This is a genomic window from Streptomyces sp. V1I1 (assembly GCF_030817355.1).
Classification (GTDB): Bacteria; Actinomycetota; Actinomycetes; order Streptomycetales; family Streptomycetaceae; genus Streptomyces.
In genome coordinates this window covers 3814311-4042124 of sequence record NZ_JAUSZH010000001.1, presented here as the reverse complement: position 1 = coordinate 4042124, position 227814 = coordinate 3814311, and the positions used below count along the sequence as shown (strand labels likewise).

205 protein-coding genes, 1 tRNA gene and 13 pseudogenes (2 of these 219 running past the window's edge) are annotated in these 227814 nt (G+C 69.2%); 121 read left to right on the top strand and 98 right to left on the bottom strand.

From position 1 onward, the window contains the following. Window positions 1-541, top strand: the 3' portion of a protein-coding gene (locus QFZ67_RS18960; RefSeq protein WP_307662278.1) for a 3-hydroxyacyl-CoA dehydrogenase. It extends 971 nt beyond the left edge of the window; only the last 541 of its 1512 coding nucleotides appear in the window; its start codon lies off the left edge, out of view; the stop codon is at window positions 539-541. Then, the gene (locus QFZ67_RS18955; RefSeq protein ID WP_307662277.1) at window positions 538-1131 is read left to right on the top strand and encodes a TetR/AcrR family transcriptional regulator; all 594 of its coding nucleotides are present in this window, start codon (window positions 538-540) and stop codon (window positions 1129-1131) included. The genes QFZ67_RS18960 and QFZ67_RS18955 overlap by 4 nt, the downstream gene beginning before the upstream one ends. A 34-nt stretch (window positions 1132-1165) precedes the next feature. Here the strand turns inward: QFZ67_RS18955 and QFZ67_RS18950 are convergent, their stop codons facing one another. Then, the gene (locus tag QFZ67_RS18950; RefSeq protein WP_307665888.1) at window positions 1166-1696 is read right to left on the bottom strand and encodes an Lrp/AsnC family transcriptional regulator; all 531 of its coding nucleotides are present in this window, start codon (window positions 1694-1696) and stop codon (window positions 1166-1168) included. A gap of 203 nt (window positions 1697-1899) precedes the next feature. Between QFZ67_RS18950 and pdhA (QFZ67_RS18945) the strand changes: the two genes are divergently transcribed. The 6 genes and pseudogenes from pdhA (QFZ67_RS18945) to QFZ67_RS18920 all read left to right on the top strand — a co-directional run. Continuing rightward, window positions 1900-3036 (top strand): pyruvate dehydrogenase (acetyl-transferring) E1 component subunit alpha, encoded by a 1137-nt coding sequence (pdhA, locus tag QFZ67_RS18945; protein WP_307665887.1) that lies wholly within the window; start codon window positions 1900-1902, stop codon window positions 3034-3036. Continuing rightward, complete coding sequence (locus QFZ67_RS18940) at window positions 3033-4037, top strand: alpha-ketoacid dehydrogenase subunit beta (protein WP_307662276.1); 1005 nt, start codon at window positions 3033-3035, stop codon at window positions 4035-4037. The genes pdhA (QFZ67_RS18945) and QFZ67_RS18940 overlap by 4 nt, the downstream gene beginning before the upstream one ends. Beyond that, complete coding sequence (locus QFZ67_RS18935) at window positions 4037-5470, top strand: dihydrolipoamide acetyltransferase family protein (RefSeq protein WP_307662275.1); 1434 nt, start codon at window positions 4037-4039, stop codon at window positions 5468-5470. Before QFZ67_RS18940 ends, QFZ67_RS18935 begins: the two co-directional genes overlap by 1 nt. A 110-nt stretch (window positions 5471-5580) precedes the next feature. Continuing rightward, window positions 5581-6504 (top strand): NTP transferase domain-containing protein, encoded by a 924-nt coding sequence (locus QFZ67_RS18930; protein ID WP_307662274.1) that lies wholly within the window; start codon window positions 5581-5583, stop codon window positions 6502-6504. Beyond that, entirely contained in the window at window positions 6501-7904 is a 1404-nt protein-coding gene (locus QFZ67_RS18925) for a molybdopterin molybdotransferase MoeA (protein WP_307662273.1), read from the top strand. Before QFZ67_RS18930 ends, QFZ67_RS18925 begins: the two co-directional genes overlap by 4 nt. Beyond that, a pseudogene (locus QFZ67_RS18920) lies at window positions 7892-8308 on the top strand (potassium channel family protein); the annotation flags it as partial. The gene QFZ67_RS18925 and the pseudogene QFZ67_RS18920, both read left to right, overlap by 13 nt. Before the next feature lie 39 nt (window positions 8309-8347). On the opposite strand, the gene QFZ67_RS18915 reads toward QFZ67_RS18920, so the two are convergent. The 5 genes from QFZ67_RS18915 to QFZ67_RS18895 all read right to left on the bottom strand — a co-directional run bounded on the left by QFZ67_RS18915 (window position 8348) and on the right by QFZ67_RS18895 (window position 11320). After that, complete coding sequence (locus QFZ67_RS18915; protein ID WP_373430231.1) at window positions 8348-9340, bottom strand: TrkA family potassium uptake protein; 993 nt, start codon at window positions 9338-9340, stop codon at window positions 8348-8350. A 346-nt stretch (window positions 9341-9686) separates the two neighbouring features. Then, window positions 9687-10157: an NUDIX domain-containing protein gene (locus QFZ67_RS18910; protein WP_307662271.1), complete on the bottom strand. Its 471-nt coding sequence runs from the start codon at window positions 10155-10157 to the stop codon at window positions 9687-9689. A gap of 228 nt (window positions 10158-10385) precedes the next feature. Beyond that, window positions 10386-10610 (bottom strand): hypothetical protein, encoded by a 225-nt coding sequence (locus tag QFZ67_RS18905; protein WP_307662270.1) that lies wholly within the window; start codon window positions 10608-10610, stop codon window positions 10386-10388. A gap of 26 nt (window positions 10611-10636) precedes the next feature. Continuing rightward, window positions 10637-10963 carry a DUF6233 domain-containing protein gene (locus tag QFZ67_RS18900; protein WP_307662269.1) on the bottom strand — a complete coding sequence of 109 codons (327 nt, stop codon included), beginning with the start codon at window positions 10961-10963 and terminating at the stop codon, window positions 10637-10639. 6 nt (window positions 10964-10969) lie between these two features. Continuing rightward, complete coding sequence (locus tag QFZ67_RS18895; protein WP_307662268.1) at window positions 10970-11320, bottom strand: hypothetical protein; 351 nt, start codon at window positions 11318-11320, stop codon at window positions 10970-10972. A gap of 133 nt (window positions 11321-11453) precedes the next feature. On the opposite strand from QFZ67_RS18895, the gene QFZ67_RS18890 reads away from it, so the two are divergent. The 3 genes from QFZ67_RS18890 (at window position 11454) to QFZ67_RS18880 (ending at window position 12953) form a co-directional block, all read left to right on the top strand. After that, window positions 11454-11813 (top strand): hypothetical protein, encoded by a 360-nt coding sequence (locus QFZ67_RS18890; RefSeq protein WP_307662267.1) that lies wholly within the window; start codon window positions 11454-11456, stop codon window positions 11811-11813. A 70-nt stretch (window positions 11814-11883) separates the two neighbouring features. Further along, a complete protein-coding gene (locus tag QFZ67_RS18885; protein ID WP_307662266.1) occupies window positions 11884-12285 on the top strand; it encodes a hypothetical protein in 402 nt (133 codons plus the stop codon). A 68-nt stretch (window positions 12286-12353) separates the two neighbouring features. Next, entirely contained in the window at window positions 12354-12953 is a 600-nt protein-coding gene (locus tag QFZ67_RS18880; protein ID WP_307662265.1) for a replication initiator, read from the top strand. Window positions 12954-13169: 216 nt separating this feature from the next. Here the strand turns inward: QFZ67_RS18880 and QFZ67_RS18875 are convergent, their stop codons facing one another. The 3 genes and pseudogenes from QFZ67_RS18875 to QFZ67_RS18865 form a co-directional block, all read right to left on the bottom strand. Beyond that, the gene (locus tag QFZ67_RS18875) at window positions 13170-13535 is read right to left on the bottom strand and encodes a hypothetical protein (RefSeq protein ID WP_307662264.1); all 366 of its coding nucleotides are present in this window, start codon (window positions 13533-13535) and stop codon (window positions 13170-13172) included. Continuing rightward, window positions 13502-13750 carry a hypothetical protein gene (locus QFZ67_RS18870; RefSeq protein ID WP_307662263.1) on the bottom strand — a complete coding sequence of 83 codons (249 nt, stop codon included), beginning with the start codon at window positions 13748-13750 and terminating at the stop codon, window positions 13502-13504. Before QFZ67_RS18870 ends, QFZ67_RS18875 begins: the two co-directional genes overlap by 34 nt. Before the next feature lie 160 nt (window positions 13751-13910). Continuing rightward, window positions 13911-14684, bottom strand: a pseudogene (locus QFZ67_RS18865) (recombinase family protein); the annotation flags it as partial. A 193-nt stretch (window positions 14685-14877) separates the two neighbouring features. Here QFZ67_RS18865 and QFZ67_RS18860 point away from each other — a divergent pair. Next, window positions 14878-15555: pseudogene (locus tag QFZ67_RS18860) on the top strand (TrkA family potassium uptake protein); the annotation flags it as partial. 25 nt (window positions 15556-15580) lie between these two features. Continuing rightward, on the top strand, window positions 15581-16570 hold the full coding sequence (locus tag QFZ67_RS18855) for an NAD(P)H-quinone oxidoreductase (RefSeq protein WP_307662262.1): 990 nt from the start codon (window positions 15581-15583) through the stop codon (window positions 16568-16570). A gap of 472 nt (window positions 16571-17042) precedes the next feature. Here QFZ67_RS18855 and QFZ67_RS18850 read toward each other — a convergent pair. From QFZ67_RS18850 to QFZ67_RS18825, 6 genes and pseudogenes are all read right to left on the bottom strand, one after another. Beyond that, a pseudogene (locus QFZ67_RS18850) lies at window positions 17043-17586 on the bottom strand (bacterial proteasome activator family protein). A 118-nt stretch (window positions 17587-17704) separates the two neighbouring features. Then, window positions 17705-20569 (bottom strand): ABC transporter permease, encoded by a 2865-nt coding sequence (locus QFZ67_RS18845; RefSeq protein ID WP_307662261.1) that lies wholly within the window; start codon window positions 20567-20569, stop codon window positions 17705-17707. Next, complete coding sequence (locus QFZ67_RS18840) at window positions 20566-21327, bottom strand: ABC transporter ATP-binding protein (RefSeq protein ID WP_307662260.1); 762 nt, start codon at window positions 21325-21327, stop codon at window positions 20566-20568. The genes QFZ67_RS18845 and QFZ67_RS18840 overlap by 4 nt, the downstream gene beginning before the upstream one ends. 174 nt (window positions 21328-21501) lie before the next feature. Further along, a complete protein-coding gene (locus QFZ67_RS18835) occupies window positions 21502-22245 on the bottom strand; it encodes a PadR family transcriptional regulator (protein ID WP_307662259.1) in 744 nt (247 codons plus the stop codon). A gap of 85 nt (window positions 22246-22330) precedes the next feature. Then, window positions 22331-22963, bottom strand: coding sequence for a hypothetical protein (locus QFZ67_RS18830; RefSeq protein ID WP_307662258.1), 633 nt, complete (start codon window positions 22961-22963; stop codon window positions 22331-22333). Window positions 22964-23143: 180 nt separating this feature from the next. Continuing rightward, window positions 23144-24796 (bottom strand): protein kinase, encoded by a 1653-nt coding sequence (locus QFZ67_RS18825; protein WP_307662257.1) that lies wholly within the window; start codon window positions 24794-24796, stop codon window positions 23144-23146. A gap of 318 nt (window positions 24797-25114) precedes the next feature. Here QFZ67_RS18825 and QFZ67_RS18820 point away from each other — a divergent pair, with 318 nt between their 5' ends. Further along, the gene (locus QFZ67_RS18820) at window positions 25115-26635 is read left to right on the top strand and encodes a protein kinase (RefSeq protein ID WP_307662256.1); all 1521 of its coding nucleotides are present in this window, start codon (window positions 25115-25117) and stop codon (window positions 26633-26635) included. A gap of 17 nt (window positions 26636-26652) precedes the next feature. On the opposite strand, the gene QFZ67_RS18815 is transcribed toward QFZ67_RS18820, so the two are convergent. Further along, window positions 26653-27660 (bottom strand): phosphotransferase, encoded by a 1008-nt coding sequence (locus QFZ67_RS18815; protein WP_307662255.1) that lies wholly within the window; start codon window positions 27658-27660, stop codon window positions 26653-26655. A gap of 428 nt (window positions 27661-28088) precedes the next feature. Between QFZ67_RS18815 and pdhA (QFZ67_RS18810) the strand changes: the two genes are divergently transcribed. From pdhA (QFZ67_RS18810) to QFZ67_RS18800, 3 genes are read left to right on the top strand one after another with little or no spacing between them, the layout of a single operon-like run. Continuing rightward, the gene (pdhA, locus tag QFZ67_RS18810; protein WP_307662254.1) at window positions 28089-29237 is read left to right on the top strand and encodes a pyruvate dehydrogenase (acetyl-transferring) E1 component subunit alpha; all 1149 of its coding nucleotides are present in this window, start codon (window positions 28089-28091) and stop codon (window positions 29235-29237) included. Window positions 29238-29239: 2 nt separating this feature from the next. Then, on the top strand, window positions 29240-30220 hold the full coding sequence (locus QFZ67_RS18805; protein ID WP_307662253.1) for an alpha-ketoacid dehydrogenase subunit beta: 981 nt from the start codon (window positions 29240-29242) through the stop codon (window positions 30218-30220). A gap of 14 nt (window positions 30221-30234) precedes the next feature. Then, a complete protein-coding gene (locus QFZ67_RS18800; protein ID WP_307662252.1) occupies window positions 30235-31647 on the top strand; it encodes a dihydrolipoamide acetyltransferase family protein in 1413 nt (470 codons plus the stop codon). Window positions 31648-31743: 96 nt separating this feature from the next. Here QFZ67_RS18800 and QFZ67_RS18795 read toward each other — a convergent pair whose 3' ends face one another. Beyond that, window positions 31744-32676, bottom strand: a complete 933-nt coding sequence (locus tag QFZ67_RS18795; RefSeq protein ID WP_307662251.1) for a D-alanyl-D-alanine carboxypeptidase family protein — start codon at window positions 32674-32676, stop codon at window positions 31744-31746. 178 nt (window positions 32677-32854) lie between these two features. Between QFZ67_RS18795 and QFZ67_RS18790 the strand changes: the two genes are divergently transcribed. Both QFZ67_RS18790 and QFZ67_RS18785 read left to right on the top strand, forming a co-directional pair. Further along, window positions 32855-33496: a GntR family transcriptional regulator gene (locus QFZ67_RS18790; protein ID WP_307662250.1), complete on the top strand. Its 642-nt coding sequence runs from the start codon at window positions 32855-32857 to the stop codon at window positions 33494-33496. After that, window positions 33493-34794, top strand: a complete 1302-nt coding sequence (locus QFZ67_RS18785; RefSeq protein ID WP_307662249.1) for a nitrate/nitrite transporter — start codon at window positions 33493-33495, stop codon at window positions 34792-34794. The genes QFZ67_RS18790 and QFZ67_RS18785 overlap by 4 nt, the downstream gene beginning before the upstream one ends. 146 nt (window positions 34795-34940) lie before the next feature. Here the strand turns inward: QFZ67_RS18785 and QFZ67_RS18780 are convergent, their stop codons facing one another. Next, entirely contained in the window at window positions 34941-35765 is an 825-nt protein-coding gene (locus QFZ67_RS18780) for a maleylpyruvate isomerase family mycothiol-dependent enzyme (RefSeq protein WP_307662248.1), read from the bottom strand. 166 nt (window positions 35766-35931) lie between these two features. Here QFZ67_RS18780 and QFZ67_RS18775 point away from each other — a divergent pair, with 166 nt between their 5' ends. Further along, a complete protein-coding gene (locus QFZ67_RS18775) occupies window positions 35932-36795 on the top strand; it encodes a carbon-nitrogen family hydrolase (protein WP_307662247.1) in 864 nt (287 codons plus the stop codon). A gap of 211 nt (window positions 36796-37006) precedes the next feature. Here QFZ67_RS18775 and QFZ67_RS18770 read toward each other — a convergent pair whose 3' ends face one another. Continuing rightward, complete coding sequence (locus tag QFZ67_RS18770; RefSeq protein ID WP_307662246.1) at window positions 37007-37501, bottom strand: LURP-one-related/scramblase family protein; 495 nt, start codon at window positions 37499-37501, stop codon at window positions 37007-37009. Between the two features lie 40 nt (window positions 37502-37541). Between QFZ67_RS18770 and QFZ67_RS18765 the strand changes: the two genes are divergently transcribed. Continuing rightward, the gene (locus tag QFZ67_RS18765) at window positions 37542-39314 is read left to right on the top strand and encodes an NHL domain-containing thioredoxin family protein (RefSeq protein WP_307662245.1); all 1773 of its coding nucleotides are present in this window, start codon (window positions 37542-37544) and stop codon (window positions 39312-39314) included. A 186-nt stretch (window positions 39315-39500) separates the two neighbouring features. Here QFZ67_RS18765 and QFZ67_RS18760 read toward each other — a convergent pair whose 3' ends face one another. The 3 genes from QFZ67_RS18760 to QFZ67_RS18750 form a co-directional block, all read right to left on the bottom strand. Then, window positions 39501-39872, bottom strand: a complete 372-nt coding sequence (locus QFZ67_RS18760; protein ID WP_307662244.1) for a hypothetical protein — start codon at window positions 39870-39872, stop codon at window positions 39501-39503. Between the two features lie 66 nt (window positions 39873-39938). Further along, window positions 39939-41282 carry a M18 family aminopeptidase gene (locus QFZ67_RS18755; protein ID WP_307662243.1) on the bottom strand — a complete coding sequence of 448 codons (1344 nt, stop codon included), beginning with the start codon at window positions 41280-41282 and terminating at the stop codon, window positions 39939-39941. Window positions 41283-41379: 97 nt separating this feature from the next. Continuing rightward, entirely contained in the window at window positions 41380-43206 is a 1827-nt protein-coding gene (locus QFZ67_RS18750) for an acyl-CoA dehydrogenase (RefSeq protein WP_307662242.1), read from the bottom strand. A gap of 129 nt (window positions 43207-43335) precedes the next feature. Here QFZ67_RS18750 and QFZ67_RS18745 point away from each other — a divergent pair, with 129 nt between their 5' ends. Both QFZ67_RS18745 and QFZ67_RS18740 read left to right on the top strand, forming a co-directional pair. Next, entirely contained in the window at window positions 43336-43788 is a 453-nt protein-coding gene (locus tag QFZ67_RS18745; RefSeq protein WP_307662241.1) for an SseB family protein, read from the top strand. A gap of 124 nt (window positions 43789-43912) precedes the next feature. Further along, a complete protein-coding gene (locus QFZ67_RS18740; protein ID WP_307662240.1) occupies window positions 43913-44869 on the top strand; it encodes a pirin family protein in 957 nt (318 codons plus the stop codon). 70 nt (window positions 44870-44939) lie between these two features. Here the strand turns inward: QFZ67_RS18740 and QFZ67_RS18735 are convergent, their stop codons facing one another. Next, window positions 44940-45938 carry an MASE1 domain-containing protein gene (locus QFZ67_RS18735; protein WP_307665886.1) on the bottom strand — a complete coding sequence of 333 codons (999 nt, stop codon included), beginning with the start codon at window positions 45936-45938 and terminating at the stop codon, window positions 44940-44942. An 82-nt stretch (window positions 45939-46020) separates the two neighbouring features. Continuing rightward, complete coding sequence (locus QFZ67_RS18730; RefSeq protein ID WP_307662239.1) at window positions 46021-46863, bottom strand: PP2C family protein-serine/threonine phosphatase; 843 nt, start codon at window positions 46861-46863, stop codon at window positions 46021-46023. A 146-nt stretch (window positions 46864-47009) separates the two neighbouring features. Here QFZ67_RS18730 and QFZ67_RS18725 point away from each other — a divergent pair, with 146 nt between their 5' ends. Further along, on the top strand, window positions 47010-48074 hold the full coding sequence (locus QFZ67_RS18725) for an AI-2E family transporter (protein WP_307662238.1): 1065 nt from the start codon (window positions 47010-47012) through the stop codon (window positions 48072-48074). On the opposite strand, the gene QFZ67_RS18720 is transcribed toward QFZ67_RS18725, so the two are convergent. Continuing rightward, window positions 48029-50143, bottom strand: a complete 2115-nt coding sequence (locus QFZ67_RS18720) for a SpoIIE family protein phosphatase (protein WP_307662237.1) — start codon at window positions 50141-50143, stop codon at window positions 48029-48031. The genes QFZ67_RS18725 and QFZ67_RS18720 overlap by 46 nt on opposite strands. Window positions 50144-50281: 138 nt before the next feature. Between QFZ67_RS18720 and aspS the strand changes: the two genes are divergently transcribed. The 3 genes from aspS to QFZ67_RS18705 all read left to right on the top strand — a co-directional run bounded on the left by aspS (window position 50282) and on the right by QFZ67_RS18705 (window position 53376). After that, complete coding sequence (gene aspS / locus QFZ67_RS18715) at window positions 50282-52063, top strand: aspartate--tRNA ligase (RefSeq protein ID WP_307662236.1); 1782 nt, start codon at window positions 50282-50284, stop codon at window positions 52061-52063. A gap of 219 nt (window positions 52064-52282) precedes the next feature. Further along, on the top strand, window positions 52283-52594 hold the full coding sequence (locus QFZ67_RS18710) for a hypothetical protein (RefSeq protein WP_307662235.1): 312 nt from the start codon (window positions 52283-52285) through the stop codon (window positions 52592-52594). 11 nt (window positions 52595-52605) lie between these two features. Then, window positions 52606-53376, top strand: coding sequence for a L,D-transpeptidase family protein (locus QFZ67_RS18705; protein ID WP_307662234.1), 771 nt, complete (start codon window positions 52606-52608; stop codon window positions 53374-53376). 82 nt (window positions 53377-53458) lie between these two features. Here the strand turns inward: QFZ67_RS18705 and metG are convergent, their stop codons facing one another. Then, window positions 53459-55072: a methionine--tRNA ligase gene (metG, locus tag QFZ67_RS18700; RefSeq protein WP_307662233.1), complete on the bottom strand. Its 1614-nt coding sequence runs from the start codon at window positions 55070-55072 to the stop codon at window positions 53459-53461. Window positions 55073-55224: 152 nt separating this feature from the next. Between metG and QFZ67_RS18695 the strand changes: the two genes are divergently transcribed. Then, entirely contained in the window at window positions 55225-55878 is a 654-nt protein-coding gene (locus QFZ67_RS18695) for a response regulator transcription factor (protein ID WP_307665885.1), read from the top strand. After that, window positions 55875-56978 carry a cell wall metabolism sensor histidine kinase WalK gene (locus QFZ67_RS18690; protein WP_307662232.1) on the top strand — a complete coding sequence of 368 codons (1104 nt, stop codon included), beginning with the start codon at window positions 55875-55877 and terminating at the stop codon, window positions 56976-56978. Before QFZ67_RS18695 ends, QFZ67_RS18690 begins: the two co-directional genes overlap by 4 nt. On the opposite strand, the gene QFZ67_RS18685 is transcribed toward QFZ67_RS18690, so the two are convergent. After that, on the bottom strand, window positions 56975-58666 hold the full coding sequence (locus QFZ67_RS18685) for a VWA domain-containing protein (RefSeq protein WP_307662231.1): 1692 nt from the start codon (window positions 58664-58666) through the stop codon (window positions 56975-56977). The genes QFZ67_RS18690 and QFZ67_RS18685 overlap by 4 nt on opposite strands. A 272-nt stretch (window positions 58667-58938) precedes the next feature. Between QFZ67_RS18685 and QFZ67_RS18680 the strand changes: the two genes are divergently transcribed. Next, a complete protein-coding gene (locus QFZ67_RS18680; protein WP_307662230.1) occupies window positions 58939-61005 on the top strand; it encodes a PhoX family phosphatase in 2067 nt (688 codons plus the stop codon). Between the two features lie 27 nt (window positions 61006-61032). Here QFZ67_RS18680 and QFZ67_RS18675 read toward each other — a convergent pair whose 3' ends face one another. Beyond that, window positions 61033-61998, bottom strand: a complete 966-nt coding sequence (locus QFZ67_RS18675; RefSeq protein ID WP_307662229.1) for a hypothetical protein — start codon at window positions 61996-61998, stop codon at window positions 61033-61035. A gap of 14 nt (window positions 61999-62012) precedes the next feature. Then, entirely contained in the window at window positions 62013-63488 is a 1476-nt protein-coding gene (locus QFZ67_RS18670; RefSeq protein WP_307662228.1) for an APC family permease, read from the bottom strand. A gap of 226 nt (window positions 63489-63714) precedes the next feature. Between QFZ67_RS18670 and QFZ67_RS18665 the strand changes: the two genes are divergently transcribed. The 4 genes and pseudogenes from QFZ67_RS18665 (at window position 63715) to QFZ67_RS18650 (ending at window position 65745) form a co-directional block, all read left to right on the top strand. Then, entirely contained in the window at window positions 63715-64122 is a 408-nt protein-coding gene (locus QFZ67_RS18665; RefSeq protein ID WP_307662227.1) for an RNA-binding S4 domain-containing protein, read from the top strand. 163 nt (window positions 64123-64285) lie between these two features. Next, window positions 64286-64549 (top strand): FAD-dependent oxidoreductase, encoded by a 264-nt coding sequence (locus QFZ67_RS18660; RefSeq protein WP_307662226.1) that lies wholly within the window; start codon window positions 64286-64288, stop codon window positions 64547-64549. Continuing rightward, window positions 64491-65090 (top strand): annotated as a pseudogene (locus QFZ67_RS18655) (flavin monoamine oxidase family protein); the annotation flags it as partial. The gene QFZ67_RS18660 and the pseudogene QFZ67_RS18655, both read left to right, overlap by 59 nt. A 64-nt stretch (window positions 65091-65154) precedes the next feature. Further along, the gene (locus QFZ67_RS18650) at window positions 65155-65745 is read left to right on the top strand and encodes an FAD-dependent oxidoreductase (RefSeq protein WP_307662225.1); all 591 of its coding nucleotides are present in this window, start codon (window positions 65155-65157) and stop codon (window positions 65743-65745) included. A 322-nt stretch (window positions 65746-66067) separates the two neighbouring features. Here the strand turns inward: QFZ67_RS18650 and QFZ67_RS18645 are convergent, their stop codons facing one another. The 5 genes from QFZ67_RS18645 to QFZ67_RS18625 form a co-directional block, all read right to left on the bottom strand. After that, window positions 66068-68050, bottom strand: coding sequence for an FUSC family protein (locus QFZ67_RS18645; RefSeq protein WP_307665884.1), 1983 nt, complete (start codon window positions 68048-68050; stop codon window positions 66068-66070). A gap of 66 nt (window positions 68051-68116) precedes the next feature. After that, on the bottom strand, window positions 68117-68362 hold the full coding sequence (locus QFZ67_RS18640; protein WP_307662224.1) for a DUF2630 family protein: 246 nt from the start codon (window positions 68360-68362) through the stop codon (window positions 68117-68119). Window positions 68363-68454: 92 nt separating this feature from the next. Then, the gene (locus tag QFZ67_RS18635; RefSeq protein ID WP_307662223.1) at window positions 68455-69399 is read right to left on the bottom strand and encodes an NADP-dependent oxidoreductase; all 945 of its coding nucleotides are present in this window, start codon (window positions 69397-69399) and stop codon (window positions 68455-68457) included. A 70-nt stretch (window positions 69400-69469) separates the two neighbouring features. Next, the gene (locus tag QFZ67_RS18630; protein WP_307662222.1) at window positions 69470-70489 is read right to left on the bottom strand and encodes an endonuclease/exonuclease/phosphatase family protein; all 1020 of its coding nucleotides are present in this window, start codon (window positions 70487-70489) and stop codon (window positions 69470-69472) included. A 73-nt stretch (window positions 70490-70562) separates the two neighbouring features. Beyond that, the gene (locus QFZ67_RS18625) at window positions 70563-71327 is read right to left on the bottom strand and encodes a TetR/AcrR family transcriptional regulator C-terminal domain-containing protein (protein WP_307662221.1); all 765 of its coding nucleotides are present in this window, start codon (window positions 71325-71327) and stop codon (window positions 70563-70565) included. A 136-nt stretch (window positions 71328-71463) separates the two neighbouring features. Here QFZ67_RS18625 and QFZ67_RS18620 point away from each other — a divergent pair, with 136 nt between their 5' ends. Continuing rightward, the gene (locus QFZ67_RS18620; protein WP_307662220.1) at window positions 71464-71631 is read left to right on the top strand and encodes a hypothetical protein; all 168 of its coding nucleotides are present in this window, start codon (window positions 71464-71466) and stop codon (window positions 71629-71631) included. Window positions 71632-71643: 12 nt separating this feature from the next. After that, a complete protein-coding gene (locus QFZ67_RS18615; RefSeq protein WP_307662219.1) occupies window positions 71644-72453 on the top strand; it encodes an MBL fold metallo-hydrolase in 810 nt (269 codons plus the stop codon). Here QFZ67_RS18615 and QFZ67_RS18610 read toward each other — a convergent pair. Continuing rightward, complete coding sequence (locus tag QFZ67_RS18610; protein WP_307662218.1) at window positions 72422-73351, bottom strand: hypothetical protein; 930 nt, start codon at window positions 73349-73351, stop codon at window positions 72422-72424. The two genes, QFZ67_RS18615 and QFZ67_RS18610, sit on opposite strands and share 32 nt — an antisense overlap. A gap of 145 nt (window positions 73352-73496) precedes the next feature. On the opposite strand from QFZ67_RS18610, the gene QFZ67_RS18605 reads away from it, so the two are divergent. The 4 genes from QFZ67_RS18605 (at window position 73497) to QFZ67_RS18590 (ending at window position 76520) form a co-directional block, all read left to right on the top strand. After that, entirely contained in the window at window positions 73497-73871 is a 375-nt protein-coding gene (locus tag QFZ67_RS18605; RefSeq protein WP_307662217.1) for a hypothetical protein, read from the top strand. Between the two features lie 108 nt (window positions 73872-73979). Further along, on the top strand, window positions 73980-74534 hold the full coding sequence (locus QFZ67_RS18600) for an NADPH-dependent FMN reductase (protein ID WP_307662216.1): 555 nt from the start codon (window positions 73980-73982) through the stop codon (window positions 74532-74534). Window positions 74535-74685: 151 nt separating this feature from the next. Further along, complete coding sequence (locus QFZ67_RS18595; protein ID WP_307662215.1) at window positions 74686-75657, top strand: ATP-binding cassette domain-containing protein; 972 nt, start codon at window positions 74686-74688, stop codon at window positions 75655-75657. After that, a complete protein-coding gene (locus QFZ67_RS18590; RefSeq protein WP_307662214.1) occupies window positions 75654-76520 on the top strand; it encodes an ABC transporter permease in 867 nt (288 codons plus the stop codon). Before QFZ67_RS18595 ends, QFZ67_RS18590 begins: the two co-directional genes overlap by 4 nt. A 59-nt stretch (window positions 76521-76579) precedes the next feature. On the opposite strand, the gene QFZ67_RS18585 is transcribed toward QFZ67_RS18590, so the two are convergent. The 3 genes from QFZ67_RS18585 to QFZ67_RS18575 form a co-directional block, all read right to left on the bottom strand. After that, complete coding sequence (locus QFZ67_RS18585) at window positions 76580-79936, bottom strand: AAA family ATPase (protein WP_307662213.1); 3357 nt, start codon at window positions 79934-79936, stop codon at window positions 76580-76582. A gap of 72 nt (window positions 79937-80008) precedes the next feature. Further along, a complete protein-coding gene (locus tag QFZ67_RS18580; RefSeq protein WP_307662212.1) occupies window positions 80009-80620 on the bottom strand; it encodes an FMN reductase in 612 nt (203 codons plus the stop codon). Continuing rightward, complete coding sequence (locus QFZ67_RS18575; protein ID WP_307662211.1) at window positions 80617-81699, bottom strand: LLM class flavin-dependent oxidoreductase; 1083 nt, start codon at window positions 81697-81699, stop codon at window positions 80617-80619. Before QFZ67_RS18575 ends, QFZ67_RS18580 begins: the two co-directional genes overlap by 4 nt. 185 nt (window positions 81700-81884) lie before the next feature. On the opposite strand from QFZ67_RS18575, the gene QFZ67_RS18570 reads away from it, so the two are divergent. Next, a complete protein-coding gene (locus QFZ67_RS18570) occupies window positions 81885-82013 on the top strand; it encodes a DUF6126 family protein (RefSeq protein WP_307662210.1) in 129 nt (42 codons plus the stop codon). A gap of 3 nt (window positions 82014-82016) precedes the next feature. Here QFZ67_RS18570 and QFZ67_RS18565 read toward each other — a convergent pair whose 3' ends face one another. Together QFZ67_RS18565 and QFZ67_RS18560 are read right to left on the bottom strand one after the other, a co-directional pair. Next, window positions 82017-82802 carry a hypothetical protein gene (locus tag QFZ67_RS18565; protein WP_307662209.1) on the bottom strand — a complete coding sequence of 262 codons (786 nt, stop codon included), beginning with the start codon at window positions 82800-82802 and terminating at the stop codon, window positions 82017-82019. A 261-nt stretch (window positions 82803-83063) separates the two neighbouring features. After that, entirely contained in the window at window positions 83064-83348 is a 285-nt protein-coding gene (locus QFZ67_RS18560) for a hypothetical protein (protein WP_307662208.1), read from the bottom strand. 259 nt (window positions 83349-83607) lie between these two features. Between QFZ67_RS18560 and QFZ67_RS18555 the strand changes: the two genes are divergently transcribed. Genes QFZ67_RS18555 through QFZ67_RS18545 form a run of 3 tightly spaced genes read left to right on the top strand, consistent with a single transcriptional unit; the run spans window position 83608 to window position 86492 of the window. Further along, entirely contained in the window at window positions 83608-85635 is a 2028-nt protein-coding gene (locus tag QFZ67_RS18555) for an NADPH-dependent 2,4-dienoyl-CoA reductase (protein WP_307662207.1), read from the top strand. 24 nt (window positions 85636-85659) lie between these two features. After that, window positions 85660-86265: a PadR family transcriptional regulator gene (locus QFZ67_RS18550; RefSeq protein ID WP_307662206.1), complete on the top strand. Its 606-nt coding sequence runs from the start codon at window positions 85660-85662 to the stop codon at window positions 86263-86265. Window positions 86266-86306: 41 nt separating this feature from the next. Then, window positions 86307-86492, top strand: a complete 186-nt coding sequence (locus QFZ67_RS18545; protein WP_307662205.1) for a hypothetical protein — start codon at window positions 86307-86309, stop codon at window positions 86490-86492. A 49-nt stretch (window positions 86493-86541) separates the two neighbouring features. On the opposite strand, the gene QFZ67_RS18540 is transcribed toward QFZ67_RS18545, so the two are convergent. Beyond that, the gene (locus tag QFZ67_RS18540) at window positions 86542-87891 is read right to left on the bottom strand and encodes a phosphoribosyltransferase family protein (protein WP_307662204.1); all 1350 of its coding nucleotides are present in this window, start codon (window positions 87889-87891) and stop codon (window positions 86542-86544) included. Window positions 87892-87976: 85 nt separating this feature from the next. On the opposite strand from QFZ67_RS18540, the gene QFZ67_RS18535 reads away from it, so the two are divergent. After that, window positions 87977-88765: an HAD-IIA family hydrolase gene (locus QFZ67_RS18535; protein ID WP_307662203.1), complete on the top strand. Its 789-nt coding sequence runs from the start codon at window positions 87977-87979 to the stop codon at window positions 88763-88765. Window positions 88766-88786: 21 nt separating this feature from the next. On the opposite strand, the gene QFZ67_RS18530 is transcribed toward QFZ67_RS18535, so the two are convergent. Together QFZ67_RS18530 and QFZ67_RS18525 are read right to left on the bottom strand one after the other, a co-directional pair. Further along, window positions 88787-89158: a helix-turn-helix transcriptional regulator gene (locus QFZ67_RS18530; RefSeq protein WP_307662202.1), complete on the bottom strand. Its 372-nt coding sequence runs from the start codon at window positions 89156-89158 to the stop codon at window positions 88787-88789. 91 nt (window positions 89159-89249) lie between these two features. Continuing rightward, entirely contained in the window at window positions 89250-90332 is a 1083-nt protein-coding gene (locus tag QFZ67_RS18525) for a magnesium and cobalt transport protein CorA (protein WP_307662201.1), read from the bottom strand. Window positions 90333-90415: 83 nt separating this feature from the next. Here QFZ67_RS18525 and kdpB point away from each other — a divergent pair. Both kdpB and QFZ67_RS18515 read left to right on the top strand, forming a co-directional pair. Further along, window positions 90416-92438 (top strand): annotated as a pseudogene (kdpB, locus tag QFZ67_RS18520) (potassium-transporting ATPase subunit KdpB); the annotation flags it as partial. Window positions 92439-92443: 5 nt separating this feature from the next. Further along, entirely contained in the window at window positions 92444-93109 is a 666-nt protein-coding gene (locus QFZ67_RS18515; RefSeq protein ID WP_307662200.1) for a potassium-transporting ATPase subunit C, read from the top strand. A gap of 45 nt (window positions 93110-93154) precedes the next feature. On the opposite strand, the gene QFZ67_RS18510 is transcribed toward QFZ67_RS18515, so the two are convergent. Next, window positions 93155-95308 carry an NPCBM/NEW2 domain-containing protein gene (locus tag QFZ67_RS18510; RefSeq protein ID WP_307662199.1) on the bottom strand — a complete coding sequence of 718 codons (2154 nt, stop codon included), beginning with the start codon at window positions 95306-95308 and terminating at the stop codon, window positions 93155-93157. Window positions 95309-95518: 210 nt separating this feature from the next. Between QFZ67_RS18510 and htpX the strand changes: the two genes are divergently transcribed. Continuing rightward, window positions 95519-96454, top strand: a complete 936-nt coding sequence (htpX, locus tag QFZ67_RS18505) for a zinc metalloprotease HtpX (RefSeq protein WP_307662198.1) — start codon at window positions 95519-95521, stop codon at window positions 96452-96454. 128 nt (window positions 96455-96582) lie between these two features. Further along, entirely contained in the window at window positions 96583-97203 is a 621-nt protein-coding gene (locus QFZ67_RS18500) for a hypothetical protein (protein WP_307662197.1), read from the top strand. Between the two features lie 31 nt (window positions 97204-97234). Here QFZ67_RS18500 and QFZ67_RS18495 read toward each other — a convergent pair whose 3' ends face one another. Then, a complete protein-coding gene (locus QFZ67_RS18495; RefSeq protein WP_307662196.1) occupies window positions 97235-97975 on the bottom strand; it encodes a PP2C family serine/threonine-protein phosphatase in 741 nt (246 codons plus the stop codon). On the opposite strand from QFZ67_RS18495, the gene QFZ67_RS18490 reads away from it, so the two are divergent. The 3 genes from QFZ67_RS18490 (at window position 97943) to QFZ67_RS18480 (ending at window position 102139) form a co-directional block, all read left to right on the top strand. Further along, complete coding sequence (locus QFZ67_RS18490) at window positions 97943-98203, top strand: hypothetical protein (protein WP_307662195.1); 261 nt, start codon at window positions 97943-97945, stop codon at window positions 98201-98203. The genes QFZ67_RS18495 and QFZ67_RS18490 overlap by 33 nt on opposite strands. Window positions 98204-98385: 182 nt before the next feature. Next, the gene (locus tag QFZ67_RS18485; protein ID WP_307662194.1) at window positions 98386-99423 is read left to right on the top strand and encodes a M28 family peptidase; all 1038 of its coding nucleotides are present in this window, start codon (window positions 98386-98388) and stop codon (window positions 99421-99423) included. Window positions 99424-99703: 280 nt separating this feature from the next. After that, window positions 99704-102139: a SpoIIE family protein phosphatase gene (locus tag QFZ67_RS18480; protein ID WP_307662193.1), complete on the top strand. Its 2436-nt coding sequence runs from the start codon at window positions 99704-99706 to the stop codon at window positions 102137-102139. A gap of 90 nt (window positions 102140-102229) precedes the next feature. Here QFZ67_RS18480 and QFZ67_RS18475 read toward each other — a convergent pair whose 3' ends face one another. The 4 genes from QFZ67_RS18475 to pstS form a co-directional block, all read right to left on the bottom strand. Then, window positions 102230-104143, bottom strand: a complete 1914-nt coding sequence (locus tag QFZ67_RS18475; protein WP_307662192.1) for a protein-arginine deiminase domain-containing protein — start codon at window positions 104141-104143, stop codon at window positions 102230-102232. Between the two features lie 284 nt (window positions 104144-104427). Beyond that, window positions 104428-104748 (bottom strand): GYD domain-containing protein, encoded by a 321-nt coding sequence (locus tag QFZ67_RS18470; RefSeq protein WP_307662191.1) that lies wholly within the window; start codon window positions 104746-104748, stop codon window positions 104428-104430. Window positions 104749-104879: 131 nt separating this feature from the next. Next, a complete protein-coding gene (locus QFZ67_RS18465; protein WP_307662190.1) occupies window positions 104880-105665 on the bottom strand; it encodes a DUF72 domain-containing protein in 786 nt (261 codons plus the stop codon). Between the two features lie 84 nt (window positions 105666-105749). Continuing rightward, complete coding sequence (gene pstS, locus QFZ67_RS18460) at window positions 105750-106868, bottom strand: phosphate ABC transporter substrate-binding protein PstS (protein WP_307662189.1); 1119 nt, start codon at window positions 106866-106868, stop codon at window positions 105750-105752. Window positions 106869-107092: 224 nt separating this feature from the next. Between pstS and QFZ67_RS18455 the strand changes: the two genes are divergently transcribed. The 6 genes from QFZ67_RS18455 (at window position 107093) to QFZ67_RS18430 (ending at window position 113604) form a co-directional block, all read left to right on the top strand. Continuing rightward, window positions 107093-108472 (top strand): NAD(P)-binding domain-containing protein, encoded by a 1380-nt coding sequence (locus QFZ67_RS18455; RefSeq protein ID WP_307662188.1) that lies wholly within the window; start codon window positions 107093-107095, stop codon window positions 108470-108472. A gap of 5 nt (window positions 108473-108477) precedes the next feature. After that, window positions 108478-109695, top strand: a complete 1218-nt coding sequence (locus QFZ67_RS18450; RefSeq protein ID WP_307662187.1) for an MFS transporter — start codon at window positions 108478-108480, stop codon at window positions 109693-109695. Between the two features lie 345 nt (window positions 109696-110040). After that, window positions 110041-111132 carry a sugar ABC transporter substrate-binding protein gene (locus QFZ67_RS18445; RefSeq protein WP_307662186.1) on the top strand — a complete coding sequence of 364 codons (1092 nt, stop codon included), beginning with the start codon at window positions 110041-110043 and terminating at the stop codon, window positions 111130-111132. Window positions 111133-111236: 104 nt separating this feature from the next. Then, window positions 111237-111410: a hypothetical protein gene (locus QFZ67_RS18440; RefSeq protein WP_307662185.1), complete on the top strand. Its 174-nt coding sequence runs from the start codon at window positions 111237-111239 to the stop codon at window positions 111408-111410. Between the two features lie 135 nt (window positions 111411-111545). Next, window positions 111546-112304: an IclR family transcriptional regulator gene (locus QFZ67_RS18435; RefSeq protein ID WP_307662184.1), complete on the top strand. Its 759-nt coding sequence runs from the start codon at window positions 111546-111548 to the stop codon at window positions 112302-112304. A 94-nt stretch (window positions 112305-112398) separates the two neighbouring features. Beyond that, the gene (locus tag QFZ67_RS18430; protein WP_307662183.1) at window positions 112399-113604 is read left to right on the top strand and encodes a PP2C family protein-serine/threonine phosphatase; all 1206 of its coding nucleotides are present in this window, start codon (window positions 112399-112401) and stop codon (window positions 113602-113604) included. Window position 113605: 1 nt separating this feature from the next. On the opposite strand, the gene QFZ67_RS18425 is transcribed toward QFZ67_RS18430, so the two are convergent. The 3 genes from QFZ67_RS18425 to QFZ67_RS18415 form a co-directional block, all read right to left on the bottom strand. After that, window positions 113606-114442, bottom strand: coding sequence for a glutaminyl-peptide cyclotransferase (locus tag QFZ67_RS18425; protein WP_307662182.1), 837 nt, complete (start codon window positions 114440-114442; stop codon window positions 113606-113608). 2 nt (window positions 114443-114444) lie between these two features. Further along, complete coding sequence (locus QFZ67_RS18420; RefSeq protein ID WP_307662181.1) at window positions 114445-115950, bottom strand: polysaccharide biosynthesis tyrosine autokinase; 1506 nt, start codon at window positions 115948-115950, stop codon at window positions 114445-114447. A gap of 117 nt (window positions 115951-116067) precedes the next feature. Beyond that, on the bottom strand, window positions 116068-117330 hold the full coding sequence (locus tag QFZ67_RS18415) for a nucleotide sugar dehydrogenase (protein ID WP_307662180.1): 1263 nt from the start codon (window positions 117328-117330) through the stop codon (window positions 116068-116070). Between the two features lie 261 nt (window positions 117331-117591). On the opposite strand from QFZ67_RS18415, the gene QFZ67_RS18410 reads away from it, so the two are divergent. Further along, a complete protein-coding gene (locus QFZ67_RS18410; RefSeq protein ID WP_307662179.1) occupies window positions 117592-118662 on the top strand; it encodes an NAD(P)-dependent oxidoreductase in 1071 nt (356 codons plus the stop codon). Between the two features lie 8 nt (window positions 118663-118670). Next, entirely contained in the window at window positions 118671-119684 is a 1014-nt protein-coding gene (locus QFZ67_RS18405) for an MraY family glycosyltransferase (RefSeq protein ID WP_307662178.1), read from the top strand. A 43-nt stretch (window positions 119685-119727) separates the two neighbouring features. On the opposite strand, the gene QFZ67_RS18400 is transcribed toward QFZ67_RS18405, so the two are convergent. Together QFZ67_RS18400 and QFZ67_RS18395 are read right to left on the bottom strand one after the other, a co-directional pair. Next, window positions 119728-120705, bottom strand: coding sequence for an NAD-dependent epimerase/dehydratase family protein (locus tag QFZ67_RS18400; RefSeq protein ID WP_307662177.1), 978 nt, complete (start codon window positions 120703-120705; stop codon window positions 119728-119730). After that, window positions 120702-121910 (bottom strand): glycosyltransferase, encoded by a 1209-nt coding sequence (locus QFZ67_RS18395; RefSeq protein WP_307662176.1) that lies wholly within the window; start codon window positions 121908-121910, stop codon window positions 120702-120704. Before QFZ67_RS18395 ends, QFZ67_RS18400 begins: the two co-directional genes overlap by 4 nt. Before the next feature lie 254 nt (window positions 121911-122164). Here QFZ67_RS18395 and QFZ67_RS18390 point away from each other — a divergent pair, with 254 nt between their 5' ends. Then, window positions 122165-123067 carry a bifunctional 2-polyprenyl-6-hydroxyphenol methylase/3-demethylubiquinol 3-O-methyltransferase UbiG gene (locus QFZ67_RS18390; protein ID WP_307662175.1) on the top strand — a complete coding sequence of 301 codons (903 nt, stop codon included), beginning with the start codon at window positions 122165-122167 and terminating at the stop codon, window positions 123065-123067. Between the two features lie 123 nt (window positions 123068-123190). Here QFZ67_RS18390 and QFZ67_RS18385 read toward each other — a convergent pair whose 3' ends face one another. The 3 genes from QFZ67_RS18385 to asnB form a co-directional block, all read right to left on the bottom strand. Further along, a complete protein-coding gene (locus QFZ67_RS18385) occupies window positions 123191-124369 on the bottom strand; it encodes a glycosyltransferase (protein ID WP_307662174.1) in 1179 nt (392 codons plus the stop codon). Between the two features lie 143 nt (window positions 124370-124512). Next, window positions 124513-125862 (bottom strand): lipopolysaccharide biosynthesis protein, encoded by a 1350-nt coding sequence (locus QFZ67_RS18380; RefSeq protein ID WP_307662173.1) that lies wholly within the window; start codon window positions 125860-125862, stop codon window positions 124513-124515. Beyond that, window positions 125855-127777, bottom strand: a complete 1923-nt coding sequence (gene asnB / locus QFZ67_RS18375; RefSeq protein WP_307662172.1) for an asparagine synthase (glutamine-hydrolyzing) — start codon at window positions 127775-127777, stop codon at window positions 125855-125857. Before asnB ends, QFZ67_RS18380 begins: the two co-directional genes overlap by 8 nt. Before the next feature lie 624 nt (window positions 127778-128401). Between asnB and QFZ67_RS39125 the strand changes: the two are divergent. The 5 genes and pseudogenes from QFZ67_RS39125 to QFZ67_RS18350 all read left to right on the top strand — a co-directional run. Continuing rightward, a pseudogene (locus QFZ67_RS39125) lies at window positions 128402-128542 on the top strand (Trm112 family protein); the annotation flags it as partial. After that, window positions 128543-129388, top strand: a complete 846-nt coding sequence (locus tag QFZ67_RS18365) for a bifunctional 2-polyprenyl-6-hydroxyphenol methylase/3-demethylubiquinol 3-O-methyltransferase UbiG (RefSeq protein ID WP_307662171.1) — start codon at window positions 128543-128545, stop codon at window positions 129386-129388. Between the two features lie 396 nt (window positions 129389-129784). Beyond that, a complete protein-coding gene (locus QFZ67_RS18360; protein ID WP_307662170.1) occupies window positions 129785-131107 on the top strand; it encodes a hypothetical protein in 1323 nt (440 codons plus the stop codon). 24 nt (window positions 131108-131131) lie between these two features. Beyond that, window positions 131132-132085 (top strand): bifunctional 2-polyprenyl-6-hydroxyphenol methylase/3-demethylubiquinol 3-O-methyltransferase UbiG, encoded by a 954-nt coding sequence (locus tag QFZ67_RS18355; protein ID WP_307662169.1) that lies wholly within the window; start codon window positions 131132-131134, stop codon window positions 132083-132085. Window positions 132086-132107: 22 nt separating this feature from the next. After that, a complete protein-coding gene (locus QFZ67_RS18350) occupies window positions 132108-132671 on the top strand; it encodes a low molecular weight phosphatase family protein (protein ID WP_307662168.1) in 564 nt (187 codons plus the stop codon). Between the two features lie 16 nt (window positions 132672-132687). Here the strand turns inward: QFZ67_RS18350 and QFZ67_RS18345 are convergent, their stop codons facing one another. From QFZ67_RS18345 to QFZ67_RS18330, 4 genes are all read right to left on the bottom strand, one after another. Continuing rightward, complete coding sequence (locus tag QFZ67_RS18345) at window positions 132688-134550, bottom strand: DUF4012 domain-containing protein (RefSeq protein WP_307662167.1); 1863 nt, start codon at window positions 134548-134550, stop codon at window positions 132688-132690. 10 nt (window positions 134551-134560) lie between these two features. Continuing rightward, window positions 134561-135433 (bottom strand): LPXTG cell wall anchor domain-containing protein, encoded by an 873-nt coding sequence (locus QFZ67_RS18340; RefSeq protein ID WP_307662166.1) that lies wholly within the window; start codon window positions 135431-135433, stop codon window positions 134561-134563. 655 nt (window positions 135434-136088) lie between these two features. Next, entirely contained in the window at window positions 136089-137012 is a 924-nt protein-coding gene (locus QFZ67_RS18335; protein WP_307662165.1) for a sulfurtransferase, read from the bottom strand. After that, window positions 137009-137335 (bottom strand): hypothetical protein, encoded by a 327-nt coding sequence (locus QFZ67_RS18330; RefSeq protein ID WP_307662164.1) that lies wholly within the window; start codon window positions 137333-137335, stop codon window positions 137009-137011. Before QFZ67_RS18330 ends, QFZ67_RS18335 begins: the two co-directional genes overlap by 4 nt. Window positions 137336-137347: 12 nt before the next feature. Here QFZ67_RS18330 and QFZ67_RS18325 point away from each other — a divergent pair, with 12 nt between their 5' ends. Continuing rightward, window positions 137348-138523 (top strand): serine hydrolase, encoded by a 1176-nt coding sequence (locus tag QFZ67_RS18325; protein ID WP_307662163.1) that lies wholly within the window; start codon window positions 137348-137350, stop codon window positions 138521-138523. 208 nt (window positions 138524-138731) lie between these two features. Here QFZ67_RS18325 and QFZ67_RS18320 read toward each other — a convergent pair whose 3' ends face one another. Together QFZ67_RS18320 and QFZ67_RS18315 are read right to left on the bottom strand one after the other, a co-directional pair. After that, complete coding sequence (locus QFZ67_RS18320; RefSeq protein WP_307662162.1) at window positions 138732-139448, bottom strand: CAP domain-containing protein; 717 nt, start codon at window positions 139446-139448, stop codon at window positions 138732-138734. A 530-nt stretch (window positions 139449-139978) separates the two neighbouring features. Continuing rightward, window positions 139979-140367: pseudogene (locus QFZ67_RS18315) on the bottom strand (AfsR/SARP family transcriptional regulator); the annotation flags it as partial. A gap of 291 nt (window positions 140368-140658) precedes the next feature. Between QFZ67_RS18315 and QFZ67_RS18310 the strand changes: the two are divergent. Then, window positions 140659-141156, top strand: coding sequence for a phospholipase (locus QFZ67_RS18310; protein ID WP_307662161.1), 498 nt, complete (start codon window positions 140659-140661; stop codon window positions 141154-141156). 316 nt (window positions 141157-141472) lie between these two features. After that, window positions 141473-142264 (top strand): IS5 family transposase, encoded by a 792-nt coding sequence (locus QFZ67_RS18305; RefSeq protein WP_307662160.1) that lies wholly within the window; start codon window positions 141473-141475, stop codon window positions 142262-142264. On the opposite strand, the pseudogene QFZ67_RS18300 reads toward QFZ67_RS18305, so the two are convergent. Both QFZ67_RS18300 and QFZ67_RS18295 read right to left on the bottom strand, forming a co-directional pair. Further along, a pseudogene (locus tag QFZ67_RS18300) lies at window positions 142221-142774 on the bottom strand (hypothetical protein). The gene QFZ67_RS18305 and the pseudogene QFZ67_RS18300 sit on opposite strands and share 44 nt — an antisense overlap. 330 nt (window positions 142775-143104) lie before the next feature. Continuing rightward, entirely contained in the window at window positions 143105-143311 is a 207-nt protein-coding gene (locus QFZ67_RS18295; protein ID WP_307662159.1) for a hypothetical protein, read from the bottom strand. Window positions 143312-143449: 138 nt separating this feature from the next. Here QFZ67_RS18295 and QFZ67_RS18290 point away from each other — a divergent pair, with 138 nt between their 5' ends. The 8 genes from QFZ67_RS18290 (at window position 143450) to QFZ67_RS18255 (ending at window position 152714) form a co-directional block, all read left to right on the top strand. Beyond that, window positions 143450-145930 carry a hypothetical protein gene (locus tag QFZ67_RS18290; RefSeq protein ID WP_307662158.1) on the top strand — a complete coding sequence of 827 codons (2481 nt, stop codon included), beginning with the start codon at window positions 143450-143452 and terminating at the stop codon, window positions 145928-145930. Continuing rightward, window positions 145927-146787: an immunity 49 family protein gene (locus QFZ67_RS18285; RefSeq protein WP_307662157.1), complete on the top strand. Its 861-nt coding sequence runs from the start codon at window positions 145927-145929 to the stop codon at window positions 146785-146787. The genes QFZ67_RS18290 and QFZ67_RS18285 overlap by 4 nt, the downstream gene beginning before the upstream one ends. 345 nt (window positions 146788-147132) lie before the next feature. Beyond that, window positions 147133-147663, top strand: a complete 531-nt coding sequence (locus QFZ67_RS18280; protein ID WP_307665883.1) for an immunity 49 family protein — start codon at window positions 147133-147135, stop codon at window positions 147661-147663. 55 nt (window positions 147664-147718) lie between these two features. Then, window positions 147719-148579 (top strand): immunity 49 family protein, encoded by an 861-nt coding sequence (locus QFZ67_RS18275; RefSeq protein ID WP_307662156.1) that lies wholly within the window; start codon window positions 147719-147721, stop codon window positions 148577-148579. 85 nt (window positions 148580-148664) lie between these two features. Beyond that, window positions 148665-148946: an Imm49 family immunity protein gene (locus QFZ67_RS18270; protein ID WP_307662155.1), complete on the top strand. Its 282-nt coding sequence runs from the start codon at window positions 148665-148667 to the stop codon at window positions 148944-148946. Between the two features lie 107 nt (window positions 148947-149053). After that, window positions 149054-149428 carry a VOC family protein gene (locus QFZ67_RS18265; RefSeq protein ID WP_307662154.1) on the top strand — a complete coding sequence of 125 codons (375 nt, stop codon included), beginning with the start codon at window positions 149054-149056 and terminating at the stop codon, window positions 149426-149428. 391 nt (window positions 149429-149819) lie between these two features. Further along, on the top strand, window positions 149820-150971 hold the full coding sequence (locus tag QFZ67_RS18260; protein ID WP_373430230.1) for a cytochrome P450: 1152 nt from the start codon (window positions 149820-149822) through the stop codon (window positions 150969-150971). A 216-nt stretch (window positions 150972-151187) separates the two neighbouring features. Further along, window positions 151188-152714, top strand: coding sequence for an SDR family oxidoreductase (locus QFZ67_RS18255; RefSeq protein WP_307662152.1), 1527 nt, complete (start codon window positions 151188-151190; stop codon window positions 152712-152714). A gap of 92 nt (window positions 152715-152806) precedes the next feature. Here QFZ67_RS18255 and QFZ67_RS18250 read toward each other — a convergent pair whose 3' ends face one another. Continuing rightward, window positions 152807-153052, bottom strand: coding sequence for a hypothetical protein (locus tag QFZ67_RS18250; RefSeq protein ID WP_307662151.1), 246 nt, complete (start codon window positions 153050-153052; stop codon window positions 152807-152809). Window positions 153053-153706: 654 nt separating this feature from the next. Between QFZ67_RS18250 and QFZ67_RS18245 the strand changes: the two genes are divergently transcribed. Then, the gene (locus QFZ67_RS18245) at window positions 153707-154144 is read left to right on the top strand and encodes a response regulator transcription factor (RefSeq protein ID WP_307662150.1); all 438 of its coding nucleotides are present in this window, start codon (window positions 153707-153709) and stop codon (window positions 154142-154144) included. A 15-nt stretch (window positions 154145-154159) separates the two neighbouring features. On the opposite strand, the gene QFZ67_RS18240 is transcribed toward QFZ67_RS18245, so the two are convergent. The 4 genes from QFZ67_RS18240 to lanKC all read right to left on the bottom strand — a co-directional run bounded on the left by QFZ67_RS18240 (window position 154160) and on the right by lanKC (window position 160622). Next, window positions 154160-155911, bottom strand: coding sequence for an ABC transporter ATP-binding protein (locus QFZ67_RS18240; RefSeq protein WP_307662149.1), 1752 nt, complete (start codon window positions 155909-155911; stop codon window positions 154160-154162). 5 nt (window positions 155912-155916) lie between these two features. Beyond that, complete coding sequence (locus QFZ67_RS18235; RefSeq protein WP_307662148.1) at window positions 155917-157695, bottom strand: ABC transporter ATP-binding protein; 1779 nt, start codon at window positions 157693-157695, stop codon at window positions 155917-155919. A 129-nt stretch (window positions 157696-157824) separates the two neighbouring features. Beyond that, window positions 157825-157959, bottom strand: coding sequence for a SapB/AmfS family lanthipeptide (locus QFZ67_RS18230; protein WP_307665882.1), 135 nt, complete (start codon window positions 157957-157959; stop codon window positions 157825-157827). A 65-nt stretch (window positions 157960-158024) separates the two neighbouring features. Continuing rightward, window positions 158025-160622 (bottom strand): class III lanthionine synthetase LanKC, encoded by a 2598-nt coding sequence (lanKC, locus tag QFZ67_RS18225; protein WP_307662147.1) that lies wholly within the window; start codon window positions 160620-160622, stop codon window positions 158025-158027. A 176-nt stretch (window positions 160623-160798) separates the two neighbouring features. Here lanKC and QFZ67_RS18220 point away from each other — a divergent pair. The 6 genes and pseudogenes from QFZ67_RS18220 to QFZ67_RS18195 form a co-directional block, all read left to right on the top strand. Beyond that, window positions 160799-160949: pseudogene (locus QFZ67_RS18220) on the top strand (site-specific integrase); the annotation flags it as partial. Between the two features lie 121 nt (window positions 160950-161070). Then, on the top strand, window positions 161071-161301 hold the full coding sequence (locus QFZ67_RS18215; protein ID WP_307662146.1) for a hypothetical protein: 231 nt from the start codon (window positions 161071-161073) through the stop codon (window positions 161299-161301). Window positions 161302-161911: 610 nt separating this feature from the next. Beyond that, a complete protein-coding gene (locus tag QFZ67_RS18210) occupies window positions 161912-163129 on the top strand; it encodes an ice-binding family protein (protein ID WP_307662145.1) in 1218 nt (405 codons plus the stop codon). Between the two features lie 461 nt (window positions 163130-163590). After that, window positions 163591-164058: a DUF5819 family protein gene (locus QFZ67_RS18205; protein ID WP_307662144.1), complete on the top strand. Its 468-nt coding sequence runs from the start codon at window positions 163591-163593 to the stop codon at window positions 164056-164058. Window positions 164059-164119: 61 nt separating this feature from the next. Beyond that, window positions 164120-165172, top strand: coding sequence for an HTTM domain-containing protein (locus QFZ67_RS18200; RefSeq protein ID WP_307665881.1), 1053 nt, complete (start codon window positions 164120-164122; stop codon window positions 165170-165172). A gap of 147 nt (window positions 165173-165319) precedes the next feature. Then, the gene (locus tag QFZ67_RS18195; protein ID WP_307662143.1) at window positions 165320-165562 is read left to right on the top strand and encodes a GNAT family N-acetyltransferase; all 243 of its coding nucleotides are present in this window, start codon (window positions 165320-165322) and stop codon (window positions 165560-165562) included. On the opposite strand, the pseudogene QFZ67_RS18190 reads toward QFZ67_RS18195, so the two are convergent. The 3 genes and pseudogenes from QFZ67_RS18190 to QFZ67_RS18180 form a co-directional block, all read right to left on the bottom strand. Beyond that, window positions 165519-166024: pseudogene (locus tag QFZ67_RS18190) on the bottom strand (DUF1152 domain-containing protein); the annotation flags it as partial. The gene QFZ67_RS18195 and the pseudogene QFZ67_RS18190 sit on opposite strands and share 44 nt — an antisense overlap. A 129-nt stretch (window positions 166025-166153) precedes the next feature. Then, complete coding sequence (locus tag QFZ67_RS18185) at window positions 166154-166723, bottom strand: DUF6817 domain-containing protein (protein WP_307662142.1); 570 nt, start codon at window positions 166721-166723, stop codon at window positions 166154-166156. A gap of 30 nt (window positions 166724-166753) precedes the next feature. After that, entirely contained in the window at window positions 166754-167506 is a 753-nt protein-coding gene (locus QFZ67_RS18180; RefSeq protein WP_307662141.1) for a sulfite exporter TauE/SafE family protein, read from the bottom strand. Between the two features lie 234 nt (window positions 167507-167740). Here QFZ67_RS18180 and QFZ67_RS18175 point away from each other — a divergent pair, with 234 nt between their 5' ends. Next, entirely contained in the window at window positions 167741-168667 is a 927-nt protein-coding gene (locus QFZ67_RS18175; protein ID WP_307662140.1) for a LysR family transcriptional regulator, read from the top strand. A gap of 521 nt (window positions 168668-169188) precedes the next feature. Here the strand turns inward: QFZ67_RS18175 and QFZ67_RS18170 are convergent. Next, window positions 169189-169533 carry a helix-turn-helix domain-containing protein gene (locus QFZ67_RS18170; RefSeq protein ID WP_307662139.1) on the bottom strand — a complete coding sequence of 115 codons (345 nt, stop codon included), beginning with the start codon at window positions 169531-169533 and terminating at the stop codon, window positions 169189-169191. A gap of 86 nt (window positions 169534-169619) precedes the next feature. Between QFZ67_RS18170 and QFZ67_RS18165 the strand changes: the two genes are divergently transcribed. The 5 genes and pseudogenes from QFZ67_RS18165 (at window position 169620) to QFZ67_RS18145 (ending at window position 176198) form a co-directional block, all read left to right on the top strand. Further along, window positions 169620-170516: an anti-sigma factor antagonist gene (locus QFZ67_RS18165; RefSeq protein WP_307665880.1), complete on the top strand. Its 897-nt coding sequence runs from the start codon at window positions 169620-169622 to the stop codon at window positions 170514-170516. An 837-nt stretch (window positions 170517-171353) separates the two neighbouring features. Next, the gene (locus QFZ67_RS18160; RefSeq protein WP_307662138.1) at window positions 171354-171812 is read left to right on the top strand and encodes a hypothetical protein; all 459 of its coding nucleotides are present in this window, start codon (window positions 171354-171356) and stop codon (window positions 171810-171812) included. A 515-nt stretch (window positions 171813-172327) separates the two neighbouring features. Continuing rightward, window positions 172328-173122, top strand: a complete 795-nt coding sequence (locus QFZ67_RS18155; protein ID WP_307662137.1) for a hypothetical protein — start codon at window positions 172328-172330, stop codon at window positions 173120-173122. Further along, window positions 173115-173489: pseudogene (locus QFZ67_RS18150) on the top strand (GntR family transcriptional regulator); the annotation flags it as partial. The gene QFZ67_RS18155 and the pseudogene QFZ67_RS18150, both read left to right, overlap by 8 nt. A gap of 966 nt (window positions 173490-174455) precedes the next feature. Continuing rightward, window positions 174456-176198: a serine/threonine-protein kinase gene (locus tag QFZ67_RS18145; RefSeq protein ID WP_307662135.1), complete on the top strand. Its 1743-nt coding sequence runs from the start codon at window positions 174456-174458 to the stop codon at window positions 176196-176198. Window positions 176199-177014: 816 nt separating this feature from the next. Here the strand turns inward: QFZ67_RS18145 and QFZ67_RS18140 are convergent. Then, entirely contained in the window at window positions 177015-177155 is a 141-nt protein-coding gene (locus QFZ67_RS18140) for a hypothetical protein (RefSeq protein WP_307662134.1), read from the bottom strand. 194 nt (window positions 177156-177349) lie between these two features. Continuing rightward, window positions 177350-177715 (bottom strand): hypothetical protein, encoded by a 366-nt coding sequence (locus tag QFZ67_RS18135; RefSeq protein WP_307662133.1) that lies wholly within the window; start codon window positions 177713-177715, stop codon window positions 177350-177352. 1307 nt (window positions 177716-179022) lie between these two features. Between QFZ67_RS18135 and QFZ67_RS18130 the strand changes: the two genes are divergently transcribed. From QFZ67_RS18130 to QFZ67_RS18110, 5 genes are all read left to right on the top strand, one after another. Continuing rightward, entirely contained in the window at window positions 179023-179460 is a 438-nt protein-coding gene (locus QFZ67_RS18130) for a hypothetical protein (protein WP_307662132.1), read from the top strand. Further along, window positions 179454-179624 carry a hypothetical protein gene (locus tag QFZ67_RS18125; protein WP_307662131.1) on the top strand — a complete coding sequence of 57 codons (171 nt, stop codon included), beginning with the start codon at window positions 179454-179456 and terminating at the stop codon, window positions 179622-179624. Before QFZ67_RS18130 ends, QFZ67_RS18125 begins: the two co-directional genes overlap by 7 nt. Before the next feature lie 544 nt (window positions 179625-180168). Then, window positions 180169-181137 carry a YihY/virulence factor BrkB family protein gene (locus tag QFZ67_RS18120; protein ID WP_307662130.1) on the top strand — a complete coding sequence of 323 codons (969 nt, stop codon included), beginning with the start codon at window positions 180169-180171 and terminating at the stop codon, window positions 181135-181137. Between the two features lie 327 nt (window positions 181138-181464). Continuing rightward, a complete protein-coding gene (locus QFZ67_RS18115; RefSeq protein ID WP_307662129.1) occupies window positions 181465-181977 on the top strand; it encodes a hypothetical protein in 513 nt (170 codons plus the stop codon). Between the two features lie 512 nt (window positions 181978-182489). Beyond that, window positions 182490-182978 (top strand): Asp23/Gls24 family envelope stress response protein, encoded by a 489-nt coding sequence (locus QFZ67_RS18110; protein ID WP_307662128.1) that lies wholly within the window; start codon window positions 182490-182492, stop codon window positions 182976-182978. Window positions 182979-183283: 305 nt separating this feature from the next. Here the strand turns inward: QFZ67_RS18110 and QFZ67_RS18105 are convergent, their stop codons facing one another. Then, window positions 183284-184684 (bottom strand): diacylglycerol kinase family protein, encoded by a 1401-nt coding sequence (locus QFZ67_RS18105; protein ID WP_307662127.1) that lies wholly within the window; start codon window positions 184682-184684, stop codon window positions 183284-183286. Between the two features lie 363 nt (window positions 184685-185047). Here QFZ67_RS18105 and QFZ67_RS18100 point away from each other — a divergent pair, with 363 nt between their 5' ends. Next, window positions 185048-185851 (top strand): SigB/SigF/SigG family RNA polymerase sigma factor, encoded by an 804-nt coding sequence (locus QFZ67_RS18100; protein ID WP_307662126.1) that lies wholly within the window; start codon window positions 185048-185050, stop codon window positions 185849-185851. Window positions 185852-185942: 91 nt separating this feature from the next. Here QFZ67_RS18100 and QFZ67_RS18095 read toward each other — a convergent pair whose 3' ends face one another. The 10 genes from QFZ67_RS18095 to QFZ67_RS18050 form a co-directional block, all read right to left on the bottom strand. Then, complete coding sequence (locus QFZ67_RS18095; protein ID WP_307662125.1) at window positions 185943-186659, bottom strand: GAF and ANTAR domain-containing protein; 717 nt, start codon at window positions 186657-186659, stop codon at window positions 185943-185945. Window positions 186660-186743: 84 nt separating this feature from the next. Further along, entirely contained in the window at window positions 186744-187502 is a 759-nt protein-coding gene (locus QFZ67_RS18090) for an ANTAR domain-containing protein (RefSeq protein WP_373430229.1), read from the bottom strand. Further along, complete coding sequence (locus QFZ67_RS18085) at window positions 187502-188107, bottom strand: hypothetical protein (protein ID WP_307662123.1); 606 nt, start codon at window positions 188105-188107, stop codon at window positions 187502-187504. The genes QFZ67_RS18090 and QFZ67_RS18085 overlap by 1 nt, the downstream gene beginning before the upstream one ends. 56 nt (window positions 188108-188163) lie before the next feature. Next, window positions 188164-188589 carry an STAS domain-containing protein gene (locus tag QFZ67_RS18080; protein ID WP_307662122.1) on the bottom strand — a complete coding sequence of 142 codons (426 nt, stop codon included), beginning with the start codon at window positions 188587-188589 and terminating at the stop codon, window positions 188164-188166. Between the two features lie 624 nt (window positions 188590-189213). Further along, the gene (locus QFZ67_RS18075; RefSeq protein WP_307662121.1) at window positions 189214-189396 is read right to left on the bottom strand and encodes a hypothetical protein; all 183 of its coding nucleotides are present in this window, start codon (window positions 189394-189396) and stop codon (window positions 189214-189216) included. A gap of 375 nt (window positions 189397-189771) precedes the next feature. Continuing rightward, on the bottom strand, window positions 189772-189924 hold the full coding sequence (locus QFZ67_RS18070; protein WP_307662120.1) for a hydrophobic protein: 153 nt from the start codon (window positions 189922-189924) through the stop codon (window positions 189772-189774). Window positions 189925-190488: 564 nt separating this feature from the next. Further along, the gene (locus tag QFZ67_RS18065) at window positions 190489-190914 is read right to left on the bottom strand and encodes a hypothetical protein (RefSeq protein ID WP_307662119.1); all 426 of its coding nucleotides are present in this window, start codon (window positions 190912-190914) and stop codon (window positions 190489-190491) included. Then, on the bottom strand, window positions 190911-191531 hold the full coding sequence (locus tag QFZ67_RS18060) for a hypothetical protein (RefSeq protein WP_307662118.1): 621 nt from the start codon (window positions 191529-191531) through the stop codon (window positions 190911-190913). The genes QFZ67_RS18065 and QFZ67_RS18060 overlap by 4 nt, the downstream gene beginning before the upstream one ends. Window positions 191532-191662: 131 nt before the next feature. Then, window positions 191663-191836 (bottom strand): CsbD family protein, encoded by a 174-nt coding sequence (locus QFZ67_RS18055; RefSeq protein WP_274560874.1) that lies wholly within the window; start codon window positions 191834-191836, stop codon window positions 191663-191665. A gap of 92 nt (window positions 191837-191928) precedes the next feature. After that, entirely contained in the window at window positions 191929-192108 is a 180-nt protein-coding gene (locus QFZ67_RS18050; RefSeq protein ID WP_373430228.1) for a hydrophobic protein, read from the bottom strand. Window positions 192109-193037: 929 nt separating this feature from the next. On the opposite strand from QFZ67_RS18050, the gene QFZ67_RS18045 reads away from it, so the two are divergent. After that, window positions 193038-193394 carry a PRC-barrel domain-containing protein gene (locus tag QFZ67_RS18045; RefSeq protein WP_307662116.1) on the top strand — a complete coding sequence of 119 codons (357 nt, stop codon included), beginning with the start codon at window positions 193038-193040 and terminating at the stop codon, window positions 193392-193394. 32 nt (window positions 193395-193426) lie between these two features. Next, on the top strand, window positions 193427-193597 hold the full coding sequence (locus QFZ67_RS18040; protein ID WP_307662115.1) for a hypothetical protein: 171 nt from the start codon (window positions 193427-193429) through the stop codon (window positions 193595-193597). A gap of 193 nt (window positions 193598-193790) precedes the next feature. Here QFZ67_RS18040 and QFZ67_RS18035 read toward each other — a convergent pair whose 3' ends face one another. Continuing rightward, window positions 193791-193946, bottom strand: coding sequence for a DUF6131 family protein (locus QFZ67_RS18035; protein WP_307662114.1), 156 nt, complete (start codon window positions 193944-193946; stop codon window positions 193791-193793). 170 nt (window positions 193947-194116) lie between these two features. Between QFZ67_RS18035 and QFZ67_RS18030 the strand changes: the two genes are divergently transcribed. The 4 genes from QFZ67_RS18030 (at window position 194117) to QFZ67_RS18015 (ending at window position 195859) form a co-directional block, all read left to right on the top strand. Further along, window positions 194117-194563 carry a hypothetical protein gene (locus tag QFZ67_RS18030; RefSeq protein WP_307662113.1) on the top strand — a complete coding sequence of 149 codons (447 nt, stop codon included), beginning with the start codon at window positions 194117-194119 and terminating at the stop codon, window positions 194561-194563. 90 nt (window positions 194564-194653) lie between these two features. Next, window positions 194654-194827, top strand: a complete 174-nt coding sequence (locus QFZ67_RS18025; protein WP_307662112.1) for a CsbD family protein — start codon at window positions 194654-194656, stop codon at window positions 194825-194827. A gap of 327 nt (window positions 194828-195154) precedes the next feature. Then, window positions 195155-195415, top strand: a complete 261-nt coding sequence (locus QFZ67_RS18020; protein ID WP_307662111.1) for a hypothetical protein — start codon at window positions 195155-195157, stop codon at window positions 195413-195415. A gap of 84 nt (window positions 195416-195499) precedes the next feature. Beyond that, window positions 195500-195859 carry an ANTAR domain-containing protein gene (locus QFZ67_RS18015; protein WP_307662110.1) on the top strand — a complete coding sequence of 120 codons (360 nt, stop codon included), beginning with the start codon at window positions 195500-195502 and terminating at the stop codon, window positions 195857-195859. A gap of 199 nt (window positions 195860-196058) precedes the next feature. Here QFZ67_RS18015 and QFZ67_RS18010 read toward each other — a convergent pair whose 3' ends face one another. The 3 genes from QFZ67_RS18010 to QFZ67_RS18000 form a co-directional block, all read right to left on the bottom strand. Beyond that, window positions 196059-196253 (bottom strand): hypothetical protein, encoded by a 195-nt coding sequence (locus tag QFZ67_RS18010; RefSeq protein WP_307662109.1) that lies wholly within the window; start codon window positions 196251-196253, stop codon window positions 196059-196061. A gap of 408 nt (window positions 196254-196661) precedes the next feature. Beyond that, complete coding sequence (locus QFZ67_RS18005) at window positions 196662-197330, bottom strand: ribonuclease BN (protein ID WP_307665879.1); 669 nt, start codon at window positions 197328-197330, stop codon at window positions 196662-196664. A 298-nt stretch (window positions 197331-197628) separates the two neighbouring features. Continuing rightward, window positions 197629-197702 (bottom strand) — tRNA-Gly (locus QFZ67_RS18000). Window positions 197703-198169: 467 nt separating this feature from the next. On the opposite strand from QFZ67_RS18000, the gene dcd reads away from it, so the two are divergent. Next, the gene (dcd, locus tag QFZ67_RS17995) at window positions 198170-198745 is read left to right on the top strand and encodes a dCTP deaminase (RefSeq protein ID WP_307662108.1); all 576 of its coding nucleotides are present in this window, start codon (window positions 198170-198172) and stop codon (window positions 198743-198745) included. A 3-nt stretch (window positions 198746-198748) separates the two neighbouring features. Beyond that, a complete protein-coding gene (locus QFZ67_RS17990) occupies window positions 198749-199258 on the top strand; it encodes a phosphoribosyltransferase (protein ID WP_307662107.1) in 510 nt (169 codons plus the stop codon). 98 nt (window positions 199259-199356) lie between these two features. On the opposite strand, the gene QFZ67_RS17985 is transcribed toward QFZ67_RS17990, so the two are convergent. The 4 genes from QFZ67_RS17985 to QFZ67_RS17970 form a co-directional block, all read right to left on the bottom strand. Then, the gene (locus tag QFZ67_RS17985; RefSeq protein ID WP_307662106.1) at window positions 199357-199584 is read right to left on the bottom strand and encodes a hypothetical protein; all 228 of its coding nucleotides are present in this window, start codon (window positions 199582-199584) and stop codon (window positions 199357-199359) included. Between the two features lie 391 nt (window positions 199585-199975). Continuing rightward, window positions 199976-200872 (bottom strand): Yip1 family protein, encoded by an 897-nt coding sequence (locus tag QFZ67_RS17980; RefSeq protein WP_307662105.1) that lies wholly within the window; start codon window positions 200870-200872, stop codon window positions 199976-199978. A gap of 202 nt (window positions 200873-201074) precedes the next feature. Then, window positions 201075-203345 carry a (Fe-S)-binding protein gene (locus tag QFZ67_RS17975; RefSeq protein WP_307662104.1) on the bottom strand — a complete coding sequence of 757 codons (2271 nt, stop codon included), beginning with the start codon at window positions 203343-203345 and terminating at the stop codon, window positions 201075-201077. A gap of 126 nt (window positions 203346-203471) precedes the next feature. Further along, window positions 203472-204005, bottom strand: coding sequence for a sugar transferase (locus tag QFZ67_RS17970; RefSeq protein ID WP_307662103.1), 534 nt, complete (start codon window positions 204003-204005; stop codon window positions 203472-203474). 276 nt (window positions 204006-204281) lie between these two features. On the opposite strand from QFZ67_RS17970, the gene dnaK reads away from it, so the two are divergent. The 4 genes from dnaK to QFZ67_RS17950 are packed head-to-tail and all read left to right on the top strand — an operon-like array spanning window position 204282 to window position 208460. Beyond that, a complete protein-coding gene (gene dnaK / locus QFZ67_RS17965) occupies window positions 204282-206138 on the top strand; it encodes a molecular chaperone DnaK (RefSeq protein ID WP_307662102.1) in 1857 nt (618 codons plus the stop codon). Then, window positions 206135-206785 (top strand): nucleotide exchange factor GrpE, encoded by a 651-nt coding sequence (grpE, locus tag QFZ67_RS17960; RefSeq protein WP_307662101.1) that lies wholly within the window; start codon window positions 206135-206137, stop codon window positions 206783-206785. Before dnaK ends, grpE begins: the two co-directional genes overlap by 4 nt. Window positions 206786-206815: 30 nt before the next feature. Continuing rightward, on the top strand, window positions 206816-208006 hold the full coding sequence (gene dnaJ / locus QFZ67_RS17955; RefSeq protein ID WP_307662100.1) for a molecular chaperone DnaJ: 1191 nt from the start codon (window positions 206816-206818) through the stop codon (window positions 208004-208006). Window position 208007: 1 nt separating this feature from the next. After that, window positions 208008-208460: a heat shock protein transcriptional repressor HspR gene (locus QFZ67_RS17950; RefSeq protein ID WP_307662099.1), complete on the top strand. Its 453-nt coding sequence runs from the start codon at window positions 208008-208010 to the stop codon at window positions 208458-208460. 322 nt (window positions 208461-208782) lie between these two features. Here the strand turns inward: QFZ67_RS17950 and QFZ67_RS17945 are convergent, their stop codons facing one another. Further along, window positions 208783-209766, bottom strand: coding sequence for a helix-turn-helix transcriptional regulator (locus QFZ67_RS17945; protein ID WP_307662098.1), 984 nt, complete (start codon window positions 209764-209766; stop codon window positions 208783-208785). A 386-nt stretch (window positions 209767-210152) separates the two neighbouring features. On the opposite strand from QFZ67_RS17945, the gene QFZ67_RS17940 reads away from it, so the two are divergent. Then, on the top strand, window positions 210153-210473 hold the full coding sequence (locus QFZ67_RS17940; RefSeq protein ID WP_142214562.1) for a (2Fe-2S)-binding protein: 321 nt from the start codon (window positions 210153-210155) through the stop codon (window positions 210471-210473). A gap of 148 nt (window positions 210474-210621) precedes the next feature. On the opposite strand, the gene QFZ67_RS17935 is transcribed toward QFZ67_RS17940, so the two are convergent. Beyond that, window positions 210622-211026: a pyridoxamine 5'-phosphate oxidase family protein gene (locus tag QFZ67_RS17935; protein WP_307662097.1), complete on the bottom strand. Its 405-nt coding sequence runs from the start codon at window positions 211024-211026 to the stop codon at window positions 210622-210624. 132 nt (window positions 211027-211158) lie between these two features. Here QFZ67_RS17935 and clpB point away from each other — a divergent pair, with 132 nt between their 5' ends. Both clpB and QFZ67_RS17925 read left to right on the top strand, forming a co-directional pair. After that, window positions 211159-213744, top strand: a complete 2586-nt coding sequence (gene clpB, locus QFZ67_RS17930; protein ID WP_307662096.1) for an ATP-dependent chaperone ClpB — start codon at window positions 211159-211161, stop codon at window positions 213742-213744. A 412-nt stretch (window positions 213745-214156) separates the two neighbouring features. Then, the gene (locus QFZ67_RS17925) at window positions 214157-214696 is read left to right on the top strand and encodes a YbjN domain-containing protein (RefSeq protein ID WP_307662095.1); all 540 of its coding nucleotides are present in this window, start codon (window positions 214157-214159) and stop codon (window positions 214694-214696) included. Window positions 214697-214724: 28 nt separating this feature from the next. On the opposite strand, the gene QFZ67_RS17920 is transcribed toward QFZ67_RS17925, so the two are convergent. Then, window positions 214725-215933, bottom strand: coding sequence for a glycosyltransferase family 39 protein (locus tag QFZ67_RS17920; protein WP_307662094.1), 1209 nt, complete (start codon window positions 215931-215933; stop codon window positions 214725-214727). A 382-nt stretch (window positions 215934-216315) separates the two neighbouring features. On the opposite strand from QFZ67_RS17920, the gene QFZ67_RS17915 reads away from it, so the two are divergent. From QFZ67_RS17915 to QFZ67_RS17870, 10 genes and pseudogenes are all read left to right on the top strand, one after another. Then, a complete protein-coding gene (locus QFZ67_RS17915) occupies window positions 216316-217449 on the top strand; it encodes an aminotransferase class I/II-fold pyridoxal phosphate-dependent enzyme (protein WP_307662093.1) in 1134 nt (377 codons plus the stop codon). 254 nt (window positions 217450-217703) lie between these two features. Then, window positions 217704-220332 (top strand): annotated as a pseudogene (locus QFZ67_RS17910) (SpoIIE family protein phosphatase). A gap of 200 nt (window positions 220333-220532) precedes the next feature. Next, window positions 220533-220760, top strand: coding sequence for a hypothetical protein (locus QFZ67_RS17905; RefSeq protein ID WP_307662092.1), 228 nt, complete (start codon window positions 220533-220535; stop codon window positions 220758-220760). 341 nt (window positions 220761-221101) lie between these two features. Beyond that, on the top strand, window positions 221102-221620 hold the full coding sequence (locus QFZ67_RS17900; protein ID WP_307662091.1) for a DUF2617 family protein: 519 nt from the start codon (window positions 221102-221104) through the stop codon (window positions 221618-221620). A 74-nt stretch (window positions 221621-221694) separates the two neighbouring features. Then, window positions 221695-223290 carry a polyamine aminopropyltransferase gene (locus tag QFZ67_RS17895; protein ID WP_307662090.1) on the top strand — a complete coding sequence of 532 codons (1596 nt, stop codon included), beginning with the start codon at window positions 221695-221697 and terminating at the stop codon, window positions 223288-223290. Between the two features lie 89 nt (window positions 223291-223379). Then, entirely contained in the window at window positions 223380-224321 is a 942-nt protein-coding gene (locus tag QFZ67_RS17890) for an SRPBCC domain-containing protein (RefSeq protein ID WP_307662089.1), read from the top strand. A 9-nt stretch (window positions 224322-224330) separates the two neighbouring features. Beyond that, the gene (locus tag QFZ67_RS17885; protein ID WP_307662088.1) at window positions 224331-225140 is read left to right on the top strand and encodes an aldose 1-epimerase; all 810 of its coding nucleotides are present in this window, start codon (window positions 224331-224333) and stop codon (window positions 225138-225140) included. 10 nt (window positions 225141-225150) lie between these two features. After that, complete coding sequence (gene pyrE / locus QFZ67_RS17880; protein WP_307662087.1) at window positions 225151-225699, top strand: orotate phosphoribosyltransferase; 549 nt, start codon at window positions 225151-225153, stop codon at window positions 225697-225699. 191 nt (window positions 225700-225890) lie between these two features. After that, the gene (gene fbaA, locus QFZ67_RS17875; RefSeq protein ID WP_307662086.1) at window positions 225891-226913 is read left to right on the top strand and encodes a class II fructose-bisphosphate aldolase; all 1023 of its coding nucleotides are present in this window, start codon (window positions 225891-225893) and stop codon (window positions 226911-226913) included. Between the two features lie 144 nt (window positions 226914-227057). Then, a protein-coding gene (locus tag QFZ67_RS17870; protein ID WP_307662085.1) for an MFS transporter crosses the window boundary here: on the top strand, window positions 227058-227814 show its 5' portion. The gene runs 704 nt beyond the window's last position; 757 of the gene's 1461 nt are visible here — the first part of the coding sequence; the start codon lies at window positions 227058-227060; its stop codon lies off the right edge, out of view.

Here is a 227814-nt window from a genome sequence, read left to right as displayed (position 1 = left end):
CCGGGAAGCGGGCATCGAGGTGCGGCAGAAGGACGAGGACAAGGGAACGCGGCTGGTGCTGCCCAGTGACGGTCAGCTGGTGCTCGCCGACGGCCAGACATCCGTTGAATTCCGCGATGTCGTCTACTTCGACCTGGCACTCGACTACCGGTCCGCGACCCGGATCGCCCTGTCCGCCGCCGACAGCGTCGGGGACGAGACGCTCGAGCAGGCGACCGGCCTCTTCCAGGCGCTCGGCAAGCAGGTCAGTGTCATCGGTGACGTACCGGGCATGATCGTCGCCCGTACCGTCGCGATGCTCGGGGACCTGGCGCTGGACGCGGTCGCCAAGGGGGTCGCGACCAAGGAGGACATCGACACGGCGATGCGCCTGGGGGTCAACTACCCCCTGGGGCCCCTCGAATGGAACGACAGCCTGGGGCGCGACTGGGCCTGGGAACTGCTCGGCAATCTCCACGAGAGTGTGCCGACCGGACGCTACGCGCGGTCCCTCGCGCTCCATCAGTGGTCGTACGCGACCTCCCAGAAGGGCGCCTCATGACCACCGCCAAGCGCGATACGTACACCCCCGAGACGCTGCTGACCGTCGCAGTACGGATCTTCAACGAGCGGGGCTACGACGGCACCTCCATGGAGCATCTCTCCAAGGCGGCCGGCATCTCCAAGTCCTCGATCTACCACCATGTGGCGGGCAAGGAGGAGCTGCTGCGCCGCGCCGTCAGCCGGGCGCTCGACGCGCTCTTCGCGATCCTCGAGGAGCCGGGAGCCGTCCGCGGGCGGGCCATCGAGCGGGTCGAGTACGTCACCCGGCGCACCGTCGAGGTGCTGATGGCCGAGCTGCCCTATGTGACGCTGCTGCTGCGCGTACGGGGCAACACCAAGACCGAGCGGTGGGCCATGGAGCGGCGCCGGGAGTTCGACCAGCGGGTCGCTGATCTGCTGAAGGCTGCGGCGGCGGACGGCGATCTCCGCGCGGACATGGACATCCGGCTGGCCACCCGGCTGCTCTTCGGCATGGTGAACTCCCTGGTCGAGTGGTACCGGCCGCACCCGGGCGGCGGCTACGACGGCGACCAGGTCGCCGAGGCGGTCGTCAGGCTTGCCTTCGACGGCCTGCGCACGGACTCCTAGCGCTGCCGGCGGCTCCCTCACGCTGCCAGGGCTCCTACAGCGGCTCGGCGTCCGGAGCGGGCGCCACAACAGGCCCCTGCCCCGGCCCCGGGTCGAGATCCGTCTCCTCGAAGACCAGCAGTGTGCGGGTGGACAGCACCTCCGGGATCGACTGGAGCCTGGTCAGGACGAGCTCGCGCAGGGTGCGGTTGTCCGGGGTGTGCACCAGCAGCAGTACGTCGAAATCGCCGCTGACCAGCGCGATATGGGCGGCTCCGGGCAGGGCCTGCAGTTGCTCGCGCACCGTGCGCCAGGAGTTCTGCACGATCTTGAGCGTGATGTAGGCGGACGCGCCCTGACCTGCGCGTTCATGGTTCACACGGGCACTGAAACCGCGGATCACGCCGTCGTCGATGAGCCGGTTGATCCGGGCGTACGCATTGGCGCGGGACACATGGACCCGATCGGCCACGGAGCGTATCGAGGCGCGACCGTCCGTCTGCAGGATGCGCAGGATGTCTCGGTCGATGGCGTCGAGCGGGCGCGGCGGAGGGGTCTGCTCGGCCCGGTCCCCGCCCTCGGCCATTTGTTCAGCTGCCATATCCCCCGCCTTCCCAGCATGGACGACCTGTCTCCATCTCAGGCTGTGGAGAACCGTTTGTCCACAGGCTGAAGGTGCCTGTAGCCAAAATGCGTCCACGACCGAACAATCGGTAGGTGAGGCGCTCGACACTCGGGCCGCTTCGTCGTCGCTCCCACGAGGAGGTGCTCGCGTTGAGAAAGAGCAGCATGACGGTCCAGGAGCTGCCCGGTGCTGCGGCCTACCGGCCCACCCCGCCCCCGGCGTGGAAGCCCCGGACGGACCCCGCGCCACTGCTCCCGGACCCGGAGCCGTACCGCGTGCTCGGCACGGACGCCGCAGCCGGGGCGGACCCCGAGCTGCTGCTGCGGCTGTACGCGCAGCTGGTACGCGGCCGCAGGTACAACGCCCAGGCCACCGCCCTGACCAAGCAGGGTCGGCTCGCCGTCTACCCGTCGAGCACCGGGCAGGAGGCGTGCGAGGTCGCGGCGGCGCTGGCTCTGGAGGAGCGGGACTGGCTCTTCCCCAGCTACCGCGACACCCTCGCGGCCGTGGCGCGCGGCCTTGACCCCGTGCAGGCCCTGACCCTGCTGCGCGGCGACTGGCACACCGGCTACGACCCGCGTGAGCACCGCATAGCGCCGCTGTGCACCCCGCTCGCCACCCAGCTGCCGCACGCCGTGGGGCTGGCGCACGCCGCCAGGCTCAAGGGGGACGACGTCGTCGCGCTCGCCATGGTCGGCGACGGCGGGACCAGCGAGGGCGACTTCCACGAGGCGCTGAACTTCGCCGCGGTCTGGCAGGCCCCGGTCGTCTTCCTCGTGCAGAACAACGGCTTCGCGATCTCGGTGCCGCTGGCCAAGCAGACGGCCGCGCCGTCGCTGGCCCACAAGGCCGTGGGGTACGGAATGCCGGGCCGGCTCGTCGACGGGAACGACGCGGCCGCGGTGCACGAGGTGGTCGTCGAGGCCGTCGCACGAGCGAGGCGCGGTGGCGGTCCGACGCTGATCGAGGCCGTGACGTACCGCATCGACGCGCATACGAACGCTGACGACGCGACGCGCTACCGAGGCGAGGGCGAGGTCGAGGCCTGGCGTGCGCACGATCCGATCCGGCTGCTGGAACGGGAGTTGACGGAGCGAGGACTGCTCGACGAGGACGGCAAACGGGCGGCGGCAGACGCGGCCGAGACGATGGCCGCGGATCTGCGCGAGCGGATGAACGCCGACCCGGTGCTCGACCCGATGGACCTGTTCGCGCATGTCTACGCCGAGCAGACCAGTCAGCTGCGGGAGCAGGCGGCGCAGCTGCGGGCCGAGCTGGACGCGGAGGGAGAGGCGCGATGACCACGGCCGCGGTGAAGCCCGCATCCATGGCACAGGCATTGCAACGCGCGATGCGCGACGCGATGGCCGAGGACCCGGCCGTTCACGTGCTGGGGGAGGACGTCGGCGCGCTCGGCGGGGTCTTCCGGGTCACGGACGGGCTCGCCAAGGAGTTCGGTGAGGACCGCTGTACGGACACGCCGCTCGCCGAGGCGGGCATCCTCGGCACGGCCGTCGGCATGGCGATGTACGGGCTGCGACCGGTCGTCGAGATGCAGTTCGACGCCTTCGCGTATCCGGCGTTCGAGCAGCTGATCAGCCATGTGGCGCGGATGCGGAACCGCACGCGCGGCGGGATGCCGATGCCGATCACCGTGCGCGTGCCGTACGGCGGCGGAATCGGCGGTGTGGAGCACCACAGCGACTCGTCAGAGGCGTACTACATGGCGACTCCGGGGCTCCATGTCGTCACGCCGGCCACGGTCGACGACGCGTACGGGCTGCTGCGGGCCGCGATCGCCTCCGACGACCCAGTGGTCTTCCTGGAGCCGAAGCGGCTGTACTGGTCGAAGGCAGCGTGGTCGCCGGAGGCGCCGTCGGCGGTCGAGCCGATAGGCCGGGCCGTGGTCAGGCGCCCGGGGCGCAGTGCCACGCTGATCACGTACGGGCCTTCCGTGCCGGTCTGCATGGAGGCGGCGGAGGCCGCCGCGGCCGAGGGCTGGGACCTGGAAGTCGTCGATCTGCGCTCGCTGGTGCCCTTCGACGACGAGACGGTCTGCGCGTCCGTGCGGCGTACGGGACGTGCGGTCGTCGTCCATGAGTCGACGGGCTTCGGAGGGCCGGGCGGGGAGATCGCGGCGCGGGTGACGGAGCGCTGCTTCCACCATCTGGAGGCGCCGGTGCTGCGGGTGGCGGGGTTCGACATTCCGTATCCGCCGCCGATGCTGGAGCGGCACCATCTGCCGGGAGTGGACCGCGTGCTGGACGCGGTGGCGCGGCTTCAGTGGGAGGCGGGGAGCTGATGGCTCAGGTGCTCGAATTCAAGCTGCCGGACCTCGGGGAGGGACTGACCGAGGCCGAAATCGTGCGCTGGCTGGTGTCGGTGGGCGATGTCGTCGCCATCGACCAGCCGGTCGTCGAGGTCGAGACGGCCAAGGCGATGGTGGAGGTGCCGTGCCCGTACGGGGGCGTGGTGACCGCGCGCTTCGGCGAGGAGGGCACGGAACTGCCGGTAGGGGCACCACTGTTGACGGTTGCGGTGGGGGCGGTGGAGTCGGCCGGTTCCGAGGGCGCCGGCTCCTCCGGTGCCGCGGGCTCTGCCGGGGCCTTGGGCTCGACGGAGTCCTCGAACGAGTCGTCCGGCAACGTTCTCGTCGGCTATGGGACGGGGGCGCCTGCCGCCCGCCGCCGCCGGATCCGGCCTGCCGCGCTCGCCGCGCCTGTTCCCGCCACGGTCCCGGCACCGGCTGCGGCTCCTGCGCCGACGGCGGCCCCGGCTGGGGCTGGGGCCTCAGCTGCGGAGCCCGAGCGGCAGGCGGGGCGCGCGGTGGCGGCCGAGGACATGGCGCAGAGCGGGCCAGTGCCCGTCATATCGCCGTTGGTCCGCCGCCTCGCCCGTGAACACGGTCTCGATCTGCGCAAGCTGACGGGATCCGGGCCTGAAGGCCTGATCCTGCGGGCCGACGTCGAGTCCGCGATGCGGACCGCCGAGGCACCTGCCGCGCCCGGGCACGTCGTCGCCGCAGCCCCGGCCTCAGCCGCGTCGCGCGGTGAGCGGATACCGCTGCGCGGCGTACGCGGAGCCGTGGCCGACAAGCTGTCCCGCAGTCGGCGTGAGATACCGGACGCCACCTGCTGGGTCGACGCGGACGCGACCGAGCTGATGGCCGCGCGGGCGTCGATGAACGCCGCGGGCGGTCCGAAGATCTCGCTCCTGGCACTGCTCGCCCGGATCTGCACGGCCGCCCTCGCCCGCCACCCGGAGCTCAACTCCACGGTGGACATGGACGCCAGGGAGATCGTGCGCCTGCCCGCGGTGCATCTCGGGTTCGCGGCGCAGACTGAGCGCGGCCTGGTCGTTCCCGTAGTACGGGATGCGGACAGCCGCTCGGCCGAGTCGCTGAGCGCGGAGTTCGGACGGCTGACGGAGGCGGCCAGGCAGGGGACGCTCACTCCGGCGGATCTGACGGGCGGGACGTTCACCCTGAACAACTACGGGGTGTTCGGCGTCGACGGTTCCACGCCGATCATCAACCACCCGGAAGCGGCGATGCTCGGGGTCGGCCGGATCATGCCGAAGCCGTGGGTGCACCAGGGCGAACTGGCCGTCCGCCAGGTCGTTCAGCTCTCCCTCACCTTCGACCACCGAGTGTGCGACGGCGGCACGGCGGGCGGATTCCTGCGCTATGTCGCCGACTGCGTGGAGCATCCGGCGGTGCTGCTGCGCAGCCTGTAGACCGACAGCACAGGAAGAGTCCACGAGAGAGGTCTGCAAGAGATCCCATCGGCGCAAGAGAGATCCACTCGGGGCTCCCCGCCCGAGCGATCGCGGCCCATACTTCAGGCATGACCGCGTATGACGCCATCGTGCTCGCAGGAGGTGCCGCCAAGCGGCTGGGCGGGGTCGACAAGCCGTCCGTGAGCGTGGGCGGGCGGGCCCTGCTCGACCGGGTGCTCGGGGTGTGCCGCGACGCCGGGCGCACTGTTGTCGTCGGAGGGCGCCGGGCCACCGCCCGCCCCGTGGTCTGGGCGCGCGAGGAGCCCCCTGGCGGCGGGCCGCTGGCCGCGCTGGACGCAGGGGTGCGGCAGATTGAGGCGCGGGCCGTTCTCGTGCTCTCGGCTGATTTGCCGTTCCTGGGGGAGCGGACGGTGCGACAGCTGATCGGCACTCTCGGCACCAGCGGGCGTGAGGCGGCGCTGCTCACCGATGCGGACGGCCGCGACCAGCCGCTCGTGGCCGCGTACCGCACCGAACCGCTGCGACGCGAACTCGCTCTCCTCGCCACCGAGTACGGGAGTCTTACCGGGCTGCCGTTGCGCCTGCTGACGCAGGAACTGGACCTCGCCCGGATCGGCGCGGAGCCGCTCGCTTCCTTCGACTGCGACACCTGGGAGGACATCTCCGCAGCCCGGGCCCGTATACGGGAGCATGGGAACGTGCTGGACGAATGGATTACCGCAGTCAAGGACGAACTCGGGATCGAGCTGGACGTCGACACAGGCGTGCTGCTCGACCTCGCCAGGGATGCCGCGCACGGCGTCGCCCGGCCCGCCGCGCCGCTCACCACCTTCCTGGTGGGGTACGCGGCCGCCCAGGCAGGCAGCGGCGGCCCGGCGGCGGTCGCGGAGGCCGCCCGTAAAGCGGCCGCGCTCGCCGCGCGCTGGGCGGAGGAGGCCGAACAGGCTACCCCGGAAGCGGGCCGCGCCGAGTCTGCGAAGCCCGCCAAGCCCGCCCAGCCCGGCGAGCAGGACCAGGCCGACGCCGGATGAACGGTCGGGACCACGAGTTCGACGCGGCGGACGGATCAGATGTGACCGGTGCCCCTCTCAACCGGAGCGATGAGGCCGACTCGGACGGCGTCGAGGAGGCCCTGGCACTGGTCGGCCGCCAGACGCGCCAAGGGTCCGCCCCCGCCGGCGGTCCTTCGACAGCTCGGCACCGGGCCACCGGCTGGCCCGACGCCCGCGCGCTCGCCGCGCGCATCGGGCGCTCCGCCCCACCCCGTACTCGGCGTGTGCCCCTTGATCAGGCCCTCGGGCAGGTGCTCGCCGAGCCGCTCACCGCGCTCTGTGATCTGCCCTCCTTCGACACCTCTGCCATGGACGGCTGGGTCGTCGCGGGCCCGGGGCCATGGACCGTTCAGGTGGGCGGCTCGATTCTCGCCGGGCACGGCGGAGCCCCGCCGCTGCCTGACGGGGCTGCGGTACGGATCGCCACCGGCGCCCGTATCCCGCCCGAGGCCACAGCGGTGATCCGCAGCGAGCATGCCCGTACGGACGCGGACAAGAGCCAGCTGTACGCCGAGCGCGAGGTGATCCCCGGGCAGGACATCCGCCCGCGAGGCCAGGAGTGTCGCCTGGGCGACCAACTCCTGCCCGCCGCCTCGCTGGTGACCCCCGCCGTGCTCGGCCTCGCCGCAGCCGCCGGCTACGACGAACTGCTGACCGTTGCCCGGCCGCGCGTCGAAGTCCTGATCCTCGGCGATGAGCTGCTCACTGCCGGACTCCCCCACGAAGGCCTCATCCGCGACGCCCTCGGGCCGATGGTCGGTCCCTGGCTGCGCGCCCTCGGCGTCGATGTCGTCGCCACACACCGCCTCGGTGACGACGCCGAAGCTCTCCACCGCGCCGTCACCACCTCCGATGCCGATCTCATCCTCACCACCGGAGGTACGGCCGCGGGCCCGGTCGACCATGTCCACCCGGTCCTGCGGAAGGCGGGCGCCGAGCTGCTGGTCGACGGCGTCGCGGTGCGCCCCGGCCATCCGATGCTGCTGGCCCGGCTCGCCGCGGACGGCGACCTCCCGGTCAGGCATCTGGTAGGTCTGCCCGGCAATCCCCTGGCCGCGGTCTCCGGGCTCCTCACGCTTGCCGAGCCGTTGCTGCGCGGACTCGCGGGCCGCCCGGCACCCGTCCCGTATCGCGCGCCTGTACGCGATGAGGCGCATGGGCATCCGTATGACACCCGCCTTGTGCCGTTCGTGCACCGCGCCGACCGCCTTGTGCCGCTGCACTACAACGGGCCGGCCATGCTGCGCGGTATCGCCGCTGCCGATGGACTCGCCGTCGTGCCGCCGGGCGGGGCGCAGGCCGGTGACGAACTGGAGGTCCTCGATCTGCCGTGGACGTCCTGGACACCCTCGCTCGCCGAGGGAGGATGTTTCACGTGAAACTTCCCGGCCATGACGCCATGGCCAGGCAAGCCGACGAGCAACTGGACACCAGCCGGGTGAAACTCCCCCGCCGCGTCGTCGAGCGCCCCGTTGCGCCAGGTTGGCAAACGCCTGCTGATGGCTCTGGCGGTGCTCGCTCTGACGGTGCTGCTCGTCTGGGCCGACCGAGTCGGCTACCACGACAACGCTGACGACTCCGTCGACTTCCTCGACTGCGCCTGCTACGCGACGGTCACCCTCTCCACCACGGGATACGGCGACATCGTCCCGTACAGCGACGGGGCACGGCTCACCAATGTCCTGATCGTGACGCCGCTGTGCTCTTTCTGATCATCCTGGTCGGTACCACTCTCGAGGTCCTCACGGAGAGAACCCGGGACGAGTGGCGGCTGAACCGCTGGAGTCAACGGTTTGCCTGATGTGCCACGAGCCGCGCCTGGTCAGCCGCGTGACTTCGTCCGGGTCACCGTGATCACCCGATCGCCGGGCCGGAGCGTCGCGGCGTCTGGGTGGTCGTAGCCCAGTACCTCGCGCCTGCGCACGACAGCGACGACTTGGTCCGTGCACTCGCGGGGTGATCGGCCTGTCTCTTCGTCCGTCACCGGCCGCTCAGACAAATCAAGCCCGCTGCCATAAGTCATCAGGTCTTCCAACACCGTGCCCACATAAGGCTTGATGGTGGAAAGCCCGAGAAGCCGCCCGGCCGAACTGGAGCTGGTTACTACGGCATCGGCTCCACTCTGCTTGATCAGCGGTACGTTCTCGTCTTCCCGGACAGCTGCGACGATGGCGGCTCGCCTATTGAGCTGTCTCGCGGTGAGAGTGACCAAAGTGGCTGTGTCGTCCCGCTCGGGAGCGATGATCACTTGTGCGGCGCGCGGCACCTCTGCTTGCAGCAGTGTTTCGGAGCGTGTCGCGTCCCCAAGGACCGCTACGAAGCCGTCACTGCTGGCGGCTCTCACCGCCTTCTGCTGAGGGTCGATGATGACGATCTTGTCTTTGGGGGTTCCCTGGCCGAGCAGCGTCGCGATGGCGTGACGACCCTTGGTGCCATAGCCGACGACGACCACGTGGCCTTGGGTGCGGCTCTTCCAACGGTGAACGCGAGCCTGCTGCCGCGTTCGTTCGGTGAGCACTTCGAGGGTGGTGCCAACCAAGATGATCAGGAAGAGCACGCGCAACGGAGTGATGAGAAGGATGTTGGTCAGGCGTGCGCTATCGCTATGCGGAACGATGTCGCCGTATCCGGTGGTGGAGAGGGTGACTGTCGCGTAGTAAAAGGCGTCGAGAAGATCAACCGAGTCGTTGGCATTGTCGTGGTAGCCGCCGCGATCGACGTAGACGATGGCCACTGTCGCCAGCAGCACGCCCAGGGCCATGGTGAGGCGTCGTAGGACTTGCTGAAGTGGAGGCACCACGCCCATGACCGGCATGACGACGGTGCGGGCAGCGTCAGCGTCGACCTGGCCCCCAGACCGGGTGCCGGACCAGAGGGACCGGAAAACCGAGAGTCTTCGCGTCTCGGCCGACTGCGTCTCGTCTTTCATGACTGGCTCTCGCGTGCAGTGATCCGTTCATTCAGCATGCCGACCATGCTTCCGTACTGGACCGGCGAATGGTGTGCATGCGGGAGGCTTGATCTGAGCTCGCCATGGCTCTGGCCCGGTAGGAGCGAGAGGGCGTTGTCGCCGGCGGACGTCCACTCGATACGTGAGCGTCCGGTGGCGTAGCCGCAGCTCGTTTTGCTCGGTGGCCTCGCTACTGCGCCGCACGTTTTCACTAGCCGAGGTACGGCCGCTCTCGGTGCTCCAGAAAGTGCTGGATCCGCAGCCGCTGTGTGTGGTGCATGGGCAGCGCTTCGAGCTCCTCCGGCGACACGAACCGTAGTTCCGTGGACTCGTCAGAGATGGCGAGTCGACCGCCAACCACGCGTGCCGTGAAGCAGACGTTGGACTGACGGCGCACCTCGCCGTCCGTGTAGGCGATCACGTGGCGGGGGTCCGTGTACGTGCCGACAAGACCCGTGATCTCCACATCGAGGCCCGTCTCTTCTTTGACCTCCCGTACAGCCGTGCCGGGCAGCGAATCGCTCATGTCTATGCCGCCGCCGGGCAGTGCCCAGAGTTCGTTGTCACGGCGTCGTTGGAGAAGGATGCGCCCCGTCTCGTCGGTCACGTCTGCGGACGCTGCGACAACCAAACTGTTCGGCTTGGGGGCATTGGGGTCGTCGAAGTACTCGGTCCGTGCCATGGCTCACTCTCCCTCTACCGGCTCGGCTGTCGACCACACGGCATCGAAGCTTTTCAAGTCTGTTGGTGTCGCTGAGGGGCATGTCCAGGGTCGTTCACCTGGGGCCATGGCGGTGCGACTGGTGCAGCGGGACTTGGACTGGGTCGCGTCTGAACGATGGTGAACGCGGCTGAAGGAGACGGAAACTGAGACGGCGGCGGTTTCGTGTGTGGGCCAAGGGGACGGCGCTCAGCTCGGAGGATCGTCCGGCTTGTACTCGTGCGCCCTGCCGCCACCCCACTCGACCCAAGTCGGGTCGTCCAGGAGCTCCTCAGCGTCGGGCAGGCCTGCTTGGCGGAGGAACTCCAGTAGGTCCCGGTCGGAGTGGGCCAGGCCCATGATCCGGTCCCGCACGGTGACTCGCCGGCCGACGGTTGCGGAGATCCGGTGCACAACGATCGGTGCGCTTCTCATGTCTCCGGGCTGCGGCGGGTGGCCGGTCACAACGTTCCGAGGTCTCGGTCGGGGCGGCAGATCGTGCAGGGTTCGACGTGCGCGGCGACTGCGGCGAGTGCCTGCTCGCGGCTGATCGGATTGGCCCGCGGTGCGCCGCCGTGCGTGCAGTCCCCGGTATGGACGGCGATGGCGTGTCGCCCGCCGCGGCTCATCTCGATCTTCCACTCCGGCAGTGGTGGCGGAACGTGGGCAGCACGCAGGGCTCGGTCCTCCTCTTGCTCCAGCCAGCGTTTTGTCTGCTGGTGCTGTTGAAGCTGGACCCGCTCCAGGAAGCGCAGAAGTTCCAGCCGCGATGGTGGGCGCTCGGCCATGACGGTCTACGCCGCCTTGTCCTCGGCCTGCTGATGGGCGTGCTTGAGAGCCATCCGCGCATCGACCACGTCCGCCGTCAGGGTCGCCCAGTACGGATGCGTGCTCACCGTGACCGACAGATCGAGCAGCCGCCGGCGCAGCCGCTCTACCTCCGCTGTCTGTTCCGTGGTGTAGCCGGGGCTGTCGGGAAAGGACACGACTCGGTCGCCGAGTACGTGCTTCTCGCTCGTCCAGCCGGGCTCCGGGGTCACCGACCAGGGCAAGGTACGACACAGCGCCGCGTACTCAGCACGCGTCCGGTGCAGGTCGAACTGCGCGGCACGGAGATCGTCGGGGAAGTCGTACGTTTCAGCCACACCAGAATGGTACGTCTGTTCGATTTTAGTTGGCGAGCACCGTGCGGTCGCGTCTGTGCCAGCGAGTCAGACCCCCGGGGCGGCGCCATCGGCATCCTCACAGTCAGACGGTGATGTCAGGTTGGATGCCATAGTGGAACGAGTCGAGGCTGAGCTGTTCACGGACGGTGGCAACAACGCTGTGGTGCGCCGGCCCGGCCGCCGATTTCCCGGTGTACTGATCCAGGGTGACTCTCTCTCCATCCTCCGCAGCGACGTTGCCGAAGTGGTGGAAGCCTTCGACCAGGGCGATGTGGCCGGGGCCCGGGAAACCGCTGGCCTCCTGCTGGCCGACCTCGACGCGCTCCTGACGCGCTACACCGCGGCACTGGGAAGAGCACGAGATCCCGCGGCCGTACTGACCTCACGAAGACCCTGTGTCTCGTCTCATGACACCTTGCCTCCGTCTCGCCTGACCTTGTTCGGTTCGCACGCCAGAGACAACGTCACGTGAGACGGACTCAGGGAGGAGCCTGGCGGGCGCCCGCCTAGCTGCGATAACCCCGCTGCTAGATTCGTCTGCCATGCGATCACGTGAGTACGACCTCGACTTCCGCGACTCGGCCCGGCGGATACGCGCCTGGGGTATCGCTCTGTTGGCTGTGGCGGCGCTCCAGTGGACATGGTGTGCCCTGTTGCTGCTCACGCCGTACGAGGTCGATGAGGAGCCCGGCGACCGTTACCCCGCGGAGTGCGAGTCACGGTTGTTGACCGAGTTTGGTACGGCCAACGAAGGCCTGCAAAGGCGTGATTGGTGTCAGAACGAACGCGACTGGCCCGAAGCCCTTGCTGTGCTCGGGCTGTCCGTGCCGGTGTCGGTCGCTGGTGTGGCGCTCTTCACGAGCGGCAGTGTGAGTAGCCGGATGAGCGCTCACGCCGAGGCGATGCGCGAACTGGACAAGCTCGCCGACGCACGGAACGCGTAGCCTGCACGGGGTAGCCGGCCGACGGTTCGGAGCATTGAGGAAGTGCCACAGGATCGTGAGACGGAGCCTTGCGCCGTCACTACCACGACCCCCCACCACCCTGGGCAACCACCGACGCGCTCACCACCGCCGTACGCACAGCCGCACGCGCCGTCACCGTCCACACCCCCTACAGCCCGGCCACCGGCGAACATGCCCTGCGATGGGGTGCCCAGTTCGACGCCCGGCCGCTGCGAGCGTTCGACGACGGCGACGGGCTCGCCGATGACGCGGTCGCCGCCTACGTGGCCAAGTACGTCACCAAAGGAGCGGCCGACACAGCCACCGGCACCGACTACCGACTGACCTCCGCCGACGACATCGAGACCTCTCCGGTCTCCTCACACCTGCGATCCCTCACGCACGCCTGCTGGCGCCTCGGCGGGCTGCCGGAATTCGCGCCCCCTGCGGCTCCGGGCCTGGGCCCACACCCTCGGATACCGAGGCCACATCCTCACCAAATCCCGCGCCTAATCCACGACGTACGGCGTGCTTCGTGCCGACCGAGCGGAGCACCAGAGGCAGGGCGGAACGCTCGACATTCTCGGCAGTGCCACCACTGCCAACTGGCGCTACATCGGTTCCGGGCACACCGCAGGCGCTGCCCGCATCGCTGCGGGGATCGCTGAAGACCTTGCCCGTAACCGGGAGATCAGCCGCAGTGAGCTGGGAAGCCCCGAGGGGCGGTGGTCCAGTGGGACTACGTCTTGAAGGTGAGGACGACTGGGCATGGGCCCGGGAGCAGGCGCGGAACGCTCCTGCGTGGTCGGATACCGACTGGCGACGGGTAAATGCGATCCTCGGCATACCCGTCGCCCCTCATCCTGCTTGCCGTCTCCCGGACGTCACGCGGAGTCCGACGGCACCCCGTCGCCTTCCTGACCTAGATCGCCCTTCGGACGCCAGATCGGAGCCAAACGGTCCCGCACGGGGCGTCCGCGTCCGACTGCGGGTGAGACAAGTACGGCAATCAGCAGGTCCTCGACGTAGGCGCGCTGCTCGGTGAGGGTGAAGTCTTCCCATTCCTCGGCAAGGTTCACGGGACGGCTCTTGGACGTGTGCTTGTTCCGCAGGGCCCTGTTTCGCTCCGACGCAAGGCGACGCTTCTCAGCCCCATGCTCGGCAAGCTGGGAGAAGTAGGTCTCTGCCGTGATGACCCGGGACTTGCGAGCCTGCTTCAAGTCCTCAATGTCTTCGTTGACCCGCGCCAACTCCCCTTCCTTGTCCCACTGCGCGGGCTCCGGTGTGGCCTTCCGCTGGGCGGCCTCCCTTGGTGCTTGGCGATCACCATCATGGAAACTGCCTTGTCCGTCTCCGGACTCGCGATCTTCGTTCCGCCGCACCCGGCTGGGACACTGCCGCGGCTCGGGCACGTGTAGTAGAAGTACCCCTCTGGCTTGTTGCGGCTCTTTGGAGCCTTGGTCACCCGCAAGTGGGCTCCGCACCCGTCGCGGTCGCAGCGGAGCGTGCCGCGCAACAGGTACTTGCGAGTGTTGTGGCGCAGATCCAGGAGCGGGATTCGAGCCGAGCAGTTCGATCACGGCCTCCCATTCGTCCACGGAGGTCACGGGCTTCCACTGCCCCATGACGGGCTTCCCCTTGTCGTCCAGGACGATCTCAAGCCGCTTGTTCTCCATGCCTGTTACCGGGTCAACATCGATGACCTGGCGCGATCGGTAGCCGCACATGCGTGGATTGCGCATGACGACCTTTATCGCCTCGCGTGACCACTCGTGCCCGGAGGCCGTGGATACTCCGGCCTTCTTCAGTGCATGGATGACGGCTGAGATCGGCTTCCCAGCCAGTAGCCAATGCACCATCTGCCGAAGCCACTTGGACTCGTACGGGTCCAGCGTTCGCTTGTCCTCTTTCCATCCGAAGGGCCTCCGCCCACCGGTGGGGATTCCAGCCTGTTGTAGAGCCTGGTGCTTACGCGCGACCCGTCGCGCAGTGTCGGCCGACTGCTTGTTGTTGGTCGCGGTCACGATGCGCGCGACCGTACGGCCCTTGTCGGCGAGGAGGTCGAGAGAACCCGTGATGTCGATGATCGGGCGGCCGAAGTTCTGGACGACCTCGATCGCGTCCTCAAGGTGCCGGTTGTCACGGGCGAGCCGGTCGATGTCGTAGACGATCAGGCCGTCAACGCGCTCGCCGTTCGGGGTCACGCCGCGCTTTAGATCGTCCAACGCGCCTTCGAAGAGAGGGTGGATGACGCGATAGCCGATCTCACCGTTTGGCAGACGGACCCGCTTGCGCTTCCAGGCGCTGGTGTCCGGCTCCTCGTAGGTGTAGACGTACCGCCCGCCGCGCTGCTCGACGAACTTGCGGCTGTCCTTCTCCTGCTCGTCCCGGTTCCTGATGTCGCGCCCCGGTTAAGGGGCGGAATCCCTTCTTAGCCTCTGTGGTGTCGGTACCGTCGTTCCCATCGGTACCGGGGGCGTCGTCAGGCTCGAAGGAAAGCCGGACGAGACCGGCCCAGTTCTGGCCTTCAAGATTGCCCCAGCGTGCCCGCTTCACGAGATCGTCGCTCATGCTCTTAGGCTACTTTTGGAAAACCGTTGGAGGCTTCGCTTGCGTGATCACACCGTCATCGTCGGCTTCGGCACCAAGGGTCGGTCTGCGGTCCAGACGCTGACCGCCACGGGCCTGAAGAAAGCGCAGATAGTTGTCGTCGACCCCAGCAGCAAGATGATCGAGGCCGCGAACGCCGACGGCTTTGTGGGGGTGGTCGGTGATGCGACCCGTAGTGATGTGCTGCTCCGCGCCGAGGTGCAAAGAGCGCGCCAGATCGTCATCGCGACGCAGCGCGACGACACGGCGGTGCTGGTCACGCTGACCGCGCGGCAGCTCAACAGTGGAGCGAAAATCGTCGCCGCGGTGCGCGAGGAGGAGAACGCGCCGCTGCTGCGGCAGTCCGGCGCCGACGCGGTGATCACCAGCTCCAGTGCGGCCGGGCGGCTGCTGGGTCTGTCCGTGCTCAGCCCCAGTGCGGGGACGGTGATGGAGGACCTGATCCAGCAGGGCAGCGGGCTCGACCTCATTGAGCGGCCGGTGATAAAGGCCGAGGTGGGGCGGAGCGTGCGGGAGACGGATGACCTGGTGGTGAGCGTGCTGCGGGGGCACCGGCTGCTCGGATACGACGATCCTGCGGCCAGTCCATTGCAGTTGACGGACCGCCTCATCACCATCGTGCGCGCCGAGGAAGGCGCAGCCCTCAACCGCCCTGAATAGGCCGCTCCGGAGTAGCCTCGCGGCCATGTATGCGATCACGATTCCCGAACCTGGCGGCTCCGAGGCGCTTGTGTGGGCCGAGGTGCCCGATCCCGTACCCGGCGAGGGGGAGGTCCTCGTCGAGGTCGTGGCGAGCGCCGTCAACCGCGCCGATCTGCTGCAGCGGCAGGGTTTCTACGACCCGCCGCCCGGGGCGTCGCCGTACCCCGGCCTTGAATGCTCGGGGCGCATCGCCGCCCTGGGGCAGGGTGTCTCCGGGTGGGCCGTGGGCGACGAGGTGTGCGCGCTGCTGGCGGGCGGCGGTTACGCGGAGAAGGTCGCCGTTCCGGCGGGGCAGCTGCTGCCGGTGCCGGAGGGGATGGACCTGGTCACGGCGGCGGCGCTGCCGGAGGTGACCGCGACGGTGTGGTCGAACGTGTTCATGATCGCGCACCTCCGGCCGGGTGAAACGTTGCTGGTGCACGGGGGCGCGAGCGGGATCGGCACGATGGCGATCCAGCTCGCCAAGGCGGTGGGTGCGCGGGTGGCCGTGACGGCGGGCGGGCCCGAGAAGCTGGCGCGGTGCGCGGAGCTGGGCGCGGACATCCTGATCGACTACCGCGAGCAGGACTTCGTGGAGGAGCTGCGGAAGGCGACGGAGGGGGCGGGGGCGGACGTCATCCTCGACATCGTCGGCGCGAAGTATCTGGACCGGAATGTGCAGGCGCTGGCGGTCAACGGCCGGCTGGCCGTGATCGGGCTGCAGGGTGGCGTCAAGGGTGAGCTGAACCTGGCGGCGCTGCTGGGGAAGCGGGCGGCGGTGACGGCGACGTCGCTGCGGGCGCGGCCGCTGGGCGAGAAGGCGGCGATCGTGGCGGCGGTGCGGGAGCATGTGTGGCCGCTGATCGCGGGGGGCCGGGTGCGGGCGGTCGTGGACCGGAAGCTGGGGATGGCGGATGCGGGGGAGGGGCATCGGGTGCTGGAGGCCGGGGCGAACGTCGGCAAGGTGCTGCTGGTGGCGCCTGCGGGGGGCTGAGCGGGCCCGCGGTTCACGTCCTGGCTGCGGTGTGGTGCGCCGCGTGGCGGGGGTTCGGGGTGCGGGGTGCGGGGTGCGGGCCTGGTTGTCCCACCCGCCCGCCCTTGAATGCTGGGGGTACTGCGTACCCCCACGCCCCGGCTGCCGTGCAGGCTGCGCCGCACGGCGCGGGCCCCGCTTGAGGGTGGCGGCGCGGGCTTTGCCCCCGGCCGCCCCTGTCGGCGCGGACTGAGGGCGGGCGCGGATCTCGGACCCCGACCGCCATGCCAGCTAGGGCTGGCGGCGTGTGACCCCCGCCGCTGAGGTGGCGGCACGGGCTTCGCCCCCCGCGGGCACCGGGGTGGCGGCGAGGGCTTCGCCCCCCGGCGGGCCTCTGGGTGGCGGCGCGGGCTTTCGGTACCCAGTCGCGAAATTGGCTCGGCGCTGGGGGTACGCAGTACCCCCAGCGCCGTACGCAGTACCCCTGCGACCCCTACAAATACGGTCCCGAGCGGATCGCTCCGTGCTGGCCGCCCTCGTCGTCCTCGTGCGGGGCTCCCGGGGGGGAGTGCTCTGCGCATTTGTTCGAGTTGGGCGCGGGCCGCCATTTGCTGCGCGAACAGGGCCGTCTGGATTCCGTGGAAGAGGCCCTCCAGCCAACCCACCAACTGTGCTTGCGCGATGCGCAGTTCAGCCTCGGAGGGAATTGCCTCGTCGGTGAAGGGCAGCGAGAGACGTTCGAGTTCCTCGACCAGTTCGGGGGCGAGGCCGTCCTCCAGCTCCTTGACCGAGCTGGCGTGGATCTCCTTGAGGCGGACCCGGCTCGCCTCGTCCAGAGGTGCTGCTCTGACTTCCTCCAGCAGCTGCTTGATCATGCTGCCGATGCGCATGACCTTGGCAGGCTGTTCCACCATTTCCGTCACCGGGACCTCGCGCGACTCGTCGTCACCGTCACCGCCGCCGAGTGCCATCCCGTCCTGTCCCACGACAAGAATGTGGGGGCTCTCCTGCGACCGTTCATTCCTCGGCATCTCCATGCCGCCATTCTCTCGCACCTGTGCCTCACCACACGGTGTGCCCCCGTACAAGGGTGATCCACCCTCGTACGGGGGCGCAAAGCCGCTGGATATGGCCGGATACGCCTGGCTAAGCCGATCAGGTCGCTTCGCGGCGGGACAGCGCGCCGCGGGAGCGGGTCACCAGCGCCGCCAGCAGCGCCGCGCCGACCGGGACCGCGACGAGCAGCGCGGCCAGGGTCTCCCAGGGCACGATGATCGGTACGTGCGGCACCGAGTTGAGCGAGCCGTAGCCCTGGTCCATCGCTTCCCGGTACCACTTCATCTGCTCGCGCTTCTCGGTGAGCCGTAGCCCGATCGCGGGCAGGACACCCGCCGCCGAGCCAAGGACCACACCCATCGCGGCCACCACACCGCACTGGAATCCGCTGAGCGTCCTGCGGACCCGTGGCGGCGCGCCCACAGCCGCCAGCGTCTTCAGGTCGGCTTCGGCGTCCGCCTGGGCCAGGCCGGTGGCGATACCGGCCGCGCCGATCGTGATCAGCCCGGCGAAGACGGTCAGCGCCAGCAGGATGATGCTGTTCTCGCTGGTGTAGCCCTCCTCGACATGGAGGTTGATGTCCGAGCCGGTCTTGTCGAGCTCGCCGTCCAGCCTCTGGCGCTGCTCGCTGCTCGGCATCTTGTCCGTCGAGTAGTACGCCCCGAACGGCACCGTGCTCATGCCCGCCGACTTCGCCGCGGCAGGCGGCAGGATCATCGCGACGCCGTACGAATTGGGCTCACCCGCGACCTGGTGCGCGGTGAACGCCTTGATCTCGCCCGGCGCGTCCTTGCCCTTCTGCGCGGCCTCGTCTGCCTTCCTGGTGTCGGTGATCAGACGGATGCCGATCTTGCCCTTGGTGTCGACGTTGCGCTTGTCGAACGACACGATCTGCCCCGCCGCCAGCGCCTTCTCGGCCGCAGCGTCGTTGATCGCGAGCACCTTCAGCAGCTTCGCGTCACCGACCAGCACACCGCCGTCGACATAGCTTCCGCCGCCCGGGAGCTCCTTGCAGCGCCAGTCGTCGGCGAGCTTGCGGCGCTCGGCCTTGTCGAACTTCGCCGAGGGGTCCCCGTCCGGGTGGGCCGGGTCGGTCATCCACAGCGGGCACTGGTTTGCCCTGGGCACCACTACCTCGTAGCGGCCGCAGCTCTCCCCGCCGCCGTACATCGAGCAGTTGGTCTTGCCGACCGAGATCCGGTCCACATCGGCCCGCAGGTCGATGGGCAGCATCTTCTGCACGGTGGCGCGCACCGCCGGAACGTCACGGCCGCCGGCCTCGTCCAGCATCACCGAGACCGCGCCGTGCGGGAGGCGTGCCTCGTACTGCGCCCTGCCCTGGGCGTCGTCGCTCGCGGCGTACGTCGCCACGGCCACGGTGCCCGCGACGGCGGCCAGCACCGCGGCCACGGCGGGAGCCGTACGGCCACGGTTGCGTACCGCGTCCCGAAGCGCGAGCCGCGGGGAGAGCGGCAGGATGCGTCCTGCCCGGCCGAACAGGCCCACCAGAGCGGGGGTCAGCGCGACCACGCCCAGCTCGGCAATGGCGCTGCCGCCCGCGACAACGATGTACTGGTCGGTCATCACAGAGCCGTAGAGCGCGATCGCCGCGCCTAGCCCGACCGCGATCAGGCCGATCACCGGCAGTACCCGGCTGCTCTTGCGTACGCCCCGACGGCCGGTGAGCGAGGCCAGCACGGACTGGCGGGACGAGGTGATGGCCGGGACGATCGCGGCCATCAGGCCCGTGAGTACGGCGAGCAGCCCGATGCCGAGAAGTTCCAGCGGCCGTACGTCGAAACTGCCGAAGCGCTGGCCCATGTAGTCCTCGAGCAGCGGCTGAAGCGCGAAGGTGAGGAGCAGGCCGAGGACCGTGCCGACCACTGCCGCGGCGACGCCGATCACCAGGCCACCGGCGAGGACGATGGCGCGGATATGGCGGCGGTCGCCGCCGTTCGCGCCGACCAGACCGAGCTGGCGGCGGGAGCGACGCGCGCCGACCGCGAAGGCGGGCCCTGCCAGCAGGCAGATCTCCAGCATCGCGAGGCCGACGACGGTACCGACCGCGGCGAGCGCCGCGGCCTTGGCCGCCGTGCTCTCCTCGTAATCGCCCCAGCCCTCTTGCTGGTAGATCGGAACGTCGGACTTGGCGGGCGGGTCGAGGGCCACGGCGCGCGAATTGACCGTTACGCCCTTGGCGTTGGCCTCCTTGACCATGTTCCACGTGAAACCACCGGGAACGCTCACCAGATGCGTGGTGCTCGCCTCGGTCGCGGGCAGCCCGGCCTTTTCCAGAGCCTTGTCGAGCGGGGCGAGGAGCGCGCCCGGCAGCGCGTTGACCTGGTCGGTGTCGAGTGCGTCGGGGAGTTCGTAGGCGCCGACGATCTTGTACTCACGGTCGAGTCCGCGGGCCGTGAGCTTGGAGCCCACCTTCAGACCGCTGGTCTCCAGAAAGTGTGTGGTCGCGGCGACCTCGTCTGCCTTCTGCGGGAGCCGGCCGTGATCGACGACCACGATGCCCTTGGCCAACGGGTCCGAGGCCTTCAGCTCACGGATCTCAGTGTTCAGCAGACCGTGCGTGGTGTGCAGCTTGCCCGAACCCAGCGAGTCCGTCAGGGACTTGGCGCCGGTGGGCAGTGCCTTGCTGACGTCGGTCTTGCCCTCGGGATACGGCTTGTTCTCGAAGTCCCCCACCGGCGTTGAGCTGTTGGCGTCGGGGGTCTGCATGAGGGGCACCCCGCCCATGCCGGGGTCGTTCAGCCGTGCGTCGGCGGCGCCCAGCGAGCGCTCGAGGCTCTGCTCGGTCGACAGTTCGGCGCTGCGCAGGGTCAGATCCGCGGCGCTCACGCCGAGGATGGGCAGGGCGATCATGGCGAGGACGAGGAAGCTGCGTCCCTTGGAGCGCCAGGCGTCGCGGCGGGCGATCCGGATCGCGGCCCGCCAGGAGTGGTACCAACTGTTCACAGCTCGGCCGCCTGGCCCGAGAGCAGCGAGTCGGCCTGGCTGCGGATGGTCTGGTCGACGACCGCGCCGTCACGCAGGAAGACCACACGGTCCGCCCAGGCCGCGAAGCGCGGTTCGTGCGTGACGAGAATGCCGGCCGCGCCGCTGTCGCAGCGGGAGCGCAGCAGGGCGAGTACGGACTCGCCGGTCTCGGAGTCGAGGGCGCCGGTCGGCTCGTCGGCGAGGACGAGCCGGCGCTCGCCGACCAGGGCGCGGGCGATGGCCACGCGCTGCTGCTGGCCGCCCGACATCTCGTCGGGGAAGCGGTCGGCGAGATGACCGAGCTCCATCTCCTCCAGCGCGGCGACGGCCTCGGTACGGGCCTTGCGCGCGGAGATGCCGTCCAGCTCGCGCGGCAGGGAGACGTTCTCGGCGGCGGTGAGCGCCGGGATGAGGTTGTAGTCCTGGAAGACATAGCCGATGCTGCGGCGGCGCAGAGCGGCGAGCGTCTTGCGGTCGGCGGTGGTGATGTCGGTGTTCTCGACGATCACACGCCCCGAGGTGGGGGTGTCGAGTCCGCCGGCGATGGTGAGCAGCGTGGACTTGCCGGAGCCGGACGGGCCCATGACGGCGACGAGTTCGCCGGGGAAGACATCGAGGTTGATGCCGCGCAGGGCATGCACCTCGGTGGCGCCGCTGCCGTGAACTCGGGTGAGTTGCTGGAGTTGCAGCACTGGCTGCTGTGACTTCTGTGATGTCTGTGACTGATGGTCGGACATGGAAGGGTCCCCCTTTGGACGGACGGTGTACGAGCGGCTGGATGCCGCGAGCGGATGTACGGAGATTGGGAGAGCTGGGCGAGCGAGACGTTTCGGTGGACTGAGCCGGCTGCGTTCGGTGGACGGAGCCGGCTCGGCGGTGTTCGGCGGGCTACGTAGGCGGCGTTCGGCGGGCTACGTCGGCGGCGCGGGCCGTGCGCGCGCCGAGCCTGACGGCGCCGCCGGCGATGCCGGGCCCTCCGAGCCTGCCGATGGCGGCTCCGTCGGAGACGTCGGAGACGCCGAAGACGCCGAAGACGCCCGCCCCGCCGGGGTGCCGAGCAGGGACGCGGCCGTCGTGTGCTCCGCTCCGCGGTCCGCGCCCCGACCGGCCGCCGCGGAGATCCGGATGAGCCGCACCTCGCAGTGGTCGAGCCAGCGCGCCTCCGCCTCCGTCTGGAAGATCAGCTGTTCCAGCACGAGCAGCCAGGCCACGTCGTCGCGTTCCTGCGAGCCCCCGCCCTCGATCGCGGCCAGCGCCTGCGCCTTGAGCCGGGTGTAGTCCTGCATCGCCTTCACGGTGTGGTGGCGCTGGGACTGGATGACGGCACGGATGTCCACGCCGGGCGCACCGACGGCCATCGCGAGCTTGATCGCCAGCTCGTCACGGGGCGGGCTGCTGCGGTCCACCGGCGTCGCGAACCAGCTCTTCAGCTCGGTGCGCCCGGCATCGGTGATGACGTAGAGCGCATGGCCCGCGTCGTCATCGCCGCCCTGGGCGACCATGCCGTCGCGCTCCAGGCGGTTGAGGGTCGTATAGACCTGACCGACGTTGAGCGGCCAGGTGGCTCCGGTGCGCGACTCGAACTCCGTACGGAGCTGGGAGCCGTAGCGAGGGCCGTGCTCAAGGAGGGCAAGGAGCCCGTGGCGGATGGACATACTCGGTATGTATACCGGGTATGCCGACCGCCGCCAACCATCGAGAGGCGGAGCCTGTGCCTCCATCCTGAGGAGGACGAGAAGATCAACGACGCCGCAGCCGCACGCCGAGGAAGCCGATTCCGAGCCCCATGAGCGCCATCCCGACCCCCAGTGACAGCGGGGAGATCTGGTGCACGACGGGCTCGGGCAGTGCCTGGGGTGCCTGGTCACCTGCGGCGGCGGGTGGCGTCGGGCTGGGCGAGAGCGCCGGGAACTCCTCGGCCTCTTCGGCCTCATCCTGCTCCTCCGGCTCCTCCGTCTCGAGTACCTCGTCCTCCGCAGAAGGGGGCTTCGGAGCGGAGGGTCGGGTACGGGACGAAGTGGCCGAAGCGGAACGAGACGCGGAAACAGACGCGGACGCGGAGTCGGAGTCGGACTCGGAAGGCGACGCGGACCGTGCGGCGGACGGCTCACGGTCGGGGCGGCCCTCACCGTCTGGGCTCTCGGACTCGTCCGGGCTGTGCGACTGGGGAGTCCGTCCGGGCCTCTGCCGCCCCTCCCCGGCCTGCCGCCCCGCGAGCGAAGCGGAGGCGGAAGCGGTCGGCGCGGCGGCAGGTGTGGCGGCAGGCCTGGCGGCCGGGGTCCGGTCGGGGGCCTCCGACTCCTCGGCGTACGCAAGGGGTGTGGCCAGTACCAGGAGCGAGGCGACCGCGATCGCGCACCGTGTGCGGAGCATTGGAGTCACGGGGGGACCCCCTCCCGTGCCGAGTCGCCGAGAAGTCGCCGAGATGTCGCCCATATCGGACTCAGCGTCACATGCCTTGACATTTCCGGCATCTCGGGGGAGGGGAATGGGGAACGGCCCGGCACGCGCAGTGCGTGCCGGGCCGTCCCTGAGGATGCGGTGCGGCTCGGGCTATCCCGACTTGCCCGTGGAGATCTGCAGCTCGAACTCCTGGTTCTCCGGCACCACGGCCTGCCCCTGGCCGGGGTACTGCTCGACCACGGCGTCCTTGGGGTACTGAGGGTTGTCCACCTCGGTCACCTTCCAGGTCCACCCGGCGGCCCGCAGACACTCCTTCACCGAGAGAAGGTCCTTGTAGAGGAGGTCGGGGGCCTGGACCTTCGCCGGGTCCGTGCCGTCCTCCGTGGCGTCCGAGCACTTCGTCTTATCGATCGTCCGGGTGCGGTCCGGAGCCAGTCCCCCGGAGTCAGCAGACTCGCTCGAGCTCGGGTCGCCGCCCGCGTTGTCCCCGTCCCCCGAGCCCTTGTTCAGCGCGATCGCCGTGATCAGGCCGCCGACCGCCAGCAGTGCCACCACTATCGCGCCCACGATGACCGGCATGTTCCGCTTGCCGCCGCCGCCACCGCTGCCGCCCGAAACCCCCGTCTGGGGCGCGATGTTGTACGGCGGCGGCGTCGACGCCACCGGCCCAGGAGTCTGGTAGGCGGGAGGGGGCGGCGTGTGCGGGTAGCCGTACTGAGGCGTCGGAGCCGGCGTGTGACCCTGCATGGGCGCCTGCATGGGCGCCGACGCCGGAGTCGGCGGGCCGTACGGACCCGGCTGGTAGGGCGTCTGCACGCTCTGCGGCGCCGGAGTCGACTGATCCAGCGGCGGGAACACCGTGGAACCCACCCCCGCGCCGCTCGCCGCGGGAGCGCCGACGATGATCACCGGCGCGCCCGTCTGCCCGGCGCTCGCCACCCGCGCGCACTCGTCGCGCATGGCGGCCGCGCTGGGAAAACGCTCGTTCGGGTTCTTCTTCAGCGCCCGCGCGACCAGCGCGTCCATCGCCGGCGTGACGGAGCGGTTGATCGTGGACGGCGCGACCGGCTCCTCCTGTACATGCGCGTACGCGATCGCCAGCGGTGAGTCCGCGTCGAACGGGATCCGCCCGGTCAGCAGCTGGAACAGCATGATGCCGACGGAGTACAGGTCGGAGCGTGCGTCGACGCCGCGCCCCAGCGCCTGCTCGGGCGACAGATACTGCGGAGTGCCGACCACCATGCCGGTCTGCGTCATCGAGGTGACGCCCGACTGCATGGCGCGCGCGATGCCGAAGTCCATCACCTTGACGATGCCCCGCTTGGTCATCATCACGTTGCCGGGCTTGATGTCGCGATGGACCAGGCCCATTTCATGGCTGGTCTCCAGCGCGGCCAGCACATCGGCCGTCACCTTCAGCGCCTTGTCGGCCGGCATCGCGCCGTACTGCTGAATGTCCGCCTGCAGCACGGATCCGAGCGGCTGGCCCTCGACGTACTCCATGACGATGTACGGCATCAGCGAGCCGTCGAGCTCGTCCTCGCCGGTGTCGAAGACCGAGACGATATTGGTGTGCGACAGCTTGGCGACCGCCTGCGCCTCGCGCCGGAACCGCTCGCGGAAGGACTGCTCACGCCCCAGTTCCGTATGGAGCGTCTTGATGGCGACCTGGCGGTCGAGCGCCGAGTCGTACGCCAGATACACGGAGGCCATGCCGCCTTCGCCGAGCAGGTCGCGAAGCTGATACCGGCCGCCCGCTACCGAACCACCCGCATAGCGGCCCTGTGCGCCGTCCTGGCTCATGACTGTGCATCCCCCTCGGCGCAAGGCCCGATGGCCCGCGATGATCCCGTTGCTCTTTGGGGCAAGTCTGCCCGAGGGGTCCCGCACGTCAAGCCAGGTGCCCGTTCCGTGACCGTACGCATAGGAAGCGTCTCGGAAGCGTTACAGGAAAAGCATGGAATTTGCATGGCCGCACGGGCAGCGGGTTTGATGGCCGGTCCACATCGAAAGAGGCCACTCACGCGAAGGCTGTAGCGTGACGTGGCAGAGCACCCGAGGACGACAGCGAACACCCGCGGGCACGGTACGCACGCGGACAGATTACGACGGCGAGGACTGATGGCACCCGAACCCGAAGCAGGCGGCGGTGGAGTGCCGGATGCGGCGGACTCCTGGGGCATCGGCGGAGTGGTCGGCGACGGCCGCTACCGCCTGACGCACCGTCTCGGACGCGGCGGCATGGCTGAGGTGTTCGCGGCGGAGGACGTACGGCTCGGCCGTACGGTCGCCGTCAAGCTGCTCCGTTCCGACCTCGCCGAGGACCCGGTCTCCAAGGCCCGCTTCACGCGCGAGGCGCAGTCGGTCGCCGGCCTCAACCACCACGCCGTGGTCGCGGTCTACGACTCCGGCGAGGACGTGGTGGGCGGCCAGACCGTCCCGTACATCGTGATGGAGCTGGTCGAGGGGCGAACCATCCGCGATCTGCTGGTCAACGCGGAGGCCCCGCCGCCCGAGCAGGCGCTGATCATCGTCTCCGGTGTGCTGGAGGCGCTCGCCTACTCGCACCAGCACGGCATCGTGCACCGTGACATCAAGCCCGCGAACGTCATCATCACCAACTCCGGTGCGGTGAAGGTGATGGACTTCGGCATCGCGCGCGCCCTGCACGGCGCGCAGTCGACGATGACCCAGACCGGCATGGTCATGGGCACGCCGCAGTACCTCTCCCCCGAGCAGGCGCTGGGCAAGGCCGTCGACCACCGCTCCGATCTGTACGCCACGGGCTGTCTGCTCTACGAACTCCTCGCCCTGCGGCCCCCGTTCACCGGCGAGACCCCGCTCTCGGTGGTCTACCAGCATGTCCAGGACATCCCGGTGCCGCCGTCCGAGGTCTCCGACGCGGTGCCGCCGGAGCTCGACGGTCTGGTGATGCGCTCGCTCGCGAAGGACCCGGACGACCGGTTCCAGAGCGCGGAGGAGATGCGCGGTCTGGTGCAGTACGGGCTGCAGATGCTCCAGCAGCAGGGCAGCCACACCGGCACCTGGGGCACCGGTCCCGTAGAGACGCACGACGGCGGATTCACCCCGGCGATGGGGACGACCGGGCCGACCGCGATGCACCACCCCGTGCACGGCGAGACCTCGCAGAGCCCGATCCTGCCGCCGATGAACCCGAACGACGGCGGATACGGCGGCGGTAACCGGGACGGCCGGAACGGCAAGGGCGGCGGCCGCGGAAAGATGTGGCTGTTCGCCGTGCTCGCGGTGATCGCCATCGCGGCGGGCGTCGCCTTCGCGCTGGACAAGGCGGGCAACACCGGCAACAGCCCGAAGGACAACACCACAATCTCCCAGACTCCGTCGACGCCGGACGCCTCGCCGACGCCGACCGATGAGGACACGGAGCAGAGCGAGGAGCCGGGCCCCACGGGCGACGATGAGCAGCCGTCCTGGACACCGTCCGACCCTCCCTCGTTCACGCCGAGCGATCCGCAGACGCCGACGGACGACCCGACCACGGCCGACCCGACGGAGCCGACCGGCGACCCGACGGACGACCCCACCACGGCCGATCCCACGGAGCCGACCGACGACCCGACGCCGTCGACGGGGAACCCGGGAGACCCGGGAGCCAACTGACGGGCCCGTCGGCGGTCTCACCCCGCGAAGGCCTCGCACACCGCCTCGTACTCCCTCGTCCACCACACCGCCAGGGCCGACGCCGCAGGAAACTGCGGGTCGGCCCTTCGGTCGTGCAGCTGATAGCGCCAGCGCAGGATCCAGAAGTCGTTGAGCCGCTCCCACCACACCCGGTGCACCGCCGCCGCCAGCTCCGCCGCGTCCGCGCCGGCCGCCCGCCGGTAGGCCTGTGCGTACGCCCGTACCTTCGTCAGCTCCAGCTCCCCGGCCGGCTGGACGAAGAAGATCGCCGCTGCCCGTACCGCCTCCTCCGCGCGCGGGTGCACGCCCAGCCGGTCCCAGTCGACGATCGCGGCCGGCTCCGCGCCCCGGTAGAGCAGATTCAGCGGGTGGAAGTCGCCGTGCACCCAGCAGCCTGCGGAGGCCGGCGGCGGTCTGCGGTCGGCATGGCGCTCCAGCAGCGCGCGCCGTTCGAGCAGCCGGTGCTCGGCGAGGCCGTCGAAGGCGTCCTGGGGCCGCGCACTGCGCACCAGCCCCAGCAGTTCGTCGATGAGCGTGAAGGTCTCCTCGGGGTCGGCGCTCTCGTACTCCCGGCACGCCGTGGCGTCCACCGCCATGACCCGCTCCAGACAGGTGTGTACGAGGCCGAGGAGTGAGCCGAGCCGCCGCGACTGGAGTGTGGTCAGCTGTGCCCCGTCGCGGTGCCGTCCGTCGATCCAGGGGTGCAGGGCGTAACACCGCCCGCCGATGACCGCGACCGTGTCGCCGTTCGCGTCCTCGACGGGTGGCGCGACCGGCACGCCGAGCTTCTGGAGCCGCTGGGTGGCCCGGTGCTGGCGGGCGATGGCCTCGTGGTCGCCGTCGAGATGGTGCTTGAGGAAGTACGCGCCACGGGTGGTGGCGAGCCGGTAGCCGCGGTTGAGGAGACCCTGGGTGACGGGCTCGCAGGAGACGGGTTCGCCCGGGTCGGCGTAGCGGCGCAGCAGCGCATCGACGGGTGGGGCAGTTACAGATGAGCGCGGCACTCGCCAGATGCTAGATCACGCAGCGTGGCCGAGCGGCAGCTCTTGCAGATAATGCCAGAGTGTGCATAGAGAAATAGAATGATTTTTCCCTCTTCGCGCACGAAAGCGGTCTCGCACATCTACTCTTCCCGTGTCCGGGGTGCCCGGGATAACGTGCCCGTGTTCCGGCGGCCTGCAAGGCTGTGACCAGTGGTTGTTCCCGAATTTCTCGATTTACTTGGAAATCCAAGCAAAATCGCAGGTCAAATGGGGTTTCGCAGTAATGCTTCCCACTGGGTAACGTGCCATTGGCAGGGCGCTCGCCGGGACACCTGTCACGCCTGATTCCGGCCGAGCGGCACCCCACCCCGTGCACGGGTACGGGAAACAGGCGAGCCGCACTGGCCAACCGGCGAACCCGGGGGCCGGACCGACGGAGGAGCACGCACGTGACCGTGGAGAGCACTGCCGCGCGCAAACCGCGACGCAGCAGCAAGCGCGTCAGCGCCGCGAACAAGCCACAGAGTTCCGAGCCCCAGCTCGTACAGCTGCTGACGCCTGAGGGAGAGCGCGTCAAGCACCCGGAGTACGAGATCGACCTGACCCCCGACGAGCTGCGCGGGCTGTACCGGGACATGGTCCTGACCCGCCGCTTCGACGCCGAGGCCACCGCTCTTCAGCGGCAGGGCGAACTCGGACTGTGGGCGTCGCTGCTGGGCCAGGAGGCCGCACAGATCGGCTCGGGTCGCGCGCTGCGCGACGACGACTATGTCTTCCCGACCTACCGCGAGCACGGCGTCGCCTGGTGCCGCGGGGTCGACCCGACCAATCTGCTCGGCATGTTCCGCGGTGTGAACCACGGCGGCTGGGACCCGAACACCAACAACTTCCACCTGTACACGATCGTCATCGGCTCGCAGACGCTGCACGCCACCGGCTACGCGATGGGCGTGGCCAAGGACGGTGCCGACTCCGCCGTGATCGCGTACTTCGGCGACGGCGCTTCCAGCCAGGGCGATGTCGCCGAGTCGTTCACCTTCTCCGCGGTCTACAACGCCCCGGTCGTCTTCTTCTGCCAGAACAACCAGTGGGCGATCTCCGAGCCGACCGAGAAGCAGACCCGCGTGCCGCTCTACCAGCGTGCCCAGGGCTTCGGCTTCCCCGGCGTCCGCGTCGACGGCAATGACGTGCTCGCCTGCCTGGCCGTGACCCGCTCCGCGCTGGAGCGGGCCCGTCGCGGCGAGGGCCCGACGCTGATCGAGGCGTTCACCTACCGGATGGGCGCGCACACCACCTCGGACGACCCGACCAAGTACCGGGCCGACGAGGAGCGTCAGGCCTGGGAGGCAAAGGACCCGATCCTGCGGCTCCGTACGTACCTGGAGAAGGCAGGCCTCGCCGACGAGGCGTTCTTCACGTCCCTGGACGAGGAGAGCGAGACGCTCGGCAAGCGGGTGCGTGAGGCCGTACGGGCCATGCCCGACCCCGACCACCTGGCGATCTTCGAGAATGTCTACGCCGACGGGCACGCGCTCGTCGACGAGGAGCGCGCCCAGTTCATCGCGTACCAGGCGTCCTTCGCCGAGGAGGGCAACTAACCATGGCTGTACAGAAGCTCCCCATCGCGAAGGCACTCAACGAGTCGCTGCGCAAGGCGCTCGAGACCGACCCCAAGGTCCTGATCATGGGTGAGGATGTCGGCAAGCTCGGCGGCGTCTTCCGGGTCACCGACGGGCTGCAGAAGGACTTCGGCGAGGACCGGGTCATCGACACCCCGCTCGCCGAGTCCGGCATCGTCGGCACGGCGATCGGTCTCGCGCTGCGCGGCTACCGGCCTGTCGTGGAGATCCAGTTCGACGGCTTCGTCTTCCCCGCGTACGACCAGATCGTCACGCAGCTCGCGAAGATGCACGCCCGCGCGCTCGGCAAGATCAAGATGCCGGTCGTCATCCGCATTCCGTACGGCGGCGGCATCGGCGCGGTCGAGCACCACAGCGAGTCCCCCGAGGCGCTCTTCGCGCATGTCCCGGGCCTCAAGGTGGTCTCGCCGTCCAACTCCTCCGACGCGTACTGGATGCTCCAGCAGGCGATCCAGAGCGACGACCCGGTCATCTTCTTCGAGCCGAAGCGGCGTTACTGGGACAAGGGCGAGGTCGACACCGAGGCCATCCCCGGCCCGCTGCACAAGGCGCGTATCGCGCAGGCCGGCTCGGACATCACGCTCGTGGCGTACGGTCCGATGGTGAAGGTCTGCGTCGAGGCGGCGGCCGCGGCCGCCGAGGAGGGCAAGTCGGTGGAGGTCATCGACCTGCGCTCGATGTCCCCGATCGACTTCGACACCATCCAGACGTCGGTGGAGAAGACAGGCCGGCTGGTCGTGGTGCACGAGGCTCCGGTCTTCTACGGTTCCGGCGCGGAGATCGCCGCCCGGATCACCGAGCGGTGCTTCTACCAACTGGAGGCCCCGGTGCTGAGGGTCGGCGGCTTCCACGCGCCGTACCCGCCGGCCAGGCTCGAGGAGGAGTATCTCCCGGGACTCGACCGGGTGCTGGACGCCGTCGACCGCTCGCTTGCGTACTGAGGAGTGCCGTGACCATGACTGACACTTCCACACGCTTCCGTGAGTTCAAGATGCCCGATGTGGGCGAGGGACTGACCGAGGCCGAGATCCTCAAGTGGTACGTCCAGCCCGGAGACGTGGTGACGGACGGGCAGGTCGTGTGCGAGGTCGAGACGGCGAAGGCGGCCGTCGAGCTGCCGATTCCGTACGACGGCGTGGTGCACGAGCTGCGCTTCGAGGAGGGCACGACCGTCGACGTCGGCACGTCGATCATCACGATCGATGTGGCGCCCGGGAGCGGTGACGCGCCGGCCGCGCCCGTGGCCCAGACGTCGGCCGCGCCCGTCGCTCCCGCCGTCGAGGAGGCCGAGCCGAAGGGCCGCCAGCCCGTCCTCGTCGGCTACGGCGTCGCCGAGACCTCCACCAAGCGCCGCGCCCGCAAGGGGACGGCGGCGGTGCTGGAGCAGGCCGCCGCGGCAGCCGCGGTCCAGGCCGAGATGAACGGGCACAGCGGCACGGCCACGGCGACCGCGGCCCGCCCGCTCGCCAAGCCGCCGGTCCGCAAGCTCGCCAAGGACCTGGGCATCGACCTGGCGACGGTCACCCCGACCGGTCCCGACGGTGTCATCACGCGGGAGGACGTCCACGCGGCGGCCGCTCCGGCGACGGCGCCCGCACCCGCGGCCGCGCCCGCCCCCGTCGTGCCGCAGCCCGTGGCCGAGGCCCCGGCGCCTGTCGCGGCGGGTGCGCGCGAGACCCGTATCCCCATCAAGGGCGTACGGAAGGCCACCGCTGCGGCGATGGTCGGCAGCGCCTTCACCGCGCCCCACGTCACGGAGTTCATCACGCTCGACGTGACGCGGACGATGAAGCTCGTCGACGAGCTCAAGGCCGACAAGGACATGGCGGGGCTGCGGGTCAATCCGCTGCTGCTGATCGCCAAGGCGCTGCTGGTCGCGATCAAGCGCAACCCGCAGGTCAACGCCGCCTGGGACGAGGCCAACCAGGAGATCGTGCAGAAGCACTACGTCAACCTGGGCGTCGCGGCGGCCACGCCGCGCGGTCTGATCGTGCCGAACATCAAGGACGCGCATGACAAGACCCTGTCCGAACTGGCGCAGGCGCTGGGCGAGTTGGTCGCCACCGCCCGTGAGGGCAAGACGACCCCGGCGGCGATGCAGGGCGGCACGGTGACCATCACCAACGTCGGCGTCTTCGGCGTCGACACCGGTACGCCGATCCTCAACCCCGGCGAGTCCGCGATCCTCGCGGTCGGCGCGATCAAGCTGCAGCCGTGGGTCCACAAGGGCAAGGTGAAGCCGCGCCAGGTCACCACGCTCGCGCTCTCCTTCGACCACCGGCTGGTCGACGGCGAGCTCGGCTCCAAGGTTCTCGCGGATGTCGCGGCGATCCTGGAACAGCCCAAGCGGCTGATCACCTGGGCCTGACCGGCCCGCGACCGGCGTGACGACAGCCGCCCCGTTCCGCAGTGCGGAACGGGGCGGCTGTCGTTATGACGCTTGCGGCGCTTGCGGCGTGGCTGATCAGTCGCGCTCGGCGCCCTGCGGCAGGCTCCGCAGCTGCATCGTCTGCGCGGTGCTCGATCCGAATCCGAAGTCGAGCAGCTTCGCGGCGTCCTTGTAGCGGTCGGCGCCGTTCAGGGTGACCCCGACGAAGGTCTTGTCGCCGCGCGTGGCGGCGAAGACCAGGCAGGGGCCCGCGGCCGTGCCGGTGCCCGTCTTGATGCCGATCGCGCCCTTGTAGGAGCCGAGCAGCTGGTTGGTGTTGTACCAGGTGTACGTGCGCTTGCCGCCGGTGCTGGTCGTCGCGGAGGTCACGTACTTCGGCGCGGCGACGACGGCGCGGAAGTTGGCGTTCTTCATCGCGTAGCTTGCGATCTTCGCGAGGTCGCGCGGCGTCGTGTAGTTGTTGCCGGCCTTCGAAATGCCGTCGAAGGAGTCGAACTTGGTGTTCTTCAGGCCGAGGGAGGTGGCCGTCTGGTTCATCTTGGCGATGAACGACTGCGTGCGTGCGGCCGGGGTGGTCCCCTTGCCGAGGAGGTCGGCGAGGGCGTACGCGGCGTCGCAGCCGGAGGGCAGCATCGTGCCGTACAGCAGCTGACGGACGGTCACCTTGTCGCCGGTCTTCAGATCCGCGGTGCTGGCGCCCTGCTTGACCACGTAGTCGCGGTACGTCTGCTTGATGGTGACCACGTGGTTGAGGTTTATGCCCTTGGTGTTCACCACCACCGCGGCCGTCATGATCTTCGTTGTGCTGGCCATCTGCCGACGGGTGTCCGGGGTCTTGGTGTAGACGGCGGTGCCGGTCGCGTTGTTGAGCAGGATCGCGCCCTTGCTCGCGATCGGCGGCACGGGGACGGCGTGAGCGGGCGCGGCCAGAGGCGAGACGGTCAGCAGCGCGCCGGTGGTGAAGACGACAACGGCGGCTTTGCGTACGCCCGGAAGGCTGGTTCTCAAGAATCGCTCCGAGTTCGCGAATGCATCGAAAAGGGTCGAAGTGGGACCTGAATGTAAACAGGGCCCGGATGCGAGACCGTTGAGCGGGCCGAATGGATGTACGCGACGCCCCATCAGTTCCGTCCTGCATCGTGGACGTGGCTTTCTGATGCACCTGTGTTGTATCTAAGCTGTGCGCATGCCCGCCGCCGCCCCTGCCGCCGAACGCGTCTACGCCCACATCAAGCAAGCCGTCCTCGACCGCCGCTACGAGGGCGGCACCCTTCTCACGGAGGGTGAACTGGCCGACGCCGTCGGCGTATCGCGCACCCCCGTCCGCGAGGCGCTCCTCAAGCTCGAGGTCGAAGGGCTGATCAAGCTCTATCCGAAGAAGGGCGCGCTCGTCCTCGCCGTCTCCGCGCAGGAGATCGCCGATGTGGTGGAGACCCGGCTGCTGGTCGAGGAGCACGCCGCCCGCAAGGCCGTACCGGCGTCGCCGCAGCTCCTCGCCCGGCTCGAAGAGCTTCTCGAGCAGCAGAAGCGGCAGGGGGAGGCGGGCGACCTGGCGGCCGTCGCCGTCACCGACCGCTGCTTCCACGCCGAGATCGTGCGCAGCGGCGGCAATGAGATCCTCTCCCGCCTCTACGACCAACTCCGCGACCGGCAGCTGAGGATGGGCGTCGCCGTGATGCACTCCCACCCCGACCGGATCGCCAAGAACGTCGCCGAGCACAGCGAGATCCTCGAAGCCCTGCGTGCCTCAGACCCGGACGCGGCGGCCGCTCTCGTACGCCGGCACGTCGGCTGGTTCAGCAACCTGGCGCGGGGCGAGGTCCGATGAGCGCCCCCGCCGTCGCCCTGCCGGGCGATCCACCCGGCGGACGGCGCGCCGCCGCGGTCTGGGGCATCGGCGTCGCCGTCTACTTCGTCGCCGTCATCTTCCGTACGTCGCTCGGGGTCGCCGGCCTCGACGCCGCCGACCGCTTCGACGTCAACGCCTCCGCCCTGTCCACCTTCTCCATACTCCAGCTGCTGGTGTACGCGGGGATGCAGATACCCGTCGGCCTGATGGTCGACCGGCTCGGCACCAAGAAGGTGCTGACCCTCGGCGTGGTGCTGTTCACCGTCGGACAGCTGGGCTTCGCGCTCTCCCCCTCGTACGGCACGGCCCTCGCCTCGCGTGCGCTGCTCGGCTGCGGCGACGCGATGACCTTCATCAGCGTGTTGCGGCTCGGCTCGCGCTGGTTCCCGGCCCGGCGCGGGCCGCTCATCGGGCAGGTCGCCGCGCTCTTCGGGATGGCGGGCAACCTCGTCTCGACCATCTTCATCTCGCGGCTGCTGCACGGCGTCGGCTGGACCGCCACCTTCGCGGGCAGCGCGGCGGCCGGACTGGTCGTCCTCGTACTGCTGTCGCTCTTCTTGAAGGACCACCCCGAGGGCCACGAGCCCCCGACCGCCCAGCACGCCGGATCAGCCTTCGTACGCAAGCAGATCGCCCAGTCCTGGCGGGAGCCCGGCACCCGGCTCGGTTTGTGGGTGCACTTCACCACCCAGTTCCCCGCCATGGTGTTCCTGCTGCTGTGGGGGATGCCCTTCCTGGTAGAGGCGCAAGGCCTGTCCCGGGAGACCGCGGGCGGGCTGCTGACGCTCGTGGTGCTCTCCAACATGGTGGTGGGGCTGGTGTACGGGCAGGTCATCGCCCGCCACCACGCGGCCCGGACCCCGCTCGCCCTCGGCACGGTCGGGGCGACCGCGCTTCTGTGGGCGGCCATCATTGCCTACCCCGGGGACCAGGCCCCGATGTGGCTGCTGATCACCCTGTGCACGGTGCTCGGGACGTGCGGTCCCGCGTCGATGATCGGCTTCGACTTCGCCCGCCCGGCCAATCCCCCGGAGCGGCAGGGGACGGCGTCGGGAATCGTCAATATGGGTGGTTTTGTGGCCTCGATGACGACACTGCTGGCGGTCGGGGTGCTGCTGGACGCCACCGGGGACAACTACCGGATCGCGTTCTCGTCGGTGTTCGCGCTGGAGGCGCTGGGCATCGCGCAGATCCTGCGGCTGCGGGCACGCACGGTGCGGCGGGAGCGGGAACGGCTGGTGGCGAGCCGCGTGGAGGCCGTGCACGTCCCGGCGTGAGCGGCCCCGGTCCGGAGCGGTCCCGCCGTGGGCGCGGCCCGGTCCGAGCGGCCACCGTCGGACGGCGGCGCGCCCGGCGCCCCGCCGCGCCCACGGCGGGACCGCTGGTGTGTGATCGCTGGGACGGGAGCGCTACGGCGTGACCGCTACGGCGTGACCGCGAACTCTCGCAGGATCGCCGCCGCCAGATCGGCGTCCCCGTCCACCTTCACCCGGTCCTGCACCGCCGCCGCCCGCACCCGGCCACACGCCAGCCGCAGGAACGTCTCCCATTCCATGGCCAGGGTCACGATGGGCCCGAGCGAGGGCGCGCCGTCGACCGTGCCGTGGCCGTCCGCGTCCACCCGGACCGTACGCAGGAACTCCACCGGGCCGTGCACATCGAGGACGACCGCCGAATTCGCGGGTGCGCCCGCGTCCTTGGCGACCACCTTCGGCAGGGCTTCGAGCAGACAGTCCCGGGTGATGTACGCGCCGGGGGAGTCGAGGTTGCCGGGCTTGCCGAGCGCCATACGCAGATCCTGCTCGTGCGCCCAGGTGTCGAACGCGCGCATACGCATCGCCAGTTCCAGGGTCTGCTCGGCGCCGAGCGGGGCGCGGACCATGGTGTCTGGGGCGCGGCTCTCGTTGCGCAGCTGACGGGCCCGGCGGATGATCGTGTACTCCAGCTCGGAGGTCATCTCCGGCGCCGTGTGGTGCCGGCGCACATCGACCTGCATCTCCATATAGCGGGCGAACTCGCTCTGCACATGGTAAAGATCGCGCGGCAGGGTGTGGATGGGCCGGGGATCGCCGAGCATCTCGCACTCCATGCCGATGACGTGCGAGACGAGATCGCGCACGGACCAGCCGGGGCACGGCGATGGCCGGTTCCACTCGCCCTCGACGAGCGGCTGCACCAGCTCGGCTATCGATTCGATGGAGTGGGTCCAGGCGTCGGCGTAGGTCTGGAGGCTGGGATGGACGGTCACGGGACCCCTCGGCGGTTCTGCGGTACGCGGGCTGGGCTGCTGCTGACTGCTGGGCTGCGTGGGAGGCTCGGCAGTTAAGTTACGCTGCCGGACGGCACCCCGGCAGTGCTTTCGTGTGACGATCGTAGGCCCGTGTTGAAGGCTCGAATGCCAGGACGGTGGTAGTGTGCGCGCCTCACTCATCCAGATCGCAGTAGACCCGGACGAATCGGTCAATTCGCGAAGGCGGCGAGCCGCCGCGCTCGTACGGGAACAGCACGGCGCCGATCTGGTGGTTCTTCCAGAACTGTGGCCCGTCGGAGCCTTCGCCTACCAGTCCTTCGCCGAAGAGGCAGAGTCACTGGCCGGACCTACGTACGACGTGATGGCGAAGGCCGCGAGCGACGCGGGCGTCTGGCTGCACGCGGGCTCCATCGTCGAGAAGGCCGTATCCGGCGGCGGCTCCGCCGAGGGCCCGGGCACCCTCTACAACACCTCCCTCGTCTTCTCCCCCGCCGGTGAACTGGTCAGCACCTACCGGAAGATCCACCGCTTCGGCTTCGACAAGGGCGAGGCGGTGATGATGGGCGCGGGCGACGAGCTCGTCACCGTCCCGCTGCCCGGGACCGGGACTGGGACCGGGACCGGGACCGGGACCGGGGACGGACTCACCCTCGGCCTCGCGACCTGCTACGACCTGCGCTTCCCCGAGCTGTTCCGCGGGCTCGTGGACGCGGGCGCGCAGGCGTTCGTCGTCCCGGCCGGCTGGCCCGCCCGCCGCCGCGAACACTGGACACTGCTGGCCCGCGCCCGCGCCGTGGAGAACCAGGCCTACGTCCTGGCCTGCGGCACCGCAGGCACCCACGCCGGGGTCGAGCAGGCCGGTCACAGCATCGTTGTCGACCCCTGGGGCGAGGTGCTCGCCGAGGCGGGCCCGGACGAAGAGGTCCTGACCGTGGAGCTCGACCCGGCGAAGGTGGCGACGACGCGGGAGCAGTTCCCGGTGCTGAAGGACCGGGTGCTGGGGGTGGACGCGCCACGGAGGGCTTAGCCTCCGGCGGTTGTTCCCCCACCCCGCCCCTTCCCGCTGCATCGTTTTGCGGCTCTGCCGCGTGGGGGGACAAGCCCCAGACCCCCGGTACGGCCTTAGGTCGTGTCCTCAAGCGCCGGACGGGCTGAAATTCAGCCCCGTGGGGGTCCCCCCGGACGACGTCTGGGGGCGATTGAGGCGCGGGGTTCGGGGCGTAGCCCCGAGGTAGGGGCTAGTCGCCGTCGCGCTCCTTCTCCGCCATCCGGATCACACAGACCGCGACCGCGATCATGAGCGCCGCGTCCGCGTCCTCCCGTACGACATTCACGGCGTACGTCTCCCGCACCCGGAACCACTGCCGGGAGATGTGCGCCAGCAGCTCGCCGTCGTACTCGACCCCGAACTCCCGGTCCAGGACCCGGCCGCTGACATCGAGTTCCGTACCCTCGACGAGCGTCACGCGGTAGTGATTGCGCACCAGCGAGAGCCGCTTCTTGCGGATCGTGGCGAGCGGCGCGTCGCCCCGCTCGATGGTCATCGCATCCCGCAGGCTGAACATCTTCCTGCGCAGCGTGATGAGGACAAGCCCGTCCGGATCCTTGAGCTCCAGGGTGTCGCGCAGCCTCAGCGCCTTTCCGTCGACGAGGAAGGCGTGCCGCCCGTGCTCGTCCTCGATCCAGTAGTCGTCGCCGATCGCGAAGACTTTGTCGCGCACCAGATACTTCATGGCGGAATGCGTACCCGTATCGGTGCGGTTGGATGGAGGCATGGCATCACGTGCACGCGTTCGGGCCCCCGAGCTGATCGGCAAGGGCGGCTGGCTCAACACAGGCGACCACCAGTACACCCTCGCTGACCTGCGAGGACGCATCGTCATCCTCGACTTCTGGACATTTTGCTGTGTGAACTGTCTGCACGTCCTGGACGAGCTGCGCGAGCTCGAGGAGAAGCACCGCGACACCGTGGTGATCATCGGGGTCCACTCGCCGAAGTTCGTGCACGAGGCCGAGCACCAGGCCGTCGTCGACGCCGTCGAGCGCTACCAGGTTCACCACCCCGTACTCGACGACCCCGAGCTCGCCACCTGGAAGCAGTACGCCGTACGGGCCTGGCCCACCCTCGTCGTCATCGACCCCGAGGGGTACGTCGTCGCCCAGCACGCCGGCGAGGGGCATGCGCACGCCATCGAGAAGCTCGTCGAAGAGCTGGAGGCCGAGCACGCCGCGAAGGGCACGCTGCGGCGCGGCGACGGCCCCTATGTCGCGCCCGAGCCCGTCGCCACCGATCTGCGCTTCCCCGGCAAGGCCGTGCTGCTGCCGTCCGGGAACCTCCTGGTCTCCGACTCGACCCGGAACCAGCTCGTCGAGCTGGCGCCGGACGGCGAGAGCGTCGTACGGCGTATCGGGGACGGCGAGTTCAACGAGCCGCAGGGACTCGCGCCGCTGCCCGACGGCAGGATCGCGGTCGCCGACACCGTGAACCACTCCATCCGTGCGTACGACCCCGAGAGCGGTGCGATCGAGACGCTCGCCGGCACCGGCAAGCAGTGGTGGCAGGGATCGCCGACCAGCGGTCCGGCCCTCGACGTGTCCCTCTCCTCGCCGTGGGACGTCGCCTGGTGGGGCGAGCGGCTGTGGATCGCGATGGCGGGCGTCCACCAGCTGTGGACGTACGATCCGGCGACCGGGACGGTCGAGGTCGCGGCCGGGACCACCAACGAAGGGCTGGTCGACGGTCCCGCGGCCGAAGCGTGGTTCGCCCAGCCGTCCGGACTCGCGGCCACCGAGGACCGGCTGTGGATCGCCGACTCCGAGACCTCCGCGGTGCGCTGGATCGACCGCGATCTGGTCGTGCACACGGCCGTCGGCACCGGGCTCTTCGACTTCGGGCACCGTGACGGGGAGGCCGGACAGGCACTGCTCCAGCACCCGTTGGGCGTCACCGCGCTGCCCGACGGATCGGTGGCCATCAGCGACACGTACAACCACGCACTGCGCCGTTACGATCCGGTCGGCGGCCAGGTCACCACGCTGGCCACCGATCTGCGCGAACCCTCCGGCGCGGTCCTCGTCGGCGACGACATCGTGGTCGTCGAGTCGGCCAGGCACCGGCTGACCCGGCTGCGGCTGCCGGAGGATGCGGTACGGGTCGAGTCCGTCGCCCACCGGACACAGCGCGCCGCCACCGAAGTCGCCGCGGGGAAGCTTCAGCTGGACGTGGTCTTCCAGGCTCCGGCCGGCCAGAAGCTGGACACGCGGTACGGACCCTCCACCCGGCTGCTCGTCTCCTCGACCCCGCCCGAGCTGCTGATCGGCGGGGATGGTGCGGGGACCGACCTCTCGCGCGAGCTGGAGATCGACCCGGCGGTCGCCGAGGGCGTGCTGCATGTCTCGGCGATGGCGGCGTCCTGCGACGACGACCCGGAGAACGAGTACCCGGCCTGTCATGTCCACCAGCAGGACTGGGGGGTTCCGGTGCGCGTGAGCGCGGACGGGGCCTCGCGGCTGCCGCTCGTACTGGCCGGGATGGATCAGGGGTAGCAGCGGCGGCCAGGGCGTGTTTTAGAAGTCCCGCCTGCCCCGCGACGCCTGGCACGCACACTCGCGATGTTGTCGGAGTCGCCCAAGTACGCCCAGTACGAGGGCGATCCTCCGCCTTGCGATTGCACGCACCAGACGCCGCAGGGCCCGCCCTGCGGGCGGACGGCGCTACTTCTAAAACACGCCCTAGTGCAGCAGCCCCTGCCGCTCGGGCTGCCGCCCCGCCGCGCCGGCCAGGCAGCCGTCCACCCACAGGCCCGGGTCGTACGACGACTTCCGCCCGCCGAGTCCGGCCGACGCCAGCTCTTCGCACCCGCCGGCCAGGAGCTTCTTGACCTCCTGGCCGGTCGGGTCGTACTGCCGGACGCGGTTGCCCTGGATGAAGCCCGCCTCGTACGCGACGTCCTCCGCCCAGGGCGGCCGCTCGTTGTACTGCCGGATGACGAACCAGCACCCCGTGAGCAGGACCGCGGCCGCCGAGGCGAGCGTGAGGGACAGAGTGCGGCGCGACGGGCCCGGGCGGTGCGCGCCGACCGTCTGATGACCGAGCAGAACCATGGTCATCAGCGTGCCGTGCGCCTACTTTCGCGGATGTTTCGCAACAGGCCGCCCGGTGAGGGGACTTCAGCCCTCCAGGAACGCGGTGAGCGCGTTCGCCAGCAGATACGGGTCGTCCGCGCCGCACAGTTCACGCGCGCTGTGCATCGACAGGATCGCGACGCCGATGTCCACGGTCTGGATGCCGTGCCGGGCGGCGGTGATCGGGCCGATGGTCGTGCCGCACGGCATCGCGTTGTTCGAGACGAACGTCTGCCACGGCACCCCCGCCTTCTCGCAGGCCGCGGCGAACACCGCGCGTCCGCTGCCGTCGGTGGCGTACCGCTGGTTCACATTGACCTTGAGGATCGGGCCGCCGTTCACTCGCGGGTGGTGCGTCGGGTCGTGCCGCTCCCCGTAGTTGGGGTGCACCGCGTGCCCGGTGTCGGAGGACAGACAGACCGTCCCGGCGAACGCGCGCGCCCGGTCCTCGTAGCTGCCGCCACGCGCGAACACCGAACGCTCCAGCACCGAGCCGAGCAGCGGACCGTCCGCGCCGGTGTCCGACTGCGAGCCGTTCTCCTCGTGGTCGAAGGCGGCGAGCACCGGGATGTACGGCAGATCCCGGCCGGCCACGGCCGCGAGCGCCGCCGTCCCGGCGTGCACCGACAGCAGATTGTCCATCCGCGGCCCGGCCACCAGCTCCCTGTCCCGGCCCAGATGGGCGGGCGGCTCGATCGAGTGCACCATCAGGTCCCAGCCGGTGACCTCGCCCTCAGCGATCCCCGCCTCCTGCTCCAGGAAACGGATCAGATCGCCCTCCGCGACATCGCCCAGACCCCAGATCGGCTGCATGTGCTTCTGCCGGTCGAGTTTCAGACCGTCGTTGGCCTGCCGGTCGAGGTGGATCGCGAGCTGCGGCACGCGCAGCAGTGCCCGGTCCACATTCACCAGCCGGTGCGAACCGTCCCGCAGGCTGAGCCGCCCGGCCAGCCCCAGATCACGGTCGAGCCAGGTGTTGAGCAGCGTCCCGCCGTACACCTCGACGGCGATCTGCCGCCAGCCGTACGAACCGGTGTCCGGCAGCGGCTTGACCCGCAGATTGGGCGAGTCGGTGTGCGCGCCGACGATCCGGAAGGGGGTGTGGGCGTGGGCGCCCTCCGGCGCGTACCAGGCGATGATCGCCCCGCCGCGCAGCACATACTTGCCGCCGGCCGTCCCCTCCCAGGCATCGGTCTCCAGCACCTGCTGGAAGCCGGCTTTCTCCAGCCGCTCGGCGGCGGCGGCCACGGCGTGGTACGGGGAGGGCCCGGCCGCCAGAAAGGACATCAGGTCGTCGGTGTGTCCGCGATCGAAAGGCGAAGATGTGCGCGTAGCGCTCGCTGGAGGGGTGGTGGCGGGCGACGGGTGGGAGGGTGCGCTGCTGCTCATGGAGTCACCATAACGAGGGGCGTGCGCACGGGGCGTACAGATGGATGCGGCCCGCCCCCGGGAGGGGGCGGGCCGCATCACAGATCGTCCGGGGCGACTAGAAGGCCGCCTCGTCCAGGTCCATCAGCGAGCTGTCCACGGTCTCGGCGAGCGCGCGCTCGGCCGAGACGCCCGGCAGGATGTTGGCGGCGAAGAACTTCGCGGCCGCGATCTTGCCCTGGTAGAACGGCACATCCTTGGCGGAGGCCGTCTCGAGCTTCTCCGCCGCGACCGCCGCGCCGCGCAGCAGCAGGTAGCCGACGACCACATCGCCCGAGGCCATCAGCAGGCGGGTGGTGTTGAGGCCCACCTTGTAGATGTTCTTGACGTCCTCGCCGGTGGCTATGAGGTCGTTCGTCATCGTGCCGACGATCGCCTCCAGGTCGACCGCGGCCTTGGCGAGCGCGTCGCGGGCCGGGGCCAGCTCCTCGCCGCCGGTGCCGACCGCCAGGAACTTCTTGATCTCCTCGGAGAGGGTGTTCAGCGCCTGGCCCTGGTCGCGGACGATCTTCCGGAAGAAGTAGTCCTGGCCCTGGATGGCGGTGGTGCCCTCGTAAAGGGTGTCGATCTTGGCGTCCCGGATGTACTGCTCGATCGGGTACTCCTGCAGATAGCCGGAGCCGCCGAGGGTCTGCAGCGACTGGGCGAGCTGCTCGTACGACTTCTCCGAGCCGTAGCCCTTCACGATCGGCAGCAGCAGATCGTTCAGCGCGACGAGGGACTTGGTGTCCTCGCCCGCGGCGTCCTTGACGGCGATCTCGTCCTGGACGGAGGCGGTGTAGAGCACCAGAGCGCGCATGCCCTCGGCGTAGGCCTTCTGCGTCATCAGCGCGCGGCGCACGTCGGGGTGGTGCGTGATGGTGACCTTGGGCGCGGTCTTGTCCGCGAAGTTCACCAGGTCATGGCCCTGGACGCGCTCCTTGGCGTACTCCAGCGCGTTCAGGTAACCGGTGGAGAGGGTCGCGATCGCCTTCGTGCCGACCATCATCCGGGCGAACTCGATGATCATGAACATCTGGCGGATGCCGTCGTGCTTGTCGCCGATCAGCCAGCCCTTGGCGGGGTGCTGGTCGCCGAACGTCATCTCGCAGGTGTTGGAGGCCTTGAGGCCCATCTTGTGCTCGACGTTCGTGGCGTACACGCCGTTGCGCTCGCCCAGCTCGCCGGTCTCCCAGTCGAAGTGGAACTTCGGCACGAGGAAGAGGGACAGACCCTTGGTGCCCGGGCCGTGGCCCTCGGGGCGGGCCAGCACGTAGTGAAGGATGTTCTCCTCCATATCGTGCTCACCGGAGGTGATGAAGCGCTTCACGCCCTCGATGTGCCAGGAGCCGTCGTCCTGCTGGACGGCCTTGGTGCGGCCGGCGCCGACGTCCGAGCCGGCGTCCGGCTCGGTGAGCACCATGGTGGAGCCCCACCGCTTCTCGACGGCTATCTCGGCGACCTTCTTCTGCGCCTCGTTGCCCTCTTCGAAGAGGATGCCGGCGAAGGCCGGGCCGGAGGAGTACATCCAGATGGCCGGGTTCGAGCCGAGCAGCAGCTCCGCGTACGACCAGATCAGGGAGCGGGGCGAGGTCGTGCCGCCGATCTCCTCGGGCAGGCCGAGACGCCAGTATTCGGAGTCCATGAAGGCCTGGTAGCTCTTCTTGAAGGACGCCGGGACGGGCGCGGTGTTGGTCTCAGGGTCGAAGACCGGGGGGTTGCGGTCGGCGTCCGCGAAGGATTCGGCGAGCTCGTTCTCGGCGAGGCGGGCGACCTCGTCGAGGATGCTCTTGGCGGTGTCGACGTCCATCTCCGCGAACGGGCCGGTGCCGTACAGCTTGTCGCGCCCGAGGACCTCGAAGAGGTTGAACTCGATGTCGCGGAGATTCGACTTGTAGTGCCCCATGGCGACGGCTCCGTAAGGATCGGGAGGCGGATTTTTGTCCACGTACCAGTAAGTAGCTTCGATGATGCTACCCGTCGGTAATAAGATGCAACCCCCAAGGGGCATCTGTGACTCAGTACTCTTGCGGGCATGTACGGCTACGACCAGACCCCGGGCGCTCAGCAGCAGCAGTACGTGCCGCAGCAGCCTTCCTACGGCGAGCAGCCGCTGTACCCCGAGCCGTCGCCGCCTTCGCTTGCCGACGCGGTGCGGGCCTTCACCACGGGGTCGCTGTCGGCCGAGGACTTCCAGCAGGTCTTCGCGACCTCGAAGGTCTACTGCCCGCGCGGCGACAACCCCGGCTTCCTGGCGCTGCACAACACCCAGCAGCCGGTCATCCCGATGTTCACCACGCTCAAGGAGCTGCGCAGATACGCGGGCAAGGAGTCCAAGTACTTCGTGATCACCGGGGCGGAGGTGATCGATCTGCTGCCGACCGGGTACGGCTTCGTCCTCGACATGGAGGGCGATCACCGGATGGTCTTCGACGCGAAGGCCGTGGAGCAGATGGTCGACTTCGCGATGAGGCGTATGTACGGCTAGACGCGGCCGGCGGCTTGCGGTCCTGCGTGTAGGGCGCCCGGGGGGAATTCCTCCCGGGCGCCTCGCGTTCCAGTGGCAAGAAGTTCAGCCTTCAACTAAACTGGTCGCACAAGGAGGTCCCGTCATGCCTGCAGTGACTGTCGAGAACCCGCTCACCCTGCCGCGCGTAGCCGCGCCGGCCGGGGCTGTGCCGCGCCCCGTGCTCGCCGTGACCACGGCGCCGGCCGGGTTCGAAGGAGAGGGCTTCCCGGTGCGACGTGCGTTCGCCGGGATCAACTACCAGTACCTCGACCCGTTCATCATGATGGACCAGATGGGCGAGGTGGAGTACGCGCCGGGTGAGCCGAAGGGAACACCCTGGCATCCGCACCGCGGCTTCGAGACCGTCACGTATCTGATTGACGGAACGTTCGTCCACCAGGACAGCAACGGCGGCGGCGGGACCATCCAGAACGGCGACACCCAGTGGATGACCGCGGGCTCGGGCCTGCTCCACATCGAGGCGCCGCCGGAGGCGCTGGTCACGTCCGGCGGGCTCTTCCACGGGCTCCAGCTGTGGGTGAACCTCCCGGCGAGCGACAAGATGATGGAGCCCAGGTACCAGGACATCCGCGGCGGCCAGGTCCAGCTGCTGACCTCGCCGGACGGCGGGGCGCTGCTGCGGGTCATCGCGGGTGAGCTGGACGGACACGAGGGCCCGGGCATCACGCACACGCCGATCACGATGGTCCACGCGACGCTGCGGCCGGGTGCGGAGATCACGCTGCCGTGGCGGGAGGACTTCAACGGCCTCGCGTACGTCCTGGCGGGCCGCGGCGCGGTCGGCACGGACCGGCGGCCGGTCCGGATGGGCCAGACGGCGGTGTTCGGGACGGGCGGATCGCTGACGGTCCGCGCGGACGAGTCCCAGGACTCGAACAGCCCGGAACTCGAGGTCGTACTGCTGGGCGGGCGTCCGATCCGGGAGCCGATGGCGCACTACGGGCCGTTCGTGATGAACACCCGTGCGGAGCTGCAGCAGGCGGTGGAGGACTTCCAGGCGGGACGCCTCGGCACGATCCCCGCTGTGCACGGCATGTGAGTGCGTGAGTGCGTGAGTACGAAGGGCTGACGGGGCGCGTCGCATGGGGGACGCGCCCCGCCCCCGCGAGTCAGCGGTCGCGGTCCCGCCCTTCCTCGTCGTCGGGCGGCGGCCATTGGTACGTGCCTGGGCGTGGCTCCATCTGGGCCACCATCTCGGAGAGCTGTGCGAAGACCCGCCTGATCTCTTCGTGGGTTCGGTTCCGCTCGATGATGACCGCCGAGAGCAGCAGCGCCGTCAGCGCCGCGACGCCGTTGAACGCCTGGAGCGTGACCATGTTCACGAAAAGGTCCTGATGGGCGAACGGGCCGATCCGGCGGGCGGCGGCAAGAATCGCCAGCGTCGAGACGGCCAGCGCGCATGGCGCGGCGCCGGCCAGCTGGAAGCTCAACGCGGCCCAGATCAAGAACGGGAAGACGAGGAAGAGCAGGGAAGTGATGCTGGTGCCCGTCGCCAGATACGTGACAGACAGGGTGCCCAGCAAGAGCGCGGTCGCTTCGGCCCAACGGCTCAGGGGGGCTCGCGGCCAGCGGGCCGTGCGGATGACCAGCAGAAACGGTGCGACCACGAGCACGCCCATCGCGTCCCCCGTCCACCACACCGACCACGTCGGCCAGAAGTCGCTCGGTTGCAGCGCACCGGCGAGCACCAGCGCACCGCTGCCCACGGTTGAGCTGATCAGCGTCGCGCCCAGGGCGCCGAGGAAGATCAGCGCCAGCACGTCCCGCAGCCGGTCCAGTTCGTTGTGGAACCCCGCACGTCGCAGTAGCAGGTAGGCGCAGACCGGGGCGAGCGTGTTCCCCGCGGTGATGCTAAGTACGGCGGGGAGTGACGGCCCGATGGACACGTTGACGAGGAAGGCGCCGAGCGCGATTCCTGGCCAGATCCGCAGACCGAGGATGAGCAGGCTCGCCACGGCCACGCCGGTCGGTGGCCACAGCGGCGAGACCTGGCCGCGCACCAGTTGCTGGAGGAGCCCCAACTGTGCCGATCCGTAGTAGACGGCGGCGACAGTGAGGATCCGGAGAGCGGCAGAACCGTGACGCCGGATCTCCTCGTTGCGCACCACGCCAGTCACCGGCCCAGCTTATGTATCGGCACGGACGAGCGCCGTTCCAGCTGCGCCGTCCGGCAGCATCGCGGCGCGGCAGCTAGGCGGCCGCCGGGAATCCGCCATAGCGGACGACGAGGACGGCGGCATCGTCGCTGTGACCGGTCAGATCTGCCACTTTGACCACTTGGGCGGCCAGGTCGTCGGGGTCGTCGCCGAATCCGGCGCAAACCAGCCGGGCCACCTCTGCCAGCCCCTCCTCCATCGGGTACTGCGGTCCTTCCACGACTCCGTCGGTGAGCAGGACGAGGGATCCCGCCGCCAGCAGCCGTAGGCGGGTCACCGGATACCGCTCGCCGGACACGACGCCGAGGGGCGGGCCACCACGGTCGAGGGCGATGCCGGAGCGTCCGTCGGCGCTGGCCCAGACCATCGGGACGTGGCCGGCGCGGGAGAAGGCGAGATCGCCGCTGATCGGGTCGAAACGCAGAAAGCAGCAGGTCGCGAACCGGTTGCAGCCCATCGAAAGCAGCAGGTCATTGGCGTGGCTCAGCACCTCGCCAGGGTCTGTGGTGCGGCCGGCGAGGGCCCGCAGGCTGGTGCGGACCTGCCCCATGAAAGCGATGGCTTCCACATCGTGGCCCTCCACGTCCCCGATGGCGATCCCGACCGACCTGTCCGTCATCGGGAAGGCGTCATACCAGTCGCCGCCGACGTCCAGGCCGTCCTGTGAGGGCGTGTACCGGGCCGCGATCCGCAGGCCGGGCAGCCTCGGCAGCGTGGGCGGGAGCATGTGGCGCTGCAGGGCCATGGCCAGCTCCACCCGGGCCCGCTGGTACTTGATCCGGTCCAGGGCGTGGTCGACGAGGCGCCCCAGGTTGATTAGGAGTTCCTGGGCACTGTCGGAGGCATTGTCGGACGGGGAGGTGCGGCGTTCACGCATGACCGCTCCGGGAGATTCCGTTTGTTCCTTATGTCACCTTAGCCCGCGCCTCGCCCGGCCCGGCTGTCACCCGCCTGGCCCCCCACGCGGGCGAGCCCGGCGTGGTGGGCGGGACGAGGCGGCGGGCGCTGTGGTCGGGTGGGGGGGTGCAGACCCTTCTTCCCGAGCCCGTGAGGCGCCTTGCCGCCTGGTGCGTGGTCGCGCTGCTGGTAGCAGGGGTGGCCGCAGTCGGCGTGTGGCTGGTCGTGACGTTCAAGACCGCCGTCACGCCCGTGCTGCTCGCGCTGCTCGGGACCGCCCTTCTCGGGCCTCTGAACCGGTGGCTCGTCAAGATGAGGATGAATCGCTCGCTCGCCGCCGCGCTGACCTGTGCCGCCGTCGTCGCCGTCGTCGGCGGGGCCATGTACATCATCGTCAACGCGCTGATCGAGACCGGCGACCAGATCATCTCCTCGCTGCGGCGGGCCGCCATGGATCTCGCCAAGTACTTCGGGGCCGCCGGGACCTCGCTCGACGACATCGCCGCCAACTCGAAGGAACTGCTGGGGAAGTTCGGCGGGACCGCCGCGTCCGGGGTGATCAGTGGGCTGAGTGTGGTGGGCGGGCTGATCGCCACCGCCGTGCTGGCGCTGCTGCTCAGCTTCTTCTTTCTGCGGGACTCGCACAGGGCCGCGGGCGCTCTGCGGTCCCTCGTGCCCCGTACGAGCGGGGACGTCGTCGAGGCCATGGGGCGCCGCGCCTTCGAGTCCGTCGAGGGGTTCATGCGCGGGACGACGTTCATCGCCCTCATCGACGCGATCTGCATCACCGTCGGCCTGCTGGTCCTGCGTGTCCCCGGGGCCGTCGGGCTCGGGGCGCTCGTCTTCGTCGGGGCGTACATCCCCTATCTCGGGGCCTTCCTCTCCGGCGCCGTCGCCGTGCTCGTAGCGCTCGCGGACCGCGGGTTCGTGATCGCGCTATGGGTGCTGGGCGTGGTCCTGGCCGTGCAGGTGCTGGAGGGGCATGTGCTCCAGCCCGTGATCCAGAGCCGTACGGTGCAGATGCACCCGGCGGTCGTGATGCTGGCGATCACCGCGGGGGCGTCCGTCGCCGGCATTCTCGGGATGCTCCTCGCCGTACCGCTCACCGCCGCCGCCATCGGCGTGATCAGCGAGCTCAGGACGCGTTACGCAGGCAAATCCGGGTCCGTCGCCGGGGCCGCCGGCTCGTAGAGCTCGAACCAGATCGACTTGCCCTCGCCCCGCGGATCCACCCCCCACGCGTCCGCGAGCATCTCCATCAGCAGCAGGCCACGCCCCGACGACGCCATCTCACCGGGCCGCCGTCTGTGGGGCAGCTCGTCGCTGGTGTCCGCGACCTCCACGCGCAGCCGCCGTGCCGCATCCCCGCGGGCCACCTCCGCCACCAGCAGCGCGTGCCCGTCCGTGTGGACCAGCACATTGGTGACCATCTCGGAGACCATCAGCACCGCGGAGTCGATCTGCTCCGCGTCCGTCCAGTCGTGCAGCAGCTCTCTCAACTGCTGCCGTGCGGCCGCGATCCGCTCGGGCTCCGCCTGGGCCACGTTCATCGCCGTGCGCCGCGGGGCCTGAAGCGTCGGTGTGCCGTCCCGGGAGATCAACAGGACCGCGATGTCGTCCTCGCGCCGGTCGGCGAGCGGCCCGGTGGTGGAATGCGATGCGGGGCCGTGCACCGCCTGGACGAGGGCGTCGGCGAGCTCCTCCAGCGACTGGTCCGCGTGGTCCTCGAGGACCGTACGCAGCCGGGCCCACCCCGTGTCCAGATCGTGCCCGCCGGTCTCCAGGAGACCGTCCGTGCAGAGCATCAGCGTCTCGCCGGGCTCCAGCACCAGCGCCGTCGTCGGATAGTCCGTGTCCGGGTCGATGCCCAGCGGCAGCCCGCCGTCGGTGGGGCGCACCAGCACTGTGCCGTCGGAGGTCCGCACCACCGGTTCCGGGTGGCCGGCCCGGGCGATCTCGATGCGGCCGGTGGGCGGGTCGACCTCCAGATAGAGGCAGGTCGCGAAGCGCGGGCTGGAGTGGTCGTCCTCCTCGTACGTGTCCGCCCCGAAAAAATCATGCAGCCCGTGCAGAAAGCGGGAGGCACGGGAGAGCACCGCGTCGGGCCGGTGCCCCTCGGAGGCGTATGCGCGCAGGGCGATCCGCAGCTGGCCCATGAGTCCGGCGGCGCGCACATCGTGGCCCTGGACGTCGCCGATGACGAGGGCGACGCGTCCGGTCGGCATCGGGATCACGTCGTACCAGTCGCCGCCGACCTGGAGCCCGCCGCCCGTCGGGACGTACCGCGCGGCCACCGACATCCCCGGGACCTCGGGCCCGAGCACCGGCATCATCGAGCGCTGCAGGCCGAGCGACAGCTCGCGCTCGGAGTCGGCGACCTCCGCGCGGGCGAGAGCCTGCGCCAGCATCCTGGCGACCGTCGTCAGCACGGACCGTTCGTCGGGTGTGAAGGCGACCGGGTGCTTGAACGCGGCCATCCAGGCGCCCATCGTGCGCCCGGCGACGATCAGCGGCAGAAAGGCCCACGACTGCCGGCCGAAGCTCTGCGCCAACGGCCAGCTGGTGGGGTAGCGGCGGCGGTACTCCTGCGGCGTCGGCAGATAGGAGGCCCGTCCGGTGCGCACCACCTCGGCGGCCGGATAGTCCGCGTCCAGCGGCATGTCGGTGAACGGGTGGTCGTCTCCCGGCCGGTGCCCGTGGTGCCCGACGATCGTGAGCCGATCGCCGGCCACCCCGAAGACGGCCAGGCCGTCCGGCGAGAAGCCCGGCATGGACAGGGAAGCGGCGACCCGCAGCACCTCCGCGGTGGAGCGGGCCTCGGCCAGCGCCCGGCCCGCGTCCAGCAGGAACGCCTCGCGCGAGCGCCGCCAGTCGCCGGTGATCGGACTCTGCGCGGCGGTCGTGCCCGGCTGCGGCTCGGCGACCTCCTGGACCATGCCGACCAGTTCGAAGTCGCCGCCGTGGATGAAGGGCTTGGAGCGGCTGCGTACGGTACGGAGCACATGGCCCGCCTCGTCGACGATCCGCAGTCTGGCCTCGGCCAGGGTCCCCTCGGCGACCGCGAGATTGACGATGCCGTTGATCTCGTTCCAGTCGACCGGGTGGAAACGGGAGCGCACGGCGGACTCCGGGAAGGCACCCGGTTCACCCGGCATCCCGAGCAGCCGGGCGGCCTCGGCGTCGAGGGTCACCGTCCCGGATGCGTTGTCCCACCGCCACAGGCCGGTCGCGATCGCGGCCAGGAGATCCTCGGTGCGCATTGCCTCACTTTATTCGGATCTTCATGGCGACGACCTGCCGGGGTCCTGGCATGCGTATGTCAATGAGGTGTCCGGAGGCAGGCCGGTACCCTTGACGGGCCCACCCCTCTCAAATTCGCTAAGACTGGATGAACGACGATGCATCGGTACAGGTCCCACACCTGCGGCGAGCTCCGCGCCTCTGACGTCGGAGCCGACGTCCGGCTGAGCGGCTGGCTGCACAATCGGCGAGACCTGGGCGGCATCCTCTTCATCGATCTGCGCGACCACTACGGCATCACGCAGCTCGTCGCCCGCCCCGGCACCCCTGCCTACGAGACTCTCGACAAGGTCAGCAAGGAGTCGGTCGTCCGCGTCGACGGCAAGGTCGTCTCGCGCGGCGCCGAGAACGTGAACACCGATCTGCCCACCGGCGAGATCGAGGTTGAGGTCTCCGAGGTCGAGGTGCTCGGCGCGGCCGCGCCGCTGCCCTTCACCATCAACGCCGACGACGGCGTGAACGAGGAGCGGCGTCTGGAGTACCGCTTCCTCGACCTGCGCCGCGAGCGCATGCACCGAAACATCATGCTGCGTACGGCCGTCATCTCCGCCATCCGGCACAAGATGACCGCGCTCGGCTTCAACGAGATGGCGACCCCGATCCTCACCGCGACCTCCCCCGAGGGCGCGCGCGACTTCGTGGTCCCCTCCCGGCTGAACCCCGGCAAGTTCTATGCGCTGCCGCAGGCCCCGCAGCAGTTCAAGCAGCTGCTGATGATCTCCGGCTTCGACCGCTACTTTCAGATCGCGCCCTGCTTCCGCGACGAGGACGCCCGCGCCGACCGCTCGCCGGGCGAGTTCTACCAGCTCGACGTCGAGATGAGCTTCGTCGAGCAGGAGGACGTCTTCCAGCCGATCGAGAAGCTGATGACCGAGCTCTTCGAGGAGTTCGGCGGCGGCCGGCACGTCACCTCGCCGTTCCTGCGGATCCCGTTCCGCGAGTCGATGCTCAAGTACGGCAACGACAAGCCGGACCTGCGCGCCCAGCTGGAGCTCGTCGACATCACGGACGTCTTCGAGGGCTCGGAGTTCAAGGCCTTCGCCGGAAAGCACGTACGCGCGCTGCCGGTGCCGGACACGGCTTCCCAGCCGCGGAAGTTCTTCGACGGCCTTGGCGACTTCGCCGTCGAGCACGGCGCGAAGGGCCTGGCCTGGGTGCGTGTGGGCGAGGATGTTTCGCTGACCGGCCCGATCGCGAAGTTCCTCACCGAGGAGAACGTCAAGGTCCTCACCGAGCGGCTCTCCCTCGCGCCCGGCCACGCGGTCTTCTTCGGCGCAGGCGACTTCGACGAGGTCTCCAAGATCATGGGCGCGGTCCGCGTGGAGGCCGCCAAGCGCGCCGGCCACTTCGAGGAGGGCGTGTTCCGGTTCTGCTGGATCGTCGACTTCCCGATGTACGAGAAGGACGAGGAGACCGGAAAGATCGACTTCTCGCACAACCCGTTCTCGATGCCCCAGGGCGGCCTCGAGGCACTTGAGAGCCAGGACCCGCTGGACATTCTGGGCTGGCAGTACGACATCGTCTGCAACGGCGTCGAGCTGTCCTCCGGCGCGATCCGGAACCACGAGCCCGAGATCATGTTCAAGGCGTTCCAGATCGCGGGCTACTCGAAGGAGACCGTCGAGCACGAGTTCTCCGGCATGCTCCGCGCCTTCCAGTACGGCGCCCCGCCGCACGGCGGCATCGCGCCGGGCGTCGACCGCATCGTGATGCTGCTGGCCGACGAGCCGAACATCCGCGAGACGATCGCCTTCCCGCTCAACGGCAATGCGCAGGACCTGATGATGGGCGCGCCGACCGAGCTGGACGAGGCGCGGCTGCGCGAGCTGAACATCGCGCTCCGCAAGCCGGTCGCGGACAAGGACAAGCCCGCGAAGTAGTACGTACGCCGAGGGGGCCCCGGACCGGAAGGTCCCGGGGCCCCCTCGGCGTTCAAGGGGCGTTCAGGCCTCGCTCACGCTCGGCGTCGACCCCGACGAGACGCTCGAGGGCACCGGCTGACACGCACCGCCTCGTAGAAGGGCCCCGGAACCGAACGGTTCCGGGGCCCTTTTTGCGTGCCGCGGGCAACCCGATCGGCGCGCCATCGCGTTCCACGGGTGTGGGAGACCGAACAGGACGGCCCCCTCGGGACGAAGGCGCAGAGCCCGCCGGTCCTGTACGAGTCGAGCTCCCTCTCGCCCGGCTGCCGGCAGATCCGCGGCGGCAAGCAGTACACCGCGCTGATCGGCGGAGTCCGGGCCGCTCCGGACTCAGTGATCTACGTCAGCCTCTGTGTCTCCGGCGACGCCTCACGCGTTGTGACCGAAACGCGACAGATGATCGTACATGTCCGATTCAATGACTCGGCGGCCGAGGTCGCCCCCAGTCAGACCCCGACCCCGAAGAAGCACATCAAGCTGTCGAACTGAAAGGCCCGCACATGTCCCTACGCACAGGACCGTTCCAGGCGGTCGCGCTGGCCGTAGCTGGTCTGCTGCTCACTGGCTGCGCGGGCGATACCGGCAATACTGCGCCCGCTGCTGCGAAGAGACCCGCGAGCGGCGCCGCCAAGTCGGGCTCTGCCGGGCAGCTCGGCGCCCAGGCGCAGACCGTCCTGCCGCAGGAGATCCCCTCCCTCGGACCGCGGACCCGTGCCAAGATCACCGAGGCGAACCGGCAGGCGGTCGTGGTGGTCGGTAACCACCCCAACTCCAACCAGTCCGTCGCCATGCTCTACGAGCGGGATCCCGTCCGGGGCTGGAAGCCCGTTTCCGGCCCGTGGCCGGCGCACAACGCTCTGCTCGGCTGGACCGACGACCACCGCACGGCCGACAATCGCTCGCCGATCGGGGTCTTCGGCCTCACGGACGCGGGCGGCAAGCTGCCCGACCCGGGCACGAAGCTCCCCTACGACGAGGGACCCGACTTCGACGCGCCCGGCACCGGCTTCGAGGGGGAGTCTCTCGAGGGGTCCTTCGACCATGTCGTGGCCATCAACTACAACCGCGAGCCAGGGAACACCCCGCTCGACTGGACCCGGCCGCTCGGCGCGGAGAAGGGCGGCGGTATCTGGATCCACGTCGACCACGGGGGCCCCACGCAGGGCTGTGTCTCGCTGCCGCTCGCCCGGATGAAGCAGCTGCTGCGGTGGCTGGACCCGGCGAAGCGGCCGGTGGTGGTGATGGGCGACGCGGCGGCGCTGGGACGCTGACACACGTGAAGCTGACACACGTGAGCTGCCATACGTGAAAAGGGGCCCCGGACCAGGTCCGGGGCCCCTTTCGTACGCCTGACTACGCGGGCTTCTCCTCCAGGCGCGGGAACAGCACCGCGCCCTTCGTTACCGTCACGCCTGCCGGGAGCCTGCCCCACTCGCCCGCGTCCTGGACCCGCTGGTCACCGAGGGCGCCCAGCGACGCCTCCGCGCCGAGCGAGTCCCACAGGGCCTGCGAGGTCTCAGGCATGACCGGGTTCAGCAGCACCGCGACCGCCCGCAGCGACTCGGCCGCCGTGTACAGGATCGTCGCGAGACGGGCCTGGCCCTCCTCGGACTCGTCCTTGGCGACCTTCCACGGCTCCTGCTCCGTGATGTAGCCGTTGACCTGCTTGACGAAGTCGAAGACCGCCAGGATGCCGCCCTGGAAGTCCAGCTCCTCGCCGATCTTCCGGTCGGCCTCGGCAACCGCCTTCGCGAGTCCGGCCTGGACCGCCTTCTCCGCCTCGCCGGACGCCGTCGCCTCCGGCAGCGCGCCGCCGAAGTACTTGCCGACCATCGCCGCGACACGGGACGCGAGGTTGCCGTAGTCGTTGGCGAGCTCGCTGGTGTACCGGGCCGTGAAGTCCTCCCAGGAGAACGACCCGTCCTGGCCGAACGCGATCGCGCGCAGGAAGTACCAGCGGTACGCGTCCACGCCGAAGTGCGAGGTCAGGTCCTGCGGCTTGATGCCCGTCAGGTTCGACTTCGACATCTTCTCGCCGCCGACCATCAGCCAGCCGTTCGCGGCGACGCGACCCGGCACCGGCAGGCCGTTCGCCATCAGCATCGCGGGCCAGATGATCGCGTGGAAGCGCAGGATGTCCTTGCCGACCAGGTGCACATTGGCCGGGAAGGTCTCTTCGAACTTCGCCGGGTTCTCGTTGTAGCCGACCGCCGTCGCGTAGTTGAGCAGCGCGTCGATCCAGACGTAGATGACGTGCTTGGGGTCCCACGGCACCGGGACGCCCCAGTCGAACGTCGAGCGCGAGATCGAGAGGTCCTGCAGGCCCTGCTTGGTGAAGTTCACAACCTCGTTGCGGGCGGACTCGGGCTGGATGAAGCCGGGGTTGGCCTCGTAGAACTCCAGCAGCTTCGGGCCGTACTCGCTGAGCTTGAAGAAGTAGTTCTCCTCCTTGAGGATCTCCACCGGCTTCTTGTGGATCGGGCAGAGCTTCTGCCCGGCGTACTCGCCCTCGCCGTCGAGCAGATCGGCGGGGATTTTGTACTCCTCGCAGCCCACGCAGTACGGGCCTTCGTACCCGCCCTTGTAGATCTCGCCCTTGTCGTACAGGTCCTGCACGAACTCCTGCACACGGTCGGTGTGCCGCTTCTCCGTCGTACGGATGAAGTCGTCGTTCGCGATGTTCAGGTGCTCCCAGAGGGGTTTCCAGGCCTCCTCGACGAGCTTGTCGCACCACTCCTGCGGGCTGACGCCGTTCGCCTCGGCAGTGCGCATGATCTTCTGACCGTGCTCGTCCGTGCCGGTGAGGTACCACACCTTCTCGCCACGCTGACGGTGCCAGCGTGTGAGCACGTCGCCTGCGACGGTCGTGTAGGCGTGGCCCAGGTGAGGAGCGTCGTTGACGTAGTAAATGGGGGTCGAGACGTAGTACGCCTTCGCCCCCTGCTTCTCGGATCCAGTGGCCGCCATGGTCGAAATCCTAACGGCCCGCGGAAGGTCCACTCACCCGGTTAAAGGGGCTGGAGAGGTCTGCGAAACATCTCGTCCCGTAGAAAGGCGCATCCTGGGTGGAGAGGTGGGCGCGGCGGGTGCGTGGGGAGCGGGAGCAGGGGGACGGCAATATGCGGGTACTGGTCGCCGAGGACGAGGAGGTCCTGGCCGAGCTGGTCGCGACCGGGCTGCGACGGGCCGGATTCGCCGTCGACACCGTGTACAGCGGAGACGCCGCGCTCGCGTATCTGGGGCTGCACGACTACGACGTCGTCGTCCTCGACCGCGATCTGCCGCGGATCCACGGCGACGACGTGGCGCGCAAGCTGGTCGCGTCCGCGTCCCGCACGCGGATCCTGATGCTGACCGCGTCCGCGTCGATGGAGGACCGGGTGGAGGGCCTCGACCTGGGTGCGGACGACTATCTGGGCAAGCCCTTCGAGTTCCCCGAGCTGGTCTCCCGGGTACGGGCGCTGCGCCGGCGCAGCGCCAGGACGGTGCCGCCGCTGCTGGAGCGGCACGGGGTGCGGCTCGACACGGTGCGGCGGACGGCCGAGCGGGACGGGCGGGATCTGGATCTGTCGCCGAAGGAGTTCTCCGTACTGCAGATCCTGCTGGAGGCGGACGGGGCGACGGTCTCGGCGGAGGAGCTGCTGGAGCGGGCGTGGGACGCGCACGCGGATCCGTTCACGGGCGCGGTGAGGGTCTGCATGAGCAAGCTGCGGGGCAAGCTGGGGGAGCCGCCGCTGATCCGTACGGTGCAGGGTGTGGGGTACGCGCTGTGAGCCGTCCCTACCTGGGGCCCGGGTCGACGATCCGGACACGGATCGCGCTCGTCTACGGCGGGGTCTTTCTGGTGCTCGGGGGTGTGCTGCTGGGGATCGTCAATCTGCTCTCCCGCGCCGGTACGGAGGACGAGGTCGCGGCGATAAGGCGGCGCGCCGTTCCCGCGCTGCCGGTGACGGACGTGCGCGGGGTCACGGTCGTCCAGCTGACCGACAGTGTCCGGCACGCGGCGGGGCAGCAGATGCTGATCTGGTCGGCGTTCGCCCTGCTGGGGACGGCGCTGTGCGCGGTCGCGGTGGGGTGGTGGACGGCGGGGCGGGTGCTGCGGCCGGTGCACGCGATGACGGCGAAGGCGCGGCGGCTGTCGGAGCGGACGCTGCACGAGAGGATCGGGGCGAGCGGGCCCGACGACGAGCTGAAGGAGCTCGGGGACACGCTGGACGCGCTGCTGGCGCGGCTGGAGAAGACGTTCGACAGCCAGCGGCGGTTCATCGCGAACGCGTCGCACGAGCTGCGTACGCCGCTGGCGACGCAGCGTACGGCGATCCAGGTGGGGCTCGACGAGTCGGCTTCGGCGGAGGAACTGGCGCGTACGAAAACGGTGTTGCTCGACAACAACCGGCGCAGCGAGCGGCTCATCGAGGGGCTGCTGGTGCTGGCGCGCAGCGAGCGGGGGCCGGCGGAGCGGGAGGACGTCGACCTGGGGGAGGTCGTGGCGGAGGAGGCGGCGCGCTACGAGGTGAAGGCGGCGGTCGGGCGCGGTGGCGTGGTGCGGGGGAACCGGCTGCTGCTGGCCCAGCTGGTGGGGAACCTGGTCGCGAACGCGGTGGCGTACAACGTGCCCGACGGGACGGTGGACGTGGCCTGTGCGGACGGGGTCCTGACGGTGCGGAACACCGGGCCGGTCGTGGCGGCGGAGGATGTGCCGGCGCTGTTCGAGCCGTTCCGGCGGGGGGAGGGGCGGGACCGGATGGGTCCCGGGGCGGGGCTGGGTCTGTCGATCGTCCGCTCGATCGCCGACGCCCACGGCGGCACGGTGACGGCCGAGCCGGGCCCTGAGGGCGGGCTGGCCGTCACCGTGACGCTGCCGGTGGCTTAGCTCTGCCAGCGGGCGAGCAGCCCTTCGTACAGCTCGGCGTCGGTGAGTTCGCGGGGGGCGGGACCGGCGTGGAAGAAGCCGGTGTTGCCCGTCCCGTTGTCGGCGGTGAGCTTGCGCAGGTAGTCGAAGGCCTTCGCGTCGTGCTCGCCGAACGCGACGAACTGCCAGAAGACCCGTGCCGGCTTGGCCGCGGCCGCGGCGAGGGCGGCGGTGGCGGCGGTCTTGGACTCGGGCGCACCGTCGGTCTGGAAGATCACGAACGCGGGTGCGTCGGCGTCGGCCTTGGCGTGCAGGGCGAGGACCTCTTCGACGGCGAGGTGGTAGTTCGTACGCCCCATGCGGCCCAGGGAGTTGTGGAGCTCGTCGATCCGTCCCTGGTGGGCGGGGAGGGTGAGCTCGCCGGTGCCGTCGATCTCGGTGGAGAAGAAGACGACGTTGACGGTGGCGTCGTCGTCCAGATGCGCGGCGAGCGCGAGGGCCTGCTCGCCGAGGTGCTGGGCGCTGCCGTCCTTGTAGTAGGCCCGCATGGACCCGGACCGGTCGAGCACGAGGTAGACGCGCGCGCGGGTCCCGGTGAGCCCGCGCCGCTTGAGGGCGGCGCCGGCGGCGGCGTAGTGGGGGGCGAGGTGGGGCGGGATGTCGGCGACGGCGTCTGCGTCTGCCTTCGGCTCGACCTCGACGACCGCCGCGGCGACGGGCTCGGGTGCGTCTGCCTTCGGCTGGGGCGTGGTGTCGGCTTCCGGCGCGACGGCGGGTGCGTCTGCCTTCGGCTGGGGCGTGGTGTCGGGTGCGTCGGCCTTCGGCTCAGCCTCGGCGGCGTAAGCCTGGGCGCTCTCCTTGGCTTCGGCGTCCGCTGTGGCAGCGGCAGGGGCCTCGGTCTCCGCCTCAGCAGGTGCGGGTGCGGGTGCGTCGGCCTCCGGCTCGGGCGCGGTGCTGGTCTCCGCGGCCTCCGCCTGGGCGACCTCCGCCTCAGCGGCGGCCACGGGCTCGGTGGGCTCCGGCTCGGCAGCCGGCTTGGCGGGAGCCGCAGTGACCTCCTTGGCCGCCGGCTCGTCGGCCTTGTTCTCCGGCTCCGCCGGAACAGCCTCCGGGACGGCAGCCGGCAGCGCGGCCTCCGGCTCGGGCTCGGCGATGGCCTCGGCTGCCGAATCGGCCTCCACCGCGGTGGGGGCCGCAGTCTCCTCTTCCGGCTCCGCCGCGGTGGCGGGCTCGGTCTCCTCGGCCGTGGCGTTCGACGCCACCTCAGCGGCCACGGGCTCGTCGGCCTCCGGCTCGGACGTGGAGCCGGGCTCGATGGCCTCCGCCACAGCCGCGGGCTCGGTTTCCTCCGTCTGGGCGACCTCCGCCTGGGCGACCTCCGCCTCAGCGGGGGCCACGGGCTCGGTGGGCTCCGGCTCGGCAACCGGCTCGGCGGGAGCCGCAGCGGCCTCCGTCTCCGTCGGGCTCGGCGACACCCTGTCCGGCGACGCCTGTGCCGGGACCGACGCGCCCTCGCCCTTAGGGGCCGGGTTGTCGAAAGCCGCCGAGACCAGGTCCGCCGCCGCCCGTTCCGCCGGGGACGGGGCCGGGACCGTCGCTGTGGGCGGCTCCGAGCGTTCGGTCTGGGGCGGGACGGAGGCTGCCGCCGACTCGTTGAGCTCCGATTGGTCGCGTCCAAACACCTTGCGCAGCAAGCTCCGAATGCCCATGGGCCAGGCCTTTCGCATGAGTGAGTGCGTGAATGTCCACACTTGGGCCGGGCGTCCATAGGGTGTCCTGGCCAGGGCGGACACGTAAGGTTACCGGCCACCGGGCCGTGACCCCCGCAGGGGCAGGCCCTCGTTGTCAACCCCGCCTCGGCCGCGCCGGATTCATCCCCCGTTCACTTCACGGCTGCCGCATTGCACACGTACGCCCCTAACGTCGCGGCGGAACATATTCCGACACCATGTCGGCGCAGGCTGCGCCGTAGGAGGACGAAGTGCGCAAACTGCTGCCGCTGTTGAACTCGACCCCTCACCCGGGTGGACGTTCCGCTCTCACCTGCCGGTACCGCTGCGGCGATGCCTGCTTCCACGAAGTGCCCAACACCAGCGACAACGAATACGTCGGCGACGTCATAGCCGGCGCGCTCTCGAGACGATCGATGATGCGCACCGCCGCCGTCGTGACCGTCGCCGCTGCCGCCGGCACCGCCGCCGTCATCGGCCAGGGCGGCGACCAGGCCGTCGCCGCGCCCGCGACCACGGACGGTCACGGAAACACGCCCGGCAAGACCGACGGAGCCCGCGGGCTCCGCTTCGCCGCCGTCGCGCCCAACAAGGACGACAAGGTCACCGTCCCCGACGGCTACTCCCAGAACGTCGTCATCCGGTGGGGCGACCCGATCCTCCGCGGCGCCCCCGCCTTCGACGCCGACAATCAGACCGCCAAGGCGCAGGCAGGCCAGTTCGGTTACAACAACGACTTCCTCTCCCTGCTCCCCCTCCGCGGCGAGCACGGGCGGCAGATCCTCGTCGCCAACCACGAGTACACGGACGAAGTCCTGATGTTCCGCGGCTACGACGCGGCCAACCCGACCCGCGAGCAGGTCGAGATCGCCTGGGCCGCGCACGGCCTGTCCGTCGTCGTGGTCCAGGAGGAGCACCGCAGCGGCAAGCTCACCCCGGTGGGCCGCCACCCGCTCAACCGCCGCCTCACCGCGACCAGCGAGTTCAAGGTCACCGGCCCGGCCGCGGGCAGCGCCCTGCTGCGTACGAGCGTCGACCCGACCGGCACCAAGGTCCTCGGCACGCTCAACAACTGCGCCGGCGGCACCACCCCCTGGGGCACCACGCTCCACGGCGAGGAGAACTTCAACCAGTACTTCGCCAACGGCTCCAGCGCCACCGACAAGCGCTACGGCATCGGCACCGGCGCGACCGAGCGCAAGTGGGAGCTCTTCGACAGGCGCTTCGACCTGAAGCAGGAGCCCAACGAGGCCCACCGCCACGGCTGGGTCGTCGAGCTCGACCCGTACGACCCGGACTTCACACCGCGCAAGCGCACCGCGCTCGGCCGCTTCAAGCACGAGGCCGCGCAGCCCCGCCTGACCGACGACGGCCGCCCCGTCGTCTACATGGGCGACGACGAGCGCTTCGACTACTTCTACAAGTTCGTCTCGTCGAAGCAGATGAAGAAGGGCGGCAGCCGGGCCGCCCGCGAGCACAACCGCACACTGCTCGACGAGGGCACGCTCTACGTCGCCAAGCTCACCGGCGACAGCCCGGCGACCGAGATCGACGGCAGCGGCAAGCTCCCGAACGACGGCGAGTTCGACGGCAGCGGCATCTGGATCCCGCTCGCCAGCGGCGACAAGTCGTTCGTCCCCGGCATGTCCGCCGAAGAGGTGTACATCTTCACCCGCCTCGCCGGTGACAAGGTGGGCGCCACCAAGATGGACCGCCCCGAGGACGTCGAGCCGTCCCCGCGCACCGGCCGCGTCTACGTCGCGCTGACCAACAACACCGACCGCGGCAAGCCCGGCAAGGCCGGTGCGGACGAGGCCAACCCGCGCAACCTCAACAAGCACGGCCAGATCCTGGAGCTCGCCGAGAACTGGGACGACCCGGCCGGCGACGGCTTCGCCTGGCGGCTCTTCCTGGTCGCGGGCGACCCGAACGACCAGTCGACGTACTTCGCGGGCTTCCCGAAGGAGAAGGTCAGCCCGATCTCCTGCCCGGACAACGTCGCCTTCGACCCGTACGGCAACCTGTGGATCTCCACGGACGGCAACCAGCTCGGCTCCCACGACGGCCTGTTCGGCGTCGCGACGCATGGCGAGCGGCGCGGTGAGCTCAAGCAGTTCCTGACCGTCCCGACCGGCGCCGAGACCTGCGGCCCGATCATCCAGGACCGCCGCGTTCTCGTCGCGGTCCAGCACCCGGGTGAGATCGACGGCGCGTCCGTCGAGAAGCCCGCGAGCGCGTGGCCTGACGGAGCAGGGAAGATCGTCCGTCCGTCGGTCGTCTCCGTCTGGCGCAAAGACGGCCGCGACATCGGCGTGTAAGGCGTGTAAGTCGTACAAGTCGTAGCTTTACGAGGTGGCGCGTACGTGTGCGCGCCACCTCGTGAATTCCTCCGTCGCGTCGCCCGTATAAGACCACGGCACCCGCGCGGCCCGCGTCCCCAGCAGCTCGAACAGCAGCCGGGCCTCCTCGCTCAGGCCCGCGTAACAGGCAGCGTGCGCCAGATAGTTGAGCTCACCGATCTCCTCCGGGACGGCGGGGCCCTGTGGCCTGCCGCCGATCCAGCGCTCCCAGGTGCGCTGCACCTCGGTCACCGCCAGCTCGTGGTGCCAGTGCCGCCCGAAGTCCCGTACCGGCGCCCGGCCCAGCACGCCCTCGGTGGCATAGCGGTACTCCTCCACCCGCGCGATCTGTACCAGCACCGGCAGCGGCGACCCGGGCGGCGCCGCGCCTGCCGCGTCGCGGGCGAAGTCGTACATCTTGCCGTGCGTGCCGTGCCAGCGCGCCGAGTAGTAGCGCAGCAGCTGCACATGGCCCTCGATGTTGAACGGGTCGCGGCGGCGCAATTCGTCGAACCAGGAGCGCAGTTCGCGCCGGGAAATCCCCGTTTCGTACAGCCGCGCCACCGTCAGCAGCGACACCCACGGCATCGGATCGGCGGGCCGTGCGTCGGCCGCGCTCAGGCAGGCCATCACCGCCACATCGAGCCGCGCCTCGTCGAGCCCGACCCCGCGGCCCGCCTCGATCGCCTGGTGGAAGACCCGTACGACCTCCGTCCCCGCCCGCAGCACCGCCGCGTCCGGGTTGTCGGGCTCCGCCGCCCGCCAGGTCTCCACCGCCGATGAACCCGCCGCCGCGTGCGCGAGCAGCCGCAGCCGGTGGGTGCGCAGCGGCCAGTCGTCGCCGGTGGCGCGCAGCAGATCCCGTACGCCCTGCCAGCGGCCGATGACGATGTCGTGGACGGCGTCGGCGAGCGGCCGGTCTCCGAGGGCGGGATCGAAGTCCGGTACGAAACGGCGGCGAGCGGCGGCCATCTGTGGCACTTCCCTCAGAAGTCCGTGGCCAGCGACTTGTCGGCGTAATCCGGATTCCGCGAAGCGGAGTTGGCGTACTGCTCCTCGGCGGCGACGGCGCGGGTCGCGTCCAGCCGGGCGGGACGGTAGTACGAACTCCCCCGCCGCCAGTACAGGATCATCGGCACCAGACCGGCGGCAAGACCGCCGATGCCGATCGCGATCGAGGCCGCGCTCAGTTCGCTCAGCGCCTCGAAGAGGATCCAGAGCATGAACACCGCTCCGAGCAGCGGCCACACGCCGCCGAGGACGAAGTCGCGTACGGATGTCAGCAGCATTTTGCGGTACGCGACGACTGCGGCGATGCCCGCGAGCCCGTAGTAGAACGCGATCTGCAGGCCGATGGCGGCGACCGCGGCGGACAGCACATCGCCGACCGAGCCGAGCGCGGTGGAGGCGACGAACATCGCGAGCGCCACCGCGCCGACGACGGCGACCGCGACCCACGGGGTGTTCCACCGGCGGTGCACGGTGCCGAGCGCGGCGGGCATCGTACGGTCCCGGCCCATCGCGAACAGCGATCGCGTCACCTGGATCAGGGTGGTCTCCAAGGTGGCGACGGTGGACAGCAGCACCGCCACGACCAGCAGTTTCCCGCCGACGCCGGGCCAGATCGCATCGCCGAGCACGCCGAGGACGTTGGCGCTGCCGGCCTTGATGTCGTCGGCGGTCAGGAGCACGTTCACCGCGACCGTGAAGGCCTCGAAGAGGAGAAAGACGACGCCTACGCCGACGAGCGCGGCGAGTCCGGCGGTGCGGCGGCTGTCGCGGGTCTCCTCGCTGAGGTTGCTGGTGACGTCCCAGCCCCAGTAGTAGAAGGCGGCGACCAGCGCGCCGGAGGCGAATCCTGCCGGTCCGTCGAAGTGCGAGAAGCCGAACCAGGACCAGTCGAAGGCGGCGGCGGCTCCGTTGTGCAGCAGCGCGGCGAGGATGAAGAGCAGCAGGATCAGCAGCTCGACGCCGGACATGAGGAGTTGTGCCCGCACGGTCAGCCGCGCCCCGCCGAGTACGACGAGCAGCATCGCCAGGAACCAGGCGGCGCCGACGGCCGTCGCGAGGAAGGTGTTCTCGGCGAGCGCGGGGTCGAAGAGCCCGAGCGTCATCGCACCGGCCGGCAGCGAACCGGCCACCATGAAGATCGTCGCGGAGACCACCAGCGCCCAGCCGGACAGAAAGCCGAGGAAGGGATGGAGGGTGCGGCCCACCCAGGAGTAGCCGGCGCCCGCGTTGACATCGATCCGGCCGAGTCTGCTGTAGGCCAGGACGATGCCGAGCATGGGTATGGCGCAGTAGAGCAGCGCGGCGGGTCCGGCGAGGCCGACGGACGCGACGAGTACGGCGGTCGTGGCCGCGATGGAATAGGCGGGAGCGCTGCCCGCGATTGCCATCACGATGGTGTCGAACGTGCCGAGGACATTGGGCTGTAGCCCTCTGCCGGAGCTGTTGCGCATGGGATTCTCCGAACGCCGTGGTGCTGAATGCCCTTGTGCCGCACGACATATGCCGGCATCTCAGAAACGAACGCCCGCTGCGGAGTGAAGGCCTCCGTAAAGGGAGAACGTGCGCATCGTAGTCGGATGAACGTCGGCGGGGTGAGGGCAGTGGGGCGGGGGCGCCCTGGGCGCTGATCCTTGCGTCCTTGCGCCTCGGCGGCGGTCGAATCGTAGAGTCGGTGTTATGGCTGCAGAGGTTTCGGACCAGGGGACCGTACGGGTCGACGCATGGATCTGGTCGGTCCGGCTGACAAAGACCCGCTCGCAGGCGGCGTCGGCCTGCCGGGCGGGACATGTCCGCGTGAACGGCGAACGGGTCAAGCCGGCGCACACGCTGCGGGCGGGGGACCAGGTGCGGCTGTTCCACGCGGGCCGTGAACGCCTGGTGGTCGTCTCCAGGATCGTCCGCAAACGGGTGGGCCCACCGGTGGCGACCCAGTGCTACGTGGACAACAGCCCGCCGCCTCCGCCGAGGGAGTTCACGGCCCCGGTGGCGGTCCGGGAACGGGGGGCGGGCCGCCCGACGAAGAGGGACAGGCGAGAGCTGGAGCGCCTCCAGCGCGGGAACCTGACGGGGCCTGACGGGACCTGACGGGGTCGGTGCGGGCCCTGACGGGGCCGGTGCGGTCCGGCCGGGCGGGCGGGGCCATCCGGGGCCCGGTGGCTCCCTCGGACGGGTTCTGATCCTCCTCGGGTGGGTGACCCGCCGGGCGCGACGGGTCACGCGGGCGGGAACGCTGCCCCGGAGGTGAGCCATGGAACGCCGGGATGCGGACGTGTGCGTGGTAGGTGCGGGTTTCGCGGGTCTGGCCGCCGCGCGGCAGCTGGCGCAGGCCGGCCGCGAGGTGGTGGTGCTCGAGGCCCGGGACCGGGTCGGCGGGCGGGTGTGGAACCGCGAGCTGCCCGAGGGGCCCGGTGATCTCGGCGGGCGGCTCCTGGCTGGGCAAGGGCCAGGAGCGGATGTTCGACCTCTGCCGGGAGGTCGGCCTGGAGGTGTACCCGCAGTACGAGCAGGGTGATCAGATCCTGCGCCTGGACGGCGTCAACCACCGCTACCGGGGGCTGATCCCCAAGATCGGACCGGCGGCGGTCGCCTTCCTCGGCGTGGCGTTCATGCGCCTGGACCGGATGGCGCGACGGCTTCCGGCCGACGCCCCCTGGCAGGCAGAAGGCGCCAGGGCACTGGACGCCCGCACGCTCGGGCAGTGGCTCTCCAACCCGCTCAACGTGCCCTCGGACACGGCTCGCACCCTGGCCAGGGCTTCGATGAACCTGGTGTTCTGTGCCGACCCGGCGGAAGTCTCGCTGCTGGGGGCGCTGGTCCTTGCCCGGGGCGGCGGCGGCTTCACCTACTACACCGACAGCCGGCGGACCGAGACCCACCTGGTGGACGGCGGGGCGCCGGAGCTGGCTCGCCGGATGGCGGAGCGCCTGGGGGATGCGGTGAATCTGTCCTGCCCGGTCCGGCAGATCACGCACAACGGGACGGACGTGGAGGTCCGCTGCGAAGCGCTCACCGTGCGGGCGGGGCGGGTGATCGTGGCGACGCCACCCCTGCCGGCCGGCCGGATCGCCTTCGATCCGCCGCTGCCCGCCGACCACCACCACCTCCTGCAACGGGGTGGTGCCCGGGGCGGTCATCCGGGTGCACACGGTCTACCCGGAGCCGTTCTGGCGGGAGCAGCGCCTGTCGGGGCAGACGCTGGCGCCCCAGTCGCCCGTCTCGGTCACCATCGACCAGACGCCGCGCTCGGGACCGCCGGGGGTACTCAGCACCTTCGCGTTCGGCCCCGGCGCGCTGGAGATGGGACGCTTGGAGCCCAAGGAGCGGCGGGACGTGTGGCTGAAGGCGCTCGCCGAGCGGTTCGGCCCGCGGGCTCAGCCCGCCGGCTACCTGGAGGCCGACTGGTCCGCCGAGCCGTGGTCGCTGGGCGGGATGGCGGGTCGCTTCCCGCCCGGGGCGCTGACCAACTACGGCCCGGCACTGCGCCGGCCGGTGGGCCGGATCCACTGGGCGAACACCGAGACGGCGACGCTGATGCACGGGCTGATGGAAGGGGCTGTGCGCTCGGGCGAGCCAGCGGGCGGCCGGCGAGGTGCTGGCAGCCCTGTGATCGGCCACGCCCGCCGTGACGGCCGTGCCTCCCGCTACGCCCGGTGGGTTCGGCCGCCCCGGCGCCGCGAACGCCCCCCGTCACTCCGACCGCCCAGGTGATCCGACCGACCCGGGCGATCCCGGCCTGCGGTCACCGCGACCTGCCCGGTCACCCTGACCGACCTGGGTGATCCCGACCTGCCCGGTCACCCCGACCGACCCGGTCACCGCGACCTGCCCGGTCACCCCGACCGACCCGGTCACCGCGACCTGCCCGGTCACCCCGACCGACCCGGGCGATCCCGACCTGCGGTCACCGCGACCTACCCGGTCACCCCGACCGACCCGGGTGATCCCGACCTGCCTGGGTGATCCCGACCTGCCCGGTCACCCTGACCGACCTGGGTGATCCCGACCTGCCCGGTCACCCTGACCGACCCGGTCACCCCGGTCGTCCCGGTGACGCGATCGCCCGCGCCGCCTTCACCTCCTGGCGCAGCGCCCCCAGCACCCCCTCCTCGTCCCCCTCCAGTTCCGCCCGTACCTCCACCAGCACCTCGCTCGCCCTCAGCCCCTCCGCCAGCTCGTGCAGCTGCTGCTCGACCGCCGCCACCTCCGCCCGCGTCGGCGGCTCCGCCCCGTGGTTGACGCGGACCCTCGCCGCCGTCGTCGCGTCCACGATGCGTTCGACGGCGACGACCAGCGGCCACCACGCCGCCGCCCGCGTCCCCGTCGGCGGCGGTTCGGTCAGGGCTCGCTGGAACTCCGACCGGACCGACGACAGGTCGCGGTAGATCCGGCGCCGCCTGCGCACCCGCTCCCCCTGGTCCTCCGCCTCGGCGCCGAACGCGCACGCCACGTAGCGCGCCGCGTCTTCCACTGCCGTCGCCAGCCGGTCGCCGATCCGGGTGTGCCAGCTCTCCGGCCAGAGCAGATAGCCCGCGACCAGCGCGATCGCGCAGCCGATGAGGCTGTCCACCAGGCGCGGCAGGACCAGGTCGAAGCCCTGGTGATTGAGGACGTCGGAGAGCAGCAGGATCACCGGGGTGATCGCCGCCGTCTGAAAGGCGTACCCCTTCGCGGAGAACGCGGGGATGAGCGCCGCGAGGAGCATCATCACCGGCACGTCCCACCAGCCGCGCGGCACCTGCGCGAGCACCGCCGCCGCGACGACCAGCCCCGCCGCGGTGCCCAGCGCCCGCAGCACCGCGCGGGAGAAGACCGAGCCGAAGTCCGGCTTGAGGACGAAGGTGACGGTGAGCGCGACCCAGTACGAGCGCGACACCGGCACCAGTGACACCAGTGCCTGTGCGAGGCCGATGCAGAGCGCGAGCCGCAGCCCGTAGCGCCAGGAGGGCTCGGAGAGCAGCACGCTGCGGGCCGCGCGCCGGGCCCGTATGCGGAGGGCCGCGGGCCGGCCGAGCCGGTCGTCGACGTTGTAGGGGTCGGGGTCGGCCTTGTGCACGACGACGGCGGCGTGCCGCAGCGCGCTCTCCACGGCGCGGTCGGCGGGACCCTCCGGCTCCGGCAGTACCAGGTCGGGCGCATCGCCGCGGCCGCCCCGGTCGACCGCGTCCGCCAAGTCCCTTACGGCCGCGGCGATTTCGGGCCGTCGCGAGGCCCGCCCGTGCAGATGCGCGGCCGCGGCCGCCTCGACCAGCGGGATGAGCACGTTGAGCTGCGAGAGCAGCCGTACGAGCGGGCTGCGCCGCCCGTGGTCGCGAGCCCGCCGGGCGAGGATCAGGTCGTAGGAGGTGTTGAGGGACTCCGTGACGGCCTGGCGCTTCTCGTCGTACGCCGTCGTGCCCGCCGCCCCCAGCAGGTCGGCGACACTGCGATACGTCTCGGCGACCGCGGTCCGCTCCGGCATCCGGCCGCGCAACGGCCAGGCCAGCAGCGTCAGTACGAGGACGAACAGCCCGCCGAGCGTGAGCAGCAGCGGTGCCTTCCACCACGGTCCCGGCATCGGCAGCCCCGCGCCCACCACCGCGTTGAGCAGGAGCAGCAGCCCGCCCACGGAGGCCACCGCGCCGATCGACGAGATCATCCCGGAGACCAGCGCGACGAGGGTCAGCGCGGCGACCGCGAGCCAGCCCTCCCCGTAGACGAGCGTGCCGAGCGTGACGCCGACCGCGCCGAAGAGCTGTGGGACCGCGATATTGAAGATCCGCATGCGGTACGCGTCGGCGGTGTCGCCGATGACGCCCGACAGCGCGCCCATCGACACGAGCGCCCCGTACATGGGCTGCCCGGCGGCGAGCCCGACCGCGAGCGGTGCGGCCAGCGCGACGGCGGCGCGGGCGCAGGCCGCCCAGGGGACGGGCGCGGTCTGCGGCCGCATGCCCTTGAGCAGCCACTCGGGCGGGGACAGCCGTCCCGCTCGTGTCCCTGATCCGGAGGAAGCCCCGCCCGTGTCGTCGCCCATGGTCATCAAAAGACCTCGAAGTCACCCTCCCGCGCAACTCCCCTGCGGGGCGGCAGGGCGGGACGGTCAGCCGAGGTAGCCCTCCACTTCGTCGGCGGGCTGCACCCTCGCCGTGTCCGGGTCCTCTCCGAACTCCGCCTTGGCGCGCCTCCGGCGCAGCAGGTCCCAGCACTGGTCGAGCTGGACTTCGAGGGCGCGCAGCCGGGAGAGTTCGTCGGAGTCGAGGCCGTGCTGCTGGGAAGACCGCTCCCGCAGGGCGCGTTCCTCGGCGACGAGATCGTTGATGCTGCCGAGTATCTGATCGTTGTCCATGACGACACCTGCTCTCGGAGTACGAACGCGGCGTACGAACCCGGAGTACGAACGCGGCCTACGAACCCAGCGTACGAACGCGGCGTCCGAATTCAGAGTGCGAAGACCGTCTTGCCGCGGGCCCCGCCCGCCCGGTTCTGCGCGAGCGCTTCCGGCGCCTTCTCCAGCGGGTATGCGGCGTCCACCAGGGCGTTGAGGGAGCCGTCCGCGGCCGCCGCGGCCAGGGTGTCCAGCAGGGCGGACGAGGCCTTGAGATGGAAGTCGACGCCCTCGACCCCGGCCGGGAGCCGCGCCGGGTCCACCGCGGAGCGGGTGGTGAGGGCGTGGCCGCCGGGCCGCACCAGGGTGGCGTTCGCGGTGAAGGAGTCGGAGTCGGGCGAGACCAGGTCGACCAGGGCGTCGACGCCCTCCGGGCAGGCGTCCCGTACCGCGGAGGGCAGATCGCACGTCGTGGTGTCGAGGGTGACCGCCGCCCCGAGCGCGGACATCCGGTGCTCTTCGTCGCCGCGCACCGCCGCCAGGACGTGGCAGCCGCGGTCGGCTGCCAGTTGGGTCAGATAGCTGCCGACACCGCCCGCCGCGCCGATGACCAGCAGCGACTGCCCGCCGCGTACGCCCGCCGCGTCCAGGAGCTGCGCGGCGCTCATCCCGGCCGTGGGCAGCAGGGCCGCCGTCTTCAGCGGGAGCCCGTCGGGCACGAACGCGATCGCCGCGTCCTGCGGCATCGTCACGTACTCGGCGTATGTGCCGGTGCCGACCGGCGGCCGGCCCGCCTGGCCGAAGACCTGGTCGCCCACCCGGAAGCGGTTCTCGCCGGGGCCGACCACATCCACCCTGCCCGCGAAGTCCGAGCCCATGACCAGCGGAAACACATGCGAGACCCGGCCTTCGAGCAGTCCGTCGGCGGCCCGCCAGTCGAACGGGTTGAGCGCCGCGTACTCGACCTTCACCAGCACCTCGCCCTCGCCGGGCTCCGGTTTGGGGACCTCGATCAGCTCGGGCTCGGCCCTGAACGCCTTGACCGCGACAGCGCGCATCCGGAATGCCTCCTGCTGGACGGCCCCCCTGCTCTGGCCACCTCGACCCCACTCTTACCCGGGCGGGCGGTCAGCGCACGTCGTGCAGTTCCAGCTCGACCAGCAGCGACCGGTGGTCGGTGTCCGCCAGATCCAGGAAGCGTGCCCGGCGCACCGAGAAGTCCTCGCTGATCAGTACGTGGTCGATCTGGGTGCCCAGCGGCCGGCGGACCGTCGCAGGCCAGGACGGGGTGCGGGCCGCGCCCGCGAGGGTGGCGCTGTCGCGCAGATCGCCCGCGTCGAGCAGCCGGCGGAAGGCGGAGTGGTCCTGGGTGGCGTTGAAGTCTCCGGCGATGACGGTCGGCCGCCCCTTGGTTCCGGCGGCGTACGTACGCACCAGGCCGAGTTCCCGCTGCCAGTCGTCCACCCCGCTGGGGATGGGCGGCAGGGGGTGCGCGAGCTGCAGATTCACCGGGCGGTCGCCGACCATGGCGACCGAGCCCGGCATCGCGAGCGTGGCGTCGATCCCCGGGGCCGGGCGTAGCGGGTGCTTGCTGAGGATGGCCGAGCCGGAGGCCGAGTAGCCCTCGACGACATTGCGGTACGGGTAGTCGCTGCGGGAGATCTCCGCCGCGAGCGCGTCCGAGCAGGTGTGGTCGCATTCCTCGACGAAGACCAGGTCGGGCTGCTCGCGGCGGATGGTGGCGAGCAGCCCCTTGGTGGCGTTGCCGAACTCGACGTTCGATGTGAGCACTTCGAGGCGGGCGACGACCGGGCCGGGCGGATCGTCGGTGAGCCCGGTGTCGTACGGCTTGACGAACCACCCGGTGACGGCGAGCACGGCGAGGGCCCAGACCATGCCGGTGCGCCACCGCGCGAGGAGGGCCAGCAGCAGGGCGGCCCCGGCGGGCAGCAGCAGCCAGGGCAGGAACGCGAGCAGCTGGGGGACGGGCGTGATGCCGTCGGTGTCCGCCGCGCGGCAGGCCGCGACCACGCTGGGCGTGATGAGCAGCAGGCCGGCCAGCCAGGCGGCGGCGCGGCGGCCGCCGGAGGGGCGGAAGGCGGCGTCCTGCACGGCGGCCGGGGCCGCCGTCGAGATGGCGCTGTCCATACCGGCCTCCGAGCCGCGGGATGTCGCTGGGTGTCGCTGGATGTCCGTCTGATGTCCGTCGGTGATGAAGACGTCAGTCTCGGCCAGTCTGTTGCGTCTGCGGAGCGTATGCGCGGAGCGCGTCGATCAGCAGCTCCACGCCGAAGGTGAACTCCGCGTCGTGGTCGATCACCGCGAGCATCGGCGCGAGCTTCGCCACCGCCGGGAGCCCCGAGCGTTCGAGATGCGCTTTGCGCTCCCGTACCGCCGACTCCTCCTCCCCCTTGAAGCAGGGCGAGTGGAACTCCCGTAGCAGGGAGCCGACCTGGAAGGCGATGAGCAGCCGCAGGGCATGCACGGCGGCGGCCTCGTCGAAGCCATGGTCGAGCAGGACGGCGAGGGAGCAGTTGATGACCGGGAGCGCGCCGGGGGAGGAGAGCTGGCGGGTGAGGACCAGTTCGCAGGCGCGTGGGTGACGCAGCGAAGCCTGCCGGAATCCGTACGCGACCGAGCGGATGCCGTCCTCCCAGCCGCCCTCGGTACGCCTGGGCAGCTGCATGTCCGTGGTGATGAACTCAGTGATCCCGTCGAAGACGTCCGCCTTGCCGGTCACATGGTTGTAGAGCGACATCGCCTGGACGCCGAGGGTGGCGGCGAGGCGGCGCATGGAGAGCGCGTCCACGCCCTCGTCGTCGATGATCCTGAGTGCGGCCTCGACGATCCGCTCGCGGGACAGCGGTTCGCGGCATGCCGGCTCGCTCGGCGACGGCTCGCTCGGCGACGGCTCGCAGGAGGACGGCCTGTGGGCCGATGCGCCGCCGCGCTCCGTGGGGTGTTGACGGGATCTTCCGTCAGACATCGGGGTGCTCCTGGGTGGGTTTCGCGGACTCCTGTCGTACTCCTTGACGGCTTACAGCGTAAGTGCTTCCCTCGGTCCCGTACTTCGCCTACTTACGGCGTAAGTACGGGACTTACTGGCCTGGAGGGCCCGGACAATGACGAAGGAAGCGCGCGAGGCTCTCGTCCTCGAGCACATGGCGAGCGAGAACCGGCACGTCGAGTCCGCCCCGCAACTGGTCGGCGAACGTGTCTACTTCGACACCGCGGCCATCCTCGCCCGGCCCGGCCTCGCGCCGTCCCTCCCTCTCCCCCTCCCCGCGTAAGCGGAGTCAGGCATGTCTGTGCCCACCGTTCATCATCTCGACTGCGCCCCGATGCACCCGGTCGGCGGCGCCCCGCTGGTCGCCCACTGCCTGCTGGTGGTCACGGGCAGCGGCCTCGTCCTCGTCGACACAGGCCTGGGCACCGCGGACGTCCGGGACCCGCGGCGGCTCGGGGCGTTCTTCCGGCGGACCGCGCGGCCGACGCTGGATCTGTCCCGTACGGCGGTCCATCAGATCCGGGCGCTGGGTTACGACCCCTACGACGTCCAGGACATCGTGCTGACCCACCTCGACCTGGACCACGCGGGCGGCCTGGCCGACTTCCCGGACGCGCGGGTCCATGTGATGGCGGACGAGTACCGCGCGGCGATGCGCCGCGACACCCGCCTCGACGCCAGCCGCTATGTCACCGCGCAGTGGGCCCACGGCCCGCGCTGGATCGTCCACGACACGGCGGACTCCGACTGGCACGGCTTCGCCGCGGCCCGGGTCCTGCGCTCCCCCGACATCCTGCTGGTCCCGCTGCCGGGCCACACCCGCGGTCACTGCGCGGTGGCGGTCCAACAGCCGGACCGCTGGCTGCTGCACGCGGGCGACGCGTACTTCTTCCACGGCGAGATGGACCTGCGCCGCCCCCGCTGCCCCCGCTCGGTGGCGCTCCACCAGCGCCTGGTGGCGGACAACCACGGCGAGCGGCTGATGCAGCTGGAACGACTGCGCGAACTGCGCCGGGCGGACCCCAGGCTGATCCGGATCTTCTCGTCGCACGACGCGCACGAGTTCGCCCAGTTCAGCGACGAAAGGGTCCGTCCTTTGCGGTGACGTCGAGGCGGGGTGCAGGGGCGGAACTCCCCCGCTCGGGCCGCCCCCGTCGCTGCGCCGGCCACGCGGCCGCCGCCAGGGCGAGGCCCGACGCCAGCACCCACCAGGCCGTCGTGCGCAGCTTCGCCGTCAGGGCGTCGTAGACCGCGCTCGCCGCCGGGCGGTCCACGTCCGCGGGGAGGTCATCGAGGGCGAGGCCGTGGCCGAGCGTGACCGCGATGCGGAGCAGTACACCGCCCACCGCGAGCGCGATGCCGAGGCCGATGAGGGCGCGGCCTCTGCGTACGGCCAGGAGCACCGCGGCCGCCGCCACCATCAGAGTCGCGATCGGCAGCCACGCCCCCGCGATCTGCAGGCCGTCGAAGATCTCGCGTGCGACGCCGAGCTTGTCGGAATCCAGGATCGTGATCCGGGTCCGCCCGACCGGGATCTGGTCCGCGAACCGCAGCCCGTCCGCGCTGAGCTGCTGCTTCACCTGCTCGATCACGGGCGTCAGATCGATGCTGACCGAATCGCCGCTGTCGCTGGTCAGCGCCTGCTCGACCGCGGTGTGGGCCGCTCCGTTGACGGTGTTCCACGCGGTCTTGTAGGAGTCGGTGCCGGAGAAGGACATCACGGCCTCGTACAGCAGACCCCGTACGCCCTCCTGGAAAGGACGGACGTCGAAAGGACCGACATCGAAAGGCCCCACGTCGATCTTCTGCATGACCTCGTCGGTGATCCGTACGGCGACCGCGTTCTGCACCGCGGGGTCCGACGCGAGCGGCGCCATCGCGGCGACGTAGCCGTCCGTGTCGCCGATCTCCCGGTCGGCCCAGACCGCGAGCGCGCACAGCGGCGTCAGGATGGCCACGAGGACGATCAGCACCGCCGACACCGCTGAGAGGAAGCTCCGCACTCCTCAAGGGAACGTGGGCCGCAGGCCGGGCGCGACCGGTGCTCCGCCGACCGGGCGTGCCCTGAAAGGGCGGTGTTCCGACTTGCCAGGCGGCGGGCGCGGGTGTGCCCTGAAAGATGGGGGACGAGGGAAGGAGCTCTCCGCCATGGCCGCACACGCAGCTGTACGCGTACGGCGCCACGTCTCTCTCGCCTGGGCGCTGCCCCTCACCCTGGGCGTGGCCTACGGCTTCTACGCGGGGTTCCTCCGCCGCACCGGCCGGGACGTCAACTGGGGCGACGTCCTCTTCGGCGTCGTCTGCGGCATCATCGTCGCGGCTCTCGCCTACGGGCTTGGCCGGATCCAGCAGTCACTGTCCCACGAGGTCCGGGCCGCCGCGTACGCAACGCTGTTCGGCGGGGCCATGGGCTATCTGTTCAGCCAGACCGGGGCGAGCGTGCTCAAGTCGTCAGTGATGGGGCTGGTCCTCGCCGGGGCGATGGCCGTCTCCGCGTTCTACGTCTTCCACACCAGGGAATAGGGCTGCCGGACTCCTCCTCGCGCGGCCGCCAGATCAGATCTGGCGGCCGCGCGCCGTCGTCTCGCGCCCCCCGGGTGAGGGCCGGAGACCGGCGAAGGGAGGCGCCCCATGCGGGACCAGGACATACCGCCACTGCGTGTCGCGGTCATCATCGGCAGTACGCGCGAGGGGCGCGTCGGCGAGAAGGTCGGCCGCTGGTTCACCGAGCTGGCCGCCGAGCGGGACGAGATGGAACTCGCGGTCGTCGACCTCGTCGACTTCGACTTCCCGGCCCGCTATCCGCACCGGGCCACCGAGCAGATGCGGGAGTTCGTCACGGAAGTCGGCCGCGCCGACGCCTTCGTGGTCGTCACCCCCGAGTACAACCGCTCCTTCCCCGCCTCCCTCAAGCAGGCCATCGACTATGCCTACGACGAGTGGCAGACCAAGCCGGTCGCCTTCGTCAGCTACGGCCACGGCTCCGGCGGGCTGTACGCGGTCGAGCAGCTGCGTTCGGTCTTCACCGAGCTGCACACCGTGACCCTGCGCAATGGCGTGAGCATCAACCTCCTCGACGAGGCGCCCGAAGGCCGGGACCGCGCGGCGTGGTTGATGCTTGATCAGCTCGGCTGGTGGGGCCTGGCCCTTCGGGAGGCCCGCGCCGCCCGCCCGTACGTCTCCTAGGGCTTTTGGTCCTGAAGTTTCGGGGATCCGAGGCCCCGCCGATGACTTCACCCGACGACCCGAGTCAACCCCTGGACCGCTCCCCCCAGACCGCCCCTAGACCCCCCAGAGCGTCCGGCAGAGCTCCCAGAAGGATCAGAAGGAACTGACGATGAGTACAGATCTGGCAATCGAGACCACGGGCCTGGTGAAAGTCTTCGGTGACAACCGGGCCGTCGACGGCGTCGATCTCAGCGTGCCCGCGGGCACGGTCTACGGCGTCCTCGGCCCGAATGGCGCCGGAAAGACGACCACGGTACGGATGCTCGCCACCCTGCTGCGGCCGGACGGCGGCCAGGCCCGGGTCTTCGGCAAGGACGTGCAGAAGGACGCCGACGCCGTCCGCGGCAGGGTCAGCCTCACCGGTCAGTACGCCTCGGTGGACGAGGACCTCACCGGCGCCGAGAACCTGGTGCTGCTCGGCCGGCTGCTCGGCCACTCCAAGCCGGCCGCGCGGGAGCGCGCCGCGCAGCTGCTGGACGCCTTCGGGCTCTCCGAGGCGGCCGAGAAGCAGGTGAAGAACTACTCGGGGGGCATGCGGCGCCGTATCGACATCGCCGCGTCCATCCTCAACACCCCGGATCTGCTCTTCCTGGACGAGCCCACCACCGGCCTCGACCCGCGCAGCCGCAACCAGGTCTGGGACATCGTGCGAGCGGTCGTCGCGCAGGGCACGACGGTGCTGCTGACCACGCAGTATCTGGACGAGGCCGACCATCTGGCGTCCCGTATCGCCGTGATCGACCACGGCAAGGTGATCGCGGAGGGCACCAAGGGCGAACTGAAGGCCTCGGTCGGTTCCGGCGCCGTCCATCTGCGGCTGCGCGATCCCGGCCAGCGGCCGGAGGCCGAGCGGGTGCTCGGGGCGGCGCTCGGCGCCGAGGTGCAGCTGGACCCGGATCCGGTCGCGCTCACCGCCCGGGTCAACGGCCATGGCACCGAACAGGGTGCGGCCGAGCAGGCCGCGCGGGCGCTGGCCGAACTGGCCCGCTCCGGAATCACCGTGGACAACTTCGCGCTGGGCCAGCCCAGCCTGGACGAGGTCTTCCTCGCCCTGACCGACAAGAGGGGGACTGCGGCATGAGCACCGCGACCACCACCAAGTCCACCAAGGCCATCGACGATCTCGTCCTCGAAGCGCCCAAGGCGGAGGATCTCGCAGCGCTGTTGGTGAGCAAGGACCGCCCACCACGGCCCAGCGCGCTCTCCGCGTCCTTCACCTTCGGCTGGCGGGCCATGCTCAAGATCAAGCATGTGCCGGAGCAGCTCTTCGATGTGACGGCGTTCCCGATCATGATGGTGCTGATGTACACGTACCTCTTCGGAGGGGCGCTGGCCGGCTCGGTCTCGGCGTACATCCAGTTCCTGCTCCCCGGCATCCTCACCATGAGCGTCGTGATGATCACGATGTACACGGGCGTCGCGGTCAACACGGACATCACCAAGGGCGTCTTCGACCGGTTCCGTACGCTGCCGATCTGGCGGCCGGCGCCGATGGTCGGCTATCTGCTCGGCGATATGGTCCGCTACTTCCTCGCCTCCGTGGTGATGCTGGCCGTCGGCATGATCATCGGCTACCGCCCGCACGGCGGGCCGCTGGGCGTTGTCCTCGGAGTCGCGCTGCTGATGGTCTTCTCGTTCGCCTTCTCCTGGATCTGGACGATGTTCGGCCTGCTGCTGCGCACCGAGAAGTCGGTGATGGGCGTCAGCATGATGGTGATCTTCCCGCTGACCTTCCTGAGCAATGTCTTCGTCGACCCGAAGACCATGCCGGGCTGGCTGCAGGCCTTCGTCAACAACAGCCCGGTGACCCATGTCGCCACGGCTGTGCGGGAGTTGATGGAGGGCAACTGGCCGACGGCCAACATCGCCTGGTCGCTGGGGTGGGCCGGGCTGCTGGTGCTGGTCTTCGGCTCGGTGACGATGCGGCTCTACAACCGCAAGTGAGCGGTGTGGGTGGCTGAGCGGTGAGGGCGTCCCCGGCTGGGCCGGGGGCGCTCCTCGCCTCAGAGCCGCCAGTTGACGCTGCGCGGCGGGCGGTAGGAGCAGGACGAGCCCGTGCCGACGGACTCCCGCAGATGCGCGGCCAGTTCGGGGTGGAGGGCGTCCAGCTTGCGCAGGGTGTCGCGGATCCGGGCGGTGACGGTCTTACGGGCCCGCTCGGCCTCGTCCCCCAGCCGACGGGTGCGGCCGCCGAGCCCGGCGGCGGTGCGCAACTCGTCGAGCAGCGCGGACCGTTCGCGGTCGAACTCCGCGGCCCGGCGGTCGTCGCCCAGCTCGCCCGCGCGGTCTATCTCCATGTCGAGCCGCTCGAGCCGCCGCCGGTAGCGGGCCTTGGCCTCCTCGTCGAGCACCGGGTCCGCACCGAACCGGGCCGCGGCGACGACGGCTTCACCGCCGGCGGGATCCAGCAGAACCACGGCGGGCAGATCGTCGCCGGGGTGCCCGAGCAGGGTGTGCAGATCCCGCAGCCCCTTGGCATCGGGCACATGGACGACCCGTCCCGCGAAGGCGAGGGCCCATACGGCTCCGTCCCGGCGGAACTCGCCGTGGGGTATGGGGGGTTGGGCGACGGGGCCGCTTCCACCCGGGCGGGCGGCTTGACGCTCGGTGCCCGCGCCCGCGCCGGCGTCCCCGGTGCCGGGGGCGTCGGCTGTACGGGCGTCCCCGGTGCCGGGGGTATCGGCTGTACGGGGGTCCCCGGTGCCTGGGTGGGCGGGTGCGCTGGGTTCTTCGGTGCCGGGATGAGCGGGTGCACTGGAGTTCCCGGTGCCGTGGTGAGCGGGTGCACCGGGGTGACCCACCTCCACCCCGTCCAGCAAATGCGTCAGCCCCAGTTCCACCGCGTCCTGCCGCGTTCGCGCGAGCAGTTCCCCCTGCCCCTCCCCCTCCACGCGCTCCCCCAGCACCCCCACCAGCGCCGCCCTCGCCCGCACCGACCACGGCCTTGCCCGCAGCCGGTCCGCCGATTCGTACGCCGACGTCAGCGCGGCGACCGCCTCGGCCCGGTGGCCGCGTGCCGCTGCCAGCACGCCCAGCCAGAGGTCGACAGGGCCGCTGATGTCGCAGCCGTACAGCGAGACGACCCACTGCCCGGCATACGGCGAGAACGCGGACGCCGCCTCCTCGATCCGTACCGCGTCACCCGACGCCGCCGCCACCTGGGCCCGCAGCCGCATCCACAGCGGTGCGAATACCCGTGGAATCGGCTCCGGCCCGGCCGCCAGCTCGTCCGAGAGGCGCAGTGCGAGGCCGCCGTCGCCGCGCTCGGCGGCCGTGATGCCCTCAAGGAGCCGCGGATACGGATGCCCCACTTCCGCCAGCCCGGCCACCACCGTCTCCGCCTCGTCGAAGCGCCCCTGGAGCAGGAACAGCGCCCACTGCATGTGCGACACCAGGAAGGAGAACGCGGCGTGCTCGTGCCGCAGCCCCGCCACCTCCGACAGATGGTCGCCCGCCTCGGTGAACCGGCCGGTCAGCGCGGCGACCAGGGACTGGTCGACGGCCATCCCCAGCTCGAAGCGGCGCAGCGCCGTCCGCTCGGCGAGGGCCACGAAGGTGCGCAGCTGGTCGAGGTAGCGCGGGTCGCCCCGCTCCAGCAGCGTCACCCAGCGCATCGCGGTGGCGTGCAGCTCCATGTCGCGGTTGTGCGTACGCCGGGCGACCGTGGCCATCTCGTCGGTCAGCGTGAGCCGTTCCTCCGAGGTCCCGAGGCCCCAGATCGAGTCGTGCCGCGCCCACAGGGAGAACGAGAGCGCGTCGTCGTCCTCGCCGCGCCGCGCCAACGCCGTGGTGCGCACGGCCAGTTCCTGCGCGATCCGCTCAGAGGACAGCCCCGCCAGATCCTCACCACTGCCGCCGATCAGGGCCCGGTGCGCCTCCCGCAGCAGCCCCGCCGCCCGGGTCCGGTTGCCCGGCACATGACCGTTCTGGTGGAGGGTGATCGCGACGCGGGCGAGCAGCTCGGGCTCGCGCACCTCGCGGGCGAGCTCGACGGCCCGGTCGAAGGACCGCCACGCCTCGTCGTCCTCGCCGTTGTGACGGAGTTCGACGCCCAGGTCGAGGGCGATCAGCGCGGCCCGGCGGGCATCGTCGCCCGCGGCCTCCATCGCCCGCCGGTAGTGGCCGGCGGCCTCCTCGCCGGCCAGCCTGCCGGACGCGTCCCGGGCGGCCGCAAGCAACAACTCCACCCGGCGGTCGCGTTCCAGCTCCTCGCCCGCCAGATACGCGTGCCGCGCCAGATCGGCGGGGAAGATCTTCTCGCTGAGCGCCGGTGAGCCGTCCAGGGCCCTTACGACATCGGCGTGCCGAGTCCGCGCCTGCGCCTCCTCCAGCGCCTCGTACAGCGTCTCGCGTACGAGATCGTGGGCGAAGGCGAACCGGCCGCCCGTCCGCGCCGTCACCAGCCGCGCCGCGACCGCCCGCTCGAGGAGCCGGTCCACATGCGGCACCGGAGCCGACGCGGCCGCCGCGAGCATCTGGCGGTGGAACTCCCGGCCCAGCACGGCCGCCGTGACCAGCAGACTGCTCACCGGCTCCGGCAACAGCGCGAGCCGCCGCCGCACCGCCTCGCGCACCCCCGGCGCGACCGTGGTGACGGGGCTGCCGCTGTGCCAGATGCGGGCGGTCTGCTCGACGAAGAAGGGGTTGCCGCCGGTGCGCCGGTGCACCTCGTCCACCAGGGCGGGCTCCGGCTCGACGCCCGCGGTCAGCGCGATGAGCGCACCCACCTCGTCGCGCTGCAGCCCGGTCAGAGTCAGGGTCGTCGCGGCCCGCGCGGCCAGCGGCAGGATGAGCTGCTGGAGCGGGTGGTCGGCGGCATCGACCTCGACGTCGCGGTACGTCCCGATCAGCAGCAGCCGCTCGAACCAGGCGTGCTGCGCGGCGAATTCGAGGAGCTTGAGGGAGGCCGGGTCCGCCCAGTGCAGATCGTCCAGTACGACCACGAGGGGCCGTTTCTGCGAGACGGTGACCAGGGCCGTCGTCACCGCGTCGTAGAGCGGGAAGCTCTCCCCGCCGCCGTCCCCCTCGCCCGGGGCCTCGCCGAGCAGCACCGCGAGCCGCCCGCCCGCGGCCTTCTCGGCGTCGGCCCACTCTTCGTCGCCCACCCCGCGCCGCAGCCCGCGCACCACCTGGACCCAGGGCCAGTACCCGGGCGCGCTCTCCGAGTCCCAGCAGGACCCGCCGAGCACCAGCGCACCGCGCCGCCGCGCCTCGTCGGCGGCATCGGTGACGAGCGATGTCTTGCCGATACCGGCCTCGCCAGTGACCAGCACCAGGCCCCCGTGGCTGTCCGTCGCCCGGTCGATCTCCGCCCGGAGGACGCCTGCGGGGTGGTCGCGCCCGATGAGTGCAGGGGTCATGCCGAGAACCATAGGAGGCGGCACTGACAACCGACATCCGGAGCGGGACCTGGCCTGTGTACGACCTGCGACCTAGGCGATACGGGTTGCGGGCACGAGGCCGTCGGCCCTGACGGCCACGCCGGTCATCAGACCCGCGAGCTCGCCGCCCGCGCGATCGATCCGGGTCGGCAGTGTGTCGGTCAGCGCGTCACCGGTACCGCCCCAGTCCTCCGACGCCGCGTACACCGCCGTCGGCACGACCAGCGCCCGCAGATACGCGAAGAGCGGACGCAGCGCGTGCTCCAGCACCAGCGAGTGCCGGGCCGTGCCACCCGTCGCCGCGATCAGCACCGGCTTCCCGGTGAGCGCGTCGGGCTCGATCAGGTCGAAGAACGACTTGAACAGCCCGCTGTACGAGGCCGTGAAGACCGGCGTGACCGCGATCAGGCCGTCCGCCTCGGTCACCGCCTCGATCGCCTCGCCGAGCGCCGGCGCCGGAAACCCGGTCACCAGGTTGCTGGCGATCTGTACGGCGAGCTCGCGCAGTTCGACGACCTGTACCTGCACGTCCGTGTCGACGTCGGCCGGCTCGACGAGCCGGCTGCGTACGGACTCCGCCAGCCGGTCGGCCAGCAGCCTGGTCGACGACGGCACGCTCAGCCCGGCCGATACGGCCACCAGCTTCAGGGTCTGCATGGTCATGCCTCCTTCGTACGTGCGGCGTGGGCAGGGTGCAGCGGGGCGGTCTCCGGCACTCCGGCCGGCCGCAGGTTGGCGAACTCCTTGCGCAGGACTGGCACGACTTCCTCACCGAGGATGTCGAGCTGCTCCAGCACGGTCTTCAGAGGCAGTCCCGCGTGGTCCATCAGGAAGAGCTGGCGCTGGTAGTCGCCGACGGCCTCGCGGAAGCCGAGGGTGCGCTCGATGACTTCCTGCGGGGACCCGACGGTCAGCGGGGTCTGCTCGGTGAAGTCCTCCAGGGAGGGGCCGTGTCCGTAGACGGGCGCGTTGTCGAAGTAGGGCCGGAACTCCGCAATCGCGTCCTGGGAGTTCTTGCGCATGAACACCTGCCCGCCGAGCCCGACGATGGCCTGCTCGGGCGTGCCGTGGCCGTAGTGGGCGTAGCGCTTGCGGTAGAGGTCGACCATCTTCTTGGTGTGTGACATGGGCCAGAAGATGTTGTTGTGGAAGAAGCCGTCGCCGTAGTACGCGGCCTGCTCGGCTATCTCGGTGGAGCGGATGGAGCCGTGCCAGACGAACGGCGGTACGCCGTCCAGGGGCCGTGGCGTGGCGGTGAAGCTCTGCAGCGGGGTGCGGAACTTGCCCTCCCAGTCCACGACTTCCTCGCGCCACAGCTTGTGCAGCAGGGCGTAGTTCTCGATGGCGAGCGGAATGCCGTGGCGGATGTCCTTGCCGAACCAGGGGTAGACCGGCCCGGTGTTTCCGCGGCCCATCATCAGGTCGACGCGGCCCTCGGCCAGGTGCTGCAGGACGGCGTAGTCCTCGGCGATCTTCACCGGGTCGTTGGTGGTGATCAGCGTGGTCGAGGTGGACAGGATCAGGTTCTCGGTGCGCGCCGCGATGTGCCCGAGGAGCGTCGTCGGGGACGACGGGACGAAGGGCGGGTTGTGGTGCTCGCCGGTCGCGAAGACATCGAGTCCGACCTCCTCGGCCTTGAGCGCGATGGCGACTGTCGCCTTGATCCGCTCGTGCTCGCTCGGCGTACGGCCCGTCGTCGGATCGGCGGTCACATCGCCGACCGTGAAGATGCCGAACTGCATGGAGGCCACCTTTCAGGTAGGGATCGAGTCCTGGTTGGTTGAATCTTGAACCAAACCCTACAACGGCGACCCCGGCCCCCCTATTCCGGGTCCTCGTACCCTGGTGCGGGGGACCGACCACGGACGTACGTGACCACGGACGTACGTGACCACTGACGTATGTACGGACCGGCTGGAGGCCTGTCGTGAGCGAGAGCGAGAGCTGGAAGGAGCGCGGTGTGATGCTGCGGGTCTTCGTGTACGTCTTCGCCACCCACCTCTTCGCCGGTTTTGTGTGGCTGCTCTTCTACGTCGGCGAGCACGCGCAGAAGTAGGCCTCAGCTCGGTCCCGCGGCGCTTGCGAACAGCTGGCGGAAGGCGTCCGCCGAGTCCGTGCCCGACCGCCCGAATGGCGCGTCGAAGTCCCACACGAGGAAGAGCAGAAAGGCGATCAGGGCGCTGAAAAGACCGGCCAGCAGCAGCTCCCTGGGGGTGCGGCCGATCTGCAGCGTGAAGATCAGGCCGACCGTCACCAGCGCCCCGGTGATCAGGCCGAACCACACGACCCCGGGCAGCGTCTCCCCGGCGTTCTGCGCCCGCGCGTTGCGCGCGTCGTCGGCGACGGCGACCTGGTCGAGCATGGGCTGGTACGCCTGCGTCTCGAGCTCGTTGGCCGGCGCCCGCTGTGCGATGTCCGCGCGTACGGCGCCGAGCAGTTCCGCTCCCCGCCCGGACAGCTCGTTGTGGGCGACCATCCTCGGCCACTCCTGGTGGACGACGTGGGAGACGTAACGGTCGATGTCCGTACGGAGCTGCGCCTGGACGCCGGCCGGGTAGACCGCGGCTCGCTGGGTGACCTCGTGCAGCGCCTGTGCCTCGCGGCGTACGTCGTCCTGCGCGGCGCTGCGCGCCTCCCAGACGCCGGCGATGGCCAGACCGAGCACGATCGCGTACACGACGCCGACCATCATCGTCATGTATTCGAGGACGTCGGGGGTCTCGGGGGCGTCGTCCTCCTCCGCGGCCCCGGCCTTGTTCAGCCGGTACTGCCTGAGCAGGGTGATGACGAGGACGACGGCACAGGCGGCGGCCATCGCGGCGGCCAGGACCAGCCATTCCGACATGAGGTTCTCCGAATGGGGTGCGGGGAGAGCGGCGAGGGTGTGGATCAGGCGCGGCCGCGCCCGCCGGCGGACCGTGATCGGGGCCGCAGCAGCGCCGCGGCGAGCACGGCCGGGGTGGTGGTGACCAGCAGCAGGACCACGAGGGGAGTGCCGGAGTCCTCCGGCTTCCCGGTCGCGCGGCGGTAGTTGCGTACGGCGACGACGTGCCGCGGCTCGGGTTTCGTACGGGCGACGGGTGCGGGAGCCGTCGCCGGAGCCTGCTCAGGGGCTTTCTCGGGAGGGGGTTCCGGGGCGTCCCGCGGGGGCGGGGGCCGTTCGGCAGGTGGCGCGGCCGGCGTGGGAGACGTGGGAGACGTGGGGGGAGGCTGTGTGGGAGGCGGCGATGTGGGAGGCGGCGACGTCGGAGCCGGTGCCGGAGTCGGTGCCGGAGTCGGTGGCACGGGCTGCGTAGGCGACGGAGTCGGTGTCGGAGTCGGAGTCGGCGGGCAGCTCCCGAATTGAACCGACACCGATACGGACACCACCGATACGGACGCCGTCACGCACACCGGCGCCCCGATCCCGATCCCCTGCGATCCGAGAATCGCCGCGACCCCCAGTGCGCTGAACTGCTCCCATCCCGCCACATGAGCACGCTAACGGTGCGTGACCTGGGCGAAGGGCCAATATCACCCGTACGACTGATTAGCACACTCGTCGGACAGGTGGACGGCGGAGGCTGGGGGATTGGTTTTGCACCTTGTTGCACAATCGCTCTGGGGCGGCTACAACTGGACCGTCGACCCCTGCGCGAGGAGGCGCCCCGATGAGCCCGACCCCGTACCCGCATCTGCTGAGCCCGCTCGATCTCGGGTTCACCACCCTGCCCAACCGGGTGCTCATGGGCTCCATGCACGTCGGCCTCGAAGAGGCGGAGCGCGGCTTCGAGCGGATGGCAGCCTTCTACGCCGCGCGCGCCCGCGGCGGCGTCGGCCTGATCGTCACGGGCGGCATCGCCCCCAACGACCGGGGCCGTCCGTACGAGGGCGGCGCCAAGCTCACCACCGAGGCCGAGGCGGAAAGCCACCGGACCGTCACCGCAGCCGTACACGCCGAGGGCGGTCGGATCGCGATGCAGATCCTGCACTTCGGCCGGTACGCGTACCACGCGGACCTCGTGGCGCCGAGCGCCATCCAGGCCCCCATCAGCCCGTTCGTACCGCACGCCCTGACCGACGCCGAGGTCGAGGAGACCATCGACGACTTCGTACGGGCAGCGCAGCTGGCGAAGTCCGCGGGCTACGACGGCGTCGAGATCATGGGCTCCGAGGGCTACTTCATCAACGAGTTCATCGCGAGCGCCACCAACCACCGCACCGACCGCTGGGGCGGCTCGTACGAGAACCGGATACGACTCCCGCTGGAGATCGTCCGCCGTACGCGCGAGCGGCTCGGCCCGGACTTCATCCTGATCTACCGGCTGTCCATGCTGGACCTGGTGCCCGGCGGCTCCTCGCTGGAGGAGGTGATCACGCTCGCCAAGGAGATCGAGGCGGCCGGCGCGACGATCATCAACACCGGGATCGGCTGGCACGAGGCCCGTATCCCCACCATCGCGACGTCGGTGCCGCGCGGCGCGTACACGTGGGTGACGAAGAAGCTGATGGGGTCCGTGTCCGTGCCCCTGGTGACCAGCAACCGCATCAACACCCCCGATATCGCCGAGCAGTTGCTTGCCGAGGGGCGCGCGGACATGGTGTCGCTGGCCCGCCCCTTCCTCGCCGACCCGGACTTCGTCGCCAAGGCGAAGGCGGACCGCGCGGAGACCATCAACACCTGCATCGGCTGCAACCAGGCCTGCCTGGACCACACCTTCAGCGGGAAGATCACCTCCTGCCTGGTCAACCCGCGGGCCTGCCACGAGACCGAGCTGGTCCTCTCGCCGACCCGGCTGCGCAAGCGCGTCGCGGTGGTCGGCGCGGGGCCTGCCGGGCTCGCCTGCGCGGTCTCGGCCGCCGAGCGCGGACACGAGGTCACGCTCTTCGACGCGGCGGACGAGATCGGCGGGCAGCTGAACATCGCCAAGCGGATCCCGGGCAAGGAGGAGTTCAACGAGACGCTGCGCTACTTCCGTACGCAGCTCGAACTGCACGGCGTCGAGGTGCGTCTTGGCGCCCGCGTCACCGCCGGTGACCTCTCGTCGGCCGCGTACGACGAGATCGTCGTCGCCACCGGGGTCACGCCACGGACCCCCGAGATCCCGGGCGTCGACCACCCGAGCGTCGTCAGCTACCTCGATGTCCTGCGCGACGGAGCGCCCGTCGGCGAGCGCGTCGCGGTGATCGGCGCGGGCGGCATCGGCTTCGACGTCGCGGAGTTCCTGACGGACGGCGGCGAGGGCGCGAGCCTGGACGCGGGGACGTACTTCCGGCAGTGGGGCGTCGACACGGAGTACAGCGCCCCGGGCGGCCTGACTGCCCCCGACCGCCCGAAGCCGCCGCGTACCGTCCACCTCCTCCAGCGCAGGACGAGCAAGGTCGGCGCGGGTCTCGGCAAGACGACGGGGTGGATCCACCGTACGGAGCTCAAGCACCGCGGGGTGACGATGACAGCCGGCGCGACGTACGAGCGGATCGACGACGAGGGCCTGCACGTGAGTGTCGACGGGGCGAGGCGGGTCCTGCCCGTCGACACGGTCGTGCTGTGCACCGGGCAGGAACCGCAGCGCGGGCTGTACGAGGAGCTGAGCGCCGCGGGCCGGCCGGTGCACCTGATCGGCGGGGCGGATGTGGCGGCGGAACTGGACGCGAAGCGGGCGATCGACCAGGGCACACGCCTCGCGGCGACGCTCTGACGCCTCCTGCCTAGGATGCGGGCCATGTCCCTCCCGCACGCGATCCTCACGGCTCTGCTCGAAAAGCCCTCGTCGGGGCTGGAGCTGACCCGCCGTTTCGACAAGTCGATCGGCTACTTCTGGTCGGCCACGCATCAGCAGATCTACCGCGAGCTGGGGAAGCTGGAGCAGGCGGGCCAGATCCGCGCGCTGCCCTCCGCGCAGCCGACCCGCGGGCAGAAGAAGGAGTACGAAGTCCTGCCCGCGGGCCGCGAGGAGCTGACCGCGTGGGTCGCGCGCTCCGAGGACCCGAAGCCGGTCCGCGACCCGCTGCTGCTGCGGCTGCGCGCGGCAGGGGTGGTCGGCAGCGCGGGCCTGGAGGCGGAGCTCGGCCGTCATCTGGCGCTGCACCAGCGGCAGTTGGCGCAGTACGAGGCGATCGAGACGCGCGACTTCCCGCCGGAGCGGCAGTCGACGGAGCAGGACAGGCTGCGGCATCTGGTGCTGCGGGGCGGGATCGAGCTGGAGACGTTCTGGACGAAGTGGCTGACGGAGGCGCTGACCGGCCTGAGGCCCGGGGCTCTCGACGAACGGGGTGCCGGGTGTCGGTCCTCCGTGCCGGGGGTGACCGGCGCCGCCGGGACGGAGTAGGCCGAAATGCGACACCTGACGGCCCGTGAGATTGTCGCGGCGTGACGGTTTCCTTGATCGCCGCATTCTCCGCGGCCGCGCTCGCCCTGCTGTTGAAGTCTGTCTTCGGCCTCTGTCGCGCCGTCGGCAGCACCGACCCGTCCGCGGAGGCCCACTCCGTAAGGCTGGCGCTGTACGGCTGCGGCATCGCCGTGCTGACGCTGGGCCTGTTCATCGCCCTGGCGTGAGGGGACGCCCGCCGGACTGTCAGTGGATTCAGTGGGGATGACGTCATCGTCACCGCATGGGACTGCTGGCCGCCAAGTGGCTGGTGAACCAGTCCCTGGCCAGGTCCGCGACCTCGTCCAGGGCGCCGGGTTCCTCGAAGAGATGCGTGGCGCCCGGGACGACCTCGAGCCGGTTCTCGCAGCGCAACTCCGCCTGGGCCTGGCGGTTGAGGTCGAGCACCAGCGTGTCGCGGCCGCCCACGATGAGCAGCGTGGGTGCGCGTACGTCTGCGAGGTGCGGCCCGGCGAGGTCGGGACGGCCGCCGCGGGAGACCACGGCGGCGATGTCCGTGTCGGTGTCGCTGTCGGCACCTGAAGAACCTGAAGAACCTGAAGAAGCGGAGGCGCCGAATGACGCGGCGGCCCGCAGCGCAGCCGCGGCTCCGGTGCTCGCCCCGAAGTATCCGATCCGGGCCGACTCGCGCTCCCGCAGCCAGCGGGTGGCGTCCGCCAGCCGCCCGGCCAGGGTTTCGATGTCGAAGACGTTCGCCCGGTCGGCTTCCTCGGCCGAGGTGAGCAGGTCGAAGAGCAGGGTGCCCAGGCCCGCCCGGTTCAGGGCGGCCGCCACCAGCCGGTTGCGCGGGCTGTGCCTGCTGCTGCCGGAGCCGTGGGCGAACATCACGATCTCCTCGGTGCCCCGAGGCAGGGTGAGATCCCCGGCCAGCCGGACCCCGCCGGCGTCCACCTCGACCTCGGTCTCACCTCCGGCCCGGTCCTCGTTTCCCCCCGCGGCCGCCTGCGCGAGCAGGGCGACGACCTCCTCGTCGGGGGTCTGGGAGAAGTCCTGGTACCACTCGCCGACTGCCCGGAACGCCCTCGGCGTGGACAGGCACACCACTTCGTCCGCCTCTGTGCGCAGCCAGGCGAGCGCGTCCGAAGGCGCCACCGGCACGGCCAGCACCACACGGGCGGCGCCCTGCGCCCGTACCACCTCGCACGCCGCCGCGGCCGTCGCGCCGGTCGCGATCCCGTCGTCGACGACGATCACCGTACGGCCGCCGATGGCCGACCGCTGCCGGTCCGCGCGGAACCGCTTCGCCTGCCGTGCGAGCTCCGCCTCCTCGGCGTGCTCGACCGTTTCGAGTTCGTCCCGGCCGACTCCGCTGCGGCGGACGATGTCGTCGCTGATGACCCGTACCCCGCCCTCGCCGATCGCGCCGTACCCCAGCTCGCGGTGGTACGGGACCCCGAGTTTGCGGACCACGATCACATCGAGTGGTGCGCCGAGTGCCTGCGCCACCTGGAAGGCCACCGGTACTCCGCCTCGTGGCAGGCCCAGGACGACGGGATTCTCCCCCCGTACGTGCCGTAGCGCTTCGGCAAGTCGGCGTCCCGCGTCCATGCGATCGGTGAACAGCACAGCGGTTCACTCCCATCCCTTTCGTAATAACCCCATTTGTGACTGTTTCGCAAGCGGGAGGCGAGCCGGCGATACGGTCGGTCGCATGGAACGAATCGGAGCGGTCCTGATCGACATCGACGGCGTGCTCACGGTGTCCTGGAAGCCGCTGCCCGGCACCGTCGAGGCCATGGAACGGCTGCGCGCCGCCGGCCTTCCGCTGGCGCTCGTCACCAACACCACCTCACGGACCCGCGCGTCGATCGCCGCGAAGCTGGCAGGGGAGGGCTTTCCCGTCGGCGTCGACGACATCCTCACCGCACCCGCCGTCACCGCCGCGTACCTGCGGGAGCACTACCCGGGGGCCCGCTGTCTGCTGCTCAGCGGCGGCGACGTCCGTGACGATCTCGAGGGCGTGACACTCGTCGACGGGAGGGAGGATGCGCCCCCGGATGTGATCGTCTTCGGCGGCGCGGGCGACGAGTTCAGTTACGCGGCCCTCAATGCCGCCTTCCGCCATGTGCAGCGCGGCGCCGCGCTGGTCGCCATGCACCGCAACCTCTACTGGCGTACCGCGGACGGGCTCGACCTGGACACCGGCGCCTTTCTCCTGGGGCTGGAGCGAGCCGCCCGGGTCGAGGCGGAGATCACCGGCAAACCCGCCGCTTCGTTCTTCGCCACCGCCCTGGCGCACCTTGGCGCCACGGCGTCCGAAGCGCTGATGGTCGGCGACGACATCGAATCCGATGTACTGGCGGCGCAGCGCAGCGGAATCACCGGCGTACTGGTCAGGACGGGCAAGTACCTGCCCGAGACGCACCGGGCGGCCGACGGCACACCGGACCACGTGCTCGACTCGTTCGCCGACCTTCCCGGGCTGCTGGAGCACGAGTGACTCGGCTGCATCGGGGCCGGGTCAGCCGGCGTGCTGCCCCAGCATCTTCCCCATCGCGGCAAGCACGGAGGGCGCGACCCGGTAGTACACCCAGGTGCCGCGCCGCTCGGAGGTGAGCAGGCCCGCCTCCCTGAGCTTTTTCAGATGGTGGGAGACGGTCGGCTGCGAGACGCCGACGTCGGAGATGTCGCAGACACAGGCCTCGCCGCCCTCGTGGGAGGCGATCGCCGAGAACAGCCGCAGGCGCACCGGGTCGCCGAGCGCCTTGAACATGGCGGCGGTGCGGACCGCCTCCTCCGCCGAGAGGGGGCGCTCGGTCAGCGGCGCGCAGCACGGCTCGACATCCAGGTCGGCATCCGGCTCCAGCAGCGGCAACGCCTTTACATTCGACATACGTCTATGTTGACACATGTCGAACCAGTGACCCAAGGGCTCGTCGCGGGAAACCGGTCAGCCGACGCGTCAGAGCCGCTTGAACGGAGCGTCAGAGCCAGCCGTTGCGGCGGAAGCTGCGGTGGAGGACGAAGCAGGCGATGACCATGACACCGAGAACGAGGGGGTATCCGTAGGTCCAGCGCAGCTCCGGCATGTGGTCGAAGTTCATGCCGTACACACCGCAGACCATGGTCGGCACGGCGATGATCGCCGCCCATGCGGTGATCTTGCGCATGTCCTCGTTCTGGGCGACCGTCACCTGCGCGAGGTGGGCCTGGAGGATCGAGTCGAGCAGGGCGTCGAACGAGGTGATCTGCTCGGTGACGCGGGCCAGATGGTCGGCGACGTCACGGAAGTACGGCTGTATGTCCGGGCCGACCGGCGGCATCGGCTGGGTGGCGAGGGCCTGCAACGGCCGGCCCAGCGGCGCCACCGCGCGCTTGAGCTCCAGCAGTTCGCGCTTGAGCTGGTAGATGCGGCCGGCGTCGCCGCGGCCCGCGTGCTCGGTGAAGACGGTGCTCTCGACGGCGTCGATGTCGTCCTGTACGGCGTCCGCCACGGCGAGGTAGTCGTCGACCACATGGTCGGCGATGGCATGCAGTACCGCGGCCGGGCCCTTGGCGAGCTGCTCGGGGGTGTCCTCCAGGGCCTCCCGGAGCGGGCCGAGCGAGCCGTGCCTGCCGTGCCGGACAGTGATCACGAAGTCGAGCCCCGTGAAGATCATGAGCTCGCCGGTGTCCACCACCTCGCTGGTGGCGGTGAGCTCCTCGTGCTCGACGTAGCCGCAGGTCTTGAAGACGGCGAACAGGGTCTCGTCGTACCGCTCCACCTTGGGCCGCTGATGGGCGACCACCGCGTCCTCGACGGCCAGCGGATGCAGGCCGAACAGCTCGGCAACCCCGGCGAACTCCGTTTCGGAGGGCTCGTGCAGCCCGATCCAGACGAAGCCGCGGCCGGACTTGCGGACCCGCCGCTGCGCCTCGTCCACCGGGCCGGTGTCGGGCTGCCGTACGCCGTCCTCGTAGATCACGCAGTTGACCACCGTGCTGCCCAGCGGGGAGCGAGCCGGGTGGCTCAGGTCCACGGTCCCGCGGTAGGCGCGGCGCACGGCGCGGCGGAGATTGCGGATCATCGGCACAGCAGGCTCCTTCGGACAACCAGTCGAACAGTTTGCCACCGCCCGACCGGTGACAAGCGACCGGTACATCTGACCGGGGGTTGTTCGACCCCAAGCAGCTGATCAAGTCCTTCCCGGACGCGATGCGCAAGCTCGACCCGCGCGTCATGATCAAGTCCCCGGTCATGTTTGTGGTGCTGATCGGCTCGGTCGTCACCACCGTGCTGGCGCTGAAGGACCCGACCGAGTGGTTCGGCTGGGCGATCGCCGCCTGGCTGTGGCTGACCACGATCTTCGCCAACCTGGCGGAGGCGGTGGCCGAGGGCCGGGGCAAGGCGCAGGCCGACACCCTGCGCAAGGCCAAGACCGACACGGTCGCGCGGCGGCTGACCGGCAAGGTCGAGGAGCGGGTGCCCGGCACCGAGCTGCGCGGCGACCTGGTCGTCTGCGAGGCCGGCGACATCATCCCCGGCGACGGAGACGTCGTCGAGGGTGTGGCTTCGGTCGACGAGTCGGCCATCACCGGTGAATCGGCCCCGGTCATCTGTGAGTCCGGCGGCGACCGCAGTGCTGTCACCGGCGGCACGAAGGTCCTCTCCGACCGCATCGTCATCAAGATCACGACGAAGCCCGGCGAGACCTTCATCGACCGGATGATCGCTCTGGTCGAGGGCGCTGCCCGGCAGACGACGCCCAACGAGATCGCGCTCAACATCCTGCTCGCCTCGCTGACCATCGTCTTCCTGCTCGCGGTTTCACGTTGCAGCCGTTTGCCAAGTACGCGGGCGCCGAACAGTCGCTGATCGTGCTGACCGCCCTGCTGGTCTGCCTGATCCCGACGACCATCGGCGCGCTCCTCTCCGCGATCGGCATCGCGGGCATGGACCGGCTGGTGCAGCGCAACGTCCTGGCGATGTCCGGCCGCGCGGTCGAGGCCGCGGGCGATGTGTCGACCCTGCTGCTCGACAAGACCGGCACGATCACCCTCGGCAACCGTCAGGCCGCCGAGTTCGTCCCGGTCAAGGGCACGACGGATGCCGAGTTGGCGGACGCCGCCCAGCTCTCCTCGCTGGCCGAGACGCCCGAGGGCCGCTCCATCGTCGTCCTGGCGAAGGAGAAGTACGGCCTGCGCGAGCGCCACCAGGGCGAGCTGGCGCACGCCGACTGGGTGGCTTCACCGCGCAGACCCGTATGTCCGGCGTCGACCTCTCCGAGGACGGCGAGGCCCGTAAGGTCCGCAAGGGCGCGACCTGTTCGGTGATCGCCTGGGTCAAGGAGCGCGGCGGCAGCGTCGTCGAGGACGCCGACAAGATCGCAAACAAGATCTCGGAAGACGGCGGTACGCCGCTGCTCGTCGCCGTCGAGGACGACAAGGGCGCCCGCGTCCTGGGTGTCATCCACCTCAAGGACGTCGTCAAGGACGGCATGCGGGAGCGGTTCGACGAGCTGCGCCGTATGGGCATCAAGACCGTCATGATCACGGGTGACAACCCGCTGACCGCCAGGGCGATCGCCGAGGAGGCGGGCGTGGACGACTTCCTCGCCGAGGCCACGCCCGAGGACAAGAGGGCGCTGATCAAGCGCGAGCAGGCTGGGGGCAAGCTCGTCGCGATGACCGGCGACGGTACGAACGACGCTCCGGCGCTGGCCCAGGCGGACGTCGGCGTGGCCATGAACACCGGTACCTCGGCCGCCAAGGAGGCCGGGAACATGGTGGACCTGGACTCCAACCCCACCAAGCTGATCGAGATCGTCGAGATCGGCAAGCAACTCCTCATCACCCGGGGAGCGTTGACGACGTTCTCGATCGCCAACGACGTCGCGAAGTACTTCGCGATCATCCCGGCGATGTTCGCGGTGGTCTACCCGGGCCTGGACAAGCTGAACATCATGCAGCTGGCCTCGCCCGAGTCGGCGATCCTGTCCGCGGTCATCTTCAACGCGCTGATCATCATCGCGCTGGTGCCGCTCGCCCTGAAGGGCGTGCAGTACCGGCCGACCAGCGCGGACAAGATGCTCCGCCGCAACCTCGGGATCTACGGCCTGGGCGGCCTGATCACGCCGTTCATCGGCATCAAGCTCATCGACCTGATCATCTCCCTCATCCCTGGCATCGGGTGACGACCATGAACAACTCCGTAGGAAACACCGCCCGGTTGATCGGGGCCGGGCTGCGCGCCCTGCTCGTTCTGACGATCGTCTGCGGCGTCATCTACCCGCTCGCCGTCACCGGAGTCGCGCAGGCCCCGTTCAGCGGCAAGGCCAACGGCTCCGAGATCAAGTCCGGGGGCAGCGTCGTCGGCTCCGAACTCATCGGCCAGCGCTACGACCTGCCGCTGAAGAAGGGCGAGGAGACGGCCGCAACCGACCTGAAGTGGTTCCAGCCGCGCCCGTCCAACGGCCTGGGCTCCAACAGCGTCAACACCCAGTACAAGCTGATCCTGTCCGGCGCCACCAACCGGTCCGGCGACAACGCGGACCTGATCAAGTGGGTCACCGATGCCAAGGCCGCCGTCATCAAGGACAACTCGGTGAAGGGCAACAAGGTCAAGCCCTCGGACGTGCCGGCCGACGCCGTCACCTCCTCCGGCTCGGGCCTGGACCCGGACATCTCCCCGGAGTACGCGAAGCTCCAGGTGCACCGGGTCGCCGAGAAGAGCAACCTCTCCGTGGCCGAGGTCGACAAGCTTGTCGACGAGAACACCGACGGCCGGATCCTCGGCTTCATGGGCGAGCCCACGGTGAACGTCCTCAAGCTCAACATCGCACTGAAGGCACTCATCGAGAAGTGATCGTGTTCTGGGCAGCGGCAGACTCGGTCCGCCGCTGCCCAGGGCTCAGCCGCAGGTCAGGATGGGCGCTGCCCAGTCGGCGTGGTCGTAGTTGACGCCGTCGCCGCTGTCGGTGACGACCAGTCTCAGCTCCAGGCCGCCGGTGAGATCCGCCGTGAGCGTCCTTGCGGCGTCGGCTCCGGTGTGGCGGCCGCTGTCGGCGACCTTGGTGGCGTCCCGGTAGATCTGGAAGACCACCGACCCGTTCGTACCGCCCGACTCGTCATCGATGCCGACGGTGGCGGTGAGCTTGGTGCAGCTGCCGCCGAGGTAGTACGTGATGTCGCTCGCCGCGTGTGTGCCGAGGCCCTTGGCGTAGGTGGTGCCGTTGAGGGTCAGGGTGCGGCCGTCGCCCGCGGCCTTCTCGCCGTTGCTGCGGTCGCGCTCCACCGGCCCCCAGCCGTTCGCCGACGAGGCCCATGTGAGGTCGCTGAGCGCATGGCTGCCGGCCGCCGGGCCGCTGCCGCAGACCAGCTTGGCGTCCGCCCAGTCGGCGTGGTCGTAGTTGATGCCGTCGCCGCCGTCGGTGACGACCAGCCTCAGTTTCGTACCGCCGGTGAGGTCGGCGCTCAGGCGCCTGGGCGGATCGCTCGCCGTGCGCACGCCGCTGTCGGCGACCAGGGCGGCGTCGCGATAGACCCGGAAGACGACCGATCCGCCCGCCGTCGACTCGTCGTCCACGCCGACGTCGACGGTGAACGACCGGCAGCTGCCGCCCAGGTGGTACGTGATGTCGCTCGCCGCGTGTGTGCCGAGGCCCTTGGCGTAGGTGGTGCCGTTGACGGTGAGGGTGCGGCCGTCGTCCGCGGTCTGCTCGCCGTTGCTGCGGTCGCGCTCCACCGGCCCCCAGCCGTTGATCGCCGACGTCCACGGCAGATCGCTGACCTGCTGGATCCCGGCGGGCGGCGGTACCGGAGCGCCCGGCGTCACCCGGTACATCACGGTCCCGTGGGCGGGCACCGAGGCGCTGATCGTGCCCGTGGTGGTGCCGGTCTGCTTGGACCACAGGTCCTTGAGCGCGTACGAGGAGGCGCCGCCGATCCCGATCGCCTCGACCGTCGTCGAGATCGTCTTCGCCGAGGTCGTCTCATTGGTCAGCGTCACCGAACGGCTGCCGTCGGCCAGGGGCTTCGACATCACCACAAGACCGCCGGAGCTCGACACCACCGTGCCCTGCTTGCCCAGACTGTCCTGGTCGACCGCGATGACGTCGGTGTTCTTCAGGATCGCGAGGGTCGCGGGCGCGGCGCTGCGCAGATCACTGCCGATCAGCAGCGGCGCGGCCATCTGCGCCCAGAGGCTGAAGTGGGTGCGGTACTCGGTGTCGGTCATCCCGCCGTTCCCGACTTCGAGCATGTCGGGGTCGTTCCACGCCCCGGGCTTGGCGTACGGCGCGAGCCCCTGGTTCTGGTGCGCGATGCCGATCATGCTGGACCAGGAATCGCTGATGTCCCCGGTCGTACGCCATGAGTTGCCGACGTCCGCCGCCCAGTTCCAGGGCTGGTTCTCCCCCCACTCGCAGATGCTGTAGAGAATCGGCCGCCCGGTGGCCTTCAGGGCGTTGGCCATGGCGGTGTAGCGCTGCTTGGCGTCGGCGCCGGTGTTGTTGCAGTTGTCGTACTTCAGGTAGTCCACGCCCCAGGACGCCCACAGGTTGGCGTCCTGCTGCTCATGCCCGAGGCCGCCCGGAAAGCCTTGTACGTCGCAGGTCTTGGTGCCGGCACTGGAGTAGATGCCGAACTTGAGCCCCTTGGAGTGCACATAGTCCGCAACTGCCTTGATCCCATTGGGGAAGCGGACCGGATCGGGGACGAGGTTGCCGTTCGTGTCGCGCTGCGGCAGGGCCCAGCAGTCGTCGATGTTGACGTAGGTGTACCCGGCGTCCTTGAGTCCCTGGGACACGAAGACGTCGGCGATGCCCTTGACCATGGCCTCGTTGAACTCGGCCCGGCAGTGGGTGGAGTTCCAGTTGTTGAACCCCATCTGGGGCGTACGAGCGAGCCCATTGTCGACGGCGGCGGCGGGCGGAGCGGCGTCTGCGGGGGGAGCGGCGGCGACCTGCCCGGTGACGGCGACGGCCGCGCCTGCTGTGAGGAGCGCGAGCGTCGTGGCGACGGCGGCCAGACGGGCGCTGAGGGGGGTGTGCCGTTCGGCGTGCATGTGCGGCTCCGAGGGGGGTGATTGGCGCACAAACAAACGGGGACGAACGAAAGCCACCACATCTCAGCGCCACGCCAGGTCCATGTCAAGACATCGCGCACGCACCGCCGGGACGAGGCAGCCCAGGCCCCTTTATCCCGGATATAGGTGCGAAAGGGGCACACTGAAGGGAGAAACACGGCGGCAGGGCTCCGTCTGGAGGGTGATCACATGGCCGGTCGGACGACGGTGGGTAAGGGGCCCCGGTCCCGCTACGCCCCGGATCGGGGACTCACCACACGCATGGTGACGACGATGTTCCTGATCGGGCTGGTCTACGTGGTCTTCGTGGGTGTGCTGCTGGCCGTTCTGCGCGGCTCGTGGCCGATCATCCTGGTGATCGCGGGCGGGCTGTTCATCGTTCAGTTCTGGTTCAGCGACCGCATCGCGGCCTTCAGCATGGGCGCCCGCGAGGTCACCCCGGAGCAGGCGCCGGAGCTGCACGGCGCCGTCGACCGTATCTGCGCCCTCGCCGACATGCCCAAGCCGCGCGTCGCGATCGCCGACAGTGATGTGCCGAACGCCTTCGCCGTCGGCCGTAACGAGAAAACCGCCCTGGTGTGCGCCACCACCGGCCTGCTGCGCCGCCTGGAGCCGGAGGAACTGGAGGGCGTCCTCGCGCACGAGCTGTCGCACGTCGCCCACCGCGATGTCGCCGTGATGACCATCGCGTCGTTCCTCGGCGTCCTCGCGGGCGTGATGACCCGTGTCGCGGTCTGGGGCGGCTTCGGCCGGCCGGACAGCAGCCGCGACCCCAACGCCGCGATCGCCATGCTGCTGATACCCGTGGTCAGCGCGGCTGTGTACGTGCTCAGCTTCCTGCTGACCCGGCTGCTCTCCCGCTACCGCGAGCTCTCCGCCGACCGCGCCGCCGCGATGCTGACCGGCCGCCCCTCCGCGCTCGCCTCCGCGCTCACCAAGGTGACCGGCGAGATGGCGACGATCCCGACGCGGGACCTGCGCAAGGCTGAGCCGTTCAACGCCTTCTGGTTCGCGCCGGCCTTCTCCTCCAAGGAGAGCCTGAGCAGGCTGCTCTCCTCGCACCCGACGCTGGAGCAGCGCCTGGACCAGCTGGGCAGGATCTCGGCGCAGCTCGGCCGCCCGTGACGACGAACTGACCCGTGACGACGAACTGACCCGTGACGACGAACTGACCCGTGACGACGAACTGACCCGTGACGACGAACTGACCCGTGACGACGAACTGACCCGTGACGACGAACTGAGGTTCATTCGTGGGACTCCTCGACACCATCCTCGGCCGCAGCAAGCCGGTACGCCCCGACCTCGACCAGCTCTTCGGCCTGCCCGCCGCCGCGATCACCCTGCAGGCGGGCGCCGGATTCACCCCGACCGGTGTCGGCTCGGTGTGCTTCGCCAGCGTCGAGGGCGGGGTCTTCGCCCAACTCCAGGAGGACGTAAGGGAGTTGCTGGACGCGGACACCGGCCGCGGCGGCATCCCGGTCGAGTTCAGCCAGGACACGTACGGCTACACCTGGCTCCTCGCCCGCCAATCCGCCGGCGACACGGCCTCCCTGGTCAACGACCTGCACGCGGTCAACACCCTCCTCGAGGACGCCGGTTTCGGCCCGCAGCTGCTCTGCTCCCTGATCGCCTTCCGCGAGGCCACCGGGGATCGCGCGCTGGCGCTGGTCTACCTCTACAAACGCGGCACCTTCTACCCCTTCGCGCCGCTCCCCGGAACGACGGAGAAGCGCGACAACGCCCTGGAACTCCAGGCGAGGGCGCTGCTCACGGACGACCTGCGCATCGAGACGGACCTGGCCCGGTGGTTCCCGGTGTGGGGAGCGCCGGGGCTGGGCGGGACGGGCCACGTCCCCACGACGGATCTGTAGCCGAGTCCTGCTGAGACCACACGTAAAGGCTCTACTCGGCGATGCGTACCAGCGCGAACGTGATGTTGTCCGGCCCTCCGGCCGCGATCGCCGCCTTCCACAACTCGAAGGCGGCCCTGCCGTCGTCGTGCACCCGCAGCAGGCCGTCGAGCTCATCCTCAGGCACCGGGTCGGTCAGCCCGTCGGTGCACACCAAGTAGCGATCGCCGACCGACAGCGCCGAGGCCGCCACATGGGGCGTGATCGCGTTGAACGTGTGGCTGCCGCCGAGCGTCTGTGTGACCGCTGACGTGGTGCGCTGTCCCGGCCGCAGCGGCGGGCTGTCGTCCACGCTCACCTGGCGAAGCCCCTTCTGAGCCGCGTCGAACACCTTGCTGTCGCCGACGTTGAACGTCAGCAGCGACTCCGTCAGGACGACGGCACCCGCGACCGTGGTCCCCATGGTGACCAGCTCAGGATGGTCGCGAGCGGCCGAGTACACCGCGTGATTGCAGAGGTCCAGGGCGTCACTGACGGCTTCCTCGTCGTCCAACGAAGGGCCGAGCGAGGCGAGTTGGCGGACCACCAGGGCACTGGCCACTTCGCCGGCCGGCTGCCCGCCGAGCCCGTCGGCGACCGCGACGACAAGCGGTGTGCCGATAGGAAACAGCAGCGTTTGAGGATTCTCGGTCACGGTGCCGCACAGCGTCCACGGTCCGACGACGAGGCTGTCCTCGTTGTGCTCGCGGATCAGCCCGACGTGGCTCAACGCAGTCACTGCTATGTACGGCACCGGAATGTCCCGCCTCTCGGCAACGGCAGGCGTGCCCCTCACCACCATTGTTACGCCGCCGACGCCCGCGCGGAGGAGGCGGACGAGGCGGACGAGGCGGACGAGGTGGACGAGGTGGACGAGGTGGACGAGGTGGACGAGGTGGACGAGGTGGACGCGGAAGCGATTCAGCCCCGCAGCAGCTCCGTGGTCACCAGGGCGACCTGCACGCCGCCGGTACCGGACTGATGCGCGCCGGGCGCGTCCACGTCTGCCATGGCGGCAGACTGGGTGGACCGTCCGTCGGCGCAGTGGTCCGTGGCCGCGGCCCGCGCGGCGGCCACCCAGTGGGCCCGAGCCCTCAACGGGACTCGGCTGCTGTGCACCGAGCTGTTCAGCACCGACGGATGCGAAGGCGGTGAACCCGTGCCATGGACCTCGCCCCCGACGTACCCGCGCTTGTACGTGAGCTGACCCGGCGGGCCGACCCCCTGCGCCTGCGCCATGACGTGGAGTACCTCGCCGACCGCCCGCGCAGCCGCACCCGCGCCCCCGAAGCCATGCTGCGCGCCGAGGCCCATGTGACGAGTGAACTGGCCGCCGCGGGCTGGCGGACCGAGCGCCGGCCCTTCGACGTACGGTGGCGACTGGGCTCCACCGACCGCCACGGCCATCGGGCGCTCGCACTCACACTCCGCATGCACCGGCGGCTGACCGGCGCGAACCTCGTGGCCGGGCTGCCGGGAGACGACGATCGCCCCACGGTGGTGGTCGGAGCGCACCTGGACACCGTCGCCGGCTGCCCCGGCGCCGACGACAACGCCTCCGGCGTCGCCGCGCTGCTGGAGATCGCGCGCCTCCTCGGCGGGCTGCCGCGACCGCCCGCGGTCACCCTCATGTTCTTCGACATGGAGGAGCTGGGGATGATCGGTTCCCGGTTCGCCGCCCGGCGGCCGGGCCGTACCCGGCAGGTCACGGGCATGATCTGCCTCGAGTCGGTCGGCTTCTTCGCGGACGAGCCCGGAACCCAGCTGCTGCCCGCCGGGTTCGGCGTGGCCTTCCCCCGCGTGGCCGCCGCGGTCCGCTCGGCCGGGCAACGGGGCGACTTCACCCTCGTCGTCCACCGGCGCTCGACGGCGGCGGCGGCCTCCCTGTGGCGCCGGGCGGCGGGCGCCGCCGAGCCCCCACTGCCCGTCGTCACCCTGCGCGACCCGCGACCGGACGGCCTGCTGGGCGCGCTCGTCGGCCTCGCGGTGCCGCCGGTGAGCCATCTCGACCGAAGTGACCACGCGGCCTTCTGGAACGCGGGGATTCCGGCCCTGATGCTCACCAGCACGGCGAACTTCCGGAACCGCAATTACCACCGGCCGACCGACACTCCGGACACCGTCGACTACCGGCGTCTGGCGGCCGTCGCCGTCGCGACCGCCGCCACGGTCACGTTCTGGCCTGCCGGCGGGACCGGTTGATCCCGGTCTCCACCCGTCTCGGAGGGCCGAGATCGGCGGAACCACCGTAGAAGCCCGCACGCGGCCCCAGCCTTCCCTACGCTGGATACGACTGGTCCCATACGCATGACGAGGTGGGTGGGCCACCTCGGAGGGCGACTCGGCCGGCGAAGACTGGTCGGAGGCGAGGGATGATGAGGCGTGGCGTTATCCAGCCACGGTTGCACCCGGTGATCCGAGCAGACCGTGCCCACTCCCGGGCAGACCGTGCCCACTCCCGGCTACGGGGGCGCTGCGAGCCGTGAGAGAGAAGATCCGGGTATTCGGCGGGGCGGTGCTGGCCGCTGTCTATGTGCTGGGCAAGAGGGACGACAGTCTGCGACTGGCGGAATGGGTCGGAGATTCCGGTGCCATGTACGGGCTGTCGTCCTCCTATCCCCTGTCCGGTCATGCACCCGTCGTGGAAGCCTTCCGCACCGGCCGCGCCCTGTGGTTGAACGGGGAAGGGCTCGCCGCGTACGGCGAGAACCCCGGTGAGGCCCCTGAGCAGACGCTGCCCGCCGACATCTCGCTGGGCGCACTGCCGCTCGGAGCGAACGGCACTCCGCTGGGCTGCCTGGTCGTCGTGGACGACGTGGGCAACGGCTTCGACGCCGAACGGCGCAACTTTCTGGAGCTCTACGCCGACCAGGTCGCCGCATGGCTCGAAGCGACCGGCGAACCGAACAGTCACGCAATCGGCCGTACGGGGCGTCGGCCGGTACTCGGCCCTGCCCTGGAACGCCTCCGTGTCGGCTCGTTCACCCTGGTCCTCAGCAGCGGGCAGATCGAAGCGGACGACCGGGTGCTCGACCTCGTCGACATCCCCCGGGACGAATTCGACGGACGTGTCGAGACCCTGCTGGCGCACACCGTTCCTGACGACCTGCCCGCGCTCATGTCCATCGTCGAGCCGGGCCATATGACATCCGGCGGCCGGGACCTCGAATTCCGTGTCCGCCGCCCCACCGGCGAGCTGCGCTGGCTGCGCCTGCGGTGCCGGGTGCTGGCGGACGGCGCAGGCAAGCCGGAGCGGGTGCTCGGCGTGGTCGCCGACGCCTCGCATCTGCGGCCCAGCGCGGACGAGGTCTCCAGGGTGCAGCAACTGTCCGTCGCCCTGGCCGGTGCGATGACCGTCCGGGACGTCAGCAGGGCCGTGGTCGCCGCCCTGCGCGACCCGCTGGGAGCCGATCGGGTGGCTCTCGCCGAACTCGAGGGTGACCGGCTGGTGGTCACGGTCCTCGACCCGCCGGAACCCGATGCCTGGCCGGAGCTCTGGCGGTCCGAATGGCGGTCCGAGTGGCCCGATGCGCCCGCCTACGCCCTGCCCACGCTGGAGGCCGCGCTGCGCGAGGGCCGCGCGAGCCTGTGGACGGCGGGCTCCGACCTCGAACCGGGCCTCCTCGGCATCGGCCCCGGCGGCCTCGCCGTCCTGCCGATCCCGGCCGAAGGCCGGGTGGTCGGCGGGTGCCTGGTCGGCTGGGACGAGCCGCACGCGTTCGGCCCCGAGGAACGGTCCATGCTCACCGCGACCGCCGGCCTGGTCGGGCAGGCCCTGGTGCGCGCCCGTGCGTTCGACGCCGAGCACGAGCTCGCCACGACGCTTCAGCGCAGCCTGCTGCCGCGCAAGCTTCCGCGGCTGCCCGGCGCGGTGGCCGTCGCCCGCTATCTGCCCGCGACGGTGGGACTCGAGGTGGGTGGCGACTGGTACGACGTGATCCCGCTGTCCGAGAACCATGTGGCGCTGGTCGTCGGGGACGTACAGGGGCACAACGCCGTCGCCGCGACGATCATGGGCCAGATGCGTACGGCGATCAGGGCCTACGCCGTGGAGGGCCACCCGCCCGACGTGGTCGTCTCCCGCGCAAATCACCTTCTTGTCGGCATGGAGACCGACCTCTTCGCCACCTGCTGCTATGTCGCCATCGACATGGAGGAGGGCAATGCCTGGTGCGTCCGGGCCGGGCACCTGCCGCCGTTGCTGCGTGCCCCGGAAGGCGTCACCCGGGAGGTGGAGGTCGAAGGCGGGCCTCCGCTGGGCGTGCTCGCGGGGGCCCAGTTCCCGATGACCGCGGTCGCACTGGCTCCCGGCGCGGTTCTCGCCCTGCTGACGGACGGCCTGGTCGAGTCATCGAGCCTTCACCTGGATGACGGCATGCGCCGTGTCTGCGACGCGCTCTCCACCGCCGACCCGTCCGACGCCGGGCGGATGGCCGATGAGCTGCTCGGCGGCGTCAACCGGCGCGACGACGACGTGGCGCTGCTGCTCCTGCGCTACGACGGGCTGGGAGTCCGGCCGCTCCGGGCGGGCTGGACGGTGTGGAGGCTGCCCGACGCGGTCGCGCACGCGCGCCGTTTCACCTCCCGTACTCTGCGCTCCTGGCGCGCGACGGACGAACGCGTGATGGAGCAGTCGGACACGGTCCTGCTGACCGTCTCCGAGCTGGTCACCAATGCCCTGGTGCACACCCAGGGCCCGGTGCGCCTCGACCTCATGCTGGCCGGGGACCGGCTACGGGTGGCGGTGAGCGACACATCACCGCGCGCGCCCGTCAAACCGGCGAGTATGGACTGGGAGGCGACCGGCGGCCGGGGGATCCTGCTGGTCGAGGCGGTGTCGGCGTCGTACGGCTCCGTGCCGCTCAGCGGCGGCAAGCAGGTGTGGGCCGAGGTCGTCATGCCACCGCGCGAGCCCTGACCGGCCGGGCTCCGGCCGGCCGGGTGGTGCGCACGCCCGCCGTGACGGGCATGCGCACTCGACGTTCACCCGCTCTGAACCACCGGCCTGCTACGGCTTCCACCATGCCGCAGAGGCATCGCGCAGAGTGTTGGTGCCGCAGTGCACCTCGCCCATGCCGACGTGATACGTGTGCCAGTCGTCGATGTACGACACCTTCATGCCCGCCCCGCTGTACGCGGCAGTCACGGCGGAGGTGAATATGTCCTTGCCGCCGATGACCGGACCCCATTGCCGCGGGGCCAGGTAGCGGTCCCGGCCGAGCAGGATCCCGTTGACCGCACCCGGAACGTAGGCGCTGGTCATAACGGATTCCGGGGCCGCGCCGCGGTCGTCGTGCCTCGAGAGCTCCTTCTGCTGCCCGTACTCGCGGACCGCGTCCGGTACCTTGCCGGCGCCCATCCGCGACAGCCGCGGCATGCGGTCGCCCCGCTCGTCGTCTCCCGTACCCCTTGTGTACAGGGCGGGCACCCGTACCACCTCGGCGTCCGTCACACCCGTCTCGCGCTTGAGCACCTCCAGATTCGCCGCGATCCGCTTCGCGGCCATGGTGTTGTCGGCCACCAGCCACTTGGAGCCGAGCGCCTGGTCGATGGTCTCCTTGGGGGCGGGCAAGTCCTTGCTCCCCGGCACGGAGAACATCCGCGTCTTGCCGTGGCCGGCCTGCTGGGCCTCGCGCAGCAGCCGCAGCCCCGCTTCGGGATCGGCTATGCCAATCTTCCAGCCGCGCGGGGTGTCCGCGGGGAGGAACTGGACGAACTCGTCCACGTGACCCACATGCAGCCATGAGGTGTCCAGAAGCAGCGGGTCCTGGAAGCCCTGGGACTTCAGCAGCGTCCGCATCACCTGCGCGGGCTTCGAGCCGTTGTCCTTGCGCTCGCCCATGATGATGCGCCCGGCGGGGAAGGACCGGCCGCCGTGGTCGTACGGAGGGATGGTCTCCAGATTCCCCATCGAGTTGAGGGTCCACTCCTCCGAGTCGCGGACCCCGGACACCTGCACCACGCCCACGCCGTTGCCGCGCAGCTTCTCGAACAGCTCCCGGCCGGCCGGGCGGTCCGCCTGCGCCGACCGCAGCATCACGCGTATCACCTGCCGGCGCCCACCGGGGCCGGTCAGGCTCACGTAGCCGGGCTCGACGAAGTCCTGCGCCCAGACGTCCCCGTACTTGTCGAAGGTCGCCAACGGCTTGTCGATCCCGGCCGACTTGACCTCCGCCGCGAGGCCCTTGACGAACGCCTGCTGCCGACGCGCGTATTCGTCCTTCCCGGGCACCTTGGTTACCAGCAACTGCTGCGCGTTCTGCAGGTGATGGTGCGTCAGCAGCGGGGCGACCCGCAGGGTGACCTCGTCGGAGGTGCTCTTCCCGCCGGAGGCCACGGTCAGACGGATCACGGAGCGACCGCCCCAGCGGGCGTTGTCGCGTATCACGTCGGTGCTCTCGACCCCGAATTCCACACCTGCGCGGAGCTCGGCTGCGGACAGGCGGGTCTTGGCCGTGACCCAGGTCCAGCCGGTGGAGCGTTTGACGAAGATCCGCGTGTTCTTGGCGCCGGCCACGACCTTCAGGGTGCCCGTAGCCGTGGCGGGCAGGTTCGCCATCGGCACGGAACGCACCCGGGCCAGGTCGGCCGTGTCGGCGGAGCCGTTCACCGTGGTGTCAGCCGCGTCGTTGCACGCGGCAAGCTTGGCGTCCGGGAGCGGCTTGCCGCCCGGGCCTTTGACCGCGCACCGCTTGGTGTCGTCGTCGATGTTGGGGAGGAAGACCGCTCCCCTCGCGGGGGACCAGCTGTCCTCACCGCTGGTGTCCGTCGTACCGTCGACGTCCACCCGCCCATCCCGGTTCACGTCCGCCCGGAGGTCGACGCGGGGCGGCTCCGCGGCGAACGCCGGTGACACGGGCGCCAGTACGGCCCCGATCACGGTGATGGTCAGTGCCGCGTGTCTCGCATGGCTCGTACTCAAGATGCGTCCCTTCCTCAGGCTCGGTGCTACCGAGCCCGAAGAGGACAGGGACGCGCGGTGCGTTGCCTTCCGGCGCCGGGATCATCCCGGAGGCATGCGTGAGTGCGACTGGTGGAGGAGGCGGTGTCAGCCCAGGGCATGACGAAGAATCAGGGGCATTGGGGTATTGCCGCGGGCTTCACATCTGACGGAGCCGCGCCGCAACGGCAGGCAGCAGCAGGCGGCCCTGCGTGTCGTACGAGCACGACACGCAGGGCCGCAAGACCCTCAACGGGGGTGGCGCGTCAGGCGCCGGGTGCGCGGTAGTCCGCCTTCTGGCGGACCGCTTCGTCGATTTCCTCGGGCGTCAGCAGCACGACCGTGCTCGTGCGAACGCCACCGGCCGCCGACGTGATCAGACCCATGGCCGCGGCGTGGGCATTGCTCGGCAGGTCAACCGTGACATAGACGTCCTCGTCGCCGAATGCCCAGTGCATTGATTCGAGCCGGCCCCCCAGGCTCTGGACCATGCGTTCGACGACCTCACGGCGCGCAGTGCCGCCTTCTTTGAGCAAGCCTTTCAGTCCGTCGACCGTCAACTTGGCCCTGAAGAGGTATTTCGACATCGGTCTCCGCCTTTCACGTACGTGCCGCCTGCGCGATGTGCGAGGGATTCGCAGCGCTGTGTGGCCGTACATCCATCGTCGCCCTGCCCCAGCACGACTGCATCCCGGCAGGGCGCCTCGCTGTGGCCCGCTCAGGACGTGGATCGCGCCGCCAGGGACGGAGGCGTACGGCTCGCCGTCCGGCCCAACGCGGCCGCTGCCCGGGCGAACTTCGCGGCGTCCAGCAGGGCCGCACCGCCCAGGTCGTTGTTGAAGTACACAAATACATCGTTCTCGTCGGGCCAGGCGTCGGCGATGCGTCGGGCCCAGGACTTCAGCGCTTGGCGGCCGTAGCGCGGCGGTGGCTCGGAGATGCCGCCGTGGAATCGCACGTACCCCCATGACGCGGTGCGCCACAGTGGCGTCACCGGGCGGGACCCCCGATCCGCCCAGCACAGGGCGCTGCCGTGCCGTTCCAGCAGCGCCCGCAGTTCCCGCTCCGCCTCCCACCACGACGTGTGGCGGAATTCGACGGCCACCCGAACCGTGCCGGGAAAGCACCTCAGGCAGGCGTCCAGAGCCTCGATGTCCTCCCGGAAGTGGGCAGGCAGTTGCAGCAGGACGGGCCCCAGCCGGTCGCCCAGGCCCTCGGCGCGATCCATCAGCCGGCGCACCGGCTCCTCGGGGGCGCGCAGCCGCTTCATATGGGTCAGATAGCGGCTGGCTTTGACCGCCATGACGAACCCCTCCGGCGTCCGCTCCCGCCAGGAGGCGAAGATCTCCGTGGTGGGAAGCCGGTAGAAGGCGTTGTTGTTCTCCACGGTGGCGAAGTGCCGGGCGTACTCCTCCAGCCACAGCCGCTGCGGTGTCCTGGGCGGATAGAGAACGCCGCGCCAGTCCTTGTACTGCCATCCCGAGGTTCCGACGAGCATGGGCATGGTCCGATCCCTGCCCAGGAGAAAAGAAAATATCGCCCCATTCAGGGCATATCTCTACCGCCCGGCCCCGCGGGCAGGTGACGATCAGGACAGCGTCTGAATGACCTCGCGCACCTGGCCGGCGACCGAGTCCGGCAGCGGGGCGTAGTGGATTTCGGGGAGAGCCTTCTGCCCTTCTTCACCGGCGGTATAAGCCAGGAAGGATTTCAGGGCGGGAAGGGTTTCGGGCTGGTTCCCTGTGTCGCACACGATCTCGTAGGTGACCTGGACGATCGGATACGCGCCTTCGGCGGAGGTTCCGTAGTCGAACTTCAAGGTCAGGTCCTTGCCCGTGCCGGCGATTTTGGCTTCGGCCATGCCGGCGGAGGCGGTCTTCGGCGTTGGGGCGACGGGCCGGGAGGCTCCCGTGTCGATCCTGACCGTACTGATCTTGCCGGCAGCGGCGAAGGACAGCTCGAAGTAGCCGATCGAGCCGTCGAGCGACTGCACCTGCGACACAACTCCGCTGGATCCGCTCGCGGATTCACCGCCCTTGCCCTGCCAGGACTTCTTCACCGGGTGGGGCCAGGAATCACTCGCGGCGCCGGCCAGGTAGGCATTGAGATTCTGGGTGGTACCGGAGTCGTCCGACCGGTGCACGGGGTGGACAGGGATCGACGGCAGCTTCGCGTCCGGGTTCAGCCGCCGGATGTCGGGGTGGTCCCAGGAGGTGATCCGCGCGTCGAAGATCTTCGCCAGGGTCGGGGCGTCGAGCACCAGATCGTCCACGTCCTGAAGGTTGTAGCCGATCGCGATGGGGCCGCCGACCATCGGAAGGTCAATGGCCCTGCCGCCCGCGCAGACGTCCTTCGACCACTGGACCTCTTCGGGTTTCAGCGCGCCGTCCGAGCCGCCGAAGCTGGTCGCCCCCCGGAGGAACTGGGCCACGCCGGCGCCCGAGCCCAGGGGGTTGTACTTGATCTGCACTCCTGTGCACGCGCGTTGGTACTGCTCGATCCAGTACGTCATTGCGTTCTGCTGGGCTGTTGACCCTGAGCCGGGTACCTGACCCTGCGAGGCGCACTCGATCCGGGCCGCGGCCGGGTCGGAGGATGAGGTGTCAATGGCGGGGGAGCCGTCCGTGTCGCAGGAGGCCAGCAGCATGCTCGTCAGCGCGGCCGCCGCGGCGAGTGGGATGCGTCCCTTCGTGCGTCGACGCTGCACTCTCGTTCTCCTAAGTCGCCTGTCGCCCGGGAACATGCTCGGCGATGCGCTGCGCCCTTGGGCGACATCCGTACGAACATCAGCCGTCGTGCCGTCGTATTCGGGGTGAGCCGGGCGTGCCCAATCGCCCTGTTTTGATAAATGTCTATGTTGACGCCCATCGAAACAGGTGGGATGCTGGGAGCGCAAGCCATCGATAGATGTCGAAACAAAGGGGAGTCATCGTGACCGTGCCGATTGCCGATGTGCCCATCGCGACCCTGCCCACCGTGGTGGTCGGAGCCGGCCCGGTAGGCCTGGCCGCCGCCGCCCATCTCGTCGAGCGCGGCATCGAGCCGCTGGTCCTGGAAGCGGGACCGGCCGCCGGCAGTGCCGTGGGCGAGTGGAGCCACGTACGTCTCTTCTCCACCTGGGCCGAGCTGGTCGACCCGGCCGCCGAGAAGCTGCTGGCCCCGACCGGCTGGACCGCGCCCGACGGGACCACGTACCCCTCCGGCGGTGACTGGGTCGAGCGCTACCTGAAGCCGCTCGCCGATGTGCTGGGCGACAAGGTCCGCTTCGGCGCCCGCGTCACCGGCGTCTCGCGCGTCGGCCGCGACCGGGTCGTGGATGCCGGCCGCGGCGAGCAGCCCTTCACCGTGCACGTCACGAACGCCGACGGGACCGAGGAACGCCTCGCCGCCCGCGCCGTGATCGACGCCTCCGGCACCTGGTCCACCCCGGGCCCGATCGGCGGCGACGGCCTCCCGGCCCTCGGTGAGCGCGCGGCCGCCGACCGTATCTCCTACCGCGTACCGGACCTCAAGGACCCTGCCGTACGGGCGCGTTACGCGGGCAGGCGCACCGCGGTCATCGGCTCCGGCGCCTCCGCCTTCACCGCCCTGGCCTACCTGGCCGACCTGGGGAAGGAGACCCCGGGCACCCACACGGTGTGGATCGTGCGCCGCGGCATCGGCGGCTCCACCTTCGGCGGCGGCGAGGCGGACCAGCTCCCCGCCCGCGGGGCACTGGGCCTCGTGGCCAAGGCAGCCGTGGACGACGGATACGCCGACGCCGTCACCGGATTCCGTACGGCCGCCGTCGAGAGGACCGGCGACCGGCTGGTGCTGCTGTCCGATGACGGCCGCCGACTCGACCCGGTCGACGAGGTCATCGTCCTCACCGGCTTCCGCCCAGACCTGTCGTACGTCTCCGAGCTCCGCCTCGCCCTCGACGAGCGCCTCCAGGCCCCGGTAGCGCTTTCCCCGCTGATCGATCCGAACGTCCACTCCTGCGGCACCGTCTACCCGCACGGCGTGAACGAGCTCTCCCACCCAGAGAAGGACGTCTATCTCGTCGGCATGAAGAGCTACGGCCGCGCCCCCACCTTCCTCGCCATGACCGGCTACGAGCAGGTCCGCTCCATCGCCGCAGCCCTCGCCGGAGACCAAGAGGCGGCCGAACGCGTCGAGTTGACTCTCCCGGAGACCGGAGTCTGCGGCGGCGCCGGCCTGTTCGACGAGCCCGACGCCACCAAGGCGGACAGCGAAGGCGGCGGCTGCTGCGCCGCCCCGTCCACCCTCCAGATCGGCGTCGGAGCTCCGGCTTCGTCAGGCGGCTGCTGACCACTGTGCCCAGCCTCGACGTCAGCAAGGCCGCGACGGGAACAGGGGACCGGTCGCGGCCTCGCGCGGCTCTGCCTGCCCTGTGCGCCACCCAGATCACCAGCTGGGGAATCGTCTACTACGCCTTTCCCGTCCTGCTCCCGCACCTGACCGCGGACACCGGCTGGTCCACGAGCGCCGCAACCGCGGCCTTCTCCGGCGCCCTTCTGATTTCGGCCCTCGCCGCAATACCTGTCGGCCGCATCCTCGACCGCCGAGGCCCCCGCGCCGTGATGACCACCGGATCCGTGCTCGCGGTCGCCTCCGTACTGGCGATTGCCGCGGCGCCGAACCTCTACGTGTTCACCGCCGCCTGGCTCGCGGCCGGTGCCGCCATGGCCGCCACCTTCTACCAGCCGGCCTTCGCCGCACTCACCCGGTGGTGGGGCCCCGACCGCGTCCGCGCCCTGACGATCGTCACGCTCGCAGGCGGCCTCGCCAGCACGCTTTTCGCACCCCTCACCGCCACGCTCGTGGGCCACCTCGGCTGGCGCACGACCTACGCCGTGCTCGCCGCGATCCTCGCCGCCGTCACCGTCCCGGCCCACGCCCTGGCCCTGCGCGCCCCCTGGCCACCTGCCCCACCGGCCGCGTCCACGACCAGCCGCACGCCGATCGCCCGCAGCCGCCCCTTCCTTCTGCTCACACTCGCCTTCACTTTCTCCGGTTTCGCCATGTACGCGGTCGTCTTCGGACTGGTCCCCCTGCTCACCGAACGCGGCGCCGACCCCACAACCGCGGCCTGGGCACTGGGACTCGGTGGAGCGGGCCAGACCCTGGGCCGTACCCTCTACGCCACCCTGGCCCGCAGAACCGGCGTCACCACCCGCACCGCCGTCCTGATCACAGCAGGCGGCGTCACCACTGCGGCCCTGGCCCTCGTCCCCGGCCCGATCCCGCTGCTGATCCTGCTCGCAGTCCTCGCCGGAGTCGTACGCGGCAACCTCACCCTCCTGCACGCCACCGCCGTCACCGACCGCTGGGGAACGGCTCACTACGGCCGCCTGTCCGCACTGCTCACCGCTCCCGCCACCGTGGCGGCAGCCCTCGCCCCCTGGGCCGGGGCCGCACTGGCCGGCCGGCTAGGCGGCTCCAGTGGCCTCTTTCTCGCGCTCGCGGCGGGCTCCGCCCTGGCGGCCGTTCTGGCCGTCGCATCGGGGCGTCCCGCGAGGCGGCACCGATGAGGAAGACCGGGCCGCGGGTCGAGGACATCCCTTTCAGCCATCCGCTGGAGCCGCTCACCTGAAGGCCGCACCCCGAGCCGTCGGCGCTCGGCGACACCGGTGCGCTGGTGCCGGCTCGGCCCGGACGTCGGTGTGGCCGGTGAGGGGGGCGACGACAACCCGCCATTGCCGCATAGCAGTTCCCGGAATGCTCTGCCGGTCGGCGTCGGCCTCGCTTAACTAACGAACAAGACCCGTTGCCATCTCGTTAGTATTGTACTTCTTGACGCTTTTGTCGGGGCAGAGTTGACTTCCAGCCACCTCGGCCGCAACTACGTGGCCAGTCAGGGAGGTTGATTTCCACCGATGAACGCACATATGCGTCGCGCCGCCGTTGCTGTCGCTGCTTCTGTGATGGCCGTCTCGCTCGCTGCCTGTATCAGCGCCCAGGGCTCGGGAGTGAAGACGAGCGACGACATCACTGTCGGTCTACTCCTTCCGGAGAACCAGGCTGCTCGCTACGAGAAATTCGACAAGCCGGTCATCGAGGAGAAGATCAGACAGCTGACGAACGGCAAGGGCAAGGTCCTCTACGCCAATGCGAAGCAGGACGCCGCTCTGCAGACGCAGCAGGTAGAAACCATGATCGAGAACAAGGTCGACGCCCTGATCGTGGACGCGGTCGACTCCAAGGCCATCGCCGACTCGATCAAGAAGGCCAAGGACGCGAACATCCCGGTCGTCGCCTTCGACCGTCTGGCCGAGGGCCCGATCGATGCCTACACCTCGTTCGACAACCAAGAGGTCGGCCACGTCCAGGGCACAGCGCTGCTGCAGGCGCTGGGCTCCGGCGCCAAGGCGGGCGAGATCGTGATGATGAACGGCGCGATCACCGACCCGAACGCCGCGCAGTTCAAGAAGGGCGCGCACGCCGAGCTCAACGGCAAGGTGAACATCGGCAAGGAGTACGACACCAAGGAGTGGAAGCCGGAGAACGCCAACGCCAACATGGAGGCCGCGATCTCGGCCCTCGGCAAGGACAAGATCGTCGGCGTCTACTCCGCCAACGACGGCATGGCGGGCGGCATCATCACCGCCCTGAAGGCCGCCGGCGTCTCCCCGCTGCCGCCGGTCACCGGCCAGGACGCCGAACTCGCCGCCGTGCAGCGCATCGTCGCCGGTGAGCAGTACATGAGCGTCTACAAGCCGTACGCCCCGGAGGCCAACGCCGCGGCCGAGATGGCCATCCTGCTCGCCAGGGGCATGTCGCTCAACTCCATGGCTCAGGCGGACGTCGACAGTCCGACCAACAAGGGCATCCCCTCGGTGCTGGTCCCGGTCATCTCGCTGACCAAGGACAACATCAAGGACACCGTCGTCCTGGACGGCGTCTACACCGTCCAGGAGATCTGCACCCCCAAGTACAAGACCGCATGTGACGACCTCGGTCTGAAGTAGATCGCGAAGAGAGGCCCTGGCGTCGGGCGTACCACCTCGGCCCGGCGCCAGGCACCCATCTGGGGTTCAGCTCCGGTTCAGCTGCCGAGGGCCACAATCGGGGCATGCGGGTTGTGGTCGTAGAGGACGAGGAGCGTTTCGCCGGAGGGCTGCGAGGCGGCCTGGAGGCGGAGGGCTTCGCCGTGGAACTGCGCGGTGCGGTCGACCGTAAGGACACTGCCGCGGCGACGAAGTCGGCGCCCCGGCTACCGGCCGCACTGGCGGCCGGTCAGCCTTGATCCCTGCCACGGCGATGCCGAGCGCGGCCGTCTGTCACGGGTTGCGTCGGTGGGCTGGCCGACTGACGGCTGTCGCGTCGGCCATGCCGGCTGAGGGACCTTGCCATAGCGCTGCGCCGGGCGCAATCTTGTGGTGTGGGTGCTCAGGACGGCCCTACGCTCATCAATTCCGTGCAGCGAGCCTTCCGCTTGATGGAAGCCGTGGGGGCACACGAGGGCGGCGCCCCGGCGAAGCAGCTGGCACGCGAGGCAGGACTGCCCCTTGCCACCACCTATCACCTGCTGAGGACGCTGGTCCACGACGGGTACCTGCGGAAGCTGGACGACGGCGGGTTCGTCCTGGGGGACAAGCTGGACATGCTGTACGCCGGAAGCCGCGGGCAGGCGCTGCTCACCCGTATCCGTCCCACGCTCGTCGCTCTGCGGGACGAACTGTCGGCCGCCGCCTACCTGACCTTTTACGAGGAGGGCGAGATCCGGGTCGCCGAGATCGTCGACGGGCCCCGGGCACCTCGGGTCGACCTCTGGGTGGGATTCGAGGATGCCGGGCACGCCACGGCGCTGGGCAAGAGCGTCCTGCGCGAGCTGGACGACGACTCCCGCAGCGACTACCTCTCCCGGCACGCTCTCGCCGAGCTCACGCCCCGCACCATCACCCAGCGTTCCGAACTGCTCCGGCGACTCGACTCGTCGCCCGCCGGCCCGGCCGTCATGGACCTTGAGGAGTACGCCCTCGGTACGGTCTGCGTCGCCGTGCCCGTATACAGCGGGAACACGCTCGGCTCGCTCGGTGTCTCCGTCCGGGCAGACCGGCTCTCCCGAATCGATCAAGTCCTCGCGCAGCTGATCCCGACAGCGAGCCGCGTGACCAGGGGCCTTTCGCTCACTATCTGAAAATTCTGCCCTTGTGGCTCACCCCGAACCCCTGTTCCCTGGACAAAAGGGGCGCTCAGGCGTCGCGAACGGATCAGGGAGTTGCGGACGGAACATGAGTCAGGCCAGAGACCACCAGCGCGACCGCCCACTGACCTGCAGTCTTACGAAGCGGGCGGCCTGCTTTGGGGCACCGGCCCAGCCGGACGGACGCCCGGGGGCGGCCCCGGCCTCGGGGACAGCGACGCTGGACCAGCCAGGCACCGCCGCCCTCCTCGCCGCTGTGCCCGCACTGTTCGTCTTTGCCGTTGCGCTCCTCACCCTCGTCAGCGGAGCCGGGACGACTTGGTTGCCGCTCCTCGCCGTCGGGCCCACGCTGGCCGCCGCCATCAGCAGGCCGTGGGGGGTCCTTCGTATCGGCTTCATCGCCGTGGCACTGGGTGCTGTTCTCGGCGACCGTGCCGGTGCGCCGGGCCGTGAGCAGGCAATTGTGCTGTCCGCACTGGTCGCCGTCACCCTCACGAGCAGCCTGGCCAGCGCGCTGCGCGGGCGTCGCGAGCGGGTACTGGAAGCCGTCCGCTCAGTCGCCGAGGCTGCCCAGCACGCCCTCCTCAAGCCCGTGCCTGCCACTGTCGGCCAGTTCCAGGTGGCTGTCCGCTACAGCGCCGCCGCGGCGGAGGCCCGAATCGGCGGGGACCTCTACGCGCTCGTGCCCACCCCTTACGGGATCAGGTTGATCGTCGGTGATGTGCGCGGCAAGGGGCTGCCCGCGGTGAGCACCGCTGCTCTGGTGCTCGGTGTCTTCCGTGAGGCCGCCTATGACGAGCCGGACCTCCTGGACGTCGTCGGCAGGATCGAGCGGAGCCTGGCGCGCAACCTCGGTCCCGACGACTTCGTCACCGCTGTGGTCGCCGGATACCCCGGGGCCGGGCACATGGAGGTAGTCAACTGCGGACACGCCCCTCCGCTGATGGTTCGCGGATCCGACGTCATGGCTGTCGAACCGACCCATCCGGCTCCGCCTCTCGGGATGAGCGCCCTCACCGGTGAGACCCCGAGCCTCCAGGTGCTGCCTTTCAGCGACGGCGACCAGTTGCTTCTCTACACCGACGGCGTCACCGAGGCCCGCAACCACAGTCGTGAGTTCTACCCGCTCTCCGAGCGGGTGGCGCGGCACTTGTCGGATGAGCCGTCCCGTACCGTCGCTGCGCTGCACGACGAGCTGCTGGCGCACGTGGGCGGCCGGCTCCACGACGACGCGGCACTGCTTCTGCTCCGGAAACCGGCCGTCGCCGGCTCGACGTCCGCTACTGACTGCTGAGTCACCTGGGAACGAAGGCGACCCGGAACATCTTGGGCCACGACTTGCCGGTGAGCAGGAACTGATCGGTTCCGGGAACGGCCGCAATACCGTTCATGACGTACGCGTGCTGCTTCTCGGCTGCGCCGAGGAGGGCCGGAGCGTCGATGTCTGCGGATACCGTGCCGGTGTTGGCGTCGATACGCACAATCCGGTCGGCAGGCCAGACGTTGGCGTACACGGTGTCGCCGACGCATTCCAGCTCATTCAGCCGTGCCAAGGGCTTCCCATGGGCGGTGACGGCAACATCCCCCGTCTTCACGAGTGTTCTGGGGTCCCGGAAAGTGAGCCGGGAGGAGCCGTTGCTCGTCACCAGCCGGTCGCGATGCCGCTGGTGGCACACTCCCCAGCCTTCGTCCTGGTAAGGGACCCGGCGCAACTCGGCCAGCGTCCTTGCGTCCCGTTCGACCGCGATGCCGTTCTGCCAGGTGAGCTGCCACAGAGTCGGCCCCATGACGGTGATTCCCTCGCCGAACAGCGGCGGGGACAACTCGGCGCGGACCGCGGGAGACTTGCCGAGCGGCCCCGCCCGAACCGAGGACTGTCCGACCACGCCTGTGCTCTCGTACAGCGTGCTGCCGTTCATCTCCAGGCCCTGGGTGAAGGCCGTCGGGTCATGGGGCAGGATCTCGAGGACTTCGACCCTCAATTGCTCGACCTTGACCTCGGCCCCTGCCGCGGCCCGCGCATGTGTGCCCGGGCCGCGGTCCCCGGCTCCGCCACCCCTCTCACAGGAATGGACGAGCATCCCACCGACCAGGGCCATAACCGCGACAGGGAGCACCACCGCAAGACGCATGACTACGGTCGTGTCTTGGCCGAAACCGGCACCGGCACCGGCAGAGGCGCCCCGTGCCCCTTGGCAGCCGGCCCTCGGCTGCGGACCCCTGCCGCCGAGCGTGACGACACGAGCGCGGTCAGCCGGGCTTTCCGGCTCTGCTTCGGCCGGTACTTGTACGCATAGCCGTACGCTTCGCCCTCCCCTCGCGCCGGAGCGCCATTCAGGACGGCCCCCAACACTGGGACACTGACGCGTTGGAGGATGCGCAAGGCGTCGACGACCTGGCTCCGGCTTGTCCGCCCGGCGCGCGCCACGAGCAGGTAGCCGTCAATGGCGGGTGCCATCGCTGCGGTGTCGGCAAAGGGGAGCACGGGGGGGGTGTCCACCACGACATGGTCGAATTGCTCGGCAAGAGTGTGCAGCAAGTCGCCGAAATAGGTGCTTCCGAGGAGCTGGGTCGGGTTGGGAGGAATCATCCCACTGGTGAGCACGGAGAAGGACCCGGCCGCCTGCAGTACCTGATGCACTTCGGCCCGGCCCACCAGCACTGTGGTGAGCCCGGCGTCCCTGACCAGACCGAGAGCGGGAGCGATCGAAGGGCGGCGCAGGTCGCAGTCGATCAGGCATACCCTTGCGCCCTCTTCGGCCAGCGTGGCGGCCAGGTTGACCGACACGCTGCTCTTGCCCTCACGGGGCAGCGGGCTGGTGACGGCGATCACCTTCGGCCGCCGGTCCACTTCCGCGAACTGCAGATTGACTCGCAGCTTCCGGAAGCCCTCCGCACGAAGGCCGTGCCTGTCGTCGCGCAACGAGACAGGCTGCCGTACGGCCTTCGGGTCCTGCACGATGCTGGACAGCACGGCGGGCCCCCCAGCCCCTTCCAGGCACTCGGCGAGGGCTTTGGAGTCGCGCATCGACGTGTCCACTGTCTCCACTGCGACGCCCAGCCCCAGCCCGAGAAGCAGGCCCACCGCCAGCCCGAGCGTGACATTGAGGGCGGTGTTCGGGGACGAAGGCGCGGGCGGCACGGCGGCAGGCTGGGTGACGGTGAGTCGTACCGGGGACGGGGATTTGCTTTTCTCCGGACGTTCCAGCTCCCTGATCACCTGGGCGAAGCGAGTAGCGACCGCATTGCTGATACGGGCGGCTCGTGCCGCACGGGTGTCGGTGACGGTCAGACGGACCAGCACCGTGTTGAGCGGCGCCTCGGCCGAGATCCGCGCAGCCAGCTGGGTCGGCGTCATCTTGAGCCGGAGGGATTTCACGACCGGCTTGGTCACCGCCGGGCTGGTCGCTACGTCGGTGTAGGACTGGACTCTCGCCTGGGTGAATGAGTTCCCCTGAATGAGCTGGGAGGTGTCGGCACCACTCTGGAGGGAAGCGAACAGCGTGGTCGTTGCCCGGTACTCAGGAGTCGCGACGGTACTTGTCAGGATGCCCGCGGCTGTCCCCAGCAAAGCCACAATGGCGATGATGCGCCACCGGCGGGAAAGGACTCGAAGGTAGTCGCGCAAATCCAAGGTCATCCCCGATCGGAGCAAATGAGTGAGTGAACGGTCACCCTAGGACCGCGCTGAGGGATTCAGGGCACATGGCATGCATGCTCACCTTTTCGTACCCCAACGGAGTGCATGGGCGGCCCTTCAGAGGCGCTCAACGGTTTCCGCGCGGCAGCGATTGCAGGCGTCGAACACGTAGTCGGCGACCTTCTCCACCATTGCGTAATCGAAGATGTCGTGGTCAGAGGCGATGACCACGGCATCGGCTGCGGCGACCTGTTCCTCGGTGAGATCGACGCACAGGATGTCCTCGGGCAGCCGAAGAGCGTCGACATGCGGTTCCACCGCCAGGACGTGAGCGCCCAGTTGCCTCAGTCCGAGAGCCACGGCAACCGCAGGGGACTCCCGAATGTCGCCGGTATTCTTCTTGTAGGCGAGCCCGAGGACCAGGATCTGGCTGCCGTTGACCGGCTTGCGGCGGGCGTTGAGCCCTCTGGCAACGCGCAATACCACATGGTCGGGCATATGGCTGTTGATGTCGTTGGCCAGTGTCACGAAGCGGAAGTCGTGCCGAAGCGTCTGTTTGACCTGCCACGAAAGATAGGAGGGATCAATGGGCAGGCAGTGCCCTCCGACGCCGGGCCCGGGCAGAAAGCGCATGAAGCCGAAGGGCTTGGTCGCCGCCGCGTCGATCACTTCCCAGATGTCGATGCCAAGTGGTTTGCAGAACATCGCAAGCTCGTTGACGAGGGCAATGTTGACATGGCGGAACGTGTTCTCCAGGAGCTTGGTCAGCTCGGCCGTGCGCGGTGAGCTCACCGGGACAGTACGGTCCACGACGTCGTCGTAGAACTGCTCGACATGTCGCAGGGAGATTTCGTTCAAACCGGAAACCACCTTGGGGGTGTTCTCCAGCCGCCAGGTCGGGTTTCCCGGGTCAATCCTTTCCGGGCTGTATCCCAGGAAGAAGTCCTTGCCCGCCCGGAGCCCGCTGCCCGCCTCCAGGATCGGGCATACCACGTGCTCGGTCGTGCACGGGTACGTGGTGGACTCAAGGATCACCGTGGCGTTCGGCCGGAGCTGCTGGGCGACTGCCTGTGCGGCGGTCTCCACGAAACTCAGGTCGGGGACACCGTCCTTCAGGGGAGTCGGCACCGTGATGACGCAGATATCGAAGCCCGCGGCATCGGCGTAATCGGTACTCAGGGAATAGCGGCCCGAGTTGAGGGCTGCCAGTAGGCGAAGTGACGTGACGTCCTCGGCGAAGGACTCGCCGGCAGCCAGACGCTTGACGCGCATCTCGTCCACATCGAGACCCACGACGCTGTGCCCGGCTTCCGCCACACGAACGGCGAGTGGAAGGCCTACGTACCCCTGGCCGACCACTACCACCTTCTTTGTTGCCACCGACACGGTGACTCCTCTCTGCTTGCCAAGCAGAATGTTTCGGAGGAATATGCCTGACACTCGCTCGACGCGGCTCCCCGTCCATCTCTTGAGTGACACTCGTCAGGCGAATGGAGCCATGTCAGCCGTCAAGGGGGCACGAATGGGCTAATTGCGGGATTCCATTCATTCTATTTGCGTTATCCCTGGCTATCGTTGCCACGCGTTGCCGGTGCACATGCCCCGGTAATGCCCCACCGGCAAACATGGAGTGACGACGTGATGGAACGTCCGAAGTACCTGGTCACCGGAGGAGCCGGCTTCATCGGCTCTCATCTCGTCGATGCACTGCTGGCACGTGGTGAGCCGGTCGTTGCACTCGATGACCTCAGCACCGGGCGCCTGGAGAACCTGGCAAGTGCGCGCGGGCAGGATAACTTCCAATTCGTCCACGGATCGGTGCTGGATGCGGCGCTCGTCGACGAGTTGGTGCGTGACTGTGATTGCGCAGTGCACCTGGCGGCGGCCGTAGGCGTGAAACTCATCGTCGAACAGCCGCTGAATTCCTTCACCATCAACACCAAAGGCACCGAAACGGTCATCGGGTCTGCTCACCGCCATGGCCGCAGAGTAATCCTCGCCAGCACATCGGAGATCTACGGCAAGAACTCCTCCGGACCGCTGAACGAGACCTCCGACCGCGTCCTCGGAAGTCCCTCTGTCCCACGGTGGTCCTACAGCACCGCAAAGGCGGTCGACGAGATCCTCGCCGAGCTGTACCGCCGGGAGTACGGACTGCGTTCCACCATCGTGCGGTTCTTCAACACTGTCGGTCCTCGGCAGAGCCCCGCCTACGGCATGGTCATCCCCAGATTCGCCCGTCAGTCAGTCCGAGGAGAGCCCCTCACCGTCTATGGCACCGGGCAGCAGAGCCGCTGTTTCCTCCATGTCGCAGATGTGGTCGAAGCGCTCTTGTCACTGATCGACCTTCCGGATGCCGTAGGTGAGACCTTCAACATCGGAAGCGACGAGGAGATCAGCATTCTGGATCTGGCGGAGCGGATCATCGCCTGCGCCGAGAGCACTTCGTCCGTGCGCCGACTCTCCTACGGTGAGGCTTACGGACCGGGGTTCGAAGACATGGAGCGTCGCGTCCCCGACACCACGAAACTGAGGGCCTTCACCGGCTGGCAGCCGAGGCGCAACCTGGACGACGTGCTGGCGGACGCCGTCGCCGATGCCCGGAGTGAGGTGAGGCAGCAGGCGGTCGAGCTTGTCGCTGATGGTCCGGCCGACGGGGAAACCGGCAATTCCACCGGACAGACCGTGCTGGCGGGTCCATGTCCGGTCTGAGTCCGTGGTTGGTTTCGGCAGTCGCAGGGCTGGGGGCTCTCTTCATCGCTGCCCTGCTGACCGAGCCACTGCGGCGCCTGGCACTGCGGCGCGGATACACCGACCAGCCGAACGCACGCAGAGTCCATGTCCGCCCCACGCCTTATCTCGGCGGCATCGCGGTCGCGTTTGCCACCCTGGGCTCCGCGAGTGTGGCAACACTCGCCGCGAAGGAGTACGACGCCACGGTTGGCGTCGTACTCACCTGCGCTGCGCTGATCGCCGTTCTTGGGCTCACCGACGACCTGCGTCCGCTCAGCATCCGTTTTCGTCTCTGTATCGAGGCGGCGGCGGCCCTGGTGGTGGTTCTGTGGTGCGGCCATCCCGTGCTCTTCGGTACATGGCTCGACGTGGTACTCGCCGTCGCGTGGATCCTCTTCACCACCAACGCGTTCAACTTGCTGGACAACATGGACGGGGTGGTGTCCACGGTGACCGCGGTCACCGCGGGATTCCTCTGCTGCGCCGCTCTCTCCGTCGGGCTGGTCGGCACCGCCTCGGTCATGGCTGCCCTGGCAGGGGCCTGTGCAGGCTTCCTCTTCCACAACTGGCATCCGGCGCGGATCTTTCTCGGTGACGCGGGCTCACTTTTCGTGGGCTTTCTGGTGTCGTCAGCCACTGTGGTTCTGCACAGGGACAACGCCGCCCTTTCCGGGTACACCAGTCTGTTCCTCATCACCTTGGTCGTCACGGCGGACACCGTCCTGGTCATGGTCGCGCGACGCAGGGAGGGCAGACCTGTGCTGCAGGGCGGCAGGGATCACATCGCCCACCGACTCCGGCGCCTCGGGCTGACTGTCCGCCAGGTGGCCGTTGTCATCGGAGGCTTCGCGGCCATGACGTGCCTGACAGCGGTGCTCGTCATGTTCAAGATCGTCCCGCAGAACGCCGTTCTGATCACGGTTGTCACGGTGACCGTCGTGGCCTGGGGCCTGCTGCTGAGAGTCCCTGTGTACGCCGTAAGCAGGGACGGACAGAGTTGAGGGGAGCCACGGCGACGCGCCGTGGCTCCCCTCAACTCTGTCGTCAGCCCACTTCCACCGTGAGCGACTTGGCCGGTGGCAGCTCCGCGTACTCGGGCAGGGTACGGAACCAGCGCACCGTCTCGGCCAGTCCACGCGCAAGCGGCACTTGGGCGACGTCGGGGAAGAGCCCGCGCAGCAGACCGTCCGCGGCCTGGGAGTGGCGGACGTCTCCCGCCCTCGCCGCCTCGTGCTGGATGTCGGCCGGAGCTCCGACGACTTCCGCGAGCTGCTGGGCGAGGTCGATGAGAGGCACTCGCGTACCAAAGGCCAGGTTCACCGGACCGGGGTACGTGACCTTGCGCAGGACCGCATCGGCCAGCACCCTGACGACGGTTCCGACATAGGTGAAGTCCCGCGTCTGTAGTCCGTCGCCGAAGATCCTCATGGGCGTGCCGCGCAGCAGAGCGTCGATGAAGGCAGGGATCACGGCGGCATAGGCGTGGCCGGCCGACTGCAACGGCCCGTAGACGTTGAAGAACCGGAACGCCAGAACCCGCAGGTCGAACGAGGCGCCGTAGGCAAGGACGTAGGACTCGGTGGCGAGTTTGCTCGCGGCGTAGGGGCTCAGGGGCTGGGTCGGCAGGTCCTCGTGTTTCGGCAGTACGGGAACGGCACCGTAGACCGAGGAGGACGAGGCGGCCACCACCGAGACGCTTCTGCGTCGGCATGCCTCGAGGACGTACACCGTCCCGGTCGCGTTGACGCTATGACTGGCGACCGGGTCCGCCAGAGAGCGCGGCACAGACGGGCGCGCTGCGAGGTGGACGACAGCGTCCACTTTGGCAACGACGCTTTCAAGGAGGTCGGGGTCGAGAATGCTGCCCTCGATCAGCTCCGCGTCAACTCCCTCCAGGTTGGCCGCAGAACCTGTGCTCAGGTCGTCGAGAGCGATGACCTTGCCCACATTCGGACGCGACGCAAGCTCTTGGCAAAGGTTGGCGCCGATGAAGCCGGCGCCTCCGGTAACAAGGACGTTCAACAGTGCTCACCTTTCGAACGGGATGCGGTCCACCATCCGCGGGCGACGGCGATGGAGGTGTAGAGAGCCTGCGTGTCGGCCACCAGACGTTCCTCGCCGAAGCGCTGGGTGGTGAACGTGCGCGCTCGTTCTCCCATAGCCCGGCGCAGTTCCCCGTCGCGCAGAAGAGTCACGGTGTGGCGAGCGAGTTCACCGGACGACGGTCCTGCCAGGAGCCCCGTCGCTCTGTCCTGTACGACCTCCGCGACGCTGCCGACGTCGGTGGCCACCGCCGGCAGCCCCGCCAGGCCGGCCTCGATCAGACTGACGGGCATACCTTCGTTGTCCGAGGTCAGCAACACCAGGTCGGCCGCCGCGTATACGGTCTCCACGTCTGCACGCCAGCCCAGCAGGTGGAGCGAGTCGCCGAGATCGGTGACCGCATCGGGATCCGGTTGGAAATCGCCCGATCCACACACCACGAAATGCGCTGCGGGCACGGTGCGGCGCACTTCGCGGGCCACGGCGAGAAAGCGGTCGGGTCGCTTGATTCCGGTAATTCGTCCCACATAGGCAACCACGGGACAGCCCTGCGGGAGTCCGAGCAGTTGCCGGGCTTCGGCAGGCTCTGGTGCGATTGCAAGTCTGGTGCCGGGCGGCACGACCGTGTATTGGTCGGTCTTTCCGATGCCGGCGGCGACGAGGTCGTCCCGCACTCGACTGCCCACGGCAACCAAGCGATCGGAGAGGGCTGCAAGCCTGCGTTCGGTCTGCACCACGACGCGAGTCTTCGCCGGGGAGAAATAGCCATGCAGGAGATGGCCGTGAAAAGTGTGCACCCTTGAGGGGACACGCGCCAGCACGGCAGCCGCCCGCCCCAGTGCGCCCGCTTTCGCTGTGTGCGTGTGGACGATATGGGGCCGGAACCGGCGTATGGCTGCCGCCAGTTCGAGCAGGCAGCGCACATCATCCGTGGGCCGCACAGCCCGTCCCAGCCCCTCGATCCGGCGGACGGGCAGATCGGGTGCCCGTTGATCGAGATAATCCGCCTCACCCGGGCCCACCAGTCCGGCGATCAGGTGATGGTCGAATCGCTCGGGATCCAGCCCGCGCATGAGGGCCGAGACCTGAACAGCCGGACCACCGATATTCATTCGCGTGATGACTCTCATCACGCGCAGACGTGGGATGCCGAAACCCGTGGTTCGGTACGTGGCGGTCGACATGTGCGAGATATTAAGCCGAACACGCTCCGGTATCCGTCAAGGGCGCGAAGTATGTGTCCGCTGCTTTGGACAACCCTCTCGGAAATATTTCGAGGGCCGTGGAAGGATCGCCGAGAGCCCGGTATTCGGTCGATTCTTGCCTCCACCACCGCAGCGTCGACGCTCTTCCCGGCCGACGTCTGATATACCGCGTCAGTACGCACGTTTGCCGGAATCCGCGGTACATGCGCTCCCAGGAGGAAGGAGACCATGAGGTGATCGACTGCTCCAGCGAGGTAGAGCAAGGCAAGCGCTTCGCCTTCGGCCGCAACTGGCAGAAGTTCAGCAGGCTGGTCGACGAGGACCGTATCGCTGCCGCTCGAGAGTCCCTCGTGGCGGCCTTGGGAACCGGCGACCTCGCCGGGCGCACGTTCTTGGACATCGGCTGCGGCAGCGGCCTGTTCTCGCTGGCCGCACTCCAACTCGGTGCGAAGGTGCACTCCTTCGACTACGACCCCGACGCGGTGGAGACCACCAGGCAGCTGCGTGAACGGTACGCGTCCGACAGTGACTGGCGGGTGGAGCACGGTTCGGTGCTGGATTCCTCCGTGATCTCCCGCCTCGGACAGTTCGACATCGTCTACTCCTGGGGAGTGCTGCACCACACCGGCGCCCTGTGGGAAGCGTTGGACACCGCCTGCCGACTGGTCGCCCCCGGCGGGTTGTTGTATGTGTCCATCTACAACGATCAGGGCCTGAGCAGCCGCGCGTGGAGGCATGTCAAGCGCACCTACAACTCCTCCGGCCCAGTCACGCGGCGCTTGCTGGTCGCCGGGAGTGGGATGTACCTGAACGCTCCCCGACGAGCGGTCACCCTGCTGAAGTCGGCCATGACGGGGCGACATCCCGTCGGCGGCCAGGCTCGACGTGCTCGCGGTATGTCCGCCCGATACGACCTCATCGACTGGGTCGGAGGTTATCCCTTCGAAGTCGCCGCTCCGGAAGAGGTGTTCCGTGTGGGCCGGCGCCATGGGCTGGAACTGCGCCATCTCAAGACCTGCGGAGGGGGCCTGGGCTGCAATGAGTACGTCTTCGCCTCGATCGCCGATCAGGACACCGCGCAGACGTCACCTGCGGCTCGGAGCGCGGCGGCGGTGGGGACCGGCGTTACGAGCTGAGGTGACCGCGCTCGATCCGTGCTGCCGGGCCGGGCCGGCGCCGCCGACGTCAGCAGACGGGCGGCGGCCGGCCTCGCCGGGTGTACCGCCGCAGTGGTGCTCCGGCCCGGCTGTTCCTCGCGCTCACCTGACGGATCTGCGCTCCAGCAGTTTCCCGTACAGGCTGATGTGCCGCTCCACCATTGTGTCCGCACTCAAGTGCTCAAGTGCCCACTCCCGGGCGGCCTTCCCCAGTTGTGCGGCGGCGGCGCGGTCGGTAAGCATCCATTGCAGGCCCTGCGCCAGAGCTTCGGTGTCTGCTGGGGGTACCAGCACACCTCGGTCGCGCAGCAACTCCGGCGTTCCGCCCACCGCGGTGGCAACCACGGGCCGACCAACCGCCATGGCCTCCATGACCGCGTTGCTCAGGCCCTCCTCCAGGGAGGGCAGCACGACGACGTCCGCCCGAGCGAGAAAAGCGGGTACATCAGTGCGATGGCCCAAAAAGCGTACGTCGATGGCCAACCGCTCGGCCTGTTGCTGCAGAGGGTGTCGCTGGGGGCCCTCCCCGATCAGCACGAGGGTGCAGCGCTGCCCCCGCTGCTTCATCCGGGCGACGGCGTCGAGCAGGTACTGGTGACCCTTGTAGGTCCGCAGGTTGGCCACGCACAGCACCACCGGCAGATCCGTGGACAGGTCGGCGGGAGCGGCCGTCCGGAAATCCTGCTCCTCCATTCCGTTGTGGATGACGGCGATCTTGTCCTGCGGCAGCCCTTCCTGGCGCCGGGCTTGCTCGGCGACGGCATGTGCATTGGCCACAATGAAGTCGGTCATGCCCGTCGCGCCCCGCTCCACGGCCAGCAGCCCACGGCGTCCCTCCTTGAACGTGCCCAGGCTGCGCCGCCCGGCCACGCACACCGGAACACGTGCCAGGCGGGCCGCGGGAGGTGCCGCGATGTAGCAGTCGAACAAAAAGGCATGGAAGACCTGCGGCCGGGTGCGGCGCAGATGCGTCACGAGCTGAGTGAACGCCCTCACTCCGACTGCGCCGTCCTTAGCTGCGGCTACAGGATGGACCCATGGCCGGTTGATTCCCCGGTATCCCAGGCTGACCGGCGTCACCCCGGAACCGGACAGCTCTGCCTCACGTGGTCCTCCTTCGTACAGCAGGAGCAACGTGGTCTCGATGCCTCGAGCCGCCAGGCCACGCGCCAGCATCACTACCTGCTTCTCGGCACCGCCCAGCCCCAGTTGACCAATCATCAGACTCACTCGGGACAGATTGACATCGCGGGTGGCATTCCCGGGGATCGGTACGGCCATGCTGTCGTGGCATCCAGTCACTGATGTCAGCTCCGTCCAGCCAGCAGTTCAGGCACGGCACAGCGTGCCTCTTCTTGCTGTCCAGGCTCTCAGCACCTTTTGTGTCGATATCAACCGCGACGCGCGGTCGTCCGGGTGAATGGTCACAGCGGTGACCGTCCGGCTGGCAGGTGGCGGCTATCCGGCGTCAGAGACGCCGCGGCGCGCTTGCCGGGAACGCAGTGACGCGCGGAGGTGAGCAGCGCGAGCAGATCTGCGGCGGAGGGGACAAGTTTCCGGGCCTGGATGCCCGTCATCCTGGCGAACAGTCGTGTCTGAAAGGCGGCCAGCAGTACGTACGCCAGCGAGGAGGCAAGCGCACAACCGGCAGCGCCCCACACGGGAATCAGCAGCACGTTCAGTGCGATGTTGACAGCCAGGGCGATCACTGACGGCAGGACGACCAGCCGTGCGCGGCGCAACCGCAGCAAGTAGGCGCTCGGCAGTCGGCTCGCCCCCAGAGCCATCACGCCGGGAGCGAGCAGCATCACGAGGGGCACCGCATCGGTGTACGCCGCGCCGTACACGGCGGAAACCAGCACCGGGGCGGCCAGCGTGAGGGCCAGCGCCGAGGCCAGTGCCAGGAGGATCGTGTAACGGGTGATTCGTACGGTGACGTCGGCGGATTCGGTGTCGCTTGCGTTGAACTGGCGTTTGAGCATCACCTGGGAGACGACATCCGCCAGCATGCGGCTGTACCCGGCCAGGCCGACCGCCAGCGAGTAGATGCCCACCTCCCGCGCGCCGGCGAACGCACTGAGCATGTAGATGTCGGCGTTCAGTAGAAGGAACACCGAGGCGGGACCAAGGTGGTAACGGGCGCCAGTCGCCACCGTGGTGCGCGCCAGCTTCAGGTCCCGGCGGCGCCCCGAGGCCGCCCCCACGGCGGTGAACACCAGCAGCGGGACACTCCCGGCGGCGACCCAGACGATCAGCGCCGCCACGACGCTCAACCGCTCACTTGCCGACAGTGCGGCCACAGCGGCGCATTGGGCGAGCGCACCGGCCAGCATCGACCAGTTCGCCACACGCACTCGCCCCCGCAACAGCGCGATGTTGCCGGTGTAGTTCGACGCGATGCCGAGCGGAACGCTCAGGCAGGCGACCATCACCAGGTACTGCCCCGGCAGGTCCAGAGTTTCGGGGCCGATCACGGCCACCAGGGCTGTTGCGGCCAGACCGCTGAGAGTTCCGAGCATGAGGGCGAGCGGCACACTGTTGCCGGCGAGCGCCTCCCGGCACTCGACGTCCGTCCACAACGCGCTCTGCGCCTGTTCCCCGGACAGGTGTCCCAGCATGGTGGCGGTCGTGGCGACCGTGACCGCCATGTAGTAGATCCCGCGGCCCTCCGGCTCCAGCGACCGGGCGATGACAGCGCTGGTGAACACGGACAGCACCACGCACGCGGCCCGGCTGCCCAGCATGCCGAGCACTTGCCGCGCGGTGTCAGCCACAGGGCCCCTGGGCGGGTTGGGCGGCGGCGGTAGCGGTGTCCCCCCACCCCTGCTCGGCGCATGTGCGGTGCCAGAGCTCGAACTGCAGCAGTGCCCACAGCCGACTGGAGCGATCGCGCCCCTCGACATGGTCCTGCAGCAGGCGTCGCACGACCTCAGGCCGGAACAGGCCGCGAGCGCGGGCGGTGTGGTCAGTCAGCAGATCGTAGGCCAGAGGCCGCAACTCGCAGCGCAGCCAGTCCGCCAGTGGCACCGCGAAGCCGGCCTTGGGCCGGTTGAGCACCTCGGGTGGCAGCCACGGAGTCATCGCGCTCTTCAACAGTGCCTTGGTCACCTGTCCGTCGACCTTCCACCGGCCGGGCAGTCCAGCCGCCCACTCCAACAGATGGTGGTCCAGGAACGGAGAGCGGGCCTCGAGTGAGTGAGCCATCGTGGTGATGTCCACCTTCACGAGCAGGTCGCCCGGCAAATAGGTGTTGACGTCGACGTCCATCAACCGATTGACGTCCTCGTCGGCACGGGAGGTGTCAAACACCTCCGTGATCAGCTCATAGCTGTCGACGTGGGCCACCTGCTCGTGCATCGCCCCGGTGTACAGAGCATGCTTGCCCTCCCGGGTGAAGTAGGACATTAGGCTGGCGTAGCGGTGCTGTGGTGTTTCAGCCAGCAGTTGCAATCCCCGTCCGAACCTGCGCAGCCCGAGCGGGGTATTGCCCTCAGCCAGTGCCGAACCGAGTCGGTTCAGCACGCCGTTCAGCCGGTACGGGGTCCGGATCCGCCCCGCACTATTCATGTACGCATAACGCCGGTAGCCTCCGAAGCACTCGTCCCCACCGTCGCCGTTGAGCACCACCGTCACGTGCCGACGGCTCAGTTCGGCCACGAAGAAGGAGGGGAGGGCCGAGGAGTCGGCGAACGGTTCGTCGAAGTGCCGGGTCACCGTGGGCAGAACGTCCAGCGCGGACGAACCGGCCACCACGAACTCATGATGGTCGGTTCCATAGCGGCGGGCCACGGACGCCGCGTAGGGCCGCTCGTCGTAGCGCTGGTCGTCGAATCCGATGCAGAACGTCTTCACTGGCCGATCGCTGAGCCGGGCCATGGCGGCCACCACCGTGGAGGAGTCGATGCCGCCGGACAGAAATGCCCCCAGCGGACGCTCGCTGACCATCCGGACCCGCGTTGCATCCAGCAGCAACTCCCTTGCCTGTTCTGCCGCCTCCTGCTTGCAGCCCACCGGTCGGGGCGTGAAATCCAGCCTCCAGTAGCGCCGCAGGCTCACCTCCCCGTCCTGCCAGACCAGCAGGTGGCCGGGAGGCAGCTTGCTGACTCCGCGGTAGATCGACCATGGAGCCGGCACGTATTGGTAGGTCAGGTAGTGATGCAGAGCCACCGGGTCCACCTCACGGGACACCGCTGGGTCGGCCATCAGAGCCTTCAGCTCCGACGCGAACGCCAGTGAGGTCCCGGACTGCCGGTAATACAGCGGCTTCTTGCCCACCCGGTCCCGTGCGAGCAGCAGCCGGTGCCGTGCCATGTCCCAGATCGCGAAGGCGAACATGCCGCGCAACTGCGCGACCAGGTCCTCGCCGTGTTCCTCGTACAGGTGGACGAGTACCTCGGTGTCGCCGTCGGTGGCGAATCGGTGCCCGCGCGCGACCAGTTGCTCGCGCAGCTCCATGAAGTTGTAGATCTCTCCGTTGAAGACTGCCGCGACGGTGCGGTCCTCGTTGTAGACGGGCTGGCCTCCGCCGGCCACATCGATGATGGCGAGTCGCCGCATCCCCAGCGCCGCGTGGGCGTCGGTGTGGTAGCCCTCTCCGTCGGGCCCGCGATGGGTGATGCGGCGGCACATCACGCGCACCTGTTCGGGATCGGGAGGGCTGGTGGACACGATTCCAGCTACACCGCACATAAACGCTCCCCATGTGTTGCACCGTCGGATGACCGTCCGCCGACATCGCCGGCTCCCACTCGCCGGTGCACTGCGTCGCGGGCTGACCGCAAAGCCCTGAGATACATACCACACATATGCGGGCATTTAGCCCGGCCTGCCTGCGCAACGCCCGCCCCCTGCCCTTCGGGAAACATCGCGGTGTGCTCTGAACCGGTGACCTCTTCTGGCGAGCACCGTCGGCATGGTGGTCAGGCCCGGATGGCGGGTTGGTCCTGCGGGCCCAGTCATACACACGCGGGCCGTGAGCCCCGGCCCGCACGAGCAGCGCTTGCACTTCTGCCGCGGCGGTTCTGCGATCAACTCATCGAAGCGGTGGTCGATGCCGACACGGGTGACCACGGTGTCGTTGCGGCGGGTCGCCATGACGTGGGCAGCGTTCGCGGTCCGCAAGGCACGGTGCAGGCCCCACTGGCTCGCGTCAGCCACAGCCGCCGTACTCATCCTGGAGGAGCACCGCTGAAAATGCTTTTGGTGGATCTCATGAGTCGGCTGCATGCCTAACTCGTCGCATAATATGCGGCAGGAAACACGACACGCGAGTCCTTGCCCGCCCAAAGCGAACGATCAGTTAGCTTGTCCTGCATGCACAGGAGATTGGCCGACGGCCTCGCGGAGAAGAACCGAGACGGTTGCTGGTTCGAAACGCTTCAGTGTCCGAACTGCCGTGCGCGGCTTCACGGAGAGGCCACACTGACCTGCGAACGGTGTGGACGGACCTATCCGGTGCGTGACGGGATCCCGCGGTTCGTTCCCGAGGACAACTACGGGAAATCGTTCGGGTATCAATGGAATGTGCATCGGCTTACCCAGCTTGACTCGTATGTGGGGCTCCCCGTATCCAGAGATCGTCTACTGCGGGAGAGCGGCTGGACCGCTGATGAACTTCAGGGCCGCGAAGTTCTTGAGTGCGGAAGCGGCGCCGGACGCTTCACCGAGGTGCTCTGCCAGACCGGGGCTGCCGTAACCTCCTTCGACATCTCCAACGCGGTGGAGGCCAACGCCACTTCCAATGGCCGATTCGCCAACCTGCGGCTGCTTCAGGCCAGCATTTACGACCTCCCCCTGGTGGATGAGTCGTTCGACTACCTCGTCTGCCTCGGGGTCATCCAGCACACGCCTGACGTCGAGCGGGCCTTTAAGACGATCTTCCGTTACCTGCGTCCCGGTGGAAAGTTCTGCATCGACGTATACGCGGCGATCGTCGCCTATCCGCATCTACGGCAACTGCTGCGGCCCGTCACCAAGCGAATTCCTCCATGCAAACTCTATAGCGTTGTCCAATCCATCACGCCACGACTACTGCCAGTTTCCATGCGCCTCAGCACAGTCCCACGGGTGGGCGACTATCTGACCCGGCTGGTTCCCGTGGCCAATCACCGCCACCTCGGGTTGACCGACACCGAAACCTTGCGGACCTGGTCGATCCTGGACACCTTCGACTGGCTCTCGCCTCAATTCGAGTGGCCCCAGCCGCGGCGCCGACTCGAGCGCTGGTGCAGGGACCTTCGCCTGAGCGAATTCGAGATCGAACGAATTCGCGGGCTCTATGTCGTCCGTGGAACGAAGTAGAATGCCGGACAGGACATCAGCCTTGCGTTCCATCGACAGCGGCCCCTGACCGCGCTATCGGACGCTGGACACGCCGGCCTTCCAGCGCTGTCTCCGTGCCGCCGGGCCCTGTGGAATTCTGATTGAGGGCGAGCGCGGTCAACTGCGCGACAAAGCCGGAGATTTCACAGACCTTCGGTCGCACTTCTCGCCGTTCGAGTTCATCTAGCGCTATCTCATATCGCGACACAGAACGTCAGCCGGGCCCAGGAACTTCTCACTCCTGTAATCTCATGGCCCATGGTCCACTCGCATTACCGGGGCTTTCGTACTCGGGTCGTTTCTTACATGTGAGTGGGCCGCAGACCACGGGGCCGGTATGCGCCAAGCGCACAGATCGAAAGAGGCCGGTTGACCATGCGCGCATCGACCGTGCTCAGGACACCAGCCGGCACTCATCCCTCCAAGTCTGAAAGCCCGCGGCGCAGTTCGCTCTGGGGCGCTCTCGCGGTATTCGCGGCAGCGGCGGTTCTCCACGTCGGTGTTGTCCTGGTCGTTCACTCGCAGACCAACGGTGACGCGCTCTTTCCGGATGCCCAAGGCTATAAATCGGCCAGCGACATGATTGCCGTGGCCTGGCGCAACGGGAGCCCCTTGGAAACGCGCAGTCTCTCAGGGCTGGTCGGTTCTGCGGTGTGGGGCTACCCGGCGATCATGGCGCTGTGCAGGCTTCTGACCGGTGGTGGGTGGCTCTCCGCCAAGACGGTACTGGCTCTTTTCGCGGCCACCGGCGCGGTCGCCGCGTACGGACTGGCTCTCACGTCCGGACGGGGGCGTAAGCGCGCCGCCGCCGTTGGACTGATGGTGGGCGCGAGTCCGTCCCTCTTGCTGTGGGATGCCTGGGGCCTGAAGGACGGGCTGATCACCAGCCTCGTCCTGTGGTCCTTGCTCGTACAGACGCGTGCCCGCTTCTCGATTGCCTGTGTCAGCACGCTGCTGAGCATCCACGCATGTCTGTACCTGAGACCTGCGGCAGCGCTCTTTCTCGGGGTTGCTCTGCTGGCCCGGGTGAGATTCCGCCGCGGGTACCTGGCGGGTTCCCTGATCGTCGTAGGGGCCGCCGCCCTCTTCATTCTTCCTCGCCTGATGACGCTCTTCGGTCTTGTGGACAGTCTGGAGGTCCGCGGCGGGACCCGTCTCGGCTTCACCGGGGGATACGGCTCAGAGAACCTGCTGAATCATCCTCAGTACCTGGTGACCTTGCTGCTCGGGCCGTTCCCCTGGGAGTTCGGGCCGGAGACCGCTGTCCCGGAACGTTGGCTCTATCTGGGCACCATCATCTGGATCGCCTCCCTTTTCCTTGCTCCCACCGCGTTGCGCAGGGCATGGGCGGACACCTCGGGGGTCGGCCGTGCCGCCGTCCTGGGGATGTCCGCCTACGCCGCCGCATATATCGCGACCTTCGGCGGAGCCTTTTACCGGCAGCGTTCCCTGCTTGAATGCATGCTGATCATTCTCGTCGTGCTCTACTTCCCCCTCTCTCCGGCCAGGGCCATGATGCGAATCCAAGTGTGGCTCGCCGGCATCGCCGCCGTGGCCGTCGTACACAGCCCGCACCTCACTCCCACGATCTGGAGCAAGTGGCTGGCTGTGTGCGTCATAGGTCTGGTTGTTCCCCTGGCATTCGTGTACGGCCTCCGGCAGGGCGCGGCACGTCGATTTCGTGAACGCCGTACGTAGACACGCTCCCGAAAGGATTGCCCGGTGCTGGATTCTTCCCCGAATCCCTGCCCGCTCTGCGGTTCGACCTCTGCGGATACGCTTTCTCACATCTACCTCTCCGATGTATGGCGGGCATACGCGGAGCAGTGGGCCACGTCGTTTTCGGACGATGTCATCGCGCAGTACGGGAACGGACCGGTCGCTCTCCGCCGTTGCTGTCGTTGCGCGCTTGAATGGTTCGACCCCGCGCTTGAAGGCGATTCCGGCTTCTACTCCCAGCTCTTCACCGGCTTGATCAGGTACGAGAAGTGGCGATGGGAGTTCGATCGAGCCGCGCGAAGGATCGCGAACGGGGCGCGAGTGGTCGAAGTGGGCTCGGGCGAAGGAGCCTTCCTACGCTCCGTACTCCCACGGTGCAGTTCCGTCGAGGCGCTCGAGAAGAACCCTCACGCCGCGGACCTGCTGCGTACGGCCGGCATCAAGGTGAGTGAGGACGATGTCCGCGCCGACGCGCAGGTCCGTCCAGGCCGGGCGGACGTCGTCTGCGCTTTCCAGGTCCTCGAACATGTGGCGGACGTACGGGGCTTTCTCTCCGCGCTGGCGGCGATCGTGGTGCCGGGCGGTGAGATCCTCCTCTCCGTACCGAACCGTGAGCGGTTCCGCCAGGGTCCGGAACCGAACGACTGCCCACCGCACCACCTCTCCAGGTGGGGCCCCCGGCAGTTCAGCGCCGTGGCCGAGGTCCTCGGCATGGACCTTGTCCTGGTCGAGTACCAGCCGCCTTCCCTGTCCCAGGTCAGGGCAGCACGTCAACGATCCGTCCGGACAGCGCTGCGTCCCGTGACCGGTGCATGGGTGGCGCAGTTGGCGGGCCGCGCCACTGCCCGGGCGCGCATGCCGGAACGCCTCCATGCGCGCTTGGCCGCCGAAGGCCGCTTCCCTTCCCAGGGCGAGTACGGACACACCATGTTCGCGGTGCTCCGTCGTCGTGGGTGATGGCGTGATCCGCTGCTCAACCGTGCGTGAACCGTTCCGCGTGCTCGTCGTCTGCACCGGAAACGTGCATCGCTCGCCACTGGCAGAACGTCTGCTGACCTTCCGGCTGGCGTCGGCTGCAGGCAAGTTCCGGGTGTCGAGCGCGGGGACCGTCGCGGTGAACGGCACACCGATGGACCCGGTCGCCGCATCCCTGCTCACCGAGATGGGCGGGGAACCCACCGGAGCCGCCGCTCGAAGGCTCACCGCAGGCCTCGTGAGCGGCGCGGCACTGGTTCTGGGTGCCGCGACAGAGCACCGCGAGGCCGCGGTACGGCTCTGCCCGGTGCATGGGCTCGGACGCGCCTTCACGCTGCGGGAGTTCGCACGGCTGCTGCACGAGGACGACGCGGCGGGTCTGACCGACTCGGCAGAGAGGGCCGAGGCCCTGACCAAAGGGGCCGCCGCACGGAGAGGAGTGGGTGGAGGGGGATCGTGGGACGACGAACTGGCCGATCCGTACGGTGCGTCCGAGCAAGAGGCAAGGGAGTGCGCCGCCCGTATCACCGAAGCCGTGGAACGGATCGCGGCAGCAGTGCTGGGCTGACCGGCAGGGCCTTCGCTCAGGCTCCGGGGCAGCCGCCCGGGGACGGGTGCACCCTGGCCCGCAGCGGGCGCGGCAGTCGCTGGTGGAAGACGAAAGGTCCGTGGTCGGCCGGGGGCTCCAGCAGATGCAGCGTCAACGTCCGGCTGCTGCCCGCGGGCACTTCGACGTCGAACGTGTACACGGGATGGCCGCGCTCGACACCCGGTGTCAGGCGGGCGGGCCGCCCGTCGAGGGCAGCCTTGACCAGATGGGCCCCGCCGGTCGCGAAGTAGGAGACCAGCAGGCGATTGTCCCCCTGACGCGTCGGATAGGGCGGCTTGTCGAGACGATCGGTGACATAGGCGGGAAGTCCTGCGGACGGTGCACCGTTGGAGAAGACCGCCTTGACGGTGACCTCGCGGCCGTCGGCGGTGCAGCGGCCGGGGTACCAGTCCAGGGTGCGGTCGAGGTAGTAGTCGAGCTTGGTGCCGGCGGCGTTGTTGACCACCAGCCCGGCATAGGGCTCCGGACGCCGCGGCAAGGAGCCGCCCACCGGGTGTGATTCCAGCTCCTGCTGCTCCTTCGCGTGGGCGCTCCAGGCGGTCACCTGCCCGTTGCCCAGCAACACGTACAGACCGAGGAGCAGCGAGGGCCGCCGCTGGGGATCCTCGGCGGCGGTCAGCAACCGCCCGGCGGCGGCTCGGGCCACGTCCAGCAGATAGGCCTTGCGCTTGACCTGGTCCGTGTGCGTCACGTAGTTGGTTCGCTCGCTGAGATCCACCACGTTGTCCGCGGTGACGACCGTTCCGTCGGCTGTGAGCGCCGGGCCGGAGGCTGCGAGCAGCCGGGCCAGCGCGGCCGGATCCAGTGCGAGTACGCCGTCGACTCGCTCGCCGCTCTGGTAGAGCCAGGTGGCCGACCAGATACGCGCGGCGTAGGGGAAGTGCGGGCTCATGTTGGAGTTGGCCCAGGTGTTCACCGAATCGCCACGTCCGTACATGGCGGCGAATTCGGAACCGAGGTCCACCTCGGGGCGAGCGCCCACCATCTCGGCGTCGCTTCCGAAATGCGTCAGCTCCAGCGCCCCCCGGTCGGCCGTCAGTACGGCATGGGCACCGGGCATCCCACCGGTTCCACGCGACTCTGCGGGGTTCTGGAACACCAGGAGGTAACGCCGCGGACCGTCCGCCCCCAGCATCGGCGGCAGGAGCCGGGCGCCGGTGGCGGCGTCCTCCAAAGCGGGCGCCATCCGGTCCAGCCGGCTGAGGAGTTGGTCTCGGACCCGGTCCACGGCGGGCAGCCAGGTGCGGCGGGGCAACCTGTGGGCCTCCGTGCGAGCTGCGGCCACCTGGCGTGAGGCCTGCTCCAGAGCCGGGGCGGCCCTGCGCAGTTCGGACAGGTTCAGGTGCCCGCCACCGGCGCCTGCGTCGTCGGTGAGGTTGCCGACGGTGCGTACGACGGCAGGCAGCACCTCGCCGGTCAGCCGGTCGACGGCCTTGGCCGTACCACGGAAGGTCTCGAGGGGGCCTCCGAGGCGGGGCAGATGCGCGGCCACGTACCACGCAGGTCCGGTGGTGAGCCGATGTGCCCGGGCCGCGTGCGCCGCAGCGGAACGGGCCGCTGCTTCGGTGCGCGCCCCGCGGTCCGTGGTGTCCCCAGCCGTCGAGACCGGCGAGGGGGGCGCCGTCACCGTGTTCCGCAGCGTTTCCAGGTCGTGTCGGGCCGCGAGCAGCTCGCTACGGGCGTACAGGCCCGTTACGAGAACCCAGCCCGAACCGGCGAGGAGAAGGCCGGCCGCCGCCCACATCAACGGCCTGGTACGACGGTGGTTCCGTCGCACCAGGCCGTTGATGTGGGACAGAACGGTGCTGTCCGAGAGTTTGTGGATGGTCCACGGCATCGTTGGCCGCTCAGCCGCGTTCAGTGCGAGTGCGCCGGCGCCTGGCGATCACCAGTGACGCGCCGCCGAGAAGCACCAGACCACCTGCCGCGGTGAGCAGCGCCACCGGTGCATCTGAGGAACCGGTGTCCGCGAGCCCCGAGGAGCCATTGCCGTGACCGGATCCGTTGCCGTGGCCGGGGCGGCTGTGGTCGTCGTCGCCGTTACCGCTGCCGGGGCGGCCGTGGTCGTCGTCGCCGTCGCCGTCACCCGGGCGGCCGTGGTCGTCGTCGCCGTCACCCGGGCGGCCATGGTCGCCGTCGCCGTCGCCGGGCCGGCCGTGGTCGTCGTCGTCGTCGCCGTCGCCGGGCCGTCCGTTCCCGTCACAGTCCCCGGGCGGTGGGCTCGCGTCACCGGTCACGGTCACCCGCGCGGACACCGTAACTCCGGATGTACTGCCGACGAGCTGGAAGAGGTAGATGCCCGGTGGGACGCTCTCGGGGATGGTGACCGTTCCAGTCACAATGCCGTTGGCGTCGGCGGTGAAGGTGCCGAGCACAACGGTGTCCCCGTCTCCTCCGTCATCGCAGTCATCGCCCTTCGGTGTGGCCGCCGCAATGGGCTGGACGGACGAGGGCGATGTCCTCAGTGAACGTGCGGCCGCAGCCGCGGCTCCAGCGGCGGCGCCGGGGACGAGGCTGGCGACAACCTGCTCGGCCGGCTGGAAGCCAGTAGCGGTGAAGTTGATCGGATCACCGGGGGCCACGGTGGCGTCGTCGATCACAACACCGGGAGCCGGCGGGTACTGTGCGAACGCCGGCTCGGCGACCACCAGCGGAACAGCTGCAATCAGGCTTGCGGTGGCGATGGCCATGGCGACACGCCGTCTAGAACGTCTGGGCATCGGTTCGGGGCTCCTTCGGAAGGCGCTTTATGAGTGATCGTTCGTGGTGGGATGTTTCTGTTTCAGGCCGTGGCTCCGTGGCCGGCTATTGCCTGGTGGCAACTCCCGCCGGTCTTCGGCGCCTTTCGGCATGTGCTGCAGCGCTTCCTTACCGACTGAACCGCCGCGCCGGTGTGGCATGAGCCCCACCGCGTTGTCCTCGAGCAGCTCGGTGTGGACGACCACGTGGACTGGCCCCAGTGCGAAATCGACTCGGTCCGTGTTCGCGCGCTTGAAGGGCGCACCATGGCGTTGGTGAACAGTTCCGCCGTCTGCACCACCTCTACCAACATCGCGCTGATCACTCCCTTGCCTCAATCGGCACTGCCGCAGGCCTTGTGCCACCGCCGACTGCCCGATTCGGACGACTCCCGGGCCACGACTCATCGGACAGCAAGGCCATTGACCGAAATCAAGCAACAGGATCCATAGACGTGGGCGGCTCGGGCCAAACAGGCTCGCTTGGTGCTCCGCAGGACGGCGCAGTGGTTGCACTCATGTGGCCCCCCAGCACTCGCGGCTGCGGGCCTGAACCTGGTGGCACGGGCTTCATGGTGACCTGGTGGGCGCCACCGCGATCAGGGCGAACAGCACCGACGTACTGAGAGGGATGCCGTCACGGCAGCGGGCCCCCGCTCTCCGCTTCGTCGGTTACGACGGGCAGATCCGAGGGCAGCCCCCATTCGCTCCAGGATCCGTCGTACACGGACAGCTCGCGATACCCGGCCAGTTCGGCGCCGAGGGCCAGGATGCAGGCGGTGACGCCCGACCCGCAGCTGAAGACCATCTTCTCCCGGCCCCCGGAGAGGTCGGAGAAGGCGGCACGCAGCTCCGGCGCGGGGCGCATCCGGCCCCCGTGCTGGGTCTCCCCGAAGGGCAGGTTCAACGCGTTGGGCATGTGGCCGCCGCGCAGCCCCGGGCGGGGTTCGGGGGCCGCGCCGGAGAACCGTTCCCGGGAGCGGGCGTCGAAGACGGCCGAGGCCGGGTCGGCCAGGGCCGCCACCACCTCGCCGCTCCCGACGACCAGCCCCGCGCGTGGCCGTGCGGTGAAGTCGCCGCGCGGCCAGGCGGCCACGAGATCGCCGCCCTCCAGCGGCTGCCCGGCCGCGGCCCAGGCGGGCAGGCCACCGTCGAGCACCGCGGCGCGGTCGAAGCCCATCGCCCGCAGCATCCACCACGCCCGGGCGCTGGAATAGATTCCCGCGGCGTCGTAGACGACGACGGTGTCGGCGTCGTCGACGCCGAGGGAGCGCATCTCCTCCGTGAATTGGCCGGCTCCGGGCATGGTGTGGGGCAGCGGGCTGGAATGGTCGGACAGCGCCCCGTCGATGTCGAAGGGCCGTGCCCCCGGGATCCTTACCCAAGCTCTTCGAGCAGGGGATACCCCATGCGCCGCGCCGCGGTGCGCGCCCACGGAGGCGTCGAGGACCACCAGCCCCGGCGCACCCAGCCGGGGCGCGAGCCAGTCATTGCCGACCAGCGGGCCGGAGAACGGGCCGGAGAGCGGGCTGATCGGGACGAGCGGGTTCTGTGCGCTCAATGTGTGCCGCCCATGGACTCGGTGGAACGCCGTCTGGCCTGCCCGGAGAACCAGGCCGCCACCTTGTCCATATTGGCGGCCACGTCGTCCTCCGTGTCCCCGGCGACGATATAACCGGCCAGGAAAAGGCCGGACTTGATGCGTCCGTGGAACTCCTGGCCGGCCGCCGGAACACGGTCGCCGTGGCGGCGGACCTGGCCGCCTCCAACGGAGACGCGGGCTCGGGCCGCTCGCAGTCTGAAGCGCGACGGCTGACGCCGACGGTTAGCATCCGGACAAAGTCCGCAATTGCGATATAAGGGATCGCGGTATTCGACCTGCATGGAGGCTCCACCGTGCGTAGACCCAAGACGGTCACCCTCATGTGCCTGCAACTGCTCTTGGGCGCTTCGCCGGCGGGCTGCGCCTTCACGGAGGCCGAGAGCGCGGCGAAGTCATGTCCGTCCGGCCAGATCTCTCAAGGTGGCACGTGCATTCCGGCCGACACCGCCGACTTCACCAAGAAGCAGGTCGAAGACTCCCTGAAGACGTACAAACTCAATGCAGCCATGGCAGGGGTGTGGGTCGACGGCAAAAGAATTTCGACCGTCGCTTCAGGAGAGTCGATGACGGGCGTCCCTGTTTCGACGGACATGCATTTCCGGATCGGGTCGGTTGCGATTCCCTATTTGACGACCGAATTGCTCAAGCTCGTCGACGAGGGCAAGGTCGAGCTTGACGACAAGATTTCCCGGTGGCGCCCCGACCTTCCGCACGCGGACGAGATCACTATGAAGATGCTGGCCTCTGCCACCTCCGGATACTCGGACTACGTCCGGGATCCTAAGTTCTTGGCCGAACTCTACAAGAATCCGTTCAGTCAATGGTCGGCGGAAGAACGGGTGAAGATCTCCGTTTCCAAGCCCCTTGTGAAACCCCCGGGAGCGGGTTTTGTCTATTCGCACGCCAATTGGGTGATCCTGGGTGACATCATCTCGAAGGTGGAGAAGAAGCCCCTGGCGGAAGTGATGCGGAATGAAATCTTGAAGCCCCTCGGCCTGACCCAGACCGAAAACCCGTCCACAGCCGAGATCGCCTACCCGGTGCTCCATGCCTTCGACAACGAACGGGGCGTATTCGAGGACTCCACCTACTGGAATCCGTCATGGACGCTGGCACCGGGAGCAATCATGACGGGAACATTGGAGGATCTGGGGAAGTCCGTGACGGCGTTGGGCGAAGGGAAGCTGCTGACGCCCGAGTCGTACAAGGAACAGATCACACCCGTCTCCAAGGTGTCGCCGACGGCCTCCTTCGCCCTTGGGGTGTTCGTACAGAAGACCTGGCTCCTGCAGAATCCGTCATTCGCCGGCTGTCAGGCAACGGTCGCCTATCTGCCTTCCAAGAAGATCGCGATCGCGAGGGTCGCGACACAGGGCACCGGCAACAACGCCGACGACAATTCCAGCACCGCGGTCTTGATCTCGATCGCCAACCATATGGCTCCGGACACTCCTTTGAGCGGCGGCTGAGGGGACTCCCCGGGGCGGCTCCCTCCGGCCGTCGTGAGGTCTGCGTCGGCGAGGCGAAGGGGCCAGTTCACATGCATACACTGCTTTTGTGACGCGCCGACGACGAAGGCCCCGACTGGCGACGGTCGGGGCCTTTCATCCGGTGGAAAATGCGCACCATCCCCGCAGAAGTGAGCCGGGGCAAGTGGTGGGCGGATCCTTGTGCCCTCTATCGGGCCGTTCCGAAGTCCTGCGTCCAGTAATTGCCGGGCTGCGCGAGGCCGATGCCGATCTCCTTGAACGCACAGTTGAGGATGTTGCGCTTGTGGCCGGGGCTGCCCATCCAGCCGGCCATGACGCTCTCGGGTGTGGTGTAGCCGTAGGCGACGTTCTCGCCGTAGGTGCTCCAGTTGTAACCCGCACGCGTGATCCGGTCGCCCGGAGACGATCCGTCGGAGCCCGTGTGGGACATGTTCCGATGGGATGCCATGTCCTTGCTGTGGTCCTGAGCGGCCTTTGTCAGCTTCGCGTTCAAGGCCAGCGGAGAGCATCCGACCTTGCTGCGCTCGCTGTTGACGAGCTTCAACACGCTGGCCGCAGCCCCGGATGCCGGGGCGGTGGTCTTCGGGGCGCTTGGAGACGCGGTGGTCTTCGGTGCGCTTGGGGGCGTAGTGGTCTTCGGTGCGCTTGGGGGCGTAGTGGTTTTCGGGGCGCTTGGAGACGCAGCGGGCGTCTGCGAGGCTCCCGCAGTCGGCTTCTGGCCCCAGTGGCCACCCGTCCACCGCTGCTCGGAGTTCGCACTCTTCCAGTGGCCGTGGGACTGGCGGCCCGGGTTCTCCTGAGTGTCCAGGCAGGCCATGGCGGCAGAGGGCACAGCCACGGCTCCCACGGCGACGGCAGCGATGGTTATCTGCCGGTAGTACGTCTTCCTGCGATGCTTCCTCATGCGTGACCTCGCTCGATAATCGCGGAGCGCCTCCGGTATCGCCGACTCAGCGCAGATCCTGCGCCTGAGCTGCGGAGACGCCTTGCGGCCGCCATTCTTAGAAGCGGAGTCAGGTCAGGGCAATGAGCGGCAGTACTATCTCGGTTCGTAGTACCGGACGGCTCTTGAAACGGGCGCACAGGCGTGCTGGTCCGGCTTCTGGACTTCCGGAAAATTCTGTTGCTCCGTCAGAAGTCCTTGCTCGCTCGATGAACGGGCGAAAGGGCTGAGCGGGCCGAATGGTGCCAAACCCTGCGCCGGGCATGTCTGCACCAAGACGGACAAATATCACTATGTCGCCAAGGCGCCATCTACTATTCAGCGACCCAAGTGCCAAAAGTCCATGTGGCCGATGTCACTGGGCGATGGACGTGCCACGTCACCCTGGACCTCTACGGGATCACCGCGCCGCGCGTGAGGAGCCGGCGGCGCCGCGCCGTGAGGCCAGGCACCCCGCTCCGTCACAAAATCCTGCTGGATCACCCGGCCGTCGCCGAGGCCGCCGTCATCGCGATCCCCGACCCGGTTGCCGGCGCCGCCACGTGGTCCCCCGCCCGGGAGCGCTCCGCGCCCGCGGCGGCGCAGAGAACGACGGCGGAAGCGTCGACCTGGTCCTCGCCCAACGCGAGGCGGTAGCCGGTGGGGGTGCTGCGATCACGTCGGCACCGAGGCGGGCCCGGGCGCGCGAGACAGGGATCTGCAGCGCCTTGGTCGGGTTCTCCGGTTGCTCGTCCGGCCAGAGCCCGTCCACCAGGAGTGCGGTGCTGCACCCTGTGCGCAGCTCGCCCGCGAGGAGGGTGAGCAGGCCGCGCAGCCCGGGCGCGGTGATCTCATGGTCGCGGTAGGAGACCCGCGACAGCAGCGTCAGCTCGGTGGTCATCAGAGAAGGTTGGCCAGCTGTCCGCCGGCGAGGGTCGGTACCAGCAGTCGGCCTCGGGCTGTTCTCTGCGTCACCGGGGCGGGGTGCGGTTTGGTCTGACGTTCCTTGAAACTTCCTTTTCCTTGAACTTCTGTAGCTCCCCCGGCAAATCGAAGACGTGGAGGTCCGGAAGCTTTAGGAATCTGCCTATCCCTGCACTGTTTTGGCTTTTCTGGCAGGGACATGACGGCACGCTTGAGCCGCCTCGTGAGATCCCACGGGGTGCACGGCCCCCACCCATGGAGGTCACGCATGCGTCGTCGTTTCGCCTCACCCCTCGCTGCCGCCGTTCTGTCGGTGCCCATCTCCCTGATCCCGGCCGCGTCCGCCTCGGCGGCCCCCGCGGACAAGCCCCAGGTCCTCAGCTCCTGGACCCGGACGAGCGCCTCCAGCTACAACGCCTGGAACGCCGCCCGTCAGAACCAGGGCACCTGGGCCGCGTACGGCTTCGACTGGTCGACGGACTACTGCAGCTCCTCGCCCGACAACCCGTTCGGCTTCCCCTTCCGAACTGCCTGCGCCCGCCACGACTTCGGCTACCGCAACCACAAGGCGGCCGGCATCTTCTCCGCCAACAAGGCCCGCATCGACTCAGCGTTCTACGAGGATCTCAAGCGCGTCTGCGCCAACTACTCGGGCGCTACCAGGACGGCTTGCAACGGCACGGCCTGGACGTACTACCACGCGGTCGACATCTTCGGCATCTCGGCGGCCGAGGCAGGCGCCAAGAAGCTGGAGCAGGCCGCCTGATGCACCCTCTCTCCGATGCCTGACGGCTGATGCCGACAGCTGATGTCTGAGTAGCTGTTGTCGTTCCGATCTTGAGGGGTGTGCGTCGAACGGGAGTCTCGATCGGGTGGTTGCTGCCGACTGCGGGCATGAAGACAGGGCCTCTTGGTAGCTCGGGGTTGCGAAGCCAACCGAGATCCAGGAGACCCTGTTGCCGCAGTTGTACGTGCTGGAGCCGGTGGAGTTCAACTCGGTTGCACCGTCGTGTGATTGTGTCGCTCACCGGTTCGGGAATGCGGCCGATCACCCGGAACGTGTTCGGCGCTATCCCTCGGACATGACGGACGCGGAGTGGGCCGTGGTCCGGCCGCTGCTGCCGGTGCCGGGCTGGTTGCGCGGCCGGGGAGGGCAGCCGGAGGCGTACTGCCACCGGGCGATACTCGATGCGATCCGCTACCTGGTCGACAATGGCATCAAGTGGCGGGCGATGCCGGCGGACTTCCCGCCGTGGGACCGGGTCTACGCGTTCTTCCGCCGCTGGCGCGACCACCTGCTGGTCAAGGAGTTCCACGACCGGCTGCGCGCCAAGGTCCGCGAGAAGCTGTGCCGCGACGTGGAGCCGACGGCCGGTGTGATCGACTCGCAGTCCGTCAAGGCGGACGCCGTCGTCGGCTCCGACAGCCGTGGCTTCGACGGCGGCAAGCTGATCAATGGCCGCAAGCGGCACGTCGTGGTCGACACGCTCGGCCTGCTGCTGGGCGTGATGGTCACCGCCGCGGATGTCGGCGACCGCACCGCCGCCCACGTGCTTCTGCGGCAAGTCGCCGCCACACACCACCAGTTGGAGCTGGTCTGGGCCGACGGCGGCTACACCGGCAGCCTCGTCGCCTACTGCCTCACCGTGCTCGCCCTGGTCCTGGCGATCGTCAAACGCAGCGACGACATGCGCGGCTTCGTGGTCCTGCCCAAGCGGTGGATCGTCGAGCGCCTCTTCGCCCACCTGATGCGCACCCGCCGCCTGGCACGCGACTACGAGCGCCGCACCACCAGCGCCGAAGCGATGATCTACTGGTCGATGATCCTGCTCATGACCCGCCGCCTGGCCCGGCCACACCCTGCGCGAGCGTGAACCGGCCCGGCCCGGCGCGGGCTCGGCCAGCCAGCCGCGCGCGACCAGACGTTTCGCCTTCGACCGCAGTGCCTCCACCCGCGCCGGCACCACGTCCATGCCGAACACCGCGGCCATCTCCTGGCAGGTCAGCGGCCCTTGATGGAGCCGGGACCGGTCCGCGAGCACTTCCAGGATGCGCTGGTAATCCACCGACAGCACCGACCAGGCCAGCCCCTCACGCCACACCGGCACCTGCGACTTCGACTTCGCCGCGGTCGGCGCTGACGATGCCTCCTCGGCCTGTCCCATGGCCGGCGCTGTCCCATCGGCCTGGGCGTGGCCTTGCCCGGGCTCCTCCACGGGGGCCAGCACCTCGCCGACCCGCGAGCGGGCGATGGTCCACTCCCGCCATTCCAGCTCGGCCACGGCCAACTCGGCCTGGATGCGGTCGGCCTCCTCCCGCAGCCCATCCACGCGACGGCGGGCGGCGACCTCGCGCTGTTCCAGCAGCCCCACCACCGACGGCATCCACAACCTCCACCGGAGCGACGACACGACACGCCACCACTCCCACGGGAACGCCCGCCCCATGCCCGACCAGCGGAAACGCAGTCCTCAAGTTCGGAAAGACAACAGCTTCTGACATCTGACAGCTGATGTCGGACAACTGATGCTGCGTCACCGAGTCCCTGAGGCAGAGTGCCTCGTACTTTCTGCTCTGTCACTGGTGCCACGGCTCCCATCGTCGACCTCGTACCCACGGCGGAACGCGCGGCCCGTCGGCGGTCCTGTTCGAGATCGTCTGCGGTACACAACCAGGTCACCGGGGCTGCGACAAGAGCTTGAGCACCGGGCAAATCAACCGCATTCCGCCGCCCGCCGAAGGCCCCCCAGGCCCTGCGCGAGGAAGTCGGTGTTGTCGGCCCACTGGTCGACGCTCCTGCAGAGCGGCAGGGCGTGCAGCTCCGGATCGCTGATCGCCTCTGCCAGTGCCCGGGCGAAGCGCTCGCGCTCCGGATGCGCCAGTGGTCTGGGTGGGGCGCGCGGAGGGCGCCCGTGCATCATTGCGCGCACCGACGCTCTTCGGCTCAACTTGGGAACTGACGGCACGTTTCAGACGTCCGAATGATCACGGGCAAGGAGTGAAGGGGGAACCGGCGGCCCTGGGGTGACGCGGTCGAGGAGTCGACGCCTGCGTGGCAGGTGTGGGAGCACGCCTGGGACTTCGGCAAGGGCGTCATCGTCGACGGAGTCTGGGGCACCATCAAGGGCTTGGGCACCCTGGTCGGCTTCAGCGGCTGGGACGCCGCGGGCCAGGCGTGGGTCGGTCTGGGCAAGCTCGCCACCGGTCTGTTGATCACCTCGATCCCGGGTGCGAACGCGGCGTTCTGGATGGCCGACGACAAGGACATGCCCGCCTGGCTGCGGGACTCGCGTACGGCGATGAAGGAGACGGGCAAGGCGCTGGTGGCCTGGGACCAGTGGGGCGAGAACCCCGCCCGGGCGGTCGGCGCGGTCACCTTCAACGTGGTGACGACCGTCTTCACCGGCGGCGCCGGAGGCGCGGCGGCCGGCGCGGGCAAGGCGGGCGCGGCGGCCAAGGCCCTGTCCTTCGCGGGCAAGGCGGGCCGGGCGATCGACCCGACGACGTACATCTTCAAGGGCGCCGGTGCGGGCCTGTCGAAGATCGGCGATGTGATGGCCGGCCTCAAGGGCATGGGGAAGATCGAGATTCCGGCATTTCCCGAGGGTGCGATCACGCTGCCGGAGGGCTCGTTCAAGATGCCCGACGGCACGCTCCACCTGCCCGAGGGCGCGGCGATCCCCAAGGGCGCGTTCGAGGTCCCGAAGGGCACGGTCCAACTGCCCGAGGGCGCGGCGATCCCCAAGGGCGCGGTCGACCTCGGCGACGGCATGGTCAAGATGCCCGACGGCACACCGCCCCCGGCCGGTTCGATGCCGGTACCCGAGGGCGCGGTCAAGGTCCCCGAGGGCACGACCGCCCTGCCCGAAGGCACGGCCAAGGTGACCGACTTGGACGGCAACACCGTCTACGTCGACGGCAAGGGCAACCTCCTCAAGGAGGACGGCACCCTCCAGCAGCACCACTCCGCGGCCACCAAGGAGCCGGGCGGCCAGGGAGCCGACCCTGCCAACCCGACCGCCGGCGCGGACAACCCCCGCGTGCCGAACCCGACCCGCGAACCGGCCCTGGTCGGCGCGGGCGCGGCCCACGTCGGAGACAACGCGGGCGGTGTCACCCGCCTCGGCGACAGCTTGGTCGACAACCTGGGCGATGTGGGGCGGTTGGGCGACGACGCACCGGGCGGCGGAGCGGTCGACCACACGCCGGGCGGCGGCGTGGGCGACAACCTGCCAACGGGCCAGGTTGGCAACAACCTCCCGGGCGGCACGGCGGGCGACAACCTGCCGACCAACGAGCTGGACAACGCGGCGGGCGGCGCGGGCCGGACCGGCGACAACACCCCCGGTGCAGGAAGCACTCCGCCCGGCGGCAACCTCGGCGACAACACCGTCCCGGGCGGCCGCTCGGAGACTCCGGGCGCGGGCGGCGGCGGCCGCGACCTCCCGACCGGGGCGGTCGACGAAGGTCTCCCGGCGCGCCCCGAGACGCCGGGCGGGGGTGGCTTGGACGAACTGGGCCGCACTGGCAACGACGCGGCGGGCGACGCGGCCCGCGCCGGCGACGACGCGACTTCCCCGGGTGATGGCGCATCCACGCCGCCCCGGGTGATCGAGCGTCCCAGCTTCATGCGCGACGGCGACAACCCGTACGGTCCGCGCGGTTCGCTCACGGACGAGCAGATCGCGGAGATCCAGGTCTACCGGGCCAACCACGAGCCCGGGTACTTCGAGGATTTCTACAAGAAAAACGGCAACCGGAAGAAGCTGGAACTTGTCGACGAGAGCGGGTTCACGCCTCCCCAGCTGACCAGGGCATCCGAGAATCATCCGTGGGTCACGGTCAAGGAAGGTCCCGAGCCCATCAAGCCCGACTACATCGGTGGCTGGGACAAGAGGGGAACGGGCGATGTAACGAGCCCTGAAAGGCTCAAGACGTTGGACGAGGCAGCGCTGAAACGTCACCTTGCCATCCGCCACGACCAGCTCATGGACGCGTGGAAGAAAGAGACCACGGAGGCACACGACCTCCTGGACACAGTGGACTCGGCAGCGCACCGGGGGGAGAGCGTGGGAGCCTACAAGGAGTCCCACAGCGTCATGCGTGATGCAGCCGAGGACTTTGGCGAAGCTGCTGCCGAACACCACTACATTGCCGAACGTCATCCGGGGGCAGTGAGGGAGACGCTTGATGGCCCTGCGAACGGAAATGACCAGTTCGACCAGGTCTGGCGACGTAAAGACGGTGGTTATGTCGTCATCGAGGCGAAGAGCAGCGTCGGTACGGAACTGGGTGCCCGTAACCTTCCGAACGGAAAGCGCGTCTCGCAGGGGACCAGGGAATACTTCCTGGACATCATCGCGGAAATGAGGAAGCGAGGAGAAAGCAATACCGATGAACTTCTCCTTGCGGACGAATTGGATGCCGCCCTTGACGCAGGAAAGCTGGAATACGTAGTCGTCAAGGGTGAGAAGAACGCCGGCACGTATGCTGGCTACCACATGAGGCAGTTCGACATTGCTGAACGGAGCACACCGTGACCATCACTGTTCCTAGGCATGGTGCGCCAGGGCTCAACTCCGCGCGCTGGGCTGGAGCTCTCGGTGAGAGCTTGGCCAAGTCCATCGTTCGCCTCGAAACGTCGCCGACCATGATCGACTCTGCGTTCCGCACTGCTCTGCTGCATGTGGAGGCGCGTTGCACGGTGGATCCGAGGGCGGCGGAGTTGGAGACCTGGGAGGCGGTAGTCTCCGCGATGCAGTTGGGGTCGGCGTTGTTCGCCGTGACGGGTGCGACCGAGGGCACCGTGGAGTGCCGGATCAATCGTGAGACGCGCACCCTTCCCGCCATCGGTCCGCGTTCGTACGCCGATGCGGGGAACTGGTTGACGGCGTTCTGGTTGGCGATCGTCTGCCGTGACCAGAAGCGGATGACGCAGCTGTGCGAGATCCCGCTGGACCGTCTGCGGTCCCCCGAGGGGCAGTACGACGAGTACATCTACCACTGGGTCGATGTGCTGCAGACGTACTGGCTGCGGCGGCCGGGGCTGGTGGACAAGCTCATCGCCGCGATCGAGGCGTCGGATCCCGAAGTGGTCTCGGCCGCTCCTCGGGATCTGCTGCAGGGCGTGCTCTATCCGCCGATCAACCTCTTCCACCGTTTCGTGCGGAAGGACGAGGGGGGCTTCAACCAGGCACTGGTGGAGGCGCTGGAGTTGCACAAGGCGTACTGGACCGCTGATGAGGACAGGGCCAAGGACCCCGACGGGCGTATCGCACTCGGCCCTCTTGCCGTCGCCTGCCTGGCCTACGACGGGGAGATCCCGATCGAGGTCGAGTCCGAGTACCTGCCCAAGCACCTCCTCCAGCGTGGCTGGCTGGGCGAGTTCCCCACCTGAGCCTTCTGTGACGATGACGAGCATTCCCCGCCACGACTTCCGCACGGACAGCGCTGCCGAAGACATGGAACCGATCACCAAGAGCGCCAAGGACGTGCTCAACGAGCTAGAGACTTCGGAGTTCGATCGCTTCGATGCCCTGGACTACACGCTGACTACAGCGCAGTGGCACTGCTTGACGGACCCCACAGCGGAGAATTTCCCGACCTGGGAGGCGTGGGTCACGGCCATGCAGGTCGGCTCCGCACTGTTCGCCGCGGGCACGGCGGCCGACGGGCCTGTGCCGTGTCGTATCGGGGCTGACGACGAGGTGAAGAACCTGCCCGCGACGGACCTCAGGACTACCTGCACGCGGGAAATTGGCTCACCGCCTATTACCTGGCGGCGATCTGCCGTGAGAACGACCGTGTCAACCAGCTGGCTCAGGTACCCGTCTCATTCCTCCGCGAGTCCGGCGCGGAGTTCGACGAGTACATCTACGCGTGGGTGGAGGCCCTGCAGAACGCCTGGTTCGGCCGGCCGGAGACTTGGGACAGCCTGGTCACCGCGGTCAGCGGCACCAACCCCGAGACCACACAGGTCGCCAGCAAAGAGCTGATGCTGAAGATCCTCTATCCGCCCCTCGAGCTCTTCCACCGCTACCAGCGCCAGGAAGCCGAGCAGTTCAACGCGGCGCTGGTCGACGCTCTCACCTGGCACAAGGAGTACTGGACCGCCAATGAGGCACGTTCCCTGAGCGGCGAGGGCCTGGTTGCCCTCGGTCCGCTCGCCATCGCCTGCATGGCCTACGACGCCGACATGCCGATCGAGGTCGAGTCCGAGTACCTACCTAAGCACCTCCTTCAGCGCAGCTGGGTGGGCGAGTACGACACGTGAGCCACCGGAAGCGCTACGGACGACGCTGGACACAAGTCAGCATGAGGAGCCTTCCGTGACCGGCACTGTTGCCCGGCACGGTGCGCCAGGGCCCAACGCCGAGCCGTTCGCGGAGCGGCTGAGCGAGCACCTGGTCAAGGGCATCGACGGTCTCGTGGAGTCGGCGGACGTCATCGACTCCACGTTCGGCACCGCTCTCCTGACGCTGCGTGCCCGTTGCGTCGTCGACCCACGAGCGGCGGCGGTGGAGACGTGGGAGGCGGCGGTCAATGCGATGCAGCTGGGCTCGGCGCTGTTCGCCGTGACGGGTGTGAGCGAGGGTTCCGTCGAGTGCCGCATCAATCGGAAGCTGCGGACCATACCGGCGGTCGGCCCACTGTCGACTGCCGACGCGGGGAACTGGCTGACGGCGTTCTGGCTGGCTGTCGTCTGCCGTGACCAGACGCGGATGACGCAGCTGTGTGAGATCCCGCTGGAGCGGCTGCGGTCGCCGGAGGGGCAGTACGACGAGTACGTCTATCACTGGGCGGATGTGCTGCAGACGTACTGGTTGCAGCGGCCCGGGCTGGTGGACAAGCTCATCGCCGCGATCGAGGCGTCGGATCCCGCGGTGGTGCGGGTCGCTCCGCGGGACCTGCTGCAGGGTGTGCTCTATCCGCCGATCAATCTCTTCTACCACTTCGTGCGCAAGGACGAGGAGGGCTTCAGCCCGGCTCTGGTGGAGGCGTTGAAGCTGCACAAGGCGTACTGGACCCTGGACGAGGACCGGGAGGCGGACATCGACGGCAGTATCGCCCTGGGCCCGCTGGCCACCGCCTGCCTGGCCTACGACGGGGAGATCCCGATCGAGGTCGAGTCCGAGTACCTGCCCAAGCACCTCCTACAGCGCGGTTGGCTCGGCGAGTTCCCGACCTGATCCGCGGCCTCGACCGCTGCCGTAGCAGCACCTGAGTTCTTCCACTCCCGAGGGCGAGATCACGCTGCCGGAGGGCTCGTTCAAGATGCCCGACGGCACGCTGCACCTGCCTGACGGCGCTGAGATCCCCAAGGGCGCGGTCGACCTCGGCGACGGCATGGTGAAGCTCCCCGAGGGAACCCCGGCCCCGGCCGGTTCGATGCCCCTCATGGACGCCGGTAGTTGGACCACTGCCTTCTGGCTGGCTGTCGTCTGCCGTGACAAGGAGCGCATGACTGCGCTGGCACGCCGCTTCCGGTCCCGGCTTCAACGTCTACGCCTGTACCGAGTGCGCTCCGCTATTCCCGAAGCCGCCCGACGCCCTTGACCTGCTCGCATGTGCGCGGCACGGGGCGGGGTGATCGGCCGAATGCCGAAGGAGCCCGGCGGAATTGCGCTGGACAGACGCAGCGGGCCTGATCGATAGTGCGCCGCATGGCTTCTCGTGTACGACACCTCACCATCGACTGCTCCGACGCCTACCGCTTGGGGCAGTTCTGGGCAGCTGTTCTGGATGGCTCGCTCGCTGATGACGACTTCCCTGGAGATCCCGAGGCGTTGGTCACGGCGCCGGGCTCGGCACTGCTGTTCGTGACGGTGCCGGATGCCAAGACCTTGAAGAACCGGCTGCATGTGGATCTGCAGCCACAGGACCGGTCGCGGGATGAGGAGGTGGAGCGCATCCTCGCCCTGGGCGCCACCGTTGTCGGCGATCACCGCAGGGCCGACAGGACCGGCTGGGTGACCCTGGCCGATCCCGAGGGCAACGAGTTCTGCGTCGAGCGCAGCGCCGCAGAGCGGACGCAGTGACCGTGAGTCGAGTCAACTGGCACTGAGGGCCAGCTTGTTCTGATGTCTAAGGATGCGCGCGCCAGACCCTGCGCCTCCACATGATCCGCCCGGCAGGGGCTCAGCGCCTCCCGTCGGCCGCATCGCGCCAGGACAACTGCCAGGCCAGTGCGAACAGTTAACGACGTCGCCGCACTGCCACTGGCCGCCCTCATGGCGCAGGCGTAAGGAAGCAGCCATCGTACGCAGCGTGTTCGATGCGGTCTCGTTCCGAAGCCGGACCACGCGTAGCGTGCGCGAAGTGCCGTATTGGAATGCGAATGTCAGGGAGGCTCTGGTGCGAGACCAGTCCCGCTTGGTGATAGACCCGACCGGCCGCGACATACACGGAGAAGCGACCCGATTACGCGAGATGGGACCGGTGGCGCGCGTCGAACTCCCCGGTGGGGTCGAGGCGTGGGCAGTCAGCAGCCCCGAACTGCTGAAGGAGCTGCTCACCGATCCGCGGGTATCCAAGGACCCGCGCCGGCACTGGCCGGCCTGGATCCACGGGGAGATCTCTCCGGAGTGGCCACTGTTCACCTGGGTCGCGGTGCAGAACATGTTCACCGCGTACGGGGGCGAGCACAAGCGGCTGCGGACCCTGGTCACCAAGGCGTTCACCGCGCGCCGGACCGCCGCTCTGCGGCCGCGCATCGAGGAGATCACCACGGATCTGCTGGACCGCATCGCCGAGGCCGGGGAGCGGAACAACGTGGTGGATCTGCGGGAGGAGTTCGCCTATCCCCTGCCGATTCAGGTGATCAGCGAGCTGTTCGGCCTTCCCGAGGAGAAGGGTGAGGAGCTGCGGTCCATCGTCGACAGCATCTTCCACACCTCCGCCGATCCGGAAGAGGTCACTGCCACCTACACCCGGATCTACGCCGCCATGGGTGAACTCGTCGCCGCCAAGCGCCAGGCGCCCGCCGACGACATGACCAGCGGCCTCATCGCCGCACGCGACGACGAGGGCGACACCCGGCTGAGCGAGCAGGAGCTGCTCGACACCCTGGTGCTGATGATCAGCGCCGGTCATGAGACCACGGTCAATCTCATCGACAACGCCATCCACGCACTGCTCACCCACCCGGAACAGCTCGCGCATGTACGGGCGGGCCGCGCCTCGTGGGACGACGTGATCGAGGAGACGCTGCGGTCGGACGCGCCGGTCGCCAGCCTGCCACTGCGGTACGCCGTGGAGGACATCGCACTGGACGGGACGATCATCCGCAAGGGCGAGGCGATCCTGGCCGCGTACGCCGCCGCTGGACGCAATCCCGAGCGGTACGGGAAGGATGCCGACCGCTTCGATGTCACCCGGGCCGACAAGGAGCACTTGGCCTTCGGCTACGGCGTGCACTACTGCCTCGGGGCGCCGCTGGGCCGCATGGAGGCCCGTATCGCCCTGCCGGCGCTCTTCGAGCGGTTCCCCGGCCTCGCCCTTGCCGTGCCGCCGGAGGAGTTGGGGCCTGTGGACTCCTTCATCTCCAACGGACACCGCGCCCTGCCCGTACGCCTCTCCTGATCACCCCCGGCACCAGGGCCGCAGCGAGGACCACACGCGTTGCGGCCTCTGCCTCGGGGCATAAGGAGCGGGTGATCGGAATCGAACCCGCGCTCTGAGCTTGGGAATCACCGGCAGGTAAGCCCGCGCACCGCTTCTGGGGCGGCCCCCCATGAGCGGAATGCGCCGACAGGGGCGAGAGTGGCAATGTCGGACCCCTGCGGATCGGAGGCTCCCATGAGCGGCCGGGATACGCAGAGCCTGCACTGTCTCGTGACAGGCGCGACGGGCTACATCGGAGGCCGGCTGGTGCCTGAATTGCTGGATGCCGGGCACCGCGTACGGTGCGTGGCCCGGTCTCCGGACAAGCTGCGCGATCACCCCTGGGCAGGACGCGCCGAGGTGGTACGCGGGGATGTGACCGATCCGGAATCGGTCGGCGACGCCCTGCGCGGTATCGACGTGGCCTATTACCTCGTACACGCCCTGCGGGCCGGAGACGACTTCGAGGAAACCGACCGGAAGGCCGCCCGGGCCTTCGCCGAGCGGGCCCGCGCCGCGGGCGTACGGCGCATCGTCTACCTGGGCGGACTGACCCCGGCCGGCGTGCCGGAACGCGCACTGTCACCCCATCTGCGGTCCCGCTCCGAGGTCGGCGAGACCTTCCTACGCTCGCCGGTACCGGCGACCGTGCTCCGTGCTGCGGTCATCATCGGCTCCGGTTCCGCGTCCTTCGAGATGCTGCGCTACCTCACCGAGCGGCTGCCGGTCATGGTCACCCCGAGGTGGGTCGGCACCCGCATCCAGCCGATCGCCGTCCGGGACGTGCTGCGGTATCTGGTGGGCAGTGCGGACATGCCCGACGAGGTGAACCGCGCGTTCGACATCGGCGGGCCCGACGTCGTGACCTACGAGCAGATGATGCGGCGGTACGCGGTGGTGGCCGGCCTGCCGCGCCGTTTCATCGTGCGCGTACCGATGCTGACCCCCCGCCTCTCCAGTCTGTGGATCGGTCTGGTCACGCCCGTTCCCCCCTCCCTCGCCCGGCCGCTGGCCGAGTCGCTGCGCCACGAGGTCGTCTGCCGCGAGCACGACATCGCGCAGTACGTACCCGATCCGCCCGGTGCGCCGATCGGCTTCGACCAGGCCCTCAACCTGGCCATTCAGCGCGTACGCGACGCTCAGGTCACCACCCGCTGGTCCTCCGCAGCGCTGCCCGCAGCTCCGAGCGATCCTCTGCCCACGGACCCCGACTGGGCCGGCGGCAGCCTCTACGTCGACCGGCGCGCGCTCGCCGTCGACGCCTCACCGAAGGCACTGTGGCAGGTCATCGAGGGGATCGGCGGTGACAACGGCTGGTACTCCTTCCCGCTCGCCTGGGCGGTACGAGGCTGGCTCGACCGGCTGGTCGGAGGCGTCGGACTCCGCCGTGGCCGCCGGGACGCCGCACGGCTGCGGGTGGGGGACTCGCTGGACTTCTGGCGCGTGGAGGAGATCGAACCGGGCCGGCTGCTGCGGTTGCGTGCCGAGATGCGCCTGCCGGGGCTCGCCTGGCTGGAGATGTACGCCGACCGGGACGAGAAAGGCCGGGCCTGCTACCGGCAGCGGGCGCTGTTCCACCCGCACGGTCTGCTCGGGCATGTCTACTGGTGGAGCGTGTCGCCCTTCCATGCGGTCGTGTTCGGCGGTATGGCCCGCAACATCGCGCAGGCCGCACTGCAGAGGGACATCGCCCAAGACGCCCGCGGCGCGAATCCGGGCTGACGTCGTGCATCCGAGCGCAGCACCCTCCGGGAAGTCCCGGACGACACAGCAGCCCCGGGCCGCCGGCCTGGGGCTTTTGCGTGGAGTGGGTGTCACGAACTCTCGGTGAAGCGGACGGACCAGGCGTAGCCGCTCAAGCCGTCGTGCGGGACCCGCCGGACTTCTCTGACCTGGCAACCGTCGTGGGCATACTTGCGGGCGAACCGGTCGAGGCGCTGCGCGTCGGTGAGATCCTCCATGGACAGTGGTGCTCCGACGACGAGGTCTTCGTGCAGGACTGTGTCCGGCGCGGCTCCGTCCGAGCAGGCCGGGCATTGATGCGTTTTGGGTAGGGCCATACGACCAGTGTCCTCCCAACCTGGATGGCCCGCGTTCACGACGCGGATGGCTGCACTACAGAGCCCCCGGCCCGGACCTGGTGCGCAACGTTTGAACCGGTCCAGCACCTGGGTGCGCCGTCGGCGAGTGACCGCGTCGGCCAGGCGGTGTCCACCAGCGGGGACCGGCCACAGCCGCCGGCCGGCCGGTTGCTCCACGTCCGGCTCGGTGCCGAGCACGTCGGCGCTGGTGGCAGCCACCTGGACTCCGTCGACGGCCGCATGGAAGGCCAGCCGGAGACCGGAAGCGGTGCCCTGCCCCCCGAGCGGCCCGTCGAGTCCGGCCAGGAGATGGAAGCCCCAGGCAGGAGGGGAAACCGACCTCGCCCCGTGGAGGCCGGTCTCGCCGCTCGGACAAGGGACACCCGTAGCTGGCCGAAAGCCGAGCCATCGCTCCATCCGAGCCGGGTAGGGATGGGCGTGCGCGGCGCAAGTTTCGGTACTTCTTGTCGAAGTGAGGCGAACGTGACCCGGGTGCTATTGGTGCACGACATATGGTTGATGCGATCGGCTCTTACAGCGCTGTTGGAACATGCGGACGGCATCGAGGCGACAGCCGCCTGTTGGGAGAAGGCACCGAGCCAGGCTCGCTTGTTACGGCCTGACCTCTGTGTTGTGGACGCGGACTGTCCGGGGGCCTCGCGATTACCGGCCAATCCCACCGGGCAGAAATGCGAGCTGCTCGTCCTGGCCACCTCGTGCAGGCCCGGTGTTCTGCGGCGTGCCGCCCAGGCCAAGGCTCTGGGCTTCGTGAACAAGGACGCGTCGCCAACCCTGTTGCTGAACGCGATCAGGCTTGTGGCAGCGGGGAAGCGGTACGTCGACGCCTCGCTCGCCCCGGACCTTGTCCAGGCGGCCGACATGTCACTGACTCCCCGTGAATTGAGCGTGCTGGCACTCGCTTCGGACGGCGCTTCCGTCCCTGAGACCGCCAGTACTCTGCAACTGAGCAAGGGGACTGTGCGGAACTACATGTCCGCAATCATCCGCAAGACCAACGCCCGTAACTGGACTGACGTCGTCCGTATTTCGCACGGGGCGGGTTGGGTGTAGACGGGGCGGGCCGTCTCAGATCCTCTCGGCGTGCCAGCGTCCCACCAGGTCACGGTAGAGCGACGAGTGGTCGAGCAGCTCCTGATGACTCCCACAGGTGGCGTTGAGGCCGTCGAGCACCAGGATCCGGTCGGCGCGCCGAGCCGAACTGATCCGGTGGGCAACCACGATCAGCGTCCCGGGCCGCAGGGCGAAGGCCCGTTCGGCCCGGGCTTCGGCCGCCGGATCGAGGTGGCAGGTGGCCTCGTCCAGGATGACGAGCGGCGCGGGAGAGAGATGCGCCCGGCCGAGCGCGATGAGCTGCCTTTCGCCGTGCGACAGGGCCGCGGGATCGACATGCGCGTCGAACCCGCCGAGCTTGCGCACCAGGGGGCCGAGGCCGACCGCTTCCGACGAGGCGTCCACCGCCGACCGCGAAGCTCCGTCCGGGCACAGGTAGAGCAGGTTCTCGTACAGGCTGCCGGTGAAGACGTAGGCCTGCTGAGGGATGAGCACGCGCAGCCGGGAGGGGTCGGCTCCACGGCCGGCTTGCGTGTGCGCCGGCCGGTCGTGGAGCCGTACCTCGCCCTTGTCCGGTTCGAGCAGGCCGGCCAGCAGGCAGGTCAGCGTGGACTTGCCGATGCCGCTGGGCCCCACCACGGTGAGGTGCTCGCCGGGCTCGATCGTCAGGTTGAGGCCACGCAGCACGGGTTGCGCCGCCGGACCGTAGGCGAACGTCACCGCACGCAGTTCGACCCGCGGTGCGCCGGGGCGTCCCGGTGCCGGCGCCGGCCGTTCGGGGTTGCCCGCGGGTACCGGGACGGTCGGGCGGGGGTCCGGCCCGGGGGCCAGCCGGCTGAGGACCACGAGCAGCCTGGTGCCGGCCGCGCCAAGCGCGTTCATCAGGTTGTGCAGAGCGGGCAGCAGGGCCTGGGTCAGATACGTCAGCGCGCCGAGCAGGGCGCCCGCCGTGACGCCCTGACGCAGCAGCCATGGTGCGGCGACCAGGAGCAGGACCACCGGAAGGTGTCCGGCTATGCCGAGTGCCAGGGAGCGGGCACTCGCCCACCGGGCGAGGGACCGTGCCGACTTGGCTTCCTGCTCGATCAGCGCGTGCGTTTGCGCCGCGATGGGTGCCCCTGCGCCGCAGGCCACCACGTCGCGCAGTCCCTGAGCCATCGAGCCGAACTGTGCCGACAGCGCCTCGTCGGCACAGAGGAAGTCGCGTTGTCGGGCGGCCATCGGCGCCAGCGTGGCCAGAAAAAGCAGCAGTCCCGTCAGCAGCGGTGGCGCCACGACGACCAGCAGTGCGGGAGCGAGCGCCGCAAGCCCGAAAAGCGCCCCGACTGAGGTGAAGACGAAGGACCGGGCCACGAGCACCAGCCCCGCGAAGCTGTCCCGTGCAATCTCCGTCTGGTTGGTCAGCCGGGAGACCACCGCGCTGTCGGCGGCGTGCGCCGGTTCGGCCAACGCCTGGTCCAGCGACCGGGTCACCACCCGGCGTACCAGGCCGTCCCGCAGCGGTTCGACGAGGTCGGCCAGCCCTCGGAAGACACCGCCGGTGGCCAGGCCCCCTATGACGATGGCCAGCGCGGCCACCGTCAGCCACGCCAGGCCGGTGCCGGTGCGGCCGGCGAGAAAGCCGCGGTCGAGCGCCATCGCCACGGCGTAACCGCCGAGGAAGGTGTGGGCCGATTCCAGCAGGGACCAGCCACTGAGCTTCAGCAGCACGCGTTTGCGGCGTCCGAGGAAGCGCACGGCCTGCGGCAGGAGCCGTGAGCCCGTCATCGTCATCAACTCCCGCCCGTGTCCTGGCCGGTGTCTGCGAACACGGCCCGGTAGTCGGGCTCTTCCCACAGGCGTTCGTGCGGGCCCACCCTGCGGATGCGGCCGTCCTCGACCCATGCGACCAGGTCGGCACGCGCCGCCGAGGAGACGCGGTGGGCGATCAGCAGCCGGGTACCCGTCCGGACGTCGTGTACGAGTGCCCGGCCGACGTGGAGTTCGGTGACGCTGTCGAGGCTGGAGGTGGCGTCGTCGAGGATCAGCAATCGGCCGGCGTGGGCGAAGGCCCGTGCCAGCCCGAGGCGTTGCAGTTCTCCGCCCGACAGGGGGGCGTCGGCGAGCGGCGCCGAGTACCCGCCGGGCAGGAGCCGGACGAAGGTGTCGGCCCCCGCCGCCCGAGCCGCGGCCCCGATCTCGCAGACGGTGGGCTCGTACGGTCCGAATCCGATGGCCGCGCCGACCGTTTCGCCGAACAGGACCGGCCGTTCGAAGGCGTACCCGACCTCCCGGCGCAGCTCCGACGGATCCGTCTCGGTCAGCGGTACGCCGTCCAGTAGCACCACCCCCGCGTCGGGGTCGGCCAGCCGTCCGGCGACGGCGGCGAGAGTGGACTTGCCCGCGCCGGAGCGCCCGACGACGGCCATCGTCGTGCCCCCTGGCACGACCAGATCGACCCCCCGCAGCACGGGAGCGCCGCCGCGGCTCAGGGTGACCGCCCGCAGCTCGACGCGCCCAGGACCGCCGGCGGGCAGTGGACGCGTCCCGTGGCGTACGGCGGGAAGGGCGAGCAGTTCGGCGATGCGGCGGGCCGCGGCGCCGCTGCGCAGAAGGGAGTTGAGCTGTCCGACCACCGCGCCCAGGCCGGCGGCGAGGGCCGCATAGCGGGCGGCTGCCAGCAAGTCGCCCACGGACAGGCTTCCACCGACCAGCCGCATCCCGCCGACGGCGAGGACCACCGTGGTCAGCAGGGGCACCAGAATCCCGCTGCCGACCGATGCGCGTCCGTAGACCTGCCACATGCGCCGCCCCTGCGCGCCCAGTTCGGGAAGCGGCGCCAGCACGCGGGCGAGTTCACGCTCGGCGGTCCCCGCGGCGGCGACGGTACGGGCGCCGCCGAGGGCCTCGAGGAGGCGGCCGGCGACGTCCGCCTGCACGCGCTGGTACTGGGAGATGCTGTCGGACGACCCGCGGGCGAAGGCCCGTAGCAACAGGGCCAGCAGGGGGATCCCCGCGAGGAAGACAACGGCCAGCCAGAGGTCGATGAGCGCCAGGGAGACCAGAGCGCCGGCCGGGACGAGAAGCGAAGCCAGGCCGATGGCCGCCGTGGAGGGCGCGGTGCCCGTCTCTGCGGCGTTGCCGGTCAGCCGGGTCACCAGGTCGCCCGGGGTGAAGCGGCCGGCGGCACGGTGCGGCGCGAGGGACAGAAGGTGGTCGGCTCCGCAGCGGCGCAGCCAGGCGGTACTGCGGGCGCTGGTCGCGCCGCCGACCAGGGCCTCCAGGGCGTCGAAGAGAACCTCGGCGGCGACCAGCACGGCGCACAGCACGACGGCTAGCTCCACGCCCGCGGCTTCTTCCCCCGCGGCTTCTTCGAGCAGCAGGTCGAGCGTGTGCCCGAGCGCGGCAGGCAGGGCGACGGCCGCGGCGGCAGATGCGGTGCTGAACAGGAAGAGGGCGAGTGTGCGGCTCGCACTGTGCCGCACCGCACCGGCCAGGATGCCTGAAGCACGGGCGAGGGGTACGGGTTCCGCGGCGTTGCGGGACGGGGCGTTCCGGGGCGTCGGGGCCATGGGGGGTGCAGTCCTCGCCTCCGTCGGAGAGATGCGGGGCAGGCGCACCGCGGTCCCGGGCGAAGTTGTCAGCCCGGGACCGCGGCGCCGGTGTCACCACAGGGCCGAAGCCCTGTGGCCACCCGTGGGTCAGTTACAGGTGGTGACACTCAGGCTGCTGTCGCCGCAGAGCAGCAGGCTCGCGCGGCTGCCGCCGCCGGTCCCGATCTCGCCGGTGACCTCGGACTTGGGGGTTTCCATCGTCTGCAGGTCGAGAAGTGCCATGGTGGTGTTCCTCTCCTTCATGGGGACGGATCTTGCTCAGGTCCCCCCGAGTGGGGGGACCGGTTTCAGGGCCGCCGTGGCGGCGGGAGGAAGGGCAGGTGCACGGGCTGGTCGTGCAGCGCGCTGCCCAGTGCGAGCAGGCAGCCGGCTGTGCCGGTGCTGAGGTCCATGGACAGGCGCATCATCTGCTCGCCGGCGAAGGCGAGATGCCCCTGGTAGGGGATCGCGCCCCACGAGAGTGAGTCGATCTGACGGCGCAGGTCGGCGGCGTGGGTGCCCGGGCCTCCGGTCGTGGTGCGGCTCAAGTGCAGCACCATGCCCGCGGCACCGCGGAACAGGCCGGGCTGGGCATAGAACTTGGCCTGCGCCGCCTGCACGATTTCGCCTCTGGCCTTCTCGAACTCTTCGTCGGTGCGGTGGACGAGGTAGTCGTCGAGCACCATGCCGATGCCGACGCTGCCGGCGCCCAGGTAGGGCATGGTCCGCCAGCCCTCGTCGACCTGGAGGGCTCCGCCCACGCCTCGTACACAACGGGCCAGGTCGCGGCGGAGCGCGTCGGCGGCCAGGTCCAGCAGGGCGTGGTCGCCGGTCGCCTCGTACAGACGCAGGTGGAGCAGCGCCGCTCCGGTGGCTCCGTGGAGGAGTCCGGCCCGCGGGGTCCCGGCGCCGGCTTGCCCGGACGAGGGAGCGCCGGCCTTGTCGGCCGCGAGCCGGGCGCACTGGAGCGCCTTGTCGCGCAGGGCACTCTCGCCCGTGGAGGTGGCCAGGGAATCGAGGGCCAGGCCGAGTCCGGCCAGTCCGCTGTGCAGGTCGGGGGCCATGTCCTCCCAGCTCTGGGAGGTGATCGTTTCGACGAGGTCCAGGGCGCGTTCGCGGTGCCCGAGCCGGTCCAGGACCCAGGCGATGCCGGACAGGCCGTCATAGAAACCGAGTGGGCTGCCGGAAGCGGGGGTCTTCGCGGCCCTCAGCAGCCATTCTTCGGCTTCCGGAGCCGGTTCGGCGCCGGTCTCGGCCAGGGCGTAGAGGACGCCGGCCGCTCCGTAGGCGAAGCATGCGCCGCCGACCGGCCCGAACTGGGCTATGTCTCCGGGGAAGAGACGATCCTCCCGTTCCGGAGAGGCGGAGGCCAGGATCGCCCGGACCATGGAGTCGCGGCTGCGTGGCCAGTCGGCGAGCTCGACGGGTAAGTAGGGGTCCGCTGCGCCGCGGGTCCTGCCCCCGGGCAGGTCCGTGCCACGATGGCCGCGAAGGATCTCGGCGACCGCTTCCTGGAGGAAATCGCGCGGCACCGGAAACTGCTCGGCTGCGATCTCCGCCAAATGCGCGGCTTTTGCCCGGTCCACGGCGAACAGACTGGTGAGGGGCAGGAACAAGGCCAGGCGCAGGCACGCCAGGGCGTACCGGTCGACGTCGAAGCCCCTGCGGTCGGCAGGTGCGACGAACCCCGGATTGGCAACCACCTGACGCCGGTTCACGTCATCGACCGCGGCGGCCTCGAAGTCCAGCAGCACCACCGAGCGTTCGTCCTCGGACAGCATGATGTTGAAAAGGTGCAGGTCGTTGAAGGCGACGCCCCGCGCGTGGATCGCCGATACGGCGTCCTCCACCAGGCGGTGCACCCGCATAGCCCACTGGGTGTACTCGGCGAGCCGCTCCGGGCTGGGATCCGCCTCGATCAGCGGGTGCCGGTGTGCGAAGAAGCTGTTGAGCGGGCGGCCCTCGATGAACTCCATGACGAGGAAGGAGTGGTCGCCCAGGGTGAACCAGTCGCGCACCTCGGGGGTGCAGCCGAGCCCGGACAGCCGCCGCAGTGCATCCCTCTCGCGCTCCAGCCGGGTCACCGCGTCGGCCTCGTCCGCGGCCAGACCGGCGTGTGGCCGGGCCTCCTTCAAGACCACTTGCTCATCGGTGCGCAGGTCCCGGCCGACGAACACGCCGCCGCCGTTGGAGAAATGCAGCGCGCGCTCGAACCGGTACGGGATGTCGTTGAGCGTGGTGGCGGAGCGGGCGGCCAGATGCGGTTCGAGAAACGCGGGGAGGGTGACCCAGTCCGGGACGTGGAACGTCGGGTCCCTCCGGTCGGGAACAAGTCGTCCATGGTTGTCCTCGACCGCGGGGCACAGCTCACCCCGGTCGTCGTAACAGTGCCGCTCTGTGAAGCTGCCGTAGCGCACATAAACCGGACCGGCGCCCCAGCGTAAGTCGCTGAGTATGTACGGACCGGGCTCGCCTCCGAGCAGACGGTCCAGGTCTTCCGCGATGGTGCGGCACTGGTCGTCGTCGGCGGGGTAGACGGTGAGGAACTTCCCACTGGCGGCGCGGTCGGCGTATTTGGCGTTGCGGGTGTGCAGCAAGTACCGGCTGGGCATGCACTTGAAGGCTACGGATCGAGGGACGCAGTAGTCCCAGACCTGGGCGAGCACCTTCTCCGCGTTGTCCAGGCAGGCGGAAATGTGGATCTTCCATCCCTGGTTGGGCAGTGCACTGTCGAGCGGTCGGAACGCCAGCCAGTCGCCCGACCGGTGACGCTGCCAGCCGTCCGGGAGCTCGCGCCGCACGGCCTCGTAGAGAGCGGAGGAACCGCTGCCTTCCTCGTGGGACCGGTGCGGAGCGTCGTAGAACTGCCGGTTCGCGTCGCAGAAGACGGCGTACCCCTTGTTCATCGCACTCCTTCGGCCGGTGTCGTTCAGACGATTTCACGCCGCCATGGCCTGCAACAGTCGCGATTGTCATGAACCACCCATGAAGAAGTGCACGGGTGGCAGAGAGGTTCAGCGCAGCGGGGGCGCCGCCCGGCAACGACGCGTTTCCTGAGAGCACCGGTACCGAGTCGGCAGTGATCCACTGCAACCCCTGTCGCATCAAGGGCGCGGGCGAAGAGTCCTCCGCCGAACCGCAGATCCCCACCGTCGCCCAGGTCGATGCGCTCGCCGACGCGATCGGGCCGGGGTGGCGGCTGGTGGTTCCTCGGTGCGTACGGACCGATGCGCGTCGGCCTTTGAGAGCGCAGCTGCCGAAACCGCTGCCTCGCACGGCGCGGAAGGCACGACCGGGCATCCTGCGCCGGGACCGGTGCCGGCGCGGGCGCCGGCAGCGGAACTGGCCGACGTCATGACCGCTGTACCCGGCGTGGCCCGCCTCGCCCCCGGCCATGGACTGTCCATGCCCCAGGTCAGGGGAGCGTTCGCTCAACCCGTCCGGATCGAGGACAGTGACGAGCCCCCTGGCAGACATGTCCAGATCCCCTTGGCGTCGCCGGCGACCGTCGCGTCCTCGACGTCGCACTCGCCGTCCGTACGGCTGGGATCGCAGTGGCGCAGCACGATGCTCCCGGCCCCGTGACGATCGCCGTCCTCGTGACAGCAGTGGAACCGAGCCGGGCCCTGTCGGCCTGACCGCAGACTCAGTCGCGTAGTCGGCTCACGGGCCCGACGACGCGGATGCGTGACTGTCCCGGAATCCGCATCCGCCCGGCGGATGATTTTCCGGGCTGCGTCCAGGGGACATTCGCTGCCCACTTGTCCAATTCCAGGGCAAAAGCCTTCCAGTTGAGGAAAAACACTGGTGCGGGCGAGACGCCGGCCCCCTATTCCGCTGACGGGTAGTGGCCGACGGTCGGCGTGCCAGGAGTGATTGGCTGCATCGACAGGTGGCTTGCCGTACGGGATGAATTGCAGCCAGTCGGCTCAATATTTGTCATACATTCTTCGATACATATGGTGAGTTCCGGCGACATCACCTGGATGAATCGCAACCGGGCGTGGGTGTCTGCGTAATATTCCGTCGGCAAAAGAGGCGATTCCATTGGACGAGGAACGCCGGACGTCACCACCCCCCCCACAGGAGTTGGCTCCTCGATGACGTTGAATATTCCCGATGCGCCGCAAAGGCGCACAATGACGGCCTGGATCGCGGTGGTACTCACCCTGCTGGTCGCCGTTGCCGTTGTGAAGTGACGCCTACACGGGCAAATGCAGCAACACTTGTACCTCTGGGTACCGCGGAAAGCTTCGCGGTGCTGGCCGGTTCGACGGTCACCAACGCGGGCGATTCTGTGATCACCGGAAACGTCGGCGTACATTCGGGGTCCGCCGTAGAAGGATTCCCGCCCGGGGGGGTGCAGGACGGGACGATCCACGCCGCGAACGGTGTGGCAATGCAGGCAAAGGCCGACCTGGTCACGGCGTACGGCAATGCCTTCGGCCAGCCCACGCAATTCAGCCTTTCCGCGGCGCCCGTGAATCCCACGCTGGTTCCGGGCACCTACTCCGTCACGTCCGGTCTCCTGCTCAACGGCACCTGGACCCTGGACGCCGGCGGCAATCCCGATGCCGTCTGGGTGTTCAAGATTCCCGCGGGCCTGACAACGGCATCCGCGAGCCGCGTGGTCCTTCTCAATGACGCCCGGGCGTGCAACGTGTTCTGGGTGACCGATGAATCGGCCACGCTCGGAACCGGCTCCACCTTCGTGGGCACCCTCATGGCGCTCACCTCGATCACTGTTACTAATGGGACGGCCATCCAGGGCCGGGCGCTGGCCCGCAATGGGGCCGTCACGCTGGACAACAACGTGATCACCAGGCCGACGTGTGACAGCACCACCACAACCACAACCACAACCACCGGTGACGGTGCGACGGGTGATGCCGCGACCGGTGACGGTGCGACGGGTGATGCCGCGACCGGTGACGGTGCGACGGGTGATGCCGCGACCGGTGACGGTGCGACCGGTGATGCCGCGACCGGTGACGGTGCGACGGGTGACGCTGCGACCGGTGACGGTGCGACGGGTGACGCTGCGACCGGTGACGGTGCGACGGGTGATGCCGCGACGGGTGACGCTGCGACCGGTGACGGTGCGACGGGTGACGCTGCGACGGGTGATGCCGCGACTGGTGACGGTGCGACGGGTGATGCCGCGACTGGTGACGGTGCGACGGGTGATGCCGCGACCGGTGACGGTGCGACCGGTGACGCCACGGGCGGACGCGACGACGACTGCGACTACGGCGGGAAGCCGGGGAAGCCGGGGAAGCCGGGGAAGCCCGGGAAGCCCGGGAAGCCGTGCAAGCCCTGGAAGCCCGTGAGGCCCAAGCCCGTGAAGCCCTGGGAGACCTGGGAGCTCGGCAAGGACGAGGGGAACCACCAGGTGCACTTCACCACTGAGTGAGTTCTTCCCCCGCAGTCCGGTGGGAGCAGTGAGCCGTGCCTGGACCCTTCGGCGGAGTTCGCGCACAGGTAGTCGCCCCCACATGCGAGTGGGACGGGTGGCGCGCGGAGGATCGGCATCGATTCCGTCGCGCGCCGCCTGTGGAAGCAGGGAGAAACAGGTGCGAGCAGTCGGGATGGGAAGGACCGGGTGGGGCTGTGCTGGGCGGCCTTGAGTCGACGAATGTGAAAGAACCGCAGCGGACCGGCGCTGAGCCGGCAGCGCAGGACGATGGCGGGGGACCGGGTGGGACCCGTGGGATTTCAGGGCCACCCCGCCCGCTGAGCGCGGGAACGGGAGCCGCGGTGGCCCTGTGTCTGGCAGTGACCCTGGTCCACGTGCTCCTGGTGTTTCTGTACGTGGCGCCCCCGAACGTCATCTCGACGGCGTACAGCCGGCAGATCAACGCGTGGGTCCGGCCCGTGTTCGAGCAGAACTGGCGGCTCTTCGCCCCGAACCCTCAGTCGGTCAACCGGCAGATCTCGGCGAGGACCAGACAGACAGCACCGGACGGCACCGCACAAGTGAGCGACTGGATCGATTTGAGCGCCATGGACGATTCCGCCGTCAAGCACAACGTCTTCCCGAGCCATACGGCACAGAACATGCTGCGCCAGGCTTGGAATTCTTACCTCAAAACGCACGGCGGCGACGACCAGCCGCGCTCGGAGCGGGCTCTTCTGATCCAGAAGTATCTGCGCAACATCGCAGCGGATCGCGTCGCCGCCCGACGTGGCGGCACCTTCGAGTCCATCCAGCTCCGGGTGATCACGCTGCCCATTGCCGCGCCCGGCACAGCGGGCGGTCTCCACTCGGCCGCCGCGGCGCCGGCGCGGGCCGAAACCCGGTATCTGCCCTGGTGGAAGGTGGCCTCGCATGGAAGGGACTGAGCAGGCATCGGTCGCGGCGCCCACAGCGTCCCGACGCACCACCGAGCGGGCGGCCGTACGCATGCCGCAGCGCGTGTTCGACCGGGTCCATGGGTTCTTCGTCCTCCTGACCGAGCGGCCGGTCTCCCTGTACGCGGCGGCGGTGCTGCGCATCGGGTACGGGCTGCTCTATCTCGCTTTCCTGCTCCGCGAGTTTCCACACCGCGACGAGATGTGGGGCCCAGGTTCACCGTGGACGCCCGCGCTGGCCAGACAGATGCTCGATCAGAGCGGGTGGGTTAGCGTCCTCACCCTGTCCGACAGCCGGGTGTACTTCGAGGTCTGCTACGCCGTGGCTCTGGTCACGTGTGCGCTGTTCTTGCTGGGCTGGCGGACCCGGGCGGTGTCCGTGCTGTTCGCGGTCGTGGTGGTGTCGTTCCACGCCAAGGCGATCTTCATGGCGGACGGCGGGGACAATCTCATGGTCCTCATGGCCGTCTACCTCGTCTTCACCGCGTGCGGTCGGCGCTGGTCCCTCGACGCGCGCAGGACCCGGCTCCAAGCGTCGGCGGGCAGGACAGCAGGCCCGCGCGGCGGTCTCCGGCACCAACTCGGCGACGCCCGCAATATCTTGACCACCGTGCTGCACAACTGCGGCATGTTCGTCATCGCCGCCCAGGTCTGCTTCCTCTACGGATGCGCGGGCCTGTACAAGGTGCAGGGCCCCAGTTGGGGCAACGGCACCGCCCTCCATTACGTCCTGAACATCGACCTGTTCCGGCCCTGGCCCGGGCTGTCCCAGATGGTCGACGGCCATCACTTGCTGATCGCCGTCGTCGGCTACCTGACGGTGCTGGTGCAGGTCGCCTTTCCGTTCGTCCTGTTCGGCAGGCTCAAATACCCTGTACTGATCGTGCTGTTGGGCATGCACGTGAATATCGCGGTACTCATGGGACTGCCGCTCTTCTCCGGCGCGATGATCGTCGCCGATGCCGTGTTCCTGCCGGACCGCTTCTACCGCTCCCTGGGACGGCTGTGGCGGCGCACCGTCCAGCGCACAGGTGTCACGGGCGCGGGGGCCTCGCCCGGGGCGGAACCCGCACTCGTACCAGCGCAGCCCGGACCGGCCGGCTGACGCAAACCCGGCACTGCCACCCGGACCCAGGAGCTGACCCACGCCGACCTCGGACCCATCCAGGCGCTGCACCACCGTTGCTCGCCGGGCAGCCGCGCCCTGCGCTATCACGCGGGCAAACCCGAGCTGTCTCGGGCCGGATGGAAGATGCTGTCCGACCCGGAGCGCGGCACCACCTTGGTCACCACCACCGCCCGGAACACGGACCGCATTATCGCCATGACCAACGTCATGCGCACCGATCAGCAAGGGGTCGGCGAACTTGCCGTGCTGATCGAGGACGCCTGGCAGTCCAAGGGACTGGGCACCGCGCTGGCCGCGCACGCGGCCGATGTGGCCCGCCGGGGGTCTCTGTCGCGAGGATGGCTCGGGCGAGCTGGTTGCGGGTGAGGGCGTCGTCGAGGTCGGCTTCGTGGACGGTGGGGCTCTCGTCGGTGAGCGGGACTGGTAGGCCGGCGTCTCTGACTTCGCACAGGCCGCGGACTCCTCGGGCAGTGGCCGCGAGCTTGGCTGTCGCTTCGGACGGGTGCCATTCCAGTACTGAGCTGACCGGCCCGACGTGTTCGGCCGTGAGTGTCAGGAAGGATGCACCCATGCGGTCGTGCAGATCCTCGGCGGGTACTTCGCCGTCCAGGCCGGGGCCGGCGACCAGGAGCCTTACCGGGGCGTTGACTTGGCAGCACGCTGCAAGCATGAGGGCCTCGGCGAGCGGGCTGCGGAGGGTTGGTTCGTCACTCTTGGCGAGGATGTCGCCTCCGACGTCCAGGAGGTCGATGGACTCGGGGGCAGGTGCTCGGTGAGTTCTTCGAGCTGGCGGGTGATGCCCTCGGCGCCGTGGTGCGGGTCGATCACAGTCGCCGGCCGCCGTTGGGTGTGCCGCCCATGGGGCCCATTCCGGGTGAACTTGTGCCAGCCAGCGTTTGTCGTCGGTGGGTGTGACCCGTGTATCGGCGTCGAATCGGTACATCCGGCTCATGCCCGTTATCCCAGTCTCGGCCGTAGGCCGCTGTCCAGTACGGCCTTGCAGTCCTGCCAGGCTGAAGGGCTCAGCAAGGGGCGGAGTCTGGTGAACAGCTCCAAGAGGTCGGCTCCCCACCGCTCGCGGAAGTCGCTGTCGATGCACGCGATGTCGAGTTCGTTCGCTGCGGTGAGTTCGGCGAAGTCCTTCCTCTGTTCGAGGGTGGATGTGTAGGAGCGGCTGGTGAACCTGTCCCGGAAGCGCATGGCGCGGTCAGTGAGCACAGGGTACGTGGCTTGCCGGTCGCAGCTTGCGTAGATGTACACGATGGACTCGGCTTCGGAGCCGATGACCGCCTCCAGCCTTGAACGCTGATCGGGCGCCAGCAGAACGGGGGCGAAGCCGTCGGTGCCGTAGAACGCGTGGCAAAGGCCGGCGAGCTGCAGCGCCGGGCGGGCGTTCCAGCGCGCGAGCAGGTGCCGCACACGTTCAAGGTGCGCCAGGAGGGTTCCGCCGGGGTGGTCGAGGGTCTCGGCTCCTCGGTCGCGCAGGAGTTGCCGTGCGGCACGGGCGGGGTCGACGTCCAGATTCATGGAGGTGGCTTCCTTCCCAGCGTTCGGGCATCACACGGCCACGGCGACGGACGCGGTCACGCCGACCGCGACGATCACTCCGCGCAGCACGGTGGGCGGCATTCGGCGGCCCACCCGGGCGCCCAGAAGCCCGCCGAGAGTGGAGCCGAGGGCGATCACGCCGGCCGCCGTCCAGTCGACGTCCGTCGCCACGATGAAAACGGCCGCCGCGATGCCGTTGACAAGAGCGGCGAGTACGTTCTTGTCTGCGTTCAGACGCTGCAGGTCGTCCCGCAGGAATGTGCCGAACAGGCCCATGAGCAGGACACCTTGGGCCGCGCCGAAGTAGCCGCCGTAGATTCCTGTTCCCAGCACTCCGATCCACACCGGCACACCGCCGTCCTCGCGGTCTTTCTCGCGGCGCTGCTTCAGCCACTCGTTGAGGCGGGGCTGGAGCAGGACGAGGACGCAGGCGAGCAGGATGAGGATCGGCACGATCGCGCGGAACGTGTCGGCGGGCAGTTGTAGCAGGAGGATTGCGCCGCCGAGCCCACCGGCGAGTGCCGCGCCGCCGAATTTCATCAGCCTCGGCAGCTGTCCCTTGAGCTCTTTGCGGTAGCCGTAGGCCGCGCTGATGACGCCCGGTACGAGTCCGATGGTGTTGGAGACGTTGGCCAGGATCGGAGGACAGCCGAAGGCGAGCAGGGTGGGGAAGGTGATCAGGGTTCCGGAGCCGACGACGGCGTTGATGCCGCCTGCCGCAACGGCCGCGGCCGCTACGGCCGCTGTTTCGAGTGCTTGCACTGGTCGCCTTTCCGGGCATGGCCCAGCACCGGAGCGCGAGGGATCCGGGGGAGGAAGAGGATGGTCCCGGGGTGGGTGGGTCGGCACCCGGCGTGGGCCCGAGCGCCGTCCGGAGCGGTGCCCGGGCCCGGCCGGGTTGCCGCCCTGGGCCCGGAAAAGATCGTCCCGCCCACCCAACTGCCAAGTCAATCCTCGGGTTTCCTTAGCCACCCCCTAGCTGTAGCTTCACCCTCCATGACCCTCGACGATCTGCGCGTCTTCGTCGCCGTGTGCCGCACAGGCAGCCTCAGCGCCGTCGCACGCGACCTGTCCTGCACACAGTCCGCGGTGAGCCAGCACATCAAACGCCTGGAGCGGGAGACCGGCATCACCTTGCTCGAGCGCCACCCGCGCGGCGTCATACCCACCCCAGCCGGACAGCTTCTGCACACCGCGGCCGGCGGGGGCCTCGGCGACATCGACCACGCCCTGCGCCGCCTGCGCGACCTGGTGCACGGCGAGGCCGGCTCGGTTCGCATCACCACCGGCGCCACTACGGTCCGCCACTTCATGTCGAAGGCCGTGGTCGCCTTCCGTCACCGCTACCCCAACGTCAGCCTGGAGTTCCAGACCGCGCACTCCAGCCGCGGCTGCTTCGACGCGCTGCTCGCGGGCGGTCTCGACCTGGCCTGGATCACCCTCGGCGAAACCGTACGCGGGATCGAGCAACGCCCCGTCGTCGAATTGCCGTGGGTCCTCGCTGTCCGCACCGACGACCCACTGGCCGCCAAGTCCGGTATCGACATCGCGGACTTGGCACGCATCCACCTGATCGGCCTGCCCGAGAGCGCGACCTCCCGCTCCCGCCTGGACGCCTGGCTGGTCGAGTCCGGCATCGAGCCAACCTCGGACACCAGCGTCGCCGACTGGGACACCGCCATCCTCCTGGCGGAACTCGGCCTCGGCCACGCGATCGTGCCCGACCTGCCCGGTTGGCACGGCCCCGCCCACCCCGACCTGCAACTCGTTCCGATCCCCGAACTGCCCACTTTGTGGACCGGCTGGGCCATACGCCGCTGGGACGCGCTGTCGCCGCTGGCGAGGGCCTTCGCCGACACGGTGGAGGAGAACTGCAGCGCCGCATTCTCGGCTGCACCGCCCATGATGGGTAACGACCACTAGCCATGAGAGACCATCACGCCGTGGGTAGGGTGTCGCTCCATGACGCATGTGAACAGCCCCCATTCCACCGGTCATCGACGACCTCTGGGAGCGCCGCGCGGAGCTCTCCCCCAGCGATCAGGAAGCCCGCCGCCACGTCGCGGAGGCAGTGGACTCCTTGACACCGGCACCGCCAGGGTGGCCCGCGAAGACGAACTCACCGTGAAGGATCCCGGCAAGCCCCTGCCGGACAACCCGGTCGTGTCGATCGTGAAGAACTACAAGCGAGAGCCGCAGAGCTGACCAGCACCAATAGGTGCCAGGGTGAAGCTGCGGGCACACCCTGGCACCCGCTGTTGACCGTGGTTTACCGACCCGTCGGGCATGGATCGGGCACGGCATGCGTCGGTCAGATGGCGGGACTGCGGCTTTGGCCGGTGTCCTGGTCGCGGCGTGGCGGGAGGCCACGGCCTTCACCGAGGCCGAGCGGGCCGCGCTGGAGCTGGCAGCCCACCGTCAGTGCGATGGCCGCGGGTGCCGGGTCAGCGCCCCTCGTGCGACTCAGTGGCGCGGGCAGCTGCGTGCGTGGCCTCCTGGTTGGCCAGGACTGACAGCAGGTCTGCGACAGTGGCGCCCGTATCTGCCGGATGACGCAGAAACGTGCCGGGCGCGATGCGGTAGACGTTCGACCGACCGTGCCGGACGTGGGTGAGGTATCCGCCCTCTTCGAGGTCGGCGATGATCTTCTGCACGGCGCGTTCAGTGAGCTGACAGCGGACGGCGATGTCACGGACGCGGATGGCGCGATTCTCGAAGATCGCAGCCAGCACCCGGGCGTGGTTGGTCAGGAACGTCCAGCCTGCATGCGGTTCCGGAGCTCGATCCATGCCCCCACGCTACGACATCTGGTTCACGCATTCAAAAGGGTGAATTACATTTCGTGTAACCGTTGACGTGAAAGGGGGGTCGGGTGATGCTGGAAGCCCAGAGACGACGGTATGCGCCGGGAGCTCCTATGTCCCATCACGCGATACTCCCCCGACACGAGGGGCCCTGCACCGAGTGCGGCACCGCCCTCAAGCAATCGCAGACGCCGGTACCTGTGACACTGAGCGTCGACACGGTCGGCGACCGGCTCGTCGTGACCGTGTCCGGTGAGCTCGACCTGGAGAGCGACCAGGTACTGCAGCAGACGCTGAGCGACGCGCTGGACCACGCTGCGGGCGGCCTGGAACTGGATCTCGCAGGGGTCGGCTTCTGTGACTGCTCCGCCCTCAACGCCCTGCTGCGAGTGCGCCACCGCGCCCTCCAGACATCCAAGAGCCTCATCCTGTGTGCCACCAGCCCGGCCGTGGAACGCCTGCTCGACCTGACCAGCACCCTTCCACTCTTCACCACCGGAGATGGGGCGGCCGAGCATCTGGCCGCCCCATCCAATCCCGCGTACACCAAGGCGGCAGATCCGGCAGATTCCGCCGTAGATGAAAAGGCGGCCGATACCGCCACAGCCGGACATCACACGCCGCCCTCGGAACAGCCGCCACGGACAGCAGACTCATCCAGCGACAATCAAGCGGCCGAGATCGCCCAGCTGCGCCGGGCACTGCAGACCCACCCAGCGATCGACATAGCCCGCGGCATTCTCATGGCATCGTTCCAACTGACCAGCCAGCAGTCCTGGCAGGTGCTGGTGGCCGCCTCCCAGCACAGCAACATCAAACTGCACCTGATCGCCGACGCACTCCTGCAGGCCGTTGACGGCCAGGCCCTGCCCGAACCCCTCGCCGGCCACTTGGCCGGTGCGGTACAGGCACTACAGGCACACGGCACCCCCGGCACAGTAGAAACCAGCGCACCCAAGGCCCGCTGAAGTACTCACCGCGTGGACTTCGACGTTGGCCGAGCCGGACTCGGTGTCGAAGTCGGCCGGCGTCTGTCGGACCGCGGTTTCCAACCGCGGAAGTAGGGCGGCAAGGCGCTCACTCAGCGCCGCGTAGCGCCCCTCGGCGTTGTGGTGAGCGCGGGGCGTCTTTGCGTCGTACCAGGGGTGGCTTGCGCGATCGGTCAGGTTGCGCGGGGACGTAGTCCTACCGAGGAGTCTTACCGGGGAGTGGGGGCGTGGCCTCTTCGTCCGGCTGAGGCCCACTGGCCCGGCCACGTCGCTTGAACCTGTGACGTCATCCTTATCAGGTCGATCGCGAGCTACTCCCGACCCTGCTCGCCCGTGAGAGTTGCCCAGTCGGGATTCTGCTCGAGTTCGCCGGGGACCGCCTCGGTTTGCTGCTGTTGGTGTCAGCCGTTGATGTCAGCGGAAACACAGAGCTTGACACGACCCACCGAGCCGCGCGCCGAAGGAGCGAACTCGCCCTGCCGCAGCCTCGTCTCAGTGCCCACGTTCATGCCGGGGGCGCCGCCCCGTCAACAGTTCGTCGCGACCCTGACACACGTCGAGCTGCTGGAGCTGGACCCGCTCCAGGAAGCGGAGTAGCTCCAAACGCGATGGTGGGCGCTCGTTCGCACGTTCGATTCTAGGCGTTCCGGTCACAAGCTTCCACGCTGCGGCTGCTGTCCTATCTCGCCGAAGGTTGGCCAATCTCACCGAACTTTGACCGCTGCGGGCCGTGGTCAGCGCCGTAGGGAAGCGACGGTGCAGCGGTCTACCGTGGCGCTCGCCCCGCGCTACCATTGCCGGCCCTATCGTCACGACATGACGTGGCTACCCCTCTTCGCAACTCTTCTTGGTGCGGTAATTGCCCTCAGCTCCGCCCTCCTCGTCGAGCGCCGCCGAGAGTGCAGGGAGGACCGCATCGACCGCCGCAAGTCGAAGCAGGACCTGTATGCGCGCTTACTTGCCGCCCCCGCCCACACCCGGGCGCAGCTGCGCATCCTTGCTGATACCTCAGGCCTGTCGGATGAAGAACGTGGGAAGCGGGCCCGCACGGCGTACGCCGGCTGCTACGCCCCGCGTTACGAGCTCGAGGTGTTGGCCCCTCAGTCGGTCCTGACCCCAGCGCTGGACTTCGACCAGCGTGCGAAGGCGTTGCGAGACCTCCTCATTGAGGGCACAAACGTCCAAGGCACTGTCCGCATGCGCGAGTACATCGACTATGCAGAGAGAGTACGCACGGCGATGCGGGCCGACCTGGGCATGAGCGAGAGCACCTGACGGCTGCTAGGTGGTTCCGTCTCACCGTTGGAGCGGCGTCTCAGCGCAGACTGACCAGCACGAATGCGTATGCGGCGCCTGACCAGCGGCCACACTGGTCAAAGTTCGGTGAGATCGGTCAACCTTCCCTGAGACGGGACAGCTGCACGGTCCTGGGCTCCCGAGGGCGCCGTGTTCCGTCTCCGTCGATATGGTCTGCGTCTCAAGTGATCTGGTCCGATTCGCCTCTGGTCTCAGGTGATCTGGTACGGCGCGCGGGAAGCGGTCATGCACACAAGGTGGATCAGCGCACGAGGGAACGCGCGATGCGGAATCCCACGTCGCCACCGTGGGCTGAGCCGGCCCAGGGGGCACCCCTGGGCCGGAGGGCGTCCCCTCTTTGCGCCGGAGGGAACTCCCTTGCGCCAGAAGCCGTTTCCCTTTGTATCGCCTTGTGTCGAGCGTTTGACACAAGATCCCGACCAGGGCATCTTGTACCCATCGCTTGATACAAGATGATCTGGGGGGATCTCCATATGCTCGACACCGTCCCGCTCCAGTCCCGGTTCCTCGACCACGCCGACTACTACGCCCGCTGGTCCGGTCTGGCCATCGGCATCGTGGCCGCACAGCAGTTGGTCACGATGGAGAGCGACGACATCACGATGCCCCTCGTGTTCGCCATCACCGCTTTCGGCCTGTGCGCGGTGGCCGGTGTCCTGCTCGGCGACGCCCTGACCCTGCGTCCCCAGGAAACGGTACGCACCGCGAGTCTCGCCCCGCGCCTGGTCCGAGACCAAGTGCCGCCCCGTATGGCGCCCCTGCTTCTTCTGCAGGCGGCGTCCCTCGTCACCCTGCTGGTGATCGGTACGGTCACGGCCTCCGCCGACCCCGACCGGATAGGCAGAGCGGGGCGTGTCATCACCGTCACCTGCGAAGGGATGCGCGCATCCCTCGGTCCCTGGCCCGGCCTGTACTTCAGCGGCCCGATGTTCGCCGCCCTCGCGGTCGGAACCCCCGTCTGCGTCTGGGCCCTGCGCCGTATCGCCCACGGCCCGGGCGACGACCAGCAGCGCCGCGACCGCGCGTGGGCGATCACCGGAGCCTGGGGGCTGCTGGTGTCGAGCCAGGTGCTGCTCGTCGTGCTGATGGTCTTCGTCGCGCTCACGGAGAAGGCCTGCGCCGGCCCGCTGGGCGCCGCCACCATCGTGGTGATCTGCCCCCTGGGCCTGCTGAGCCTGTTCACCTTCGGATGGTCCCTGGTCACCGTGGTGGCACCCCGGGCGGTCGACGACGAGGCAGCCGACGATGGGACTTTCGACGATGAGTGACCCCGCCGTCCGCGTCGACACCACCAGCCAGGTACCGCCGTACGAGCAGATCCGCGCCCAACTGGCTGCGCTGATCCGCACCGGCAGGCTGGCCGAGGGCGAGCGCCTGCCGACCGTGCGCCAGCTCGCCGCCGACCTCGGTCTGGCGCCGGGCACCGTGGCTCGTGCCTACCGCGAGCTGGAGGCCGCCGAGCTGATCCGCACCCGCCGTGGCGCGGGCACCCGGGTCGCGGCGCTCCCGTCCGAGCCGCACGCGCACGATGCCGACCAACTCACCACTCTGGCCCGGGACTTCACCTCCGCCGCCCGAGCGCTCGGCGCCGACACCGAGGACATCCTGACCGCCGTCCGCGACGCCCTGGACCCGGGGCCCGCCTCCTCTTCGGCCACCGCCGACAGCGGAGCGGGTGGCCCCAAGACGGCCGAGGCGTCAGCGCAAGTCACAGGCGTGAGGAACAGGCTCAGCAGCAGGCGTAAGTAACAGACGTAACAGACACAGGTAACAGTGGGTGATGAGCCACTGTTACGCCACGGCACGGCCACTGAAATGTTCCGTGCCTACGGTCCTGGCGCAGCCGGAGAACCTCCACTCCGGATCGGCCAGAGGAACAGGACCGGCATCTGTTCTGTACGACCGCGCGGCCGACCTTCCGCACCGTGCCCCGCGCCGGATCGAGCTCGACCGCCACGGAGAGGACGCAGATTTGAAGTGAGGTCTCGCCAGAATCTTCGGGGACTACCAGTCGTGGCTGACGACCCAGGCGTGGTATCAGTTCGAAACAGCAGAGCCGGACCAGATCAACTGAGGATCTGACACGACACGCTTAGCGCGGTCTGGACAACAAACAAGTCCCGGGCCGCTGGCCTGGGGCTTTCATATGGAGCGGGTGGCGGGAATCGAACCCGCGCTCTGAGCTTGGGAATCACCGGCCGCTTCCGGCGGACATACCTGCTGACCTGTGGAAACGACACGAATCGGGGTGTGCTCCAGCCTCGCCTTGTGACCGTGGTTGACCGGTGAACGCTGCCCTATCTGGTGCGTATCTGGTGCGCTCGCCGTGCAGGCGCATCCTGCGTCATTGCTGAGCTAGTGGGGCTTCCCCCGGGCCCGTCGTCTTCGCTTTTCCCTTGGACGGCGGAAGTTAGCACCCGGCTCTGACATCTGGCGCCAGCCGAGACGCACGGCCAGGGACCGCCGTGCCCGCCATGGGCGACAACCCTGATGGGCAGCCACATACTTGCGCACGGCCGCCGCCTTCCCCTCACGCCCCTGCCTCTACTCTTGAGGACTTCGGATTGATGGTTCACGAACAATCACGGAACGGAGCGTGCGGTGACCGCGGGGGAAGCGCATGGCGGAGAGCTGACGGGCAAGGTACTCGGCGGGCGTTACCGGGTGACCTCCATGATCGGGCGCGGCGGCATGGGAGTGGTCGCCCGGGCGGTGGACGAACTCCTGAACCGAGAGGTCGCCGTCAAGGTCCTGCGGGCTTTCACCGACACCTCCGCAGCCGAACTGGCCGACGTGCGGGCCCGGATGCAGCGGGAGGCGCAGGCCGCCGCCCGTATCCGGCACAGCGGCGTGGTCACCGTGCACGACGTGACGGAGGAGCAGGGCCTCCCGGTCATCGTCATGGAACTCGTCGACGGGCCCTCGCTCGACGACGTGCTGATGGAGCGCGGCACACTGGAGCCGCACGAAGCCGCCGCGATCGGCGCCAAGCTGATGGACGCGCTCGACGCCGCGCACCGGGCCGGCGTACTCCACCGGGACGTCAAGCCGGGAAACGTGCTGATCGAGCACGGCGGCAGGGTCGTACTCACCGATTTCGGCATCGCCAGCATGGAAGCCTCCGGCGACGACGCCATGGCCAAGCTGACCCAGAGCGGTCAACTCGTCGGTTCCCTCGACTATTTGCCGCCGGAGCGCGCGCAGGGCAGGGAGCCCAGTCCCGCGTCGGACATCTGGTCGCTCGGCATGACGCTCTACGCGGCCGTGGAGGGCACTTCGCCGTTCCGCCGCACGTCCGCGTGGTCCACCCTTTCGGCGATCGTCACCGAGCCCCTGCCGGACCCCCGCCGGGCGGGACCGCTCACGCCGGTGCTCCAGGCGCTGATGGCGAAGGAGCCGGAGAACCGGCCCACCGCGGAACAGGCGCGCGGCATGCTGGAGCGCGTCGCCTCGGGCGGGACGGTGCACCTCGCATCCGCCGCTCCGACGCCGACACCCGCTCCCACGGTGGGTCCCGGGGCTGCGGCCGCCGCCGCACCGGCCCCCGGGTTCGGTCCCCCGCTGTTCCCCCAGCCCGCCCCGCAGTCTGAGCCTCCGCACGCCGGCTACGCACAGCCCGACCTGCCGCCGACGCTGCCGCAGCACGGCGCGCCGGTCGCGGGCCACGCCGGAGTCCCCGCTCCCGAGACGAGCCGGACGGCAGCCCGTCGCGCACGGCGCCGCAGCAACCGCACCGTCGTCGCGGCAGCGGCCGCCGTCGTGCTCCTCGCCGCAGGCGCCGGCATCACCTACGCTCTGACGTCCCAACAGGGCGGCACGACCACGGACGGCGCACAGGCGACGCCGCCCGGCGTCTCCACGGACAGCCCCTGGCCGACCGGGGGCAGCATCCCGTCGTCCGCCGGTTCTCCCGGAACGTCCTCGAAGCCGTCGACATCGGAGGAGCCGGACGGTCACGAGGACGAGGAGCTGGGCCCCACGAAGAAGCCCGGCGTCGAAGGCGACAAGCCGACCGAGAGCCCGTCGGCCTCCCCAGAGACCAAGCCCAGCCCGACGGTGAAGGAGCCCACCCCGGTGTCGACGGCCTGCACCGGCTGGGGCCACGAGAACCGCAGCGACGGCTACGGCTACCTGGCCGAGACGTCCCACCTCTACACCGGGCCGTACGCGGAATGCCAGTACGTGACCGTGGTCAAGACCGGTGTGAAGCTCTACTACCACTGCTACATCACCAACGCCTACGGCAACAAGTGGATCTACGCCCGTATCGATGGGACGAACACCGAAGGCTGGGCCCACAGCACCAAACTCACCAAGGAGAGCGGCACCCTGCCCCGCTGCTAGGCGTTCCCAACCAGTGCTGTACAGGGGCGCAAGCCGCCACCGTGGTAGCCCCGCGACGGCCCGGACCGCTTCAGAGGCGGTCTTTGGCGGCCCGCACCAGCTGGCTGGACGGGGACGGTTGCTGCAGTTGCGGTACTGCGCTGCTGTAGCCGCGTGCTCAGTGCAGTCGCTCCGCCTGGTCGCCCTCGTAGGGCCCCGAGACTGCCCGACGATGCCGCATCCCCGTGGCTGGCATGATCCCCTGGAGGGGGCGGATGTGGACGTTGTGGAACTGATGGGGTGGCTAGCCGAGCGAGGGTGCTCGGTGGTCTTCAAGACTGACGGTGAGAGATCACGGGGGCATCGCTGGATGGTGATCGTCTCCGGTGGTGTCTTGGGCGCGGAGTCGTTCTTCAGGTCATGAGGCGTCCGCCGACGCTTGCCTTGAGGCAACTCTCGCGCACTTGGAAGGCTTGGGGATTTCGCCGTTCGCCTGAGGCCTGAGCTTGGGAATCACCGCCCCGGCTGCGGCCTGACCTGCGTGCACGGGGGCCAGGGCTAGCCCTAGGGCTCTTCCTGGCACCCGCTGTTGACCGTGGTTTACCGACCTGTCGGGCACGGATCGGGCACGAGCGGTGAGCACCGCTCTAGGCGTTCGATCTGGCAGCCCTCACCACTGGGCGCATCGTGGCCAACAGCTCTGCTGGTGACCGCCTGGTGCTGTTGGTGTCCGCCGTCGTTGATGTCAGCCATGGATGTCAGGCAGGGCCGGACGATGAGCTCACGGACGGCGGTATGCAGACCGGTCAACGCCGGGAGCAGGCTCACTGGTCAGCGTCAGGAAGCGCGGGTGGGCGGGGTCGCCGAGCTCCAAGAGAGCGAACCGGTCAACGTCGTGCCGGGGAAGCGGTGAAGGAACTGCAGGAACAACTCCAGCTCGTCGCTGGACAGCGGCTCGTCGTGTCTCTCGTCGCGCACTCCCTCACGATACGAGCCACAGCCACCGAGGCATGTGGAGGGCTGCCCTGTATGCCTGGCACCGATCTCTGAGACGTTCGCCCAGCTCATCCCGCCTGCGCGCGGCCGCCGTCACAGGGTGCAGGCTGACGCCGCTACCCCGACTGACCGCTACTGTCCGGCCGTTCTGGCACGGCAATGGCACGCAGGGGTACCTACCAGTCGCGCCACTTGTCGATGATCTCGTACCGGCCCAGTCCATGGCGCGCGGTGAGCGCAGGAACGTCCACGCCGCACTCTGTGAGCGCCTGGTCGATGTAGGCGCAGAGTTCTTCGCGTTCGCCGGTCTCGTAGGCGGCACCGTCGTGCTGATCATTGATTACGTTCAGGGCGAGCACCACCCGTTCAACTGCTTCGAAGACCTCATCGTCGGAGGGGCTGCGGAGCGTCTGTAGTTCGCTCTCGAACGCGCCGAGGGATTCATCGGTCGCGTCGAGGAGCGACACAGGGTAGAGGTCTGTCATGAACGCGTCCTCAGCGTTCAACGTGCCGGCGGCCACCTTGCTGGCCTCATCAGCCACTCCGTCGCGCCAGTCTTCGAGGGTCTCTCAGTCATGAGCGGGACAGTACAGAGGGACACAGACACTCGCTCCCGTGAGGGCAGAGAGCTTCCCGTCATGCTGGGACAGGCGCTTAGAAGGCGCTTGCTCACGTCGGTGTCGTTCACGGTGTGACCTGCCAAGCCGATCGCTGCGTGACTGTCGACACGCATTCGACAGGCAGCGACACCCCGGGACTTGAACGGTCCGCAGGCACGCGGTCTCGTCAGGACGAACCAGGGAGTGCTGAACTTACGGGCATGCAGGCCGTCCTTGTTGCGCTCATCGCTGTCGTCGGAACTCTGGGCGGATCCATCGTCAGTGGGGTCCTCCATAGGCGCCAGACGGATCGCGCAGCCCAACTGGATCGTCAAGAGCGCCTTAGGAAAGAGCAACAGGCGGTCATCTGCGATCTTGCCGAGGCCATAGTTGAGCTCCGTCGCCGGCAGATCTGGCGCTGGTCCACTAGACGGGATCACGGAAGAAGTAGTGACGCCTACCGCGAGGCGAAGGACGCTTGCTTCGAAGCACGCACACTGAGCAGAGCTCGCTTGCTCCGGCTTCGGCTAGCTGGCGTCCCGGACGCAGTCGTTCGACCAGCCACAGCCGCATTTGATGTATCGATCACCATCGAAGACGCGGCGGATCTCGGTGAGCTGAACCGAAGAGCAGAGCAATCTCTAGCAGCTATGGAGTGCTTCGTGACGGCGGCAGCCCACCACTGCTCCGTCTTGTAGCTCGGTCTGCGCTCACGGCTCCTGAAGCTCGTGCGTCACTGACAAAGCCGCCAGCCTTCAGTGGCTCATCGCAGTTGGGACATGCGGGCGGGGCATCGGACATGCTGCGCAACATACCTCGGCGCCAGGCCGCAGCGACATGAGCTTGGGAATCACGAGGGTGGAGTGGCATGTGTGCTGCCTGAGCTGCAGCATTGCGTGCTCCTGCTGGAATGTTCGGCCGGAGGTCGGCCCCGTCGTTGACCGTGGTTTGCCGACCGATCTGGCACGGGTCTGGCACGGCCTTGTGCGCGTCCGCGGAAACTGTGAGGCGGTTGCGAGGTCACCCCTGGCACATTGGGGCGACATGGATGAGGCGACCGACCCGCGCAACCCGGCTGGCATCCGCGTGGGAGACGTGTGCGAGGACCAGGAGGTAGGGCGTTCCCGGCGGCCGCCGAAGTGTCTGGGGCCGCAGGTCTCACCGAGATTTGCAATCTGGCTGCGGTGGGATGAGTAGCCCTTGATCGCCTACCAGTACGATCCCTTGTCCGTCAGCTCTGGGGCGGACGTATGACCGCCGACGTATCCGTGCAGTTCACGTACACCGTGACACCGCGGGAGATATCCGACGGGTTGAAACTTCAGATGCGGCACAGTCCGGTTGGCCGGTGGGGTTATCGCGTCCTGTGGGTTGTGGGCATCTTCCTCGGCCTGGTGATCGCGATCAACGTTGCGGCCAAGGGCATCGATTCCCCTGCCCTGGGGGTATTGCGGTTCACTGTGACCGTCATCGTCATCATGATCGCGTGCCGCTGGCTGATGGCTCTGGGCTTGCTCGGATACGCCAGGCACCTGGGCGAACATCGCGTCACGGTCGACCAATCAGGGATCGGCACTGTGTCCGAGCGCCATACGAACCACACACGTTGGGAGTTCTACGGGCGCTGCGTCGAGGGTCGCCGGGTCTTCGTGCTACTCACCCAGATGTATGGGGCGCCGGAGTGCTGATACTGCCCAAGCGCGGCTTGAGCGCGCCGCAGGACACGGAGCGCATGCGGGAGTTGCTCGCCGCCGCGCTGATCGACCAGCACTCAGTCCGGGCCGCGCGGCAGAAGGGCTCTGACCAGCCAGAAGAGGGCCCAAGTGGTGCGGAAGTGGTGCGCGACGCCTGAATCGGTCTAGACAAACACAAAGGCCCGGGTTGGGGATCATGTCCCTGACCTGGGCCTTATCTATTGGAGCGGGTGACGGGAATCGAACCCGCGCTCTGGGCTTGGGAATCAACGGCGCTTCCAGCGCCTACATACACTCTGACCTGGGCAGATGGCTGGCCCTCGCTCCGATAAAGGGGGAATCCTGGCACCCCTGTTGACCGCTGTTGACCACTCTGAAGGGCATGGATGGGGGACGAGTGCGGCGGAGGGTTGCCGTAGCTCTCCTGGGTGCGGACAGGACGTGCCTCTTCGCACGCCGGTTGAAGGGGGGCGAGGCTGACGCTGCGGGTGCAAGTCGATCAGCCGGCGAGGGGAGCCGGTTATCGGTGGCGCCTGCCGGCCAGCGACACTTTCGGTGCTCGCCGCTCCCGAGGCCCTGGCCACCGGCCGGTCCCTCCGGCCGCACGCGCAGGGCACCGGCCTCGCCACGGAGGACGGTGGGATTCGTCGCCGCTGGATACCTCCTTTCTCGCCGTGGGTACGCTGAAGGTGGGTGTTCTTCATGGAATGGCTGACGCGGCTTCCTGTGATCGCACGGCTGATGCGTACGCACGTGTGGCGGGCGTTCGACCGGCTGGCGACGGTCCACTGGGCCCGGCTCGCCGCCGCGATCACCTTCACGAGTTTCGTCGCCCTCTTTCCGCTGATCACCGTGGGCGCGGCGATCGGCGCCAAGCTGCTGAGCGAGGACCAGCTCGGGAAGCTCCAGGACAAGATTGCCGACCAGGCGCCGGGCCTTTCCGGCCTGCTGGACCTGGACAGCCTCGTCGCGCACGCCGGGACCGTCGGGCTCATCGCGGGCGCGCTGCTGCTCGTGATCGGCATCAACTGGGTCGGCGCTCTGCGCGGGTGCCTGCGCGCGGTGTGGGAGAAGGAACAGGACCCGGGAAATCCGATCCTGCTCAGGCTCAAGGACACCGGGGTGCTGGTCGGTCTCGGCGTGGTCGGGCTGGTCGCGATCGGCAGTTCGGTCTTCGCGAACAGTGCGGTTGGCTGGGCTGCCGACAAGGTCGGGATCGAGGGCGGTGCGGGACGGGCGGTGCTGTTCTTCGCCGGCTTGGCCATCGCCCTGCTCGTCGACTTCCTGCTGCTGGTCTACCTGCTCACCCGGCTGGCGCGGGTGCATCCCGGCCGGCGTGCGGTCGTGGTGGCCGGCCTGATCGGTGCGGTCGGCTTCGAGCTGCTCAAGTGGTTGCTGACCGGCTATCTGCAGGGCGTCGCGGCGAAGAGCATGTACGGCGCCTTCGCTGTGCCGGTCGCCGTCGTTCTGTGGATCAACCTCATGGCCAGGCTGCTGCTGTTCTGCGCCGCTTGGACGGCGACGGCGGTGCAGCCCGGTGAAACTGCCGAGGGTGAGGGCCCGGATCCGAGGGTCAGCTCCGCAGCCGACGACGCACCACAGGGGGCGGCGGCCAACAGCGGCGCATCAGCAGCACCGCGCCGCACGGCGCCTCCAGCGCGCGGCCCGTAATGCTGAGCGCGGTAGCCGGTCAAAGCCGCTGATTCGCGTGTTTGCCTTGCCGGTCAGGCTGGTCGGCCCCTGGCGGGTTCCACCGCCGTCACAAGAACGGCGACCGTCACCGGGCCGGGGCGTCAGCCTGCGCCACAGCGGCCGCCGAACACCTCGGGCTGGTGAGCCGTTCGGGTCCCTTCCCGGCATTTCGCCCCGACGGCTCCGTTCACTCGCGGTTTGCTGTCGTGGTGCGGGGGAAATCCGAGGCCGGTGCTCCCAGCCCGCCTGCGTACGCGGTCGCACCTTCGAGGAGATCGCCGAGGACAGTCGAGACAGGGGCCCAGGATGCATCGCGACAAGCTCGGGATCTACCTGAATGACCACCTGGCCGGTGCCACCTTCGGCATCGGACTCGCGCGGCGCATCGCCCACCAGCACCGCCACTCGGCACGCAGCGCCGACCTGCAGCGCATCTCCGACGAGATCGCCCAGGACCGGCAGACCCTGCTCGAACTGATGGACGCACTCGGCGTCCCCGCTCTCCGCTACAAGGTCTACGGTGGCTGGGCGGCCGAGAGGCTCGGGCGCCTGAAACCGAACGGCGTCCTGTACCGGCGCTCCGGGCTGAGCACGTTCATCGAGCTCGAGACCCTGCGGCTGGGAGTCGAGGGGAAGACCTTGATCTGGCGCACGCTGCTCGTCGTGGCCGCGGGCGAGCCCCGTCTGGATGAATCCCAGCTGCAAGATCTGCTGGACCGGGCGCGGGGCCAGATCGACACGCTGGAGAAGCTGCGCCTCACGGCAGCGGCGGCGATCTTCTCCCCCGGAGTGCGCAGCGTGACTTCAGACAGCCCGTGACTACGGGCGACGTCGTCGCCCGTAGTAGTCGACTGGCATACCGATGAAGCCTTCCGATGCCGCAGGCCGGTTCATCTCTCTTCGGACGGCTGCGCAATTTGATCCGCCATTTGTCGGTCGGGCGCGGAGGCAGTTCAACGATCTCGAAATGTGGTCGCGTTCGCTGGGCTTCGGCTCCCTCGGGCTCCTCACTCTGGTGCCGCTGCTGCAGCGGTCCCGGCGGCATTGCGCTCCAAGGCGCAGGAACAGTCGGCTCCGGCACTGATTCCGGGTCGGCCAGGCGGATCCGCATCGCGCCCGGCCGGACCCCGGACACTCCAGAGGCCGCGCGGCTCGGTACCTCGGAGGCCGCGCGCTCGGTGATCCAGGCTGCCGGAACCTCCCCGATCCGGCCGCTCACGTGGCAAGCCCCGGTCCCATGCCTCCCGCATGCCTGGAGCATTGCCAAACAAACGGACCTAATGTGGAAAAACAGGCCGCAGGCTCCTCTGCTTGGAAAGGGACGACCGGCCATGACCGATACCGGACAGCAGAACCGGCCCGATAACTCCAGCACGGAGTCCGAGGGTGACAGCGCCAGGAAGAACGTCGGTGCGAAGCGCGGCGGCGACCCCGGCACCCGGGGCCGGACCACCATCGCCGACGGCGTGGTCGAGAAGATTGCCGGAATGGCGGCCCGCGACGTGGTCGGCGTCCATGCGATGGGCAGCGGAGTCTCCCGGGCCTTCGGCGCCGCACGGGAACGTGTGCCCGGCACCACCAAGTCCGTCTCGCGCGGAGTCAAGGTCGAAGTCGGCGAGACGCAGACGGCGATCGATCTGGAGATCGTCATCGACTACGGCGTCTCGATCACAGATGTGGCGGGTGCCGTGCGGGAAAACGTCATCTCCGGCGTCGAGTGGATGACGGGCCTGGAAGTCGTGGAAGTGAACATCGCCGTCAGCGACGTGCATCTGCCCGACGAAGAGGACGAGGAGGAAGACCAGGCACGGCTCCGGTAGCCGACCTGGTGACCCACGAAGGAGCGCAATGAGCTTTGCCGTGGTGGGCTTGTTTGTCGGGATGGCGCTGGGCGGTGATGGCTTGTGCGTCCAAGGGGCGGCACCGGGAGCTGTGACCCCAACCCTCCGGTGCCTTCGTCCTGGCCGGCCGTCGGACGCCTACTCCGAGTAGCCCGCCGCGTGGATCTCAAACACCGGCCCGGCAGCTCCTTGGCTCCCCGCCGTGGTCCCAACCGGCTGGCCGGGCCGCTGCCATGTGTGTTGCCGGCCCGAGCGGAGCGCGGCACAACCTGATGGCGCAGGGGTCAATGCGGCACGGGTAGGTAGACGGTGAGCGCGCGGGGTGACTTGTCGAGGATGAGCGTGTCGGCGGCCTGGCTTACTTCCCCGTCGCGGGCGTAGTCCCCTTTCTCTCCCATGCCGCCGATGCGCAGCCGCGTCACGGTGGTGGCTTGGTAGACGCGGGAGCGGGCGAGGGTTCCGGTGAGGAAGGCGGTGACGAGGCGGGTGCGGGCGAAGGGGTGGCGGCCGTCGACGGCACGGATGTCGAGCAGCCCGTCATCGAGGCTGCGGCGGTAGGAGGGGGCGAAGCCGGGCGGGTCGTAGCGGCCGTTGCCGGCGAAGAGCAGCCACAGACGCCGGTGTTGTCCGTCGATGGTGACTTTGCTGGGGGTGCCGTCGGCGAGAACGCGGAGCAGGCCGACGCAGAGTGCGGGCCACTTGCCGAGGTACGTCTCCCGGGCTTCGCGGGCCCGGACGAGTTCGGGGTAGGAGCCGATGCTGAACGTGTTGAGGAAGTACGTGCTGGGGCCGGCCGCGCCCGCACTGCCACCGACGGTGATGCGGCCAAGGTCGACGGTTCCGCCGCAGCCCGCCTCCACGGAGTCGGCGGTGGATTTGAGGGTCGGTAATCCGAGGTCGGTGGCGAAGTGGTTGAGGGTGCCGGCGGGGAATACCGCCAATGGCAGGCCGCCTTCAGCGGCCAGGACTGCTGCCGCATTGACAGTGCCGTCGCCGCCGGCGATGCCGAGCGCGCCACCGCGGGCGCCGACGTCCTTGACGGCCTGGCCGAGCACGAGTTGTAGGTCGTGCCCTCCCTTGCAGAGCCGTATGTCCGCCTCTGGCAGGAGGGTCCGCAGTTCGATTTCGGCGGGGACGTCGCTGCCCGCGCCGCTGTTGACGACTGCGATCAGTCCCTGTCCTGCGGGAAGCGCCGGAACGGGGACGTTCGGCCTGGCGGTCTCGGCGGGCTCGTCCGGGTGCAGTGGCCACCAGCGGCAGGTAGCTGCCGCGATGCCGATGCCGACCGCGACGCCGGCGAGTACTTCACCGGGGGAGTGCCCATCGGTGCGAGCGCGGGAGGCCGCGACTCCTGCGGCGATGGGAATGAGGGCAGCTCCCAGCCAGGGCGACTCCAGGGTGACGGCGGTCGCGAAAGCGGCAGCGGAGGCCGCATGCCTGGACGGGAACGCCCTGGTGATGGGCTGTCGGAGAAACCGGTGGATGGACGGTACCGAGTCGGCGGAGAGCGACTGCGCGGCGATGTTGACCGCGGCGCAGGCGAGGACCACTGAGCCGGTGCCGCGCAGGGAGGCGCGACGTGCCCTGCGATTGCCGGACAGGCTCATTACGGCCGCCCCGGCCAGCCACAGCACGCCGTGATCGGCCCGGCCCAGGCGCGGCACTACGCGTTCGATGAATCGCACGTCGCGTTCACGGAGGTGTCCCATCCCGGCCGAGTACCCGCAGCGGTGGCGAACAAGCGGGCGCCCGGGGGGTGAGGACGCGTACCGCGCGCCGTGTCGGAGATCCTCAGCGAGGTCGAACCGGCCTGTCCGGCCATTACGCGCCTGGTGGACGAGCGCCGCCGATCATTGTTCGGTCATGCGTCTCGGGCGGCGCTGATTCCTGGAGAAACTCTGTTTGGGGGTGCGTTGTCCGGGAAGGCGACCTGTGTGCTTCGGACCGGAGGCACGCCCGTGGGAGCAACTCTCGCTGCTCCCCAGCGTGCTGCGGTCTGTCGGCTCCCACGGTGAGTGATGACCACCGATCCAGGGAGGCGCGTGCCCATGACGCACGTACGTATGCACAGCACCCGGACCAAGCACCCTCATGACGACGCCCCGGACACGGCGGCCGCGTTCCGCCGTATCGCATCTCTGCCCGACGGCCCGGAGAAGTCCGCGCTTCAGCAGGAGGTGGTGTGTGCCTGGATGCCGATGGCCGTACGGCTCGCACGGCGGTTCCGCAACCGCGGAGAGTCCTTCGAAGACCTCAGGCAGGTCGCCCAACTGGGCTTGGTCAAGGCGGTTTCCCGCTTCGACCCGGATTTCGGCACCGCCTTCGCGAACTTTGCCGTACCGACGATCGTCGGTGAGGTGAAGCGGCATTTCCGCGACTGCCTGTGGGCGGTGCATGTGCCGCGACGCGTCCAGGAGCTGCGGATGGAGGTCCGCTCCGCCGGCAATGAGCTGTGCCGTTCGCTCGACGACCACGGGCCCCCGGTATCCGAGATCGCCGCGCACACCGGCCTGACCGAGCAGGAAGTGCGGCTGGGCCAGGGGGCTCTGGAGAGCTTCACCCCCCTGTCACTGGAAGCCCCCCAGGTCCCCTACGAGGACGACTACTCACTGGCCGAAACCCTCGGCTGTGCGGAACCCGGCTTCGACCGGGTCGTGGACCGCGAGGCGCTCCGGCCGCTGCTGCGGGCGCTGCCCGAGCGTGAACAGCGGATTCTCTACCTGAGGTTCTTCTGCGAGATGACGCAGATCCGTATCGCCGAACAGCTCGGTATCTCCCAGATGCACGTCTCCCGTCTGATCATTCGCACTTGCGCGCAGCTGCGCGACCAGGTGATGGCCGGCGCCGCCTGAAAGAGCTGCCCGCGCTGGGCGTGCGAGCGCGGGGCACAGCCTCGCTCAGCGGGAAAGGCGCCATGTGGTTGTGCAACCGCCGTGGCGAGGGTCAGGTGCCCAGGCCGGCGAGGGGTTCGGAGTCGTCGATGAAGGCGCGGGCGAGGTCAGACAGGCGGCGGTTGTGTGCGCGTGCGTAGCCGCGCAGTGCGGTGAAGGCCTGCTCCATGTCGATGCCCTGGCGTTCGGCGAGTTTGCCTTTGGCCTGTTCGATCAGTACGCGGCTGTTCAGCGCGGTCTGCAACTGTTCGTTGAGGACGTTGCTGCGGTGGGTGGAGCGTTGTTGCAGGAGGCTGATGGTGGCGACGTCGGCCAGGGCTTGGGCGATGGGTGTGCCGACCGGGTCGAAGGGGCCGGGGTGGGTGCGGAAGAGGTTGAGGGCGCCGACGACCTCGTCCCGCAGGCGCATCGGCACGGCTTGGACTGCCGTGAACCCGCTGTGCTGGGCCTGCGCGACGAAGCGCGGCCAGCGGTCGGCCTGCGTGCGCAGGTCGGGGACGATCACCGGTGCGCCGGTGTGGAAGCATTCCAGGCAGGGGCCTTCGTCGTTCTGGAGCTGGAAGAGCTCGAGCAGGCGTACTTGTTCGTCGGAGGCGGCCATGACGCGGAGTTCGCCGTCCCGGTCGGCGAGTAGCACTCCGGCCGCGCTGGCACCGAGCATGCCGACGCACCGGTCGGTCAGCAGGCGCAGGAAGTCGATCAGGTCGAAGTCGGCGACCAGGTTGTCGGCGAGTTCGACGAAGGTCTTGGCGAGGAGCTGCTCATTCATTGTGGACACCCTCTGTTGAGGCTAGTCCCGCCGGGGAGGGGCGGGAAGTGGAGCGCAGTGCATCCATCGGCCCGTGCGGGAGTGTCAGGCATCGTCATCGCCTTGATCTGGATCCGTGTTCGGGAAGAAGCTGAGACGGCGGGCGACCACGTCGGCGGCCACCTCAGCGAGCCGGCGCTCTTGGGCATAGGCATAGGCGCGGAGCCGGACGAAGGCTTCTTCGATGCCGACGCCGAGTTGTACGGTGAGGATGCCGGTGGCCTGGTCGATCTCGGCCCGGTACGCGCCCAGGTCCTCGAAGCGTCCGTCCAGCAACATTCCGCCGGCCGCCGCGCCTGTCTCGTCGATCTGCGTATCGAGCAGGACCAGAGTCGCGATATCGGCGAAAGCCAACGCGTCGGCCAGCTCCTCCCCATCCAACTGGACCGGCACTCGGGAGTACAGGTCCAGAACTCCAGGACTGATCGCCCCCATTTGCAGGGGGAGCGCGAAGACGGCCAGTGCTCCGGCTCCCAAGGCCGCATCGGCGAACACGGGCCAGCGGTCCTGCAGTTCATCGGTCCGCAGATCCGGCGTCAGAACGGCGGAGCTTTGCGTGAAGGCATCCACGCACGGCCCCTCGCCGAGGGTGAGTTGCAGTTCCTCCAGCTGCTGGCTGATGTCGTCGGTGCTGCACAACGGATGGCTGGCCGCGGTCTGGGACATCGCGGACACCCCGGCCCCGCCGACCGGCAGCGCGGCCACCGCCGCGGTGCACACATCCATTACGCCGACCCGGGCACCACGTCGGGCTGCCTGCTCGGCGACCAGCGCCTGGATCCGCGCCGATCGGCTTTGAGGCATCACCCGGGCCACCGAGTCCAGGCATGGCGGGCAAGCCCGTTCAGTCTCAAGGCCGTTCGCTCCCCGACGGGAAGAACCAGCGCACGGAACATGGTGGGGCCGGGCGGCTTACGGATCTCTCCGATGTCCCGCCAGCCCCAGGACCTGAAGGCAGCGAGGGACGGGTGGTCGGCCTCATCGACCAGAGTGACACCGAGCGACGCCTGGTGGTCGGTCAGCAGCCGCTGCTGCAGTCGGTGGGCGATGTCATCGTCCTGCTCGTGCGGAGCGACCAAGATCTTGTTGACCGCGAAGACATTGTCGGACTCGGTGAGTTGCTCGATGCTGGGCGGGAGTGCCCCGTCGAACCCGCGCCACCAGAAGCTGTCGCTCCTCACGGGGAATCCGAAAGCACATCCCACCAAGGCAGTTGACTCCGCGATGGCCATGGCGAACCCCGGCCTCCGGATGTCGCCACTGAGGCGGTACAGGAACTCTTCCCGGCTGCAGCTGCGGTGTCCCTCACTCGGCGACAGGTTCGAGGACTCCAGGTATAGATCCGCCAGATCCTCACACAGCTCCTCGGCCTGCCAGCGGTTCACCCGGCGCAGCCGCACCGCGTCCATGGCAGACGAATCGGGACCATCATGTTTCCGCGGCTGCCCCCGCCGGGACCAGGCCATCACAGCACACCGCCCGAGAGGGCAGGCACGACCGGGGCAGGCCGACGCGGCGAGGCTGGAGCAGTCGGGACGGGTCCGCCCTGGAGAGGAGCGAGCAGGCGTCCGAGCGGGAGGCCGCGGAGCAAGAAGCCGGAGTCGGTGAGATCGACGAGCCGAACCACCAGCGGCCGCGGGTAGTGCAGTTGGAGTGATCCACCGGCTGCGGTGGTCCGTTGTGACGCGTGGAGGAAAGCGTTGAGGCCGCTGCAGTCGCAGAAGGCGACAGCGGTGAGGTCGATGTCGATGGTGCGGATGCCGTCGCGCAGGCACTGCTCAAGCGATTCGCGCACCAGCGGGGCTGTGTCGATGTCGATTTCACCGGCCAGGGTGAGCAACGCCCGGCTCTCTCTGTCGTGCCGATAGACCTTCAGCTGCGGAATGGGCATGACGCCTCGGTTCAGGAGACCATCCGGGCAGCGGCCGCGGCGATGCCGGACTTCCGGCTCCTCCTGGCGCGCTGCCGGTCGGGGCATACTTTCGGCGGAGGCAGGCGAATGACCGGTCCTGCAGCCTGTGTACCAGGACAGGGGACCCACCCAGTTCCCTCCAGGGGGATGCGCCGGGTGACCGGACGGAAGATCCGCTCCCCGCAGCCATCTGTGTTGAGCAACAACATGCCGCCGGGGTCTGGGACGTCCACACAGCAGCATAGTCCTCAGCCCGGTCCCGTGGGCGGCCGACAGCCCTTGTTCTCAGGGACTGGACTGCCCTGGAGGCGGCAACGCGTGCACATATCCGTTGCACCGCACGGGTGGCTTCGTATGACGGGAGCATCACCGACATGCCGCACACGTCCGCGGGAATGTGATCGCAGCGGTGAACCAAAACGGGTCTCGAAGTCGTCGAGGTCAACACCGCCCTCAACGACGTTCACTTGCCGGACGACAGGCGGAAGAGACCACCGAGAGCCGGGTGCACTGGCGCCACGCTCCGACGGGGGGCGCGCCCGGTCGGCACCCCAGCGGCCCTGTGGCCGGAGCTGCCTACGAAAGGTAAGGCCGTCGCCTCGCTCAGCGCCGACGTCCGCGCCTCCTGGGGGACCATCCGGACCCCACGCCGCCCGAGTGCACAGCGAGGAGGGCAAGCCCGACAAGCATCAGACTCGTCGGGCTGAAGATCGCCTCGGTCGCCGTCTCGGTGACGTGAATGACGAAGGCGATGACGAAGAGCGCGGCCGCCGCGAATGCCAGCATCTGACTTCTCCTGCCAATGGACGGCGAACCACACGTGATCCCGGTGGCTGCGCCGCTATCGGTCGTCTTCCCTGTTGAAGGCCGAGCATTCGTTGGCGACGAGCGTGTGCGCGGTGCCCGGCTGCGGGGGCCGTACACCACTTCGCGCGCTGGGCGCGCAGGCACGCCACCCAGGATGAGGCCGCCCGAGGTCACCAGGACGCGGCACAGTCGTGACGCAACAGGCGCATATCCCTACCGGGCCCCTGCGGGCCCGTCTACGTCTCACGGTGGGGGACCTGGTCCCCTTCGACGGCGTGTTCTCTCCCGTAGCGGACATGCGCGCCTTTCGTCGTACCACCCGGGTCCTCCTCTTCGAAAGTCATGCGTCGGCTGTCACTGGTGGCTGTGGGCGGATCGGCCACCGCCACGGACCGCGAAGCTGAGGATCCAGATGGCCAGGAGTACGACCGCGACGTACCAAAGGATCAGCATCGGTAAGCCGAATCCGAACAGAATCAGCAGGAGAAGAAGAATCCAGAGAAGCATGGTCGGGCCTCCAGGTCGCGGAAAATTTCCTGTGTTCCGCGGGGTCCCGGCGAAGCGGAAGGAGGAGGACTTCGCCCGGAGAATCCGAAGCGTCATAGCCCTGCACCGTCGTCGTCAGTCAACGCCGGGCAACGTCTCCTGTCAACGGATCAGTAGGACTGGGGAGTTCTGGGGCTTGAGTTCGAGGTTGCTGGTGTGCGAGGCGCCTCGGGGGAGGTCAGGCCCGACCCGGCCGGTGGCAGGAGACATGGTCCTCCCACTGGGACAGGGATGGTGGCAGCCTCCCTTTCCAGGACGAGCTGAACCCTTCGTCGTAAAGAAACGGGCGTGAGCAGTGCAGCTCCGGCCACATGGCCCGAGGCGGCACCGCTTCCTCGCCCGGTGAGAATCTGATCGATCAGTAACGTCGGTCCATCGGGGTGACAGGTGCCGATCGGACGCTGCGGATCATTCGAGGCGGGTGGGAGTCATGCAGTCTGCCGCCGGCGCCGCGGCTCGGAGATCAACAACTGCCTCCAAGTTCAACGCCGACGGCCTCCCGCTCCGACCTGCATGGCCGGCCACTCACATGCGCAGCAGCCGCTCGGTGATCTCACGGTACTGCCGTAGTGCGAGCCGCAGTTCCTCTGTCTCCGCTTCGGTGTCCTGGCCCTGCCAGCTCGCTCGCAGGACGCGCCGCCGTTCAGCGAGTGCCTCGGTGAGATGGGTGGAGACTTCGTCGAAGGCGCTGTCTGCCTGCTCCACCGCCTGGCGCGGGTTCTCGACGAAGTTGTTGAGGGCCTGCTGGAGGCGGATGGCCAGCTTGTCCCGTTCCCCCTGCGGGAACAACTGCTGTTCCGAGCCCCGGGTGCGGGCGGGGCTGTCGGCGCTGCTGACCGGATCGCGCGGTTGCCGGGCCGATTCGGTGCGAGGTGCGTGCGGGGCGTTCTGCTCAGCAGGAGCCGGGCTCTGGGCCGGGGGCTGCCGTGCGTGCTCCGCGTTGTACGTCATCGCGTGCCACTTCCCTTCGCGTGGTGTCGGCTACGAGTCCACGGCGTGTGTCGATGGTCGTCGGGGGATTGCTGACGGCGTCGGCCCGAGTCGGCCGACTGTTCTGTGATCAGTGCGTCGAAGAGGCCTCGGGCCTCGACCATGGCCTCCCGCATCTCTTCCGTGTCGTCTTGGCCACGCGCCACCGTGTGCACCCTGAGGTAGCCCTCGACATGGTCGGCGTGGTGCACCGAAATCGCGGCCGCCTGCTCCTCGAACTGCTCGCCGTCGGGGAAGCCCCGGTCCTTCGCCAGCCGCGCCAGCAGCGCGTCGGCCTCGGTGACCGCCTTCTGCGGCGACTCCACGAACTGCTTCTGGATTCCGGCCCACTGGGCCACGTACTGCTCGCGGGCCTCGTGCGGCAGCGGCTGCTCATCGAGGGACCCGTGCCGCTTCACTCGCTCGCCGAGTTCCCGCTCTGCCGCCTTGGTGTCGCCGTCGTGGCGGGCGACGGCACGGTCGTACTCGGGTCCGAAGCGCCGCTTCAACCCGCGGCCGCCACCGCCCCGGCCGAGTCCGGCGAAGAGGGCGGCGGCCACGACAATGACGGCCACGGCAATGATCACGGCCGTGAACATGGCTGTCCTCTCTGGCTCTTGTGTTGTAATTCGCTCTGCTGCATTCCCATCAACCCTGTCGGCTCGTGCCCCGCATCGGTGCCTGCCGGGTGATGTCCACGCGACGTGACCACCACCCGGGGCGGTGGTGGTCAGCGCCTGAAGGCGTCCTTGGCCTTCCCGCCGGACTGCTTCAGGTTGCCGGCGACTCGGTCGGTCTTCCCTTGCCTCTTCAGCCGCGGGTTGCGGGTGGCTCGGCCAATGCCCTCCGTGATCCGGCCCTTGAGTTCCTGTGCCTTGTTCCTGATCTTCTGTTCAAAGCTCATGACTGTCCTCTACTCGTCACTGGGGTGGGGCTCCCGCGCGGGATTGCCGTACAACTCGCCATTCCCGCGGGCGGGACGGGGCCTGGTACGGGCTACCCGCGGCTTCTGCCGTATCGACGCCCGCCTCGACTGCGACCACCACGGCGGCCGCGCATGGCGAACCCGGCGATCCAGACGACCAGCAGTACAACCGCGACGTACCAGAGGATTTGCATGGTGAAGCCGAACCCGAACAGAACCAGGATCAGCAGTAGGAGAAGAATCCAGAGCAGCATGGCTGCGCCTCCACGCGGTCACAGGGACATGTCCTGCGTTCCGCGGGGGCTGGGCGAAGCGAAGGTGAAGGCTTTGCCCGGGGAATCCGGAGCACCACAGCCCTACGCCGTCGGTGTCAGTCAACGCCCGTCGGCGACCCCTGTCAACGTGCCCGAGTTGCTGGGGAGTTGTGCTGGGGCGGTTGGGGCCGCTGGTGTCGACGGAGCCTCGGCAAGGGCTTCAGGCGGCTCGGCCGGTGGCAGGACATGGTCCTCCCACCAGGACAGGCCCATCACGGTGCCGAGCAGGATGAAAGGGAGTGCAGCCGGAACGATCAGCGCGTACATGTGTACCGCCAGTTGTCGGATACGTGCGACGTGGCGGGCAGGGGAAGAGGTGCCCACATGGGGCGCATCGAGGCGGCGCCGAGATCGCATAGCGACGGCGACTGCGGAACGGCCACGCTCGTGAGGCGCAAGGTGCGCCCCCGAGGGAGCGCGGTAACTTCACGACGCTGCCGGGGGCCCGGGCCGCACCACACAAGCTAGTCGTCGACGCACACCCTGAACAGGCGTCAGGGGCATCCGGCGACGGGCAGGGCTGTCCCACGCAGGGCTGTCTACGGCGTACGGGCAGGACTGCGCTGGTCGGAGAGTCCCGAGCCCCCGGCAGCGATGACGTGTTCCGCTCCGAGGAACTCGTGGCGCACAGAGGGGCCGGTTTCTCCCCCATCGCCCTGGGTGCTCTCCACTTGGGGGAGGCTGCGCAGAGATCACCTTCGGGAGCGCGATGCGAAGCCCATGAGCGGTCGCAGCGTGCGTGCGCTGGTTTCGGCGAGCAGACAGAGACACACTGAGGAGTGCGTAGGCCACAGGCCCGAGTCCAAGTGCTGCTGCCAGATGAACGCGCACGCCCCGAGCCTCGGGGCCTCACGAAGGGACCCAGGATGATCCAGGTGGGCGATATCCGCGACTGGCGCGGCCACGACGTCGTCGACCGCGACGGCCACAAGATCGGCATGCTGGAAGCGATCTACGTGGACACCAGCACCGACGAGCCGGCCATGGCGACCGTCCAGGTCGGTCTGCCCACCCGTCACCGACTGGTCTTCGTACCGCTGGACGGCGCCACCGTAGGGCCGGGTCACGTCAGGGTCGCCCACGACAAGGCGTTGGTGAAGGAGTGCCCCTCGATCGGCACGGACGACGTCCTGCCGTCTGAGGAGGAGGAACCGATCTTCCGGCACTACGGCCTGACCTACCAGCCGGGCACCGACGGTGAGCGGCAGCTCGCCCGGCGCTGAGCGCCTGCTCCTACGAAGGAGGCATCCGCCTCATGGTCCTGTTCCTTCTCGTGCTCGTCGTGGCCATCGTGCTGGGCATCATCGGAGTGGCCGTCGAGGGCATGCTCTATCTGCTCTCCATCGGCGTCGTGCTCCTCGTCGCCGGTGTGGCGTACCTCGCTGTTCGCTCCGCATTGGGCTCACGCCGACGCCCGGTCCGCTGACGCGTCGGCTCACACTCTGTCCGCCGAGCGCCGAACGTCGCCCGAGAGTACCGCCGGGTGGCCGCACGCCTGTTGCGCGTGCCGACGCCGCGGGAGGGTGGTCGTGCCGACGTGCGGCAGGGCGAAGACCGGTCCGACTGCCGGGTCGTGCTGCCAGGAACGGATCGGGATGAAACTCAGGGGCCTGCACCCTCTACCAGTAGTGCCGTCGTCCGCGGACCGCGTGACCGAGCGATCCCAGGATCCACAGGACGGCCCCGATGGCGACCAGAATGATCCCGATGGTCCACAGGATGGCGATGTTGGCCACGAAGCCGATGACGAGCAGGATGATTCCGAGGACGATCATGGTGTCCTCCGATCTCGCGGAGTAAATCTCCCTGCCTCGCTGGTCCCAGCCCGCTTTCGGGACAAACTCTTGCACGGTGTTCGGATGCCGACGGCCCGCCTGTGACAGTGGCTTCCTTGACGGTGCAGATCTACCGTAGGGAGATACGAAGCAGATCCTTGGAGCGCGTCATGATCGTCATCCTCGGACTCATCATCCTGCTCGCCGCGGTAGTCGTCGGCGTGGCCGGTGTTGTCACCAACAGCGGCAGCGCGCATGAGCTCACCGGCGGGTTCTCGGTATTCGGCTTCGACGTGACCGGCTCCACCGGCACGCTTTTCCTTTCCGGCATGATCGTCGGGGCGGCGGCCCTGTTCGGGCTGAGCCTGCTCCTGACCGGTGCACGCCGCACCTCTCGCCGGGGCAGCACCGGGCGCCGCGGACTCAAGCAGTCGCGCCGCGAGACGGCTGCGGCCGGCCAGGGTCGCGACGACTTGATCGACCAACGAGAGTCCGCCCGCGCGGAGACGCCGAATGCGCGGGGGAACGATTCACCCCAAGGCGATCGCCCTGTCGCTACGGACGGGGGTCGTCGGAGCAGGCCGCACTGGTTCGGGTATCGATCCGCCCCCCAGTAGGCCGCCGCCGCACGCGCAGGTCGCTCACCGGCAGGCGGCCGCCGATGTCCCCCCTCGCACCCCAACAGAAACTCACCCAGGTGGCCACCCATGAGTATCGCGAAGAAGATTGCGCACAAAGCCGAGGCGGTGAAAGGCGGCGCCAAGAAGACTGTCGGTCGCATCACCGGCAGTCGGCGCCTGCAGGCCGAAGGCCGCGGTGGTCAGGCGAAGGGCAACATCAAGCAGGCCGGAGCGAAGATCAAGGACGCCTTCAAACACTGACCACTCAGCCCCGCACCAGCCGGTGGAGCGGCACCAGGTCAAGTCCCGCTCCCCGGCACCTGGAGAAGGGGCGGGCGTAGGCCCGGAACTCCTTATTTGATGTGCACCTCGTTGGGGCCGGTGATGTGCGGCTGGGCGCCTATTTGGGCCAGGTCCTCCAGCTGTTCGCGCATGAACTCGTCCCCGAGCTGGTGTCAAGTAGGCGTCTACGCCCGGCAGCACGAGTCGACAGGGGGCGCTATCCGCAACCCGTGGGCAGGGCTACGCTGCTCGGTGAGGCCCCAGCCCCCGGCAGCGATGACCTGTTCCGCTCCGGGGAGGCCCGCGATGTTCGTTCTGCTTCTCACCTTCGTCGCGGCTCTGATCGGCTTCGGCTTCCTCAACCCCATGTGGTGGGTGGCCGCAGCCGTGTTGATCTTTAGCCTCGTCCACTACGGCCGCGGTGATTCCGGGCACCGGGGCCATGGCGACGATCCCGATTACCGGGACTACCGGGATCAACAGGACCGCTGGGACCGCCGATACAGTCGGCAACGCCGGAGCCGATGGAATCGCCAGGACCGTCGGGACCACGATCATCACAGGTGAGCGATGGGGTGACCCTGTATCCAGACGCTCAGGGGTGTGCTTCGCTCCGGCCGGACGCTATGACTGCGCTGCGAGGTATGCACCATGCGTCAGACGATCACGATCCATGAAGAGCAGCGGACTTTCACGGCTGTGGGCTCGGTGGCAGACGCCGCTCTGGTCGCGGAAATTCTGGAACTGCAGGCCGAGAATGAACAGTTGAGGCGGGCGCTGGCCAGCCGTGCGGTGATCGACCAGGCGCGTGGCATGGTGATGGCCCTGGCACCGTGTTCCCGTGAGAGGGCCTGGGGCCTGCTGGTGGACGTATCGCAGCACTGCAACGTCAAACTCAGGGACGTAGCCGCGGCCCTGGTAGCCACCACGGAGGACGAGGCCCTCACCGACGCCATGCAACAGGCGCTGCGGCATGCCTTGGGCCGCCTTCACGCAGCGGACCGGCGGTGACAGCGAGCGCCCGCCAGGCGGCACCGGAAGTTGTGACCTCGACCCTCCGGTGCGTTCGTCCTGGCTGTCGCTCCGGAGCGGGGAATCCCGCGGTTCCGAGTTCCCGGCGTTCGAAGGTCGGGGTGTTTGGTGACGTGCGATGGGGGGACTCGGCCAGCTCATCGCGCCCGGGTGCCCGCGGTGATGGGCCGACGGGTCGTTAGGGCCGGGCCGGTGGTCGGGTGCTGAGCAGGCGTTCGAAGAAGGATCGGTATTGGCGCAGGGCCAGGGGCAGGTCCTCGATGGAGACCTCCTTGCCGCGGTGCCATTGGCTTTCAATCCCCTGCTTGTGGTCCGCGAATGTGGTGGCAAGCAGCTGCATCACCTCGGCGACGAGCCCGTCTGCCGCAAGCACCGACTGCTGCGGGTCATCGACGAATCCCTGCCGGATCTCCTGCCACCTGGTGCGGAGGCCTTCTGTCTCCTGGGGCCCGAGGAGCGGGGCAGTATCGGGCTCCGGCGCGGACGCGTCGTGTTCGCGCCGGCTACGGCGTCCGGCTCCCCTCCGGCCATCGCGGCGAAGAGCATGGACGGCGACGGCGATGCAGGCCGGCGAAGCAGCCGCAGGCGAGGGCTCGGGTCCCGGGGCCGAACCCGCAGTGAGCGACGCACCCCGGCCGCCAGCGGAAAGCAACGGCCCTCAAACGGCACCGCGCAGGCACTGATGCCGGGCTGTCCACGCCGCTCCGGCGGTGACTGCCCACGGAAACCCACCGGAGGGCTTGGGCTCCTGCCCGAGTCAGGCGTGACCAGCTCCGGGATCTCACCCTTGCCGTTTCAGTGCATGTGCCGCGCGTGGGAACTCTTCATGCACCAGCCGGCCGACCAGGGCACCGCCGAAGACGACGACGCCCACGCCGACCAGCCAGGACTGGATGACCAGGACGGTTCCAATGGCCCCGTAGGTAACAGCGTTAGATGCGATCAGCGGTGAGAAGACGAGCCGGGAGAAGACCCTGAGACCGAGCAGCCCGATCACGGTGGCCACCGCGCCGGGAAACAGGGCGCGCCAGCGGACCCGCCCGCCGAGCAGCAATCGCTGGGACCACCAGAAGAACAGGACGGCGCTCAGCGCAGCGGCGAACGCACCGGCTGGGGACTCTCGCCGCAGAGTGGTGGTGGCGGAGACGAAGAGGTAGCCGGTGAGTACGCCGAGCCACACCACGTGCCGCCACCTCGCCCACCAGCGGGCCGACGGCAGGTCCCGTACCTTCTCGTAGCCGGCCTGCACCGCCGCTCCGAAGGTCAGGCCGAAGACGGCGAGGGCGGCGATGCCGAACGCGGTCGTGGCCCGCAGCGCCCGGCCGGGCCGGGTGAACAGCTGCTCCACCTCTTCTCTGGAGGCGGTCGACACGCCGAGTCCTTCCCCCAGCCACTGCGCGAACCCCCGCCCGTCCTGCTGATCATCGGCATCGTGCTCCTCGGGGCCGATCTGGCCTTCATCGCCGTGCGATGGTCCCGGCGCTCTGGTGGGCGCCCCCTCCGATAACACCGGTGGCCGACGGCCGCTTTGTGACAGCGAATTCGCACACCCCACGCACTGGGTGACGCAGCTCACGGATAATGCGTCTCATCATTCGAGACAGCTGCTCGCCGATGGGGTGTGAACGGCATGTCAATGCCCCTCTGGGCAGGGCATTTTCGCGAGATGGGGCACGCGGAGGGCACGGAGGCCCCAAAGGGGTCTAGACAACAAGCAAGGCCCAGGTTGCTGACCTGGGCCTTCGTTGTGGAGCGGGTGACGGGAATCGAACCCGCGCTCTGAGCTTGGGAAGCTCATGTTCTACCATTAAACTACACCCGCGCGGAGGGCCGTCGACCGGCACCGCATCGGCGCACACTCTACCTCATCGCAGGCCCCCGGCGAATGACGCCGTGGGGCCTGTGTGCTCTCCCGTGGCCCGATGCGGCTGCGGGGCGCGGGAGTTGAGGCGTACCTTTGAGCGACGGAGTGCCGCTCGTTGGTGCGTCCCGTTGATCCCTTAATGTGGGTGTTCGTCCGCATTCTTGGGGAAGGGACTCGATGGACTTGATGGAGCGCACCGTCGTCCGCTGTGCCGAGGGGCACGTCTTCACTACCGCTTCGTTCCCGATGCAGCAGCTCGGCGCCGACCGGATCGGGCCCGGGCGGCTCATCCGGTGTCCGCGTTGTGCGCGGCTTCGGAATGTCGTGCCTGTGGAGACGGCCAAGCGGTAGGGAACGCGGCGGTCAGGGGGCGCGTGGGGCTGTCCGATTGGGGTGGGCCCGCGCGCTCTGCGTATCCTCGGGGCGTGCTTCTCTCAGACAAGGACATCCGGGCCGAGATCGACGCCGGACGGGTGCGCATCGACCCGTACGACGAATCCATGGTGCAGCCCTCGAGCATCGATGTGCGGCTCGACCGCTACTTCCGGGTGTTCGAGAACCACCGCTATCCGCACATCGACCCCGCTGTGGAACAGGCGGATCTGACCAGGAGGGTCGAGCCGGAAGGGGACGAGCCGTTCATCCTGCACCCCGGCGAGTTCGTCCTGGCCTCGACGTACGAGGTCATCTCGCTGCCTGACGACCTCGCCTCGCGGCTCGAGGGGAAGTCCAGTCTCGGGCGGCTCGGGCTCGTCACGCACTCGACCGCCGGCTTCATCGACCCCGGGTTCTCGGGGCACGTCACGCTCGAGCTGTCGAATCTCGCGACGCTGCCGATCAAGCTCTGGCCCGGGATGAAGATCGGCCAGCTGTGCATGTTCAAGCTGAGCTCGCCGGCCGAGTTCCCGTACGGGAGCGAGCGCTACGGGTCCCGCTACCAGGGGCAGCGCGGGCCCACGGCCTCGCGGTCGTTCATGAACTTCCACCGAACACAGGTGTGAGCCATGAGTGATGTCCGCGAGAACCTGACGTACGAGAGGTTCGGCGGCGCGATCCGCGAGCTCGCGCAGACCATCGCCGACGACGGCTACGAGCCCGACATCGTGCTCTCCATCGCGCGTGGCGGGGTGTTCGTCGCCGGTGGGCTGGCGTATGCGCTCGACTGCAAGAACATCCACCTGGTGAATGTGGAGTTCTACACGGGCGTCGGTACGACCCTCGAAATGCCCGTCATGCTCGCGCCCGTACCGAACACCATCGACTTCTCGGACAAGAAAGTCCTCATCGCCGACGACGTCGCCGACACCGGCAAGACGCTGAAGCTCGTGCACGACTTCTGTGTCGACCACGTCGCCGAGGTGCGCAGCGCCGTCATCTATGAGAAGTCGCAGTCGCTGGTCAAGTGCGAGTACGTCTGGAAGCGCACCGACGAGTGGATCAACTTCCCCTGGAGCGTCTTGCCCGTAGTACGGAAGTCTGGCGAGCCGATCACCCCGTCGAGGGAAGCCCTCTGACCTGGTCATATGATGTTGGTGTCAGTCGCTGATGTCGTCAGGAACGCAGGACTTTGACGCCCCGCCGGTGAGATTCCTTTGCGGCCGCCTTCGCAGTCTCACGGCCGGAACATCGACTGGGTGATTGTGGTCGTCACCGATTTGGGCCGCCGACCGGCCGATCTCCAGACGGCGAGCAGCGCGGCGAGTATCAAAGCCGCTGCCGCAGAGAAGGCCCGCAGCTTCCTCCAGCCCGCTCCAGAAGCCTGGCGGGTCAGCTCCCAGATGCCCACCAGAGCGCCACCTAGGCCCAGTGCATCGCGCAGCAGGAGAACGGCGGTGTGCACAGAGAGCCTCCAGCAGCCTTTCGAACGGACTGGATGGCTCCCCTGGTGGCTGCATCTCGGGAAGAGGTCCATGGTTCGGCTAGGGCGGTCCCGAGGGGGGACCGCCCTTTGTGGGCTTCCGTCTCGGTCACCCTCCCATGTACCGGATGGGCGTCGAGTATCCGGTCGCCGACGTCTATGCGATCGTTTCGCAGACGGTATACCGGCCCCTGACCGGCCCCTGACCGGCCCCTGACCGGCCCCTGACCGGCCCCTGACCGGCCCCTGACCGGCCCCTGACCGGCCCCTGACCGGCCCCTGACCGGCCCCGGACTGCCCGGGACTGCCGGGCATGCCATGCCTACGAACAAGGCCCCTACCGGCGCGGTAGGGGCCTTCACGGTCGTACGAGTCAGATCGTGCCGAGCTTGATGATCGACAGCAGCGCGATCAGCTGGATCGCCGACGCACCCAGCGCCTTCGGCCACGGCAGATCGTGCGACTTGCTCACCATCGAGGTGAACAGCGCGCCCGCCGCCAGCCACGTCGCCCAGCCCAGCCCCTGCACCAGGGAGTTCTCGCCGCCCAGGAAGAGCGCGAAGACCAGGCGCGGGGCGTCCGTGATCGACATGATCAGCATGGAGAGGCCGACCGTCGGCTGCCACGCGCCGTCGCCGCCGAGCTGGCGGGCCAGGGTGTGGGTCACCGCGCCCAGGATCATGCCGCCGATGATGAACGCGACCGCCGTCGTCAGTACGTACGGGATGGCCGTGGAAATCGTCGCGTTGATCGTCTCCTCGCGGGCCTTGTCGAAGCCGAACAGCGCGAGCAGGCCGTACAGGAACGTGACGATCAGCGCGGGGCCCCACACGGGGTAGTCGCGCATCTGCCAGAACGTCGGGCCCGGGCGCAGCACGATGCCGCTCAGCAGCTGCTTCCAGTGCAGGCGCGGGCCGGCCGGCGCGGGGGCAGCGCCCGCGCGGTAGGTCGCGCCGCTGTCGTACGGGTCCTCGTTGATGCTGAACGCCTGGGTGTGACCAGGGTTGTTGGCCGCGTACGGGTCGGGTGCGGCGGGGTGCTGCTGGTACGGGTCGCCGAAGTACTCCGGTTCGCCGTACGGGCCCTGGGCGCCCCGGGGCTGCTGATGGCCGCCGCCGCCCGCATGGGGCCAGTTCGGCGGTGGTTGCTGCTGCGCATACGGCGGTGCCGCATGGCCGCCGCCGCCTCTGTAAGGCGGCGGTGCCTGCTGCGGTTGCTGCTGCTGCGAGGTGCGGTTGTCCCGGCCGCGTCCGATCCTGAATCCAGCCACGTAATCGAACGTACCCGGTCCGCGTCCGCCGGGTGGCAGGAGACCGGGAACGGGGGCGCCTTTGCGGCTGAGCTGTGACATCCCCTAGGGGAACCCTGGAGGGGATGCGTACCACGTATAACCCGCCCCTCGAAACACGGAAGCGGCCGGTTCTGCCCCCGAGGCAGATCCGGCCGCTTACCTGTACTTACAGGCGCACGGGCTACTTCACTGGTTCAGGCTCCGGCGCGCCCGCCGGCTCTTCGTCGTTCGCCGGGTCCGCCGGAGGCGTACGCACCGAGTCGAGCAGCAGCTGCGCCACATCGACGACCTGGAGCGATTCCTTCGCCTCGCCGTCGTTCTTCTTGCCGTTCACGGAGTCCGTGAGCATGACGAGGCAGAACGGGCACGCCGTCGACACGATGTCCGGGTTGAGGGACAGGGCTTCATCCACGCGCTCGGTGTTGATGCGCTTGCCGATCCGCTCTTCCATCCACATGCGCGCGCCGCCGGCGCCGCAGCAGAAGCCGCGCTCCTTGTGGCGGTGCATTTCCTGCTGACGCAGCCCGGGGACCTTGTCCATGATCTCGCGCGGCGGCGTGTAGATCTTGTTGTGCCGGCCCAGGTAGCAGGGGTCGTGGTACGTGATCAGACCCTCGACCGGGGTCACGGGGATGAGCTTGCCCTCGTCGATCAGGTGCTGCAGCAGCTGCGTGTGGTGGATGACCTCGAACTCGCCGCCCAGCTGCGGGTATTCGTTCGCGATCGTGTTGAAGCAGTGCGGGCAGGTCGCGACGATCTTCTTCGACGACTTGGGCTTCTTCGTCGACGGGTCTTCGTCGTCTTCTCCGTACGCCATGTTCAGCATGGCCACGTTCTCCTGGCCGAGCTGCTGGAACAGCGGCTCGTTGCCAAGACGGCGGGCCGAGTCACCCGTGCACTTCTCGTCGCCGCCCATGATCGCGAACTTCACGCCCGCGATGTGCAGCAGCTCCGCGAAGGCCTTGGTGGTCTTCTTCGCCCGGTCCTCCAGCGCGCCCGCGCAGCCGACCCAGTACAGATAGTCGACCTCGGACAGGTCCTCGACGTCCTTGCCGACGATCGGGACCTCGAAGTCGACCTCCTTGGTCCACTCCACCCGCTGCTTCTTGGCGAGACCCCAGGGGTTGCCCTTCTTCTCCAGGTTCTTGAGCATCGTGCCCGCCTCGGACGGGAACGCGGACTCGATCATCACCTGGTAGCGACGCATGTCGACGATGTGGTCGATGTGCTCGATGTCGACCGGGCACTGCTCCACGCACGCACCGCAGGTGGTGCAGGACCACAGCACGTCCGGGTCGATGACGCCGTTCTCCTCGAGCGTCCCGATCAGCGGGCGCTCGGCCTCGGCGAGAGCCGCCGCCGGGACACCGGCCAGCTGCTCCTCGGACGCCTTCTCCTCGCCCTCCATCGTCTTGCCGCCGCCGGCCAGCAGATACGGGGCCTTGGCGTGCGCGTGGTCGCGCAGCGACATGATCAGCAGCTTCGGCGAGAGGGGCTTTCCGGTGTTCCAGGCCGGGCACTGCGACTGGCAGCGGCCGCACTCCGTACACGTGGAGAAGTCGAGGATGCCCTTCCAGGAGAACTGCTCGACCTGGGAGACGCCGAAGACGTCGTCCTCGCCCGGGTCCTCGAAGTCGATCTCCTTGCCGCCGCTCGTCATCGGCTGGAGCGCGCCCAGCGCCGTCGAGCCGTCCGCGTTCCGCTTGAACCAGATGTTCGGGAAGCCGAGGAAGCGGTGCCAGGCGACACCCATGTTGGTGTTGAGCGAGACCGTGATCATCCAGATCAGCGAGGTGCCGATCTTGATCATCGCGGTGAAGTAGATCAGCGTCTGGAGCGTGGAGACGCTCAGGCCGTCGAAGGCCAGGACCAGGGGGTACGAGACGAAGTACGCCGGCTCGTAGTGCTCCACGTGGTGAATCGCGCCCTCGAGCCCGCGCAGGGCGAGGATCGCGAGGCCGATGGTGAGGATGACGTACTCGACGAAGTACGCCTGCCAGGCCTTGGAGCCCGCGAAGCGCGACTTGCGGCCGGCCCGCGACGGCAGGTTCAGCAGCCGGATCGCCATCAGGATGACGATGCCGACGACGGTCATCAGACCGATGAACTCGATGTACATCTCGAACGGCAGGAAGCCGCCGATGATGGGCAGCGTCCAGTCGGCCTGGAAGAGCTGGCCGTATGCCTGCGCCAGGGTGGGCGGCAGGGTGAGGAAGCCGATCGCGACGAACCAGTGGGCGAAGCCCACGATCCCCCACCGGTTCATCCGGGTGTGGCCGAGGAACTCCTTGACCAGGGTGATCGTGCGCTGCTTCGGGTTGTCGGTACGGCTGCCCGCAGGCACGGGCTGGCCGAGCCTGACGAACCGGTAGATCTGCGCGACTGCTCGGGCGATGAGCGCAACGCCGACCACGGTCAGGACCAGCGACACGATGATCGCGGCGAGTTGCATTGGGGGCTCCTCGGGCCTGCGAGGTGGGGAATCCAGCACTACTAAGCGGTAACTTATTCAGTTCGATGCTGAGGGTACCCACTTATTCCGCCGCACTGTAGCCGGGCGGCCGGTGATCTGTGTCGCTCAGGCAAGCCTGACCGGGCGGGCCGCGCGGCGTCCGGCGAGAGCGGTCGGCAGGGTGCGGGCCAGGATCAGCATGTCCAGTCCCAGCCAGTGTTGCTCCACATAGTGCAGATCGAGCACTGCCATCTCCTCCCAGGGGAGTTCCGAGCGGCCGCTGATCTGCCACAGCCCGGTGATTCCGGGACGTACGCCGAGGCGCGCCCGGTCCGCGTGGTCGGAGTCGTTCGGGCCCGTCGGCCGCGGGCCGACCAAGGACATCTCGCCGCGCACCACATTGATCAGCTGTGGGAGATCGTCGAGGAAGTAGCGGCGCAGCAGCGGTCCGACGGGAGTGGGGCCAAGATCGCCTGACCGCTTCGTACGGAACGTCAGCATCGCAAACGTACGGCCGCCGAGGCCGGTGCGGTCCTGGCGGGTCAGGATGCCGCCGGGGGAGGTCGCCGCGACGGCGGCGGCGACGGCGAGCAGCAGGGGGGACAGGAGAAGCAGCAGAATCAGACAGCCCGCCAGGTCGACGGCTCGCTTCGCAGGCATGGATCCAGGCCCTTCATTACGATCTTCATCACGAACTTCACGATCTTCACGATCTTCGTCACGATTGGTGTCTCTTGACCGTTTTTTGCGGCTATGACTCTCGCAGATGAAGGGCAGTTGAGCCGACGCGCCACGCGTGTGCCCGGCGGCCGTGGAAGGCTGCACGTAAGCGCCGGATAAAAGTTGAGTGGGGTCGACTCAGGTCTGTTGACTCGTTGGAGCCGGTCATGCATCCTTGAGCCAGATCCACTCAAGTAGTCAGCTGGAGGAATTGAAATGGCACGTGCGGTCGGCATCGACCTGGGCACAACTAACTCCGTCGTCAGCGTTCTGGAGGGCGGCGAGCCCACCGTCATCACCAACGCCGAGGGTGCCAGGACCACGCCGTCCGTCGTCGCCTTCGCGAAGAACGGTGAGGTGCTGGTCGGCGAGGTTGCGAAGCGTCAGGCAGTCACGAACGTCGACAGGACCATCCGGTCGGTCAAGCGCCACATGGGCACCGACTGGAAGATCGAGCTCGACGGGAAGACCTTCAACCCGCAGCAGATGAGCGCCTTCATCCTGCAGAAGCTGAAGCGCGACGCGGAGTCCTACCTCGGCGAGAAGGTCACCGACGCGGTGATCACTGTCCCGGCATACTTCAACGACTCCGAGCGCCAGGCCACCAAGGAGGCCGGCGAGATCGCGGGTCTGAACGTCCTGCGTATTGTCAACGAGCCGACTGCGGCCGCCCTGGCCTACGGCCTGGACAAGGACGACCAGACCATTCTGGTCTTCGACCTCGGTGGCGGCACCTTCGACGTCTCGCTGCTCGAGATCGGCGACGGCGTCGTCGAGGTGAAGGCCACCAACGGTGACAACCACCTCGGTGGTGACGACTGGGACCAGCGCGTCGTCGACTACCTGGTGAAGCAGTTCGCCAACGGGCACGGCGTCGACCTGTCCAAGGACAAGATGGCTCTCCAGCGTCTGCGCGAGGCCGCGGAGAAGGCGAAGATCGAGCTGTCGTCCTCGACCGAGACGACGATCAACCTCCCGTACATCACGGCCTCCGCCGAGGGCCCGCTGCACCTGGACGAGAAGCTCACGCGCGCCCAGTTCCAGCAGCTCACCACGGACCTGCTCGAGCGCTGCAAGACCCCGTTCCACAACGTCATCAAGGACGCCGGCATCCAGCTGTCCGAGATCGACCACGTGGTGCTGGTCGGCGGCTCGACCCGGATGCCCGCCGTCGCCGAGCTCGTCAAGGAGCTGACCGGCGGTCAGGACGCCAACAAGGGTGTGAACCCCGACGAGGTCGTCGCCATCGGCGCCGCCCTCCAGGCCGGTGTCCTCAAGGGTGAGGTCAAGGACGTCCTGCTCCTCGACGTGACCCCGCTGTCCCTCGGTATCGAGACCAAGGGCGGCATCATGACCAAGCTCATCGAGCGCAACACCACGATCCCGACCAAGCGGTCCGAGATCTTCACGACGGCCGAGGACAACCAGCCGTCCGTGCAGATCCAGGTCTACCAGGGCGAGCGCGAGATCGCGGCGTACAACAAGAAGCTCGGGATGTTCGAGCTGACCGGTCTGCCGCCGGCCCCCCGCGGGGTCCCGCAGATCGAGGTCGCCTTCGACATCGACGCCAACGGCATCATGCACGTGACCGCGAAGGACCTGGGCACGGGCAAGGAGCAGAAGATGACCGTCACCGGCGGCTCCTCGCTGCCGAAGGACGAGGTCGACCGGATGCGCCAGGAGGCCGAGCAGTACGCGGACGAGGACCACCGCCGCCGCGAGGCCGCCGAGACCCGCAACCAGGGCGAGCAGCTCGTCTACCAGACGGAGAAGTTCCTCAAGGACAACGAGGACAAGGTCCCGGGCGAGGTGAAGACCGAGGTCGAGACCGCCGTCGGCGAGCTGAAGGAGAAGCTCAAGGGCGAGGACACGGCCGAGATCCGCACGGCGACCGAGAAGCTCGCCGCGGTCAGCCAGAAGCTCGGCCAGGCGATGTACGCCAACGCCGCGCCCGACGGCGCCGCCGCTGCCGGAGCCGACGCCCCGGCCGGCGAGCAGGCCAAGGCTGAGGACGATGTCGTCGACGCCGAGATCGTCGACGACGAGAAGGACGCGAAGGGTGGTGCCGCGTGACGGAGGAGACCCCGGGCTTCGACGAGAAGCCTGACGTCCCCTCCGGCGCCACCTCTGACGACGCCGCCGAGTCCGCCGAGTCCTCCCAGAAGGAGGGCGCGGCGGCCCCGGCAGGGGACGCAGCAAAGATCGCCGGCCTGACGGCTCAGCTGGACCAGGTCCGTATGGCGCTCAGCGAGCGCACGGCGGACCTCCAGCGGCTCCAGGCCGAGTACCAGAACTACCGCCGTCGTGTGGAGCGCGACCGGATCACGGTCAAGGAGATCGCCACGGCGAATCTGCTGACCGAGCTCCTGCCCGTGCTCGACGACATCGGCCGCGCCCGTGACCACGGGGAACTGGTGGGCGGGTTCAAGTCGGTCGCCGAGTCCCTCGAGACGGCGGCGGCCAAGATGGGCCTGCAGCAGTTCGGCAAGGAGGGCGAGCCCTTTGACCCGACGATCCACGAAGCCCTGATGCACTCGTACGCACCGGATGTCACCGAGACCACGTGCGTCGCGATCCTGCAGCCTGGGTATCGCATCGGCGAACGGACCATCCGCCCCGCGCGGGTGGCGGTGGCCGAGCCCCAGCCGGGTGCGACCCCGGCAGCCGGCAAGGAAGAGACGGCGAACGACGAGGAGAGCGGTGGCCCGGACGAGGGCTGACGCAATGATCGTCCGAGAGGAGGGACGTCGATGAGTACGAAGGACTTCGTCGAGAAGGACTACTACAAGGTCCTCGGCGTCCCGAAGGACGCCACCGAGGCCGAGATCAAGAAGGCGTACCGGAAGCTCGCCCGCGAGTACCACCCGGACGCCAACAAGGGCGACGTCAAGGCGGAGGAGCGCTTCAAGGAGATCTCCGAGGCCAACGACATCCTCGGCGACCCCAAGCGGCGCAAGGAGTACGACGAGGCACGCGCCCTCTTCGGCAACGGTGGCTTCCGCGCACCCGGGTCCGGCGGTCCCGGCGGCTCCTTCAACTTCGACCTGGGTGACCTCTTCGGGGGCGCCCAGGGCGGCACGCAGGGCGGCGCCGGGGGTTTCGGCGGCGGGATAGGCGATGTATTCGGCGGCCTGTTCAACCGTGGCGCCGGCACCGGCACGGGTACGCGTACCCAGCCGCGCCGCGGCCAGGACATCGAGTCCGAGGTGACGCTCAGCTTCACCGAGGCGGTCGATGGGGCCACGGTCCCGCTGCGGATGTCCAGCTCTGCGGCGTGCAAGGCCTGTTCGGGCACCGGCGACAAAAACGGTACGCCTAGGGTGTGCCCGACCTGTCTGGGCACCGGCCAGGTCTCGCGCGGCGGCAGCGGCTCCTTCTCGCTCACCGACCCGTGCGTGGACTGCAAGGGCCGCGGACTGATCGCGCAGGACTCCTGCGACGTGTGCAAGGGCAGCGGGCGCGCCCGCTCCTCGCGCACCATGCAGGTCAGGATCCCCGCGGGCGTCTCCGACAGCCAGCGGATCCGGCTGCGCGGCAAGGGAGCCCCCGGCGAACGGGGCGGCCCGGCGGGCGACTTGTACGTCGTCGTGCATGTCGACCCGCACCCGGTCTTCGGCCGCAAGGGCGACAACCTCACGATCACCGTCCCCGTCACCTACGCGGAGGCGGCGCTCGGCGGCGAGGTGAAGGTGCCGACCCTGGGCGGTCCGCCGGTCACGCTGAAGCTGCCCGCCGGGACGCCCAACGGCCGTACGATGCGGGCCCGCGGCAAGGGCGCACTCCGCAAGGACGGAACCCGCGGGGACCTGCTGGTCACCGTTGAGGTCGCCGTGCCCGAGGATCTCAGCGAGAAGGCGAAGGAAGCGCTGGAGGCCTACCGCGAAGCCACCGCGGACGAGGACCCGCGGGCCGAGCTGTTCCAGGCCGCGAAGGGAGCATGAGATGGATGGCCGGACCGGACGCAGCCGCAATCCCTACGAACTGACCGAAGAGTCGCCGGTGTACGTCATCTCGGTGGCGGCCCAGCTCTCGGGCCTGCATCCGCAAACTCTTCGGCAGTACGACCGGCTCGGTCTGGTCTCCCCGGACCGCACAGCGGGCCGGGGCCGGCGCTACTCCGCCCGCGACGTCGAACTGCTGCGCACCGTCCAGCAGTTGTCGCAGGACGAGGGCATCAACCTGGCCGGAATCAAGCGCATCATCGAACTGGAGAGCCAGGTCGCGGCGCTCCAGCAGCGGGTCGCCGAGCTGTCGACGGCCGTCGAGGGCGCGGCGGCGGCGATGCAGCAGCGCGAAGCCCAGGTGCACGCCTCCTACCGGCGCGACCTCGTGCCGTACCAGGATGTGCAGCAGGCGAGCGCGCTGGTGGTCTGGCGGCCCAAGCGGTCTGAGTAGGGCAAGAGTTGTACGGCCGAAGGGGCCGGAGAGCGAGTCGCTCTCCGGCCCCTTCGGCGTGTGCGGCCCGCGGCCTGCCGGGGACCGTCAGCCTCGACTCCGCCTGCCTGCCAGCCCGCCTGTCGTCCGGCGCCTGCGCCCGCGCCCGCGCACCGGACGCTGCGTACCCCTTCAAGGCTGCCCAGTATGCGTCAGATGATCAATTCTGGGACGGAAGGAAACGGAGTTCCGGCCCGGGAGGCCGACCGCGAGATCAGGACGACCTTCTGCGTACCGTCGAAGCCCGCCCCGGCGTGTCGGCGGACGCCGGGGCCGTCGCCGGTCAGTCCTCGTGTTCCAGAATCCCCGACTGCGCGATGAGATAGCCGAGTTGGGTCCGGCTGCCACTGCCCAGCGCGGAGCCCAGTTTGGCGATGTGCGCACGGCAGGTGCGGACGTTCATGCCGAGGCGCCGGGCGATGGCCTCGTCGACATGCCCCTCGACCAGAAGCTTGGCGATCGAGCGCTGGACGCCGGTGATGCCGTCCAACTGGGGCCCGTAGGAGATCTGTTCCTCCCACGGGATGCCGTGCAGCCAGAACTGCTCGAAGACGCCGACGAGATACTCGACGATGCCCTTGTGCCGCAGTTCCAGGGCGGACAGGCGGTCGCTGCTCGCCGGGATGAAGGCCACTTTCCGGTCGACGATGATCAGCCGGTCGATGATCTCCTCCAGCGTGCGCACCTCCACGCCGGACGGGCCGACCTGTTCCATGTAGGACAGCGTGGCCGGGTGGTGGCGGGCCGTGTGCTGGTAGAGCGTGCGCATCCGTACGCCGCGGTCGATCAGCGGCTGCACGCGGCGCAGCGCCTTCTCCAGGATGTGCGGCTGTCGCCCGCTTCCGGGCTGGACAGTGAGAAGCTCCTCGGTGCAGTCTGCGGTGACTTGGTCGAGGGTTGTGTTGATGCGGTTGAGGCCCTCGAGGACGGTTATCCCTTGTGGGACGGTGGAGTTCTGAGCGGTGAACGCCATGAATGGCTCAAGAGCATCGGTCAGAGCGACAGTTCGTCGTCGGCGCTCTTGGATCTCCCGCTCGATGGGGTGTATCAGCTGTGTCAGCGCAGTGGTCGGCGGGACCGGGCGGAGCCACTGTGCGTCGTCGGGATCCGGGTGCAGCAGGGCCAGATCGAAGAGGCAGGGTGTGGGTTCCGCTTCTGACCGGGCTATTCGCCCGGTACGCAGCGCGGTGATGTAAAGACCCTTCCCCGCCTCGCACAGCTCGCCGTCTGCGTGAGGGTGTCCAGATTCGCCCTCATTAGCTGGCATATGTACCCCCTCAGGCTCCTGCATTACAGGAACATGATGCCTGCCGTCGCTGGTGCAAGCGTTCGGAGTGAGACATCGTCTTATGCGCGGGGGAGGAGGAATGATCAAAAGAGGTGGAGATCACCCATGTCTAGGACGCTTCGTGCTCTTTGTGCTCTTGCCATAGCGGCGGCCGCGCTCGGTGCGGTGGCCTCCGGTGAGCCCTCCTGGGGTAGCTCTCCCGCCGGCGCGGTGACGGCAGCCCCTGGCGAACCTTCGTGGGGCTTCGCTCCCGCGGACGCTGTGGCCAAAACGCCCGGAGAGCCTTCATGGGGTGTCGGTCCGGCAGTCGTCACGGGCACGAACGGTGAGCCCTCCTGGGGTATCGCTCCGGCCCGCACGGACGCATGACCGTTCCACCGGACGACCGGGTCTTCCGGCGTGAGATGGCTACGGCTTACAGATCGGGGTGGCATTTCATCGACCTCGTCACGGCAATCCCCCACCGTGGCGACTCGTTGATGGTCACCCTTTTCGGAGAGCCGATTGTCGTGGCACGCGAGGAGGACGAGGACGTCCGCGCCTATCGGTGCCTTCGCCGGCCCCGTGGAGCTCCGCAGCCCGTCCGCTGTGCCATCCGGTACGGCATGATTTTCGTCAATCTCGACCAGCGGGACCACCAGTTGGTCGAGCCCGACACCACCACCGCCACCCCCCGCAGTGCCTGAGCGGTTCCCCCGTCGTTGTAAATCGCTCGGGCGCTTCCCCCACACAGCGGCGCCATCGTGGACCTGAAACACGATGGCGCCGCTGTGCTTTTCCCTTTTCCCAGGGCCCCCCGGGCTTCCCGGCCCCCGGCTTCCCGGGCTTCCCGGGCTAGGCCCGGCCCATCGCCCGTGTCAGGGCGATCTCGATCAGCACCCGGTCCGCGTTCGGAGTCGGGTTGCGTCCGTAGCGTTCCGCGTAACGCCCCACCGCCTCCGCGATGAGCTCCGGCTCCGTACGGACCGTCGCGCGGCCCTCCAGGGTCGCCCAGCGCCCCCTGTCGACCTGGCAGACCGCGACCGGCGCCCCGTCGGGGCCCGCTGCCAGGATGTTGTCGACCTTGTGGCTGTGCTTGTTGGTGATGACGCGGGCGAGTCCGCCCTCCGGGTCGTAGGTGACACCGACCGCGACGACGTGCGGAGTTCCGTCCTGGCGCGGTGTCGTCAGTGTGCACATGTGGTACTCACGCCAGAATTTGAGATAGGACGCGTCGGGGTTGCGGGGGTCGATGGCCATGCCCGGAACCTACACAGGCGGCGGCTGTCTCACACTGGGTTGAGTGGAATAGACTCAACTTTGTGCACGTTGAATGAGTCAGCGTTGAGGTAACAGCCCCACCCGCAAGGACGCAAGGAGGAGAGACCGCACGTGGACGCCGAGCTGACCAACAAGAGCCGGGATGCAATCAACGCCGCCACCACCCGGGCCGTGTCCGAGGGTCATCCCGATCTGACCCCCGCGCATCTGCTGCTCGCGCTGCTCGCGGGCGCGGACAACGAGAACATCATCGACCTGCTGGCCGCCGTCGAGGCGGACCAGGCCGCCGTGCGCTCCGGCACCGAGCGGGTGCTGGCCGCGCAGCCCAGCGTGACGGGGTCCACCGTCGCGCCGCCGCAGCCCAACCGGGAGTTGCTCGCCGTCATCGCCGACGCCGCGCAGCGGGCCAAGGAGCTCGGGGACGAGTATCTGTCCACCGAGCATCTCCTCATCGGCATCGCCGCGAAGGGCGGGCAGACCGGGGAAGTGCTGGCCAAGCAGGGAGCCACGGCGAAGAAGCTGCTGGACGCGTTCGAGAAGGCAAGGGGAGGGCGCCGGGTGACCACACCCGACCCTGAGGGGCAGTACAAGGCACTGGAGAAGTTCGGTACGGACTTCACCGCCGCGGCCCGCGAGGGCAAGCTCGACCCGGTCATCGGCCGGGACCAGGAGATCCGCCGGGTCGTCCAGGTGCTGTCCCGTCGTACGAAGAACAACCCGGTGCTGATCGGCGAGCCGGGCGTCGGCAAGACCGCGGTCGTCGAGGGGCTGGCGCAGCGCATCGTCAAGGGCGACGTGCCCGAGTCGCTGAGGAACAAGCGGCTGGTGGCGCTCGACCTGGGCGCGATGGTGGCGGGCGCGAAGTACCGCGGTGAGTTTGAGGAGCGGCTGAAGACCGTCCTCTCCGAGATCAAGGAGAGCGACGGGCAGATCATCACCTTCATCGACGAGCTGCACACCGTCGTGGGCGCGGGCGCCGGCGGGGACTCCGCGATGGACGCGGGCAACATGCTCAAGCCGATGCTGGCGCGCGGTGAGCTGCGGATGGTGGGCGCGACGACGCTCGACGAGTACCGCGAGCGGATCGAGAAGGACGCGGCGCTGGAGCGGCGCTTCCAGCAGGTGCTGGTGGCCGAGCCGACGGTCGAGGACACGATCGCGATCCTGCGCGGGCTGAAGGGCCGGTACGAGGCCCACCACAAGGTGCAGATCGCGGACAGCGCGCTGGTCGCCGCCGCGACCCTCTCGGACCGGTACATCACATCGCGCTTTCTGCCCGACAAGGCGATCGACCTCGTCGACGAGGCCGCGTCCCGGCTGCGGATGGAGATCGACTCCTCGCCCGTCGAGATCGACGAGCTGCAGCGGGCCGTGGACCGGCTGCGGATGGAGGAGCTGGCGCTCAAGAACGAGACCGACGAGGGCTCCAAGCAGCGTCTGGAGAAGCTCCGCCGCGACCTCGCCGACAAGGAGGAGGAGCTGCGTGGCCTCACCGCACGCTGGGAGAAGGAGAAGCAGGGCCTCAACCGCGTCGGTGAGCTGAAGGAGAAGCTCGACGAACTGCGCGGCCAGGCGGAACGCGCGCAGCGCGACGGCGACTTCGACACCGCTTCCAAGCTGCTGTACGGGGAGATCCCGGGCCTGGAGCGGGAGTTGGAGGAGGCCACGGTGGCCGAGCAGGAAGCGGCCAAGGACACGATGGTCAAGGAGGAGGTCGGCCCGGACGACATCGCGGATGTGGTGGGGTCCTGGACGGGCATCCCGGCCGGACGCCTCCTGGAAGGGGAGACCCAGAAGCTCCTGCGGATGGAATCCGAGCTGGGCAGGCGGCTGATCGGCCAGACGGAGGCGGTCCAGGCGGTGTCCGACGCCGTACGCCGCACCCGCGCCGGGATCGCGGACCCCGACCGGCCCACCGGTTCGTTCCTCTTCCTCGGCCCGACGGGCGTCGGCAAGACGGAGCTGGCGAAGGCGCTGGCGGACTTCCTCTTCGACGACGAGCGGGCGATGGTCCGCATCGACATGTCGGAGTACGGCGAGAAGCACTCGGTGGCCCGCCTGGTCGGCGCGCCTCCGGGCTACGTCGGCTACGAGGAGGGCGGCCAGCTGACCGAGGCGGTGCGCCGCCGCCCGTACTCCGTCGTCCTCCTCGACGAGGTGGAGAAGGCGCACCCCGAGGTCTTCGACATCCTGCTCCAGGTCCTCGACGACGGCCGTCTGACGGACGGCCAGGGCCGGACGGTGGACTTCCGCAACACCATCCTGATCCTGACCTCGAACCTCGGCAGCCAGTATCTGGTCGAGCCGCTGAGCAGTGAGGAGGAGAAGAAGCAGCAGGTCCTCGAGGTCGTACGGGCCTCGTTCAAGCCGGAGTTCCTGAACCGGCTGGACGACATGGTGGTCTTCTCGGCCCTGTCCAAGGACGAGCTGGTCCACATCGCGAAGCTCCAGATCGACCGCCTCGCCAAGCGCCTCGCCGAACGCCGCCTCACGCTGGATGTCACCCCGGCTGCCCTGGAATGGCTCGCGGACGAGGGCAACGACCCGGCGTATGGCGCCCGCCCGCTGCGCCGCCTGATCCAGACGGCGATCGGCGACCGCCTGGCCAAGGAAATCCTGGCGGGCGAGGTCACGGACGGCGACACGGTCCGCGTGGACCGCTTCGAGGACGGCCTACTGGTGGGCCCGGCGCAGTAAGTGGCCCGCGCGCGACGGAGCTGCCCGCTGGTGGCCCGGCCGCACCGGCGGCCGGGGCTCGGCCTTGCGGCGCGAAGCTGCCGCGCGGGGGGTGCGGGGGCTCGCGTCCGCGTCCCCTTCCCGCCGCGGAGCGGCGGAGCCGTCGGTGGCTGGCCAGCCACCGTGGCGCGAAGCTGTCGCGCGGGGGGTGCGGGGCGTGGCCCCGCACCCTCTTCCCCGCCGCGGCCCGTCAGCGGGCCGACCGGCACCGACCGGCACCTCGGCCGGGCTCGGCCCCGCGGCGCGAAGCTGCCGCGCCGGGGGTGCGGGGCTCGCCCCGCACCCCCCTTCCCGCCGCCCGGCCCGGTAGGGGTTGCCAGTACCCGCCCGACATGGGAGAGGATGGCAGGAACCGTACGAAGGGAAATCCACGGTGACCATCGATCCGTCCTCGATTCCGAATTTCGGGGGCCAGCCCCAGCCTCAGGCCGCAGGACCGGCGGCGGGACCCGTCGTTCCCGACCAGGACCTGGTCAAGCAGCTCCTCGACCAGATGGAGCTGAAGTACGTCGTCGACGACGAGGGTGACCTTGCCGCGCCGTGGGAGGAATTCCGCACGTACTTCATGTTCCGCGGCGAGGACGACCAGCAGGTCTTCTCGGTGCGGACGTTCTACGACCGGCCGCACGCCCTCGAGGACAAGTCCAAGGTCCTCGAGGCGATCGACGACTGGAACCGCCGCACCCTGTGGCCGAAGGTCTACACGCACATCCACGAAGAGGAGGACGGCCCCACCACCGTCCGCCTCATCGGCGAGGCGCAGATGCTGATCGGCACCGGCGTCAGCCTGGAGCACTTCGTGTCGTCGACCGTCAGCTGGGTCCGCGCTTCGATCGAGTTCGACAAGTGGCTCGTCGAGCAGCTCGGTCTGGAGCCGGCGGACGCGGACGAGAAGCCCGCCGACGACGCCTGACCGCCCTGGAGGCGGCCCCCGCAGCGCCCTACAGCGCGATCGGGGACAGCGTCAGCAGATACGCCCCGTAGGCGAACGAAAGCCCGGCCAGGACGACGGTCACCACGACCGCCGCCCTCGGCCGGGCTTTCGCCAGTGCGCACGCCGGCGGCAGCAGCAGCGGGAACGCCGGCAGCAGAAACCGCGGCTTGGACTCGAAGAAGCCGGACCCGCCGACCGTGATCAGCAACAGCACCGCCGTGTACACGAGCAGCGCAGTCGGCGGCCGGTCCAGCGCCAGCAGCGCGAACAGCAGCACCGCCGCCACGACGATCAGCATCGCCACCATCAGCGAGAGCAGCGTCGGACGCAGCACGATGTCCCGCACCACCTTCAGCGCCCCGATCCCGAAGTCGAACCGCGAGGTCCACCCGCGCTGCACGGCGAAGTAGCCGCCCAGCGGGTCGTCCGTGCGGAAGCCGACCCACAGCACATACCCGCACCAGCCGAGCGGAGCCAGCGCGGCCGCCGCCCAGACCCGCCCGAGCGCGCGGTGGCGCTCACGCCGCCGGTACGCCCGGACCAGTTCGTACGCCGCCACCACCAGCACCGCCGCCGCCACCGCGATCCCATTGGGCCGGGAAAGCCCCGCCAGCGACGCCAGCACGCCCGCCCACACCCAGCGCCGGGTGAGCACCGCGTACAGCGACCACGCGGCGAACGCGGTGAGCACCGGCTCGGTGTACGCCATGGACAGGACGATCGAGTGCGGCAGCAGGCCCCACAGCAGCACCAGCACGGTCGCGGTCCGCCGCCCGTGCAGCCGCTCCACAACTGCGTAGATCCCCCACGCGGACGCCGCCGCCGCGGTCCAGGAGATCAGCAGCCCCGCCGTGCCGCTGGTCACCGGCAGCACGGTCGTCACAGCCCGGACCAGCGCCGGGTAGAGCGGGAAGAACGCCAGATCGCTCTGGACCGCGCCGTCCGGCCAGTACAGCGTGCGGCCGTAGCCGTGCTCGGCGATCAGCATGTACCAGTCGGAGTCCCAGGCGCGGGCCACGATCGCACGCGGGGAGCGCCCGATGTGCCAGGCCCAGCCGGCCATCACCAGCAGCCCGGTCAGCCGCGCAGCCGCGAACAGCCCCAGCGCGGGGGCGGCTCGCAGCAGCGCGGCGCGCCAGCGGGGGACAGGCCGGGAGCCCTGTGCCGGTGCGCTGTCGAAAGTCTCGGCGGACAGGGGGCACCTCCGGGCGCGCACAGGGGTCGGTCAACCCGACCATGAGCGGCCAAGGCCCCGCGCGCGAGCGCTGACCAGCCGGACAGGGCCGGTTCTTACCCGGTCGGCCGAAGGGGCGCGTGTCGCCCGTGACAGCGAACGCTTCAGCCGCTAAAGAGCCAGCCGCTGGGGAACCGGCCGCCAGATAGCCCCTGGAGGCGGGTCACCGCCTGGTCAGCGGCTCCGGTGAAGGCTTGAACACGCTCACCAGTAGGCCGGTGTTCCGCGTGGTGCCTATCGTGAGGGCCGAATCTCCTGGTTGGTGGACTCGGGAAAGCGGGATCGCATGAACATGGTGGGGACGGCTGAGGCGCGCGGCGTAGTGGGCTCGGCAGGCTGGAGCCCTGCGGCTCGGGTGCAGGGCATGGGCACGTCGATCTTCACGGAGATGACGGAGCTGGCGCGGAGCACCGGGTCCGTGAACCTCGGGCAAGGGGTGCCGGAGCTGGCCAGTCCGCCCGTGCTTCTCAAGGGCGTATCGGATGCGGTGCTCGCGGGCAGCAACCAGTACCCGCCCGCTCATGGGTTCCCGGCGCTGCGCGAGGCTGTCGCCGCTCATCAGCTGCGCCGGTACGGCCTCGAATACCGGCCTCAGGGCGAGGTGCTGGTCACCACGGGCGCCACCGAAGCACTCGCTGCGGCCCTCCTGGCGCTCTGCAACCCCGGTGACGAGGTCATCGCCTTCGACCCCTGCTACGACGCGTACGCGGCGGATGCCCGGCTTGCCGGGGCACGGTTGGTCGCCGTCCCCCTCGTCCTCGACGGCGCCGCATTCGCCCTCGACGCCGACGCCCTGCGGGCGGCCGTTTCCCCGCGCACCCGGGTGCTGATCCTGAACACTCCGCACAACCCCACGGGCATGGTCTTCAAGGCCGAGGAGTTGGAAGCCATCGCGGATGTGTGCCGTGAGCACTCGCTGACGGTGATCACGGATGAGGTCTACGAACACCTCGTCTACAACGACGGTGCGCGCCATCTCCCCATCGCGGCCCTGCCGGAGATGCGGGAACGGACGGTGGTCATCTCCTCGGCGGGCAAGACCTTCAACACAACGGGCTGGAAGGTCGGCTGGGTCTGTGGGCCCGCGCCGCTTGTCGCAGCGGTGGGCGCCGCCAAGCAGTTCCTGACTTACGCCTCGGGTACTCCGTATCAGGAAGCGCTGGCGCATGCGCTCGGCTCGGTGGAAGAGTGGGCGGCGGGTCTGCGGGACACTCTGCGCCGGAATCGGGACCTCTTGAGCGACGGCCTGGCGGAGGCTGGACTGCGGCCCTTCCGTGCCGATGCCGGCTACTTCGTGCAGGCGGATGTGCGGCCGTGGGGCTTTTCGGACGGCGTGCAGTTCTGCCGGGACTTGCCGGCGCGCGCCGGTGTGGTGGCCATCCCGACATCGGCGTTCTACCTCAGCGCGAATGCTCCGGCCTGGCTGGCCCGTTTCTCGTTCTGCAAGCGCGAGGATTCGATCCGCACGGCGGTGGACCAGCTGATCAACGCGCGCTGATCGGTGCCGGTCCGAGCCGTGCCGGTCCGAGCCGTGCCTGCAAAGGCTGCGCGCGCGAGCACACTAAGGAGTCCACCAAGGCGGTCGGTGACAAACTCGTTGACCGCGTAAACGAATGCCCCCGCCCCCCGTGAAGAGTCGGCCCCCGCCCCGTCCGCAGGTCAGCAATCTTTGGCCGAGGAGCACCTTGCGGTGTTAGAAAGGTCAATGTGGTCAAACGCTCTGACCGATCCCGGAGCGCACCGGTTCGGTCACTGACCGACAAGCATCCCCGGAGCGTCGCCGGGCAGGTCTTCGCTCTACAGGTGGCTGTGGTGGTGCTGCTCGTGGCAGCCGCGATGCTGGCGCTTGTGCTGCAGTCCCGGCACGACACCAACACAGAGGCGAAGCACCGTTCAGTTGCCGTCGCGGAAACGTTCGCGCACTCTCCGGGCGTCCTGGCCGCGCTGAGGACCCCTGACCCCTCCAAGGTGCTCCAGCCACTCACCGAGAAGGCGCGGAGGGCGGCCGGCGTCGACTTCATCGTGGTGATGGACACGAAGGGGATCCGCTACACGCATCCCCAGCCGGACCGGATCGGTAAGAGGTTCGTCGGCACCATCGAGCCCTCGCTGGCCGGCCGCGTGTACACAGAGAGCGTCTACGGCCCGCTCGGCCACGAGGTCCAGGCGACCGTCCCCATCTACGATGAAAAACGCAAAGTCGTCGCCCTGGTGTCCGCCGGCTTGAAGGTCAAGAACGTGACCAGCGTGGTGGACCGACAACTGCCGATCATCTTCGGCGCCGGAGCCGCCGCGCTCGCCCTGGCCACGGGAGGGACGGCGCTGGTGGCCAGGCGGCTGCGGCGGCAGACCCACCGTCTGGGCCCGGCCGAGATGACCCGCATGTACGAGCATCACGACGCCGTGCTGCATGCCGTCCGCGAGGGTGTTCTCATCGTCGGCAACGACGGTCAGCTGCTGCTGGCGAACGACGAGGCCAGGCGGCTTCTGGATCTGCCGCCCGATGCCGAGGGGCGGCACATCTCGGAACTGCCCAGCCTTGATCCCTCCACGGTGGAGCTGCTGACGTCGGGTCGCGTGGCCACGGACGAGGTGCACCTGGCCGGGGAGCGGTTGCTTGCGGTGAACCAGCGGCCCACGGATCGTCACGGTGGCCCCAAGGGGGACGGTCGCGACCTTGCGTGACTCCACGGAGCTGCGGACGCTGTCCGGCAAGGCGGACATGGCGCGCGAGCGGCTGAAACTGCTGTACGACGCCGGTCTGGGCATCGGCACCACCCTCGATGTGGTGCGTACGGCCGAGGAACTGGCGAAGGTCGCGGTCCCCCGATTCGCCGACTTCGTCACCGTCGATCTGGCCGACCCGGTCCTGCGGGGGGAGGAGCCGGCCGGCACGGGTACGGACATGCGCCGCACCGCCGTCCACGGCATCCGGGACGACCATCCCCTCTATGAGCTCGACCGCCTGATCGACTTCCTCCCCTCCACACCGCAGGCACGGGGTTTCGGCAGCGGCCGGTCGGAGCTGGTGCCCGACCTGTCCGCCGCGCCCGGCTGGCATGCCCAGGACCCGGAGCGGACACGGATGATCGTCGACTACGGCATCCATTCGCTCATCACCGTGCCCCTCCAGGCGCGGGGCGTCATCCTGGGCGTGGCCAACTTCTGGCGCTCGGAGAAGCCCCAGCCGTTCGAGGAGGACGACCTGTCCCTGGCCGAAGAACTGGTCGCCCGGGCGGCGGTCAGCATCGACAACGCCCGCCGCTACACCCGTGAGCACACCCTGGCCGTGGCTCTGCAGCGCAGCCTGCTGCCGCGGGCCCTGCCCGAGCAGAGCGCCCTCGATGTCGCCCACCGGTACCTGCCCGCGCTGTCCGGGGTGAGCGGCGACTGGTTCGATGTGATCCCGCTTCCGGGCAGCCGCGTGGCGCTGGTCGTCGGGGATGTCGTCGGCCACGGCCTGCACGCGGCCGCCACGATGGGACGGCTGCGCACGGCGGTGCACAACTTCTCCACGCTCGATCTGCCGCCCGACGAAATCCTCAACCACCTCGACGACCTGGTCGGGCGCATCGACCAGGAGGAGGACGGGGCGGCGGCCGGCGCGGGGGTCACGGGCGCCACCTGCCTCTACGCGATCTACGACCCGGTCTCCCGCCACTGCGCGATGGCGCGGGCCGGGCACCCCGTGCCGGCGCTGGTCCACCTTGACGGCAGTGTGTCGTTCCCCGATCTGCCGGCCGGGCCGCCCCTGGGCCTGGGCGGTATGCCGTTCGAGACCGCCGAACTGGAACTGGTGGAGGGCACGCAACTCGTCCTTTACACCGACGGGCTCATCGAGGACCGCACCCGGGACATCGACGTGGGGATGGAGCTGCTGCGTCAGGCCCTGGCGTCCCATCCGGACCGGCCGCCGGAAGAGAGCTGTCAGGCGGTGCTCGACGAGCTGCTGCCCGGTCGGCCGAAGGACGACGTGGCGCTGCTCATCGCCCGCACACGGGCGATCCCGCCCAACAACGTCGCTTGCTGGGACGTGCCGTTCGACCCCGCCGCCGTGGCAGGGATGCGCGCCGCCGTGGCCGAGAAGCTGGACGACTGGGGTCTGTCCGAGCTCGCGTTCGCCATGGAGCTGGTGCTCAGCGAGCTGATCACCAACGCTCTCCGCTACGGCTCCGAACCGATCACGATGCGACTGCTGCGCGACCGCACCCTGACCTGCGAGGTGGCCGACGGCAGCAGCACCTCGCCCCATCTGCGGTACGCGGCCACGATGGATGAAGGGGGCCGCGGTCTGTTCCTCGTCGCGCAGATGGCCGAACGCTGGGGCACCCGGTACACCCCCCAGGGGAAGGTGATCTGGGCGGAGCTGTCGCTGCCCTGATCCGACGGGAGCCCGCGCCCGCCGTGACCAGTACCTCGGGTCGGGGTCGTGCGCCAGGCCGTACCGCTGGAAGCCCTGGCCGTCATGGTCGCCGTCTGTGCCGAAGCTCTGGAGTTGCTCAAGTCTGCTTTCGGCCCGCGGGGCCGGGGGCATCCCCCTCACACGCAAGACTTCGGGGGAACGAAAGGACGGTGGGGGCAGTGGCAGCTTTCTTCGGGATTCTGATCGTCGGGATCGCGCTCGTCTTGATCATCAAGATGGCCGGCTCGAAGAGCGGTAAGGGCCGCAAGGGCCGTCGGCGCGGGACCGCGGGTGGTGGCGGTGGCGGCAGTTGGTGGGCCGGCAGCGACGGCGGGGGCTCATCGTGCGGCGGCAGCAGCTCGTCCTGCGGGGGCGGCGGGGGCGGATGCGGCGGCGGAGGCAGCTGACACGGGGCAGCTGGTCCGCGGCCACTGAAGGCACCCGGCGGGTGAACTCCCGCCGGGTGCCTTCTTGTTGACCGCCCCAGTGACCTCCCTGACACTTTTTAGTTGAACAGTTGAACCGTGAGGCCCCCGGGGGGATGGAAACCCCTTCAAGTTGGGTAAAAACGCTGTGGGCGCCGCGTAGTTCATGATTCCCTCGCTGTCGGAACCTGTTGGAACCATCCAGCCCTCGGACCTGATGTGGACCCGAGCAGGCGGTCCCCGGATCTTCTTCAACTCCCTCTCAGGGGCGCCCCCGGTCCACGTGTCCTTCACCCGCCAAAGCGTGTTTGCGGAGCCGACCCATGCTCACGACCCTCCATACGGCCTACACCGACACCCGTGCCGACGACCTCGCCTGGGCGTTGGGACGGGAGCCGCTGCCTGCCCTGGCCGTCCTCGACCTCGAACTGTCCGGAGCAAAGCTGCAGTTGAGACTGTTGGGCGCGTCCCACCAGGTGCTGCTGGAGGAGGAGCAGGGCAGCTGCTCCGAGACCGTTGCCTGCATGCCCGGCAGCAGCACGCCTCTGCCGCTCGGCGTGGCCAAGCGGCTCGGTGCGTGGGAGTACGAGTTCGCGGCCCGCGTCGAGACGCTCTCGAAGGGCTCCTTCGCGGGGCGTGCGCAGGAGTTGCTCGCGCTGGTCGCCGACCACCCCCAGGGTCTCGCCGGCACGTTTCCCGGCTCGCCGCACGCCTTTACGGCCATGCTGGCGCAGCGGCGCGAGGGGCAGGTGCGGTGGCGCACATGGCATGCGTATCCGCAGGAGGGCCGCCTAGTCGTCACCCGTACGCGGGTCGGCGCCCGTATGCCTGCAACGCTGTAGTTATGCCTCCCGCGCTCCAGTAGCACCCTTGTGGGTGACAGGCGGCGCACTACCCCTGACGTAGCGTTACAAACATGATCGATCGGCTGTCGACCTCACCGCCCCCGCAAGCGGTTCGGCTGCCCGTGTGCCCCGACGCCGGCCGGTATCTCGTGTTGACGGCTGTCTTCGTCTGCGCCGCGTGTGGATTGGTGTACGAGCTCGAACTGGTCGCCCTCGCTTCGTACTTGATCGGCGACTCCGTCACCCAGGCCTCCGTCGTGCTGTCGGTGATGGTCTTCGCCATGGGCATCGGCTCGCTCCTCGCCAAGAGGCTGCGCTGCCGGCCCGCGGTCGGCTTCGGCCTGCTGGAGGCGGTGCTCGCGCTGGTCGGCGGCTGCTCGGCGATGGTGCTGTACGCCGCGTTCGCCTGGATCGGCGAGTCCCGCGGCGTGCTGGTGTGTTTCTCCCTCGCCATCGGGGTGCTGATCGGCGCGGAGATCCCGCTGCTGATGTCCCTGATCCAGCGCATCTCGCGGCGTGACGCGGAGGGCACGGTCGCCGATCTCTTCGCCGCGGACTATGTGGGTGCGCTCGTCGGCGGGCTCGCGTTTCCGTTTCTGCTGCTGCCATGGTTCGGGCAGCTCACGGGCGCGCTGTTGACGGGCGGCGTCAACGCGGTGGCGGGGGGCGCGCTCGTGCTGTGGCTGTTCCGGCGGGATCTGACGGTGCGTTGGCGCGCCTGGCTGCTCGTCGCCAATGTGACGGTGCTTGCGCTGCTGGCGACCGCGACCGTCCTGGTCGACGACTTCGAGCGGGCGGCGCGGCGGGCGGTCTACGGCGACGAGGTGCGGGTCGCCGTCCACACCGAGCTGCAGGAAGTCGTGCTCACCGGCGACCCGTCGGGGCCGCTGGACCTCTTCATTGGAGGGCGGCTGCGGGTCAGCGGGCGCGACGAGTACCGCTACCACGAGGCGCTGGTGCACCCGGCGATGCGGGGGCCGCATGCGCAGGTGCTGATCCTGGGCGGGGGCGACGGGCTGGCGGCGCGCGAGGTGCTGCGCTACCCGGGCGTCGAGTCGGTGACCGTCGTCGAGCTCGACCCGGGCGTCGTCCGGCTCGCGCGTACCGATCCGGCGCTGGCCGTCCTGAACGAGTACGCGTACCGGGATCCGCGGGTGCGGGTCGTCGCCGCGGACACGTTCTCCTGGCTGCGGGAGCCAAGGGGGGCGTACGACGTGGTGATCTCGGACCTGCCCGATCCGGGCATCACGCCGAGCACCAAGCTCTACTCCCAGGAGTTCTACGGACTCACCGCGCGAGTCCTCACGGACGGCGGGCGGCTCGTGGTGCACGCGGGGCCGGCAGGCTCCCGTCCGCATACGTTCTGGACGGTCGACGCGACGCTGCGGGGCGCGGGTTTCGGGACACGTCCGTACTGCGCCACCGGACGGCTCTCCGGCTTCACGGCGGGCCCGGACCGCTCGACCGGCACGGCGTCCGCGCCGCACGACTGGGGCTTCCTGCTCGCCGGGGCGGGGTGGGCGCCGGGGCTCGGCCTCGACCCCGAAGCGCCGCGGCTGCGGACGCTGGGCCCGTCCGCGCTCGCCGCGGGGGCGCGGGGCGCGGAGCGTACGAGGCTGTCGGCGCTGCCGCCGTCGACGCTGGTGCACCCGCGGTACATGGACTGAGCCGTCCTTGGACTGAGTCGTACACGGGCTGAGCCGTACACAGACTGAAACGCTGACGTGGCGGTCGTGTCTGAGTAGGCTCGACTCCCATGGAGCATGAGGTGTTCGTTCCGGTTACGCCAGAGACCGTCCGCAAGGCACTGAGGGACCCTGCCCGGGTCGCCCGATGCGTGCCGGGGCTCCAACAGGACGCGGACGAGTCGGCAGGCCCGCTCTCCGGCCGCCTGAAGGTCCGCATCGGCGGTCACACGATCACCTACCGCGGCACGCTGCGCATCGTGGAGCAGGGCGAGGTCTTCGCGGTCGAGGGTGAGGGCGTGGAGGCACGCGGCACGGGCTCGGCAAAGGTGACCCTGACGATCCGACCGCAACCGACGGAGGGCGGCACGGCGCTCACGTTCACGGCAGCGTCCCGCGCGGAGGGCCGCCTGGCGGAGTTGGATCCCGCGCAGACGACCGCGGCGGCCCACCGCCTGCTGGACCGCTTCGCGGACCGGTTGGGTGATGCGGCGGGGGCCACGCCGGCGGCTGCGAGTGTGCCGCAGCCCGCGAGCGACGCCCACGATGCGAGCCCGTCCGCCACGGCCGACGCCACCGCGCCCGACGCCGACGCCACCGCGCCCGACGCCGACGCCACCGCGGCTGACGACGCCACCCCGGCCGACGCCGACGTCGACGACGAGGCGAACGCGTCCGTGTTTGACGCTCCCGTGCCGCCGCCCTCCCTCGACCCCGTCGCCGAGGAGCCGTTCGGCGCAGTTGACGGCCCCGACGCAGCGGAGGCGGAAGAACTGCACGAGATCCCCGTCATCCCCGACGAGCCCCCCGCCGAGGCCGCTCATGCACGACGGACCATGATCGGGCGGAGCGCCGAGGAGGTCGATCACGCGCCGCCGCGCGGGCGTTACGCGCCCACGCCCCCGCCCGATGCCGGCAGTGCCGGTGCCACTCTGCGGTGGGTCGCGCCCGCCGCCGCCCTCGCGATCGCCTCCGCCGTGGTCGTCGGACGCGTGCTGCGCCGTCGCAAGTAGTGTCGTGGTGTGAGTAGCAGCGAAGAGAGCATCCGGCTGGCAGCCGGAGACGCCGAGTTGACCGTGCACCCGCGAAACGGCTGCCGCGTCGCGAGCCTGACCATCGGCGGCACCGAGGTGCTGCGCCAGGGGGAGCGGTACGGCTCCTTCCCGATGGTCCCCTGGTGCGGCCGCGTCGCCAACGGCCGGTTCCGCAACGGCGACGTACCGCATCAACTCCCGCTCAACTCTCCGCCGCACGCCATCCACGGCACCGGCCGCGACACCGCCTGGCGCACCGCCCGTACGGCCAAGAGCGAGGCGGCCTTCACATACGACCTCGCCGAGCCCTGGCCGTACACCGGGCGGGTCACCCAGACCTTCGAGCTGGCAGAGGACTCGCTGACGCTCGCCATGGGCGTCGAGACGTACGAGACGTCCTTCCCGGCCCAGGCCGGCTGGCACCCCTGGTTCCTGCGCAACCTCGGCGGCGAGGGCGCACCCGGCGAGGACGTGCGCATCGACTTCACCGCCGAATGGCAGGAGGAGCGCGGCGACGGCCACCTGCCGACCGGCCGGCGTATCCCGCCCCTCCCTGGCCCCTGGGACGACTGCTTCGGCATGCCCGACGGCGTCTCGGTCACCCTCACCTGGCCCGGGCAGCTGGAGCTCACGATCGCCAGCCGCGCCGAATGGGTCGTGATCTACGACGAGCAGGAGGCGGCCGTCTGCGTCGAACCGCAGTCCGGCCCCCCGAACGGCCTCAACAGCCACCCTCAGCTCGTCACCCCGATCGAGCCCCTGGAGATCGCGACGACCTGGAGCTGGCGCCGCCTTTAAGCTCATGGGCATGACTGACGTACGCGCCGATCTGCTCCAGCAGATCAAGGACAAGGCCGTGGTACACGGCAAGGTGACCCTCTCCTCGGGTCTTGAGGCCGACTACTACGTGGATCTGCGCCGGATCACGCTCGACGGCGCGGCCGCCCCGCTCGTCGGTCAGGTCATGTCCGACCTCACCGCGGAGCTGGACTACGACTGCGTGGGTGGCCTCACGCTCGGCGCCGACCCCGTGGCGACGGCGATCCTGCACGCCTCCGCCGCCCGCGGAGAGCGGGTCGACGCCTTCGTCGTACGGAAGGAGGCCAAGGCGCACGGCATGCAGCGCCGGGTCGAGGGCCCGGACATCAAGGGTCGGCGCTGCCTGGTCGTCGAGGACACCTCCACCACCGGCGGCTCCCCGCTGGCTGCCGTCGAGGCCGTACGCGAGGCCGGCGGCGAGGTCGTCGCGGTGGCCACGATCGTGGACCGGGCGACGGGCGCCGGCGAGAAGATCAGCGGTACGGCTGGGGTCCCGTACCTCTACGCGTACTCGCTCGACGAGCTCGGTCTCGCCTGATCGAGGGCTCTGACCTGCGGTGATGGTGAGGGGTGTGGTGTTTCACGTGAAACGCCACACCCCTCACGCACGTCCATGGCGCACGCCTGGTGGAGTCGCGCCGAGAGTCTGGAAAGATAGGCGCCGACGATGACGTCGCCCCCAGGTCAGGGCCAAGCACCACACACCCGCACATCACAAGGAGCGGACACATGCCCATCGCGACTCCCGAGGTCTACAACGAGATGCTCGACCGGGCGAAGGCCGGCAAGTTCGCCTACCCGGCGATCAACGTGACCTCGTCCCAGACTCTGCACGCTGCGCTGCGCGGCTTCGCGGAGGCCGAGAGCGACGGCATCATCCAGATTTCCACCGGCGGTGCCGAGTTCCTGGGCGGCCAGTACAACAAGGACATGGTCACCGGCGCGGTCGCCCTCGCCGAGTTCGCGCACATTGTCGCCGCCAAGTACGACGTCACTGTCGCGCTGCACACCGACCACTGCCCCAAAGACAAGCTGGACGGCTATGTCCGCCCGCTGCTCGCCATCTCCGCCGAGCGCGTCGCCAACGGTCAGAACCCGCTGTTCCAGTCCCACATGTGGGACGGTTCGGCCGAGACCCTCGCCGACAACCTGGCCATCGGCCAGGAGCTGCTGGCGCAGGCCGCCGCCGCCAAGATCATCCTCGAGGTCGAGATCACCCCGACCGGCGGCGAGGAGGACGGCGTCACACACGAGATCAACGATGAGCTGTACACCACCGTCGACGACGCGCTGCGCACCGCCGAGGCGCTCGGCCTGGGCGAGAAGGGCCGCTACCTCCTGGCTGCCTCCTTCGGCAACGTCCACGGCGTCTACAAGCCGGGCAACGTCGTCCTGCGCCCCGAGCTGCTGAAGGACCTGCAGCAGGGCGTCGGCGAGAAGTACGGCAAGACCTCGCCGTTCGACTTCGTCTTCCACGGCGGCTCCGGCTCCACGGCCGAGGAGATCGCCACCGCGCTGGAGAACGGCGTCGTGAAGATGAACCTCGACACCGACACCCAGTACGCCTTCACCCGCCCGGTCGCGGACCACATGTTCAAGAACTACGACGGCGTCCTGAAGGTCGACGGCGAGGTCGGCTCCAAGAAGACCTACGACCCGCGCACCTGGGGCAAGTCGGCCGAGGCCGGCATGGCCAAGCGTGTCTCCGAGGCCTGCGCGGCCTTGCGCTCCACGGGCACCAAGCTGAAGTAAGAGCGCTCTGTACGCCGCCGGGCCCGGCACCCCCTTCGCGGGGTGCCGGGCCCGATGCATGTCCCGGAAGGTTCCATCGCGAGCGCCCAGATCCGTGCCCTCCGCCGACTCGTCCGAGCCGGGGGCGGCTGGGATGATCCCGGTGTGGACAACAGCCCGGGTGGTATCCGGCTCGCCACGGCCACCGGCCGTTGGGTGATTCTCACGACCGTGCTCGGGTCCAGCATGGCGCTGCTGGACTCGACCGTCGTCAATGTCGCACTGCCCCGCATCGGGGAGGACCTCGACACCGACATGGCGGTCCTCCAGTGGACCGTCAACGCCTACACGCTCACCCTGGCCGGGCTGATCCTGCTCGGCGGTGCGCTCGGCGACCGCTACGGGCGGCGGAAGATCTTCGTCCTCGGCACGATCTGGTTCGCCATCGGCTCGCTGCTCTGCGGCCTCGCACCCAACGACCTCCTCCTGGTGGGCGCCCGCGCCCTACAGGGCATCGGCGCTGCTCTGCTCACGCCCGGGTCACTCGCCCTGATCCAGGCGAGCTTCCACCCTGACGACCGGGCCCGCGCGGTGGGGCTCTGGTCGGGGCTCGGCGGCGTCGGCGCGGCGGTCGGGCCGTTCCTCGGCGGCTGGCTCGTCGACGGGCCCGGCTGGCGCTGGATCTTCTTCATCAACGTGCCGCTGGCCGCGCTTTGCGTACCGGTCGCACTGAAGCATGTGCCGGAGTCGCGCGACCCGGAGCACCACGGCCGGTTCGATGTGCTCGGGGCGGTGCTCGGCGCGACGTCGCTGGCGCTGGTGACGTACGGGCTCATCGCGCCGCAGGTGTGGGCGGGCGTCGCGGGCGTGGTCTTCGGGGCGGCGTTCGTGGTGGTCGAGCGGCGGCGGCCGGACCCGATGC

What these genes read in the sequence shown, in the direction of transcription:
- QFZ67_RS18955 (WP_307662277.1), top strand. Translation starts at nt 538, where the DNA reads ATGACCACCGCCAAGCGCGATACGTACACCCCCGAGACGCTGCTGACC.
- QFZ67_RS18950 (WP_307665888.1), bottom strand. Translation starts at nt 1,696, where the DNA reads ATGGCCGAGGGCGGGGACCGGGCCGAGCAGACCCCTCCGCCGCGCCCG.
- pdhA (WP_307665887.1), top strand. Translation starts at nt 1,900, where the DNA reads ATGACGGTCCAGGAGCTGCCCGGTGCTGCGGCCTACCGGCCCACCCCG.
- QFZ67_RS18940 (WP_307662276.1), top strand. Translation starts at nt 3,033, where the DNA reads ATGACCACGGCCGCGGTGAAGCCCGCATCCATGGCACAGGCATTGCAA.
- QFZ67_RS18935 (WP_307662275.1), top strand. Translation starts at nt 4,037, where the DNA reads ATGGCTCAGGTGCTCGAATTCAAGCTGCCGGACCTCGGGGAGGGACTG.
- QFZ67_RS18930 (WP_307662274.1), top strand. Translation starts at nt 5,581, where the DNA reads ATGACCGCGTATGACGCCATCGTGCTCGCAGGAGGTGCCGCCAAGCGG.
- QFZ67_RS18925 (WP_307662273.1), top strand. Translation starts at nt 6,501, where the DNA reads ATGAACGGTCGGGACCACGAGTTCGACGCGGCGGACGGATCAGATGTG.
- QFZ67_RS18915 (WP_373430231.1), bottom strand. Translation starts at nt 9,340, where the DNA reads ATGCCGGTCATGGGCGTGGTGCCTCCACTTCAGCAAGTCCTACGACGC.
- QFZ67_RS18910 (WP_307662271.1), bottom strand. Translation starts at nt 10,157, where the DNA reads ATGGCACGGACCGAGTACTTCGACGACCCCAATGCCCCCAAGCCGAAC.
- QFZ67_RS18905 (WP_307662270.1), bottom strand. Translation starts at nt 10,610, where the DNA reads ATGAGAAGCGCACCGATCGTTGTGCACCGGATCTCCGCAACCGTCGGC.
- QFZ67_RS18900 (WP_307662269.1), bottom strand. Translation starts at nt 10,963, where the DNA reads ATGGCCGAGCGCCCACCATCGCGGCTGGAACTTCTGCGCTTCCTGGAG.
- QFZ67_RS18885 (WP_307662266.1), top strand. Translation starts at nt 11,884, where the DNA reads ATGCGATCACGTGAGTACGACCTCGACTTCCGCGACTCGGCCCGGCGG.
- QFZ67_RS18855 (WP_307662262.1), top strand. Translation starts at nt 15,581, where the DNA reads ATGTATGCGATCACGATTCCCGAACCTGGCGGCTCCGAGGCGCTTGTG.
- QFZ67_RS18840 (WP_307662260.1), bottom strand. Translation starts at nt 21,327, where the DNA reads ATGTCCGACCATCAGTCACAGACATCACAGAAGTCACAGCAGCCAGTG.
- QFZ67_RS18835 (WP_307662259.1), bottom strand. Translation starts at nt 22,245, where the DNA reads ATGTCCATCCGCCACGGGCTCCTTGCCCTCCTTGAGCACGGCCCTCGC.
- QFZ67_RS18830 (WP_307662258.1), bottom strand. Translation starts at nt 22,963, where the DNA reads ATGCTCCGCACACGGTGCGCGATCGCGGTCGCCTCGCTCCTGGTACTG.
- QFZ67_RS18825 (WP_307662257.1), bottom strand. Translation starts at nt 24,796, where the DNA reads ATGAGCCAGGACGGCGCACAGGGCCGCTATGCGGGTGGTTCGGTAGCG.
- QFZ67_RS18820 (WP_307662256.1), top strand. Translation starts at nt 25,115, where the DNA reads ATGGCACCCGAACCCGAAGCAGGCGGCGGTGGAGTGCCGGATGCGGCG.
- QFZ67_RS18805 (WP_307662253.1), top strand. Translation starts at nt 29,240, where the DNA reads ATGGCTGTACAGAAGCTCCCCATCGCGAAGGCACTCAACGAGTCGCTG.
- QFZ67_RS18800 (WP_307662252.1), top strand. Translation starts at nt 30,235, where the DNA reads ATGACTGACACTTCCACACGCTTCCGTGAGTTCAAGATGCCCGATGTG.
- QFZ67_RS18790 (WP_307662250.1), top strand. Translation starts at nt 32,855, where the DNA reads ATGCCCGCCGCCGCCCCTGCCGCCGAACGCGTCTACGCCCACATCAAG.
- QFZ67_RS18785 (WP_307662249.1), top strand. Translation starts at nt 33,493, where the DNA reads ATGAGCGCCCCCGCCGTCGCCCTGCCGGGCGATCCACCCGGCGGACGG.
- QFZ67_RS18770 (WP_307662246.1), bottom strand. Translation starts at nt 37,501, where the DNA reads ATGAAGTATCTGGTGCGCGACAAAGTCTTCGCGATCGGCGACGACTAC.
- QFZ67_RS18765 (WP_307662245.1), top strand. Translation starts at nt 37,542, where the DNA reads ATGGCATCACGTGCACGCGTTCGGGCCCCCGAGCTGATCGGCAAGGGC.
- QFZ67_RS18760 (WP_307662244.1), bottom strand. Translation starts at nt 39,872, where the DNA reads ATGGTTCTGCTCGGTCATCAGACGGTCGGCGCGCACCGCCCGGGCCCG.
- QFZ67_RS18755 (WP_307662243.1), bottom strand. Translation starts at nt 41,282, where the DNA reads ATGAGCAGCAGCGCACCCTCCCACCCGTCGCCCGCCACCACCCCTCCA.
- QFZ67_RS18750 (WP_307662242.1), bottom strand. Translation starts at nt 43,206, where the DNA reads ATGGGGCACTACAAGTCGAATCTCCGCGACATCGAGTTCAACCTCTTC.
- QFZ67_RS18745 (WP_307662241.1), top strand. Translation starts at nt 43,336, where the DNA reads ATGTACGGCTACGACCAGACCCCGGGCGCTCAGCAGCAGCAGTACGTG.
- QFZ67_RS18740 (WP_307662240.1), top strand. Translation starts at nt 43,913, where the DNA reads ATGCCTGCAGTGACTGTCGAGAACCCGCTCACCCTGCCGCGCGTAGCC.
- QFZ67_RS18730 (WP_307662239.1), bottom strand. Translation starts at nt 46,863, where the DNA reads ATGCGTGAACGCCGCACCTCCCCGTCCGACAATGCCTCCGACAGTGCC.
- QFZ67_RS18720 (WP_307662237.1), bottom strand. Translation starts at nt 50,143, where the DNA reads ATGCGCACCGAGGATCTCCTGGCCGCGATCGCGACCGGCCTGTGGCGG.
- aspS (WP_307662236.1), top strand. Translation starts at nt 50,282, where the DNA reads ATGCATCGGTACAGGTCCCACACCTGCGGCGAGCTCCGCGCCTCTGAC.
- QFZ67_RS18705 (WP_307662234.1), top strand. Translation starts at nt 52,606, where the DNA reads ATGTCCCTACGCACAGGACCGTTCCAGGCGGTCGCGCTGGCCGTAGCT.
- metG (WP_307662233.1), bottom strand. Translation starts at nt 55,072, where the DNA reads ATGGCGGCCACTGGATCCGAGAAGCAGGGGGCGAAGGCGTACTACGTC.
- QFZ67_RS18695 (WP_307665885.1), top strand. Translation starts at nt 55,225, where the DNA reads ATGCGGGTACTGGTCGCCGAGGACGAGGAGGTCCTGGCCGAGCTGGTC.
- QFZ67_RS18685 (WP_307662231.1), bottom strand. Translation starts at nt 58,666, where the DNA reads ATGGGCATTCGGAGCTTGCTGCGCAAGGTGTTTGGACGCGACCAATCG.
- QFZ67_RS18675 (WP_307662229.1), bottom strand. Translation starts at nt 61,998, where the DNA reads ATGGCCGCCGCTCGCCGCCGTTTCGTACCGGACTTCGATCCCGCCCTC.
- QFZ67_RS18670 (WP_307662228.1), bottom strand. Translation starts at nt 63,488, where the DNA reads ATGCGCAACAGCTCCGGCAGAGGGCTACAGCCCAATGTCCTCGGCACG.
- QFZ67_RS18665 (WP_307662227.1), top strand. Translation starts at nt 63,715, where the DNA reads ATGGCTGCAGAGGTTTCGGACCAGGGGACCGTACGGGTCGACGCATGG.
- QFZ67_RS18660 (WP_307662226.1), top strand. Translation starts at nt 64,286, where the DNA reads ATGGAACGCCGGGATGCGGACGTGTGCGTGGTAGGTGCGGGTTTCGCG.
- QFZ67_RS18645 (WP_307665884.1), bottom strand. Translation starts at nt 68,050, where the DNA reads ATGGGCGACGACACGGGCGGGGCTTCCTCCGGATCAGGGACACGAGCG.
- QFZ67_RS18640 (WP_307662224.1), bottom strand. Translation starts at nt 68,362, where the DNA reads ATGGACAACGATCAGATACTCGGCAGCATCAACGATCTCGTCGCCGAG.
- QFZ67_RS18635 (WP_307662223.1), bottom strand. Translation starts at nt 69,399, where the DNA reads ATGCGCGCTGTCGCGGTCAAGGCGTTCAGGGCCGAGCCCGAGCTGATC.
- QFZ67_RS18630 (WP_307662222.1), bottom strand. Translation starts at nt 70,489, where the DNA reads ATGGACAGCGCCATCTCGACGGCGGCCCCGGCCGCCGTGCAGGACGCC.
- QFZ67_RS18625 (WP_307662221.1), bottom strand. Translation starts at nt 71,327, where the DNA reads ATGTCTGACGGAAGATCCCGTCAACACCCCACGGAGCGCGGCGGCGCA.
- QFZ67_RS18620 (WP_307662220.1), top strand. Translation starts at nt 71,464, where the DNA reads ATGACGAAGGAAGCGCGCGAGGCTCTCGTCCTCGAGCACATGGCGAGC.
- QFZ67_RS18615 (WP_307662219.1), top strand. Translation starts at nt 71,644, where the DNA reads ATGTCTGTGCCCACCGTTCATCATCTCGACTGCGCCCCGATGCACCCG.
- QFZ67_RS18605 (WP_307662217.1), top strand. Translation starts at nt 73,497, where the DNA reads ATGGCCGCACACGCAGCTGTACGCGTACGGCGCCACGTCTCTCTCGCC.
- QFZ67_RS18600 (WP_307662216.1), top strand. Translation starts at nt 73,980, where the DNA reads ATGCGGGACCAGGACATACCGCCACTGCGTGTCGCGGTCATCATCGGC.
- QFZ67_RS18595 (WP_307662215.1), top strand. Translation starts at nt 74,686, where the DNA reads ATGAGTACAGATCTGGCAATCGAGACCACGGGCCTGGTGAAAGTCTTC.
- QFZ67_RS18590 (WP_307662214.1), top strand. Translation starts at nt 75,654, where the DNA reads ATGAGCACCGCGACCACCACCAAGTCCACCAAGGCCATCGACGATCTC.
- QFZ67_RS18585 (WP_307662213.1), bottom strand. Translation starts at nt 79,936, where the DNA reads ATGACCCCTGCACTCATCGGGCGCGACCACCCCGCAGGCGTCCTCCGG.
- QFZ67_RS18580 (WP_307662212.1), bottom strand. Translation starts at nt 80,620, where the DNA reads ATGACCATGCAGACCCTGAAGCTGGTGGCCGTATCGGCCGGGCTGAGC.
- QFZ67_RS18575 (WP_307662211.1), bottom strand. Translation starts at nt 81,699, where the DNA reads ATGCAGTTCGGCATCTTCACGGTCGGCGATGTGACCGCCGATCCGACG.
- QFZ67_RS18565 (WP_307662209.1), bottom strand. Translation starts at nt 82,802, where the DNA reads ATGTCGGAATGGCTGGTCCTGGCCGCCGCGATGGCCGCCGCCTGTGCC.
- QFZ67_RS18555 (WP_307662207.1), top strand. Translation starts at nt 83,608, where the DNA reads ATGAGCCCGACCCCGTACCCGCATCTGCTGAGCCCGCTCGATCTCGGG.
- QFZ67_RS18550 (WP_307662206.1), top strand. Translation starts at nt 85,660, where the DNA reads ATGTCCCTCCCGCACGCGATCCTCACGGCTCTGCTCGAAAAGCCCTCG.
- QFZ67_RS18535 (WP_307662203.1), top strand. Translation starts at nt 87,977, where the DNA reads ATGGAACGAATCGGAGCGGTCCTGATCGACATCGACGGCGTGCTCACG.
- QFZ67_RS18530 (WP_307662202.1), bottom strand. Translation starts at nt 89,158, where the DNA reads ATGTCGAATGTAAAGGCGTTGCCGCTGCTGGAGCCGGATGCCGACCTG.
- QFZ67_RS18525 (WP_307662201.1), bottom strand. Translation starts at nt 90,332, where the DNA reads ATGATCCGCAATCTCCGCCGCGCCGTGCGCCGCGCCTACCGCGGGACC.
- QFZ67_RS18515 (WP_307662200.1), top strand. Translation starts at nt 92,444, where the DNA reads ATGAACAACTCCGTAGGAAACACCGCCCGGTTGATCGGGGCCGGGCTG.
- QFZ67_RS18510 (WP_307662199.1), bottom strand. Translation starts at nt 95,308, where the DNA reads ATGCACGCCGAACGGCACACCCCCCTCAGCGCCCGTCTGGCCGCCGTC.
- htpX (WP_307662198.1), top strand. Translation starts at nt 95,519, where the DNA reads ATGGCCGGTCGGACGACGGTGGGTAAGGGGCCCCGGTCCCGCTACGCC.
- QFZ67_RS18485 (WP_307662194.1), top strand. Translation starts at nt 98,386, where the DNA reads ATGGACCTCGCCCCCGACGTACCCGCGCTTGTACGTGAGCTGACCCGG.
- QFZ67_RS18470 (WP_307662191.1), bottom strand. Translation starts at nt 104,748, where the DNA reads ATGTCGAAATACCTCTTCAGGGCCAAGTTGACGGTCGACGGACTGAAA.
- QFZ67_RS18465 (WP_307662190.1), bottom strand. Translation starts at nt 105,665, where the DNA reads ATGCCCATGCTCGTCGGAACCTCGGGATGGCAGTACAAGGACTGGCGC.
- QFZ67_RS18445 (WP_307662186.1), top strand. Translation starts at nt 110,041, where the DNA reads ATGAACGCACATATGCGTCGCGCCGCCGTTGCTGTCGCTGCTTCTGTG.
- QFZ67_RS18440 (WP_307662185.1), top strand. Translation starts at nt 111,237, where the DNA reads ATGCGGGTTGTGGTCGTAGAGGACGAGGAGCGTTTCGCCGGAGGGCTG.
- QFZ67_RS18430 (WP_307662183.1), top strand. Translation starts at nt 112,399, where the DNA reads ATGAGTCAGGCCAGAGACCACCAGCGCGACCGCCCACTGACCTGCAGT.
- QFZ67_RS18425 (WP_307662182.1), bottom strand. Translation starts at nt 114,442, where the DNA reads ATGCGTCTTGCGGTGGTGCTCCCTGTCGCGGTTATGGCCCTGGTCGGT.
- QFZ67_RS18420 (WP_307662181.1), bottom strand. Translation starts at nt 115,950, where the DNA reads ATGACCTTGGATTTGCGCGACTACCTTCGAGTCCTTTCCCGCCGGTGG.
- QFZ67_RS18410 (WP_307662179.1), top strand. Translation starts at nt 117,592, where the DNA reads ATGGAACGTCCGAAGTACCTGGTCACCGGAGGAGCCGGCTTCATCGGC.
- QFZ67_RS18395 (WP_307662176.1), bottom strand. Translation starts at nt 121,910, where the DNA reads ATGTCGACCGCCACGTACCGAACCACGGGTTTCGGCATCCCACGTCTG.
- QFZ67_RS18385 (WP_307662174.1), bottom strand. Translation starts at nt 124,369, where the DNA reads ATGGCCGTACCGATCCCCGGGAATGCCACCCGCGATGTCAATCTGTCC.
- asnB (WP_307662172.1), bottom strand. Translation starts at nt 127,777, where the DNA reads ATGTGCGGTGTAGCTGGAATCGTGTCCACCAGCCCTCCCGATCCCGAA.
- QFZ67_RS18360 (WP_307662170.1), top strand. Translation starts at nt 129,785, where the DNA reads ATGCGCGCATCGACCGTGCTCAGGACACCAGCCGGCACTCATCCCTCC.
- QFZ67_RS18345 (WP_307662167.1), bottom strand. Translation starts at nt 134,550, where the DNA reads ATGCCGTGGACCATCCACAAACTCTCGGACAGCACCGTTCTGTCCCAC.
- QFZ67_RS18340 (WP_307662166.1), bottom strand. Translation starts at nt 135,433, where the DNA reads ATGCCCAGACGTTCTAGACGGCGTGTCGCCATGGCCATCGCCACCGCA.
- QFZ67_RS18330 (WP_307662164.1), bottom strand. Translation starts at nt 137,335, where the DNA reads ATGCAGGTCGAATACCGCGATCCCTTATATCGCAATTGCGGACTTTGT.
- QFZ67_RS18320 (WP_307662162.1), bottom strand. Translation starts at nt 139,448, where the DNA reads ATGAGGAAGCATCGCAGGAAGACGTACTACCGGCAGATAACCATCGCT.
- QFZ67_RS18310 (WP_307662161.1), top strand. Translation starts at nt 140,659, where the DNA reads ATGCGTCGTCGTTTCGCCTCACCCCTCGCTGCCGCCGTTCTGTCGGTG.
- QFZ67_RS18305 (WP_307662160.1), top strand. Translation starts at nt 141,473, where the DNA reads ATGACGGACGCGGAGTGGGCCGTGGTCCGGCCGCTGCTGCCGGTGCCG.
- QFZ67_RS18295 (WP_307662159.1), bottom strand. Translation starts at nt 143,311, where the DNA reads ATGATGCACGGGCGCCCTCCGCGCGCCCCACCCAGACCACTGGCGCAT.
- QFZ67_RS18270 (WP_307662155.1), top strand. Translation starts at nt 148,665, where the DNA reads ATGCCCGACGGCACGCTGCACCTGCCTGACGGCGCTGAGATCCCCAAG.
- QFZ67_RS18265 (WP_307662154.1), top strand. Translation starts at nt 149,054, where the DNA reads ATGGCTTCTCGTGTACGACACCTCACCATCGACTGCTCCGACGCCTAC.
- QFZ67_RS18260 (WP_373430230.1), top strand. Translation starts at nt 149,820, where the DNA reads ATGGGACCGGTGGCGCGCGTCGAACTCCCCGGTGGGGTCGAGGCGTGG.
- QFZ67_RS18255 (WP_307662152.1), top strand. Translation starts at nt 151,188, where the DNA reads ATGAGCGGCCGGGATACGCAGAGCCTGCACTGTCTCGTGACAGGCGCG.
- QFZ67_RS18250 (WP_307662151.1), bottom strand. Translation starts at nt 153,052, where the DNA reads ATGGCCCTACCCAAAACGCATCAATGCCCGGCCTGCTCGGACGGAGCC.
- QFZ67_RS18240 (WP_307662149.1), bottom strand. Translation starts at nt 155,911, where the DNA reads ATGACGGGCTCACGGCTCCTGCCGCAGGCCGTGCGCTTCCTCGGACGC.
- QFZ67_RS18235 (WP_307662148.1), bottom strand. Translation starts at nt 157,695, where the DNA reads ATGGCCCCGACGCCCCGGAACGCCCCGTCCCGCAACGCCGCGGAACCC.
- QFZ67_RS18230 (WP_307665882.1), bottom strand. Translation starts at nt 157,959, where the DNA reads ATGGCACTTCTCGACCTGCAGACGATGGAAACCCCCAAGTCCGAGGTC.
- lanKC (WP_307662147.1), bottom strand. Translation starts at nt 160,622, where the DNA reads ATGAACAAGGGGTACGCCGTCTTCTGCGACGCGAACCGGCAGTTCTAC.
- QFZ67_RS18215 (WP_307662146.1), top strand. Translation starts at nt 161,071, where the DNA reads ATGACCGCTGTACCCGGCGTGGCCCGCCTCGCCCCCGGCCATGGACTG.
- QFZ67_RS18200 (WP_307665881.1), top strand. Translation starts at nt 164,120, where the DNA reads ATGCCGCAGCGCGTGTTCGACCGGGTCCATGGGTTCTTCGTCCTCCTG.
- QFZ67_RS18195 (WP_307662143.1), top strand. Translation starts at nt 165,320, where the DNA reads ATGCTGTCCGACCCGGAGCGCGGCACCACCTTGGTCACCACCACCGCC.
- QFZ67_RS18185 (WP_307662142.1), bottom strand. Translation starts at nt 166,723, where the DNA reads ATGAATCTGGACGTCGACCCCGCCCGTGCCGCACGGCAACTCCTGCGC.
- QFZ67_RS18175 (WP_307662140.1), top strand. Translation starts at nt 167,741, where the DNA reads ATGACCCTCGACGATCTGCGCGTCTTCGTCGCCGTGTGCCGCACAGGC.
- QFZ67_RS18170 (WP_307662139.1), bottom strand. Translation starts at nt 169,533, where the DNA reads ATGGATCGAGCTCCGGAACCGCATGCAGGCTGGACGTTCCTGACCAAC.
- QFZ67_RS18165 (WP_307665880.1), top strand. Translation starts at nt 169,620, where the DNA reads ATGCTGGAAGCCCAGAGACGACGGTATGCGCCGGGAGCTCCTATGTCC.
- QFZ67_RS18160 (WP_307662138.1), top strand. Translation starts at nt 171,354, where the DNA reads ATGACGTGGCTACCCCTCTTCGCAACTCTTCTTGGTGCGGTAATTGCC.
- QFZ67_RS18155 (WP_307662137.1), top strand. Translation starts at nt 172,328, where the DNA reads ATGCTCGACACCGTCCCGCTCCAGTCCCGGTTCCTCGACCACGCCGAC.
- QFZ67_RS18130 (WP_307662132.1), top strand. Translation starts at nt 179,023, where the DNA reads ATGACCGCCGACGTATCCGTGCAGTTCACGTACACCGTGACACCGCGG.
- QFZ67_RS18120 (WP_307662130.1), top strand. Translation starts at nt 180,169, where the DNA reads ATGGAATGGCTGACGCGGCTTCCTGTGATCGCACGGCTGATGCGTACG.
- QFZ67_RS18115 (WP_307662129.1), top strand. Translation starts at nt 181,465, where the DNA reads ATGCATCGCGACAAGCTCGGGATCTACCTGAATGACCACCTGGCCGGT.
- QFZ67_RS18110 (WP_307662128.1), top strand. Translation starts at nt 182,490, where the DNA reads ATGACCGATACCGGACAGCAGAACCGGCCCGATAACTCCAGCACGGAG.
- QFZ67_RS18100 (WP_307662126.1), top strand. Translation starts at nt 185,048, where the DNA reads ATGACGCACGTACGTATGCACAGCACCCGGACCAAGCACCCTCATGAC.
- QFZ67_RS18095 (WP_307662125.1), bottom strand. Translation starts at nt 186,659, where the DNA reads ATGAATGAGCAGCTCCTCGCCAAGACCTTCGTCGAACTCGCCGACAAC.
- QFZ67_RS18090 (WP_373430229.1), bottom strand. Translation starts at nt 187,502, where the DNA reads ATGCCTCAAAGCCGATCGGCGCGGATCCAGGCGCTGGTCGCCGAGCAG.
- QFZ67_RS18085 (WP_307662123.1), bottom strand. Translation starts at nt 188,107, where the DNA reads ATGGACGCGGTGCGGCTGCGCCGGGTGAACCGCTGGCAGGCCGAGGAG.
- QFZ67_RS18080 (WP_307662122.1), bottom strand. Translation starts at nt 188,589, where the DNA reads ATGCCCATTCCGCAGCTGAAGGTCTATCGGCACGACAGAGAGAGCCGG.
- QFZ67_RS18075 (WP_307662121.1), bottom strand. Translation starts at nt 189,396, where the DNA reads ATGCTGGCATTCGCGGCGGCCGCGCTCTTCGTCATCGCCTTCGTCATT.
- QFZ67_RS18070 (WP_307662120.1), bottom strand. Translation starts at nt 189,924, where the DNA reads ATGCTTCTCTGGATTCTTCTTCTCCTGCTGATTCTGTTCGGATTCGGC.
- QFZ67_RS18065 (WP_307662119.1), bottom strand. Translation starts at nt 190,914, where the DNA reads ATGACGTACAACGCGGAGCACGCACGGCAGCCCCCGGCCCAGAGCCCG.
- QFZ67_RS18060 (WP_307662118.1), bottom strand. Translation starts at nt 191,531, where the DNA reads ATGTTCACGGCCGTGATCATTGCCGTGGCCGTCATTGTCGTGGCCGCC.
- QFZ67_RS18055 (WP_274560874.1), bottom strand. Translation starts at nt 191,836, where the DNA reads ATGAGCTTTGAACAGAAGATCAGGAACAAGGCACAGGAACTCAAGGGC.
- QFZ67_RS18045 (WP_307662116.1), top strand. Translation starts at nt 193,038, where the DNA reads ATGATCCAGGTGGGCGATATCCGCGACTGGCGCGGCCACGACGTCGTC.
- QFZ67_RS18040 (WP_307662115.1), top strand. Translation starts at nt 193,427, where the DNA reads ATGGTCCTGTTCCTTCTCGTGCTCGTCGTGGCCATCGTGCTGGGCATC.
- QFZ67_RS18035 (WP_307662114.1), bottom strand. Translation starts at nt 193,946, where the DNA reads ATGATCGTCCTCGGAATCATCCTGCTCGTCATCGGCTTCGTGGCCAAC.
- QFZ67_RS18030 (WP_307662113.1), top strand. Translation starts at nt 194,117, where the DNA reads ATGATCGTCATCCTCGGACTCATCATCCTGCTCGCCGCGGTAGTCGTC.
- QFZ67_RS18025 (WP_307662112.1), top strand. Translation starts at nt 194,654, where the DNA reads ATGAGTATCGCGAAGAAGATTGCGCACAAAGCCGAGGCGGTGAAAGGC.
- QFZ67_RS18020 (WP_307662111.1), top strand. Translation starts at nt 195,155, where the DNA reads ATGTTCGTTCTGCTTCTCACCTTCGTCGCGGCTCTGATCGGCTTCGGC.
- QFZ67_RS18015 (WP_307662110.1), top strand. Translation starts at nt 195,500, where the DNA reads ATGCGTCAGACGATCACGATCCATGAAGAGCAGCGGACTTTCACGGCT.
- QFZ67_RS17990 (WP_307662107.1), top strand. Translation starts at nt 198,749, where the DNA reads ATGAGTGATGTCCGCGAGAACCTGACGTACGAGAGGTTCGGCGGCGCG.
- QFZ67_RS17975 (WP_307662104.1), bottom strand. Translation starts at nt 203,345, where the DNA reads ATGCAACTCGCCGCGATCATCGTGTCGCTGGTCCTGACCGTGGTCGGC.
- QFZ67_RS17970 (WP_307662103.1), bottom strand. Translation starts at nt 204,005, where the DNA reads ATGCCTGCGAAGCGAGCCGTCGACCTGGCGGGCTGTCTGATTCTGCTG.
- dnaK (WP_307662102.1), top strand. Translation starts at nt 204,282, where the DNA reads ATGGCACGTGCGGTCGGCATCGACCTGGGCACAACTAACTCCGTCGTC.
- dnaJ (WP_307662100.1), top strand. Translation starts at nt 206,816, where the DNA reads ATGAGTACGAAGGACTTCGTCGAGAAGGACTACTACAAGGTCCTCGGC.
- QFZ67_RS17950 (WP_307662099.1), top strand. Translation starts at nt 208,008, where the DNA reads ATGGATGGCCGGACCGGACGCAGCCGCAATCCCTACGAACTGACCGAA.
- QFZ67_RS17945 (WP_307662098.1), bottom strand. Translation starts at nt 209,766, where the DNA reads ATGCCAGCTAATGAGGGCGAATCTGGACACCCTCACGCAGACGGCGAG.
- QFZ67_RS17940 (WP_142214562.1), top strand. Translation starts at nt 210,153, where the DNA reads ATGACCGTTCCACCGGACGACCGGGTCTTCCGGCGTGAGATGGCTACG.
- QFZ67_RS17935 (WP_307662097.1), bottom strand. Translation starts at nt 211,026, where the DNA reads ATGGCCATCGACCCCCGCAACCCCGACGCGTCCTATCTCAAATTCTGG.
- QFZ67_RS17915 (WP_307662093.1), top strand. Translation starts at nt 216,316, where the DNA reads ATGGGCACGTCGATCTTCACGGAGATGACGGAGCTGGCGCGGAGCACC.
- QFZ67_RS17900 (WP_307662091.1), top strand. Translation starts at nt 221,102, where the DNA reads ATGCTCACGACCCTCCATACGGCCTACACCGACACCCGTGCCGACGAC.
- QFZ67_RS17895 (WP_307662090.1), top strand. Translation starts at nt 221,695, where the DNA reads ATGATCGATCGGCTGTCGACCTCACCGCCCCCGCAAGCGGTTCGGCTG.
- QFZ67_RS17890 (WP_307662089.1), top strand. Translation starts at nt 223,380, where the DNA reads ATGGAGCATGAGGTGTTCGTTCCGGTTACGCCAGAGACCGTCCGCAAG.
- pyrE (WP_307662087.1), top strand. Translation starts at nt 225,151, where the DNA reads ATGACTGACGTACGCGCCGATCTGCTCCAGCAGATCAAGGACAAGGCC.
- fbaA (WP_307662086.1), top strand. Translation starts at nt 225,891, where the DNA reads ATGCCCATCGCGACTCCCGAGGTCTACAACGAGATGCTCGACCGGGCG.